Annotated in this window: 156 protein-coding genes, 2 tRNA genes and 2 pseudogenes; 94 read left to right on the forward strand and 66 right to left on the reverse strand. The window is 66.5% G+C overall.

All coding sequences use genetic code 11. The annotated features are described in order from the left end of the window. The first annotated feature begins 156 nt into the window (after window positions 1–156). Window positions 157–711 carry a flavin reductase family protein gene (locus MMF96_RS06335; protein ID WP_176617126.1) on the forward strand — a complete coding sequence of 185 codons (555 nt, stop codon included), beginning with the start codon at window positions 157–159 and terminating at the stop codon, window positions 709–711. 34 nt (window positions 712–745) lie between these two features. Here the strand turns inward: MMF96_RS06335 and MMF96_RS06340 are convergent, their stop codons facing one another. Both MMF96_RS06340 and MMF96_RS06345 read right to left on the reverse strand, forming a co-directional pair. After that, a complete protein-coding gene (locus tag MMF96_RS06340; RefSeq protein ID WP_176617125.1) occupies window positions 746–1,600 on the reverse strand; it encodes a rhomboid family intramembrane serine protease in 855 nt (284 codons plus the stop codon). Window positions 1,601–1,711: 111 nt separating this feature from the next. Next, window positions 1,712–2,254 carry a peptidylprolyl isomerase gene (locus tag MMF96_RS06345; RefSeq protein WP_176617124.1) on the reverse strand — a complete coding sequence of 181 codons (543 nt, stop codon included), beginning with the start codon at window positions 2,252–2,254 and terminating at the stop codon, window positions 1,712–1,714. Between the two features lie 111 nt (window positions 2,255–2,365). Between MMF96_RS06345 and MMF96_RS06350 the strand changes: the two genes are divergently transcribed. After that, window positions 2,366–3,322: a hypothetical protein gene (locus MMF96_RS06350; protein WP_256882962.1), complete on the forward strand. Its 957-nt coding sequence runs from the start codon at window positions 2,366–2,368 to the stop codon at window positions 3,320–3,322. A gap of 72 nt (window positions 3,323–3,394) precedes the next feature. Here MMF96_RS06350 and MMF96_RS06355 read toward each other — a convergent pair whose 3' ends face one another. The 12 genes from MMF96_RS06355 to dnaA form a co-directional block, all read right to left on the reverse strand. Further along, the gene (locus tag MMF96_RS06355) at window positions 3,395–4,279 is read right to left on the reverse strand and encodes a DMT family transporter (RefSeq protein ID WP_256882963.1); all 885 of its coding nucleotides are present in this window, start codon (window positions 4,277–4,279) and stop codon (window positions 3,395–3,397) included. A gap of 114 nt (window positions 4,280–4,393) precedes the next feature. Further along, window positions 4,394–4,469 (reverse strand) — tRNA-Ala (locus tag MMF96_RS06360). A 25-nt stretch (window positions 4,470–4,494) separates the two neighbouring features. Beyond that, window positions 4,495–4,614 (reverse strand): DLW-39 family protein, encoded by a 120-nt coding sequence (locus MMF96_RS06365; protein ID WP_256882964.1) that lies wholly within the window; start codon window positions 4,612–4,614, stop codon window positions 4,495–4,497. A 37-nt stretch (window positions 4,615–4,651) separates the two neighbouring features. After that, a tRNA-Ile gene (locus tag MMF96_RS06370) sits at window positions 4,652–4,725 on the reverse strand. Between the two features lie 123 nt (window positions 4,726–4,848). Beyond that, entirely contained in the window at window positions 4,849–5,424 is a 576-nt protein-coding gene (locus MMF96_RS06375; protein ID WP_375141408.1) for a DUF3566 domain-containing protein, read from the reverse strand. Beyond that, complete coding sequence (gyrA, locus tag MMF96_RS06380; RefSeq protein ID WP_256882965.1) at window positions 5,403–8,081, reverse strand: DNA gyrase subunit A; 2,679 nt, start codon at window positions 8,079–8,081, stop codon at window positions 5,403–5,405. Before gyrA ends, MMF96_RS06375 begins: the two co-directional genes overlap by 22 nt. 76 nt (window positions 8,082–8,157) lie before the next feature. Next, entirely contained in the window at window positions 8,158–10,191 is a 2,034-nt protein-coding gene (gene gyrB, locus MMF96_RS06385; RefSeq protein WP_256883055.1) for a DNA topoisomerase (ATP-hydrolyzing) subunit B, read from the reverse strand. Between the two features lie 407 nt (window positions 10,192–10,598). Further along, window positions 10,599–11,129: a DUF721 domain-containing protein gene (locus MMF96_RS06390; protein ID WP_256882966.1), complete on the reverse strand. Its 531-nt coding sequence runs from the start codon at window positions 11,127–11,129 to the stop codon at window positions 10,599–10,601. A 52-nt stretch (window positions 11,130–11,181) separates the two neighbouring features. Then, entirely contained in the window at window positions 11,182–12,393 is a 1,212-nt protein-coding gene (recF, locus tag MMF96_RS06395) for a DNA replication/repair protein RecF (protein WP_176617118.1), read from the reverse strand. An 18-nt stretch (window positions 12,394–12,411) separates the two neighbouring features. Further along, window positions 12,412–13,299: a phosphogluconate dehydrogenase (NAD(+)-dependent, decarboxylating) gene (gene gnd / locus MMF96_RS06400; RefSeq protein ID WP_256883056.1), complete on the reverse strand. Its 888-nt coding sequence runs from the start codon at window positions 13,297–13,299 to the stop codon at window positions 12,412–12,414. A gap of 64 nt (window positions 13,300–13,363) precedes the next feature. Next, the gene (dnaN, locus tag MMF96_RS06405) at window positions 13,364–14,488 is read right to left on the reverse strand and encodes a DNA polymerase III subunit beta (RefSeq protein WP_176617117.1); all 1,125 of its coding nucleotides are present in this window, start codon (window positions 14,486–14,488) and stop codon (window positions 13,364–13,366) included. Window positions 14,489–14,925: 437 nt separating this feature from the next. Next, window positions 14,926–16,404: a chromosomal replication initiator protein DnaA gene (dnaA, locus tag MMF96_RS06410; protein ID WP_176617116.1), complete on the reverse strand. Its 1,479-nt coding sequence runs from the start codon at window positions 16,402–16,404 to the stop codon at window positions 14,926–14,928. A 568-nt stretch (window positions 16,405–16,972) separates the two neighbouring features. Between dnaA and rpmH the strand changes: the two genes are divergently transcribed. From rpmH to MMF96_RS06460, 10 genes are all read left to right on the forward strand, one after another. Continuing rightward, complete coding sequence (gene rpmH / locus MMF96_RS06415; RefSeq protein ID WP_113716382.1) at window positions 16,973–17,110, forward strand: 50S ribosomal protein L34; 138 nt, start codon at window positions 16,973–16,975, stop codon at window positions 17,108–17,110. Between the two features lie 77 nt (window positions 17,111–17,187). Next, on the forward strand, window positions 17,188–17,565 hold the full coding sequence (gene rnpA / locus MMF96_RS06420; protein ID WP_375141409.1) for a ribonuclease P protein component: 378 nt from the start codon (window positions 17,188–17,190) through the stop codon (window positions 17,563–17,565). A gap of 16 nt (window positions 17,566–17,581) precedes the next feature. Continuing rightward, complete coding sequence (gene yidD / locus MMF96_RS06425; protein WP_176617114.1) at window positions 17,582–17,992, forward strand: membrane protein insertion efficiency factor YidD; 411 nt, start codon at window positions 17,582–17,584, stop codon at window positions 17,990–17,992. A 9-nt stretch (window positions 17,993–18,001) separates the two neighbouring features. Beyond that, complete coding sequence (yidC, locus tag MMF96_RS06430) at window positions 18,002–18,964, forward strand: membrane protein insertase YidC (protein WP_176617113.1); 963 nt, start codon at window positions 18,002–18,004, stop codon at window positions 18,962–18,964. Then, the gene (locus MMF96_RS06435) at window positions 18,964–19,494 is read left to right on the forward strand and encodes a R3H domain-containing nucleic acid-binding protein (protein WP_256882968.1); all 531 of its coding nucleotides are present in this window, start codon (window positions 18,964–18,966) and stop codon (window positions 19,492–19,494) included. Before yidC ends, MMF96_RS06435 begins: the two co-directional genes overlap by 1 nt. Before the next feature lie 83 nt (window positions 19,495–19,577). After that, window positions 19,578–20,216 (forward strand): 16S rRNA (guanine(527)-N(7))-methyltransferase RsmG, encoded by a 639-nt coding sequence (gene rsmG / locus MMF96_RS06440; RefSeq protein ID WP_256882969.1) that lies wholly within the window; start codon window positions 19,578–19,580, stop codon window positions 20,214–20,216. A 74-nt stretch (window positions 20,217–20,290) separates the two neighbouring features. Beyond that, window positions 20,291–21,364 (forward strand): ParA family protein, encoded by a 1,074-nt coding sequence (locus MMF96_RS06445; RefSeq protein WP_256882970.1) that lies wholly within the window; start codon window positions 20,291–20,293, stop codon window positions 21,362–21,364. A gap of 102 nt (window positions 21,365–21,466) precedes the next feature. Further along, complete coding sequence (locus tag MMF96_RS06450) at window positions 21,467–22,480, forward strand: ParB/RepB/Spo0J family partition protein (protein ID WP_256882971.1); 1,014 nt, start codon at window positions 21,467–21,469, stop codon at window positions 22,478–22,480. A 2,908-nt stretch (window positions 22,481–25,388) separates the two neighbouring features. Then, complete coding sequence (locus tag MMF96_RS06455; protein WP_256882972.1) at window positions 25,389–25,520, forward strand: hypothetical protein; 132 nt, start codon at window positions 25,389–25,391, stop codon at window positions 25,518–25,520. Window positions 25,521–27,685: 2,165 nt separating this feature from the next. Then, window positions 27,686–27,814: a hypothetical protein gene (locus MMF96_RS06460; RefSeq protein WP_256882973.1), complete on the forward strand. Its 129-nt coding sequence runs from the start codon at window positions 27,686–27,688 to the stop codon at window positions 27,812–27,814. Between the two features lie 1,111 nt (window positions 27,815–28,925). On the opposite strand, the gene trxA is transcribed toward MMF96_RS06460, so the two are convergent. The 5 genes from trxA to MMF96_RS06485 all read right to left on the reverse strand — a co-directional run bounded on the left by trxA (window position 28,926) and on the right by MMF96_RS06485 (window position 34,354). Continuing rightward, on the reverse strand, window positions 28,926–29,252 hold the full coding sequence (gene trxA, locus MMF96_RS06465) for a thioredoxin (protein ID WP_176617108.1): 327 nt from the start codon (window positions 29,250–29,252) through the stop codon (window positions 28,926–28,928). Between the two features lie 16 nt (window positions 29,253–29,268). Then, window positions 29,269–30,225, reverse strand: a complete 957-nt coding sequence (trxB, locus tag MMF96_RS06470; RefSeq protein ID WP_176617107.1) for a thioredoxin-disulfide reductase — start codon at window positions 30,223–30,225, stop codon at window positions 29,269–29,271. Window positions 30,226–30,344: 119 nt separating this feature from the next. Further along, on the reverse strand, window positions 30,345–31,814 hold the full coding sequence (locus MMF96_RS06475; protein WP_256882974.1) for an ABC transporter substrate-binding protein: 1,470 nt from the start codon (window positions 31,812–31,814) through the stop codon (window positions 30,345–30,347). 131 nt (window positions 31,815–31,945) lie between these two features. Next, on the reverse strand, window positions 31,946–33,745 hold the full coding sequence (gene murJ / locus MMF96_RS06480; RefSeq protein ID WP_256882975.1) for a murein biosynthesis integral membrane protein MurJ: 1,800 nt from the start codon (window positions 33,743–33,745) through the stop codon (window positions 31,946–31,948). Window positions 33,746–33,814: 69 nt separating this feature from the next. Further along, entirely contained in the window at window positions 33,815–34,354 is a 540-nt protein-coding gene (locus MMF96_RS06485; protein WP_176617104.1) for an NUDIX hydrolase, read from the reverse strand. A gap of 150 nt (window positions 34,355–34,504) precedes the next feature. Here MMF96_RS06485 and MMF96_RS06490 point away from each other — a divergent pair, with 150 nt between their 5' ends. The 3 genes from MMF96_RS06490 to MMF96_RS06500 are packed head-to-tail and all read left to right on the forward strand — an operon-like array spanning window position 34,505 to window position 37,214. Beyond that, window positions 34,505–35,998 carry a CCA tRNA nucleotidyltransferase gene (locus tag MMF96_RS06490; protein ID WP_256882976.1) on the forward strand — a complete coding sequence of 498 codons (1,494 nt, stop codon included), beginning with the start codon at window positions 34,505–34,507 and terminating at the stop codon, window positions 35,996–35,998. 38 nt (window positions 35,999–36,036) lie between these two features. After that, window positions 36,037–36,636, forward strand: coding sequence for a histidine phosphatase family protein (locus tag MMF96_RS06495; protein ID WP_371130974.1), 600 nt, complete (start codon window positions 36,037–36,039; stop codon window positions 36,634–36,636). After that, complete coding sequence (locus MMF96_RS06500) at window positions 36,624–37,214, forward strand: PH domain-containing protein (protein ID WP_176617101.1); 591 nt, start codon at window positions 36,624–36,626, stop codon at window positions 37,212–37,214. The genes MMF96_RS06495 and MMF96_RS06500 overlap by 13 nt, the downstream gene beginning before the upstream one ends. A gap of 9 nt (window positions 37,215–37,223) precedes the next feature. Here MMF96_RS06500 and MMF96_RS06505 read toward each other — a convergent pair whose 3' ends face one another. From MMF96_RS06505 to MMF96_RS06520, 4 genes are all read right to left on the reverse strand, one after another. After that, on the reverse strand, window positions 37,224–38,948 hold the full coding sequence (locus tag MMF96_RS06505; RefSeq protein WP_256882977.1) for an ABC transporter family substrate-binding protein: 1,725 nt from the start codon (window positions 38,946–38,948) through the stop codon (window positions 37,224–37,226). 73 nt (window positions 38,949–39,021) lie between these two features. Next, the gene (locus MMF96_RS06510) at window positions 39,022–41,154 is read right to left on the reverse strand and encodes an ABC transporter ATP-binding protein (RefSeq protein WP_256882978.1); all 2,133 of its coding nucleotides are present in this window, start codon (window positions 41,152–41,154) and stop codon (window positions 39,022–39,024) included. Continuing rightward, window positions 41,105–42,025, reverse strand: coding sequence for an ABC transporter permease (locus tag MMF96_RS06515; RefSeq protein WP_176617098.1), 921 nt, complete (start codon window positions 42,023–42,025; stop codon window positions 41,105–41,107). The genes MMF96_RS06510 and MMF96_RS06515 overlap by 50 nt, the downstream gene beginning before the upstream one ends. An 8-nt stretch (window positions 42,026–42,033) precedes the next feature. After that, window positions 42,034–43,017: an ABC transporter permease gene (locus tag MMF96_RS06520; RefSeq protein WP_256882979.1), complete on the reverse strand. Its 984-nt coding sequence runs from the start codon at window positions 43,015–43,017 to the stop codon at window positions 42,034–42,036. 937 nt (window positions 43,018–43,954) lie between these two features. Here MMF96_RS06520 and MMF96_RS06525 point away from each other — a divergent pair. The 3 genes from MMF96_RS06525 to MMF96_RS06535 all read left to right on the forward strand — a co-directional run bounded on the left by MMF96_RS06525 (window position 43,955) and on the right by MMF96_RS06535 (window position 47,040). Further along, window positions 43,955–44,086: a hypothetical protein gene (locus MMF96_RS06525; protein ID WP_256127904.1), complete on the forward strand. Its 132-nt coding sequence runs from the start codon at window positions 43,955–43,957 to the stop codon at window positions 44,084–44,086. A gap of 67 nt (window positions 44,087–44,153) precedes the next feature. Continuing rightward, on the forward strand, window positions 44,154–45,596 hold the full coding sequence (locus tag MMF96_RS06530) for a glycosyltransferase 87 family protein (RefSeq protein WP_256882980.1): 1,443 nt from the start codon (window positions 44,154–44,156) through the stop codon (window positions 45,594–45,596). Beyond that, window positions 45,589–47,040: a phytoene desaturase family protein gene (locus MMF96_RS06535; protein WP_375141407.1), complete on the forward strand. Its 1,452-nt coding sequence runs from the start codon at window positions 45,589–45,591 to the stop codon at window positions 47,038–47,040. Before MMF96_RS06530 ends, MMF96_RS06535 begins: the two co-directional genes overlap by 8 nt. A 9-nt stretch (window positions 47,041–47,049) precedes the next feature. Here MMF96_RS06535 and MMF96_RS06540 read toward each other — a convergent pair whose 3' ends face one another. Continuing rightward, window positions 47,050–47,664, reverse strand: coding sequence for an NAD(P)-dependent oxidoreductase (locus MMF96_RS06540; protein ID WP_256882981.1), 615 nt, complete (start codon window positions 47,662–47,664; stop codon window positions 47,050–47,052). A 99-nt stretch (window positions 47,665–47,763) separates the two neighbouring features. Here MMF96_RS06540 and MMF96_RS06545 point away from each other — a divergent pair, with 99 nt between their 5' ends. Beyond that, window positions 47,764–48,189 (forward strand): helix-turn-helix domain-containing protein, encoded by a 426-nt coding sequence (locus MMF96_RS06545; protein WP_256882982.1) that lies wholly within the window; start codon window positions 47,764–47,766, stop codon window positions 48,187–48,189. 4 nt (window positions 48,190–48,193) lie between these two features. Beyond that, the gene (locus tag MMF96_RS06550) at window positions 48,194–49,237 is read left to right on the forward strand and encodes a LacI family DNA-binding transcriptional regulator (RefSeq protein ID WP_256127903.1); all 1,044 of its coding nucleotides are present in this window, start codon (window positions 48,194–48,196) and stop codon (window positions 49,235–49,237) included. A gap of 65 nt (window positions 49,238–49,302) precedes the next feature. Here the strand turns inward: MMF96_RS06550 and mmsB are convergent, their stop codons facing one another. From mmsB to chvE, 3 genes are read right to left on the reverse strand one after another with little or no spacing between them, the layout of a single operon-like run. Further along, window positions 49,303–50,490 (reverse strand): multiple monosaccharide ABC transporter permease, encoded by a 1,188-nt coding sequence (gene mmsB / locus MMF96_RS06555; RefSeq protein WP_256882983.1) that lies wholly within the window; start codon window positions 50,488–50,490, stop codon window positions 49,303–49,305. Further along, a complete protein-coding gene (gene mmsA / locus MMF96_RS06560) occupies window positions 50,487–52,007 on the reverse strand; it encodes a multiple monosaccharide ABC transporter ATP-binding protein (protein WP_218063120.1) in 1,521 nt (506 codons plus the stop codon). The genes mmsB and mmsA overlap by 4 nt, the downstream gene beginning before the upstream one ends. Before the next feature lie 30 nt (window positions 52,008–52,037). After that, a complete protein-coding gene (gene chvE / locus MMF96_RS06565; RefSeq protein ID WP_256882984.1) occupies window positions 52,038–53,159 on the reverse strand; it encodes a multiple monosaccharide ABC transporter substrate-binding protein in 1,122 nt (373 codons plus the stop codon). A 258-nt stretch (window positions 53,160–53,417) separates the two neighbouring features. On the opposite strand from chvE, the gene araB reads away from it, so the two are divergent. The 9 genes from araB (at window position 53,418) to MMF96_RS06610 (ending at window position 64,424) form a co-directional block, all read left to right on the forward strand. Continuing rightward, on the forward strand, window positions 53,418–55,139 hold the full coding sequence (gene araB, locus MMF96_RS06570) for a ribulokinase (RefSeq protein WP_256882985.1): 1,722 nt from the start codon (window positions 53,418–53,420) through the stop codon (window positions 55,137–55,139). Then, entirely contained in the window at window positions 55,136–55,816 is a 681-nt protein-coding gene (locus MMF96_RS06575; RefSeq protein WP_256882986.1) for an L-ribulose-5-phosphate 4-epimerase, read from the forward strand. The genes araB and MMF96_RS06575 overlap by 4 nt, the downstream gene beginning before the upstream one ends. Before the next feature lie 22 nt (window positions 55,817–55,838). Next, the gene (gene araA, locus MMF96_RS06580) at window positions 55,839–57,362 is read left to right on the forward strand and encodes an L-arabinose isomerase (protein WP_256882987.1); all 1,524 of its coding nucleotides are present in this window, start codon (window positions 55,839–55,841) and stop codon (window positions 57,360–57,362) included. Continuing rightward, entirely contained in the window at window positions 57,359–58,261 is a 903-nt protein-coding gene (locus tag MMF96_RS06585; RefSeq protein ID WP_256882988.1) for an aldose 1-epimerase family protein, read from the forward strand. The genes araA and MMF96_RS06585 overlap by 4 nt, the downstream gene beginning before the upstream one ends. Window positions 58,262–58,336: 75 nt before the next feature. Continuing rightward, window positions 58,337–59,356, forward strand: a complete 1,020-nt coding sequence (locus MMF96_RS06590) for a LacI family DNA-binding transcriptional regulator (protein ID WP_256882989.1) — start codon at window positions 58,337–58,339, stop codon at window positions 59,354–59,356. 239 nt (window positions 59,357–59,595) lie between these two features. Continuing rightward, window positions 59,596–60,933 carry an extracellular solute-binding protein gene (locus MMF96_RS06595; RefSeq protein WP_256882990.1) on the forward strand — a complete coding sequence of 446 codons (1,338 nt, stop codon included), beginning with the start codon at window positions 59,596–59,598 and terminating at the stop codon, window positions 60,931–60,933. 65 nt (window positions 60,934–60,998) lie between these two features. Beyond that, window positions 60,999–61,931 (forward strand): carbohydrate ABC transporter permease, encoded by a 933-nt coding sequence (locus tag MMF96_RS06600; protein WP_256882991.1) that lies wholly within the window; start codon window positions 60,999–61,001, stop codon window positions 61,929–61,931. A gap of 3 nt (window positions 61,932–61,934) precedes the next feature. Then, window positions 61,935–62,834, forward strand: a complete 900-nt coding sequence (locus tag MMF96_RS06605; protein ID WP_256882992.1) for a carbohydrate ABC transporter permease — start codon at window positions 61,935–61,937, stop codon at window positions 62,832–62,834. A gap of 51 nt (window positions 62,835–62,885) precedes the next feature. Continuing rightward, window positions 62,886–64,424, forward strand: coding sequence for an alpha-N-arabinofuranosidase (locus MMF96_RS06610; RefSeq protein ID WP_176617083.1), 1,539 nt, complete (start codon window positions 62,886–62,888; stop codon window positions 64,422–64,424). Window positions 64,425–64,446: 22 nt separating this feature from the next. On the opposite strand, the gene MMF96_RS06615 is transcribed toward MMF96_RS06610, so the two are convergent. The 3 genes from MMF96_RS06615 to MMF96_RS06625 form a co-directional block, all read right to left on the reverse strand. After that, on the reverse strand, window positions 64,447–64,830 hold the full coding sequence (locus MMF96_RS06615; protein WP_176617082.1) for an META domain-containing protein: 384 nt from the start codon (window positions 64,828–64,830) through the stop codon (window positions 64,447–64,449). 103 nt (window positions 64,831–64,933) lie between these two features. Then, on the reverse strand, window positions 64,934–65,653 hold the full coding sequence (locus MMF96_RS06620; protein WP_176617081.1) for an ABC transporter ATP-binding protein: 720 nt from the start codon (window positions 65,651–65,653) through the stop codon (window positions 64,934–64,936). 117 nt (window positions 65,654–65,770) lie between these two features. Next, on the reverse strand, window positions 65,771–66,886 hold the full coding sequence (locus MMF96_RS06625; protein WP_256882993.1) for an ABC transporter permease: 1,116 nt from the start codon (window positions 66,884–66,886) through the stop codon (window positions 65,771–65,773). A 184-nt stretch (window positions 66,887–67,070) separates the two neighbouring features. Here MMF96_RS06625 and MMF96_RS06630 point away from each other — a divergent pair, with 184 nt between their 5' ends. The 3 genes and pseudogenes from MMF96_RS06630 to MMF96_RS19770 all read left to right on the forward strand — a co-directional run. Beyond that, window positions 67,071–68,366, forward strand: a complete 1,296-nt coding sequence (locus MMF96_RS06630) for a sensor histidine kinase (protein ID WP_256882994.1) — start codon at window positions 67,071–67,073, stop codon at window positions 68,364–68,366. Then, complete coding sequence (locus MMF96_RS06635; protein WP_176617078.1) at window positions 68,363–69,013, forward strand: response regulator transcription factor; 651 nt, start codon at window positions 68,363–68,365, stop codon at window positions 69,011–69,013. Before MMF96_RS06630 ends, MMF96_RS06635 begins: the two co-directional genes overlap by 4 nt. Window positions 69,014–69,611: 598 nt before the next feature. Then, window positions 69,612–69,863, forward strand: a pseudogene (locus tag MMF96_RS19770) (C40 family peptidase); the annotation flags it as partial. A 65-nt stretch (window positions 69,864–69,928) separates the two neighbouring features. On the opposite strand, the gene MMF96_RS19775 reads toward MMF96_RS19770, so the two are convergent. Then, complete coding sequence (locus MMF96_RS19775) at window positions 69,929–70,540, reverse strand: hypothetical protein (RefSeq protein ID WP_256883060.1); 612 nt, start codon at window positions 70,538–70,540, stop codon at window positions 69,929–69,931. A gap of 144 nt (window positions 70,541–70,684) precedes the next feature. On the opposite strand from MMF96_RS19775, the gene MMF96_RS06650 reads away from it, so the two are divergent. Beyond that, window positions 70,685–71,941, forward strand: a complete 1,257-nt coding sequence (locus MMF96_RS06650) for a multidrug effflux MFS transporter (protein WP_256882995.1) — start codon at window positions 70,685–70,687, stop codon at window positions 71,939–71,941. A 608-nt stretch (window positions 71,942–72,549) separates the two neighbouring features. Here the strand turns inward: MMF96_RS06650 and MMF96_RS06655 are convergent. From MMF96_RS06655 to MMF96_RS06665, 3 genes are all read right to left on the reverse strand, one after another. After that, window positions 72,550–73,884, reverse strand: a complete 1,335-nt coding sequence (locus MMF96_RS06655; protein WP_256882996.1) for a cytochrome b/b6 domain-containing protein — start codon at window positions 73,882–73,884, stop codon at window positions 72,550–72,552. 146 nt (window positions 73,885–74,030) lie between these two features. Beyond that, the gene (locus MMF96_RS06660) at window positions 74,031–75,023 is read right to left on the reverse strand and encodes an electron transfer flavoprotein subunit alpha/FixB family protein (protein WP_256882997.1); all 993 of its coding nucleotides are present in this window, start codon (window positions 75,021–75,023) and stop codon (window positions 74,031–74,033) included. 31 nt (window positions 75,024–75,054) lie between these two features. Next, window positions 75,055–75,834 carry an electron transfer flavoprotein subunit beta/FixA family protein gene (locus MMF96_RS06665; RefSeq protein ID WP_256882998.1) on the reverse strand — a complete coding sequence of 260 codons (780 nt, stop codon included), beginning with the start codon at window positions 75,832–75,834 and terminating at the stop codon, window positions 75,055–75,057. A 603-nt stretch (window positions 75,835–76,437) separates the two neighbouring features. Here MMF96_RS06665 and MMF96_RS06670 point away from each other — a divergent pair. From MMF96_RS06670 to MMF96_RS06735, 14 genes are all read left to right on the forward strand, one after another. Next, on the forward strand, window positions 76,438–77,340 hold the full coding sequence (locus MMF96_RS06670) for an amino acid ABC transporter permease (protein WP_256882999.1): 903 nt from the start codon (window positions 76,438–76,440) through the stop codon (window positions 77,338–77,340). 2 nt (window positions 77,341–77,342) lie between these two features. After that, on the forward strand, window positions 77,343–78,098 hold the full coding sequence (locus MMF96_RS06675; RefSeq protein ID WP_256883000.1) for an amino acid ABC transporter ATP-binding protein: 756 nt from the start codon (window positions 77,343–77,345) through the stop codon (window positions 78,096–78,098). Between the two features lie 174 nt (window positions 78,099–78,272). After that, window positions 78,273–79,145 (forward strand): transporter substrate-binding domain-containing protein, encoded by an 873-nt coding sequence (locus MMF96_RS06680; RefSeq protein ID WP_256883001.1) that lies wholly within the window; start codon window positions 78,273–78,275, stop codon window positions 79,143–79,145. Window positions 79,146–79,602: 457 nt separating this feature from the next. Beyond that, window positions 79,603–80,376 carry an enoyl-CoA hydratase/isomerase family protein gene (locus MMF96_RS06685; protein ID WP_256883002.1) on the forward strand — a complete coding sequence of 258 codons (774 nt, stop codon included), beginning with the start codon at window positions 79,603–79,605 and terminating at the stop codon, window positions 80,374–80,376. A 29-nt stretch (window positions 80,377–80,405) separates the two neighbouring features. Next, entirely contained in the window at window positions 80,406–82,553 is a 2,148-nt protein-coding gene (locus MMF96_RS06690; RefSeq protein WP_256883003.1) for an acetate--CoA ligase family protein, read from the forward strand. Window positions 82,554–82,591: 38 nt separating this feature from the next. Further along, window positions 82,592–83,719: an acyl-CoA dehydrogenase family protein gene (locus MMF96_RS06695; RefSeq protein WP_256883004.1), complete on the forward strand. Its 1,128-nt coding sequence runs from the start codon at window positions 82,592–82,594 to the stop codon at window positions 83,717–83,719. Beyond that, on the forward strand, window positions 83,716–84,807 hold the full coding sequence (locus tag MMF96_RS06700; RefSeq protein ID WP_256883005.1) for an acyl-CoA dehydrogenase family protein: 1,092 nt from the start codon (window positions 83,716–83,718) through the stop codon (window positions 84,805–84,807). Before MMF96_RS06695 ends, MMF96_RS06700 begins: the two co-directional genes overlap by 4 nt. A 52-nt stretch (window positions 84,808–84,859) precedes the next feature. Then, entirely contained in the window at window positions 84,860–85,567 is a 708-nt protein-coding gene (locus MMF96_RS06705; protein WP_256883006.1) for a TetR/AcrR family transcriptional regulator, read from the forward strand. Window positions 85,568–85,897: 330 nt separating this feature from the next. Further along, window positions 85,898–87,031: an MFS transporter gene (locus MMF96_RS06710; protein ID WP_256883007.1), complete on the forward strand. Its 1,134-nt coding sequence runs from the start codon at window positions 85,898–85,900 to the stop codon at window positions 87,029–87,031. Between the two features lie 237 nt (window positions 87,032–87,268). Continuing rightward, entirely contained in the window at window positions 87,269–88,429 is a 1,161-nt protein-coding gene (locus tag MMF96_RS06715; RefSeq protein WP_256883058.1) for an acyl-CoA dehydrogenase family protein, read from the forward strand. A gap of 9 nt (window positions 88,430–88,438) precedes the next feature. Continuing rightward, entirely contained in the window at window positions 88,439–89,215 is a 777-nt protein-coding gene (locus MMF96_RS06720) for an enoyl-CoA hydratase/isomerase family protein (protein WP_256883008.1), read from the forward strand. 12 nt (window positions 89,216–89,227) lie between these two features. Further along, the gene (locus MMF96_RS06725; protein ID WP_256883059.1) at window positions 89,228–90,106 is read left to right on the forward strand and encodes a 3-hydroxyacyl-CoA dehydrogenase family protein; all 879 of its coding nucleotides are present in this window, start codon (window positions 89,228–89,230) and stop codon (window positions 90,104–90,106) included. Between the two features lie 71 nt (window positions 90,107–90,177). Then, window positions 90,178–91,389, forward strand: a complete 1,212-nt coding sequence (locus MMF96_RS06730; RefSeq protein ID WP_256883009.1) for a thiolase family protein — start codon at window positions 90,178–90,180, stop codon at window positions 91,387–91,389. Window positions 91,390–91,553: 164 nt separating this feature from the next. Further along, on the forward strand, window positions 91,554–93,236 hold the full coding sequence (locus MMF96_RS06735) for an ABC-F family ATP-binding cassette domain-containing protein (RefSeq protein ID WP_256883010.1): 1,683 nt from the start codon (window positions 91,554–91,556) through the stop codon (window positions 93,234–93,236). Window positions 93,237–93,243: 7 nt separating this feature from the next. Here the strand turns inward: MMF96_RS06735 and MMF96_RS06740 are convergent, their stop codons facing one another. Next, window positions 93,244–95,724 carry a beta-glucosidase gene (locus MMF96_RS06740; protein ID WP_256883011.1) on the reverse strand — a complete coding sequence of 827 codons (2,481 nt, stop codon included), beginning with the start codon at window positions 95,722–95,724 and terminating at the stop codon, window positions 93,244–93,246. A 70-nt stretch (window positions 95,725–95,794) separates the two neighbouring features. Between MMF96_RS06740 and MMF96_RS06745 the strand changes: the two genes are divergently transcribed. Continuing rightward, window positions 95,795–96,400: a TetR/AcrR family transcriptional regulator gene (locus MMF96_RS06745; RefSeq protein WP_256883012.1), complete on the forward strand. Its 606-nt coding sequence runs from the start codon at window positions 95,795–95,797 to the stop codon at window positions 96,398–96,400. 14 nt (window positions 96,401–96,414) lie between these two features. Then, complete coding sequence (locus MMF96_RS06750) at window positions 96,415–97,626, forward strand: MFS transporter (protein WP_256883013.1); 1,212 nt, start codon at window positions 96,415–96,417, stop codon at window positions 97,624–97,626. Here the strand turns inward: MMF96_RS06750 and MMF96_RS19780 are convergent. Then, a complete protein-coding gene (locus tag MMF96_RS19780) occupies window positions 97,605–98,276 on the reverse strand; it encodes a phosphatase PAP2 family protein (protein ID WP_256883014.1) in 672 nt (223 codons plus the stop codon). The two genes, MMF96_RS06750 and MMF96_RS19780, sit on opposite strands and share 22 nt — an antisense overlap. 131 nt (window positions 98,277–98,407) lie before the next feature. Here MMF96_RS19780 and MMF96_RS06760 point away from each other — a divergent pair, with 131 nt between their 5' ends. The 6 genes from MMF96_RS06760 to MMF96_RS06785 are packed head-to-tail and all read left to right on the forward strand — an operon-like array spanning window position 98,408 to window position 105,145. Then, window positions 98,408–99,355, forward strand: coding sequence for an ABC transporter ATP-binding protein (locus tag MMF96_RS06760; protein WP_176617408.1), 948 nt, complete (start codon window positions 98,408–98,410; stop codon window positions 99,353–99,355). A 4-nt stretch (window positions 99,356–99,359) separates the two neighbouring features. Continuing rightward, complete coding sequence (locus MMF96_RS06765; RefSeq protein WP_176617407.1) at window positions 99,360–100,265, forward strand: ABC transporter permease; 906 nt, start codon at window positions 99,360–99,362, stop codon at window positions 100,263–100,265. A gap of 47 nt (window positions 100,266–100,312) precedes the next feature. Further along, window positions 100,313–101,599 (forward strand): sensor histidine kinase, encoded by a 1,287-nt coding sequence (locus MMF96_RS06770; protein WP_256883015.1) that lies wholly within the window; start codon window positions 100,313–100,315, stop codon window positions 101,597–101,599. Window positions 101,600–101,606: 7 nt separating this feature from the next. Then, window positions 101,607–102,320: a response regulator transcription factor gene (locus MMF96_RS06775; protein WP_256883016.1), complete on the forward strand. Its 714-nt coding sequence runs from the start codon at window positions 101,607–101,609 to the stop codon at window positions 102,318–102,320. A 48-nt stretch (window positions 102,321–102,368) separates the two neighbouring features. Beyond that, the gene (locus MMF96_RS06780; RefSeq protein ID WP_256883017.1) at window positions 102,369–103,814 is read left to right on the forward strand and encodes an MFS transporter; all 1,446 of its coding nucleotides are present in this window, start codon (window positions 102,369–102,371) and stop codon (window positions 103,812–103,814) included. A 50-nt stretch (window positions 103,815–103,864) separates the two neighbouring features. Then, complete coding sequence (locus tag MMF96_RS06785) at window positions 103,865–105,145, forward strand: M18 family aminopeptidase (protein ID WP_256883018.1); 1,281 nt, start codon at window positions 103,865–103,867, stop codon at window positions 105,143–105,145. A gap of 2 nt (window positions 105,146–105,147) precedes the next feature. Here MMF96_RS06785 and MMF96_RS06790 read toward each other — a convergent pair whose 3' ends face one another. Then, window positions 105,148–105,789, reverse strand: a complete 642-nt coding sequence (locus MMF96_RS06790) for a DUF1345 domain-containing protein (RefSeq protein WP_256883019.1) — start codon at window positions 105,787–105,789, stop codon at window positions 105,148–105,150. Window positions 105,790–106,020: 231 nt separating this feature from the next. Here MMF96_RS06790 and rpsF point away from each other — a divergent pair, with 231 nt between their 5' ends. The 5 genes from rpsF (at window position 106,021) to dnaB (ending at window position 109,715) form a co-directional block, all read left to right on the forward strand. Then, window positions 106,021–106,326, forward strand: a complete 306-nt coding sequence (gene rpsF / locus MMF96_RS06795) for a 30S ribosomal protein S6 (protein ID WP_176617403.1) — start codon at window positions 106,021–106,023, stop codon at window positions 106,324–106,326. A 61-nt stretch (window positions 106,327–106,387) separates the two neighbouring features. Continuing rightward, window positions 106,388–106,963 carry a single-stranded DNA-binding protein gene (locus tag MMF96_RS06800; RefSeq protein ID WP_176617402.1) on the forward strand — a complete coding sequence of 192 codons (576 nt, stop codon included), beginning with the start codon at window positions 106,388–106,390 and terminating at the stop codon, window positions 106,961–106,963. A 92-nt stretch (window positions 106,964–107,055) separates the two neighbouring features. Next, window positions 107,056–107,295: a 30S ribosomal protein S18 gene (rpsR, locus tag MMF96_RS06805; RefSeq protein WP_003800144.1), complete on the forward strand. Its 240-nt coding sequence runs from the start codon at window positions 107,056–107,058 to the stop codon at window positions 107,293–107,295. 15 nt (window positions 107,296–107,310) lie between these two features. Next, the gene (gene rplI / locus MMF96_RS06810; protein WP_176617401.1) at window positions 107,311–107,760 is read left to right on the forward strand and encodes a 50S ribosomal protein L9; all 450 of its coding nucleotides are present in this window, start codon (window positions 107,311–107,313) and stop codon (window positions 107,758–107,760) included. Between the two features lie 572 nt (window positions 107,761–108,332). Then, complete coding sequence (dnaB, locus tag MMF96_RS06815) at window positions 108,333–109,715, forward strand: replicative DNA helicase (RefSeq protein ID WP_176617400.1); 1,383 nt, start codon at window positions 108,333–108,335, stop codon at window positions 109,713–109,715. Here dnaB and MMF96_RS06820 read toward each other — a convergent pair. Further along, window positions 109,668–110,630, reverse strand: a complete 963-nt coding sequence (locus MMF96_RS06820; protein WP_256883020.1) for a DMT family transporter — start codon at window positions 110,628–110,630, stop codon at window positions 109,668–109,670. The two genes, dnaB and MMF96_RS06820, sit on opposite strands and share 48 nt — an antisense overlap. Window positions 110,631–110,703: 73 nt before the next feature. Between MMF96_RS06820 and MMF96_RS06825 the strand changes: the two genes are divergently transcribed. From MMF96_RS06825 to MMF96_RS06840, 4 genes are all read left to right on the forward strand, one after another. Then, window positions 110,704–111,633: a LysR family transcriptional regulator gene (locus MMF96_RS06825; protein WP_256883021.1), complete on the forward strand. Its 930-nt coding sequence runs from the start codon at window positions 110,704–110,706 to the stop codon at window positions 111,631–111,633. Between the two features lie 4 nt (window positions 111,634–111,637). Continuing rightward, window positions 111,638–113,014 (forward strand): MATE family efflux transporter, encoded by a 1,377-nt coding sequence (locus tag MMF96_RS06830; protein ID WP_256883022.1) that lies wholly within the window; start codon window positions 111,638–111,640, stop codon window positions 113,012–113,014. 9 nt (window positions 113,015–113,023) lie between these two features. Further along, a complete protein-coding gene (locus MMF96_RS06835; RefSeq protein WP_176617396.1) occupies window positions 113,024–113,614 on the forward strand; it encodes a DUF308 domain-containing protein in 591 nt (196 codons plus the stop codon). Between the two features lie 75 nt (window positions 113,615–113,689). Continuing rightward, window positions 113,690–114,022 carry a hypothetical protein gene (locus MMF96_RS06840; protein WP_256127945.1) on the forward strand — a complete coding sequence of 111 codons (333 nt, stop codon included), beginning with the start codon at window positions 113,690–113,692 and terminating at the stop codon, window positions 114,020–114,022. Window positions 114,023–114,035: 13 nt separating this feature from the next. Here the strand turns inward: MMF96_RS06840 and MMF96_RS06845 are convergent, their stop codons facing one another. Then, a complete protein-coding gene (locus MMF96_RS06845; RefSeq protein WP_176617395.1) occupies window positions 114,036–115,022 on the reverse strand; it encodes an N-acetylglucosamine kinase in 987 nt (328 codons plus the stop codon). Between the two features lie 93 nt (window positions 115,023–115,115). On the opposite strand from MMF96_RS06845, the gene MMF96_RS06850 reads away from it, so the two are divergent. From MMF96_RS06850 to MMF96_RS06870, 5 genes are all read left to right on the forward strand, one after another. Next, complete coding sequence (locus tag MMF96_RS06850; RefSeq protein ID WP_218063172.1) at window positions 115,116–116,087, forward strand: MurR/RpiR family transcriptional regulator; 972 nt, start codon at window positions 115,116–115,118, stop codon at window positions 116,085–116,087. Next, complete coding sequence (locus tag MMF96_RS06855; RefSeq protein ID WP_256883023.1) at window positions 116,080–116,844, forward strand: sugar isomerase domain-containing protein; 765 nt, start codon at window positions 116,080–116,082, stop codon at window positions 116,842–116,844. Before MMF96_RS06850 ends, MMF96_RS06855 begins: the two co-directional genes overlap by 8 nt. An 80-nt stretch (window positions 116,845–116,924) precedes the next feature. Then, window positions 116,925–118,340 carry an N-acetylglucosamine/diacetylchitobiose ABC transporter substrate-binding protein gene (gene ngcE / locus MMF96_RS06860; protein ID WP_256883024.1) on the forward strand — a complete coding sequence of 472 codons (1,416 nt, stop codon included), beginning with the start codon at window positions 116,925–116,927 and terminating at the stop codon, window positions 118,338–118,340. A 92-nt stretch (window positions 118,341–118,432) separates the two neighbouring features. Beyond that, the gene (locus MMF96_RS06865) at window positions 118,433–119,332 is read left to right on the forward strand and encodes a carbohydrate ABC transporter permease (protein WP_176617392.1); all 900 of its coding nucleotides are present in this window, start codon (window positions 118,433–118,435) and stop codon (window positions 119,330–119,332) included. After that, on the forward strand, window positions 119,332–120,228 hold the full coding sequence (locus tag MMF96_RS06870) for a carbohydrate ABC transporter permease (RefSeq protein WP_176617391.1): 897 nt from the start codon (window positions 119,332–119,334) through the stop codon (window positions 120,226–120,228). The genes MMF96_RS06865 and MMF96_RS06870 overlap by 1 nt, the downstream gene beginning before the upstream one ends. Window positions 120,229–120,242: 14 nt before the next feature. On the opposite strand, the gene MMF96_RS06875 is transcribed toward MMF96_RS06870, so the two are convergent. After that, window positions 120,243–120,815 carry a CGNR zinc finger domain-containing protein gene (locus MMF96_RS06875; protein ID WP_256883025.1) on the reverse strand — a complete coding sequence of 191 codons (573 nt, stop codon included), beginning with the start codon at window positions 120,813–120,815 and terminating at the stop codon, window positions 120,243–120,245. A 74-nt stretch (window positions 120,816–120,889) separates the two neighbouring features. Between MMF96_RS06875 and MMF96_RS06880 the strand changes: the two genes are divergently transcribed. Then, complete coding sequence (locus MMF96_RS06880) at window positions 120,890–121,936, forward strand: DMT family transporter (RefSeq protein WP_256883026.1); 1,047 nt, start codon at window positions 120,890–120,892, stop codon at window positions 121,934–121,936. Here the strand turns inward: MMF96_RS06880 and MMF96_RS06885 are convergent. From MMF96_RS06885 to MMF96_RS06895, 3 genes are read right to left on the reverse strand one after another with little or no spacing between them, the layout of a single operon-like run. Next, window positions 121,886–124,195 carry a cation-translocating P-type ATPase gene (locus MMF96_RS06885; protein ID WP_256883027.1) on the reverse strand — a complete coding sequence of 770 codons (2,310 nt, stop codon included), beginning with the start codon at window positions 124,193–124,195 and terminating at the stop codon, window positions 121,886–121,888. The genes MMF96_RS06880 and MMF96_RS06885 overlap by 51 nt on opposite strands. 47 nt (window positions 124,196–124,242) lie before the next feature. Further along, window positions 124,243–124,470, reverse strand: a complete 228-nt coding sequence (locus tag MMF96_RS06890) for a heavy-metal-associated domain-containing protein (protein ID WP_256883028.1) — start codon at window positions 124,468–124,470, stop codon at window positions 124,243–124,245. A gap of 5 nt (window positions 124,471–124,475) precedes the next feature. Then, window positions 124,476–124,802, reverse strand: coding sequence for a metal-sensitive transcriptional regulator (locus MMF96_RS06895; RefSeq protein WP_256883029.1), 327 nt, complete (start codon window positions 124,800–124,802; stop codon window positions 124,476–124,478). A 118-nt stretch (window positions 124,803–124,920) separates the two neighbouring features. Here MMF96_RS06895 and MMF96_RS06900 point away from each other — a divergent pair, with 118 nt between their 5' ends. Further along, on the forward strand, window positions 124,921–126,033 hold the full coding sequence (locus tag MMF96_RS06900; RefSeq protein WP_256883030.1) for an exo-alpha-sialidase: 1,113 nt from the start codon (window positions 124,921–124,923) through the stop codon (window positions 126,031–126,033). Between the two features lie 11 nt (window positions 126,034–126,044). Then, complete coding sequence (locus MMF96_RS06905; protein ID WP_176617384.1) at window positions 126,045–126,335, forward strand: MoaD/ThiS family protein; 291 nt, start codon at window positions 126,045–126,047, stop codon at window positions 126,333–126,335. Here the strand turns inward: MMF96_RS06905 and MMF96_RS06910 are convergent. Both MMF96_RS06910 and ptsP read right to left on the reverse strand, forming a co-directional pair. Further along, window positions 126,332–126,610, reverse strand: coding sequence for an HPr family phosphocarrier protein (locus MMF96_RS06910; RefSeq protein ID WP_176617383.1), 279 nt, complete (start codon window positions 126,608–126,610; stop codon window positions 126,332–126,334). The genes MMF96_RS06905 and MMF96_RS06910 overlap by 4 nt on opposite strands. A 53-nt stretch (window positions 126,611–126,663) precedes the next feature. Next, window positions 126,664–128,349, reverse strand: coding sequence for a phosphoenolpyruvate--protein phosphotransferase (gene ptsP / locus MMF96_RS06915; RefSeq protein WP_256883031.1), 1,686 nt, complete (start codon window positions 128,347–128,349; stop codon window positions 126,664–126,666). 115 nt (window positions 128,350–128,464) lie between these two features. Here ptsP and MMF96_RS06920 point away from each other — a divergent pair, with 115 nt between their 5' ends. From MMF96_RS06920 to MMF96_RS06935, 4 genes are all read left to right on the forward strand, one after another. After that, complete coding sequence (locus MMF96_RS06920; protein ID WP_176617381.1) at window positions 128,465–129,187, forward strand: TetR/AcrR family transcriptional regulator; 723 nt, start codon at window positions 128,465–128,467, stop codon at window positions 129,185–129,187. A gap of 73 nt (window positions 129,188–129,260) precedes the next feature. Beyond that, window positions 129,261–131,186, forward strand: coding sequence for a PTS mannitol transporter subunit IICBA (locus MMF96_RS06925; protein ID WP_176617380.1), 1,926 nt, complete (start codon window positions 129,261–129,263; stop codon window positions 131,184–131,186). Further along, window positions 131,186–132,346 (forward strand): mannitol-1-phosphate 5-dehydrogenase, encoded by a 1,161-nt coding sequence (locus MMF96_RS06930; protein WP_256883032.1) that lies wholly within the window; start codon window positions 131,186–131,188, stop codon window positions 132,344–132,346. Before MMF96_RS06925 ends, MMF96_RS06930 begins: the two co-directional genes overlap by 1 nt. 144 nt (window positions 132,347–132,490) lie before the next feature. Further along, window positions 132,491–134,239, forward strand: coding sequence for a pyruvate dehydrogenase (locus tag MMF96_RS06935; protein ID WP_256883033.1), 1,749 nt, complete (start codon window positions 132,491–132,493; stop codon window positions 134,237–134,239). Between the two features lie 62 nt (window positions 134,240–134,301). On the opposite strand, the gene MMF96_RS06940 is transcribed toward MMF96_RS06935, so the two are convergent. Beyond that, window positions 134,302–135,684, reverse strand: coding sequence for an MFS transporter (locus MMF96_RS06940; protein WP_176617377.1), 1,383 nt, complete (start codon window positions 135,682–135,684; stop codon window positions 134,302–134,304). A 622-nt stretch (window positions 135,685–136,306) separates the two neighbouring features. Between MMF96_RS06940 and MMF96_RS06945 the strand changes: the two genes are divergently transcribed. Further along, the gene (locus tag MMF96_RS06945) at window positions 136,307–136,498 is read left to right on the forward strand and encodes a hypothetical protein (RefSeq protein ID WP_176617376.1); all 192 of its coding nucleotides are present in this window, start codon (window positions 136,307–136,309) and stop codon (window positions 136,496–136,498) included. A gap of 91 nt (window positions 136,499–136,589) precedes the next feature. Continuing rightward, on the forward strand, window positions 136,590–137,846 hold the full coding sequence (gene rlmN, locus MMF96_RS06950) for a 23S rRNA (adenine(2503)-C(2))-methyltransferase RlmN (protein ID WP_256883034.1): 1,257 nt from the start codon (window positions 136,590–136,592) through the stop codon (window positions 137,844–137,846). A gap of 57 nt (window positions 137,847–137,903) precedes the next feature. Here rlmN and MMF96_RS06955 read toward each other — a convergent pair whose 3' ends face one another. Further along, window positions 137,904–138,551, reverse strand: a complete 648-nt coding sequence (locus MMF96_RS06955) for a peptidyl-tRNA hydrolase (protein ID WP_176617374.1) — start codon at window positions 138,549–138,551, stop codon at window positions 137,904–137,906. A gap of 143 nt (window positions 138,552–138,694) precedes the next feature. Here MMF96_RS06955 and MMF96_RS06960 point away from each other — a divergent pair, with 143 nt between their 5' ends. From MMF96_RS06960 to MMF96_RS06975, 4 genes are all read left to right on the forward strand, one after another. Next, window positions 138,695–139,429, forward strand: a complete 735-nt coding sequence (locus MMF96_RS06960) for an HAD family phosphatase (protein ID WP_256883035.1) — start codon at window positions 138,695–138,697, stop codon at window positions 139,427–139,429. A gap of 48 nt (window positions 139,430–139,477) precedes the next feature. Further along, window positions 139,478–141,844 carry a glycoside hydrolase family 65 protein gene (locus MMF96_RS06965; RefSeq protein WP_176617372.1) on the forward strand — a complete coding sequence of 789 codons (2,367 nt, stop codon included), beginning with the start codon at window positions 139,478–139,480 and terminating at the stop codon, window positions 141,842–141,844. 23 nt (window positions 141,845–141,867) lie between these two features. Next, entirely contained in the window at window positions 141,868–143,076 is a 1,209-nt protein-coding gene (locus MMF96_RS06970) for an aminotransferase class I/II-fold pyridoxal phosphate-dependent enzyme (protein WP_256883036.1), read from the forward strand. Window positions 143,077–143,224: 148 nt separating this feature from the next. After that, entirely contained in the window at window positions 143,225–143,719 is a 495-nt protein-coding gene (locus tag MMF96_RS06975) for a hypothetical protein (protein WP_176617370.1), read from the forward strand. 22 nt (window positions 143,720–143,741) lie between these two features. Here MMF96_RS06975 and purB read toward each other — a convergent pair whose 3' ends face one another. Further along, entirely contained in the window at window positions 143,742–145,184 is a 1,443-nt protein-coding gene (purB, locus tag MMF96_RS06980) for an adenylosuccinate lyase (RefSeq protein WP_176617369.1), read from the reverse strand. Window positions 145,185–145,501: 317 nt separating this feature from the next. Between purB and MMF96_RS06985 the strand changes: the two genes are divergently transcribed. Both MMF96_RS06985 and MMF96_RS06990 read left to right on the forward strand, forming a co-directional pair. Continuing rightward, window positions 145,502–145,753, forward strand: coding sequence for a hypothetical protein (locus MMF96_RS06985; protein ID WP_176617368.1), 252 nt, complete (start codon window positions 145,502–145,504; stop codon window positions 145,751–145,753). Between the two features lie 3 nt (window positions 145,754–145,756). Next, entirely contained in the window at window positions 145,757–147,331 is a 1,575-nt protein-coding gene (locus MMF96_RS06990; RefSeq protein ID WP_256883037.1) for a hypothetical protein, read from the forward strand. Here MMF96_RS06990 and MMF96_RS06995 read toward each other — a convergent pair. Next, complete coding sequence (locus tag MMF96_RS06995) at window positions 147,328–147,741, reverse strand: phage holin family protein (RefSeq protein ID WP_256883038.1); 414 nt, start codon at window positions 147,739–147,741, stop codon at window positions 147,328–147,330. The genes MMF96_RS06990 and MMF96_RS06995 overlap by 4 nt on opposite strands. Before the next feature lie 63 nt (window positions 147,742–147,804). Between MMF96_RS06995 and MMF96_RS07000 the strand changes: the two genes are divergently transcribed. The 4 genes from MMF96_RS07000 to MMF96_RS07015 all read left to right on the forward strand — a co-directional run bounded on the left by MMF96_RS07000 (window position 147,805) and on the right by MMF96_RS07015 (window position 152,629). After that, window positions 147,805–148,926: a histidinol-phosphate transaminase gene (locus MMF96_RS07000; RefSeq protein ID WP_256883039.1), complete on the forward strand. Its 1,122-nt coding sequence runs from the start codon at window positions 147,805–147,807 to the stop codon at window positions 148,924–148,926. A gap of 169 nt (window positions 148,927–149,095) precedes the next feature. Continuing rightward, window positions 149,096–150,286, forward strand: coding sequence for a pyruvate dehydrogenase (acetyl-transferring) E1 component subunit alpha (gene pdhA, locus MMF96_RS07005; protein WP_371130998.1), 1,191 nt, complete (start codon window positions 149,096–149,098; stop codon window positions 150,284–150,286). Next, on the forward strand, window positions 150,283–151,257 hold the full coding sequence (locus tag MMF96_RS07010) for an alpha-ketoacid dehydrogenase subunit beta (protein WP_176617364.1): 975 nt from the start codon (window positions 150,283–150,285) through the stop codon (window positions 151,255–151,257). Before pdhA ends, MMF96_RS07010 begins: the two co-directional genes overlap by 4 nt. Window positions 151,258–151,267: 10 nt before the next feature. Beyond that, a complete protein-coding gene (locus MMF96_RS07015) occupies window positions 151,268–152,629 on the forward strand; it encodes a dihydrolipoamide acetyltransferase family protein (protein ID WP_176617363.1) in 1,362 nt (453 codons plus the stop codon). Window positions 152,630–152,631: 2 nt separating this feature from the next. Here MMF96_RS07015 and MMF96_RS07020 read toward each other — a convergent pair whose 3' ends face one another. The 4 genes from MMF96_RS07020 to ald all read right to left on the reverse strand — a co-directional run bounded on the left by MMF96_RS07020 (window position 152,632) and on the right by ald (window position 156,643). Next, window positions 152,632–153,948 carry a PLP-dependent aminotransferase family protein gene (locus tag MMF96_RS07020; protein ID WP_256883040.1) on the reverse strand — a complete coding sequence of 439 codons (1,317 nt, stop codon included), beginning with the start codon at window positions 153,946–153,948 and terminating at the stop codon, window positions 152,632–152,634. Window positions 153,949–154,027: 79 nt separating this feature from the next. Beyond that, window positions 154,028–154,657, reverse strand: a complete 630-nt coding sequence (locus MMF96_RS07025) for a dihydrofolate reductase family protein (protein WP_256883041.1) — start codon at window positions 154,655–154,657, stop codon at window positions 154,028–154,030. Further along, complete coding sequence (locus MMF96_RS07030) at window positions 154,654–155,445, reverse strand: alpha/beta fold hydrolase (RefSeq protein ID WP_176617360.1); 792 nt, start codon at window positions 155,443–155,445, stop codon at window positions 154,654–154,656. Before MMF96_RS07030 ends, MMF96_RS07025 begins: the two co-directional genes overlap by 4 nt. A gap of 85 nt (window positions 155,446–155,530) precedes the next feature. Next, window positions 155,531–156,643: an alanine dehydrogenase gene (gene ald / locus MMF96_RS07035; protein WP_256883042.1), complete on the reverse strand. Its 1,113-nt coding sequence runs from the start codon at window positions 156,641–156,643 to the stop codon at window positions 155,531–155,533. 220 nt (window positions 156,644–156,863) lie between these two features. Here ald and MMF96_RS07040 point away from each other — a divergent pair, with 220 nt between their 5' ends. After that, complete coding sequence (locus MMF96_RS07040) at window positions 156,864–158,081, forward strand: CdaR family transcriptional regulator (RefSeq protein WP_256883043.1); 1,218 nt, start codon at window positions 156,864–156,866, stop codon at window positions 158,079–158,081. Window positions 158,082–158,099: 18 nt separating this feature from the next. Here the strand turns inward: MMF96_RS07040 and allB are convergent, their stop codons facing one another. The 11 genes and pseudogenes from allB to MMF96_RS07095 all read right to left on the reverse strand — a co-directional run bounded on the left by allB (window position 158,100) and on the right by MMF96_RS07095 (window position 170,411). Next, window positions 158,100–159,473 (reverse strand): allantoinase AllB, encoded by a 1,374-nt coding sequence (gene allB, locus MMF96_RS07045; protein ID WP_256883044.1) that lies wholly within the window; start codon window positions 159,471–159,473, stop codon window positions 158,100–158,102. Beyond that, window positions 159,466–160,620 carry a glycerate kinase gene (locus MMF96_RS07050; protein WP_256883045.1) on the reverse strand — a complete coding sequence of 385 codons (1,155 nt, stop codon included), beginning with the start codon at window positions 160,618–160,620 and terminating at the stop codon, window positions 159,466–159,468. Before MMF96_RS07050 ends, allB begins: the two co-directional genes overlap by 8 nt. Before the next feature lie 9 nt (window positions 160,621–160,629). After that, window positions 160,630–162,420 (reverse strand): glyoxylate carboligase, encoded by a 1,791-nt coding sequence (gene gcl, locus MMF96_RS07055; protein ID WP_256883046.1) that lies wholly within the window; start codon window positions 162,418–162,420, stop codon window positions 160,630–160,632. A 139-nt stretch (window positions 162,421–162,559) separates the two neighbouring features. Continuing rightward, window positions 162,560–163,441 (reverse strand): annotated as a pseudogene (locus MMF96_RS07060) (2-hydroxy-3-oxopropionate reductase); the annotation flags it as partial. Window positions 163,442–163,472: 31 nt separating this feature from the next. Then, the gene (locus tag MMF96_RS07065; RefSeq protein WP_176618377.1) at window positions 163,473–164,264 is read right to left on the reverse strand and encodes a hydroxypyruvate isomerase family protein; all 792 of its coding nucleotides are present in this window, start codon (window positions 164,262–164,264) and stop codon (window positions 163,473–163,475) included. Between the two features lie 431 nt (window positions 164,265–164,695). Beyond that, a complete protein-coding gene (locus tag MMF96_RS07070; protein WP_306295757.1) occupies window positions 164,696–164,914 on the reverse strand; it encodes an AAA family ATPase in 219 nt (72 codons plus the stop codon). After that, window positions 164,881–165,207 (reverse strand): hypothetical protein, encoded by a 327-nt coding sequence (locus MMF96_RS07075; RefSeq protein WP_256883047.1) that lies wholly within the window; start codon window positions 165,205–165,207, stop codon window positions 164,881–164,883. The genes MMF96_RS07070 and MMF96_RS07075 overlap by 34 nt, the downstream gene beginning before the upstream one ends. A gap of 87 nt (window positions 165,208–165,294) precedes the next feature. Continuing rightward, window positions 165,295–166,107 (reverse strand): bifunctional allantoicase/(S)-ureidoglycine aminohydrolase, encoded by an 813-nt coding sequence (locus tag MMF96_RS07080; RefSeq protein ID WP_256883048.1) that lies wholly within the window; start codon window positions 166,105–166,107, stop codon window positions 165,295–165,297. Between the two features lie 10 nt (window positions 166,108–166,117). Further along, window positions 166,118–167,386: a DUF6986 family protein gene (locus MMF96_RS07085; protein WP_256883049.1), complete on the reverse strand. Its 1,269-nt coding sequence runs from the start codon at window positions 167,384–167,386 to the stop codon at window positions 166,118–166,120. Then, complete coding sequence (gene aceB / locus MMF96_RS07090) at window positions 167,383–169,011, reverse strand: malate synthase A (protein ID WP_256883050.1); 1,629 nt, start codon at window positions 169,009–169,011, stop codon at window positions 167,383–167,385. The genes MMF96_RS07085 and aceB overlap by 4 nt, the downstream gene beginning before the upstream one ends. After that, a complete protein-coding gene (locus MMF96_RS07095; RefSeq protein WP_256883051.1) occupies window positions 169,008–170,411 on the reverse strand; it encodes an NAD-dependent malic enzyme in 1,404 nt (467 codons plus the stop codon). The genes aceB and MMF96_RS07095 overlap by 4 nt, the downstream gene beginning before the upstream one ends. Before the next feature lie 210 nt (window positions 170,412–170,621). Between MMF96_RS07095 and MMF96_RS07100 the strand changes: the two genes are divergently transcribed. Further along, the gene (locus tag MMF96_RS07100) at window positions 170,622–171,377 is read left to right on the forward strand and encodes an IclR family transcriptional regulator (protein ID WP_176618370.1); all 756 of its coding nucleotides are present in this window, start codon (window positions 170,622–170,624) and stop codon (window positions 171,375–171,377) included. Window positions 171,378–171,465: 88 nt separating this feature from the next. Here the strand turns inward: MMF96_RS07100 and MMF96_RS07105 are convergent, their stop codons facing one another. After that, the gene (locus MMF96_RS07105) at window positions 171,466–172,842 is read right to left on the reverse strand and encodes an 8-oxoguanine deaminase (protein WP_176618369.1); all 1,377 of its coding nucleotides are present in this window, start codon (window positions 172,840–172,842) and stop codon (window positions 171,466–171,468) included. A gap of 412 nt (window positions 172,843–173,254) precedes the next feature. On the opposite strand from MMF96_RS07105, the gene MMF96_RS07110 reads away from it, so the two are divergent. The 4 genes from MMF96_RS07110 to MMF96_RS07125 are packed head-to-tail and all read left to right on the forward strand — an operon-like array spanning window position 173,255 to window position 178,930. Further along, complete coding sequence (locus MMF96_RS07110; RefSeq protein WP_176618368.1) at window positions 173,255–173,740, forward strand: nucleoside deaminase; 486 nt, start codon at window positions 173,255–173,257, stop codon at window positions 173,738–173,740. 17 nt (window positions 173,741–173,757) lie between these two features. Beyond that, window positions 173,758–175,290, forward strand: a complete 1,533-nt coding sequence (locus MMF96_RS07115; RefSeq protein ID WP_176618367.1) for an NCS2 family permease — start codon at window positions 173,758–173,760, stop codon at window positions 175,288–175,290. Window positions 175,291–175,294: 4 nt separating this feature from the next. Further along, on the forward strand, window positions 175,295–176,167 hold the full coding sequence (locus MMF96_RS07120; RefSeq protein WP_256883052.1) for a xanthine dehydrogenase family protein subunit M: 873 nt from the start codon (window positions 175,295–175,297) through the stop codon (window positions 176,165–176,167). Window positions 176,168–176,170: 3 nt separating this feature from the next. Further along, window positions 176,171–178,930, forward strand: a complete 2,760-nt coding sequence (locus tag MMF96_RS07125; RefSeq protein ID WP_256883053.1) for a molybdopterin-dependent oxidoreductase — start codon at window positions 176,171–176,173, stop codon at window positions 178,928–178,930. Here MMF96_RS07125 and nboR read toward each other — a convergent pair. Continuing rightward, entirely contained in the window at window positions 178,927–179,532 is a 606-nt protein-coding gene (gene nboR, locus MMF96_RS07130; RefSeq protein WP_256883054.1) for a nicotine blue oxidoreductase, read from the reverse strand. The two genes, MMF96_RS07125 and nboR, sit on opposite strands and share 4 nt — an antisense overlap. Window positions 179,533–179,706: the final 174 nt, after the last annotated feature.

The following is a 179,706-nucleotide window of genomic DNA, read 5'->3' on the forward strand; positions in this document are numbered from 1 at the left end:
GTGGGACAAGGAGGCGGAACGTTCCATACGGAATGGCCAACAAAATTGAGACAGTTCCTACCCCATCCGTCTCAATTTATCTGGCCTCTTCCCACGTCAACATGGCCAACTAAATTGAGACAGGACACAAGTAGGCAGCCGTGGGACGATGGCAGCATGGAAATCACCGGCCCGCTCGAATCCCAACAGTTTTCCCCACAGGAACCGAGCCAGGACGACATCGACGAATACCGCCGTCTCAGTGCCGAGCAGGCAGCGGGCGTGGCGGTGGTGAGCACTGTATGGAAGGGCCGCGACTATGCCGCAACCGTAAGCGCCTACCTGTCAGTGTCCTACGACCCACCGACAATGTTGGTCAGCCTCTACGAGGGCTCAAGGATTGCGCAGGCCGTGGCAGCGTCGGGCCAATGGGCGCTGACGATTCTCACCACGGACCAGCGCCGGCAGGCCAATTGGCTGGCCAGTCCGGGAACGCCCGTTGAAGGCCTGCTGGCACAGGTGCCCTTCCGGCGCGGCCCGGCCACGGGCTGTGCCGTCCTGGACGGCGGACTGGCGTATTTTGAGGCCGCCACCACGGCCGTGCATGAGGCGGCAACGCACCTGTTGGTGGTGGGGGAGGTGGTGTCCATGGGCAGCGACGCCCAATGGCATCCGGGCATCTCGCCCCTGCTTCACTATGCCGGCGACTACCGAAGCCTCAAGGCACAGTAGGCGGGCCAAGGGCCCTGCCGGCGTGGCCGGAGAGCTAGGAAATGATAAAGGAGGGGAACGTCGACACCTTGTACACGGTCAGCACCGCCATGAGCAGCACAACGGCGGCCATGCCGCCCCATTGGATGAGCGAACGGTTCCTGGCCGGTGCGTAGGAAACGACGGCGGCGCACAGGGCCCCGGCGATGAGGCCGCCCAGATGGGCCTGCCAGGCGATGCCGGGGATGAAAAACCCCAGGGCCGCGTTGATGACCAGCAGGACAACGATGGACCGCAGGTCCCCGCCCCGCTTCCGCTGCACCACAAACAAGGCACCAAACAGGCCAAAAATGGCACCGGAGGCACCCACCACGGTGGTGTCCACGGGAGTCATCAACAACACGCCGACGGAACCTGCCAGCGCGCTGATGACGTAGATGGCCAGGAAACGTGCCCGCCCAAACGCCGGCTCCAGCGCCTGGCCCAAAATCCACAGCGCATACATGTTGAAGGCGATGTGCATGATGTTGGTGGAGTGCAGGAACGCCGACGTGAGCATGCGCCAGGGCTCGCTCTCCGTCAGAAACGGTGCGTAGGCGAAGGTCTGGAACACGAAGCTGTTGGGCAGGACCAGGTCCAGCACATAGGCCACAACGCAGATGGCCATCATGGTCAGCGTCACCACGGGGCGTCCGGTCCGCACGGCCCCGCCAAAGATCGTCCGGCGGACCGGCATGGCCTTGGCCGTTTCCCGTACGCAGTCCACGCACTGGATGCCGACGGCGGCACTGCGCTGGCAGTCGGGGCAGGTGGGCCGCCCGCACCGTTGGCAGCTCACATAGGAGACCCGCTCGGGGTGCCGGGGGCACACTGGTGCACCGGCAGGGGCGCCCGGGTGCTGCTGGCTCATGGCTGGATCCTTATACGCGGGAAGAAAAATCTGTGGCCGCCGGCGCAGCGGCCGGGAGGGGCCCAACGGGTCCTCCCAGCCCAACCGCCGGCGGCCGGATGATGCGGGTGCCTAGACGTTTTCCACCGTGATGGAGTTGATGACAACGTCTTCGCGCGGCTTGTCGCCGGGGCCCGTTGCCACGCCTTCGATGGCGTCGACCACGGCCTTGGACTCGGCGTCGACCACTTCACCGAAGATGGTGTGCTTGCCCTGGAGCCAGCCGGTGGGAATGGTGGTGATGAAGAATTGTGAACCGTTGGTTCCGCGCCCGCCCTGGATGCCCGCGTTGGCCATGGCCAGCTTGTAGGGCTCGTTGAAGTTCAGCTCGGGGTGGATTTCGTCGTCGAACTGGTAGCCGGGTCCGCCCACGCCACGGCCCAGGGGATCGCCGCCCTGGATCATGAAGTCCTTGATGATGCGGTGGAAGATGGTCCCGTTGTACAAGGGGGCGTTCGACTTTTCGTTGGTGGCGGGGTGCGTCCACTCGATTTCCCCCGTGGCCAGGCCAACGAAGTTCTTGACAGTCTTGGGGGCGTGGTTTCCGAAGAGGTTCACCACGATGTCGCCCAGGCTGGTGCTGATAGTTGCTTTTGCGGTTGGGGTAGCAGTCATGGCGTCATTCTGCCATGCGAAACTGTCAATTATCCCCATGCACCGGTGCATTCCGCGCCGGGCGAACTGTCCGGGGATAGCACGCGGGGTCTCCCCGACGTAGGCTAACAAATGAAGACGGACGACACCTGGAGGAAAAACGTGAAGACAGTGGACCGCTTGACCCAGGGCCTGGAAGGCTCGCTGAACGCCGGAGTGGACAGTGCCCGTGACTGGGCCGGCCCGCGGGTGGAAAGTGCCAAGGAGTGGACCGCCCCCCGTGTTGAGGCCGCGTGGGGATGGGCGGCACCCCGCATCGAAAAAGGCTTTGAGAACGCCTCTCCGAAGGTGCAGGGCGGCATCCGCAAGGCAGCCCGTTACACGGCCGACGGCGTGGCCACCGTGACGCCCAGGATCCAGGAAGGCCTGGAGAAGCTGGCCCCGAAGATCTCGGACGTCGTTGACGAAGCCGCCCCGCGCATGCACGAAGCCCTTGACAACGCCGCCCCCGCCATCTCTGCAGCCCGGGACAAGGTGGTGGGCGAATTCATTCCGAAGTTCTCCGAGAAACTCGGGGAAGCGGCGGAGTCCCTGTCCGCGGCGCTGGAAAATGCCAGGACCCCGGAGCAGGTCGGCGTCGTGGTGGCGAAGCTGGGCGGCAGCAAGAAAGCCATCAAGAACGCTGAAAAGGCCGCGGCAAAGGCCGCCAAGGTTGCCGCGGCGGAACTGAAGAAGAACCGGAAAAAGGGCGGCAAGGGCTGGATTGTGCTCGGCATCGTCGCTGCGGCCACCGCTGCCGGCGTCGCCGCATGGAAAGCGTCCAAGCCGGTGCCGGACCCGTGGAAGACCCCCGTCACCGTGGCGCCCACGGCCCCGGTGGCGCCCGCCGTCGTGCCTGCACAGGAGACCGAAGTGCCGGCTCCCGTGCCCGCGGACGACGCCGTTGCCAAGGACGCGTCGACGCCCGCCACTGCCGAAGGGGCACAGGCCGGGGAGGCGCAGGGCGACTCGGCCCCCGCAACCGGCAAGCACCAGGCCGCGGACGAGGCCAAGGACACCACTCCCAAGCCCAAGGCACCCAACAAGTAACGCACCGCGTCCGGCCGTCCCCTGGCCGGGGCCCGGACAAAGGGGTCCGCTGCCGTTTCGGCGCGGGCCCCTTTACTTGTTGGCGCCCTTGGTGGTTCTAAACCCGCCCCGGCCCTGCTGCAGGACCACCACGGCCAGACCGGCAATGATCAGCGCCAGCCCGGCATAGGTCCCGCCCGGAAGCGTTTCACCCAGGAACCAGCCCGCCAACAGTGCGGCACCGGGAATCTCCAAGAGGATCATCATCGAAACCACCAAGGGCGAAATGGTGGCCAGCAGGTGGTTGAAAATCGTGTGGCCGATGATCTGGGCCGCAACGGTCACCCCGAGGATCCCCCACCAGGCTTTCGGCTGCAGGCTCACCAGGGGCTGCCCGGCCACCAGGCACAGGGCAAGCAGCAAGAGCGACGCGATGGAATAGCACAGCCCCGCATACAGGGTGGTCGACATGCTTTTCCGCGCCTTCGAGCCGGCAAGGGTGTAGATGGCGGCCAATGCTCCCCCTGCCAGGGCCAGAAGGTCACCGGCCAGTGCCGTTCCGGACACCCCGATGTCAAAGCCGGTGATGGCCACCACCCCGAGCAGGGAGATGCCCAGGCCAAGGATGATGCCCCGTGCCGGGCGGCGCCCCCGAACCCATTGAAACAGGGCAATCCACGCCGCCTGCAGGCACACGAGCGCCGTGGCCCCGGCAACGCTGGTGAGCTTGACCGAGGTGACGAAGCAGGCGAAGTGCAGGGCCAGGGCAATGGCCGCGGTGGCCGTCCATTTCAATTCCTGGCCCGTGAGGTTCCGCACGGCACTGCGGTTGCGCAGGAGAACCGGGGCGGCCATGGTGGCTGCACCCAGGGCATTGCGCCAAAAGGCGATGGTGAGGGCCGGCGCGTCCGTGGCGGCCATGATGGGACCTGACGCTGAAACGCCGAGGATGCCGAGAACGGCCAGGAGCAAAATCACTTCTCAACAGTAGGCCACGCACGGGGGCCGGGGCACGCACCAGGCCACGCCGGAGGCACGCGCCGGGGACAGGGACAAAAACACCCCGGCCGCCAGGGCCGGGGTGTTTTTTCATGGTGGAGGCACGGGGACTCGAACCCCGAACCCCCTGCTTGCAAAGCAGGTGCGCTACCAATTGCGCCATGCCCCCATGGGGTGGTCCAACACTTTGAAGCTTAGTTGACGGTGTCCGTCGCCTTGCTCCAGGTTGCCTTGGCAACCTTGGTTTCATGCCATTTCTTGTTCAGGAGGGCGGCAGCGCCGAGAGCTGCGGCAATGACCAACAACTTCTTCACAACACACCTGCCTTTTGCAAGAACCGGAATGGTTCCGTGGGCGCACCAGGACTTGAACCTGGGACCTCTTCGTTATCAGCGAAGCGCTCTAACCGCCTGAGCTATGCGCCCTCATCGGCCCTCACCGGGCCGAGACAAAACTTTACCCCACACCTTCCCAAAGTCCCAAATCGGCGGGTCCGGCCTGCTGCCGGGCCCGCCAATTCAAGGAATTCCAGGGGTTTTTGACGCTTCCTAGTCGTCGGTCAGCGTGACGCCGATGCCGCCAACCAGGGTTGCCGAGATGTTGTAGAGCACGGCCGAAAGCATGGACAGTGCGGTCAAAAGCACCACATTGACGACGGCGATGATGGTCGCGTAGGAGGCGACCTGCCCCAGTGACGCAAACTTCATCAGGTCGAAAGCGGAACCGCCCTCAGAGCCCTGGATGTCCGTCATGAGGGAATTGACCTTGTCGAACAGGCCAATCACGTCCAGGACGGACCAAAGCACGATGGACGCAACCACGGTGATGATGCCCAGCGCCACCGACAGCAGGAATGCCATCTTCAGCACGGACCACGGCTCGACCTTGCTGACCAGCAGGCGTGCGCGGCGGGCCTTGGCCTTGGGTGCGGGCTTGACGAGTGGCGGCCGTGCCGGTGCCGGCCGCTTGGCAACGGGCGGCGCGGCCTTGGTTGCCGTTGACGCAGACTTGGTGGCCCCGACACTTCCGGGACGCTGCGTTGGGCGGGCCGGTGCACTTACCCTGGGGGCGGTACCTGGCCGCTGATTCGGGTTATTCGTGCTCAATCGGTACCTCCATTTGATGCGTCATGGTCGCTTAACGGTACTTCATCAGTCTGGACGTTTGCTTCAAAAGCTCCGCCGGCAGCCGCATCCACGGCCTTTTCGACGTCCGCGCCGCCTTCTTCGACATCATCCTCAAGATCGTCTTCGTGGTCCAGTCCGCGTTCGCTGTTGCGCGCCACCTCGATGATCCGGTCGTTCTTGTCCGGCTTGGCAAAAATGACGCCCATGGTGTCGCGGCCCTTGGCCGGCACCTCGGAGACATTGGAGCGCACCACCTTGCCGCCGCCCATGACCACCAGGACTTCATCATCTTCCTGGACAATCAGGGCCCCCACGAGGTCGCCGCGGTCCTCAACCAGCTTGGCGACCTTGATGCCGAGCCCGCCACGGCCCTGAAGGCGGTATTCATCCACGGCGGTGCGCTTGGCGTAGCCGCCCTCGGTGACGATGAACACGAATGAATCGTCCGTGACCACATTGGCGGCCAGCAGTTCGTCCCGGTCGCGGAACTTCATGCCGGTGACACCGGAGGTGGCCCGGCCCATGGGGCGCAGGGCCTCGTCGGTGGCCGTGAAACGGATGGACTGGCCCTTTCGGGACACCAGGAGCAGGTCATCGGTGTCGGAGACCAGCTGGGCGGAGACCAGTTCGTCGTCGTCGCGCAGGTTGATGGCGATGACGCCGGCGGAACGGTTCGTGTCGTAGTCCTCCAGCCGCGTCTTCTTGACCAGGCCGTTGCGGGTTGCCAGCACCAGGTACGGCGACTGCTGGTAGTCCTTGAGTTCCATGACCTGGGCGATCTTCTCGTCCGGCTGGAACGCCAGCAGGTTCGCCACATGCTGGCCCTTGGCGTCGCGTCCGGCCTCGGCCAGCTCGTATGCCTTCGCGCGGTAGACGCGGCCCAGGTTGGTGAAGAACAGCAGCCAGTGGTGGGTGGTGGTCACAAAGAAGTGCTCGACGACGTCGTCGCCGCGGAGCTGTGCACCCTTGATTCCCTTGCCGCCGCGGTGCTGTGTGCGGTAGTTGTCGCTGCGGGTGCGCTTGACGTAGCCGCCGCGCGTGATGGTGACCACCATTTCCTCTTCGGGAATGAGGTCCTCCATGCTCATGTTGGGGTCATAGCCCATCATGATCTCGGTGCGGCGGTCGTCGCCGTACCGGGCGGTGATGTCGGCGAGTTCATCGCTGACGATGCCGCGCTGAACCTCGGGGTCGGCCAGGATCCGGTTGAATTCGGTGATCATGGTTTCAAGCACGTCGGCTCGGTCCTGGATCTTTTGGTGCTCCAGGGCTGCCAGCTTGCGCAGCTGCATGTCCAGAATGGCCTTGGCCTGGATCTCGTCGATCTCCAGTAGTGCCATCAGGCCGTCGCGGGCTTCCTCCGAGGTGGAGGAACGGCGGATCAACGCGATGACCTCGTCGAGGGCGTTGAGTGCCTTGAGCAGCGCACGTTGGATGTGGGCCTCTTCTTCGGCCTTGCGCAGGCGGAAGCGGGTGCGGCGGACAATGACGTCCATCTGGTGGGTGACCCAGTGGCGGATGAACGCGTCCAGGGGAAGGGTGCGCGGCACCCCGTCGACAATGGCCAGCATGTTGGCGCCGAAATTTTCCTGCAGTTGCGTGTGCTTGTAGAGGTTGTTCAGCACCACCTTGGCGACGGCGTCGCGCTTGAGGACAATGACCAGGCGCTGGCCCGTGCGTCCGGACGTTTCATCGCGAAGGTCGGCGATGCCGGAGATCTTCCCGTCCTTGACGAGTTCGGCGATCTTGATGGCCAGGTTGTCCGGGTTGGCCTGGTACGGCAGTTCGGTGACGACCAGGCAGGTGCGTCCCTGGATTTCCTCGACGTTGACCACGGCACGCATCGTGATGGACCCGCGTCCGGTCCGGTAGGCATCCTCGATGCCCTTGCGTCCCAGGATCTGGGCACCGGTGGGAAAGTCGGGGCCCTTGATGCGGGCGATCAGCGCTTCCAGAAGTTCCTCGCGGCCCACCGTGGGGTTGGCCAGGTACCACTGGACGCCGTCCGCGACTTCGCGCAGGTTGTGCGGCGGGATGTTGGTTGCCATGCCCACGGCGATGCCGGAGGAGCCGTTGACCAGCAGGTTCGGGAACCGGGACGGCAGAATGGTCGGTTCCTGGTTCTTGCCGTCGTAGTTGTCCATGAAATCAACGGTTTCCTCGTCGATGTCACGGACCATCTCCATGGCCAGCGGCGCCATCTTGGTTTCCGTGTAACGGGGCGCGGCCGCGCCGTCGTTGCCCGGCGAGCCGAAGTTTCCCTGGCCCAGTGCCAGCGGGTAGCGCATGGTCCAGTCCTGGATCAGTCGCACCAGGGCGTCGTAGATGGCCGAGTCGCCGTGCGGGTGGTACTGGCCCATGACCTCGCCCACCACGCGGGCGCACTTGTTGAAGGAGCGCTCGGGACGGTAGCCGCCGTCGAACATGGCATAGAGCACGCGGCGGTGGACGGGCTTGAGCCCGTCGCGGACGTCGGGGAGCGCCCGGCCCACGATGACCGCCATGGCGTAGTCCAGGTAGGACCGCTTCATCTCTTCCTGCAGGTCGATCTGCTCGACCTTGTCGTGGCTGTCCAGGACTTCGCCCGTCAGGACGGCCTCGGAGGAGCTGTCGTTGTTCCCTGCACCCGGATTTTCGGGGGTTTCGTCACTCATAGTCTGTTATATTCCATTCGCAATATATGTCTGATTCGTAATATTCAAGTGCGGGAACATGTTGGTTCCCGAAGGCTCAAATATCGAGGAACCGGACGTCCTTGGCGTTTTGCTGAATAAAGTTTCGCCGCGACTCAACGTCTTCGCCCATAAGGATGGAGAAGATCTGGTCCGCCTCGGCCGCGTCGTCCATGGTGACCTGAAGCAGGGTGCGGTGGGCCGGGTCCATGGTGGTGTCCCACAGCTCCGTGTAGTCCATCTCGCCCAGGCCCTTGTAACGCTGGATGCCGTTGTCCTTGGGAATGCGGCGCCCGGCAGCGGCACCGGCAGCCAGTGCCGCGTCCCGCTCCTTGTCGCTGTAGACATAGTCGTGGGGGGCGTTGGACCACTTGATGCGGTACAGGGGCGGCTGCGCCAGGTACACATAGCCGCTCTCGATCAGGGGCCGCATGTAGCGGAACAGCAGGGTCAGCAGCAGCGTGGTGATGTGCTGGCCGTCCACGTCGGCATCGGCCATGAGCACAATCTTGTGGTACCGGGCCTTGTCGATGTCAAAGTCCTCACCGATCCCGGCGCCAAACGCCGTGATCATGGCCTGGACCTCGGCATTGCCCAACGCGCGGTCAAGGCGTGCCCGCTCCACGTTCAGGATCTTGCCGCGGAGGGGAAGGATGGCCTGCGTTGTTGGGTTCCGTCCGCGGACGGCCGAGCCGCCGGCGGAGTCACCCTCGACGATGTAGATCTCGGACAGGGCGGGGTCCTTCGACTGGCAGTCCTTGAGCTTGCCGGGCATTCCGCCGGATTCCAGCAGCCCCTTGCGGCGGGTGTTTTCGCGCGCCTTGCGGGCCGCCATGCGGGCCTGCGAAGCCTGGATGGCCTTGCGGATGATGTCACGGGCAGGGCCGGGGTTGCGTTCGAGCCAGTCGCCCAGGCCGTCGGTGACCACGCGCTGGACGAATCCCTTGACCTCGGAGTTGCCGAGCTTGGTCTTGGTCTGCCCTTCAAACTGCGGCTCCGAAAGCTTGACGGAGATGACCGCAGTCAGGCCCTCACGGATGTCGTCGCCGGTCAGGTTGTCATCCTTTTCCTTGATGATGCTTTTTTCCCGCGCGTAGCGGTTCATCAGGGACGTCATGGCGGCGCGGAAACCTTCTTCATGGGTTCCGCCCTCGTGGGTGTTGATGGTGTTGGCGTAGGTATGGACGCTTTCGGAGAAGGAGGTGGTCCACTGCAGAGCCAGTTCCACCGCCATGTGCCGGGCGATGTCCTCGGTTTCAAAGGCGATGACGTCCTCATGCACGGGTTCGTACTTTTTGGAGGAGTTGAGGTACTTCACGTAGTCCAGCAGACCGTCAACGTATCGGTACACCACCTCGCGCTTGCCGGTGGCAACGTCCTTCCCTTCGGGAATCGCGTCCAGGTCCGGGTCCTCGTCGACAACATCCGCCACCCGCTCATCGGTGAGCGTGATCTTCAAGCCCTTGTTGAGGAAGGCCATCTGCTGGAAGCGGGCACGCAGGGTTTCAAAGTCAAACTCGACGGATTCGAAGATTTCCGGATCCGGGTAGAACGTCTGGGTGGTGCCGGTCTCGGTGGTGGCCTCGCCCATCACCAAAGTGCCCTGCGGCTTGCCGCCGTCGGCAAAGCTCATGCGCCACACATGTCCCTGGCGGCGGATTTCCGTCTCCACCCGGCGGGAGAGCGCGTTGACCACGGAGATGCCCACACCGTGCAGGCCGCCGGAAACGGCATAGCCGCCGCCGCCAAACTTGCCCCCGGCGTGCAGGATCGTCATGACCACCTCAACAGTGGGCTTGTGTTCGGTCGGGTGCATGTCCACCGGAATGCCGCGGCCGTTGTCCACCACCCGGACGCCGCCGTCGGCGGTCAACGTGATTTCAATGTGGTCGCAGTAGCCGGCCAGGGCCTCGTCCACCGAGTTGTCCACCACCTCGTACACCAGGTGGTGGAGGCCGCGCAGCCCCGTGGACCCGATGTACATGCCAGGACGCTTCCGGACTGCTTCAAGGCCTTCGAGCACCGTGATGTCGCTGGCATCGTAATGGGGCTTGTTGTTATCCGGGGATGCCTGGACTTCGACGGGTGCCACGGTTGCGGGCGCCTCCACGGCAACAGTCTCCACGGTGCCCGGGTTCTCCGGATTGTTCTCAGTCACAGGCGCGTTCGACCCCTTTAGATAGTTCGCTGGATTGCCGCCGAGGGATGTGGCACGGAAGACGGATGGCCCGTGCACCCAATTGCCCTCGGAAAGCTGGTCTTTACCGCTCCAACGGGTGCCACAAAACGTACCGTGGCGCCGCGGAGAGGCGGTCCTTGTTCCGATTCTACCTTGTGGGAGCGCCCAACCCGGCACAAACCTGCCCTGGGACGCACGAAATACGCCCTGGAATCGAATGATTCCTCCGTGGATGAGGGGATATACGCCCGAAGGGGTTTCAATCGCCCTGCAGGGCCACTGGCAATTCCGGGACAATCCCGGAACCGGAGTGCCTGCGGCTATCCGTACGTGTCCCGCGGGCCCCGGCCCTTGACGTTGCGGTACCCCTTGCGCCAGCTGGGCGCCGCCGGGCCCAGGACAAGCAGCTTCGTAACGACGCCGGTGCCGAGTTCGGCATCAAACTTGGCCAGGAGTGAGGAGGAAAGCAGCCGCAGCTGCGTCGCCCAGCTGGTCGAGTCGCAGCGCACGTGCAGTGTCGTGACCTCAAAGCTTTCCGGCTGGCAGTGCGCGGCAATGTCAGGCCCGACCAGCGTGTCCCACTGCGCCATGACGGATCCCACCGCCAGCGGCGAGCTCCACCCGCGGTCTGAGACCAGCCGCCTGACCACCCGCCCCAGTCCCTGCGGGTCGCGGCCGCCGTCGAGCGAGTCCAGGAACGGTGCACGCTTGGACCGGGGCACGGATTTGGCTCCCAGGCGGCTGCGCGGGATCCTCAGTTCGCCGCGGGCCTTGGCGATGGTGCGCATCCTGTTCAGGGCCGCCTGCGCAGCATCCACCTCGGTGACATGGTCATTGGCTTGCTCCTCCAAGCGGCTTTTGCGTCCCGTTGCGTCGTCGCTGCCGCGGCTTTTTCCGGAACCCTCATTCACCATGGGGCACGGCGTCCCGGTTCGGGATGACTCCGCCGGGGATGACCTGGACCTGGGCCCCGGCCAGCTCCGCCGGAATGTCACCGGCGACGGCGGCGGTGACCAACACCTGTTCGGCACCGCCCACCATGGATGCCAGCTTGCGCCGGCGTTGGGCGTCAAGTTCGGCAAAGACGTCGTCAAGGATCAGGATGGGCTGGTTTCCGGGGATGGGCGAGTCTGCGTCCAGGACGTAAAAGGAGGCCAGCCGCAGGGAAAGCGCCACGGACCACGATTCCCCGTGCGACGCATAGCCGCGGGCCGGTGCCTGCCCCAGCAGCAATTCCAGCTCATCGCGGTGCGGACCCACGAGGGACATTCCCCGTTCCAGTTCCCGGGTGCGCGAGGCCGCCAGGGCCTGGATGTACCGGGCCGTGAGTTCCTCCACCGTACACAGGGAAAGGTCCTCCTCCCCGCCGGCATCGTACGGCGCTTCATCGTCGCCGGACGGATCCAGGCTGCTGCGGTAAACGGCGCGCAGCAGCTTCGAGCCGTCGGTCAGCCGGGCGTAGGACTCGGCCAGGTGCGGGCGCAGCAGGTCGACCAGTTCAAGCCGTGCCGCGAGCAGCTTCGCGGCAGCGGAGGCCAGGTGCGCATCCCACACGTCGAGGGTGGCCAGGTGTCCTTCGGTGACGCCGCTGCGGGAAAAATGCGCCGCCCGGGCGGACTTCAGGAGTGCATTGCGCTGCTTGAGGACCTTGTCGTAGTCCTGCCTGGTGGCGGCGTGCCGTGGCCTGAGGACCACCAGGAGTTCATCCAAAAAACGACGCCGGTTGGCCGGGTCCCCCTTGACCAGGGCCAGGTCCTCGGGGGCGAAGAGGACACTGCGGCAAATGCCTAACACGTCCCGGGCCCTGATGGGGTTGGCCCGGTTGATGCGTGCGCGGTTGGCCCGGGCGGCATTGATTTCCACCTCGATAACGACCTTTTGGGCACCCCGGACCAGCTGGGCGCGGACCAATGCCTGCTCGGCGCCGAAGCGCAGGAGCGGTCCGTCCGAGCTGACCCGGTGCGATGACAGGGTCGAGAGGTAGCCGATGGCCTCCACGAGATTGGTTTTGCCCAATCCGTTGGAACCGACCAGGACCGTCACCCCGGGCGCAAGCGCGAGGTCCACCTGGGCATAGCTGCGGAAATCGGTCAGTGAAAGTTGTTCAAGAAACACGCGTGCGGCTTGGGTGGTTCAGGAACCCGCCGGCTTGGTGGCGTGGCCGCCAAACTGGTGTCGCAGGGCCGAGACCATCTTCATGGCAGGGGAATTGTCTTCGCGGGAGGAGAACCGTGCAAACAGTGCGGCGGTGATGGCAGGCGCGGGCACTGCGTTGGCGATGGCTTCCTCCACAGTCCACCGGCCTTCGCCGGAATCCTCAACGTAGTCACCGATTGATTCCAGGCCGGGATCCTCATCCAGCGCCTTGACCATCAGGTCCAGCAGCCACGACCGGACCACTGTGCCTTTTTGCCAAGCGCGGAACGTGCCGGGAAGGTCGGTGATGATTTCCTTCTTGGCCAGCAGCTCATACCCTTCGGCATAGGCCTGCATGAGGCCGTATTCAATGCCGTTGTGCACCATTTTCGCGTAGTGTCCCGCACCCACGGCGCCCACGTGGACAAAGCTGTCCGCCCGGTCGCCTTCCGGCCGGAGGGCATCGAGCAGGGGCATCGCCCATTCCACGTGTTCGGCGGAACCGCCGGCCATCAGGCCGTAGCCATTTTTCAGTCCCCAGACGCCGCCGGACACGCCCACGTCCATGAAGCCGATGTTTTTTTCGTCCAGTTGGGTGTGGTGGCGTTGGTCCTCGGTGAACCGGGAGTTGCCGCCGTCGACGATCAGGTCGCCGGGCTCCATGTGCGAGGCGAGCTCGCGAATGACCGAATCCGTGATGTCGCCGGAGGGGACCATGACCCAGATCAGTCGCGGTGCCGGTACGGCCGCCACCAGGGCGGCCAGGTCCGCCACGTCCGTGACGTCGGCGTTGCGGTCGTATCCGGTGACCTCAATCCCCGCCCCACGCAGGCGTTCCCGCATGTTGAAGCCCATTTTTCCAAGTCCGACAAGTCCGACGTGCACGGCATTTCTCATTTCTGCTTGGGTGGCGTCCCGGTGTGGGTGGCGCGGGCGGGAGGGGAACTGGTTACTGGTTGGGCAGCCTCACGGGCATGACCAGGTAGCGGTAGTCGTCGCGGTTTTCGCCGTCGATGTCGTCCTGGGCGGTGAGCATGGCAGGTTTGGGTGCCGAGGTGAAGGAAAAACGCACGTACTTGCTGTCAAAGGCGTTCAGGCCTTCGCTGAGGTAATGCGGGTTGAAGGCGACCGTGATTTCGTCCCCGACCAGGGAGGCTTCCAGGTTTTCGGAAGCCTGGGCATCCTCGCCTGTGCCTGCATCGAGTGTCAGTTGGCCGTCGGTGAAGATCAGCCGGACAGGCGTGTTGCGTTCAGCGACGAGGGAAACACGGCGGACTGCCTCAGCCAGCGCCGTGGTTTCCACGGTGGCGTGGATGGGCGTGTTTTCCGGGAAGAGGGAACGGATCTTGGGGTAGTCGCCGTCAACCAGCAGGGAGGTGGTGCGGCGTCCGCCGCTCTCAAAGCCGATCAATTCGCTGTTGTCTGACAAGGCGATGTTGAGGGTGCCCGAACCACCGAGGGTTTTGGCGACCTCGTTGAGTGTCTTTGCCTTCACCAGCGCACCGGTGGAGATTCCCGGGTTTGTCGGGCTCCAGTGGACTTCGCGCAGGGCGAGCCTGTAGCGGTCGGTGGCGAGCAAGGTGATCAGATCACCTTCAATTTCCATCTTCACGCCGGTGAGGATGGGGAGGGTGTCGTCCTTGCTGGAGGCAATGATCACCTGGGAAACGGCCTGGGCGAAGGCTTCTCCGTCCACGGTTCCGCTTAATTCCGGCAGGGCCGGCAGTTCCGGGTAGTCGTTGACCGGCATGGTGGCCAGGTGGAAACGGCTGCTGCGGCAGGTCAGGGTGACCTTGGAACCGTCGGTTTCGACATCGACAGGAGCGGACGGGAGGCTGCGGCAAATGTCGGCGAGGAGCCGGCCTGACACCAGGATCGTGCCTTCTTCGGCGATGTCGGCGGCGATTTCCAGGCGGGCTGAAATTTCGTAGTCGAAACTGGCCAGGCTCAAGGTGCCGGCTTCGGCCTTGAGTAGGAGCCCCGAGAGCACCGGAACCGGAGGCCTTGGCGACAGGGAACGTGCGGCCCAGCTGACTGCTTCGGTCAGAACATCGCGTTCGACTCGGAACTTCACGGAAGGGTGCCGCCTTTCATGGTGCGAAAAGTGTTGGGTGCCGGGTTGGCCGCTGTGGAATTACATGCTTGCAGACAGCTTAGCGCTTCGGACAGGCGATTCCGGCATTGCCCTGGCCCCGGTGCATCCCGGGTTCGGCAGAATCGGAAAATGTTGTTTGAAACGAAGGATTCTTGGGATTCGTAGTGTTAATAAGTCCTGTGGATACTGTGGATAACCCTGTCTTGCTGCGCGATTGCGACGATCTGCCCTGTGCACAATGTGTGAGGATTTTCCGCTTTCGCTTGTGGGCGTCGGTGGAGAACTTTCCGCGCCAAATATGGGATCCACAGGGGACCCTGTAGTTATCCGCAAGGGACGGGCGGTTGTGCACTTAACTATCCACAGACTTATGCACAGCTGTTAATTACTGAAAATTTTCTCCCGCTGCGCGGGTTTCAGCCTTCGCGCTGTTGCTGCTTGATCTTGTTGGTCAGCTCGGTCACCTGGTTGTAGATGGCCCGCCGCTCTGCCATGAGTTCGCGAATTTTCCGGTCGGCGTGGATCACCGTGGTGTGGTCGCGGCCGCCGAACTCCTGGCCAATCTTCGGCAGGGACATGTCCGTCAATTCCCGGCACAGGTACATGGCAATCTGCCGGGCGGTGACCAGGGTGCGGGTGCGGGACTTGCTGCACAGTTCTTCCATGGAAATGTTGAAGTAGGCGGCTGTCTGCCCCAGGATGGCCGTCGAGGTGATCTCCTGCGCGCCGTCGTCAGTGATCAGGTCCTTCAGGACCATCTCGGCCAGGCCCACGTCCACCGGCTGGCGGTTCAGGCTGGCGAAGGCAGTGACCCGAATCAATGCCCCCTCCAACTCGCGGATGTTGGTGGAGATCTTCGACGCGATGTACTCGAGGGCGTCGTCGGGGGCGGACAGGCCTTCTCCGATGGCCTTTTTTCGCAGGATCGCAATGCGGGTCTCCAGTTCCGGCGGCTGGACGTCGGTGAGCAGGCCCCACTCAAACCGTGAACGCATGCGCTCTTCAAACCCCTGCAACCGCTTGGGCGGAAGGTCAGAGGTGATGACCACCTGCTTGTTGTGGTTGTGCAGGGCGTTGAAGGTGTGGAAGAACTCTTCCTGCGTGGCGTCCTTGTTGGCAAGGAACTGGATGTCATCGATCAGCAGGATGTCCACGTTGCGGTACAGCTGCTTGAAGCTGGCACCCTCGTCGTCGCGGATGGAGTTGATGAAGTCGTTGGTGAATTCCTCGGAATTGACGTACCGGACACGGATGCCCGTGTAAAGGCGGCGGGCGTAGTGGCCAATGGCGTGGAGGAGGTGGGTCTTGCCCAGTCCCGAATCACCATAGATGAACAGCGGGTTGTAGGCCTTGGCCGGCGCTTCGGCCACCGCCACGGCCGCGGCGTGGGCGAAGCGGTTGGATGAGCCAATCACGAAGGAGTCAAAGATGTACTTGGGATTGAGGCGGCCAAATTCCTGTGAGGTGCTGGGGAGCATTGGGGAGGGCTTGGAAGCGTTTTCCCCGGGTTCATTACGTTCAATCCGGTTGCTGCGCTCAACATGTTCGTTGCGTTCGGGGCGGACGGGGGCAGGTGCTGCGGGGGTTTCCTCCACCTTGTCCAGCGGCACCAGGTCGGCATTGACACTGAAAGCGCAGCTGATCTCCTCCGGGAATACCTGCCGCAGTGCATCAACCAACGCCTTGCTCAGCTGGTTTTGGAGCACTTCGCGGGTCAACTCGTTGGGGACCGCCACCAGCAGCGTGTTTCCGATGAGACCCTGGGGCTGGGTGTGGACCACAAAGCCCCTCTGCCGGGGAGACACCCGTTCATCCTGTTCCAGGATTCGGATGACGCGCCGCCAGGAACTGCCGACGTCGTTGATCTCCTCAGTGTTGGTTCCCTCAGTGCTCATTGGTTGCCTTAGTGCTCATTGCTGGTTCCACCTCACTGCCGGCAGGATGCCCCGCCGGATTGTTGTCTGTTCACACCCGCGTCTGAGTGACTTCGCTTACATTGCCGGGCCATGGCCGCCCGGTGCGGGGGAACGCCGTGCCCCCGTCATCCACAGAGTTATTCACAGCCGTGGATAACTTGCCACGGGCCTAGCCTAAGGGATGAAAAGCCTTGAAGATAGCTGGGGGAACCGCCTGTGGATAAATATCACACGACGGGGGCTGCGGGGCAGCGGTGTGCACAGTTTTTCCACGGGTTATCCACGGCTGGGTGCACAGGACCCCGCAGGCCGTGGGCAACGTCGGGCCATCACCGTGGAAAACGCGGCGGACTGCCGGCCGGCGCAGTTTGACTAGCGGGACGGCAATGACCTAACGTTGTGAAGTCCCATGTGTCTGCTTTGCGCATCTGCGCAGCTCCTTGAAGAAGGGGGTCAAGCGGGCATCCATATACTTAGCGTCGGCCTGTTCTTCCCCTTACTTAGCTTCGGGCAAGGCGCATCTTTAGATTGTCTTGGAGTAACTACCGTGAGCAAGCGGACTTTTCAGCCGAACAACCGCCGTCGTGCCAAGAAGCACGGCTTCCGCCTTCGCATGCGTACCCGTGCCGGCCGTGCCATCCTGGCTGCGCGCCGTGGCAAGGGCCGCGCCGAGCTGTCGGCATAAACCAATAACTGCTTGACGATCCGTCGAGCCTTAACGAAGCAGCGGTTGATCGCAGGGTGCTGGCCACCAGAAACAGAATGCGGACTTCCGCTGCCTTCTCACATACTGTACGTTCCGGCGTCCGCAACGGACGCCGGAACGTAGTGTTGTATGTGGTGTCCACCGCGTCCGGTGAGCCCAGCCAGGTTGGGTTCATCGTTTCGAAGGCCGTTGGGAACGCTGTGACCCGAAACCTCGTTAAGAGGAGACTAAGGGAAATAGCCGCTGAGACTGTTCGCCGCCATCCATGTGGGCTCAACGTTGTGGTGAGGGCCTTGCCGCCCGCCGCAGCTGCCACGTGGGGCGAACTCGTCAACGACTACCACAAGGCATTTTCCAAGGTGGCGCCCCGGCTTGCCGGCAGCCAATGGAACAGCCGGCGGCCGGACAACGATGCCGCAGTGGACAAGGCCTGAAGGATTGAAGGAGAAGATGTCCGTGACCCAAGCCAGTCTTGACCGTCGCACATTGGACCTGCCCGCCGTCGTCGGACGGTTTCTTTGGCATCTTCCCCGCAACATCCTGATTGTTGTGCTGAAAACCTACCGGCGTTTCATCTCACCCGCTTATGGGCAGGTGTGCCGGTTTTTTCCATCCTGTTCGGCTTACGCCCTCGAGGCAGTGACCGTCCATGGCGCAGTCAAGGGCAGTTGGTATGCAGCCCGGCGCGTAGCCCGGTGCCATCCCTGGAACGCCGGCGGCCTTGATCCGGTCCCTTCCCCGGTCCATGTCCATTGGGATGAGCCGTCTTCGGTCCCCCTCATTGTCCAACTGAACCATCCGGATTATTTCCTGGCGGCTCAAGCGGAGACACAAAGCCGCACGTCGGCTTCAGGAGAATAGAAAAGAAATATGGATTTCCTCCAGACGATTCTGACGCCCTTTGAGTGGCTAGTGTCCATGATCATGGTGCTCTTCCATGATGGGCTGACGTTCCTCGGGCTGCCTGCCGCGTCCGGTATCACCTGGACCCTTTCCATCATCGGCCTGGTGCTGGTGATCCGTGCCGCGCTGATTCCTGTCTTCGTCAAGCAGATCAAGGCGCAGCGCGGAATGCAGGCGTTGCAGCCGGACATGAAAAAGCTGCAGGCCAAGTACAAGGGCAAGACGGACCAGCTCTCCCGCCAGGCCATGGCGCAGGAGCAGATGGCGCTGTACAAGGAGCACGGCACCAACCCGTTCTCTGCCTGCCTGCCCATGCTGATCCAGATGCCGTTCTTCTTCTCGCTGTTCCGCGTCCTCTCCGGAGTGTCCAAGGCCAACGCCAACGGCACCGGCATTGGGGCCATGAGCCCGCACCAGGTTGCCCAGTTCGACCACGCCACCATCTTTGGCGCCCCGCTCTCGGCGGCATTCCTGCCCCAGCTCCAGGGTGGCGACCTGAGGGTCTCCGTGGTGGTGCTGTCGCTGATCATGATCATTGCCATGATTGCCTCGCAGTTCATCACGCAGAAGCAGATCATGACCAAGAACATGTCTGAAGAAGCCATGCAGGGCCCGTTCATGAAGCAGCAGAAGATGATGCTGTACGTGCTGCCCCTGGTCTTCGGCATCGGCGGCGTGAACTTCCCCATCGGTGTCCTGATCTACTGGACGACCACGAACATTTGGACCATGGGCCAGCAGTTCTTCGTGATCCGCCGGATGCCCACGCCGGGATCGCCCGCCTACAAGGAGTACCAGAAGCGCCGGGAGGCCAAGGGCCTGCCGCTGCTGGGCGCCTCCAAGAAGGCCGTGGTTCCCGAAGTTGAAGAACTCCCCGATCCCAAGGGACAGCGCAACCAGCCACAACGGAAGAACAGGAAGAAGAAATAATGCCTGCTGAAACTGAGATTGCCGCCGAAGAAGTTCCCGTCCAGGACGGCACCGCCGGAGCAACCCGCCTCGAAGAAGAGGGCGACATTGCCGCGGACTATCTGGAGGAACTGCTGGACATCGCCGACATAGACGGTGACATTGACATTGAGGTCCGCAACGGACGCACCTACATTTCCATCATCTCCGATGAGGAATCCGATGCCCTGAACAGCCTCGTGGGCCGCGACGGGGAGGTGCTGGATGCGCTCCAGGAACTCACCCGGCTGAGTGTTCTTTCTGCTACGGACAGCCGTTCGCGCCTGATCCTGGACATCGCCGGGTACCGTGAACAGCGCAACGCCGAGCTGTTGGACATTGCCAAGGACGCGGCGGAAAAGATCAAGGATGGCAGCCCTTCCGTTGCCCTCGCACCCATGGGCGCCTACGAACGGAAGATTGTCCACGACGCCGTCGCCGGGCTGGGCCTCGAGTCCGAGTCGGAGGGCGAAGGCGCTGACCGCCACATCGTCGTCACGGCCGCGCAGTAATTCACACGTCATCGAAACCAATATGGTCCCGTTCACCTGCCCCAGGGCAAGTGGACGGGACCGCTTGCGAGGGGACACCCGTTGTGGCAGATCTGACTGCTGAAGAAGCCGTTGCCGCCGAACAGATTTTTGGCCGCCGGCTTGGGCTGGCGAAGCGCTATGTGGAGCACCTGGCCACTTCCGGCATTGAACGCGGACTGATCGGCCCGAGGGAGGTTCCCCGGCTGTGGAGCCGGCATGTGCTCAACTGTGCCGTCGTGGCCGAGTTGATTGACGACGGCGCCAAGGTCGCCGATGTGGGGAGCGGCGCCGGCCTGCCGGGCCTTTGCCTGGCCATCGCCCGTCCTGACCTGTACCTGACGCTGATCGAGCCCCTGGAGCGCCGGGTGGTGTGGCTGGAGGAAGTTGTCACCGACCTGGGGCTGGACAACGTGGAGATCATTCGTGCCAGGGCTGAGCAGGCCGTGGACAAGGTGGAGTGCGAGGTGGTCACGGCCCGGGCGGTTTCGGCCCTGAACACCCTGGCGCCGCTGACCATTCCGCTGCTTGGCGGGCAGGGTCAACTGTTGGCCATCAAGGGGCGCAGCGCGGGGGAAGAGATCGCCAAGGCCGCCAAGGTGATCAAGAAGCTGGGCGGAGTGCAGACCGACGTGCTGGTTGCCGGCGCGGCGATACTTGCCGAACCAACAACGGTGGTCCGCGTGAAGGTGGAGCGACGCTGATCCGCCGTGGTCAATGGCGGAACCGATAGTCTAGTGAGTGGCAAGCCCAGCCAGAGGAAAGTGAGAGTGTCAGCGTGACGAGCAGCGAAGCAGCTTCGCAACGGATACCACCCTTTATGTCATTGGGGTCGGCGCGATCTGATGCGTCCGCCGGCATTGGTGTACGGAACGGCACGGCGACGAAAAATCAACTTAAATCAGTTGATAAGACCAATAATCTTCATGTTTCACGTGAAACGGCCGGCAAGGCATCGTCATCCCTCGACAACGACTTTGATGACAGCAGCCCCATTGCGAGCCAGCTGGCCAGTGAGACCAAACGGCGTGAACGGCTGTTCGGACGAAAACTGCCGCGGCCGGCCAGGACGCGCATCATGACGGTCGCCAACCAAAAGGGCGGGGTTGGCAAGACCACTACAACCGTCAACATTGCTGCGGCCCTTGCTTCGGCAGGATTGCACGTCCTCGTGATTGACATTGATCCCCAAGGAAACGCGTCAACGGCATTGGGTGTGCCACACCACGCGGACATTGACAGCATTTATGATGTGTTGATCAATGATTTCAGCATGGCGGATGTGGTTGCGTCATGCCCTGACATCGACAATTTGTACTGTGCACCGGCCACGATTCATCTGGCCGGGGCCGAAATTGAGCTTGTTTCGCTGGTGGCGCGCGAACAGCGTTTGCGGAGGGCCATTGACGAATACGTCAAGCACCGCGAACAGGCCGGCGAGCCGCGACTGGACTTCATCTTCATTGATTGTCCGCCGAGCCTGGGCCTGCTGACAGTCAATGCCTTCTGCGCCGCCAATGAAGTCATGATCCCCATTCAGTGCGAATATTATGCGCTGGAGGGTTTGAGCCAGTTGTTGAAGAACATCGAAATGATCCAAAAGCACCTCAATTCGGATCTGGTGGTTTCAACAATTCTGTTGACCATGTACGATGGCCGCACGAATTTGGCTGCCCACGTGGCAGCTGACGTGCGTCAGCACTTCCCGAACCAGGTCCTGCAGGCACTGATCCCGCGTTCCGTGCGAATTTCTGAGGCGCCGAGCTACCAGCAGACAGTCATGACCTACGATCCGTCGTCAACCGGCGCGTTGTCCTACCTTGAAGCCGCAGCCGAGATTGCCGAACGCTAGACTTCTCCTAGAAGGACACCGAAACGGGGCGTTCTTCCCAAGTAATTATGCAATTCAAGTGGTCCGCAGCATCCAGGGGCTCATTATATGGAGGAAAATTCGATGACCGACAAGCGTAGGGGCCTTGGTCGCGGCTTAGGGGCCTTGATTCCCAACTCGAACCCGGACGATCCTGGTTCCTCCCCCCTGCCGAGCCGTCCAGTCGACCTGTTTTTTCCGGAACCCAAGGGGCGCAGAACGCCGGCTTCACGTTCCGTCAAGGCGACGCCTGAGACAGCCGTGAAGGCGGAATTGGTCGAGGTTCCGGGTGCACGGTTCATGGAACTTGCCGTGGGGGACATCCATCCCAACCGAAAGCAGCCCCGGACGGTCTTCGATGAAGACGACATGGCTGAGTTGGTCCATTCCGTCAAGGAAATTGGCATCCTGCAGCCCATCGTGGTTCGCAAGTCGCCTGAAAAGGGCGACCAGCCCTATGAATTGGTCATGGGTGAGCGCCGGTGGCGCGCTTCGCAGACTGCCGGCCTCGAAACCATTCCGGTTATCGTCAGGGAAACGACTGACGACAACCTTTTGAGGGATGCACTCCTCGAGAACCTGCACCGAAGCCAGCTCAATCCCCTGGAAGAGGCAGCCGCATACCAACAGCTTCTGGAAGACTTCGGCACGACGCATGAGCAGCTGGCTGACAGGATCGGCCGCTCCCGGCCCCAGGTATCCAATACACTGCGCCTGTTGAAACTTCCACCGATTGTGCAACGTCGTGTGGCTGCAGGAGTCCTTTCGGCCGGACACGCCCGGGCCCTGCTCTCATTGCCAAGTAGCGAGGCAATGGAGTCGCTGGCGCAAAAGATCGTTGCCGAAGGCATGTCCGTACGCGCCACTGAAGAAGCCGTTCAGCTGTTTCAGGCGCCCGTCCGGGACAATAAGGCACGCTTGACGAAGCCTAGCCCGCGTCACGAACGTCTCGATTTCCTGGCGAGTTCCCTGTCCGACCGCCTGGATACGAACGTAAAAATTTCCCTTGGCGCTCGAAAGGGTAAAGTCAGCATTGAGTTTGCCTCCGTGGAGGATCTGAACAGGATCATGGATGTCCTGACGCCTGGATCGAATTAGGGCCGGAACCGTAGGGGAGCGGTGGTGTTTCACGTGAAACACCACCGCTCCTTTGGTTCCATGGTTCTCCTGGATTGATCCTTAGAAATTTTTGCCATTACCCGTATTTGTGGAAGTGGGCAGAAGTGGCGGCCTTGTGGCCCGGTCGTTCGTGTTTCACGTGAAACACCGGCGCTGCGTCGGGTTCTGCGGCGTCCACGCCATAGCTGACAGGACGCCTTGGACAAGATGCAGATGACCTTATTGGTGTCATGAACGTGTTTGTATCACCGAACCGGATTTTGAATAGATGGACCGTGACGGTGTCCCAAGGTTGGCCATGGCGTGGCATGGGGTGTCCATCTTGTAGCTCCGGCCTGTTGCGAGTGGCACGGCGTGCCTGGGGCTCCGTCTTCTACAAGAGGTTGTATACCACGATGGAGTTGTCGTTGGGCCAACGAGGTCTTCGGCGACCGGCAGCTTGAGGTCGTATTTAGCTGACAGCGGGCCGCCGTGACTTGCTACGTCCAACGGACAGGGAAGACGTCCCTCGGTGTACCGGCGATCCGTGGAGTCGTAGTGGGTGGCTTGCACACCAACGGGACCGGGACCAGGCTGCCGGCGCCCCACTTTGCAGGATGCCGCAGCCGGCCTTCCCGCAAGGCCGACGCCGGCGGTGGCTTTCATCCTGCAGCGTCTCCTGCGCCCGGATACTCGGACTTACGGTCCCGGCCCCGACGCAGTACGGTGCCCTGGCATGCAGCAAAATCCTCCATATGAACCGCCCAAATGCCGGAGGCATCTTGATTCGGGGTTTACTTCATGCCGATTCCGCCGCCTGCTGGAGGCGCTGTATGGGTCAGGAAGGCCCTGTCGGGGGTTGTGACCGCCTCGGGGTCCAGGATGGGTGTGGCGGGGCCCTGGAGGGCGTCACAAGCCCGCTGGTGGATGGTGTCCTGGGAGCCGCAGCGGGAGGCATGTACAACGGACGGGGACAAGGGCTTCTTAATGCCTCGTACGATCATGTACGGGCGCTTGCCAGGTAGTGGAGGACGGCATGTCTTGCCAGGTAGTGAAGGACGGCATGTAGGCGTACGGACAGTGGCAGCAGGGCATTGGGATGACCTTGGACAGAATGGGGCGGCCTAACGGTTGCCTCCAAAGCATTCGTCTAGCGGCGTCCGCGGCCTACGGAAAATTAAGCTACTGGAGTTCCCGTCCATGGACGATCCAACAAACCGAAGCCATACCGGACCGGCAAAGTCAACTCGAATGGTTGCAATCAGGAGACCGCGGACTGACTTAGGGAAGGACATGGCCATGAGCCAATCACCAGCTCGAGTCCAATGACAGCCGGGGACCGCGATCAGCCCGATCGTACGGAAGGGTTGGAGATTGTCCACTGCCAATTGGCGTTGTCCGAGGCGTGTGGGAATGAGTAGCGCCTGACAAGGAACGCCGTTCAGCTGGCCAGGGTTGCGTACAGGGCGGGCGGGAACCTGGCCGGTATGTCGCGTTTAGCTACTCGGTGTGCGCCGTGGGCATGCTCTTTAGGCTGCTGTTCCGACGTTGTCCTCGGTGCCGGGAATGTGCCGCCGTGCCAATGCCGTCACCGGATTCTCCGGACATCATTCACCTAACCCGGATGAGAACCCAGGGGCAGCCGTACGTCTGTCGATGCACGCCGCACCATGGGCGTCCCTCGGGGGTTAGCTGCCGGCTGTATAGCGGCGGGCGCTGGGCGTTCAGCCGCGATGCGTGCGGGGCCTGGATGTGCACTGCTGGTTGTGTCGACCGTTTGGGAAAGGTGGGTCGTGGACGGCGAGGTAGGATTATCGGATTGCGCGCCCTAGGGACAGGGTGGTTGCGGCGTAGTGCACAGCGTTTGAATCCAATGCTTGCGTGTGAATCCATTGCTTGCGTTTCACGTGAAACAGGCGCGGAACCTTGGAAAAGGAACTCAGGCTGCGGATGAGCTACTGCCTAGCACAAGGACAGCACGGTCCACCTTCTTCGGGTGGACGATGCGATATCCCGGCTGTGGACGATGGGCAGAATGCTGCAGCTGACCAACGTCACGGACGAGGTCATCTCGACGCCAACCGGCCATAGGGCCGGCCCCGCCAAGTAATAGTGGTAGGGCGGATCGGCTTCACTGAAGGTGATCCATGGAGGGGACTAAGTTATTTACCGCTACCGCTATTCCCCCGGAAGGTGTCCAAGCGGGGGTAGGCGATGCCGCTCGGTGGATTGTCCGCTAGGACAGTTGGGAAATTGCTGATTTGGACGCACGGTGTCAGGCGCATCGCCTGGAAAGGTGGGGCTGGTGGCTAGCAGTGGTTTTACGCAGGGGCGGGAGGGTGCGCAGCGTGGATGTTTGGCTGACTAGACACCGGCCGGAGTGGTTGGTCCCGGGCAGGGTTTTTCCTTTCTGGGCGGAAACAGTGGGCGGTTGTTTCCGGATTCGGTGATGGAGAACTGGGTCCCGTCATGGTGGCGTCGTCCTTCGGCTCCGGCACCTGTCATTGGTTCGGTGTTAGCGCTGTAGGTTTTGCAGGGCTCCCGGACCGGGGAACCGCCGAAGCGCTTCCCTACGATCTGCGCCGGAAGGCCGCGTGCGGGTAGGGGCCGACACGGTGTTCCACCCTGGCACGCTGAGGCACTGGCGCACGCGGCCGTCCGCTTCGAAGGACCCGCATCAGATCATGGACGCGATCGCCGAAGTCATTGCCTGGAGCGTAATGTTGAAGGGCAGGGGCCGGCGCGCGGTGGACTCGGCCGTCAGGAATCATGCGTGCTCGCCCGGCAGAACACGATCACCCAACTGTCCGACCGGAGCCGACGTTCCGGCCGCGATGTCCCCGGCAGGCGGGACTTCAATGCCGCCAAGGCGCGGAAGTAGGGCTGCACCCGCACCGGCGCTCCCTATATGGCCTGGTGGGATCGCCAGGACACCAAAGACTGGCTGGTCTCGGCGTTGGTCACCGAAGCCCTGGCCCCGCTGGCCGCTGTCGTACCGGAAGCACTGCGGGGAAAGCAGCTGGTGACGACGCCCTGCTGACCCTGGTTGCCGGGCAGGCCGAGGATTCGAAGGGACCGACGGGTGCTGGCGGACGCCCGCAAGGTCGGCGCGGATCGGATGATCGCCACTGTGGACCCCGATACGCAGCACGCGCATAAGACCCGGTCCCGGCAGCAGGACGGATACAAGCCCCACCTCGCGAACGAGCCCTAGAACGGACTGTCGCTTGCAGCAGCGTGGGCGTCATGGCCGATTCGTCGTACTGTGCCGGGGAAATGCTCGCCGTCCTCGCCCGCACAATGTCAGCCGGGCCATCACGGCCAAACGGCCGGTCGCCTTTGGTGTCGACTGCACGGGCTGTCCTTCCAGGGCCTGCTACACGACCTGGCCACGCGGACGCAAGCTGGTCCTCCCCGAAGACGAAACACTCCAGCGCGACCACCGCCGACGTGCCGGTGACCCGGCCATCAAGAACGATTAGCGTACACGCCGGCCCATGGTCGAACGGCCCGTCGACTGGCTCACCCCTGGCAACCGCCGTGTTCAACACCGCGGCATATCAGCCCCAACAACGGCCGGTTCCAACTACGGAGACCCGACCCGAATCTGCGACGCCTGCCCACACTCGGGCTGACTCCGATGAAGGACCATGGGCGATCGGATGAACCCTCCATCCGGGCCCGGCCCTCCCGATACCTGACGACGCCCCACAGCCGTGGGCACAATGAACCAAATGACAGGAACAGCCCTGTACCGATACCGTCAGCCGGCCCAAACACTCTGCCTGACTGGCAGCGAGGGAGTTCCTGCCACGCCACAACCACGTTGTTCAGCAGTCTCCCAGAGCTGGCGCGGCGAAGATGTTTGATGAGCGGCTGATCCGGAACGGGCCTGCACGATGCCATCGGCGGCACGGCAGACGGCGGTACGGCGGCACGGGGGACCGGGTCGGCAGGACGTGGGGCTGCCCCAGCGGGCCGAGATGGTGCCGGTCCGCATCGTGGGGGATGACGGGGCCGGCATGTGCTGAGGGGAGGCCACAGGGGTCGTCGGCGCTTTTGTGAGGGTGGTGGGCACCGGTTCAAGCGCCTGCGGTCCCTGCACCTGTGCGTCCAAGGCCAAGGCGGAGCGGACGAACGGATGGATTCTTCTGGCGCGGGCTCATGATCGGGGGGGGGACGTTGTCGGCCAGGCGACTCGAACGACCTGTCCGGTGGGTGGGTTGCGCTGGGTCGACTCCCGATATACACGTATCCGCCACTGCTCCGCAGCTGGGCCGGTCGTCGTGGACTGGGCGGTGCTACGCCTGAAGTGGGCGGTGGTCCCGGGCCGGGCCGCGATAGGTCCGCTGCGGCTGGCCGCCCGGACCCCGTAAAGCGCCAGGGGGGCGTGCCGGCCGAGGTGCGGCTTCGTATGCGCCCATTTCAATAAGTCCTGGCACGGTTACCCCCGCGTTCTACTGGCAGCTGCGCGTTGCCGCTGACCCAGCTCGGGACTACCGCACCGCCGAGGACAGTAAAACACCACGGTGCGCTGTTGAAAGGCAACGCGCCCTTTCGGTTTACCATCGAGCGTCGGGGTCACGCCCAGCACCGGTACCAACGGGCCAGACGAGGCAACACTGTAATGGCCACCGCCGCCAAGCTGGCCAGGACAGTGAGTACCTGGCTTGTATGCTTTGGACACGTGGATCGGGGACGGCTACTGCACGGCGACTGCCATCCGCCTCGCACCACTGCACACCCGCACCGCCGTGTGCAGCAATGAGTAATACCGCGCGGCCACACCCACCCCTGGGAAGCCGCCGGACGGGTGGGCCTCCGGTGCTGTCTTGCAGACAAAGGGTGTGTGGCTCTCCGGCCGCAAAAAGCCTGTCGCGGTAGAACTTCAGCCACTAATATTGACGACGAAACTGCCGCTGACTGCCCCCTGATCAGCCACCAGGGCATGGGACGTTCCTGGAAGAGGCTCAGAACGTGGCCTTGACCGGCCGCTTGCATGGGCCCAGTTCGTTCCGCCGCTGGGATGACCCAGGCCTCCCAGGCCGGGCACCGGCGGGTTCCTTTTTGGCTTCGCCACCAGCTCGGCAGCGCGCCTGGCCCGCGCCCTCACCGGGGAGAACTCGCGGCGGAGCCGGCAAAACAACGCAGCCAGGGTCCCTGATGGAATAGGCACTGGGCCTGGTCCGGTTTCGGAAGGAATCAGTGGACCTCATCTTTGCGCCTGTCTTCTCCCACTGGTGGCCGGCGAAACTGGTCTCGGACAGCAACCACGTGTTCAGCGGCTGCAAGGCCGGCTGGAGGCACGAACACGACAGCAGCCAAGCGCCCTGAAGACGTGTGCACATCGCAAGGTGGCCCTCTTTTGAGCTGGCGGGGAGAGCGGTGGTGGTCAGGCGCCACAACTATTGGTTTCACGTGAAACGGCTGCCCCGGCCACCGATGGAGTTCACGCGGCCGAAAGACTATGGAGACGGGGGCAGCCCGCCATATCCTGCCAGCCCGGACGATGACGAAGTGCCTTGGCGACGTCAAGTCAGCCTACCGTTTACTCACACCGTAGCGGCTTCGACGTACCGACACCGGCGTGGAGGCCGCGAATTTCCCATGACCAACCTCTACGGACGGACCCTGCAGAGCTGGGCCGCACCAGGTGGCACCCTCCCACAACTTGGGACTTGGCCGAAATTCAAGGGCCAGCCGGCAATGGTCGGAACCGGCCGCGAAACCTCATGTCCAAGGTGCGGCGTGTGGCCGTGACGCCCATTCGCCTCAACTGTTCCTGTGCCGAGTGGGACCGCTCGGTCTGACCGGCCATGGAATGCCTGGTGCTCGGCACCGAGTGGAGCTGTCCATAGTCGAATACCTCGGCCGGGTATGTCGGGCAAAAGCAGACGACGTCGTGGGCTTCTGGGACGCCGTGGATTGGTGCCCCGAATTAGTTCCGGCGTAACTTCAAGCAGCAGGGCCGGCAGTTCAGTGCGAGATTGTCAGCGTCTTCAGCGTCATTTGGCAGCTGTTGCATTTTTGGCTTAATACTTGGGGACAAGCCCACGGCGTTGAATATCCCGAGTTGAGTACGCGAAAGGCGAAGTGCCATGATGCCGTTGACCGTGAAAGGGATCCGGTCTTAATCCGCGGCGGCCCGGCATGGCGACGAAATGCTGACACGTGGGCGAAATGGCGGCTGTGAGGATTTTACAGCCGGTGCCGCGGCTGTCATGCGTGACCAGGCCGCTGGTCCGGCTACCGGATCCGGTGAATCCCTCGGGCGGACGTTTCACGTGAAACCCCGGCGCAGCATGCCCTGTCTTCACCTCTTGGGACACTTCCAAGGCGAAACCGTTGCACGATTTTTGACGCTAACGATTGATCTGGCAGAAGCCGTTAAATGGCCGTGGACCGGACAAAAGTCCGGTCCACGGCCGCCCAGCGTAGTTGCGAGTTACTGCAGGTAGTCGCTGAATTCCTTTTCGAAGTACTGGCGGGGCCGGGCGCCGATGACGGTGCTCTTCACCTCGCCGCCCTGGAAGAGGTACACGGCAGGGATGGAGGTGATGCCATACTTGGCGGAGATCGCCGGGTTGGCGTCCACATCCACCTTGATGACCTCAACCTTGTCCGCGTAATCGACTGACATCTCGTCAAGGATGGGTCCGAGTTTCCGGCAGGGTCCGCACCACTCGGCCCAGAAATCGACGATTACGGGCTTTTCCGACTTGAGGACATCCGCATCAAAACTTGCGTCCGTCGTGCTCTTTGCATTGCTCATGACGATCTACTTTCTCTTAGGAATCCTGCTCGGCAAGGTAATGTTCCACGTCCAGGGCGGCCACACAGCCGGAACCTGAGGCGGTGATTGCCTGGCGGTAGGTGGGGTCCACGACGTCGCCGGCGGCGAACACCCCGGGGATGGAGGTTTTTGACGAACGGCCAGCCACGGCGATGGTGCCGGCAGGAGTCAGTTCCAGGACATCCTTCACGAGGTCCACACGCGGATCGTTGCCTATGGCAACGAAAACGCCGGTGACGGCCAGGTTGCTCTCCTCGCCCGTGACCAGGTTGCGCAAGGTGGCACCCGTCACCTTGTCACCACCCTCAATGCTGGCGACCTCAGAGTTCCAGACGAACTTGATCTTGGGGTGGTTCAGGGCACGGTCCTGCATGATCTTGGAAGCGCGCAGCGTGTCGCGGCGGTGCACCACCGTCACGGAATCGGCGAACTTTGTCAGGAAGATGGCTTCCTCCATGGCGGAGTCGCCGCCGCCGATGACCGCAATGTCCTGGCCCTTGAAGAAGAATCCGTCGCAGGTGGCGCAGGAACTGACGCCGTGGCCCACCAGGCGCTTCTCGCCCTCCACGCCCAGCTCGCGGTAGGCGGAGCCGGTGGAGAGGATCACGGTGCGTGCCTTGAACTCCTGGCCGTCGGCCAGGACCACGGACTTGACCGCGCCCTCCAGCGAAACGGAGGCAACGTCGTCGTACATGACCTCGGTGCCGAAGCGCTCGGCCTGCTTGCCGAAGTTCTCCATCAGGTCCGGGCCCATGATGCCGTCGGGGAAACCGGGGAAGTTTTCCACGTCGGTGGTGTTCATCAGTTCACCGCCGGCGGTGACCGAACCGGCGATCATCAGCGGCTTGAGGTCGGCGCGGGCCGTGTAGATGGCAGCCGTGTAGCCGGCCGGGCCGGAGCCGACGATGATGACGTCGCGGACATCGCTGGCGGGGGTAGCTTGCGTGGTCACGGGTACGTGTTCCTCTTCCTGAATGGGCCAGCCACTGGAGGCTGTTGGTGGTTCGTCTTGCACAACTTGAACGGGCACTGGAATATTCCGTCCGGGCCGCCGTTGCGGGCCCGTGCGGGTTACTTGACGCTGATCTCGGCGATCTTCAGCCCGTACGGGTACACCTTGAACGGCTGCAGCCGGGGCAGCTGCGTGAAGTCGATGATGACGTATTTGGCCTTCACGCCGGCGGCTGCCTTGAGGGTGAAATCAGGGGCGCTGAAGGAGCCGCTGCCAATTTTGGTGGCACCGGCCAGGGATGGCTGACTGTTCGTCAAGACGTTGAACTGGCCGCCGGAACCACCAATCTGGTTGATGGTCACCTCGCTGATGGTCGATTCCTGCTTCAGCTCAACGGCGAGGTCAATGGTGTCAGCGGCGCCGGCAAAGGTGTCGTTGGAGAACTCAACCGTGGGCCAATAGGTGCCCCTGTTGCCGTCGATGGCGTCCGGCAGGCGCGGGATGAACATGTCGTTGTAGTGCGTCTGTCCCGGCAGGTAGGCCGTGATGTCCGTCAGGCCCGTGACGGCCGGGGGCACGGCGGCGGGTGCCGGTGCCTTGGACGTGGCAGGTTTCTGTGCAGCGGTGGTGCCCTGGCCGGCGGTGGTCTTGCCACCTTCCGCCACGGGAGCCCCGTTGAACAGGCTGCCGATGTGGGAAATGGCGAAGATCAGGCCCACCACAATCAGCACCGAAACGATGATGCCCGTCAGCCAGCGGCCGCCTGAACGCGGCGCATTGGCGTCGTCTTCCTCGTCTTCCTCGTCTTCCTCGTCCGTCTCGTAGCCCTGCGACTCGTAGCTGTCGCTGGCTGCAAGGGCAGCCGCCGGGAACGTGCCGGCCTTCTTGGGCAGGCTGGCGTTCCCGGTGGCGTCGGCGTTCTCCACGTCGTAGTCGTCATCGTTCCACAGGGTGACCTTGGGCGTAGCCGTGGTGGCGGCCGGCGCCGGCGGGGTCGGCGGGGCCGCGGCCGGATGGGCGGCGGCCGGATGGGCGGCGGTGGGCTGCTCCGACGTTGCCGGTTCAGGGGCTGGCCGGGCCGGGGGCGCGTTCCGCACGGCCGGCGGCGTATTCCGCACCGCGGGGGACGGGTGGGCGGGTGTGACGGGCGTGTTGTCCTCATAGACGTACGCGCCGGCCGCGGGTGCGGTGTCCCGGGCGGAGCCGAAGATTTCGGTGCCCAGGGTGTCGGTGAAGAAGGGCTCCCGGTAGACGGCGTCGTTGTCCCCGCCGGTGGACGGTTCGGTGGGAACCACCAGGTCAAGGAGGTCGGCCGGGGCGGTCCTGGCGGCGATGAGGTAGGTGGAGTTGTCCTGGCTGCCGAGGTCGAGGATTGACACCTTGGACACGCGTTCCCCCGTGGCCACCTCGCGCGCGCTCTGCGTCAGGTTTTGTGAATTGGACTCGGCGGAAACCAGGATGCTCACCGGCCGGTTCAAAACCTGGTCCAGGCCGTCCAGGATGACGTCTTCCTCGGCCGAGGCCAGGATGCGGCCGGTGATCTTGTAGCGGCCACCAAGGATGGAGCCCACATCAATGGGTTGTGGCACCGAGTACTCCTCGTAAGTCTTCAGGGCGTCCCGGACAATCTGCCCGGGCCGTAATTGCACTGATTCTATCGGACGGGACTGGGATTTTACGCGTATCGGGCGGCTTTGCAAGCACCCGGTGTCCGCACGGCCTACCCCTGCGGGGAAATCCGGGAACGCACCTTGGCAAGAATCGGGCCCACCACGTCGTCGATTTCATGCACGCGCAGCACCTTGAGCATGAGGAAGTAGACCACCGCCATGACGGGCCCAACCACTGCCAGTGTCACGAACGACGCGGTGATGGAGGTCCACATGAAGCCGTCCGGGGACGAGCTGCCAAACACCCGCAGGGCCAGCTCGCCGGCCACCCCGGCCACGAGGGCAGCGGCCAGGAAGCGCATGTACGCCTGCAAGATCCGGCCTCCGCCGTAGTTGCCCAGCCGCCGCTTGAGGTAATGGTGGCTCAGGAAAGGGCCAATGAAGTTGTTCAGGGTGTAGCTGACGGCCAGGCCGTAAATGATCAGCCGCGGCGGCAGGGCCGCGGCGCCGAGGACCATTGCCACGCTGGTGGCCACCACGATGCACTGGATGATGAACGGGGTCCGGGCATCCTCGAGCGCGTACAGCACGCGGTTGAGGATGAAGTAGACGCTGAAGAACGGCGCGCCGATGGCCAGGATGGCCAGGGTGATCGCTATCTGGCGTCCGGAAATTTGGCTGTTGCCGCCAAAGAGCATGCCCAGCGGCCCGGACAGCACGATCAGGGCGATGCTGGCAAAGACGGTGGCCACCCCGGTGGTCCGCAGCGCCGCGGAAAGCGAGCTGCGGAGTCCGGAGAAGTCTTGGGCGGCCGCGGCCCGGGCCATCGCGGTGAACATGACCGTGGCAATGGACAGGGCAATGATGGAGTGCGGCATGATATACAGCTCGGTGGCCCGGTTGAACTCGTAAATGCCGGGGATGCCGCCCGCGCCGGAAGCGGCGCCGTCGGGCTTGCTGCCGGCGGATATGGTGGCAACACGCAGGACCACCAGATAGCTCAGCTGGCCAATGACCATGGTGCCCATGGTCCAGCCCGCAATCTTGGCCGTCAGTCCAAGCCCGGTGCCGCGCAGGCCGAACCTGGGCCGCAGCTCCAGGCCGAGCCGCTTGACCGGGATGAGCAGCACTGCTGACTGGACCACGATCCCCAACGTCGCGGTGCCCGCCAGCAGCAGCGTCTCGGTGGTGGTCCAGTTGTCCACGGTGTGCTGGTGGGTCCGGGAACTGCCGGCCACCAGGATGAACGCCAGCAGTCCCGCAATGGCCACCACGTTGTTCACCACGGGTGCCCAGGCATAGACCCTGAAGGCGTTGTGGGCGTTGAGGATCTGGCCCAGCAGCGAGTACAGCCCGTAGAAGAAGATCTGCGGCAGCAGGAACAGCCCGAAGGTAATGGCAAGCCGCAGCTGCCCGCCGGAGAATGAGGTGAACGCCTCCATGATCGGGGCCACCAGGGCCGTGACAATCACGGTCAGCGCCAGCAGGCCGGTGACCCCCAGTGTCAGCAGCCGCGAAATGAATTCGCTGCCCCGGTCCGGCTGCCTGCTTGCCTTGGCGATCTGCGGAATCAACACGGCGTTGAACACACCGCCGGCCACCAGCAGGAAGATGATGTTGGGCAGGTAGTTGGATCCTTCAAAGACGTCGGCCACGGTGGTGTCGGCGATCGCGATGCCCAGCACCACGCCCTTGACCAGGCCCAGAATGCGGGAAATGAGCGTGCCCACGGCCATCGAGGCGCTGGACCGTGCCGTTGTCGAACGCTGCGGCGCCCCGCCTGCCGGCGGTCGGCCGGACGGGACCCCGGTAATCCGCCGGACCGTTGCCTGGGCGGTGCCGCGGACGGGAGCGTTCGACGGCGGAAATGCGGGTTTGGCGGGGATTCTCACCCGTGGTTCGTTAGACATCGTTCCCCATCATCTCACCCGAGCCCGCATGGACCCTGGCAGGGCCGGCGGCGGCACCGCCGGAGCGGGCTAAAAGTGTGCGGGCAGCAGCTCACGGGCCAGGTCCGTGATCCGGCGCTCGTTGGGAAAGGACAGCTTGCGGCCCAGCTCGGCAACGGGCACCCAGGCGACGTCCACGGCCTCGTGGTCTGGATCGTTTTCAATGGTCAGCGAGCCGCCTGTGGCACGCAGCAGGAAGTGGTGGACGGTCTTGTGGACGCGGTGGCCGCTGACAGTGAACCAGTAGTCAATGCTGCCCAGCGGGGCCAGGACGTCCCCGGCGATCCCGGTTTCCTCCTCGATTTCACGCACCGCCGCCTCGGCATAGTTTTCCCTGCCCTCCGGGTGGCCCTTCGGCAGGCACCACTCAAGACGGCCGCCACGGTTGATGCGGGCAATGATCGCCACACGCAGGCCGCCGTCATGGCTGTCCACCACCACGCCGCCGGCGGAAATCTCCTCCACCGTCGGCAGCTGGCTGGCCGGTGCCGGTGCCGCGGGCGTTGCCGACGGACCCAGTGCCGATGGCAGTGGGCTCCTCTTTGGCGCGCGCGGTACGGGGTGGACCATGGAGTCCACTCTAGCTATCTTTGTGTGGCGATGATGACAGGCAAGGAGCCCGCATTTGGCGATGGTGCGCCGGCGCCGGCGCCCGTGACGTCCCTGGTGGGCCCGCCGCGGGAGAAGTAAAAAGTCTGGCATCCTTAAGTAACTATGCAGATGGCGCCAAATACCTCTAATTTAGACCCGGTGGTCCTTGAACTGGGACACCTCTTTGCCGACGCCGGTTATGAGCTTTCGCTGGTGGGCGGCCCCGTCCGCGACCTGTTCCTTGGCAGGGCTTCGCCCGACCTGGACTTCACCACCAACGCCACGCCGGAGGAAATTCTGGCGGTGGCGCAAAAGTGGGCTGATTCGCACTGGGAAATGGGCCGGGAATTCGGCACCATCGGCTTCCGCAAGCGCAAGCGCGGCGGCGGGGTGCTGCTCATCGAGGTGACCACTTACCGGGCCGAGGCCTACGACCCGGAGTCGCGCAAGCCCGCCGTCGCCTTTGGCACGTCCCTGCTGGAGGACCTGTCCCGCCGTGATTTCACCACCAACGCGATGGCCCTGCGCCTGCCGTCCCTGGAGCTCGTGGACCCGCACGGCGGCGCCGCCGACCTGGCCGCCGGGATCCTGCGCACGCCCGGCACTCCCGAACAGTCGTTTTCCGACGACCCGCTGCGCATGATGCGCGCCGCGCGCTTCGCCTCCCAGCTGGGCCTGTCCATCCATCCCGAAGTGCACCGGGCCATGACGGAGATGGCGGGGCGCATCGGCATCATTTCCGCTGAACGCGTCCGTGACGAGCTGGTGAAGCTGGTGTGTGGGGCCCACCCGCGGGCCGGCGTGGACATCCTGGTGGAGACGGGCCTGGCTGCATTGGTGCTGCCCGAGGTGCCTGCCCTGCAGCTGGAAACCGACGAGCACCACCGGCACAAGGACGTCTACCAGCACTCGCTGCAGGTGCTGGAGCAGGCCGCGGCGCTGGAGACCGGCCCCGACGGCCCCGTGCCCGGCCCGGACTTTGTGCTGCGCTTTGCCGCGCTGATGCACGACGTCGGCAAACCCAAGACCCGCCGTTTTGAGCCCGGCGGTGCCGTCAGCTTCCGCCACCACGACCTCGCCGGTGCCAAGCTGACAGCCAAACGCATGCGGGCCCTGCGCTTTGACAACGACTCCATCAAGGCTGTCTCGCGGCTCGTGGAGCTGCACATGCGCTTCTACGGCTACGGTGACGCCGGCTGGACCGATTCCGCCGTGCGCCGCTACGTGACCGACGCCGGGCCCCTCCTGGAACGCCTGCACCGGCTGACCCGCTCCGACGTCACCACCCGCAACCAGCGCAAGGCGGACCGGCTGTCCTTCGCCTACGACGACCTGGAGCAGCGCATCGCCGTCCTGGCCGAAAAGGAGGAACTGGACGCGATCCGCCCGGACCTCGACGGCGGCGCCATCATGGCAGTGCTGGGCCTCAAGCCCGGCCCCGTGGTGGGACGGGCCTACAAATTCCTGCTGGACCAACGCATGGAGCACGGCCCGCGGACCGCACAGGAGTCCGAGGCCGCCCTGCGCGACTGGTGGGCCGCCCAGCCCGAATCCCAGGCACTGGAACCCGAAACACAGGGGAACCGGAGCCACGAGCCCGAACAGAACAGGACCCACCCATGAACAACGCCACCGCAGTTGAGCCGGCCGGCTCCACCCCGCTGACCCACATCCCGGTCCCCGGCGGCCCCAAGCTGTGGCTCCTGCGGCACGGGGAAACCGAATGGTCCCGCAGCGGGCAATACACAGGGCTGACCGACCTTCCGCTCACGCCTGACGGCGAGGACCAGGCCCGTTCCGCGCGGCCCGCCCTGGCCGCAACCGAATTTGACCTGGTGCTGACCTCGCCGCTGCAACGGGCGCGTCGCACCGCCGAGCTGGCCGGCTTCCCGGACGCCGAGGTGGAACCGAACGCCGTCGAATGGGACTACGGCGATTACGAAGGCATCAACAGCGCCGTGGTCCGCGCCGAAAACCCGGGCTACCTGATCTGGGACAGCGGCGTGCCCAACGGTGAAACCCTGGCGCAGGTTGCCGCCCGCGCCGACGCCATCGTCGACCGGGTCCGGGCCCCGCTGCCCGACGGCACCCTGGCCGCCAACGTGCTGCTCGTGGCACACGGCCATTTCCTGCGCGTCCTGTCCGCCCGCTGGCTCGGCCTGGCCCCGGGCGAGGGCCGCCACTTTGTGCTGGGCACCGCCAAGGTCTGCACGCTGGGCTGGGACAAGCGGACCCCCGCCGTGGAGCAGTGGGGGCTGTAGCGCGGCCCGTCGCCCTGTATTCGACGGGCACCCGGGTGCTGGCAGCCGCCGCATGGGCCTTTTGTGCCTTCTTTGCGCTGAACCTGGTGCTGACCGGCACGGGGGCGTCCATCTGGCACTTCCTGCCGGCCCTGGTGCTGGTTGCCTGGGCCGTCCACGTGCTGCTGTGGCGGCCCCGGTTGCTGGTGCACCCGGACGGGCTCACCGTGGTCAACGTCCTGCGCAGCCACCGGGTCCCCTTTAGCGCCCTCAAGGCCGTCCGCGTGGGCCAAGGCGTAGTCCTGGACACCACGGCCGGCCGGATTGCCAGTTGGGGCGCGCCGGGTGCGGGCCGGCTGGGACCGCGCCTGGGCGGGCGCCCCGGCAGCAGCGCGCGCGTCCACATGCCCGCGCGCACGCAGGCAGCCGTCGACGCCGCCTGGACCGCCTGGGAACACTCTGCCGACGACCGGAAGCACGACGCCGGCGCCCCGTCCGCGGCGAACGCCACCGGGTTGGTGGCGGCACGCTGGGACGTGGGGGCCGGCGTCGTGGGCCTGGTTCTGTTGGCAGTATTTGTGGTGGCCGTGGCCACCTGAGCGGTGTTGCTAGGCCTTCCAGCCCACCTTGGTCCAGTCGATCGATTGGAACTGTGCGGCACCGTAGTTGACCAGCCCGTTCGTGACGGCGTAGGTGTTCGGCGTCGGGGTCAGCGGGATGACGGGTGTGTAGGCAAAAATGGCCTTGTCGATCTCGTTGGCCAGCTCGATCCGCTTGGCCGGGTCAAGCTCCGCGTTGGCCTTCTGCCACATCGCGCCGAGCTTTTCGTCGGTGATGCCCGTGAAGTTCTGGCCCGAATCCACGGGGTAGAAGATCGATTCCGTCGAGGAGATCGGGAAGGGCGTGCCGGACCAGGCGAATCCGGTCATCTCAAAGTTGGACTTGAGCACGTAGTCGGAGAAGAACTTCGCCGAGGGGACGGTGTTGTTCTTCAGCGTGATGCCCACGACCCTGAGGTTGGCCTGCAGCTGCTTGAAGATCTGTTCGGAGACGGGGTTGTTGGCATCGAGGGTGTACGTCAGTTCCAGTTTCCTGCCGTCCTTCGCCTGGACGCCGTCGGAACCCTTCACATAGCCGGCCTCCTTGAGCAGCTCCTCGGACTTGGCGGTGTCAAAGCCGATGGCCGCGGTGGCATCGTCTTCGTAGCCCTTCTGGCCCGGCATGTAGATGTAGCTGTTCTGGCTCGTCACCGGCGCACCGATGGGGCTCAGGCGGCTGGCGGAGATCGTCTTCCGGTCAATGGCACGGGCCACGGCCTGGCGGACCTTGACGTCGGCCAGGGGGCCGGTGGAGCCGTTCATCGTGACGTGGTTCCAGGTCAGGCCGCCCGTCTGCTGGATGGCGCCGTCGGTGCGCTTCTTGGCGGTGTCGTAGTTGTTCTTGTTCGTGCCGATGCTGAAGGCGTCCAGTTCCTTGTTGGCGTAGGCCTGGGCCAGCCCGTCGCGGGTGACGACCTTCATGATGATCTTGTCCAGCTTGGGCTTTTCCCCCCACCACTTCGGGTTGGGCGTCAAGGTGACAACCTGGCCGTTGGTGTCAACGTTGGAGACCTTGAACGGGCCGTCGGAGGGCAGCGGCTTGGTCTTGTAGCCGGCATTGAAGGCCTTGGGGTCCGAGGCAATGGCGGCGGGCAGGATGCTGGCGGTGGCCATCCCGGCCGTGCTGCCGCCGAGAATGGAGGGCCAGTCGGCGTTCTTGTTCTTGAAGGTGATCTTGAAGTTTTGGTCGGTGTCTTCCCGGGTGACCGATGCAATGTCCTTGTAGACGTTGTCGGAGACTGTCTGGTACGCCTTGTTGGCGCCGCTGGAAGCCTTCACCGTGGCGGCGAAGTCCTTGTATGTGATGGGGGCGCCGTCCTCCCAAACGGCCTTCGGGTTCAGCTTCACCTCCACCACCTGCGGGTCCTGGCTAAGCAGTTTCACCTCCGTGGCGTAGTCGGGATTGACCTCCCACCCGCCGTCGGCCGTGACGCGCACCGGTCCGCCCGTGGTGGGATCCATGATTTGGCCGGTGGAGACGTTGTTGCCATCCGCCTGGAGTGTGTTCCAGTTGTCGGGCAGCTGGTCGATGGCCAGCGTCAGGGTGCCGCCGTCCTTGACCGCCGCGTAGTCCGCCTTGGTCCAGTCGACGGTGGGCAGCATTGCGGTTTCGGCCGCGCCCTTGCTGTTGTTGATGGGGGGTTTCGCCCCGCCCCCGCCGCCTGCGCTGCAGCCGGTGACGGCCAGGGCCAGGCTCAGGACGCCGGCTCCCACCATCTTTTTGATGTGTTTCATTTCTTTCCTCCATAAGGTGGCCGGGGGCGGCGGTTGGTTTATCGCCGGACCGTGATGGCCGTGGTGCGTGATGTCAGGACATGAGGTCGATGCGTTCTGCGTGGTGGCAGGCAACGGAGCTGCCCTCTACCTGGCGCCGCGGGGGATCCAGCGTGCGGCACGTCTCCTGCGCCGGGGGGTCCATGACCTGGTACAACGGGCAGCGGGTGCGGAAGTTGCAGCCGCTGATGGCCGCGGTGGGGCTGGGGAGGTCGCCTTCGAGGATGATGCGGCGGCGGCTGCGCTCCAGTGCGGGGTCGGGCACGGGAACGGCGGAGAGCAGCGCCCGAGTATATGGGTGCTGGGGATGTTCAAAGAGGTCTTCCGACGCCCCGCTTTCCACGATGCGGCCCAGGTACATGACCGCCACGGTGTCGGCGATTTGGCGGACCACGGCCAGGTCGTGGGCCACAAAGAGATAGGACAGGCCCAGCTTTTCCTGCAGGTCCTCCAGCAGGTTGATGACGCCGGCCTGGATCGAGACATCCAGGGCCGAGACGGGCTCGTCCAGGACCATGATCTTCGGATCCGTCACGAGGGCCCGGGCTATGCCGATGCGCTGGCGCTGGCCGCCGGAGAACTCGTGCGGATAGCGGGATGCCATGGAGGGCTCCAGCCCCACCAGGTCCAGGACTTCCCGGACCCTCTTCAGCCGTTCCCTGGCCGGGACCCCGTGGACCGTGAGCGGCTCGGCCACGATGTCCTGGATGGGAAGGCGCGGGTCCAGGGACGCCATGGGGTCCTGGAAGACCACCTGGATGTCACTGCGCAGCGCCCGGCGCTCCCTCCCACCCATGGTGGCGACGTCCCGGCCGTTGACGGTGATCCGGCCGGCCTGCGGCTTGGCCAGTTCCAGGATTTCCATGATGGTGGTGGACTTGCCACAGCCGGATTCGCCGACCAGGCCCAGGGTCTGGCCGGAACGGAGGTCGAAGCTGACACCGTCCACGGCCCGCACGGTGCCGATGACCTGCTTGAAAACCGAACCCCTGGTCAACGGGAAGTGACGGACCAGCCCGTCCACGCCCAGCACTCTTTCCGGGGTGACGGCGGCGCGTACCGCCGGCGCGACGGCCTCCGGAACCGGATACAGCCCGTCGCGCTTGAGTGTGCCGGAGGCAATTTCACCCACGCGCAGGCAGGCCGAGGCGTTGAGCGGATTGCCGCTGACGGCGGCCAGCGGCGGTTCCGTGGTGCGGCAGGCGTCGATCGCCGCGGGGCAGCGGGGGGCGAACGGACAGCCCGGGGCAAGGTTGGCCAGCTGCGGCGGGCGGCCCTCCAGCGGCACCAGCCGCGTGTGGCCGGCCGTGGCAAGGTTCGGCATGGAGCGCAGCAGCCCGATTGTGTAGGGCATGGACGGCCGGTGGAACACCTGGTCCACGGTTCCTGTCTCCACGATCCGCCCGGCATACATGACGGCAATCCGGTCCGCGTTGCCGGCCACGACGCCCAGGTCGTGGGTGATCAGGACCACGGCGGCGCCGGTGAGGTCCTTTGCCTTTTGGAGCACCTCCAGGATCTGTGCCTGGATGGTGACGTCCAGCGCCGTCGTCGGTTCGTCGGCGATGATCAGGCGCGGGTTGTTGGCGATGGCGATGGCGATCATGGCACGCTGGCGCATGCCGCCGGAAAACTCGTGCGGGAATGCCTGGGCGCGGCGCTCCGGGTTCGGGATGCCCACCACTTTCAGCAGTTCCACGGCGCGGGCCTTCGCCGCCTGCCCGGACAGCTTCCTGTCGTGGAGCTGCAGGGCCTCGGCGATCTGTGCGCCGATCGTGTAGACGGGGGTCAGTGCGGACAGCGGGTCCTGGAAGATGATGGAGATGCCTTCGCCGCGCAATCTGGACAGTTCCCTGTCGCTGCGGCCGAGCAGGGACCGGCCCTCAAACAGGATGTCGCCGCTGACCTGGGCGGAGGACGGCAGCAGGCCCATCACCGCCAGCGACGAGACGGACTTGCCCGAACCGGATTCACCTACGATGCCCAGAAACTCGCCCTTGTCCACGTGGTAGTTGACGCCGCGGACAGCGGTGACGGCGCCGCCGGGCTGCGGGAAGGTGACGCTGAGATCGCGCACCTCCAGCAGGTGGCCGGCCGTGCCAGGGAAGGGGGTGCGCTCAGCCACGGTTGACTCCGGAGGTTGGGTCCACGGCGTCGCGCAAGGCATCGCCCACCAGGCTGGCGGAAAGCACCGTGAAGACGAGGATGGCCGCAGGGAAGACGAACAGCCAGGGGCGGGTGGCCGCGGCGCCCTGCCCCGCGGCCAGCAGGGTGCCCAGGGAGACGTCGGGAGCCTGGATGCCGAAGCCGAAGAAGCTCAGGGTTGTTTCACTCAGGATGGCACCGCCCACGCCCAGGGTGGCGTCGATGATCAGCAGCGAGGAAACGTTGGGCAGCACGTGGCGGCGGATGATGGTCCAGGTGTCCACGCCCATGAAGCGGGCCGCCTTGATGAAGTCGCGTTCGCGCAGGGACAGCGTCTGGGCACGGATCACCCGCGCCATGATCATCCAGCCGAAGCCGGCCAGCAGGAAGATCAGCGCCACCCAGGACAGGGACTTGAAGATGGGGCTGAGCAGGATGAACAGGAACAGGCTGGGCAGCACCAGCAGCAGGTCGATGAACCAGACGATGGCCCGGTCCCACCAGCCGCCAAGATATCCGGCCACGGCGCCGACAATGCCGGCAACCAGGGCGGCCAGCGGGCCCACCAGCAGGCCGATCACAAGGGACTTGCGCAGGCCCGTGATGGTTTGGGCGTAGATGTCCTCGCCGATGTCGCTGGTGCCAAACCAGTGCAGCGCGGTTGGGGGGGACCCCATGTTGTAGATGTCAAGGTCGGTGGCGTTCCACGCGTTGGGCACGAGGCCGAAAATCGCCCACAGGATGATGGCGCCCAGGCCTACGATCCCCACCCAGAAACGGGGCGTGCTGCGCAGGCGGGACAGGACCAGGCGGAAACGCGAGACCGGCTTCTTCGAGCGGACGACGACGGACGACTCGGCGGCGGGGTTGGCAACGGGAACTTCTTCAAGCATGGACATGTTTATACCCGCACCCTCGGGTCAAGGGCGGCGTACACCACATCGGAGAGGGTTCCGGCGATCAGCACCAGGATGGCATTGAACAAGATGGCGCCGGTAAAGGCGTTGATGTCACTTTCGCTGATTGCCTGGACCAGCATCTCGCCCATGCCGTGCCAGCTGAACACGAGTTCCGTCACGGCCGCTCCGGCCAGGACGGTGGCAAAGGAGTAGGCAAAGTAGGTGGACATGGGAATCAGGGCCACGCGCACGCCGTGCCGGATCAGTGCGGAACCGCGGGTGCGGCCCTTGGAGCGGGCCGTACGGATGTAGTCGGCGGACAGGACGTCCAGCATGGCGCTGCGCTGGTACCGCGAGTAGCCGGCCGCGCCCATGAGGGCCAGGGAGATGGTGGGCAGCAGCAGGTGCGCCGCCCGGTCCCAGACGTGGGCCCACCAGCCGCCGTCCAGCCCGGGTGTATATTCGCCGGTGAAACTGACCAGCTGCATGCCGGTGGCGGTGTTGAGCATCGTGGCCAGGATCATCAGCAGGATGCCCAGCACGAACGACGGCGTCGCCAGGATGGTGAACGACACGTAGGAGACGGCCTGGTCGCTGAACTTGTACTGGCGCACTGCGCCCCACACACCGACCACGACACCCACGAGCGCCGCGATGATGGTGCCCAGGATCAGCAGCCGCAGGCTGGTGCCGGCGCGTGCGGCCATTTCACTGACCACCGAGGTGTTGTGGACGGTGTCACCGAGGGAACCGTGTGTGACCAGGTTGACCAGCCAGGTCCACAACCGCTCAATGACGGGCGTGTGGGGGTTGACGCCCAGGCCGTCAAGGATCGAGTTGATGGTTGCATCCGACGGGCGGGGGTTGCGCCCCAGGTAGCGTCCCGCCGGGTTGAGGATGATGCTTGCCAGGACGTAGGCGCTCATGGTGGCGATTGCGGAAAGAATCGCATAGTTGATGAAGCGCTTGACAATGAAGCCGGTCATGCGGCGGCTTCACTACGTGTGGCCAGGGCCGTCGCGCCAAGACGACGGGCCATCTGCGGCGTGGGTGGATGCAGTCGCAAAGAATCATCCTTAGTACTTGTCGGCTGCATTGGCCAGGGTTGGCGGCCGGAGTGCCCCGAATGGATTGCAGTTCCAGTGAGGACAACTCCAGGACGTTTCCCTGACGCCTTCACGCTGCCAATGTACCGTGGATCACAGGCGGGTGCTTGGCCGGCAGGCGGCACCGGCCCCCAACGCGTACCGGCCGGTAACATCCAAGGGATGCCGGACGGGGCAAAATCCGCCGAACCACGGGCCTCGCCGCCGGCCCGCGCGGCTGGAACGTAACAAAAATGTTATGGAACACATCGCGCGTGTCGCGGGCCGCCGGGGACCCCCGCGGCGCCTGTGGCGCCGCATAAACGGTCTTCCCCTGCAGTTGTTGCGGGCCGAATATGCAGCCGCCAATAAATTTATTCAAATAATACTTGCGGCGGACTGGTCAATTCCCCGCAGCATGAGGTAAGTTATAAACTAGTTCCGATGAGTTCCCTCGGAATGTCCGCGTGCACGAGGAAAGGAGTCCATCATGTTTACAACGATCAAGTCTGAAATTTTAGGCGGTCATCTGGCCTCCACCGGGCACGCCGGCAAGGCGTCGTAACCTTTCACGAGGTTTCGCACGCATCCGGGTCGGCCTGCGGGGGCCACCCGAGACCGGCCACCCCACCCGGGAAAGCGGCCCATGGCCGCGTGTTTTCCTGGCTCGGGCCGTGGCCACCGCCGGACATTGTCCGGTATTGACGCACAAAACCATTCGCGCCTTTTTGTGCTCTCATATTGCCGTTTTTCGCGAAGGAAAATAATGGCTTTATTTGTCGCGCCACAAATAGTTTTATCCGTTCTACGACCGTATTTGGGAAGGAGGTGACCAAAGGTGAATCCAAGGCCGCAGTTCTCAGCCCTCAAACGGGTCTTTTTTACGCCCGTGGACCAGCAGAAGTTCAACGCCATGCGGGACCGGCAGCAACGTGAAATCCTGCGCATGGACCTCTTCAACATCCGGTAGCCCGGCCAGCCGGCGCGGGCTGTTTCATTGTCACCGCTCGGCTCCCGCCAGCCGGTAGGCTCATGCCATGGCGGATTCCCAGGCGCCGGGGCGCCAGCGCCGGCACGGCACAGTTGTTCCCTCCCGCAGCGACCCGCTCCTGCGCTCCATGACCGAAGTGGTCGGCGGGCCGCTGGGCCGGCGCACCGCGCCGGGGCGCACCAACCCGGGATTCTTTACCGTCGAACGCGTCCTGGTCCTGATGGCCGCCGTTTCAGCCCTGCTTGCGGTCGTGTCCAAGGGGCACTGCCGCCAGGCCGGCTGGACCACGCCGGACCAATATTCCACGGTGTGCTGGTCCGAGTTCCCGAATTCCCTGGGGTCCCACGGCCTGGCGCACCTCTTTCCCTTTTTCACGCCCGGCGCCACCTTCGACCAGCCGCCGCTGACGGCCTTCATCGCCGGCGCCACCGCCTGGCTGACCGGCGGCGTGGCCGGGGCGGCCCGGCCACTTGCCTTCTTTGACATCAACGCTGCGCTCATTGCCGCCGTCTGGATTTTTACGGTGGTGGTGGCCGCCCGCACGGCCGGGCGGCGCCCCTGGGACGCCGCGGTCATCGCTGCCAGCCCGCTGCTGTGGCTGGCGGCGTACGTGAGCTGGGACTTTTGGGCTGCCGCCCTCGTGGGACTGGGCCTCTACCTGTTTGCACGGCGGCGGTCCGTCTGGGCCGGCTTTGTCCTGGGCCTGGCCGCCATGGCAGCGCCCTACGCCATCCTGGTCCTGCTCGCCCTGGTGGTGCTGGGGGTGCGCAACCGCCAGGCCACCGCGCTGCTGGAGACCCTCGCCGCGGGCGCCGTGGGCTGGCTGCTGGTCCTGGCCCCCGTCATGGTGTCCGACCCGTCCGGGTGGGGCGCCTACACGGCCTCAGCGCTGACCGGCCCCGCCTCGCCGTCGTCACTTTATGGCGGCTGGAACCTGATCGCCGCCCGCATGGGGCTGCCGCCCCTGGGGGACGACGCCGTCAACGTGCTGGCGGCCGTCCTCGTGGCGCTGCTGGTCCTGGCGGTCGCGGCGGTGGGACTCTACGCCCCGCGGCGCCCCAGGGTGTCCCAGCTGGCCGCCGCCGCCGTTGCGGGGTTCCTGGTGGTGGACAAGTTCACCGAGCCGTGGCACGCGGTGTGGCTGCTGCCGCTGCTGGCGCTCGCGCTGCCCCGCTGGCGGCCGGTGCTTCTGTGGCAGGCCGCAGCCGTCTGCCACTTCATTGCCCTGCTGCTCTTCCAAGGCAAGGTCCTGGGCGGGATCAGCGACCAGCATGCCATCGACATGCCGTACTTTGTGCTTGCCGCGGCGCTGGCCGGGGCGGCGAACTGCGTGGTGGCGGGGCTGCTGGTCCGGGACATGTGGCACCCGCGGCATGATGTGGTCCGCCGCGGTGGCGTCGACGACCCGCAAGGCGGGATCCTCCTGGACGCGGCCCTCCCCGACGCGGCCCTCCCCGACCCGCCGCCGAAGGAGCCTGCCCGTGGTTGACGTAGCTGTGGTGGGTTCGGGCCCCAACGGCCTGGCCGCCGCCGTCACGATGGCGCGCGCGGGGCTCTCCGTGACGGTCTTCGAGGCCGCCCACACCTGGGGCGGGGGGGCGCGCACGGCCGAACTGACGCTGCCCGGCTTCAGCCATGACGTCTGCTCCGCAGTCCACCCCATGGCACTCGCCTCCCCGTTCTTCCGGGCCTTTGGGCTGGAGCGCCGCATAGAACTGCTGGTGCCGGAGATCTCCTACGGCCACCCGCTCGACGGCGGACGCGCGGGGCTGGCCTACCGGGACCTGGAGCGCACCGTGGCCTCCCTGGGTGCGGACGGACCTGCCTGGCGCCGGCTCATGGAACCCCTGGTGCAAAGGCTCGACGGCGTCATTGACGTCAGCCTGCACGGGCTGGTCAGGGTTCCCCGGGACCCGCCGGCCGCCATGCGCCTGGCACTCGCCACCCTGGAACAGGGGACGCGGGCCTGGCGGATGCGGTTTCGTGAAGAGGTGGCACCGGCCCTGCTGACAGGGGCTGCCGCCCACGCGATCGGCCGGCTTCCCAGCCTGGCCGGTGCCGGTGCCGGGCTGGTGCTTGCCGCGCTGGGGCACGCCGGCGGCTGGCCCGTGCCCCGGGGCGGTTCGCAGGCCATTGCCGACGCACTCGTTGCCGATCTCAGGGCGCACGGCGGGCACGTGGCGGTGGACAGGCCGGTGGCGGACCTTGCGGCCCTTCGCGCCGAAACAGGGGCCAGGGCGGTCATCTGCAACCTCACGCCCCGGTCCCTGGCATCGTTGGCGGCCGATGAATTGCCCATCCGATATATACGTAAACTGGAATCCTTCCGCTACGGGCCCGGCGTGTGCAAGGTGGACTTTGCCTTGTCCGGACCCGTCCCGTGGAGCAATGCCGCCTTGGCCGGTGCACCGACGGTCCACCTGGGCGGCACGCGCGCGGAGATGGCCCGGGCGGAAAACCAGGTCCTCGCCGGCGGCCACCCGGAGCGCCCCTACGTGCTGGTGGCCCAGCCCGGAACGGTGGACCCCACCAGGGCGCCGGCGGGAGCGCACACGCTGTGGGCCTACACGCACGTGCCCGCCGGTTCCACGCTGGGGCGTGCCGAGGCCGTCACGGCCCAGCTGGAGCGGTTTGCCCCCGGCTTCAGCGACCTGGTGCTGGCCGTCCACACAACCACGGCCGCGGACCTTGAGGCATACAACCCCAATTGCATTGGAGGGGACATCAGCTCCGGTGCCGTCACGATGGCCCAGCTGCTGCGCAGGCCGGTTGTGGCGCCCGAGCCCTGGAGGACCCCGGCACCGGGTGTGTATCTGGCGTCCGCGTCCACGGCCCCCGGGCCCGCCGTGCATGGCATGGCGGGCTGGCTGGCCGCGCGCTCAGCACTCCGGCACAGTTTTTCGCTGCCCGCCCCGGACTTGTCGCCGCGGTGAGCCGCCGGGTCAGTTGGCGGCGGTGAAACGCTGGCGGACGTGTTTGGGCGTCTCAAGCTCGTCCAGCATGGCAAGGGCGAAGTCCTGCGTGGAGATGGTCCCGCCCGCCGGCGAGTCGGTGCCCACGACATAGCTGCCGGTCCGCTCGCCCGGCGCGATCTCCGGTGCCGGGGCCATGACGGTCCAGTTGACGTCTTCCGGCAGGGCCTTGATTGCCTCCAGTGCCGTGGCGGCCGTCAGGGCCTCGGCCCGGTAGGCCTCGGGGAAATCAGGCAGGTCCAGCAGGCGCTTGCCGTCCATCAGCAGGGTCCCGGCCCCGCCCACCACCATGGTGCGCGTGCTGCCCACATTGGCCATGGCCGTGGCCGTTGCGTCGAGCCACAGCTGGTGGTCGGCGCCCGTGCGGCTCGGGCCGGTGGCGAGGACCACGGCGTCGTTCGTCTTCGCGACGGCGGCGACAGCCCCGGCGTCGGCCTGGTCTGCGGCGAGGGGGGTGGCGGAGGGGACCCCGGGCACGGGGCCGCCCGAGCGGGAGATGGCCGTGACTTCGTGGCCGCGCCGCACTGCCTCCGCGGCGATCTGCGAGCCAACCATTCCGGTGGCGCCAAATATTGCAATCTTCATGGAGTGCTCCTTCGGGAAACGCTGTTGGTGTCCGGCGTGGACTGATGAAACAATAGTATTCAAAAGAAACTGCTGTCTTCAACGAAACTGGGTTACCCCATGGATACCAAACAGGACGCCTTCGTCGGCAATGTCTTGGACCCGGCCTGTCCGTCGCGCATGGTTTTTGCACGGATTGGCGACAAATGGGCCTCGCTGGTCATCCAGGTGCTCGCCGACGGCCCGTTGCGGTTCTCGGAACTGCGCCAGCGCGTGCAGGTGGTGACGCCGAAGGTGCTCACGCAGGTGCTCCGTTCGCTGGAACGGGACGGACTGCTCACGCGCACCGTCTTCGCCCAGGTGCCGCCGCGCGTGGACTATGAACTGACGGCGCTGGGCCGAACCCTGCTCGGCCCGCTCGCCGTCCTGCGGGAGTGGGCCGAGCACAATGTGTCCGCCATGCTGGCGGCCAGGGACGACTATGACGAGCGGGAAGACGCCGCTGCCCTCGTGCAGCCCGGCCGCCCGGCCGGACGGGTAGGCTAAAAACATGCAGCCCACGTCCAGCGGCCGGCGGCGCGCGCCCGTCATGGAGGACGTGGCCGAGCGTGCCGGCGTCTCCCACCAGACTGTCTCCCGCGTTCTCAACCAAAGCCCGAATGTCAGCGAAAAAACCCGTGAGAAGGTCAACCGGGCCATCGCAGAACTTGGCTACCGACGGAACACTGCGGCACGGTCGCTGGTGACCCGCCGGTCCCAGACCATTGGCCTGCTGGCCAGCGAAATGAGCGAATACGGCCCCTCCAACACCCTTCTGGCCGTCCAGCAGGCGGCGCGGGATGCCGGCTATTATGTCAGCATCGCCGGCATCCGTGAAGTCACCCCGGCCACCATTGCGGATGCCCTGGCCCGCTTCCTTGACCAGGGCGTGGACGGGCTCGTGGTTCAGGTCCCGCACGCCGGCATCCTCGAAACGCTCCACGAACTGGATCTCGGCGTCCCGGTGGTGGCCATCGGCGCGGCCGGCATGAACGGCTGCAGCGGCGCCATGGTGGACCAGGAGGCGGGCGCCCGAAGCGCTGTGCAGCACCTCGTGGACCTCGGGCACAGCAGGATCGCTCATCTGGCGGGGCCGGACGGCTGGATCGACTCCATCGCCCGCGTGGCGGGCTGGCACGGTGTGCTCAGCGCCGCCGGGCTGCCCGACGGGCCCCTCATGGCCGGCGACTGGACGGCCGCATCCGGGTACAGCGCCGGCCTCGAACTGGCCAAGGACCGCACCGTCACGGCCGTGTTTGCGGGGAACGACCAAATGGCCCTGGGCCTGCTGAGGGCCCTGGCTGAAGCCGGGGTCCGCGTTCCGGGGGACGTGTCCGTGGTGGGTTTCGACGACCTGCCCGAGGGCGCCTACCTGGTTCCGCCCCTGACCACGGTCCGCCAGGGGTTCGAAGAACTTGGCAGGCGCTGCATCGACGCCTTGCTGGCGCGAATTGTCGACGGTGAAGGCGCCCGCACCGAGGTGGTGGCGCCCGTCCTGGTGGTGCGCGACTCCACCGCCCCCCGCGCTTATGGCGGGGCCGCCCACCCTGGGTGAGGGCCCGGCGTCGACCTTAAACGCCAATGCGGCCCCGCCTCAAGGGCGGGGCCGCATCCGTGTGCCTACTTGGTGGCGGCCTTGGCCCGCCGCTTGTTGAATACGTCAAAGGCCACTGCAGCCAGCAGCACCAGGCCCTTGATCAGCTGCTGGTATTCCGTCCCGACGCCCAGGATGGACATGCCATTGTTCAGGATGCCGATGATCAGGCCGCCGATGATGGCGCCGACCACGGTGCCGATGCCGCCGGTGACTGCCGCGCCGCCGATGAAGACGGCCGCGATGGCGTCCAGTTCAAAGCCGTCGCCCGCCTTGGGGTTGGCCAGGTTCAGCTGGGCCGTGAACACCAGCCCGGCCAGGGCGGAGAGCACGCCCATGTTGATGAACAAGGTGAAGGAAACGCGCCTGGTGTTCACGCCGGAGAGCTCGGCAGCGTGGGCGTTGCCGCCGATCGCATAGATATGCCGGCCCCAGACAGAGTTGGCCATGACGGCGGAATAGCCCACCATCAGCACACCCATGACAATGAGGACAATGGGCGTGCCGCGGTAGCTGGCCAGCAGGTAGGTGATGAGCAGGACCAGGGCCGAGGTGAAGACCAGCTTGAGCAGGAACCATGGGAACGGCTCGTCCTCCAGGAAGTGCTTCCTGCGGCTGGCACGGCCCCTGATGTCCGCGTAGACCATGGCGGCCGTCGCCAGGACGCCGATGATGACTGTCAGGGGCTCCAGGAGTGACGTGCCGCCGCCCAGGTCGGGAAGAAAGCCGCTGCCCAGCGCACGGAATTCGTCCGGGAAAGGCGAAATTTGCTGGTTCTGCAGGGCTATCTGGGTCAGGCCGCGGAACGTGAGCATGCCGGCCAGGGTGACAATGAAGGACGGGATGCCGAAGTAGGCAATCCAAAAGCCCTGCCACATGCCCACCACGGCGCCAAGGATCAGGCAGGCGATGATGGCCAGCCACCAGGGCATGTGCCATTGGGTGATCATCACCCCGGCCATGGCACCGACAAACGCGACGACGGATCCGACGGAAAGGTCGATGTGCCCGGCAATGATGACCATGACCATGCCGACGGCCAGGATCAGGATGTAGCTGTTTTGCACGATCAGGTTTGAGACGTTGATGGGCGCGAGCGTGATGCCGTTGGTGGTGATCTGGAAGAAGATGATGATCACAATCAGGGCGATGAAGAGCCCGATCTGGCGGAGCTGGCCCGTCAGGTACTGCAGGGCGGAGCTAAGTGCAGTCATTCTGCGTCCTGGTCCTTTGCTTGGGTCATGAACTGCATGAGATGCTCGGCGGTGGCGGACTCTCGCGGGACGTCGGCCGTGATGCGGCCCTCCGCCAGCGTGTAGATCCGGTCGCAGATGCCCAGCAGTTCGGGCAGTTCTGAGGAAATGACGACGATGCCTTTGCCTTCGTCGGCGAGCTTGTTGATGATGGTGTAAATCTCGTACTTGGCGCCGACGTCGATGCCGCGCGTGGGCTCATCGAGGATCAGGACGTCCGGGTCGGCGAACATCCACTTCGAAAGCACCACCTTTTGCTGGTTTCCGCCGGAAAGCTTGCCCGTGACGGCAGCCACGTTGGGGGCCTTGATGTTCATGCTCTTGCGGAAACCGTCCGCCACCAGGCGCTCCCGGTTGCCGTCCACCCAGCCCCAGCGCGAGAGTTTTTGCAGGGCGGCGCCGGAAACGTTGCGCATGATGTTGTCCAGCAGGTTCAGCCCGTAGCGCTTGCGGTCCTCCGTGGCGTAGGCGATGCCGTGCCTGATGGCGGCGGCCACGGAGTTGGTCTGGATTTCAACGCCCTCCTTGTAGACGCGGCCGCTGATCTTGGCGCCGTAGCTGTGCCCGAAGATGCTCATGGCCAGCTCCGTCCGGCCGGCGCCCATCAAGCCGGCGATGCCCACGATTTCCCCGGCATGGACGGCGAGGCTGACGCCCTTGACCACCTGCCGCGACTGGTCCACGGGGTGGTGAACGGTCCAGTCCTCAACCCGCAGCAGTTCGGCGCCGATCCTGGGCGTGTGCTCCGGATACCGGTTGTCCAGGTCGCGGCCCACCATGCCCTTGATGATGCGCTCCTCGGAAATGTCGTCGGCGTGCATGTCCAGCGTCTCGATGGTTCGGCCGTCCCGGATGATGGTCACCTTGTCCGCCACGGCCTTGATCTCGTTGAGCTTGTGGCTGATCATGATGGAGGTGATGCCCTGCTGCTGGAAGTGCTTGATGAGGTTGAGCAGGTTGGCGGAATCACCGTCGTTCAAGGCGGCGGTGGGTTCGTCCAGGATCAGCAGCTTGACCTGCTTGGAGAGCGCCTTGGCGATCTCCACGAGCTGTTGTTTGCCGACCCCCAGATCCGCGACCTTGGTGGTGGGATGGTCGTTGAGCCCCACCCTGGCCAGCAGTTTGGACGCCTCCAGGTTGGTCTTGTTCCAGTCCACGAACCCCCTGGTGGAGATCTCATTGCCCAGAAAGATGTTCTCGGCGATGGACAGGTAGGGGCTGAGGGCCAGCTCCTGGTGGATGATGACAATGCCGGCTGCCTCGGAGGACTTGATGTCCTTGAACTCGCACAGCTTGTCCTCAAAGTAGATGTCGCCGTCAAAGCTGCCGGAGGGGTAGACGCCGGAGAGCACCTTCATGAGGGTTGATTTTCCTGCGCCGTTCTCACCGCAGATGGCGTGGACCTGGCCGCGCTGGACCTCCAGGGAAACGTCCTGCAGGGCCTTGACCCCAGGGAACGTCTTGGTGATAGTGCGCATGTCAAGGATCGTCGATGTCACGCCGGCCGCCTACTTGAGGTCTGCGGCCGTGTAGTAGCCGCTGTCAACAAGCTCCTTGCTGTAGTTGTCCTTGGTGACGACCACGGGCTGGAGCAGGAAGGTCGGGACAACCTTGACCTTGTTGTTGTAGCTGGTGGTGTCGTTGACCTCCGGGGTCCTGCCCTTGAGCAGGTCGTCCGCCATGGCCACGGCCTGGTCGCCGAGCTTGCGGGTGTCCTTGTAGATCGTGGAGTACTGCTGGCCGGCAATGATGGACTTCACCGACGCGGCCTCGGCGTCCTGGCCGGTGATGATGGGCAGGGCGTTGCTCGCATAGCCGGCGGACTGCAGTGCGGAGATGATGCCGATGGACAGGCCGTCATACGGGGAGAGGATGCCGTCAACCTTGGCCCCGGAAGAATACGTGCTCGCGATCAGGTTCTGCATGCGCTTCTGGGCCGTGGCCGGGTCCCAGCGCAGGGTCGCGATCTGCGTGAAGCCGGTCTGGCCGCTCTTGACCACCAGGGTGCCGTTGTCGATGTACTTCTTCAGCGTCTTCATGGCGCCGTTGTAGAAGAAGGTGGCATTGTTGTCATCCGGGCTCCCGGCGAAGAGTTCAATGTTGAACGGGCCCTTCCTGCCGGTTTCCTTCCCTGCCTTGTCCAGGATGCCCAGGCCCGTCAGCAGCGAGGTGGCCTGTTCGACGCCGACCTTCTCGTTGTCGAAGGTGGTGTAGTAGTCAACGTTCTTGTTGCCGTTGATCAGCCGGTCGTACGCAATGACCTTGATGCCGGCCTTGGCGGCGTTGTCGAGCTGGTCGCTCAGGGCCGTGCCGTCGATCGAGGCAATGATGAGGACCTTCGCGCCCTTGGTGATCATGTTGCTCACCTGCTGGACCTGCTGGGGGATCTTGTCGTCGCCGTACTCAAGGTCGGTCTTGTAGCCAAGCTTCTCCAGCGATGCCTTGATGGCGTCGCCGTCCTTGATCCAGCGTTCGGAGGTCTTGGTGGGCATCGCGATGCCGATCAGGGCCCCGCTGTTGTCCGCCGTTCCGGCGCCCGCCGCGGCATCGCCGCCGCGTGTTCCACAGCCGGTGGCACCGAGTGCCAGGCCCAGGGCCACGGCCCCCACAATCAAGCTCTTGAATTTCATGGGTGGTTCCTTCTTGTCGTATGGGGTCGGGGTCCCGGGCCCCGTGGTCGCCGGGGAGTCCGGGGAAGAATCCCAAAATGGGCCGTGGCAGCCAACCGTTCCGATTGTGAGCGCTAACACGTGGGCTAAAGTGTAATCCCTCACATGCCGTGGATGTCAAGTGGCAGACGAAGCGGCACGCGGCGGTTGACACGATCAATTGTTAGCGCTCACAATGAAGACCGTCCCAAACCCCTGCAATCGTTCCGAGAGGCAGCCATGACCAACGTTCCACTCCCGCCCGCACACTACGTGGTGGGCGTCGACTTCGGAACCCTGTCCGGCCGTGCCGTGGTGGTCCGCGTCCACGACGGCGCCGAGGTCGGCAGCGGGACCTTTGACTACCCGCATGCCGTGCTGGCGGACGCGCTCCCCGGCTCCCGTGTCCCGCTGGGCATCGACTGGGCACTGCAGGTTCCGGACGACTACCGGCAGGTGCTCCGGCATGCAGTACCCGCCGCACTCCGCGACGCCGGGATCGACCCGGCCGACGTCGTCGGGATCGGCACGGACTTCACGGCCTGCACCATGGTCCCCACGCTGGCCGACGGCACGCCGTTGAATGAAGTCCCCGCCTATGCGGACCGCCCTCACGCCTATGTGAAGCTGTGGCGCCACCACGCCGCCCAGCCGCAGGCGGACCGGATCAACCGGCTGGCCGCAGGGCGCGGCGAAGGCTGGCTGGCGCGTTACGGGGGGCTGGTTTCCTCCGAGTGGGAGTTCGCCAAGGGCCTGCAGCTGCTCGAGGAGGACCCCGAGCTCTATGCGGCCATGGACCACTGGGTGGAAGCGGCGGACTGGATCGTCTGGCAGCTGACCGGCCGCTATGTCCGCAATGCCTGCACCGCCGGGTACAAGGGCATGTACCAGGACGGGCAGTACCCGTCCGCGGACTTCCTGGCCGCTCTCAACCCCGCCTTTGCCGGCTTTGTGGCCGAGAAGGTGGAGCACCGGATCGGCCGCCTCGGCGAGGCCGCGGGCACACTCAGTGCCGAAGCCGCTGCCTGGACCGGGCTGCCCGAAGGCATCGCCGTGGCCGTGGGCAACGTGGACGCCCACGTGACCGCCCCGGCGGCCCGCGCAGTGGCCCCCGGTGTGATGACGGCCATCATGGGCACCTCCACGTGCCACGTCATGAACGGCGCCGGCCTGCGTGAGGTCCCGGGCATGTGCGGCGCCGTCGACGGCGGCATCCTCGACGGACTGTGGGGCTATGAGGCCGGCCAGTCCGGCGTCGGCGACATCTTCGGCTGGTTTGTGAACAACGGCGTGCCGCCGCGGTACCACGACGACGCCGCGGCGCGCGGTCTTGGCCTGCACGAGCACCTCACGGAATTGGCCGCAGAACAGGCAATCGGCCAGCACGGGCTGATCGCCCTGGACTGGCACAGCGGCAACCGCTCCGTGCTGGTGGACCACGAACTGTCGGGGCTGGTCGTGGGCCAGACGCTGGCCACGAAGCCGGAGGACACGTACCGTGCCCTGCTGGAGGCCACGGCCTTCGGCACCCGCACCATCATCGAGGCGTTCAACGCCTCGGGCGTGCCCGTGACCGGGTTTGTTGCCGCGGGCGGACTGCCCAAAAACCGGCTTTTGATGCAGATCTACGCGGACGTGACCGGCCTGCCGGTGCAGACCATCGGATCAACCCAGGCGCCGGCGCTGGGATCGGCCATCCACGCCGCCGTCGCGGCGGGGGCCTACCCCGATGTCCAGTCGGCAGCCGACGCCATGGGTGCCACGCCGGCCGACGTTTACCAGCCGATCGCCGAAAACGTGGCTGCCTATGACGGGCTGTTTACCGAATACACCGCCTTGCACGACTACTTTGGCCGCGGCACCAACCGTGTCATGCACCGCCTCAAGGCCATCCAGCGCCGGGTTTCCGGCCCGGGTGCCGCGGCCCCGGCGGCAGCCACTGGAGCGGCGGTGCCGGCATGAGCCCACGCAGTCAAACAGTGGCCGCCGTCCGGGCCGAAGTCTGCGCCCTGCATGCCGAGCTGGTGCGCTACGGCCTGGTGGTGTGGACGGCCGGGAACGTCTCCGCCCGGGTTCCGGGGGAGGAGCTGATGGTCATCAAGCCTTCGGGCCTGGCCTATACGGAGCTGACCCCGGAATCCATGGTCGTCACCGACCTTTTCGGGACCCCTGTGGCAGGGGACTGGGGCAACCCCACGCTCGCCCCGTCGTCGGACACGGCGGCGCACGCCTACGTCTACCGGCACATGCCGGAGGTGGGCGGGGTGGTGCACACACACTCCACCTATGCCACGGCGTGGGCGGCCCGTGGGGAGACGGTTCCGTGCGTGCTGACCATGATGGGCGATGAATTTGGCGGCGACATCCCCGTGGGTCCGTTTGCGCTGATCGGGGACGATTCCATCGGCCGGGGGATTGTCGAGACGCTGCGGGGGTCGAAATCGCCCGCCGTGCTGATGAAAAACCACGGCCCGTTCACCATCGGCGTCGATGCCCGCGCCGCGGTCAAGGCCGCTGCCATGTGCGAGGAGGTCGCCAAGACCGTGCACGTCTCGCGCCAGCTCGGCGAGCCCCTGCCCATTGACGCGGGGCTCATCGCGGCCCTGCACCACCGCTACCAGAATGTCTACGGCCAATAGCCCCTTCAGCCTTAAGGAAATCATGACGAAGAATCCCGCAGCGTCGCTCTCCCTGGAACAGTACGAAGTCTGGTTCCTGACCGGCAGCCAGCACCTTTACGGCGAGGAGGTGCTGGCACAGGTGGCCTCGCAGTCCCGGGAAATCGCGGACGCGCTCACTGCCTCCGGCGTCCCCGTGAAGCTGGTTTGGAAGCCGGTCCTGACTGATTCGGACGCGATCCGCCGCACCGCCCTGGAAGCGAATTCCGCTGACAACGTGATCGGCGTGACCGCCTGGATGCACACCTTCTCCCCGGCCAAGATGTGGATCCAGGGCCTGGACGCGCTCCGCAAGCCGTTGCTGCACCTGCACACGCAGGCCAATGTGGAGCTGCCCTGGGCGGACATTGACTTTGACTTCATGAACCTGAACCAGGCCGCACACGGCGACCGGGAATTCGGGTACATCCAGGCCCGGCTGGGCATCCCGCGCAAAACCGTGGTGGGGCATGTTTCCAGTCCCGCGGTGCAGCGGCAGGTCGCCGTCTGGCAGCGCGCCGCTGCCGGCTGGGCCGCCGTCCGCGGGCTGAAGCTGACCCGCTTTGGCGACAACATGCGCAACGTGGCGGTCACGGAAGGCGACAAGACCGAGGCCGAGCTGCGCCTGGGGGTCTCCGTGAACACGTGGAGTGTCAACGAGCTGGCCGACGCCGTCCATGCGGCCCCGGAGGCCGGTGTCGACGCGCTGGTGGCCGAGTACCAAGAGCTCTACGACGTGGCCGAAGAGCTGCGGCCCGGCGCGCGCCGGCACGACTCGCTGCGCTACGGTGCCCGGATTGAACTGGGCCTGCGCTCCTTCCTGGAGGCGAACGGCTCGGCCGCGTTTACGACGTCGTTCGAGGACCTGGGTGCGCTGCGCCAGCTTCCCGGGCTGGCCGTGCAGCGGCTCATGGCCGACGGCTACGGCTTTGGCGCCGAAGGCGACTGGAAGACGGCCATCCTGGTCCGCGCCGCGAAGGTCATGGGCGCGGGCCTGCCGGGCGGGGCCTCCCTGATGGAGGACTACACCTATCATTTGGTGCCGGGGGCCGAGCGGATCCTGGGGGCGCACATGCTGGAGGTCTGCCCCTCGCTGACCACCTCCAAGGCCCGCCTGGAGATCCACCCGCTGGGCATCGGCGGCAAGGAGGACCCCGTCCGCCTGGTTTTTGACACGGATCCGGGCGACGGCGTGGTGGTGGCCCTCTCCGACATGCGCGACCGTTTCCGCCTGGTCGCCAATGCCGTCGAGGTGGTGCCGTTGGAGCAGCCGCTGCCGAACCTCCCCGTGGCCCGTGCCCTGTGGTCCCCGAAGCCGGACTTCGCCACCTCGGCCGCCGCCTGGCTGACGGCCGGCGCGGCCCACCACACGGTGCTGTCCACGCAGCTTGGCGTCGAGGCGTTTGAGGACTTTGCCGAGATGGCCCGGACGGAACTGCTGGCCATTGACGACGCCACCACGCTGCGCGGTTTCAAGAAGGAAATCCAATGGAACCAGGCGTACTACAAGCTGGCTGGCGGACTGTGAATGGATCCGGCTACCTGATCACGTCCGGCGGCTACACGGCCCGGATCGTGCCGCGGGGCGCCGCACTGTGCGAGCTCCGGCACCGGGGCCGGGACCTGGTGGTCCCGTTCGCCCCCGGCGCCCCCGTCCCTGACTTCCGCGGCATCATCGCCGCCCCGTGGCCAAACCGGGTGGCGGACGGCACCTACCGTTGGGACGGCGCCGGCTACCGCCTGCCCCTCAACGAGCCCGGGCGCGGAACGGCCCTGCACGGGCTGGTCCACGACGTTGAGTGGGCCCTGGAGACGCACGACGACGACCGGCTTGCCCTCCGCTGTTCCGTGGCGCCCTCGGAGGGGTACCCCTCCGCGCTGGAGGTCCGGGCCGGGTACGTGCTGGATGCCGACGGACTGCACTGCACGGTCACGGCCATTAACGTTGGCGCGGCGGCCGCACCTTACGGAGTGTGCCCGCACCCGTACCTGGTGGCGGGAGACGCGCCGCTGGACGAATGGACGCTCTCCCTGCCGGCGTCGTCCTTCCTGGCCGTGACGGCCGACCGGCTGCTGCCGCTCGGGCTGGAATCCGTGGCAGGGCACGAATTCGATTTCCGCGAGCCGCGTGCCATCGGCGCCACGCAGATTGACCACGCCTTCACCAACATGGCCGCCGACGTTTCCGGTGCGTCGCGGCTGCTGCTCAGCGACCCCTCCGGCACGTACGTGGGGGTGCAGTGGGATGGGGCCTGCCCGTGGCTGCAAATCCACACGGCGGACAAGCCGGCCGGGCAGCCCGGCCGCCGGGGCCTGGCCGTGGAGCCCATGACCTGCCCGCCGGATGCCTTCAATTCGGGCACGGACCTCATCCGGTTGGAACCGGGCGGGATGCATACGGCAGGCTGGAGCATTTTCGGCGGGTGAGCCGGCGTACCTTTCATCTTGTAGCATCGGAAGCCAAAGTCATTGGTGTGCTGCCATGGATGAAGTGAGGGACGTATGCGGGCCACCGTAAAGGACGTTGCCGCCCGCGCGGGGGTGTCGCCCAAGACCGTCTCCAACGTGGTCAACGGGCTGGTCCCTGTCAGTGAAGGCACCCGCGCCAGGGTGGAAGCGGCGCTCGCGGAGCTGGACTACGTGCCGAACCTGTCCGCCCGGGGCCTGCGCAACGGCCGCACCGGCGTCATTGCGCTGGCCCTGCCGGACCTCGCCACCCCCTATTCGGCCGAGCTGGCCCACCATGTGGTGGAGGTGGCCCACGGGCAGGGCTGGAACGTCCAGATCGAGGAAACCGGAAAGGACCCGCACCGGGAATTTGAACTGGTCTCCAGGGCCCGCGCCAACCTGGTCGACGGGCTGATCCTCAACCCGGTGGCACTGGATGAAAGCGCCATCCGGGTGGGTGGGAACCTGCCGCCCATGGTGCTGCTGGGTGAAGTGTCCCAGCAGCGCGTGGACCAGGTGGTGGTGGACAACATCGCCGCCGCCCGTGACATGACCCTTGCCCTGGCCGGGGGAGGACGACGCCGGATAGCCGTGTTGGGTGCCAACGGCACCAGCCGCTCGGCAACAGCCGAGGTGCGCACCCGGGGGTACCGGGACGCCCTGGCCCGGCTGGGCATCCCCGCCGACCCTGCGCTGGAAATCGCCTGCGACGAATGGACCCCCGGCGGCAGTGCCGCCGCCCTGAGGGCTTTTTTGGCCGGGCATGAATTGCCTGAGGCGCTCTTTTGTTTCACCGACTCCCTGGCCATCGGCGCGCTCAGCGTGCTGGCCAAGGCCGGCCACCGCGTGCCGGGAGACATCCTCGTGGCAGGCTTTGACGACGTGGCGGACGGGCAGTATGCCGTCCCGGCCCTGACCACGATCAGCGTGGACAAGCGGGCCATGGCCCAGAACGCAGTGCGCCTGCTCACCGAACGCATGGCCGAGCGGCGCAAGGGGCCGGTCCAGGTCGAGCTGCCGTACCGCCTGGTCATCCGGGCCAGCACGGGCCAGCTCCACGGCCCGGTGGCCTGACTTCCCTGGCCGGCCCCTTCGGGGCGGGCCGCGCTGCCTCTTGCGGCACACGCGCATTCGGAGGGGAAGAAATTTTTGTGCGCGCTCACAAATATCCCTTGCACCGCGTTTTACAACGATGTAATCTGTGTTGTGGATCACCAAATGCGGTTTCCCTTACCAACTTTCCCGGTCCGGCCACCCAAGGCCCGGCCGGTCCCCGCAAGACCACGTTTTTTGCGCGAACAAAGGAGTGAGCGATGCACCAGGCGCGTGAACAATCCAGTTCCCTTCCCTCCAGGCGGCAACTGCTGCGAGGCGGAGCCATGGCCCTGTCCGGCGTGGCCGCGGCCGGCCTGCTGTCCGGCTGCGGCGGCACGGCCTCGGCGGCCGGCGTTGAGCAGCTGCTGTTCTGGCACCTGCTTTCGGGCGGGGACGGCATCAAGATGCAGGCCATGATCGACGCCGCAAACGCCGCACAGTCCGCCTACAAGGTGACGCCCACCGTGCTGGCCTGGGGTGCTCCGTACTACACGAAGCTCGCCATGGCCTCCGCCGGTGGACGGCCCCCCGAAGTGGCCATCATGCATGCGGCCCGCATGCCCGGATATGCCCCGGGTGGCCTCCTGGACGCCTGGGACCTGGATCTGTTGGCCGGGCACGGTGTCACGAAGGACGACTTTGCCCCGCGCATTTGGGAGGGCAGCCAGCTGGATGGCAAGGTCTTTTCCATTCCCCTGGACTCCCACCCCTTCATCCTGATGTACAACACCAAGGTGGCCGGCACGGCCGGACTGCTCGGTGCGGACGGCCAGCTCGAGACAATCACCAGCGGCGACCGCTTCAAGGAAGCGGCGCTGGAAATGGGGAAGGTGACCGGCAGGCACGGCCTGTCCTACGGCTACCTCAGCGACGGCGCCCAAATGTGGCGCATGTTCTATACGTTTTACCGCCAGCACGGCGCCACCATGGAGCTGCCCCAGGGCCAAAAGGCCAAGGTGGACCGCGACGTGGCCGTGGACGTGCTCGAATACATCCACTCCCTCCTGGACGGCAGGATTGCCACGGCCAGCGGCGACGGCGGCACGGCCATCGCCGAGTTCGCCAGCCAGGGCTCCGGCATGCTGGCCAGCGGCGTATGGGAGCTGCCCACCATGCAGACGGCCAAGGTCCCCTTTGACGCCATGCCGATCCCCACACTCTTCGGCACGCCGGCCGCCTACGCGGACTCCCACGCCTTTGTCCTGCCGCACCAGAACAACCTGGATGCGAGGAAGCGGGCGGACGTGTATGCATTTGTGGCCCAAATCCTCAAGGGTTCGCTGAACTGGGCCAAGGCCGGCCACATCCCGGCCTTCCAGCCCGTGGTGCGCTCCGGGGCATACAAGGCGCTGCTGCCCCAGGCCCACTACGCCGGCGCCGCGGACATCATCAACTACGACCCCCGGGCCTGGTTCACCGGCTCCGGTTCGGATTTCCAGAACTATTTTGCCGAGAACATCCAAAACGTGTTCCTCGGGCGCACCCGGGCCAAGGACGGCTGGGATTCCTTCGTGCGCCGCCTGGACACCCTGCTGTCCATGCCGAACCCGGTATAGGCGGCGGCAATGAAAATGCAGGTCATGTTTGGGAGAGTAATTCTTGCGGCAAGGGAGCCACGGCAATGAGCACAAGCATCGAATCCTGGCAGGGCGCTTCCGCGGCGCCTGCTGAAAACCGGCACGAGTCGCGGAAACGGCGCGACAGGATCCACGGCTGGGCCTTCATGGTACCGTTTCTGGCGTTCTTCGGCCTGTTCCTCATCTGGCCCCTGATCGACGGCGCCGTCATGAGCTTCACCGGAAAGTCCCTGACCGGTGCCAACAGCTCCTTCCTGGGGCTGGCCAACTATGCCGAGGCACTCGGGGATGCCGACATGTGGCACGCACTCGGCAACACCGTGTACTTCACCGTGATCAGCACCGTTCCGCTGGTGGTGGTGGCCTTGGCCATGGCGGCGCTGGTCAACATGGGCCTGCCGGCCCAGTGGCTGTGGCGGCTGTCCTTCTTCGCCCCGTTCCTGCTGGCCTCCACCGTGGTCTCGCTGTTCTTCGTATGGATGTTCAACCCCCAGCTGGGCCTCATCAACGATGTGCTCGGCAAGGTTGGCATTGCCCCCGTCGACTGGCTGAACAACCCGGACGTGGCCATGTGGTCAATCGTTGCCGCCACCTTGTGGTGGACGGTGGGCTTCAATTTCCTGCTGTACCTGGCGGCCATGCGAAACATCCCCGCGGCCCACTATGAGGCGGCGCAGCTCGACGGTGCCGGCGGGTGGCGGCAGTTCTTTTCCATCACCCTCCCGCAGCTCAACCAGACCACGGCCATGATCGTGATCCTTCAGGTGTTGGCCTCGCTGAAAATCTTTGACCAGGTGTACCAAATGACCGGGGGAGGCCCCGGCGGTGCCACCCGTTCGATCGTCGAGTACATCTTTGAGGCCGGGTTCACCGGCTACAGGCTGGGCTATTCGGCAGCCATCTCCTACATCTTCTTTGGCCTGATCGTGGTTGTTTCGATCGCCCAGTTCGCCATCACCCGCAAGAGGAGCGCATAGGACATGGCCACCACCCTCACAGCACCGGTCCGCCCAGGCCGCCTGTCCGCCGTCGCACCCGTCGGGAAGCGCAGGCGGCACCTTTCCCCCGGCCGCATCGTGGCCACTGTCATCGTCGCCGTCCTGGCCGGCACGTGGCTGGTGCCCTTTGCCTGGGCCACTGTCACGGCCCTCAAGAGCGAGACGGAGGCCGCGGCGACACCCGTCACCCTGGTGCCGAAATCAGGGTTCACGCCCGACGCCTTCACCAAGGTGCTCCAGCAGGGCAACATTCCGGCCTGGACCTGGAATTCGCTGTTTACCTCTGCCGCCATCACTGCCGTCACGCTGGTGATTTCGGCGCTGGCCGCTTATGCACTGTCGCGGATCGACTTCAAGGGCCGCAAGGTGCTCATGACCGTCATCGTGGCCTCGCTCATTGTGCCGCCGCCGGTGCTGATCATCCCGCTGTTTTACCAGATGGTTTCCTTCCACATGATCGACAGCTACTGGGGCATCATCCTGCCCCAGGTCATTGCACCCGCCATGGTGTTTGTGCTCAAGAAGTTCTTCGACCAAATCCCGCGCGAACTCGAGGACGCCGCCCTGGTGGACGGTGCGGGGCGGATCCGGATCTTCCTGCAGGTGGTCCTGCCGCTGTCACGTCCCATCCTGGCCGCCGTGGCCATCTTCGTCTTCATCGGGGCCTGGAACAACTTCCTTTGGCCGTTCATCGTCACCAACGACAGCGCCATGCTGACCCTTCCCGTGGGACTGCAGACCATCAAGAGCGCCTACGGCATCCAATACGCGCAGAACATGGCCTCCGCCCTGCTCGCCGCGCTGCCCCTGATCCTGGTGTTCCTGTTTTTCCAGCGCCAGATCATCAAGGGCATTTCCACCACCGGCCTCGCCGGAACCTGACCCCTGACCCCATTTTTCGCACCAACAACAAGTACCAGGAGAACAAGCCACATGTCCCGTGCACGGATCAGCATTGACCGCGACTTCACCATTTCCGAGGTGCCCCACCGCCTCTTCGGATCGTTCGTGGAGCATATGGGCCGGTGCGTTTACAGCGGCATTTACGAACCCGGCCACGCCCAGGCGGACAGCCAGGGCTTCCGCCAGGACGTCCTGGCCCTGACCCGCGAACTCGGTGCCACCGTGATCCGCTACCCCGGCGGCAACTTTGTCTCCGGCTACAACTGGGAAGACGGGATCGGCCCGGTGGCGGGGCGCCCCCGCCGTCTCGACGGCGCCTGGCACACCCTCGAGACCAACGCCTTCGGCCTCCACGAATTTGTTGACTGGTCCAAAAAAGCCGGCACCGAAATCATGGAGGCCATCAACCTTGGCACCCGCGGCGTGGAAGCGGCCCGGGAGATCGTCGAATACGCCAACCACCCGGGCGGCACCTACTGGTCTGACCTGCGCGCGAAGAACGGGCACAAGGACCCCTTCGACATCAAGCTCTGGTGCCTGGGCAACGAAATGGACGGGCCCTGGCAGATCGGGCACAAGACCGCCGGGGAGTACGGGCGACTGGCCCAGGAGGCTGGCAAGGCCATGCGCCTGGTCGACCCCGGCATCGAGCTCGTGGCCTGCGGCAGCTCGTCGTCGGCCATGCCCACCTTCGGCGCGTGGGAGCAGACGGTGCTCACCCACGCCTACAACGAGGTGGACTATGTTTCACTCCATGCCTACTACCAGGAGCACGATGGCGACGCCGCCAGTTTCCTGGCCAGCGCCGTTGACATGGACTACTTCATCGAGTCCGTCGTGGCCACGGCCGACTCGGTCCGGGCCAAGGGCAAGCACAAGAAGCACATCAACCTGTCCTTTGACGAGTGGAACGTCTGGTACCAGCGCGGTCTGGACTCCGAGGACCAGCCGGAACGTGTCAACGCCGCCGGCTGGCGCGAGCACCCACGCGTCATTGAGGACAAGTACAACGTCACCGATGCGGTGGTGGTGGGCACCCTGCTGAATTCACTGTTGCGGCACGGCGACCGGGTCAAGATCGCCAATCAGGCCCAGCTGGTCAACGTGATCGCCCCGATCCTGGCCGAGCCCAACGGCCCGGCCTGGCGCCAGACCATTTTCCATCCCTTTGCCCGGATGGCGGAGCTCGCCAAGGGTCAGGTCCTGCGCACGCACGTGGTTTCAGACAAGGTGGAGACCGCCCAATTTGGCGGCGCGGACCTCGTCGACGTCAGTGCCACCTGGAACGAGGAGATGGGGCGGATCGCCCTGTTTTTCGCCAACCGCGGGCTCGAGGAGGCTGCGGACGTTGACGTGGCCCTGCGCGGCTTCGACGCCAGGCGGGCCACCCGCGCCGAGGTGCTGCGGGTCCCCGAGGGCGGGGACCGCTTCACAAGGAACACGTTGGAGGCCCCGGACCAGGTTGGCCTGGTCCCGCTGGAGGGGGTCCAGGCGGCCGGGGACGGGCTGAAGTTAACGCTGCCCGCGCTCTCCTGGGCCGTCGTCGAACTTGAGGTGCGAAAGAACTAGCCCGCCGTCAGGGAAGAAAGCCCTAGCCGCGGCGGTCCAGGGTGCCGATGGTCTTGCCTTGGGCATCCTTGACGGTCAGGACGTTGCCGTCGATGCTGCCGGAGGCGGCCTTGGACAGCCAGCCGTCAATGCCGTCGCAGGTGATCTGGGTCTTGCCCAGCTGGGGGAACGTCAGCTCGCCGGAGGCCAGCATCCACTGCCCGGACAGGCGGTTGCAGCCGTCGCTGCCCTGCAGGTAACCGGCGGTGTCACCGTTCTGCTCGGCCCCCAGGGACAGCTCCAGGTAGGGCTGCTTGTCCACGTGGTAACCGTTGCCCCACGTGCCCACCGGGCCGGTTGCGGCGCCGCAGGAGGAGAGGACAAAGGCAAGGGCCAGGCCGCCGGCCAGGGCGAGGACGCGTTTCATGAAGGGGTGTCTCCGTTTCACATGCTGAAGAATCGTAGTTTCCCCCATGCTATTGCATGGGCGGGCGTCCCCGCGCGCGGCGGTGGCACCGTGACGGGGGCCGCTACCGTGCGCCGGCCGCGGCCAAGGCGGGCACTGCGGCGGCCAGCACGCCGTCGCGCATGGTGGCCACGGCGTCGGTCAGGGGGACGAATTCGGTGTCGTGGGTGACCATGACGGTGGCCACCTGGAACTCGTCCGTCACCTGGCGCAGCAGGCGCACAATCGATTCGCTGCGCTCGTGGTCCAGGGCCGCCGTCGGCTCATCCACGAGCAGCACCGACGGTGACGCCATCAGCGCGCGCGCAATGTTGACGCGCTGGCGCTGCCCGCCGGAGAGCTGGTGGGGGCGTTTCTTGGCGGAGCCCTCCAGCCCCGTGATCTCGAGAAGTTCCGCGGCCCGGGCCGCGGCTGCACGCGGGGATTTCCCGCGCAGGTGGTCGCCGATGACCAGCTGTTCGGCCGCCGTGAGCGAGGCGAGCAGGTTGGGCTGCTGGAAGATGATGCCCACCTTGTCCCGGCGCAGCGTGGCCAGGGCCTTGTCGGACAGGACGGTGGCGTCCTCGCCGGCAATCCTGACCAGACCCGAGGTGGGCCTGACCAGCGTGGCGGCCACCGCCAGCAGGCTCGACTTGCCGGAACCGGACGGGCCCACCAGCGAGACAAACTCGCCGGCCTCCACGTCCATGGTGACGCGGTCCAGGGCGGTGACGGTGCCGTCGCCGTCCGGGTACTCCAGGGTCACGTTGGTCAGGGACAGGGCGGGGGCGTTCAGGGCAGACATGGGGATTCCTTCGGTTTTTGGGGGAGGGTTGGGGTATGGTCCGGCCGCCGGGGCCGGACAGCTGGCGCCGGGGCCGGACAGCTGGCGCCGGGGCCGGACAGCTGGCGTCGGTGACGGTCAGCTGCCGCCGAGGGCAATGAGGGCGTCGACCTTCGTCACCTTGCGGACGGCCAGGGCCGCGCCGGCCAGGCCCAGGGCGACGATGCCGAGCATCGGCAGCACGGTGGTGGCCGGCGTGAGGAGGAACGGGGCGGCCTGGGCGGCGAAGAAGCCGCCGGCCACGCCCACGAGGCCGCCGAGCAGGGCGCCGGCCAGCAGCACCAGCGCCGCCTGCGTCAGCGCGTCCCTCAGCAGGTAGGCACCGGAGGCGCCCATGGCCTTCAGGACGGCGATGTCGCGGGTGCGCTGCACGGTCCAGACGGTCAGGAAGGCCACGATCACCAGCGCGGAGATGCCGTACAGGAACGCCTGCATCATCAGCAGCGAGCCGTTCTCGCTCTTGTAGCCGCCCAGGCCCTGGAAGGCGCCGCTGCGGGTGGTGCTCACGGTCCCGGCTGCCGCGTTGGCGGCGCCGGCGTCAACGGAAGTGTCGCCGTCGTACGTCACGGCAACCACCGTGGCAAGCTGCGCCGGGTCGCTGAGGTGGGCCAGCCTGGTCCAGGTGGGCAGGGAGGTCCACACCACCGAGGTGTGCGAGTACCACTGGTCGGGCACCACGGCGGAGACCTTCAGGGTGCTCCCGCCCAGGGACACGGCGTCGCCCACGGCCAGATGGAGGTCCTTCGCCACCTTCCCGCCAATGATGGCGGTGGAGTCGCTGAGGCCCGACGGCGCGATCCCGGCCTTGGCGCCTCCCCCGCCGACACCGAAGACGGCCACGTTGGTGGTCCCCTTCGCGTCCCCGGCGCCCTGCAGGCGGGTCTGGCTGATGCCCAGCGGCACGGCCGAGGCAACGCCGGGCTGCCGGGCCCAGGCGTTGACCTGCCCTTGCGTGACCTGGCTTTCGGTGAAGGACACCGTGGGATCGTTGGCGCCGGGCGCGCCGAACACCAGCTGGTCCACGGGGGCGTGGGTTGGCTTGCCGAGGTCGGCGATCGAGGAGGTGGACTGGTTGCCCAGCCCGGCGGTGAGGCCGGAGAGCAGCACCAGCAGCAGGGTGATCAAGGCAACCACCCCGCCCATCAGGGCAAAGCGGCCCTTGGCAAAGCGGATGTCTCGGATGGCGAGGAACATGTGTGGATCTTCTTTCCTGGGTGGGCCCTCGGTGCGGGCCATGTTTTTGCGTTAGTTCCACCGTCCTTTCATTCGGCGCGGCTTCCATCGCAGGCTTGGATGGTCTGCGCGGGCCCGAAGGTTGATCGGGCACTCAACCATTTGGTTGATCCGGGCCCGCGGCGCCACGGCCTAAGCTGGTGGCATGCCTGCCCCGGATGATGCACCCGCGACGAGTGCCGCGATCCTGCGCTTCCTGCGCGTGGCCCTGCACGTGGGCTTTGCCGTCCTGTTGGCCGTGGCCGCCGGCCGGCTTTTTGCCGTGCCACTGGAGGGGTCCGTGCGCTCCGTCCTGCTCGGCCTGGCGGCCCTCCTTGCCGCCGTCTACATGCTGGGGACGGTGGCGGAAAAACGCTTCTCCGCCGGCCGTGCCGCCGCCAACCCGCGCCGCTGGGCCTCCCTGTGGCTGGCCATCGTGACGTTGCTGTGGGCGGCGTTGCTGGTGGGTTCGGCGGAATTTTCCTGGCTGGCCTTCCCGCTGTTCTTCCTCCACCTGCACCTGCTGCCGCGCTGGGCCGGAATCACGGTGGTCATTGTCATGACGGCCGGTGTCATCACGGCCCAGTGGCTGGCCACCGGCGCCGCCTACCCGCCGCTGGCCGCCGTCTTGGGGCCGCTGTTTGGCGCGGGCTTTGCCGTGGTGACCTCCAAGGCCTACCGGATGCTCTACCAGGAAGGCGAAAGCCAGCGCCGCGCGGCTGATGAACTCCGCCGCACCCGCGCCGAACTGGCCGCGAGCCAGCATGAGGCCGGCGTCCTGGCCGAGCGCGCGCGGCTGGCCCGGGAAATCCATGACACCCTGGCCCAGGGCTTCTCCTCGATCGTGCTGGTGGCCCGCGCAGCAGGCCGTTCGCTGGGCTCCGGAGACCTGGAATCCGCACGGGAAAGCATCGGCATGATGGAGGCCACGGCGTCGGAAAACCTGGCCGAGGCCCGCAGTTTTGTCCGCGGCCTCGCCTCCCCGGCACTCGAGGGCACGTCCCTCGGGGAGACGCTGGCCCGACTGTGCGAAAAGACGCAGTTGGAGGCGGCCGCGCGCGGCGTGAACCTCACATGCACCTTCCGCGTCGACGGCGAGCCCGTGGACCTCCCGCAGCCGTACCGGGTCACGCTGCTGCGTGCCACCCAGGCGAGCCTCGCCAATGTCTGGCTGCACGCCCGGGCGGGCACCGCCGTCGTCAGCCTGGCCTACCTGGACACCGAGGTGGCCCTGGACGTGTACGACGACGGACGGGGCTTTGGCCCCTCATCGGCGGCCGGCGCCGTGGGTGGGCGCGCGGACGGGAGCGGGTTCGGGCTGGAGTCGCTGCGGCAGCGGGTGGCGGCACAAAACGGCTCCCTCGAGATAGAGTCGGCACCGGGTGAAGGCACCGTGGTGGCCGTCCGGCTGCCGCTGGCCGGGACGGCGGCCCGGTCGACGGGAAATGAGGGTGTGGCGTGAGTGAAATTCGGATCCTGCTGGTGGACGACCATCCCGTGGTGCGGGCCGGGCTGCGCGCCATGCTGACTGGTTTCGAGGGCTTCACGGTCGTGGCCGAGGCGCCGGAAGGTGGCGCCGCGATCAAGGAAATCCAGCGGCTGCAGACCCTCGGGGAGACGCTTGACGTGGTGCTCATGGACCTGCAGATGGGTGCCGGCATGGACGGGGTCACCGCCACGAAGGCCATCAAGGAACTGCCCGACGCGCCGCCCGTGCTGATCCTGACCACCTACGACACCGACGCGGACATCCTGGCGGCGGTGGAGGCCGGGGCCAGCGGCTACATGCTCAAGGACGCCCCGCCGGAACAGATCCGCGCCGCCGTCCAGCAGGCGGCGGCCGGCCAGACGGCGCTCGCGCCGGCGGTGGCGGCCCGGCTGATGGGGCGCATCCGGAACCCGGAGCCGGTGCTGTCCGCCCGGGAGGTCCAGCTGCTGGAACTGCTGGCCACGGGCATGGGCAACAAGGCCATGGCCAGGCAGTTGTTCATCTCCGAGGCCACCGTCAAGACCCACCTGGTGCACATCTACGACAAGCTGGGCGTGGACAACCGCACGGCCGCGATCTCCGTGGCGGCCCAGCGCCGGATCATCCGCGCCGGCGGGTAGCGCACTTCCGGGGGCCCGGGGCCTCGGTGGGCTTGCGGGCTGTGGGTGGCGCTGGACGAATCTGTGCGACACGCCGACGTGCCATGTGCGCTTATGGTGCGGTGTGTGACTTTGCGATTATACTGTCCCGTTTTGCCGATTCGGCGTAAGCTCGGGCCTAACGATTGCGATGAAGCAGGGGGACCTGTAAGTGGCGTTTCCTGAAGGCCGGTCACGGCCGATCCGATTAAGCCTGGCGGTTGCGTGCACGCTGCTGGCCTCGGGCGGCTTCGTGGGTGCCGGCTACGCGGAGAATTCCGTGGCTGACGCCCCCGCCTGGTCTTCCTTGCAATCAGCCCCCCGGCTTTCGACCGGCCCGCCGGAAACAGTCCCGGAACCTGCAGCTTTTCCCGGCCTTGCCGCTTATGCTGCCAAGAGTGCGGGCCTGAGGATTTCCTTTGCAGACACTTTGATCGCGTCGCGCGCGGCCGCGGCCGTGCCGGTCTTTGATTTGACGAGCCCCGGTGAAAGCGGCGCCTGGCCGGCCGAGGTGGCCGCGGCCCTGCGCGGCGGCCATGAATTGCCGCCCGGCCTCATTTCGCAGGTCCGCCGCGGGATCGTGCGGGCCGCCTTTGAGGGCCTGGGCCACAGCTATGTCTGGGGCGGGACGAGCTTTTCGTCCGGCTGGGACTGTTCGGGCTTCGTACAGTGGGCCTACGCCCAGGCCGGCATTGCCCTTCCGCGCACCGAGCAGTGGGTGCCCATGGTCCAGACCAACAACCCCCAGCCCGGGGACGTCGTGGTGCAGAACCCGGACGGGCCACGCCACTGGTCGCATATCGGCATTTACATTGGCGGCGGCCTGATGATCAGCGCACTCAATCCGTCCGTGGGAACCATAATGCACACGCCGGCGTCGACGAGCAATTCCTCGAGCTACTTCACCATGCCCGGCTTTGCTTCCCTGGATGAAAAGGCTGCCATGGCCATTACAGCTGAGTTTGCCGGTGCTGGCTGGAGGGCGGCCCCGGCGTCCAACACCGCCGGGACGCCAAGCCCCGCCGCAAGCCCGAAGCCGGTTCCCAGCGCGGCAGCAACGTCTCCACGGACAGCGGCCAAGCCAATGGCACAAACGCCCGCGGCACGGCCGAGCGCCACAACGACACCGAGCGCCACAACGACACCGAGCGCCACCCAGTCGCCGACGCCGGGCGCGACAGCGTCGCCAACGCCTACCCCTACGCCTACCCAGACCCCGTTGCCCGAGCCGACGTCGAGCCCGACGGCGTCGCCAATCCCGATGCCGACGCCCACGCCGTCGCCAACCCCCACGACGTCGCCAACGCCTGCCCCGTCGCCATCGCCGAGCCCCACGCCGACGTCGCCAACACCAAGCACCACCCCGTCGCCGTCCCCGACTCTCTCCCCAACGCCGACGCCAACTCCCACCCCGTCACCGACACCCACCCCGACGCTGTCGGTGACGTCCACGCCGTCGACCGAGCCGACGTCGGGCACCACCCTGTCGCCATCGGCCGACGTGTCCACCACCCCGGTGGATTGAGCTGGTTTCCGTAACTTAATGTGTCGCACGGTTTCGCGCCTGGCCCCTGACCGGTCGCGTCCGCACTGCGCCGCCACGGTACTGTGGGCAAAGCATGTCCCATCCACCTGACCCCTGAAAGACGGTCCGTGAGCGCCGCAAACCCCGATAACAACTTCCACTCCCGACTGCATCTCGCAGGGGCCAAGGACCGGGTTTTGCTCGTGATGGCCCTCGGCATCCTCAGCGCCGTCAGTCCGATGGCCACGGACATGTATCTGGCCTCGATGCCACGGGTCACGGAGTTTTTCCAAACCTCGGCATCGGCGGTCCAGCTGACCCTGACCACCTACATGGTGGGCATGGCAGTCGGGCAGTTCCTGCTGGGTCCGGTTTCCGACATGGTTGGCCGGCACCGGTTGATGGTCGCGGGCAATGTGTTGTTCCTGGCCACCTGCATTGCCATCGTGTTTGCACCCAGCATTGGCGCGGTCATTGGCCTGCGCGCGGTCCAGGGCGTGTCCGGTGCGGCGGGGGTGGTGATTGCGCGCGCCGTGGTCTCGGACATCGCCTCAGACCGCCAGGCGGCGAAGCTTTTCTCGGTGCTGGCGACCATCACCTCCCTGGCCCCGGTGGTAGCACCCCTCTTCGGCGGGGTCATCGCCAGCGTCGCACCGTGGCAGGCAGTATTTTGGGCGCTCGCAGTATTTGGGCTGCTGATGCTGGCTGGTTCGGTGTTAGTGGTTCCGGAGACTTTGCCGGTGGAAAAGCGGCACCGGGGTGGGCTGGGCGGCGTCGTGGGCAACGCCTTGGCAGTCATGCGCACGCATTCATACATGGCCTACGTGATGACATTCGGTTTCACTTTCGGCGCGTTGTTCTCCTACATTTCAGCTTCATCCTTCGTCTTCCAGAACGTGCTGGGCTTCTCGGCGCTGGGCTACTCCGTGGTTTTCGCGGTGAACGCGGGAGGTGCAATTGTGGGCGCACTGATCAATACCAGGCTGGTGGACAAGGTGGCTCCCGCCACGATCCTCCGCACGGCGATCACGACGGCGTGCGTCGTCAACCTGGTGGGGCTCGGCCTGGTCTTGGGCGGCCTTACTGGCTGGCCCACTCTGGTGCACCTGTTCGTCAACCAGGCCTGCCTCGGCTTCATCATGGGCAACTCCGTGGCACTGGCCCAGGGCCGGGTCCCGGGGCGGGCCGGGGCAGGCTCGGCCGTCCTGGGAACCATCCAGTTCCTTTTCGGCGGGTTGGTGAGTCCGCTAACGGGGATCGCCGGGCAGCACAGCGCCGTGCCGATGGCCGTCTCGATGGCGGCCTGCTCGGCGCTTGCCCTGGCCGCCGTTTTGGCGGCGGGCCGGTTTGTCCGCCAGGAGACAGGGTCCCGCCCAGGCGAATAAACGCTCGGTTGCAACCGGGCGTGTATTTCTGAACCGTCCCGCACGAATGGGGGTGTTTTTGTCGACGCCCGGTTGCGACGGTTGGGGAGGGCCACCCCCTCCCCAACCAGACCGCCACCGATACCACAGGAACGCCGGGCCAGGGCACCACAGCCACGGGCAACACCTGCCTGCCAGCTGACGCCGACGACACCGGCCGGCGTGGTGGTACCGGAATCGGCTCCACGGGGCCCGTAAGCATCAACACCAGCGGGAATCCGCGTCATGTCAGCGATTTCATGGTTGGTTACTCCTACTGTTGTTGACAGCGGGTGGCATGATTCGGGCGAAGGCGAGGCACAATGAAAACAAGGATGAAGCTCGTGCTGGTGCCCCCACCAGGGAAACTGCGCCGGCACTTTATATGAGAAAATTCCCATCCTTGACCTCACGATCGAAGACGCCAGGCAAGACGGGGCCATGCTGGCAACCGACCCAGACTTCCCGCGGGAACAGTGCGGAATGACCTTGAACCTTACGGCGGGCGCTCGTCAGTCGTAGTGACTGGACCGGCCCACGGGAGCGGTTGTGCACAGGGCCCAACGATCACGATGTTGGTAGCCGACGCCTCAGTTCTTGGTAACAGTCCCCATGCGGTTTGCCAGGGGTGTGGTGAAAACTGGCATGGTGAGGAACCAGGCAGCTGCGATGACGAAGATTGATGCCAGGAAGATGCCTAGACCCCACCAGTCCGCAACGTCACGCGAGGTGTACATGTGGTTGAGGTTGCTTAGGGCGCCGGTGAAGAAGACCAAAAAGACGTGAACGATGGTGAACGCTACGAAGTAGAGCATCACCGGGAAGTGCAGGGCACGGGCGACCTGCAATGGATAGACCTTATTCAACGTCGTGGCCTTCGCCGGCCACCAAGTCGACATTCGCAGCCCAGAAAGAACGGCCAGCGGGGCGGCAACATAGACGGTAAGGAAGTAGGCGGCCAACTGTAGGGCGTTGTAGTACACCCAGCCGTTTTCCACCGGCCAATTGAGGGAAGCGTACTGGATCGCGGCGGACACCATGTTCGGGAAGAGGGCCCAGCTCGTCGGCACGATCCGCATCCACTGCCCCGTGACGGCCAACATGACGATGAAAACGGCCCCATTGGCCACCCACAGCACGTCAAGCGCCTGATGCAACCATTGCGACAGGCTTACCTTCTTTGGGGTGTTCCCCATCGGCGAGAAGAAGGAATTCTCCTTTGGCTTCCAATATCCGGGTGCACGCCTCTCACAGCGCACCTGAAGTCCGGTGCGAACGATCAGCGCAAGGAAAAACATGTTCAGAAAATGCTCCCACCCCAACCAAGCGGGAACACCTTGGGGCGAACTTTCCGGGAGTGGCGAATGCCCCGGGTACGTGGCAATGAATTCGTGCACCGCTGGTAATGTACGGCCCCAGCGGGCCACCCACACCGAAACCGCGGCAATGAGGACGATGCCCAGGGCCGCGACGGCCGGCCGCACCCACCGGGGGAGGATGGTTGTTTTGGACCCGGCGGCAACAGGCTCCTGGATTTTATGGCCTTCGACCTGACGCTCGCTGGGCGCTGCGTCGCCAGACTTAGCGACGGACTGTGGCCCGGGGCCTGCCTTGGGCGAAGTATTCGCGGACGGAATTGGCGCTCCTGCCGCTGTATCCAGCCTCTGCTTGGGCGCGGCAGTTGCCGAGTCCGGCGACGCTGTCGAGCCCATGCGCTGCTTCTGCGGCGGGGACGACGAAACAGGGCTCGCCATGCGTTGCCTCTGCGCCACCGACCGCTCCTTTGTTTGCGCAGGTGCCGACTCCGCCATCACTGGCTGTTCAGGAATCGGGGAATCGGTCTGCCGGTGCTCGTCCGCGAGCTCAGGGGAAGATGCGTGATCGACGCGGTCCTCGAAGGGCGTCACGCTGTCTTGCAATCGCATGTAGCCTCCATGCGTTGGCGCTGCAGGGATGTCGGGGCTCCCTCTTGCCTTGGTGCGGGTCTTTCAGGTGTCTGCGGTTCTTGTTGCAGAACGGTCGTCATGTTCGATGCTCCTGGGTCTGTCCTGTCCATGATGGCTGTGTGGCGCTAACCGCGCCGGGCGCGCAGTTCCGCGACCAGGGCGGGCACGACGTCGAAGGCGCTGCCGACGACGCCGAAGTCCGCAATCTCGAAAATCGGGGCCTCCTCGTCCTTGTCAATGGCGACGATGGTCTTGGAGGTTTGCATACCGGCTTTGTGCTGGATAGCCCCGGAGATGCCGAGTGCAATGTATAGGTCGGGGGCCACCGTCACGCCGGTCTGACCAACTTGCAGCTCCGGTGCTGCATAGCCGGCATCCACTGCGGCTCGAGAGGCACCCACAGCCGCCCCGAGCGCGTCCGCAAGTTCTTCGGCCAATCCGAATCCCTCGGTCGAACCCAGTCCGCGGCCACCGGAAACAATGGTCTTCGCAGTGCGCAGTTCGGGGCGGTTGGAGGCCGGCGGACGCATGCTTGCCGCCCGGATGGCTGCTCCTGGAGCTCCGCATCCCAGGGTGTCGGCGTCTCGGATCGACACCTGGGGGTTCTCAATCGCCACCGCTCTGTGGTCGATGCTGCCTGGACGTACGCTGATGATGCAGGGTCCGCCTTCGACGGTGGACTCGGTCGTGAACTCCCCACCGAAAATCGAGTGCTGGACGATGACCTCGTCGTCCTGGAAGCGCAGGCCCACGGCGTTGGTGCAAACGCCGCCGCCGACACGAACGGCAAGTCGCCCTGCCACGCTGCAGGACTCCGTGGTGTTGGCCACGATGACAGCTACAGGCATGGACTCCCCAACCATCTGGGCCAATGCGGCAACTTGCAGAGTTCCTAATTCCGCGGTGGCATTGTCCGATTCGACCCCGACGACGTGGGCGGCACCTAACGCCCCCAATTCTCGTGACAGTGCTTGCCCTGCCCCCGGCATGCCCACAACCACGGCGACGGGTGTGCCTACCAAGGAGGCGGCGCCGAGCATTTCGCAAGAAGTCCGCTGAATGGTGCCTTGGGTTGTGGTCTCGATCAAGACCAATACGGTGTTCTGGATGATGTCCATTTTTTCTCTCTTCTGGCTCTGGGTTCGATGCTCAGATCAACCGATTCGCGGTCAGGAAGGCGATCACCTGGCTGGCAGCGGTGCCGTCATCCTTGATTTTGGGGCCGGCCTGCTTTCCCGGCTTCTCCTGGGAGGAAACCATAACCGAGCGGACCGTGGCGAAGTCGGGGCCGGCCTGTATGCCCAGGTCGTCCAAAGACAACGATTCCAAGGGCTTCTTCTTCGCGGACATGATGTTCTTGAAATTTGGGAAACGGGGCTCGGCAATCTTCTCCGTCACCGAGGCAACGGCAGGAAGGTCCGCGGCCAGGGTCAGGATCGCGCCATCAATATGGAGGGTTCCGGTGATCTCCGTAGCGGCAATCGTCAGACTGTCCGCTCCGGGGATCAGCGCCTGGCCGCGGAGTTCGGCGATCATCGCCGGAACAACGCCTCCATTGCCGTCGGTCGAGACGTTACCGGCCAAGACGAGATCCGCCCCGATCCTCTCCAAGGCGGCGTGGAGCACCTTGGCCGTTTGCGCCGAATCTGAGCCCGGCAGTGCCGGGTCGGTCACCAACACGGCGGAATCCGCACCCATGGCTAACAGCTTGCGCAACGCCACGGCGGCGTCCTCCGGCCCCATTCCCAACACCACGATTTCCGTGTCCGGATGAGCGTCCTTGAATTGAAGAGCCACCTCGACGGCGCGTTCATTGATTTCATCCGGGACGGCTTCGGAAGCAGACCGATCTAAATGCCCAGTGACGAGGTCCAGTTTGCGGTTAGACCAGGTGTTCGGGACCTGCTTGGCAAGAACAGCGATTTTCACTGAATTACCTTCTTTCGAGGCGTCGAGCTGGGGCGGCCGCACGGGCCATGTACTGAACAGCCTGGGTTGCTGTCGTCGAATTTCGTGACCTGTCCGGACGCCAGCTGCTGAGGTGCTAACGGGTGGATAACAAACTCTAACTCGACATCGATGTCGAAAACAAGAAGTAACAGGGGCTTGTGTCGACATCGATATCGAGTTAGAGTCTCGATGTGATGACGATCACTGCTCATAGGTGAGCGTGACGTAAAGAAAGCGAGCTCATGACCTTCAACAGACCAGACCTGTATGTCCGAATAGCCGCGTGCGTTGCGACTGTCTGTAAAAGGCGAACCCCGTACAGCTACTTCCATACCGAGCTTGTGGGCCCTCTGCCAAACGCACTCGAAGCCCGCGCCCGGGAGGTCTCACGGGACCTTCCGGAAAGGCCGTTGCCGTGATAATCGCTGACGGTGAGGACAAGAAGATTCCGGATAAGGCCCGGATCCAAGATCAGGTCCGGATGAAATGTCCGAGCACCCCGTACCCACGCTAAGCCCTGGAGAGAAAATGATAGGGACATCTCGAAAACCCCAACCGCCGGGCGTCCGGACAAGTCCTCTGATGGAAGCAGGGAAAGAGGCAGTTCCCGACGCGGTCGCCGTTCACCACCACTACGGTCGATGGGTTGCAGTTCTGGTGATCATCGCGCTCGGCGCCAATGTGGCCCGTTCACTGGCGGCCAATCCTCAACTCGAATGGAGTGTTGTTGGGAGGTTCCTGTTTGACGGGACGATATTGGAAGGACTTGGCCGGACTCTCGTCTTGGCTGTTATTTCAATGATCGGTGCTGCGATCGTGGGCTTGGTATGCGGATTCTTCCGCTTGAGTACCAACCCGGTCCTGCGGCTACTCGGCCAGCTTTATGTCTGGATTTTCCGCAGCGTCCCGACACTGATCCAGATCCTCTTCTGGGGAAACCTTGCATTGTTCGCCCCACGGCTCGGCCTCGGCATTCCGGGGACAAATTGGACACTGTTTTCTGTTCCTACCAACGATGCGCTTTCCCCTTTCACGGCATCAATTCTGGCCTTGGCTCTGGCGAACGGGGCCTATCTCGCGGAAATTATCCGATCGGGCATCCTTTCCGTCGATGAAGGGCAAAGGCTGGCAGCCTCCGCCCTGGGTCTTACGTGGTGGCAGCTTCAACGGAAAGTGATCCTTCCTCAAGCCCTTCAGGTAATGATTCCGCCCAGCGGGAACCAATTCATCACCCTGCTCAAGGAAACGTCCCTCGTCTCCGTCATTGCCGGAGGGGACATCCTCAGCCAGGCTGAAAACATCTCGGGTTATAACCTGCGTACCATTGAACTTCTCATCGTTGCCGCCATCTGGTATCTCATCATTACCAGCGCCGCGACAGGCTGCCAGACCGTTCTCGAACGCCGTCTCAGCCGGCGCAGCGACCGGGTTGCCCGTAATACCAGACAACCGGCTTCCGAAGCCATGAGCGTAAAGGAAACGTAGCCATGAGCAGCGCGAATATAGTCAACATTCACAAACACTTTGGCGGTACGGAGATCCTTAAAGGAATCAACCTAAACGTTGCCCAGGGGGAAGTCGTCTGCCTGTTGGGCCCTTCAGGATCAGGCAAGAGCACCCTGTTGCGCTGCATTAATGGTCTCGTCATGCCCGACCAGGGCCACGTCTCGGTCGGCGGTGAACTCATCGGCAGGTCGGTCAGGAAGGGAAAACTCCACGACCTCAGCGGGAGGGAAGCTAGCAAACAGCGAGAACGTATCGGGATGGTCTTTCAACAATTCAATCTCTTCCCTCATTTGAGTTCCCTGGACAATCTTCTGCTTGGACCCCTGACCCTGAAACGCCAGAAGCCTGCTGCCCTGAAAAAGAGGGCCGTTGAACTGCTTGGGAAAGTCGGCCTCGCGGACCGCGTGAACGCGTTTCCAGCTCAGCTATCCGGCGGACAGCAACAGCGCGTGGCAATCGCCAGGGCGCTCATGATGGATCCAAGGCTAATGCTCTTTGATGAGCCAACTTCAGCACTTGACCCGGAGCTTGTGGGTGAAGTGCTGGACACCATGCGGACACTCGCCCAAGAAGGGATGACCATGGTCGTGGTCACCCACGAAATGAATTTCGCACGCCAAGTAGCGGACAGGGTCGTCTTTATGGCCGACGGTAAGGTTGTCGAGGATTCCTCCCCTCTTTCCTTCTTTGAAAATCCGAAGTCAGAGCGGGCACGCTCGTTCCTCCGGATCGCATGACGGTGCCTTTTGGCATCCCGAAGAATAAACGCAGGATATATCATGGCCGAACTCGCCGGCGACGGATATGAATCAATTTACCAGTTCAGGCGCGGGGCTTTGCGCAAACGACCTAGGTTTCAACCTAATTATGGCTGTCATCATGAGGCAGCCCAGCTAAGGAGAGTATTCTCAATGAAGAGCATCATCAAGATTTCAATGGCGGCATTAGGATCACTATCTCTGGTATTTTCCCTAGGCGCCTGTTCGTCGGGCAGCGCTTCCAATCAAGCGAACGCTGCCGGTCCGACCAATGAAACCGTGACCGTTAACGGAATAAGTTCTTTTGCCACCGAACCAATGTATTACTACAAAACCGGAAACGAGCCGGCGGGCATGCTGATCGACCTCATAGAAGCAGCCGCCAAGCAATCCCACATCAAGATCTCTTGGCAAAAGGTGCCGTACAGTGGTTTGATCCCCGCGCTCCAGTCAGGGCGGGCCGACGTCGTCGGTGCGCAGTTCAGCCGCACCCCGGCAACGGCGGGGGTTGTGAATCTCCTGGCCATCTATAAGGCGTCGGCGAGCATCCTGGTCCCTTCGGGCGTGAAGTACGCAGACGTGACTGATACATGCGGAATCCGGCTCGGGTTCGTGACCGGTTCCTCCTTCGACAAGGACACGGCCGATGGCATGCAGGCCGAATGCACTAAAGCGGGGAAAACGCCCATTCAATACGAGACATTCCCGAGCTTTGCGGCAGGTGAAACAGCCCTGCGATCTGGTCGGGTGGATGCCTATCTCACTTCCACTCCTCAAGTTCTCTTGGCAGCAAAGAAAGTCCCCGGGCTTGAAGCTGCCTTGGTGGGGAAGCTGGCCCTCAGGTACTCCGGATTTGCCTTGTCAAAAGCAAAACCAGAACTTACCAATAAATTGACGAAGGGTTTCGACGCCATCATTAAGAGTGGCGAGTATAAAAAGATTTTAGATAGTTATGGGCTCGCTAACCAGGCTATCGACAAAGTATATTTGAATGATCAGGTTCCGAGTGTTGTACCTTCCTCATGAAATAGAAAATATCTATTTGGAAGTCCAGCGTCCGTTATGGGCTTGAGGTCCTACCGGCCCCCGCCTGGAAGTGACTATCTCCAAGCGGGCCATTAGGAATCGGTTCCCGGGCGTGACATAAATGCACAAGCATGAAAACCAAAGCTGCAGGTAAACCAAATAGCAAAGCAAAATCTCGATAAAAAAGATAGACCGACAATCGACCGGGCGGCAATTCTTGAACCAGCGCGTGTATCGCTGATTGCTGGCTTCGCGATGGTCGTGGGCGGGTTCTGGGATCCGGCCCGGCAATGGACTGGGGTCGGGTCGCGATGCCCTGCTTGTTTGGGGAGCCGTAGCAAACTTTTTGGAAATCGAAGTTCTTCAAAAACTTGTTTTCGACATCGATATCGAGTTAGAGTTCTTATGTATTGGCGCTCACTGGTCGTGGCGGCCGTGACGTAATGAAAGGGAGCCGATGACCTTCCCCCGAAAAGACCTGTCCGTCAAAACCGATGGACCCATCTCGACTGTGCGTATCAGGCGCCCCCCGTACAACTACTTCGATACCGGCCTGGTGGGCTCACTGGCAGACGCCTTCGAATCCCTGGCACAGGATGCCCGGTGCCGAGCGATAGTCCTGGCGAGCGAGGGCCGACACTTCTGCGCCGGCGCGGACTTCCGCGGCGGCGACCGGCGCCCCAGCTACGACCAAGCAGTCCATACCTACGACATGGCCCAGCGGCTGTTCGACCAACCCCTACCCGTGGTGGCGGCGGTGCAGGGCGGTGCCATAGGAGGAGGGCTCGGCCTTGCCCTTGCGGCCGACTTCCGGGTCGGGTCGCAAACCGCATGGTTCTCCGGCAACTTCGCTTCCCTGGGCTTTCATCACGGATTCGGGCTGACTGAGACGCTGCCCGCAGTTGTGGGCGCCCAGAAGGCTAGCGAGTTGTTGCTCACGGGTCGACGGGTGCATGCCGTGGAAGCGCACGCGTTGGGACTCCTCGACCGTGTGTCAGAGGCAGCGGATCCATTCGAGGACGCGTTTGCCTTAGCGTCCGAGATCGCCGGTTCCGGACCTCTTGCGGTCCGGGCCATCCGGGCCACCCTTCGGCAAGGCCTGAGTGAACGGGTGCGTGCCGCAATGCAACATGAGAAAGAGCAGCAACGCCTGCTTTCGAGCACCGAAGACTGGACCGAGGGCGTGCGCGCCGTGGTTGAACGGCGGACACCGCAGTTCGTTGGCCGATGAGACTCGAACCAAAGCACCTGGAGGAAGATATGACGAACACCCTGCCCTGCACCACGGCGCAGCAGGAAGCCGCGGAGCAAGGGGGCAACCTCTCCACATTGCTCCGGCCGCGCGGGATCGCGATTATCGGGGCGTCACGACGAGTAGGCAGCCCCGCCTTCCGGACACTGACCAATCTGGTGTCTTCGGACTTTGAAGGCAAGATTTGGCCAGTGAATCCCAAGGAGTCGGAACTTCTGGAGCTGCAGTGCTTTGCCTCTGTCCGCGACATCCCCGGCCCGGTTGACCTTGCACTCGTCATGGTGTCCGCCGGCCAGGTTGAGTCCGTTATCGAGGAATGTGGCATGAAGAGTGTCCCTGCCGTGGTCGTGTTTTCATCCGGTTTTGCCGAACTGGGCGAGGACGGTCGTTCGATGCAGGAAGGCGTCGCCGCAACGGCCCGCCGATGGGGCATCCGGCTGGTCGGCCCAAACAGCCAAGGTTTTGCATTCGTTCCGTCCAACCTGACGGCAACGTTCTCCGTACCCGCCGCGAACCTCGGCAAGCCTTCGGGCATCGCCTACATTGGCCAGAGCGGTGCCTTGGGTGGTGCGTTGGTCTATGAGTGCCGGTCCCGAGGCATTGGGCTGTCGGCATGGATGTCGACCGGGAATCAGGCCGATATGGCTGTGACGGAAATTGCCCTCGCCATGCTGGAGGAACCGGAAATTTCGATCCTCGCCATCTACCTCGAGGAACTGCCTGAGGGGCAAGGATGGGCCCGGGTCCTCAAGGCTGCTGCAGCGAGCGGCAAACAGATTGTGGTGCTGCGCTCGGGGCGCACGGATGCCGGCAAGAAGGCGGCGTCCTCCCACACGGGGGCCATGATCGGCTCCGACGCTGCGTTCATGCTTTTGTCCGAGAGCCTCGGCGCCATTTCGGTGCACGACCTGGACGAGATGGTGGACGTCTTCGATGCCCTGCTGAACCAGGGTGCCGGGGCTGGTGACCGTATCGGTATCGTCACCTCCTCCGGAGGAGCAGGAAGCATTCTGGTCGACCACCTGCACGAGAACAGTCTCCGACTCGCCGACTTGTCAACCGACACGGCTGCCTCCCTTGCCCAAATAGTTCCCGCATTCGGCTCCGTGGCGAACCCCGTCGACGTCACCACCGCGCTTTTTACGGGCGATGGCGGTGAGTTCGCCACCGTCTGTCGTCTGGTCGTCGATGACCCGGGAGTGGATCATCTGGTGGTGCTGCTCACCGGACTTAACGCTCCCCGCTCCGCCCGAATCGCTGATGAGCTGGCGCAAGTGGCGGCGGCGAGCCAGACCCCAATTAGTTTTGTGCATATGGCTGCTCCCGACGGGCGGGCAGCGGTGGATAACATCCTGCACGCAGCCCGTGTTGGTGTGTACAACTCCACGCGGGACGCGGCCGTTGCCCTGGGCCGGGTTGGACGGCGGCGTCAAACGGCGGTTGCAGCGTCCCTGCAGGCGGACGAAGACGAGCTGCGGGCAGTGGCACAGCTGCCCGAGGGTGGAACGGTGACTGAGTGGGAGGGCCGCGCCTTCCTCCGGGAACTTGGCATCAGTGTCCCGGATGCTGTCTTACTCCGCGGTGACGACGACGATGTGGCTGCCATCGAGTGCCTAGGCGAGGGGCCGTTTGCATTGAAGGCCCAGTCGCCGCAGATCGTCCACAAAACGGAGGTGGGCGGCGTCGAGGTTGGAGTGGCGCCCTCCGACGTGCCGGCTGCCGCCGAGCGCATGCGTCGGAAGGTTGCCGCCCTCGCTCCCGGTGCCACAGTTGACGGGATCATGATCCAGCAAATGGCTGGGCGCGGAGTGGAGCTCATTATCGGCCTCGAAGGATCGGACCAGGGGTACCCGCCCGTCCTTACCGTGGGCTTCGGCGGTTCCCGCGCCGAGATCTATGCCGACGTCGTGTCCGCCTTGTGCCCACTCGATGTGAACCAGGCGAGGCGGCTGCTGGAGAGCCTGACCGGATGGCCCCTGCTGGACGGCTACCGCGGGAGTGAACGCTGCGACGTCGCCACGGTTGTTGACACGGTGGTGCGGCTCTCGCGCCTCGCGTCAGCGCTCGGCCACAAGCTCGCCGACCTTGAGATCAACCCGTACATCGTTCACCAGCGGGGGGCCACGGCCGTTGACCTCGTCCTCCGCCTGCGCTGACAACGCAACTACACCAGACCATGACAAGGACACGTTCCATGAGATTTCCCCCTACCACCCTGACAGCCGGCGAGCTCGCGCTTCGAAGCAACGTGAGAGACTTCCTTGCCGAGCATCTGCCGCCTGGCACTCCTTCGCTTGGCATGGGAACTGTCGACCTAGATTTCAGTCGGCTGCTTGCCGGCCGGGGGTGGGTAGGCATGTCGATACCTGAGGAGTATGGCGGATCCGGCCGCACTGCAGTTGACCGGTTCGTCGTCGCAGAGGAACTGCTTGCGGCCGGAGCCCCTGTTTCGGCCCACTGGACAGCGGATCGCCAAACGGCGCCGACCCTGCTCAAGTTCGGGTCCGAGGAACTGCGACGCGAGTTCCTTCCCGCGATCTGCAAGGCCGAGTGCAGCTTCGCCATCGGCATGTCTGAGCCGGGTGCCGGCTCGGACCTGGCCGCAGTGCGGACGAAGGCCGTTCGGGTCGAGGGGGGCTGGAAAGTGACTGGCACCAAGGTGTGGACCTCCGGTGCGCACTGGGCTGACTATTCCATCGTGCTTTGTCGCACTGGCCCGGCCGAAGCCTCCCGACACGACGGACTGAGCCAACTCATCGTCAACCTCAGGGCTGAGGGGGTCGCGATCAATCCCATCATCACGCTCGACGGCAGGCACCATTTCAACGAAGTCGTGCTTGACGACGTCTTTGTCGCCGATCAGTACGTAGTGGGCACCATCGGAGGCGGGTGGGCCCAGGTCAGCAACGAGTTGGCCTACGAACGATCCGGTCCTGACAGGTGGATGACTCCTTTCGTGCTCCTGCGCGAATTTGTCAGTCGACTCAACGCGGACTCATCGACGGAGCTCGCTTCCGCAGTCGGGCAGTTGACGGCCAGCTACCGCACACTTCGCAATTTGTCGTTGTCCATCGCGCGCATGATCGACGGGGGTGAGGCGCCCGCCGCAGAGGCGGCACTTGTCAAGGACTTGGCGACCACGTTCGAGCAGCACGTCATAGATACGATCCGTGGGCTCTCCGACATCGAACTTGACCCTGACTCCTCCGATGTTTTCGAGGAACTGTTGGCCCGTGCCGTTCAGAGGTCCCCCATACTGACCATCCGCGGTGGAACCAGCGAGATCCTCCGTTCAGTCGCAGCAAAGGAGCTTATGCGATGACCATCGACGTCGATCCCATGTTCACCGAAATGGTGGCACGGGCTGCCACCGAGGAATGCGGCTTCGACCGCGTGCGTGATTGGGAGACTGCCACCGACGAACTTCCGGGTATCTGGAAAACCTTCGCGGACCTGGGCCTCCTCGGTGTGGGAATATCCGAAGAAGCAGGCGGTTCCGGTGGTGAGCTCGCTGATGTGGTTGAGGTCATCAGGCTCGCCGCCTCGTCTGCGCTGCCAATTCCGTACGCGGAGCATACATTGCTCGCTGGCCAGTGGCTCGCCTCAGCGGGACGCTACGACCCGGATTTAGGGGTCGTCACGGTCGTGCCTGATTGCGATGCGCTGACATTGTCAGGACCACGGGGCCGTAAGACCCTTCACGGAACGGCACGCCGCGTTCCGTGGGTGCAGCAGGCCGATCGGCTGCTCATTCCCGCCCGTGACGGCGACTTGCACACCCTCCTGCTCGTTGACGTTGCCGACCTGTCCTTCACGCCAGCCCGCAACATTGCAAACGAACCACGTGACACGGTCATCGCCGACGGGTTCGCAGTTCCGGAGTCAGCCTTCATTGGAATCGTCGACCCGGCCGGCTGGGCCCTCTCAGGTGCCCTGGCCCGTGCCGTTTCGTTGGCAGGCGCCGCACAGAGTGCGCTCGACCTGACAATCAAGTATGTCAAGGTGCGCGAGCAGTTCGGCCGGCCGCTTGGCAAGTTCCAGGCCGTGGGACACATGCTGGCGCTAGCGGCGGAAGACACTGCCGCTGCACGCATGGCGAGTGAGTCCGCCGTGTCCGCCCTGTCCCGCCGCCTTGACGATTCGGATTGGGCGGAAGCGCTGCGTATGAGCGAGACCGACATCGCTGCCGCCAAGACCGTGGCGTCTTGCTCCGCCACCACTGTCTCGCGGCTGACTCATCAGATGCACGGGGCCATGGGGACCACGGTCGAGTATGACCTGCAGCTCCTGACCCGCCGGCTTTGGTCATGGCGGGACGAGTTCGGCAGCGGAAGGACCTGGTCAGAGCGCCTGGGCCGGACAGCCATCGCACGCGGCGGCACAGAGATATGGGACATCATCTCAAACTGAGGTGTTGCAAACTGGTGGGAGCGCATAATGCGAAACGCAGGAGGAGACGAAGATGGTCGTAGCAGGATCCGGGACATCGGCCGCACGCCGGGAGCAATACGGCAAGAGTGAGAACACCAGGGGCCAGCGGACCCGCGCGCTGCTGATGAAGCATGCCCGTGAGGTTTTCGAACGAGACGGATATGTCGACGCCCGCGTTGCCGACATCACTGCGTCCGCGGGTGTCTCCCACGGCAGCTTTTACACATACTTCGAGTCGAAGCAAGAAATCCTGCGTGCCATCGTCGAAGAGATCTCTGACGATTATGCCACTGCCAGCCGCACCGTCTCCGGGGAACTGGCAGACGATCCGGATCCCGCCCACCGTGAGTGGGTCCGCATTGAAACCGCGAACCGGCGTTTCCTTGACGTCTATCGGCGTAACCGCGGAATGATGAAGATCTATGAGCAGGTTTCAGCCATGGATCCCTACGTGGAGGAGCAAAGGCTGATAGGCCGCCGCCGAAGCGTCGCCCGGATCGAGCGAAGCATCCGCCGTCTTCAGGACCTGGGGATGGTAGACCGTTCACTGGATGCACACATTGCAGCATCGGCGCTGGCCGCGATGGTAGGCAACTTCGCCTACTTCTGGCTCGCACTCGGCGAGGACTACCAGGAGGCTGCCGCCCTGCACACGCTTACACGGCTATGGGCAAACGCCCTCGGCCTCGACGAAACCGTCACAGACGCAAAAGCAACGGAGCCGTCCGCATCGTCGTGAGACGGCCATGACCATCGATTTCTGCTGGCATCGCCCGAGAAGAACCGAACATGAAGGTCGTGCCCACCCATCAGACCCTGACCAAGGCATATCCAGCGCAGCGAAGGACCCGGACCCCACGTTTAGCGACGGGGAGCCGCTCGTTCTCCTGGGCAATTCCAGGTGCGGCTAGACCACCGCCATACCGTGCATCTCGGGCCTTGAGCAACCAAACGGAGGGACGATCAGCATCGGAAAACACCGCCCCGCTCGGCCCGTTCAAGTGACCTGGATGGGCGCCAGCCGGTTATCAGGTACACGGTGAAGCCCTGGTACGTGCACATCCTGCTAATGACCCTGTGCACCCAGGCCGCGTATGCCGGGGTCCGCGTCCTGGTCTCCTACCGCATCGTCGAACTTGGCGGTGGACCTTTGCTCGTCGGGCTTGCGGCGTCAGCCTTCGCCCTGGCCCCGCTCCTGCTCACCGTGCCGGTCGGGCGCATGGTCGACAAACGGCTCGGTCCTGCGGTGATGAGGACCGGTGCCGTGCTCACTGTGGCGGCCCCGGCGATCATCGCCCTACGTCAAGATCTCCGGTTTTTGCTGGCCGGCTTTGTCCTTCTTGGCTTCGCTCAGATGTTGGCCACGCTTGCGGGCCAGGGCATCATTTCTGCAAAGTCGCCTGCCGAAAAGCTTGACCAACGTTTCGGCGGCTGGGGCCTTGCCGTCTCGACAGGTCAACTCATAGGCGTCCCCCTCGCAGGAATCCTCGCCGCATCGGGCTCAAAATCCGCTTCCGTCCATACAACGACCGCCCTGTTGGCGATGACGGGGGTGGCAGCCGTCGCAGTCCCCTTCGCCGTCCTGACGAGGCGCTCCAGGCCCATGGACGTTGTCCTTGGAGGTTACCGAAAGCGGAAGGTCGGCTCGTTGTTGGGCGAAAAGGGCATGAGGCCTGCGATTTTCAGCAGTCTCATGGTTCTGGTCTCCCTCGACATCCTGGCTGCCTACCTGCCGCTCCTGGGCCAACGTCACGGACTCAGCGTCCTGACTGTTACCGTCCTGCTCAGCATCCGGACCACAGCGGCACTCCTGAGCCGGGCGCTTCTCCCGCTGATGTTGCGCCACTTCAACCGGAACCTGTTGCTGGTCTCCTCTACGTTGGCCTCGGCAGTACCCATGGCACTGATAGCCTTCGTCCCCAGTCCGGTGGTCATTGGCCTGTTTTTGGCCGCTGCCGGACTATTTTGGGGAATCGGTCAGCCGTTGACGATGAGCTGGGTGGTCCAACTCGCCGGACAGTCCCACCATGCCAGCGGACTCTCGCTCCGGCTCTCCGCGAATCGTCTCGGCCAAGTCGTCATCCCTGCCGCGGCCGGACTCGCCACGGGGACTGTCGGCGTGGGTGCTGTCTTCCTCGTCACCGGCTTGTTGTTGGGATCCGCAGGTGTCGCGACATGGCGAAGCCTGACAGGAGACACCTGAGGCCTGGAAGGGGGCACTTCGGCCAAGGCCGGGCAGATGGCACCCACTTAACCTTGTTTTCGATATCGATATCGAGTTAGAGTTTAGGAGAGTCGGATCACTGCCAGTGAATGATTGACCACGTGCGCCCGTTGCTCGACCTGACCTGTCCGGCGCCTGACCCTTCAAGTCCCAGGAAAGAGAATTCCCTTGAACACCCTCCTCAAAGAAGGCTCCCCGATCACCAAGGAAGCTGCTATCTTGGCCAAATCCGATGTGCTGAACCTCGACGGACTGCTCAGTGCCGCCGAACTGAGCCTCCGTGGCTCGGTCCGATCCTTCGTGGCCGAGCGAATCAGGCCAAACATCAAGAAATGGTACGAAGATGGTTATTTTCCCGTGGAGATCGCCCGTGAAATGGGTGCCCTCGGCCTGCTCGGGATGCACTTGAAAGGCTATGGCTGCCCCGGACGATCCGCCGTGGAGTACGGCATCGCCGCCATGGAACTCGAGGCAGGAGACTCCGGGCTGCGCACCTTCGTCAGCGTCCAGGGTTCGCTGGCCATGAGTGCCATCCACAAATGGGGATCCGAGGAGCAGAAGAACGCCTACCTGCCGGGGATGGCGCGTGGCGAGATTATCGGCTGCTTCGGCCTGACGGAGCCTTCTTCAGGCTCGGATCCTTCCTCGATGCAGACTATCGCCACCAGGAGCGGTAACGGGTGGGTCCTGAACGGCGCCAAGCGATGGATCGGGATGGCCTCCATCGCGCAGGTCGCAGTTATCTGGGCTGCCACCGACGAGGGTATCCGCGGCTTCCTCGTTCCCACGGACGTTGAGGGCTTCAAGGCCACGCCGATCGACCCCAAACTCTCAATGCGTGCCTCCATCCAGTGCGATATAGAGCTCGATAATGTCGAGCTGTTGGATTCCGCAATGCTTCCCGGCGTCCAGGGTCTCCGTGGCCCGTTCTCCTGTCTGAACGAGGCCCGCTACGGCATTATCTGGGGCGCCATGGGCGCCGCGCGGGACAGTTACGAGGAAGCGTTGAAGTACTCCCTTGAGCGGATGCAGTTCAACAAGCCCCTGGCGTCCTATCAGCTGACCCAGGAAAAGCTGGTCAACATGCTGATTGAGATCCAGAAGGGCACCCTGTTGGCCATCCATACCGGCCGCCTCAAGGACGCCGGCACCTTGGAACCTGTCCAGATCTCGGTGGGCAAGCTGAACAACTGCCGGGAGGCAATCGCCATCTGCCGCGAGGCGCGGACCATCCTGGGTGGCAACGGCATCACCCTGGACCACTCGCCGCTGCGCCACGCCAACAACCTCGAATCAGTCCGCACCTACGAGGGCACGGACGAGGTCCACACCCTTATCCTGGGCAACCACATCACCGGCCAGCGGGCATTCCGCTAGGAGGCAGCCATGTGCTATGAAACCATCCTTGCCGACGTCACCAACCGGCTCGGAACCATCACGCTCAACCGTCCTGGGGTCCGCAACGCACTGAGCAGAACCGTCCTGCGGGAAATCCGCCACGCACTGGCGGACTTCGCGGACAACGAAGACGTTGGCGCCGTCATTTTCACCGGCGCCGGGGACAAGGCGTTCATTGCCGGAGCAGACATCACCCAGCTGGTCGACTACACGTTCTTGGACGGTCTGGCAGCGGAAATGCAGCGGCTCTACGACTACATCGAGGATTATGGGAAACCCACCATTGCCGCCATCAACGGCTTCGCCCTGGGTGGCGGGATTGAGCTGGCCATGTCCTGCGACATCCGCATCGCTTCGGATACTGCCCGGTTCGGGCTGCCCGAAACCAAACTCGGCATCCTGCCTGGCGCTGGCGGAACGCAGCGCCTTACAAGGCTGGTCGGCAAGGGACGCGCTGTCGAATTGATCCTCACGGGCAGGATTTTCGAGGCCGGCGAGGCGTTGTCCATCGGCCTGGTCACCGACGTCGTTCCCCAGGCGGAACTGATGGACGCGGCCCGGGCCACGGCGGGCAAGGTCCTTGCCAAAGGCCCTTTGGCGGTCCGGCTCGGCAAGCTCGTGATCAAGAACGGCGCCGAAGCGGACCAGCGAACCGGGCTGCTGCTCGAACGACTGGCCCAGGCGCTGCTCTACTCCACCGAGGACAAACGGGAGGGTGTTGAGTCCTTCATCAACAAACGTGCCGCCGAATTCACTGGACGCTAGGGGAACAAAATGATGCAGATCAACAAAATTTTGGTGATTGGGGCTGGAGCCATGGGGTCACAGATCGGGATGGTGTGCGCCCTGGCCGGGTACCAGGTCACGATCCAGGATGTCGCGGCAGACATGCTGGCCATGGCCCGGAAGCAGCTCACAGACCGGATCGACAGCAGCGTGGCCAAGGGGCGCAGGAGCCGGCAGGACGCCAATGCCGCTTTGGCCCGGCTCACCTTCACCACTTCCCTGCATGCCGGCGCGGCGGACACCGACTTCGTGATCGAGGCGGCGACCGAGAAACTTGAAGTCAAACGCGGCATCTTCGCGGCGCTGGGACAGGTAGCCCCGGCGCACGCCATACTTGCCACGAATTCCTCCACGCTGGGCTCCTCGAAAGTGGCCGACGAGACCGGTCGCCCCGAACGGGTCTGCAACATGCATTTCTTCAATCCCGCGCTGGTCATGAAATGTGTTGAGGTGGTCCGCCACGGTAAAACATCCCAGGATACGGTGGACGCCACCATGGAGTTGGCGCGATCCTTGGGCAAGTCGCCCGTGCTGATCAATCGAGAGATCCCGGGCTTTGTGGCCAACCGGCTCATGGGCGCCCTCCGGGACGAGGCGCTCCGGCTTTACGCCGACGGCACCGCCAGCGTCGCGGACATCGACACCGCGGCCAGGACGGCGCTCGGCCACCCCATGGGGCCCTTTGAGCTGATGGACCTGGTGGGCCTGGACGTCAGCTACCTGATCCGACAAGCAACCTTCGAGGAAACACAGGATCCGGCAGACCTGCCCCATCCAGCACTGAAGGAGCTGTACGAGCAAGGGAACTACGGGAGGAAAACCGCGCATGGCTGGTACCGATATGACGAATCTGGAGCCAAGGTCCAGTAGACCCGAATAGCAACGCCCGTCAGGAACGACCCCACGAATCCATGCAGGACACTGAAGTTAAGGACGATTAAATGACTGAGGCATTCCTCATTGGCGGCGCCCGCACCCCGGTTGGCCGCTATGGTGGTGCACTGTCCACGGTGCGCCCGGACGATATGGCAGCGCTTGTCATCAAGGCCGCGGTAGACCGCGCCGGCGTAGACCCTGACACCGTGGACGAGGTCATTCTCGGCAACGCCAATGGTGCAGGCGAGGAAAACCGCAATGTTGCCCGCATGGCCTGGCTCCTTGCAGGATACGGGGAGCACGTGCCCGGCATGACGGTCAACCGCCTGTGCGCCTCGGGACTGAGCGCCGTCATCATTGCTTCGCAGATGATCAAGGCAGGAGCTGCTGACATTATCGTGGCCGGCGGCGTGGAGTCCATGAGCCGGGCCCCCTGGGTGCAGGCAAAGCCCGTTGCCGCCTTTGCCAAGCCGGGGCCGAGCTTCGATACGTCCATTGGCTGGCGCTTCCCCAATGAGCGATTTTCGACCGGTGGCCTGTCCCGTGATGGCAAGATGACATACTCCATGCCACAGACGGCCGAAGAAGTCGCCGATGTTTACGGCATTACCCGCGAAGACGCGGACGACTTCGCCGTCCAGTCCCACCAACGCGCCCTCGCCGCCATCGCCAGCGGCAGGTTCAAGGACGAGATCGTCCCCGTCCCGGTCCATTGCCACAAGGCCACCCATGTGGTGGACACGGACGAGGGGCCACGCGACGGCACCACCCGGGAGGTCCTGGCAGGGCTGAAATCCATCATTAGGCCCGGCGGCGTTGTCACGGCCGGAAACTCAAGCACGCTCAATGATGGATCGTCTGCCATTATTGTGGCCTCAGAAGCGGCAGTGAACAAGTTCGGACTGAGCCCCCGGGCACGCATTGTCGAGGGAGCCTCCGCCGGCGTGAGCCCGGAGCTCATGGGCATGGGCCCGGTCCCCTCCACGCGCAAGGTGCTTCAGAGGGCCGGCTGGGGTGTGGGGGACCTGGATGCCGTCGAACTCAACGAGGCCTTCGCATCCCAATCACTGGCAGTCTTGCGGGAGCTGAAGCTTGATTCCGGCATCGTCAACAACGACGGCGGCGCAATTGCCCTGGGCCACCCACTAGGTTCCACCGGCTCGAGACTGATTGTCACCCTGCTCGGCCGCATGGAACGCGAAAACGCCAGACGCGGCCTGGCCACCCTCTGCGTGGGCGTCGGCCAAGGGACGTCCATGCTCATTGCGGGCGTCTGATCTCCCGCAAGGACACGGACCGGTCCACTTGTTGGGGCACGGCTCTCGCGTTGGAAATAGACAGGCTGCAGTCTTTGCCGTGGAAACGGTGCGGCAACCATCACGCAAACAGGCCGAAGCAGGATGGGGATATCCCCGCCTCGTGCAGATGGGAGGATTAACCAGTGGGACACATCGACGTTGCAAACATTGACTACTTTCTCTCCGACGGCCGGCAGCTGCTGAACGGGGTGAACTTCCGCGTCTCGGACGGCACCAAGACGGCGCTCATCGGTCCGAACGGCACAGGCAAGACCACCCTGCTGCGGATCATCTGCCAGGACATCAAGGCTGACGAGGGTGCCGTCTCGCGTTCGGGCAGCATGGGTGTCATGCGCCAGTTCGTGGGCCAGGTCCGGGATGACAGCACCGTCCGCGACCTGCTGCTTTCCGTGGCCTCGCCGAACATCGCTGCCGCGGGAAGGGCCGTGGACGCGGCCGAGGAAGCCATGCTGGAGCGCGACGACGAGCCCAGCCAGATGGCCTATGCCCAGGCCATCGCCGACTGGGGCGACGTGGGCGGCTACGAGATGGAAACCACGTGGGACGAGGTCACCATGGCCGCCATGGGCATGGATTTCTACAGTGCCCAGTACCGCAAGGCGTCGTCGCTGAGCGGCGGCGAGCAAAAGCGCCTGGTGCTGGAAGCGCTGTTTGCCGGACCCGATGAGCTCCTGTTGCTGGATGAGCCGGACAACTACCTTGACGTGCCTGGCAAGCGCTGGCTGGAAGCGAAAATGGGTGAATCGGACAAGTCGGTGCTGTTCGTCAGCCACGACAGGGAACTGCTGGCCAATGCCGCGGACAGGATTGTCACGCTGGAACCTGGCATCAACGGTGCCTCGAGCTGGACGCACGGCGGCGGCTTCGAGTCCTACGTAAAGGCCCGTGAAGACCGTAACGCCCGCTTTGAGGAGTTGCGCAAGCGCTGGGACGAGGAGCACGTCAAGCTCAAGGAACTCGTCAACATGTACAAGACCAAGGCGGCATTCCGCTCGGACATGGCCAACCGCTACCAAGCCGCGCAAAGCCGGCTGGCGCAGTTCCTCGAGAAAGGTCCGCCCGAGGCCCTGCCCATCGAGCAGAACGTGAAGATGCGGCTCAAGGGCGGGCGCACGGCCAAGCGCGCCATCGTCGCCACGAAACTGGAACTCACAGGGCTGATGAAACCGTTCAGCACCGAGATCTGGTTCGGCGACCGCGTGGGTGTGCTCGGCTCCAACGGTTCCGGCAAGAGCCACTTCCTGCGGCTGCTGGCGGCCGGCGGATCCGATCCGGACAAGGAACACGAGCCCGTCTCCGACGTCGAAATTGCCCACGTCCCGCACGAAGGCACCGTGAAGCTTGGCGCAAGGATCCGGCCCGGATTCTTCGCCCAGACGCATGCCCGGCCGGACTTGCTGGGCCGGACCTTGCTGGAGATTCTGCACCGCGGCGACGAACACCGCTCGGGCCTGGGCCGGGAAGCCGCCGCCGGCGCCCTGGACCGGTACGGCCTCGCGTCCAGTTCCGAGCAGAAATATGATTCCCTCTCCGGCGGCCAGCAGGCCCGGTTCCAGATCCTGTTGCTGGAACTCTCCGGTGCCACGCTCCTGCTGCTGGACGAGCCCACCGACAACCTGGACCTGCATTCGGCCGAAGCGCTCGAAAAGGCCATCGACTCCTTCGAAGGAACCGTCCTGGCCGTCACGCACGACCGCTGGTTTGCCCGCTCCTTTGACCGTTTCCTGGTCTTCGGCTCCGACGGCAAGGTCTACGAAACCGGGGAACCTGTCTGGGACGAAAAACGCGTCGAGCGGGCCCGGTAGGGCCGCGCTACCGGACTTCCACCTCCGCCACCTGGAAATCATCCTCCAGATGCCGGCCCACCAGCACGGTGAAGACACCGCGCTCCTGCTGCCAGCCGCCGTCGTAGTGGGCGAGGGAGCGGGCCGGAACCCGGATGGCGACCGTGCCGGACGCCCCGGCGTCGAGCACCGTGTCCTTGTAGCCGGCCAACCAGCGCACCGGGCGGTCAACCGCTGAATCGGACCGGGCGAGGTAGACCTGGACGACGGCGCGGCCGGCGCGGCTCCCGGTGTTCGTGACGGGCACGCTGACTTCCACGTCCCCGCCAACATCCACCGCGGCCGGCAGGGACGGCGCGCCCAGGGCAAAGGTGGTGTAGCCGAGCCCAAAACCAAACGGATACGCCGGCGCGGCACCCCCGGCTGCCTGCTGCTTCAGCCAGGCCCGGTAGCCGAGGTGGATCCCCTCCCCGTACACCAGCCGGCCGTCCACCGGGGTCGTGTCCAGCACCGGCACGTCCTCCAGGGCGGCCGGCCAGGAGGTGGGCAGGCGCCCGCCGGGCTCCGCTGTGCCCAGAAGGATGTGCGCGACGGCATCGCCAAATTCCTGCCCGCCGAACCAGCCCAGCAGCACCGCAGCGACCTTTTCGCGCCAGGGCATGAGCACCGGCGAGCCCGAGTTCACCACCACCACGGTGCGCGGGTTCACGGCGGCAACCGCCTCCACCAGCGCGTCCTGGCGGCCGGGCAGGTCCAGGTTTTGGCGGTCGAAGCCCTCGGACTCGATGGCCGCATTGGTGCCCACCACGACGACGGCGACGTCTGCGGTGCGGGCATTTTCCACCGCCTCGGCAATTTCCGCCTCGGGGTCCGCAACCATGGTTTCCTCGCCGAGCAGGATGGCCGTCAGCGGGATGCCCGGGCCGGCGGGCAGCCGGTACAGCGCAGACAGCGCCACCCCGCCCCCGGCCGCCGTCGTGACGCCCAAGGTGCGCCGGGGCGGGTCGAAAAGGGCCGCTCCCAGCACGTTGGTGTGGTCCGTGAGCTCATCGTCAAACACCTCGGCGCCATCCACGCTCAGCCGGACCCGCCCCACCGTGCCGATGCCGATCGTGTGCAGGCCCGCCCCGGGCGCCGTCCACACCGTGTCCAGCCGGATCGCGGCCGTTCCCTCGGGGATGCCGGCTCCAAACCAGACCAGGCGCGAGGCCAGCCGGTCCTCGCCGCCGATCTCCGCCCCGGCCGCGTCGAGGAAGGTCACCCGCAGCCCCGGGACGTTGCCCACCGGGTTGTGCAGTTCCATACGTGGGAATTCCTGCAGCCCCTCGGCCACCTTGGCGCCGCGGCTGTAATGGACGACGGCGTCCGCCGGCAGTGCCTTGCGCAGCCCTTCCAGCGGGGAGACGGTGTGCCTGGGCTGGACCGTGGCGCTGCCGCCGCCCTGCGTGCGGGCCTGCTCGGCGTTGTGCCCGATCACCGCCACCCTGCGCAGTGAGGCAGGGTCGAGGGGGAGCAGCCCGCCCTCGTTGCGGAGCAGGACGGCACCCCGGGTGGCGGCTTCGCGGGCCAGGGCGGCGCCGTCGTATTTTCCGGCGGGAGCGGCGACGGCCGGTTCAAAACCGTCCAGCACGCCCACCCGGGCGGCCAGGCGCAGGATCCGGGTGACCTTTTCGGTGATCCTGGCCCGGGGCACGCGCCCGTCCTCGACGGCAGCCACCAGGGCGGGGCCCCAATGGCCCACGGGACCGGGCATTTCCAGGTCCTGGTTGGCGTTGGCGGCCTCCACCGAGCGGACGGCGGTCCAGTCGGAGACCACGACGCCGTCGAACCCCCATTCCGTGGATAGCGGCGTCTCCAGCAGGTCATTTTCGCTGGCGGTGGTGCCGTTGATGGAGTTGTAGGAGCTCATGACCAGCCAGGCCCGGGCCGCCGTGACGGCCTCTTCGAACGCGGCCAGGTACAGTTCGCGCAGCGGCCGCCCGGCCACGACGGAATCCGCCGTGAACCGGTCGGTCTCCGCCTCGTTGGCGAGGTAGTGCTTGGGTGTGGCGCCAACCCCCATTGACTGCACGCCCTCCACATAGGCGGCGGCGAGCGAAGCGGTCAGCAGGGGGTCCTCGCTGAGGGCCTCAAAATGGCGTCCGCCCAGTGGCGAACGGTGGAGGTTGATGGTGGGGCCGAGGATGGCGTGGACGCCCTTGCGGCGGGCCTCCTGCCCGAGCACCTGCCCGTAGCGCCGGGCCACGTCCCTGCTCCAGGTGGCGCCCAGGGCGGATCCCGACGGCAGCGACACGGAGTCGTGCCGTTCGTCGAAGTCCTCCCCGCGGACGCCGGCCGGGCCGTCGGAGAGCACGACCCGGCCCAGCCCGATCTCCGGGATGGCGCGCGTGGACCACACATCGGCCCCGGTCAGCAGCGAAACCTGCTGCTCCAGGGTCAGGGACCCGGCGAGCGTGCGCAGCCGGGCATCGGTGGCGGCGAGCGGTTCGGGACGGGGCGTGGAAGTCATGCGGCCAGCGTACCGACAAAAACAAAGTCTGACTAGATTTTGATCCGGGCCGTGACATAGACTGGGCGGCATGTTGGTTCCGCCATCCCGCGGGAGGTACGCCAAGGGCGTTGAACGCCGGGAACAAATCATCCAGACCGCCACGGACGTCTTCGCCACGGAAGGGTTCGAGGGGACGGCCCTCAGGCGCGTCGCCGAGCTGGTGGGCGTCCGCGAATCCACCCTTTTCCATTACTTTGGCACCAAGCAGGAACTGCTGACGGCCGTGCTGGAGGAACGCGACAGGCGCGCCCACCGGGACCTGGGCGGGGAGGGCGGGGACATGGTGTCCGCACTGCCCGCCGTGGCGCGGAGCAATGCCGCCCAGCCGGGACTGACCACGCTGTATGCCGTGGCGTCGGCCACGGCCAGCGCGACGGACCACGCATCCCACGAGTACTTCCACAACCGGTTCAAGGCCGTTGTGGACAACGCGGCCCGCGACATCGCCGCCAGGCAGGAAGCGGGCACACTGCGCACCGACCTGCCGGCCGTGGTCCTCGCCAGGCTGCTGGTGGCGGCGTCGGACGGGCTGCAGCTGCAGTGGATGTACGACAAAACCCTCGACATGGCCCGGGACCTGGATTCGCTGGCCACCACCTTGTTCGCCCGGCCAGCAGTGCCCAACAACCAGTGAAAGCCAGTCCCATCATGCCCAAGCGGCCGGTCCGCCACGCGGCCATGGCCACCTTTGCCGTTTTTGCCATCAACGGCTTTGTCTTTGCCAGCTGGGCCGCCCGGATCCCTGCCGTCACGCGGGTCCTGGGCCTGACCGCCGGGGAGATGGGGCTGCTGCTGCTGACCATCGCCGCCGGCTCCGTCATTGCACTGCCGCTGGCCGGGACCGTGGTGGGGCGCCTGGGCACGGCGTCCACGGTGCGGACGGGCGGCTTCACCTCCTCCTTTGGCGGGCTTATCATCGCCACCTCGCTGGCCTTGGGCTCGGTCCCCCTGACCGCCGTGGGACTGTTTTTCTTTGGCGTGGGAATCGGGCTGTGGGACGTGTCGCAAAACGTGGAGGGCGCCGACGTCGAACGGCACCTGGGCAGGACCATCATGCCCCGGTTCCACGCGGGCTTCAGCGGAGGGGCCCTGCTGGGTGCGCTCGTCGGCGCCGGGCTGTCCGCCCTGCACGTGAGCATGTCAGCGCACCTGTTTGCCATCGTGGTGCTGGTGGTGGCCGCCATGCTCACCGTGCCGCGGCACTTCCTGCCGCGGGCCGCCGGCGGGCCGGCGGCGGAAGCAGCGCCGGCGGAAGCGCCGGCGAAGGGCCGCAGCGCCTGGTCGGAAAGCCGCACTCTCATGGTGGGGCTCGTGGTCCTCGGCGCCGCCCTGACCGAGGGCGCGGCGAACGACTGGATCGCCAAGGCCACCGTGGACGGGATCGGGGCCACCGAATCGGGCGGCGCCATCATGTTCGCCGTCTTTGTGGCCTCCATGACGGCGTTCCGGTTCTTCGGCGGCCGTTTCATCGACGCCTACGGCCGCGTGCCGGTCCTCTACGGCAGCCTCGGCGCCGCCTTGGTGGGGCTGGTGCTCTTTGTCATGGCGCCGGACATCTGGCTTGCGGGCCTGGGCGCGGTCTTCTGGGGTGCGGGGGCGGCGCTGGGCTTCCCCATGGGCATGTCGGCCGCCGCCGACGATCCTGCCAAGGCCGCCGCCCGCGTATCCGTGGTTTCCACCATCGGCTACGTTGCCTTCCTGGCCGGCCCGCCGCTGCTGGGTTTCCTGGGCGACCACGTCACCGTCCGCCGGGCGCTGCTGGCGATCGGCGTGGCGATCATCGCCTCGATCCTCACCGCCCCGGCTGCCAGGCCGCTGCCGGCCGAAGCACATGCAGCCTATGAGGGCAGCGGCCGCTGAACTACATGCCGCTCCAGGCATGTATCCCGCACCAGGGCCCACAGCAGGAGCGTCAGGCCCAGCCCCAGCAGCGCCCCGGCAATCGTGTCCGAGAGCCAATGGGCGCCCAGGTACATGCGGCTGTAGATCATGGCAACGCTGAGCACGGCACCGCTGGCCCACATCCACAGGCGTCCCAGCGCGACGGCGGTGGCCACCATTGCTGCGACCGTGGCACTTACATGCCCCGAAGGGTATGAAGCGGTGCTGACGTGCACCAGGCGGTCCAGGGGGCGGTCCCGGCCCACCAGGAACTTGAGCAGGTGCGTGGCGCCCAAGGTGCCCAGGTTTGCCCCGGCCGTGAACAGCGCCAGGCGGCGGTGGCGGACCAGGAGGGCAAGGAACAAGGCGGCGCCATAAAGGATCATCCCGGTGTTGCCGACAAAATCCAGCACCTTGTTCACGGTGGTGAGCCACGGCGTGCGGGAGGCGTCCAGCGCAACATTCCAGGCGTCGTCGTACGCCTGGAAGAACGGGTGGCCGGCGGAAGCGGAGAGGACCAGGGCGCCGGCCAGCACCACGGCCAGGGCAGGGCCGGAGGCCCAGAGGAGCACAGGCAGCGGGGCCCGCAACGGCCGAAGGCGGGGCCTGGACTTTTCGATGGCAAGCACCCGGCAATTCTAGGACCGCCTCATCCAAAGGGACGACCCTGGCCGGACCCTGATTCATCCCTGAGATCGAAGAAAACGCCAGCTTCGGTGCGTACGGTTGAAGGGACCACGAGAAACAAGGGGATGTCCACATGATTGAGGCAGTAAACCTCGCCAAGCACTACGGTGCCAAGACCGCGGTGGCAGGTGTCACCTTCACGGTCAAGCCCGGAATGGTGACGGGCTTCCTCGGTCCCAACGGCGCCGGCAAGTCAACCACCATGCGCATGATCGTGGGCCTGGACAAGCCCAGCGCCGGCAGCGTCACTGTCAATGGCAAGCCGTACGCAAAGCACCACGATCCGCTCAGGCAGGTGGGAGCGCTGCTTGACGCCAAGGCCGTGCACACCTCGCGCAGTGCCTACAACCACCTGCTGGCCATGGCCGCCACGCACAACATCCCCAGAAGCCGCGTCCACGAGGTCATCGACATGACCGGGCTGGCCGCCGTCGCCAAGAAAAAGGCCGGCGGCTTCTCCCTCGGCATGGGCCAGCGCCTGGGCATTGCCTCGGCCCTGCTGGGCGACCCGCAGACGCTGATCCTGGACGAACCCGTCAACGGCCTGGACCCGGAAGGCGTGTTGTGGGTGCGCAACCTGGCCAGGCACCTGGCCGGGCAGGGAAAAACCGTGTTCCTCTCCTCCCACCTGATGAGCGAGATGGCGCTGACGGCCGACCACCTCATAGTCATTGGCCGGGGCCGGATCATTGCCGACGCCCCCATAGCCGAGATCCTTGCCGGCAGCCAACAGGCCAAGGTCCGCGTCCGCACCCCAGAGGCCGTCCGCCTGGGCCGGCTGCTCAGCGGCCCGGGCGTGCAGGTCCAGTCCAGCGAGAACGAGACCCTGGAAGTCACCGGGGTTGATTCCCGCCAGATCGCCCGGCTTGCCCTGGACAACGGCGTGCTGGTCTATGAACTCACGCCTCTGACCACATCCCTGGAAGATGCCTACTTTGACCTGACAAAGGATTCAGTGGAGTACCACTCGCAGGAATTCGATGACGGGGCCGAGCCGGCCGCCGCCCTGAAGGGACGCTAAAAAGATGAGTACGACGACGATTCCGGCCCATTCCGCCGCTTCCGGCGGAACCGGACTGACTTTCCTGGGCGTGCTGCGCAGCGAATGGATCAAGTTCCGGTCCCTGCGATCCACCCAACTGCTCCTGCTCTTTACCTTTGTGGCCGTGGTGGGCGTGGGCACCATTGCCGCGTTCCTGCGCGGCACGATCATTGACCAGCTCATGAAGTTTGGCGCCGAACGGCCCTCGCCGGGCGCCGCGGCGGGGCACAAGTTGACCCTGGACCAGGCCATCAGCGCCGCCAACGCCCAAGGCATCAACATCTACGGCATCCCCATCGCCGGGCTGCAGTTGGGGATCCTGGTGCTCGGGGCCCTGGCCGTGCTGTTGATCGCCTCCGAATTCGGCACCGGCATGATCCGCTCCACCATGACCGCGGTGCCCAAGCGGCTGCCAACCTTCTTCGCCAAGGCCATCGTGCTGGTGGTGGTCTCCTATGTGCTGACCTTGGTGGCAGCCTTTGTCACCTTCCTGGTCTCCATCCCGATCCTGCACGGATACGGCATTGACATGTCGCTGGGCCGTGACGGCGTGGTCTACAGCATCTTCATGGGCGGCGTTTACGTGGCGGGCGTTGCCCTGGCCGGCCTGTCCCTGGGCACGTTGATCCGCAGCTCGGCCGGGGGCATCATCGTCCTGGTGGCACTGTTCTTCCTGCTGGAAATCGCCACCTCGCTCCTGGGCCTGGTCCCCGGTGACTTCTGGAAGTACGTGGGCCAGTACATCCCCAGCGTGGCCGGCGGACGGATGCTGGAGATTGGTGACAAGGCCGCGTTCATCAGCCCCCTGTCCGGCGGGCTGATCTTCCTGGGCTGGATCGTGCTGGTCACGGTGCCGGCCATCATCAGCCTCAAGACCCGTGACGTCTAGGACGGCCTGGTGGCAGGCGTTGCAGCCTGCCTTCTAGACTCACCCTTATGCGCACACATGACCAGGCGGGGGCTGCGGAACGAACGTCCGCCGTCCCCGCCGATGTACCCGCCGCCGCACTGCTGGCCGATGAATTCTCGGCCAGCCGCCGCGGCGTGGTGCGCAAGTACTTCCACAACCATCCCCGCGTCATGGACGTGGTGGTGGTCCTGGCCTACCTGGTGGCCAGCGCCGGGGCCCTGATCAGCCCGCGAATGACCGGCCACGGTCCCGTCCAGCTGGTCCTGGTGGCCGCGTCCTGCATTGTGCTGATGTTCCGGCGGGACAAGCCCCTGGCCGTGCTGGCCGTGCTGCTCGTCTTTGAAGTCATCAACATTGCCATGGTGCCCGCGGCCAGCAATGTCGGGGCCAGCGTCTGGTTCGCGCTGTACGTGGTGGCCCTGGTCTACCGGGGCATCTTCAGCTTTACGGTCGCCGCCGTGGCATCCATCCCGCTCATGGCCTACACCCTGCTCTTTTATCAGTTTCCCACCGAATTCCTCACCGCCAACGGCCCCACCGCCGGTGAAAGCAACGTCATCACGGCCATTGCGACGCTCCTGTCCAACGTCATCGCCACGGGGGTGGGTGCATCCGTGCGGCGCAGCCGCGAACACGAGGCCGAACTGCGCCAATGGGCCGTGCGCAATGCCCAGCTGGCCTCCATAGGTGAACGGAACCGGATTGCCCGCGAAATGCACGACGTCGTGGCCCACTCCCTGACCGTGATGGTGGCACTTTCCGACGGCGCCGCCGTCGTGGTGAAAAGGAACCCGGAGCAGGCGGCGGACGTGCTGGGCCAGCTGTCCGGAACCGGGCGGACCGCGCTGGCGGACATGCGCCGCGTCCTGGGGGTGCTGCGCGACGACTCCGGCACGGAGCCGCGGTCCCCGCAGCCGGCCCTGACGGATCTGGCAGCGCTGTTTGAAGGATTCCGGCAGGCCGGGCTGCCGCTGTCGGTCACGCAGTCCGGACCATCGCTGCCCCCGGACCCGGCCCTGCAACTCACCGTCTACCGCATTGTGCAGGAGTCGCTGACCAACGTGCTGCGCTACGGCACCTCGGTCTCGCGCGTACAGGTGCTCATTGAAAACAACCCGGACGCGGGGCAGCTGAAGGTGGCCGTGGCCGACGACGGGCGCGGCTCGCTGGATGCCTCCATGGGGACGGGGCATGGGCTGGTGGGCATGCGCGAACGGGCCCGCATCTACGCCGGCACCGTCACGGCCGGTCCCGCCCCGGCCGGCGGCTGGGCCGTGGACGCGGTGCTCCACCCCGCCGCGGCGCAGGACTGAGCGCCGGATGTCCACCCCCGCAATCAAGGAGAACACGGTGACCCGCCAAAGCATCAAGGTCCTGCTGGTGGATGACCAGCCGCTGCTGCGCATGGGATTCCGGCTGATCCTGGAGGGCGAGGACGACCTGAGCGTGGTGGGGGAGGCCTCCAACGGGATTGAGGCGCTGGCCGCCGTTGACCGCCTGGCACCTGACGTGGTGCTCATGGACGTGCGCATGCCCCTCATGGACGGGATCGAGGCAACGGGAAAAATCAGCAGCTCCGCCGCCGAGGCCCGGGTCATCATCCTGACCACCTTCGACCTGGACGAATACGCCTTCGCCGGGCTGCAGGCCGGCGCCTCCGCGTTCCTGCTCAAGGACGTGGCACCGGCCGAACTGGTCAATGCCGTGCGCCTGGTGGCCAGCGGCGACGCCGTCGTGGCGCCCCGCGTCACGCAGCGCCTGCTGGAAAACTTTGTCAGGTCGCAGCCCGCACGCACACAACCGCGGCGGGACCCGCTGCTGGAGGAACTGACGCCGCGGGAGCTGGAAGTGGCCCTCGCCATTGCCCAAGGCCTTTCCAACGCCGAGATCGCCCACCGGCTGTTTCTGTCCGAGGCCACGGTGAAGACCCACGTGCGCCGGATCCTGACCAAGCTGCACCTGCGCGACCGGGTCCAGGTGGTGGTGTACGCCTACGAAACCGGCCTGGTCATACCCAGTAACCCTGATTACTAAACGGGGTTACCATTGCCTAGAAGTTAATTTCGAGCAGGGGAGTTTAACATGTCATCTCCGAAAGAAGAAATTGCGGCAACTCCCGGACAGTTGGTCATCGCCAGGCTTGAGCGCCTCGACGTTTGGTCGCTGTCCTACGTTTTTATCGGAATCATCGGGCTCGGATTCCTTTTCACTTTTTACGACATCTTTGACATCAACGTCTCCTTCATCCAGACGTGTGTGGCCCTCAAGCCCGGCTGCACCCCGGAGAATGCCCTGGAGGCGCTGCCGTACCCGGTGGTCCTGAACCTGGCCGGCTACGTGGTGGGCACCTTGGTCCTGAGTCCTTACGCGGACAAGGTGGGGCGGCGGAACATGCTGCTGATCACCATGCTCATCACCGGGCTTGGTTCGCTCTACAACGCCCTGGCCCCAGGGTACGTGAATTTCAACATTGCCCGCATCATCACCGGCATCGGCATCGGTGCCGACCTGGCCATCGTGAACACCTACATCAACGAGGTGGCGCCCCGGCGTGCCAGGGCCAAATTCACCACCATCATCTTCATCATGTCGGCCCTCGGCGCGTTCGTCGGGATCTGGCTCGGGCTGATCCTCACCACGCCCGCCACACCATGGCCGCAGGGCCTGCCGTTTGCGGTGGCGGGACCGGGGTTCGCCAACGGCTGGCGGTGGATGTACGGGGTGGGGGCCATCCTGGCGCTGGTCGCGATCTTGTTGCGGGTGCAGCTGCCTGAATCCCCACGATGGCTGATCGGCCAGGGCAGGGTGGAGGAAGCAGATGAGGTCGTCAGCGGCATGGAGTCCCGGGCCATCCGCCACGGCGCCTTGCGCGAACCTGTCCCGGCCGACGCCGCCGCCGTCCCGCCGCCGCCGTCGAAGGTCCCCTACCGCGACTTGTTCACCAGTCCGCTCTACCTGCGGCGGATCCTGCTGCTGTTCGCCATCTGGTTTATCGGCTACATCACCGTTTACTCCTATGCCTCAGGGTTCACGAGCATCCTGGTGGCGCTGCACTTCTCGCCGCCTGCGGCCGGCGTCATAGCCGCCGTCGGCACCATCGGCTTCGTGGGCGAGGCCGTTGTGATGTCCTTCCTGGTGGAGAAGCTGGAACGCAGGTATTGGCTGCCCATCGGGGCGGCGGTGACGATTATTGGAGCGCTCCTCATCGCCACGGCCGGAACCACCATCACCATCTCCTTTATTGGCGCCATCCTGATCTTCGCCGGCTTCAACATGTGGGTGTCCCCGACGTACGCGCTCAGTGCCGAGAGTTTCCCGACCCGGGCGCGGACCACCGGATTCGCACTGGTCGACGGTGTGGGGCACATCGGAGGTGGCATCGGCGTATTGGTGATTGCGCCGTTCCTGCCGCACATGTCCGTCCTCGGGGCCTTCATGCTGATTACCGTGTTCATTGTGGTGGCCTCGATCCTTGTCCAGTTCACCCCGCACACCCGCAACCGCCCCCTCGACGTGATCTCGCCGTGACGGCCGGTGGCCGGGGCCTGCCGGCGCGGAAGCCGTGATTGAATCGGAGCATGACTTCCGTTGAGCACATCCAGGACCTGCGCGACTTCATAGAAGCGTCGCCGTCCAGCTTCCACGCCGCCCATGAAGCGGCCAGGCGGCTGGCGGCGGCCGGCTTCACCCGGCTGGACGAACGCGCCGACTGGCCCGCCCATGGAAAGCACTTTGTGATCCGCGACGGCGCCATCATCGCCTGGGCCGTGCCGGAGAACGCCACCGCCACCACCGGGTTCAACATCCTCGGAGCCCACACGGACTCGCCCTCCTTCAAGCTCAAGCCCAAGCCCACCACGGGCCGGTTCGGCTGGCTCCAGGCAGGCGTGGAAGTCTATGGCGGGCCGCTGCTGAACTCCTGGCTGGACCGCGAGCTCCAGTTCGCCGGCCGCCTCGTGGACCTGGACGGCACCGAAACGCTGGTGGCCACCGGGCCGCTCCTGCGCTTCCCGCAGCTGGCCATCCACCTGGACCGCGGGGCCAACGACGGGCTGAAGCTGGACAAGCAGCAGCACATGAACCCCATCTGGGGCCAAGGCCACCCCGGCACGGCGGACCTGCTGGGGCTGCTGGCCGAGAGGGCCGGCCTGGACGCCGACGCCATCGGCGGCTACGACATCGTGGTGGCGGACACCCAGCCCGGACAGGTTTTCGGCGCCAACAACGAGTTCTTTGCCGCCGGCCGGATGGACAACCTGACGTCCGTCCACGCCGGCCTGGCGGCGCTCATCAACGCCGCGGCCCCCGGCACCGCCGCGGACACCGTCATTCCCGTCCTCGCGGCCTTTGACCACGAGGAGATCGGCTCGGGCTCGCGCTCGGGCGCGTGCGGCCCCCTCCTCGAGGACATCCTGGTCCGCGTGTCCGACGGCCTGGGCGCCTCGGCGAGCGACCGGCGTCGCGCCTTCAGCACTTCCTTTTGCCTCTCCGCCGACGCCGGCCACGCAGTCCACCCGAACTACTCCGAGCGCCACGACCCGGCGAACCTGCCGGTGCTGGGCGGCGGCCCGCTGCTGAAGATCAACGCCAACCAGCGCTACGCCACCGACGCCACGGGTGCCGCCATCTGGGCCGGGCTGTGCAGCGCGGCCGGCGCACCATACCAGGAATTCGTCTCCAACAACGATGTGCCGTGCGGCTCCACAATCGGCCCGCTGACGGCCACCCGCCTGGGCATCCGCACCGTGGACGTGGGCACGCCCCTGCTGTCCATGCACTCGGCCCGGGAGCTGTGCGGGGTGGAGGACCCCTTCCACCTGGCCCGCATCACGGAGACGTTCTTCCGCACGGCGGTGTAGGGCTACGAGGCCAGGCTCACCACCAGGTTGATGGTGGTGGCCAGGATACCGGTGCCAAACACAAAGGCGAGCAGGCTGTGCCTCAGCACCGCAGAACGCATGGGCCGCGTGGTGATGTTGGTGTCCGAAACCTGGTAGGTCATGCCCACGCTGAAGGCCATGTAGGCGATGTCGGTGTACTGCGGCGGCGCGTCCTGGTTGAAGCTGATGCCGCCCGGCTCGCCCGCGTAGTAGATTTCCGCGTAGCGCAGGGTGAACAGCGTGTGCACCAGCAGCCAGGACAAGGCCGTGCACGCCAAGGCCAGCAGCGCCAGCAGCAGCCTGGCCCCGCCCGTGACGTCCTTGCTGCCCACCATGACCAGCACGACGGCGGCCAGCGAACCCAGCGCCGCCAGCAGGATCAGCAGGTCCGAGGTGCGCCGGTCCGGATCTTCCTCCAGCGCGTGGGCTGCGGTGCGGCGGCTGTCCATGGGGGCGATAACCAGCCACACCCACAGGTTGTAGATCAAGGCGGCCACGGACCAGCCGATGGCGGGGGCGTACACGCCTGCGCCGAATACGGCGGTGGCCGCCGCCGCGGCCAGCCCGGCCAGGAACATGACGGCCAGGCGCCGCTTGCGGTGTTGGGCACGTGTGGTTTCCATGGGGAGATCATGCCACGGGCGGGGCCGCGGCGCGGGCAGGCCCGGCCCCGCGCTGTGGCGGGGCTTACGGGAAAGGGGGAGCGCCCGGCGTCGTGCGTAAGCTAAGATGGATAAGTCTGTGCCGGCCCCTGCCCACCTTGCGGTGGACAAACGGGGTCCGCAGGCACCGCAAATGAACCTCCTGTTACGGAAAGACCGTAACCGCTTAGCCCAAAGGAGGTGGGTTCACATATGCGTCCTTACGAATTGATGGTCATCATCGACCCCGAGGTCGACGAGCGTACCGTAGAGTCGTCTCTTCAGAAGTTCCTCAATGTCATCACCACCGATGGTGGAACCATCGAAAAGGTAGACATCTGGGGCCGTCGCCGCCTGGCGTACGAAATCAAGAAGAAGTCCGAAGGTATCTACGCCGTGGTGAACTTCACCGCTACGCCGGCTACCGCCCAGGAACTTGACCGCCAGCTTGGCCTCAACGAGACCATCATGCGCACCAAGATCATCCGTCCGGAAGACCAGAAGGTCGTGGCCGAGTAATTTCGGCCCGCCCCACAAGTTTTTCACCGTAGGAAAACACCCAAGCAGGAAGCAGGAGCAGATGGCAGGCGAAACCACTATTACGGTCATTGGCAATCTCACCAGTGACCCCGAACTGCGCTTTACACCGAGCGGTTCAGCAGTAGCGAACTTCACCGTTGCGTCCACTCCGCGGACCTTTGACCGCCAAACCAACGAGTGGAAGGACGGCGAAACGCTGTTCCTCCGCGCGTCGATCTGGCGGGAAGCGGCAGAAAACGTGGCCGAGTCCCTTACCAAGGGCACCCGCGTCATTGTCTCCGGCCGGCTGAAGTCGCGGACCTACGACACCAAGGAAGGCGAAAAGCGCACCGTCATGGAGCTTGAGGTCGACGAGATCGGCCCCTCGCTGCGTTACGCCAACGCCAAGGTCAACCGCACCCAGCGCTCCGGCGGACAGGGTGGGAACAACTTCGGCGGCGGCAACGCCGGCGGGGGACAGGGCGGTTTTGGCGGCGGCCAGCAGGGTGGCGGCAACGCCCCCTGGGGCGGCGGCCAGCAGCAGCAATCGGCTCCGGCCTCCGATCCGTGGGCAACGCCCGGCGGATCAACCGGCGGCTGGGGTGCCGGCCCGGACAATTCTGAGCCTCCCTTCTAGCAACAACGTTTTACATAGTGCGGCAACCGCCGCACACCCACCATCCCGCGGATTAATATCCACGGGCTCCACGAACACTAAGGAGCTCCACGATGGCTAAGGCTGAACTCCGTAAGCCCAAACCAAAGTCCAATCCCTTGAAGGCCGCTGACATCACCGTCATCGACTACAAGGACGTAGCATTGCTGCGCAAGTTCATCTCTGACCGTGGAAAGATCCGTGCGCGCCGCGTCACGGGCGTCACGGTCCAGGAGCAGCGCAAGATCGCCCAGGCAATCAAGAATGCCCGCGAAGTTGCACTGCTGCCCTACTCCGGCGCTGGCCGCGGTTAAGGGAGATAAATAAACATGGCAAAGCTCATTTTGACCCACGAAGTAACCGGTCTCGGCACCTCGGGCGACATCGTCGAGGTGAAGAACGGTTACGCACGTAACTACCTTCTGCCCCGCGGCTTCGCCCTGCCCTGGTCCAAGGGAGGCGAGAAGCAGGTTGAGTCCATCAAGGCTGCACGCGCCGCCCACGAGCACGCTTCCGTTGAAGCTGCCCAGGCCCAGGCTGCCGAGCTGTCCGCCAAGCCGGTCACGCTGACCGTCAAGGCCGGCGAGGCCGGACGCCTGTTCGGCACCGTCAAGACTGACGACGTCGCCAAGGCCGTTGCTGCTGCCGGTCTCGGCAACATCGACAAGCGCAAGGTTGAACTGCCCGCCCACATCAAGACGGTTGGCAAGTACACGGCAAACGTGCGTCTCTACGAAGACGTCACCGCCGTCATCACCCTGAACGTCGTGGCCGGCTAACAGCCCGCTTCACGCTTCAGCCCGAAGGCCGGTTCCCGTTCGCGGGGGCCGGCCTTCAGGCGTTCCCGGCCAGCCCGGCGCCGCAGCGCGGCGGTCCTGTTACCGGCTGGTACATGCGCCTTCGTACATAACTGCAGGTCAGCGCCGCCCTGTCGGGCTGCGTGATTCACAGCTGGGCATACTTCTGTGGATATCCCGGGCCCACCCCTTGATTTTCCTCCTTGTCAACATGCAAGTTGTGGATGGGAGCGATGTGAAAATTTCTTTTCCTCCACAGGCGGTGGGGAGTGTTTGTGCAGGTCAGAGCCGGATTGGTGATGGAACTCATTGCTTATCCACATAGTTCTCCCCATCCTGTGCACAAGGCATGGCACTTAATGCACAAGTTATGCACAGGGTCGGTGGACAACGAGGTTGGCAGTTGTCCACAGAGCGTCTACCGTTGCAGGGGATCCCCTCCGCGAACGGCAATAATGTCGTTATGTGCTGGTAGGACGGGAGGAAGCACTCCAAGCCGAATCAATCGGTTGCGTAGCATGCCAGGCCAGCAGGTAGGAAAGTGGGCACAACTCATGTCAGCTCCAGCAATGGACACCGCCGTTTCGTCCAGGGAGCCGGACTTCGCCCGGACGCCCCCGCAGGACCTTGTCGCCGAGCAAAGCGTGCTGGGCGGCATGATGCTCTCCAAGGACGCCATCGCGGACGTCGTGGAGGTGCTGCGCGGCAACGATTTCTACCGCCCCTCCCACGAGAGCATCTATGAGGCCATCCTCGACCTATACGGCCGCGGCGAGCCTGCCGACGCCGTCACCGTTGCCGACGAGCTGACCAAGCGCGGCGAGATCGCGAAGGCCGGCGGCGCCGCCTACCTGCACCAGCTCATCCAGTCCGTGCCCACCGCCGCCAACGCCGGCTTCTACGCCGAGATCGTGGCCGAGCGCGCCGTGCTCCGCCGCCTGGTCACGGCCGGCACCAAGATCGTCCAGATGGGGTATGCCCAGGACGGTGAGGTGGAGGACGTGGTGAACGCGGCCCAGGCGGAGATCTTCGCCGTGGCCGAACGCCGCACCACCGAGGACTACGTGATCCTCAAGGACGTCATGGAATCCACGGTCGATGAAATCGAGGCGTCGGGCCACAAGGGCGAGGGCCTGACCGGCGTGCCCACCGGCTTCTACGAATTCGACGAACTGACCAACGGCCTGCACCCGGGGCAGATGATCGTCATCGCGGCCCGCCCGGCCGTGGGAAAGTCGACCTTCGCCCTTGACTGGGCGCGGTCGGCCGCCATCGGCCACAACATGGCGACGGTGGTGTTTTCCCTGGAAATGGGCCGCAACGAGCTGGCCATGCGCCTGCTTTCGGCCGAGGCCACCATCAGCCTGCAGGACCTCCGCAAGGGCACTGTCAAGGACGACCAGTGGTCGAAGATCGCCACGACCATGGGTAAAATGAACGACGCCCCGCTTTTCATCGACGATTCGCCCAACATGTCGCTCATGGAAATCCGCGCCAAGTGCCGGCGCCTGAAACAGCAGCACGACCTCAAGCTCGTCATCCTGGACTACCTCCAGCTCATGTCCTCCGGCAAGCGCGTGGAATCGCGCCAGCAGGAAGTCTCCGAGTTCTCCCGTGCGCTGAAGCTGCTCGCCAAGGAGCTGCAGGTGCCCGTCGTGGCGCTCTCGCAGTTGAACCGAGGCTCCGAGCAGCGCACGGACAAGAAACCGATGGTTTCGGACCTTCGCGAGTCCGGGTCGATCGAGCAGGATGCGGACATGGTCATCCTGCTCCACCGCGAGGACATCTACGACAAGGAGTCCGCACGCGCCGGCGAGGCCGACGTCATCGTCGCCAAGCACCGCAACGGCCCCACCAAGACGATCGTGGTGGGCTTCCAGGGCCACTACTCACGGTTTGCCAACATGGCCAGCGACAGCGGCGGAGGCGGGTACTAGCCCCGGCAGTTCCGGCACTGCAAGCCTGGTCCGGGCCTCGATCCGCTGCCCGGCATGGCATCCTGCCACGATCAGGGCTGCGCCAAGCGCCCCGGACCAGCCAACAGCCTCCCCGGCGAGCAGCACGCCCGCAAGCACGGCCCACACCGGTTCGGTCCCCATCAAGAGGCTGGCCCGGGCGGCCGAAGTGCGCCGCACCGCCCAGAGCTGGACCAAAAACGCGAACACGCTGCAGGCCAGGCCCAGGAACAGCACGCGCAGCCAGCCGGACGGGCCAAAGGCAAACGCAGCCGTTGCCATTCCCGCCGGATCCATTGCCACGCCGGCCCCCGTGCACACCGCCGACTGGATGAGCGTGATGGTGACGGAACTGAACGGCTTGTGCCGGGTCAGCGTGCCCAGCAGGGTCACGTGGCCGGCCCGGACCGCCGCCGCGGCCAACATGAGCAGGTCGCCGGGGTTGGGTGCGCGGAACCCGCCGCCGGAGACCAGCAGCGCCACGCCCACTACGCTGACCACGGCCGCCACGAAGAATCCGGGCGGCAGCCAGCGCCTCGCGGCCGCGGAATCGACCAGCGGCGTGAACACCACCACCAGGCTGATGATCAGGCCCGCCTTGGACGCGCGTGTCTGGGCCACGCCCCAGGTCTCCAGAAACAGGACCGCCGCCTGGGTCAACCCCAGCAGCACACCGGTCCACAGTTCCGCACGCCCCGGGACCCGGCGCACCCGCCACAGCCACACGGCGCCCAGGGCCAGGGAGGCCACGACAAAGCGCCATCCCAGCACTGCGGGCACGGAGGCCTCCGCCGTCAGTTCCTTCGCCACCAGATAGCTGCCGCCCCACACGGCCGCCACGCCCAGCAGCGCCACATCCACGCCGCGGCCGCCCGGGCCGCCCTTCAAGGTCTTCACAGCCTCCATCCTGACGCCGCAAATACCTTCGCACCAGATGCCAATTCACGGGGCTATGCATTAGTTTGAACTTATGGAAATAGGCCAGTTGAGGGCGCTGCGCGAAGTCCAGGCGAGGGGAAGCATCGCCGCGGCTGCGCAGGCGCTGCACGTCACGCCGTCGTCCGTCTCGCAACAGCTCTCCGCCCTGCAGCGCAAGGCCGGGACGGCGCTGACGTTCAAACAGGGCCGCCGCACCGCACTGACCCCCGCGGGCCTGGCGCTGTGCCGGGCCGCGGCCGACGTGGAGGTGGCGCTGGCCCGCGCGGAAACGGCCGTCCAGAGGTTCGCGGACGACGCCGGCGCCCCTGTCAGCGTGGCCGCCTTCCACAGCGCCGGGCTGGCCCTGTTCCGCACCCTGGAGCAGGCCGTGGCCGAAAGCGGGGGCCCGCGGCTGGCGTTGTCGGACGAGGACGTGGCCCAACAGGACTTTGCCACCCTCACGGCCGACTACGACGTGGTGGTGGCCCACCGGCTGGCCAACAGCCCCGGCTGGCCGGCGACGGTGCACGCCACCGCGCTGGCGTTTGAGCCCCTCGACGTTGCCGTCGGTGCCGGACACCGGCTGGCCCGGCGCAAGAGCCTGGTCCCCGCAGACCTTCGCGGCGAACAGTGGATTTCCGTGCACCGCGGGTTCCCGCTGGAGGGGGCCATCGAGCTGATCGGCACGCTGGCAGGGGAGGAGGCGGCGATCGCGCACCGGATCAACGAGTTCTTCGTCGCCGCATCCGTCGTGGAGCGCGGCTCCTGCATCTCACTCATGCCGCGGTACACCGTGAACCGCATGCACTTTCCACAACTCGTGCTCGTCCCGCTGCGCACCCCGCGGCTCGGGCGGCACATCGACCTGCTGGCCCGGCCCGAGGCGATGGAACGGACCGGCGTGCAGCACGTCATCCGTGCCCTGCACACGGTCATGGCCGGGCTCGCGGATGCCGGGGCACTGCCGGCGCCGATACGCTAGGTCCATGCCCAAACCTGTGCCGCAAAAGGCTCCGGCTGCCCCCGCGCCCGGACAGTCCACCTCCCGGCAAATCCTGCACCTGGCGGTCCCGGCGTTTGGTGCGCTCATCGCCGAACCGCTGTTCCTGCTCGCCGACTCCGCCATTGTGGGCCACCTGGGTGTTGCCGAACTGGCCGGCGTGGGCCTGGCCGCAACCGTCCTGCAGACCGTGGTGGGACTCATGGTGTTCCTGGCATATTCCACCACCCCGGCCGTGGCCCGGCTGCTCGGGGCCGGCCGCCGCGCCGACGCCCTCGCCGTGGGCCGCGACGGACTCTGGCTGGCCCTGGGCCTGGGGCTGGCACTTGCCGTCGCGGGCTGGCTGGCGGCAGGCCCCGTGCTGTCCGCGATGGGGGCCCGCGGCGTGGTCCTGGGCTTCGCGCACGAGTACCTGCTGGTCAGCATGGCGGGCATCCCGGCCATGCTGCTGGTCCTGGCGGCCATGGGCGTGCTGCGCGGCCTGCAGGATACCCGGACCCCGCTCGTGGTGGCCGGCGTGGGCTTCACCGTGAACATCGCCCTGAACTTTGCCCTGGTGTACGGCCTGGGCCTGTCCGTGGCCGGCGCGGCGCTCGGCACGGTCCTGGCGCAGTGGGGGATGGCAGGCGTGTACCTGGTGATCGTGGCCCGGGCTGCCCGCGCCGAGGGCGTGTCCGTGCGACCCGACTGGGCCGGCGTCCGCACGGTCTCCCGCGTGGGCGGCTGGCTCATGGTCCGCACCCTGTCGCTGCGCCTGGCCATCCTCGCCACCGTGGTGGTGGCCACCGCCCAGGGGCCGGCCAACCTGGCCGCGCACCAGCTGGCCATGACCCTTTTCACGTTCCTGGCCTTCGCGCTCGACGCCCTCGCCATTGCGGCCCAGGCGCTCATCGGGAAGGAGCTGGGTGCCGGCCGCGTCACGGCCGTGCGCGTCCTCACGCGCACCATGACGTGGTGGGGCCTGGGCTTCGGGGTGGTCACGGGCGTGGCCCTGTGGGCGGCCGCCCCCGGCGTCGGCTGGCTGTTCACCAACGACGCCGGCGTCCACCGGGCGCTCGCCGCCGCCCTCGTCGTGATGGCCGTCGGGCAGCCGCTGGCGGGCTACGTCTTTGTGCTGGACGGCGTGCTGATCGGCGCCGGTGACGCACGGTACCTGGCCCTGGCCGGGCTGGTCAACGTGGCCGTCTACCTGCCGCTGCTGTGGTGGGTCTGGGCTGCCGTGCCGGGCGGCAGCCCGGCAGCCCTGGGCTGGTTGTGGGCAGCGTTCAGCCTCGGCTACATGGCGGCCCGGGCCGCGACGCTGGGGCTGCGCGCCCGCACGGGACGGTGGATGCAGGTGGGGGTCCCGGCTGGCCGCGGCTAGACTTGGGGGGTGAGTGAAACTGCCGTGCCGCAAGGGGCACATCCCACTGTGAACAAAGCCCGCGGGGCCCTGTTGTGGCAGCCGGTGCTGTTCCGGTCCATGGCCACGCTGCTCTTTGGCATCATCACGGTCTTTTTCGGGGCCCCGGGCACGCTGGGCCTCTGCCTGAACTTCGGCTGGTACTTCGTGGTGCTTGGCCTCTCGCACTACTGGATTGTGCGGCGGCTGGCCCTGCCGCGCGGCGATGCCAAGCGTCTGGCCCTCATGGGCGCCGCCGCCCTCCTGGCCGTGGCCGGCGTCGTGGTCTTCATTGCCGTCAGCACCGTGCTGGCGGCGTGGCTGGGCGCCGCGGCGCTTGCCGTCATGGGTGCCGCCGAGCTGTACGCGGCCCTCACCTCGGCCCGCTCGCAGCTGCGCAGCGACTGGCTGATTTCCGGCGTCCTGGGCTTGGGCACCGGCGTGCTCCTGCCCTTTTTCATCACTTCCGGCCCGCACGGGCTGCTGGGCGTCAGCGGCGGCGGGGCGCTCATGACCGGCGCACTGTGGCTGCTGTCCGCGCTCACGCTGCGCCATGACACGCGCACGCCAAAAGGAAAGTAAACTTGAAGCAATTGTTCTACTTAACGTAGAACGCACCGAGGTGAGCCGGTGCCAAACAACACCTAAGGATCCATTGTGGGCAAAGAAGAGCCGCAAAGCCCGAAGTCGGGCAATTCCATCAAGTTCCCCCTGGGCTTTTCCTTTGCGCTGGGGGCCGTGGCCGGCATCGTGGTGCTGGTGGTGTCCGCGGGCGGCACCGTGCACGGGCTGCGCTGGGACCTGGGCGGCATCGCCTTTGGCATCGCGTTCATCGCGGCGCTGTTGATCTCCTCGCTGCTGGTCATGGGGCACAAGGAAAACCCCGACTACCTCAGCGAGGGCTCGGGCGTGAACCGCCGTTCCTCCGACCGCCTGCCGGGCGCCCGGCAGGCTGGAAAAAAGGGCGACGGCGGCACCCCCGCCGCCTAGGCCCGCCCGCGGCTCAGTCCCGCAGGGCGGCCAGGCTGGAGGCGATCCGGCCAAAGACGATGGCATCCACGGCAATACCGTGGCGCTTGAGTGCCAGCACGGCCGCACCCGCCACGCCGTCGTGGACCAGCACCGGCACCGGGCGCGCACCCGGGCGCCGCAGGGAGACTTCCTCCACCACGGCAGCCGCCACCGGGGCACCCTTGGTCAGTACGCTGCCGCCAAACACAAGCGGGCCGCCCGGCCCGCCACCCCCGACGGCCAGCAGCGTGCCGGCCAGCGCGGCTGCCGCACGGTCCATGATGTCCCGGGCCACGGGATCGGCGGGGACATCGAAGACCCTGGGCGCAAAACGCGAAAGCTGGACGGGCATGAACCCGTACACGGCGTTGATCAGCTGCTGCAGGGTGCCCGTGCGGCCCGAGGCCCCGACGGCCGGATCCGCCTGCAGGCCAAGCTGCGCCAGCACCCCTTCCGTCAGCGCGGTGCCCGGCCCCCTGCCGTCCAGGGCGGCTGCGACGGCCCGGACAGCCTCGCGCCCCAGCCAGAAGCCGGAGCCGCTGTCGCCCAAAAGCCACCCGGCGCCGTCGGCCACGGCGGCGAGCCGCCCGCCCTCCACCCGGGCCGCCACCGCGCCGGTCCCGGCGATGAGGGCATGGCCCGCATCGTGATAGCTTCCGGAATAAAATACCGCCAATAAATCAGATTCAATCGTTATGCCCTGCGCCGGATTGAACTCCCGGAGGTGTTCCAGGAGCAGCCCCGGCGGCTGCGCCAGGGAGGCCCCGGCCATGGCGACGGTGGCTGAATGCACCGGGCGCGCGGACCCGCCAAGGGCCTTCCGGGATGCCCGCAGCACGGCATCCGCCGCACCGCGGAATCCGCGCGATACCGGGTTTCCGGCACCTGATTCGCCATACCCGAGGCATGTGCCCGAGGGTGACACCAGCACGGCCCTGGTGGAGGTTCCACCGGCGTCGACTGCCAGGAAATTATGCATCGTTACCATTCCGTGCCCTCGATGTGACTTGACTAACACTCATGATGATAATAGTTTTCAATTATTGATCGCAAAAAGGAAATGGATTTTCACATGACACCGTTCACCGATGCCCCCATGGCGGCACATGCTGCCGGTGTGGTGAACCGCATCCAGGCCAAACTACCGGACATGCCGGCCGCGATGGCGAAGATTGGCGTCTTCCTGCTGGCACAACCACAGGCCCCCCTGGAACTGTCCATCCTGGAACTGGCCGGACAGACCGGGACCTCCCCGGCCACCGTGACGCGCTTCTGCCGCCTGCTCGGGTATGCCGGCTACGTGCCCTTCCGTGTGAGCATCGCCTCGGACGTCGGCCGCAGCGACGCCCGCGAATCCTGGAAAACGGACATTGGGCGCGCTTTTGGCCCCGACGATCCCGCCGGCGACGTGCTCAGCACGCTGGTCAATGCGCACACGCGTTCCCTGGAGGAAACCGCCGCGGTCATGGACCTGGCGCTGATGAACAAGATTGCCCGCCGGATCGCCATGAGCTCACATGTGGACATCTACGGCATTGGCGGCAGCGCCGTCATGGCCAAGGAACTGCAGTCGCGGCTCTACCGCATCGGCGTCAATGCCCACCACTGGTCCGAAGTCCACGCCGGCCTCACCAGCGCCGCCATCCAGGACTCCAACTCGGTGGCCATCGGCATTTCCAACACGGGCCGCACGGAGGAAACCATAGAAATGCTGCGGGAAGCCGGGGAGGCCGGCGCCCTGACCGTGGCGTTGAGCAACAACCCCGGCTCGCCGCTCGCGGAGATCGCCGACGAAGCCATCATCACCTCCGTCCACGAACAGTTCCTCCAGCCGGACGACCTTTCGGCCAAGCACGTGCAGCTCCTGGTCCTGGATATGATCTACCTGCTGGTGGCCCAAACGAACTTCACCCAGTCCGCCGCCAGCCTGGCCGCCTCAGCCGCGGCCGTCTCCCCGCACCGCCGCCCCACAAGGGCGGCCCGCCGGGAGCTTGGCGGCGGCCGGCTCCAGCGTGCAGGGGGAAGGGCCCCCGGGCATGTCTGAGGCCATCGTGGACTTCAGCCGGGAAGTCAGCTCACGGCTGGCGGAGATCACCGGCTGGGCTGCCGGCGGCGGAATGGCCGCCGCGGCCGCCGCCCTCGCGGACGCCGTGGCCAACGACGGAGTCATCCATGCCTTTGGGACCGGGCACTCCGAGGCGTTTGCGATGGAGATCGCCGGCCGGGCCGGCGGGTTGATCCCCACCAGCAAGATTGCGTTGCGGGACGTGGTGCTGCACGGAACACGGGAGGCGGCTGCCCTGGATGCCACGACGGGGTCCGTCCTGGAGCGTGAGGACGGCGTCGCGGAGGAACTTTTTGGGCTGCAGGCCGTGGAACCGCACGACATCTTCATCATTGCCTCCAACTCCGGCGTCAACGCTTCCGTGGTCGGCCTGGCACTGCTGGCCAAGGAGCGGGGGCACACCGTGATAGCCGTGACAAGCCTGGCGCACACGGCCGCCGTCGGGAGCAAGCACCCCTGTGGGATGCGTCTCAGCGAAATTGCGGATATTGTTATCGATAACAGGGCGCCGTTTGGCGATACAACCCTTGAGATTTCCGGCGGAGGGAGAGTGGGGGCGGTGTCATCGATAACAGGCGCGTACATTGCGCAGCTGTTGACCATTGAGACTGTCCAATGCCTGATCCGTGCGGGGAAAAAACCGCCCATCTATGTTTCGGCAAACACCCCGGGCGGCGATGAACACAACAATGCGCTGGTGGCCAGCTATGCCGGCCGGCTCAGGCGTGAGGCATGACTGGACGAAGCCGGAACCATACCCAAAGTACAAAGCAGTACCTGTAGCGCTCGTACCAACAATGGAAGGCAGTACAAAAAATGAGTATTTTGAACAAGCCGGTGCAACGGCGTGGATTCCTCCGCGGGGCCCTGGCCGCGGCCGTTGTGGTCCCCCTGGGCGGGGCCCTGGCCTCCTGTGCAGGCGGGGGCAGCACCACCCAAACGTCCACCGCTGCCGGTGGCGCCGTCTCGGCCACCAACCCGTTCGGCGTGGCCAAGACGGGCACCCTCGACGCCGTCATCTTCAAGGGCGGCTACGGCATTGACTATGTTGACTTTGCCGGGGACATCCTGAAGAAGAACTACCCGGGCATCGACGTGAAGATCAGCCCCTCAACCAACATCGCCCAGGAGCTGCAACCCCGCTTCGTGGGCGGCAACCCGCCGGACCTCATCGACAACTCCGGCGCCAAGGCCATCGGCTTCAGCACCATCCTGGACCAGCTCGAGGACCTCAAGTCGATCACCGAAGCGAACAACCTGGAAGGCACCAGGATCGCCGACACCCTGTACGACGGCGTCCTGGCCCCCGGGACGTTCGGCGGGAAGGTTGCGGCCATCAACTACGTGTTGACGGTGTACGCCCTGTGGTATTCCAAGTCCCTTTTCGATGCCAACGGCTGGAAGGTTCCGACCACCTGGGACGAGGCCATGGACCTGGGTGCCAAGGCCAAGGCCCAGGGCAAGTACCTGTTCCTCTGGGGCAAGGAAGCCGCCACCTACTACCAGACGATGGCCATCGAATCCGCCATCAAGGAGGGAGGCGACGAGGTCCGCCTTGCGCTGGAAAACCTCAAGCCCAACTGCTGGTCGCTGCCGGCCGTCCAGAGCGTCTTCAGTGCCCTGGAAAAGATCATCAAGGCCGGCTACGTCAAGCCCGGCGGATCCGGAACGCAGTTCACGGCCGCCCAGGCGCAGTGGTCCAACAACCAGGACGCCCTGCTGTACCCGTCGGGGTCCTGGATTGAGAACGAGATGAAGGACCAGACCAAGGCCGGCTTCAAGATGACCGGGACCCCTGTGCCGGTCGTCACCTCGAGCCCGAAGATTCCGCAGATCGGCGTCCGTTCCGCGGCAGGGGAGCCGTACATTGTCCCGTCGAAGGGCAAGAACACCGCCGCCGGCAAGGAACTGCTGCGCACCATGCTCTCCAAGGAATCGGCCGTCAACTTCGCGAAGACCAAGCTGGCCCCCACGGTCGTCAAGGGCACCGTGCCGGCAGACGGCTTCGGCTCCACGGCGCTGGTTTCCCAGATCTCCATGCTGGACAACGCGAAGAAGAACATCTTCACGTGGAACTTCGTGGACCTTTACGGCATGAACCAGGACCAGCTGGTGCCGTGGAACTCCTTCCTGGACGGCAAGCTGGACACCGCCGGCCTGACCAAGGCGCTGCAGGACATCACCGACAAGGTCGCCAACGACAGTTCGGTCACAAAGATTGAAGTGAAGTGACACAGGCACTAAACCGTGTGCAACCGGGCAGCGGCCTTCCGCCCGCTGCCCGGCGGCGCCGGAAAAAACTGACATTCGACAAGGTCAGCTTCATGGCGGTCTTTATGGGGCTGCCGTTGGTGATCTACCTGGTTTTCGTCATCTCGCCCTTTGCCCAGGCCGTGTACTACTCCCTGACCAGCTGGAACGGCTTCAACAACCAAATGCCGTTCATCGGGTTGGCGAACTATGTCCAGCTCTTCCAGGACAACATCTTCATGATCGCGGTCCGCAACAGCATCATCCTGGCCATCTTCCTGCCCGTCATCACCGTCATACTGTCCCTGGTCCTGGCCACCCTGGTCACGATCGGCGGCAGCAGCCGCGGCCAGATCAAGGGCCTGCGCGGGGCAGGCTTCTACCGCATCATCTCGTTTTTCCCCTATGTGATCCCGGCCGTCGTCATCGGCATCATCTGGGGCCAGATCTACGATCCCAGCGCCGGGCTGCTGAACGGCATCCTGACCGGCCTCGGCTTTGACGGCCTGAAGTCCTACCCCTGGCTCGGCGACTCCCGCACCGCCATGGTGGCCTCCATGGTGGTGATCGTCTGGGGTTTTGTGGGCTTCTACATGATCCTGTTCATCGCAGCCATCAAGGGAATCCCCGCGGAGACGTACGAGGCGGCCCGCATTGACGGTGCCGGCCGCTTTCGCACGGCCATCAGCATCACCATCCCGCTGATCCGCGAGAACGTCCAGACCGCCTACATCTACATGGGCATCCTGGCCTTGGACGCCTTTGTCTACATGTCGGTGCTCAACTCCACCGGCGGACCGGAAAACTCCACCCTGGTGATTGCCCAAAAGCTGTTCACCACCGCCTTCTCGAAGGGTCAGTTCGGCCTGGCCTGCGCCATGGGCGTGGTCCTGGCGGCCCTGACCCTGATCTTCGCCGGGCTGGTGTTCCTGGTCAACCGGCTGACCGGCGGACGTACGGAAGTGGCTGAATAATGACGCTCAAATTGTCCAATACGACACCCCCGGTGCAGGGGCACGTCCAACGCAAGGCCCGGGAAACACGCGCAGACAAGACGGTGGCAGGGGTTTCCCACGTCCTGCTGGCGCTGTGGGCGTTGATGGTGCTGATCCCCCTCGCCTGGACCCTGCTGTCCTCGTTCAAGACGACGAAGGAAATCTTTGCCTCGCCGTTCTCCCTTCCGGAGCATTGGAGCTTCACGAACTATGTCACCGCCTGGGCGACGGCGGGAATCGGCAGCTACTTCCTGAACACCGTGATTGTGGTGGGCTGTGCGCTGGTGATTGTCATGGTGCTCGGCGCCATGTGTGCCTACGTCCTGGCCCGTTATGCGTTTCGGGGCTCGCGTGCCATCTACTACCTGATGCTGGCCGGCCTGACGTTCCCGATCTTCCTGGCCATCGTCCCGCTGTTTTTCATCCTCAAGAACATCGGGCTGCTGAACACCCTGCCGGGCCTGATCATTGTCTACGTGGCCTTTGCGCTTCCGTTCACCGTGTTCTTCCTGTTCGCGTTCTTCCAGGCCCTGCCCACGGAAATATCCGAGGCCGCCCAGATCGACGGTGCCGGCGAGTGGCGCACCTTCTTCCAGGTCATGCTGCCCATGGCCAGGCCCGGCATGGCGTCCGTGGCGATCTTCAACTTCCTGGGCCTGTGGAACCAGTACCTGATCCCCGTGGCCATCAACACGGACCAGGACCATTGGGTGCTGTCCCAGGGCATTGCGGCCTTTGCCGGCCAGCAGGGCTATGCCGTGGACTTCGGCTCCATGTTCGCTGCCGCCGTCATCGTGGTGGTGCCGGTGCTGGTGGCCTACATTTTCTTCCAGCGCCAGCTGCAGGGCTCCGTCTCGGCAGGCACCATGAAGTAGCCGCCCCGCCGGCGCTAGTCCTTGGCGAGCCGGCGGCGCCGGTAGGCCGCCACGTGGGCGCGGTTGCCGCAGTTTCCGGTGTCGCAGTAGCGGCGGGAGCGGTTCTTGGACAGGTCGATCAACACGGCCTGGCAGTCGTCGGCCGCACACACCTTCAGCCGTTGGAGTTCCTTGGCGCGGATCACGTCCACGAGGGCCATGGCGGCCTCCACGCCCATGCGCTGGGCCAGCGGGGCCGCCGGGGCGGTGGCGTGCAGGTGCCAGTCCCACTGGTCGTGGCGGACCAGCTGGGGGAGGGCGTTGGCCCGGGCCAGCAGCCCGTTGACGAGGGCCACCGCGGGGTCCTCGCCGGCCGTCCAGATGGCGCGCAGTTCGTTGCGGATCTGGTGCACGGCCGCCAGCTCCGCGGCCGTGTGTTGGCGGGAGCCGGTGAACTGCTCAGCCGCCACAAAGGCATCCAGGTCCGCCATTGTGGCCAGCTTCTCCGTGCCGGACACGCCCCCGTCCGGCAGGATGCCCACGGGCGCGGTGTTGATCAGGTTGACCGCTGACACCAGGGCGACTTCCGTGTCATTAGTAAAGACCATGTTGACTCCTGACAATAGGCACGCGTAGTGTCATGAGTCTAACGCCTTTTACTCATGACCTACGGACGCGCCCCATGACCATTTCCAGGAATTCCCGCCCCACGGCCCTGCCGGGCGCACCCGCCCAAAACGCCTCCCCGGCACTGCTGTTTGCCTTCGCGTCGGCCGCGACCTTTGCCCTGTCCGGGCCCTTTGCCAAGTCACTCTTCGAGGCCGGCTGGTCGCCCGGGGCGGCCGTGGCGGCCCGCATCGGGGGCGCCGCCGTCGTGCTGGCCGTTCCGGCGGCCGTCAGCCTGGTGCGGCAGTGGGTGGCCGTGCGGGGCTCGCTGCTGCGCATTGCCGTTTACGGCATTGTGCCCATTGCCCTGTGCCAGCTGTTTTACTTCAACGCCGTCTCCCACCTGTCCGTGGGGGTGGCGCTGCTGCTGGAATACCTCTCACCCGTGCTGCTGGTGGGCTGGGCCTGGCTGACCACCCGCACCCGCCCGCGGCTGCTGACCATTTTGGGTGCCGCCTGCGCCATGTCGGGGCTGGTCCTGGTGCTGGACCTGGCCGGCAGCACCCAGGTCAGCGTCGCCGGGATCCTCTGGGGGCTGGCGGCGGCCGTGTGCTCGGCGGTGTTCTTCATCATGTCCGCACGCAGCAATGACACCGTCCCGCCCATCCTCATGGCCGGCGGCGGCATGGCCGTGGGCGCGGCCCTGATCCTGGGCCTGGGCGCGGCCGGGCTCATGCCCTTGACGTTTTCCGCTGCCAGCCCGGTGTTTGCCGGCCGGCTGGTGCCGTGGTTTGTGCCCGTGCTGGGCCTGGTGCTCCTCACCACCGTCTTTGCCTACGTGGCCGGGATCATTGCCACGCGGGGCCTGGGCTCGAAGGTGGCGTCCTTTGTGGCGCTGTTTGAAGTCCTGTTTGCCGTGTTGTGGGCGTGGGTCCTGCTGGGGGAGATGCCGCGCCTGGTCCAATTGCTGGGCGGGTTGTGCATCATGGCGGGTGTCGTGATGGTGCGGCTGGACGAGCTGCGCGGCCGCGGCCGGCGCGGCCCGTCCTACGCCGTGGACCTGGCCGGCGGGTTACCGCCCGAAGCGGCGCAGCCGCAGCGAATTCGCCACCACCAGGACTGAACTGGCGGCCATGGCACCACCGGCGACCATCGGGTTCAGCAGGCCAAGGGCCGCCACCGGGATGCCGATCGCGTTGTAGAAAAAGGCCCAGAACAGGTTGGTCTTGATGGTCCCCAGCGTCTTCCGGGAGAGGGCAATGGCCGTGGCCACCTGGTTGAGGTCGTTGCCCATCACCGTGAGGTCGGCCGCCTCGATGGCGACGTCGGTGCCCGAGCCCATCGCGATGCCGAGATCGGCCTGGGCCAGGGCTGCTGCGTCATTGACGCCGTCCCCGGCCATGGCCACGGTGGCTCCGGCGCGCTGCAGCTTCACCACCGCCGCCACCTTCCCCTCCGGCAGGACCTCGGCAAGGACGTCCTCCGGCGCGATCCCCACGGTTGCCGCCACCTGGGCGGCGACGGCGGCGTTGTCGCCGGTGAGCAGGAGGGGGCGCAGGCCCAGTTCCTTGAGCCGGGCAATGGCCGCTGGGGAACCGGCCTTGATGGTGTCCTGCAGCGCGAGGAGCCCGGCGGCCTGCCCGTCCACCGCCACCCAAATGGCGGTGGTGCCGCGCCGTTCCTGGGCGAGCAGGGCACTGCGGTCCTGCCCGGAAAGCTCGACGCCGTTTTCCTCCAGCCAGCCCGCCCGGCCGGCCAGCACGGTGCGGCCCGCTATGCGCGCGCGCACCCCGCCGCCGGGGGAGGAGGTGAAGTCCGCAACGGCGGGCAGGCCGCCGCTCTGGCCTGCGTTTTCACGCGCATGGGCCGTGATGGCGTGCGCGATGGGGTGTTCGCTGTGGGATTCCACGGCGCCGGCCAGGCGCAGCAGCTCCGCTTCCGGCACCTGGGCGAGGGGCACGACGTCGACCACGGACAGCCTGCCTTCGGTGACCGTGCCCGTCTTGTCCAGCAGGATGGTGTCCACGGTGCGCGTGTCCTCCAGGACCTGCGGGCCCCTGATGAGGATGCCCAGCTGGGCCGCGCGGCCGCTGCCGGTCAGCAGGCCGACCGGCGTGGCCAGGCCCAGTGCGCAGGGGCAGGCGATGATCAGCACGGCCACGGCCGCCGTGAACGCCGCCTGGAGGTCGCCGCTGAAGGCCAGCCACAGTGCGAAGGTGGCCACGGCGACGGCCAGGACGACGGGCACGAACACGGCGCTGATCCGGTCCGCCAGGCGGGCGATGGGGGCCTTGCCGGCCTGCGCGGCGCTGACCAGGCGGCCCATCTGGGCCAGCGTGGTTTCACTGCCCACGCGGGTGGCCCGCACCAGCAGGCGGCCGGAGGTGTTGATGGTGGCGCCGGTGACCGCGTCGTCCACGGCAACGTCGACGGGCAGCGATTCGCCGGTGATCAGCGAGGTGTCGATGCTGGAGACGCCGTCGGTGACCACGCCGTCCGTGGCGATCTTCTCGCCGGGGCGGACCACAAAGACCTCGTCCACGGCGAGTTCGGCCGCGGGAATATTCACTTCAACCCCGTCGCGCAGCACCGTGGCCTCCTTGGCGCCCAGGCTCAGCAGGGCCTTGAGGGCGTCGCCGGCCTTCGCCTTGGCCTTGGCTTCCAGGTAGCGGCCGAGCAACAGGAAGGTCACCACCACTGCGGACACTTCAAAGTACAGCGGGGCGTGCGCACCGTTCATGGGCATGCCGTGCGCCGTCAGCTGCGGGTGCAGGGCCAGTTCCACGGCGGAGAACAGGAATGCCGCGGTGACCCCGATGGAAACCAGGGTGTCCATCGTCGAGGCGAGGTGCCGGGCGTTGACGGCCGCGGCGCGGTGGAACGGCCACGCCGACCACGTGACCACCGGCAGGGCCAGGATGCCCGCCACCCAGCCCCACTGCGGGAACTGCAGGGCGGGGAACATGGAAACCAGGAACACGGGCACGGTCAGGATGGTGGCAAGGACCAGGCGGGGGCGCAGCGTGGCGGCCGTGCCGCCGTGGGCCATGTGGTCGTGGCCGCCGTCCTGTGCGGCACCCGGGTGGGGGCCGTGCGCACCGTGCGGGCCGGCGTCGTGCCGGGGGACGGCGGGGTGCTTCAGGGTGGCGGTGTAGCCGGTGGCGTTGACGGTGTCGATGATTTGTTGGTCGGACATGCCGGCGGGGACCGTGACCGCGGCTGATTCCAGCGGGAGGTTCACGGCAGCGCTGACGCCTTCGAGTTTGCCCAACTTGCGTTCAACCCGGCTGACGCACGAGGCACAGGTCATGCCTTGGATGTCGATCTCGACGACGCGGGGGCCCGGGGTGTCGGTTTGGGACAAAATGTCTGAGGCGCTCATGGCGCTCCTTACTGGTTCCTTGGTGCGGGTTCCTTGGTGCGGGTGGCTCAGGCGTTGGCGGCGACGACGAGGTAGCCGGCCTCCGCGACGGCCTCGCCGATTTCCTGCGGGTCGAGGGTCAGGGAGGAGGTGATGGTGACCTCGGAGATCCCGCCGGCGTGGAGGTCGACGGCGACGTTCTCGACGCCTTTGAGCCCGGTCAGTTCCTCGGTCACGGAGTTGACGCAGTGGCCGCAGGTCATGCCGGAAACGTTGATGGTGGTGGTGTGGCTCATGGGTTTTAGCTCCTCAAAAGGCGGGAAATGGCGGCAGTGGCTTCGGAAACCTTTTCGGAGACGATCTCCGGGTTGCCGGTTTCGGTGGATTCATTGGCGGCGTTGACCACGCAATGCGCAATGTGGTCCTCGAGCAGGCCGATGCTGACGGCGTGCAGGGCCTTGTTGACGGCTGCCATCTGGGTGAGGATGTCGATGCAGTACTTGTCTTCCTCAACCATCCTGGCGATGCCGCGGACCTGGCCCTCGGCCCGCTTGAGGCGGCGCAGGTAGGCCTGTTTGGCGCCGCTGTAGCCGTACGGTCCGGCGGGTTGTTCCTCAGTGCTGGTCATACCTTCAACATATACCCCTATGGGGTATGTGTCAATTACCCCTGGGGGGTATATTTTGCAAAAAGTTACCCGCCGGAAAGTCTTGCCGGGCGGGCCGCGGGTGGCAAGACTTGGACCCATGGCTAACAACGCAGAACAGTCAAAAACCACCTACCTGCTGGCCGTGGGGACCAAGAAGGGCCTGTGGCTGGGCACCAGCACGGACCGCGTGGACTACACCTTCACCGGTCCGCACTTTTTGATGAATGAGATCCCCAGCATCGGCATCGACACCCGCAACCACAACACCCGCATCCTGGTGGGTGTGCGCAGCGAGCATTGGGGCCCCACCGTGGCGCACTCGGACGATCTCGGGACCACCTGGACGGAGCCGGAACACGGTGCCATCACCTTCCCGCCGGACACGGGGGCCGCCCTGGAACGGGTCTGGCAGATCCAGCCCGACGCCGAGGACCGGCCCGGCGTCGTGTGGGCCGGCTGCGAGCCGATCTCGGTGTGGAAGTCCACCGACGGCGGCGAACACTTCGAGTTGAACCGCGGGCTGTGGGACCACCCGCACCGGACCGAGTGGGGTGCCGGCTATGGCGGCGCGGCGGCGCACACCGTGCTGCCCAGCCCCGCGGACCCGAACATGATCCACATTGCCATGAGCACCGGCGGCGTGTACCGCAGCACGGACGGCGGCGCCTCCTGGGAACCAAGGAACAAGGGCATCGGTGCCGGCTTCATGCCGGACGGGGAGCCGGAATTCGGCCAGTGTGTGCACAAGGTGGCCCGGGACGCGGGCAACCCGGACGTCCTGTACGCGCAAAACCACGGCGGCGTGTACCGCAGCGATGACAACGGCGACACCTGGAATTCCATCGCCGAGGGCCTGCCCGCCGACTTCGGCTTCACCATGCTGGCCCACCCGCGGCGCTCCGGGACGGCGTGGGTGGTTCCCATCAAGGCCGACAGCGAGCGGATTCCCCCGGGCGGGCGGCTGGCCGTCCACCGCACGGACGACGCCGGCGCCTCCTGGACGCGGTTTGCCGACGGCCTGGTGGAACCGGAGTTCAACGTGGTCCTGCGCGATGCGGCCGCCGTGGACACGGAGGAGCCCGTGGGCGTCTACTTTGGCACGCGCGGGGGCACCGTGTATGCCAGTGCCGACGAGGGCGCCACCTTCGTGCCCGTGCTCAGCCAGCTGCCGGACGTGCTGTGCGTCCGTGCCGCCGCCGTCGAGCTTTAAGGGCCGTGGACGTGGCGGGGGTCAGGGTGCTGGTTCCGAGCCTGCTGCGGCCCGTCACCGGCGGCCAGGAGGAGCTGCGCCTGGAGGTGGACGCCGGCGGTGCCTCCATTGCGGAACTGCTGGACGCCATCGGCGCGCACTATCCGCTGTTCAACCGGCGGGTGCGCGACGAAACGGGCACCCTGCGCCGCTTTGTGAACATCTACCTCGACGGCGACGACGTCCGGCGGCTCGACGGGCTGAAAACCCGTGTCGCCGCCGGGGCCGAGGTGATGGTCATGCAGTCGGTGGCCGGAGGCTAAACGGCGTCGAGGTCCGTTTCGAGCATGGCCACGAGCTTGTCGAGGGCGGCGTCCGCGCCGTCCCCCTCGGCGCGCAGCACCACGACGCTGCCGTGTTCGGCGCCAAGGGTCATGAGGGACAGGATGCTGCTGGCGTCCATGGCATCCTCGGCCGGGGCGCCGTCCATGGCGATCGTGACTTCCACGCCGGCGGCACCTGCGGCCTCGGCGAAGAGCGAGGCGGGGCGGGCGTGCAGGCCGGAGCTGCTGGCAACGGTGGCTTTGCGTTCGGACATGGTTCCTCCTGGGGAGCTGTTGGTGAAAGGGTCGGTGGTCTGTGCGGCCGGGTCTAGAGACCGAGCTCGTCGAGGATGGGCAGTTTTCCGCGGGCCCGGTCCCGGGCTTCCCCGGGGCTGGTTGCGCGTAGGGCAAGTGTAGCGATTTCCTGTGCCTCTTTCAGTGTCACGGTGGCCAGGACGGCGGCCACGGCCGCCAGCGACCGCGCCGTCATGGACAGCGTGCTGACACCGAGCCCCACGAGCACGACGGCGAGGGCCGGGTCGGCGGCTGCCTCGCCGCACACCCCCACGGGCTTCCCGTTTCCCTCGGCTGCGGCTCCGGCCACCGTCAGGCGGACCAGCTGGAGCACGGCGGGCTGCCAGGGATTGTTCAGGGCCGCCAGCGGGCCCAGCTGCCGGTCGGCCGCCATGGTGTACTGCGTGAGGTCGTTGGTGCCCAAGCTGGCAAATTCGACCTCGCGCAGGATCGACTCGGCGGTCAGGGCCGCAGAGGGGACCTCCACCATGACGCCGGGTGTGTGCAGTCCGGCGGCCGCACACAGCGAGGCGAAACCGGCCGCCTCGGCGGGGGTGGAAATCATGGGGGCCATGACCCGGACGTCCGCCGTGGACTGCCCTGCTGCCCGGGCGATGGCGGCAAGCTGGCGTTCCAGCACGCCGGGGGACGACAGGTCGGTGCGGTAGCCGCGCACGCCCAGCGCCGGGTTGGGTTCGCTCGCGTCGGTGAGGAACGGCAGGGGCTTGTCCGCGCCGGCGTCGAGCGTGCGGACCACCACCTTTTTGCCGGGGAAGGCGTCAAACACGCCCTGGTAGGCCTCCACCTGTTCGGCGATGGACGGCTCGGTGTCGCGTTCCAGGAAGCAGAACTCGGTGCGGAGCAGGCCCACGCCCTCGGCGCCGGCGGCGGCCGCCTTCACCGCATCCCTGGCCCCGCCCACATTGGCGAGAAGCGGGACCAGGTGCCCGTCCGCCGTCGTGCCCGGGCCAGTGAAGGCGGCCAGGGTGGAGGCGTTGGCCGCCCACGCCGCGGCCGCTGCGCGCTCGCGGTCGCCGGGGCCCGTGCTGATGGTCCCGGCGGCGCCGTCCACGTATACCTCGGTGCCGTCCGGCAGGGTGTCCACCCCGGCGGCGGCCACCACGGCGGGCAGTCCCAGGGAGCGGGCGATGATGGCCGTGTGCGACTGCGGGCCGCCGCCGGCCGTGACCAGGGCAACCACGACGGCGGGGTCCAGGGTGGCGGTGTCCGCCGGGGCCAGGTCCTCCGCCACGAGGATGAAGGGCCCGTCGGAGGCGGGGATTCCCGGCGCCGGGACGCCGCGCAGTGCGGCGACGATCCGGGCCCGGACGTCCAGGACATCCGTTGCGCGCTCGGCCATGTAGCCGCCCAGGCCCGCCAGCATCGCGGCCACGCCGTCGGCGGCCTCCCAGACCGCCCGCTCGGCGGACGTGCCGGCGTTGATGAGCTTGACGGCAGCCTTGAGGAGCATGGGGTCGGCGGCCATGAGCGCCGTGGCCTCCAGGACCGCCTTCGCATCGCCGACCGCCCCTGCGGCGCGGCCGCGCAGTTCCGCCTGGACGGCCTTGGCTGCCGCCTGCAACGTGGCGGCGGCGCCATCGGCGGTGGTCCCGGGGGCCCGCTTTTGGCCGGCCGGCGGTTCGGACAGGGGCCGGGGCATTTGCCGGACCGGGCCCACTATTCGTCCCGGGCTGACGCCCACTCCTGGGAAATTCTGCATGGAACGTCCTTTGCTTCCTGGGTCTCTGGCGGCGGCTCCCGGCTTGCGCGGGGCCTCAAAATTGATCCTGTGATTCACTTCATATAGCGATGTTATAGGTGCTAGGGTAGCAGTCATGAATTCACACGGCCAGCTTCCACCCAAGGCCAGGCTCCTTCAGGCCGCCGCCGAATTGCTGGCCAATTCGGCCGGCAAACCCGTCTCGACACGGCAGATCACCGAGTTGGCGGGCGTGACGGCACCCACCCTGTACCACCACTTTGGCGACAAGGAAGGCTTGTTCAACGCGGTCATCGACGCCGGCTTTGAAGAGTATGTGGCCGGCGAACACAACTTCACGCCCACCGGCAGGCCGCTTGTGGACGTGCGCCAGATATGGGACAACCACCTGAAGTTCGGCCTGGACAACCCACAGCTGTACTCGGTGATGTTTGGCAACATCCGTCCGGAAAGCCGTCCGGCGCGGGTGGCCGAGGCGGAAGGCTTCATGGAGGAAATGCTGGAAAAGGCCGCTGCCGCCGGCCAGCTCTGCGTTTCACCCCAGGAGGCGGCCCGCAGCATTCTGGCGGCCAACGTCGGGGTGACCTTGATGCTCATCGCCGAACCGGCGGCCGAGCGGAACTTTGATTTGTCCGACATGACCCGCGAGGCCGTCATTTCCGCCGTTTCCTCCGAAACGGAACTGGATGCCGCCGGTGCGCCGGTGGGCGCGTCGTCAGTGGTGGTTGCGGCCATCGCATTAAACGCGGCACTGGAATCATCACACCCGGAGCAGCTGTCAACCACGGAACTGAAGATGTTCCTGGAATGGCTGGACCGCATTGCCAAAACTTCATAACAACACCAGCAGCAACGCAACACCACCAGCAACCCCTTCTGCACAGACGCAGGACCAACGGTAAGGAATTGTCATGGCAACACCATCAGTGGCCGCCCGCAAGGGTGGCGCCAGGGTCAAGGTGCAAAGGTTCGGCACCTTCCTCTCCGGCATGATCATGCCCAACATCGGGGCCTTCATTGCCTGGGGCATCGTCACCGCCTTGTTCATCCCTTCGGGTTTCATCCCGAACGCGACGTTGAACGAGATGGTGGGCCCCATGATCACCTACCTGCTGCCTCTGTTGATCGGCTATACCGGCGGAAAGATGGTCCACGGCGTCCGCGGCGGCGTGGTGGGTGCGGCAGCCACGATGGGCGTGGTGGTCGGCACCGACATCCCCATGTTCATCGGCGCCATGGTCATGGGCCCCGTGACGGCCTGGCTCATGATGAAGCTGGACAAGATCTGGGAAGGCCGGATCAAGCCGGGCTTCGAGATGCTCATTGACAACTTCTCCGCCGGCATCCTGGCCGCCATCATGGCGATTGTCGGCAAGCTGGTGGTGGGGCCGGTGGTCGTCGCCTTCAGCAACGGCGCCGGCAACGTGGTGCAGTTCCTGGTCCACCACGGGCTGTTGCCGCTGACCAGCATTTTCATTGAACCGGCCAAGGTCCTGTTCCTGAACAACGCCGTCAACCACGGCATCCTCACCCCGCTGGGCACCGAGCAGGCGCTGCAGCAGGGCAAGTCCATCCTGTTCCTGCTGGAAGCCAACCCCGGCCCCGGCCTGGGCCTGCTGCTGGCCTACGCGATCTTCGGCAAGGGACTGGCCAAGGCATCCGCCCCCGGTGCCGCGCTCATCCAGTTCCTGGGCGGCATCCACGAAATCTACTTTCCCTACGTGCTGATGAAGCCCGTCATGATCCTGGCCACCATCGGTGGCGGCATCACGGGCATCTTCATGCTGGTCATCACCGGCGCCGGCCTGCGCGCCCCCGCAGCGCCGGGCAGCATTTTCGCCGTGTATGCCATGACCGCCAGCGACAGCTACCTTGGCGTCACCCTGTCCGTGGTGCTGGCCGCCACCGTCTCCTTCCTCATCGGATCCTTCATCCTGAAGGTCAGCCCGGTGCCGGCCGACAACGACAGCCTGGGCGAGGCCACCGCCAAGATGGAGGCACTCAAGGGCAAGAAGAGCTCCGTCGCCTCCGCCCTGGCCGGCGCCGCCAAGGGCCCCATCTCCAACGTCGTCTTTGCCTGCGACGCCGGCATGGGCTCCAGTGCCATGGGCGCCTCGGTGCTGCGCAACATGATCAAGAAGGCCGGTTTCCCGGAGGTCAAGGTCACCAACTCCGCCATCGCCAACCTGACCGACAGCTACGACGTCGTCGTCACGCACCAGGACCTGGCGGAACGGGCGGCCCCCTATACGGCCAGCGCCGCCCACTTCGCGGTGGACAACTTCATGAACAGCCCCCGCTACGCCGAAATCGTCGAACTCGTCAAGGCCAGCAACGCCCCGGACGCGGCAGCCGCCGCACCGGCTGCGGCCGAGGTTCCCGGTGACGCCGGGGAAGTGGCGGGCGCCAACATCCTGGCCCGCGAAAGCGTGGTCCTCCAGGGCACCGCAACCTCCAGGGATGCGGCCATCGACGAGGCCGGACGGCTGCTGCTCGCCCGCGGCGCCGTCAATGCAGCCTACGTGGCCTCTATGCATGAGCGGGAAGAGTCCGTGTCCACATACATGGGCAACTTCCTGGCCATTCCGCACGGCACCAACGAGGCCAAGGGCAACATTGCCAGCTCGGCCGTGTCCATCATCCGCTATCCGGAGGGCATCGACTGGAACGGCAAGCCCGTGAAGTTCGTGGTGGGCGTGGCCGGGGTGAACAACGAGCACCTGGCCATCCTGTCCTCCATTGCCCGCGTGTTCACCGACAAGGACCAGGTGGCCCGGCTGGAACAGGCCGGCAGCGTCGATGACGTCCTGGACATCTTCGGAAAGGTCAACGCATAGTGAAAACAGTTCATTTTGGGGCCGGAAACATTGGCCGCGGCTTCGTGGGGCTGCTGCTCCACAACGCCGGCTACGAGGTGGTCTTTGCCGACGTGGCCGAGGCGCTCATCAACGAGCTCGCGGCCGCGGAGAGCTACCAGGTCCACGAGGTGGGGGAGGACCCGGCCGTGCACACGGTGGACAACTTCCGCGCCCTGAACTCGGCCGCCGCGCCGGAGGCCGTGGTTGCGGAAATCGCGACGGCGGACATGGTCACCACCGCGGTGGGCCCGACCATCCTCAAGTTCGTGGCCCCGCTGATCGCCCAGGGCATCGCGGCGCGTGACGCCGCCCTGCCCCCGCTGCAGGTCATGGCGTGCGAGAACGCGATCAATGCCACCGACATCCTGGAGGCCGCGGTCCGTGGCAACAGCGCCGTGGATGCAGCCACGGTCGACGCCCGCGCCGTGTTTGCCAACACCGCCGTGGACCGGATCGTGCCCAACCAGGCGCCCGGCCAGGGCCTGGACGTCACGGTGGAGACGTTCTTTGAATGGGTCATCGACAAAACCCCGTTCGACGGCGGCGCCCCGGCCATCCCGGGGGCCACCTTCGTGGACGACCTGGCGCCCTACATTGAACGCAAGCTGTTCACCGTGAACACCGGGCATGCCGCCACCGCCTACTTCGGCTACGCGGCCGGGATCGGCAAGATCTCCGATGCCATGGCGGACCCGGGCGTGCAGGCCAAGGTCCGGGCGGTGCTGGCCGAAACGAAGGCGCTGCTGGTTGCCAAGCACGACTTTGCGGAGGCGGAGCAGGAGGCCTACGTCCAAAAGATCCTGCTGCGCTTCTCCAACGAACACCTGCCGGACACCGTGGTGCGGGTGGGCCGTGCGCCGCTGCGCAAGCTCAGCCGCCACGAGCGCTTCATCGGCCCGGCCGCCGAACTGGCCGAGAACGGCGTGGTTCCCGGCGCCCTGCTGGAGGCCGTGGGCGCGGCCCTGCGGTTCCACGACGACGGCGACGCCGAGGCCGTGGAACTGGCCGCCATCCTGGCGGACAACGCGGCGGACGCCGCCACGGAACGGATCACCGGGCTGGCCCCGGGGCATCCGCTGTTTGTGGCGGTGCGCGACGTGGTTGCCGCGGCGCAGGACGCCCGGGCCGCTGCCAGATAGCGAGAAAGGGGCCAAGCCGCGAGACAGGGGTGAAGCAACCCCTTTCTCGCGGCTTGGCCCCTTTTTCGGCGCCGGGCCGGCAGCCCGGAGGATATATTGGCGTTATCCGAACAGCAGGACCACCCGAGTGCAGGAGAACAGCCCATGGCGAAGGAACTTGCCACCCAGCTCATTGAACAACTGCAGGCCGCAGGGGTGCGGCGCATCTACGGGATTGTGGGCGACAGCCTGAACCCCCTGGTGGACGCGGTCCGGAAAACGGGCGGATCCGCCAAGGGCGGGATCGACTGGATCCACGTCCGGCATGAAGAGGCCGCCGCGTTCGCCGCCGGCGCCGAAGCCCAGCTGACCGGGCAGCTGGCCGTCTGCGCCGGCTCCTGCGGTCCCGGGAACCTGCACCTGATGAACGGCCTGTACGACGCCAACCGCACCGGCGCCCCGGTGCTCGCCATCGCCTCGCACATTCCCAGCAAGCAGATTGGCAGCGGCTTCTTCCAGGAAACCCACCCGGACCGGATCTTCGACGAATGCTCCGTCTATTCGGAGCTGGTGAGCACCTCGGACCAGGCGCCGCGCGTGCTGCACAACGCCATCCAGCACGCCGTGGGCCTGCGCGGCGTGGCCGTCGTGACACTGCCCGGCGACATCGCCAGCCTGCCCGCCACGGCGGCGGCACCGCTGCAGCGCCCGCTGCGCCCGGCCAGCCTGGTCCCGGCCGCGGAAAGCGTGCAGGAGCTGGCCGACGCCATCAACGGCGCCGCCAGGGTGGCCATCTTTGCCGGTGCCGGCGTGCAGGGCGCACACGACGAGGTGGTGGCGCTGGCGGAGAAGGTCAATGCACCGATCGGGCACAGCCTGCGGGGCAAGGATTTCATCCAATACAACAACCCCTATGACATCGGCATGACCGGCCTGCTCGGTTACGGGGCCGCGGCGGAAGGCATCGAGGACGCGGACCTGCTGATCCTGCTCGGCACCGACTTCCCCTACGACCAGTTCCTGCCGGCGACCCGGACGGCCCAGGTGGACCGGGCACCGGAGCACCTGGGCCGGCGCACCGACGTCGACCTCGCCATCCACGGCGACGTCCTGCCCACGCTCCAGGCCCTGCTGCCCCTGGTGGAGGCCAAGAAGAACTCCAAGTTCCTCGATGCGATCCTGAAGAAGCATGACAGGCTCATGAACAAGGCGGTCGGCGCCTACACGCGCAAGGCGGACAAGCTGGTGCCCATCCACCCGGAATACGCCGCCTCGCTCCTGGATGAGGTGGCCGCGAAGGACGCCATCTTCACCGCCGACACCGGCATGTGCAATGTGTGGACGGCCCGCTACATCAACCCCCTGGGCACGCGCCGGCTGATCGGCTCCTACCTGCACGGCTCCATGGCCAATGCGCTGCCCCAGGCCATTGGTGCACAGTCGGCGTATCCGGAGCGGCAGGTCATCTCGGTCTCGGGTGACGGCGGGCTGTCGATGCTGCTGGGCGAGCTGATTACGGCCGCCGCACACCACCTGCCCCTGAATGTGGTGGTGTTCAACAACTCCACGCTGGGCATGGTGAAGCTGGAGATGCTGGTGGACGGCCTGCAGGACTTTGGCGTGGACGTCCCGGATGCCAACTACGCCGCGGTGGCCGCCGCACTGGGGTTCCATGCCGTGCGCGTCACGGACCCGGCGGACATCGCGAACGCCTACCGCGCCGCATTTGCGCACAACGGCCCGTCCCTCGTGGAGGTCATCACGGACCCGCAGGCGCTGTCCATCCCGCCGAAGATCAAGGGCGGGCAGGTGATCGGCTTTGCCACGGCCATGTCCAAGATCGTGCTGAACAAGGGGGCCGGCGAGGCCGTCAGCATGGCCCGCAGCAACCTGCGCAACATCCCGCGCGGCTGACACGCAACATCCCCGCAGCCGGTGCACTGAAGGTGCACCGGCTGCGGGGATGCCCGCGGGGATCAGGCCACGGCGTCGTCGTGCACCACGGCCCGGGCCGGGATGGGTTCCAGCCTGCCCATGAGCAGGAGGTAGGAAAGCAGCCCGCCCACGAGCGCGACGCCTCCGATGATGAACGCGAAGGCGAAGCTGCCGGTGATGTCCACGACCAGGCCGGTGACGATCGGTGCGGCCACGCCGGCCAGCAGGTTCACGCAGTTGACGATCGCTGCCAGGGACCCGGCGCTGCCCTCGGGGGCAATGAGTGCCGGCAGGGAGTTGCTCGTGACGTAGACCAGTGCGATGCCGGCGCTGCCGGCCGCGATCCAGATGATGGCCGTTGTGGCACTGTGGCTGAAGGCGGCACCGACGGTCAGCAGGGCCACGACCATGCCGACGATGATGACGCCCTTGCGGACCTTGTCGGCATTGGCGCCCCGGCCAATGACCCGGTCCACCCACCAGCCGCCAATGGTCATCTCGGAGACGAACATGGCCAGGGCGGGCACGGCTGCGTAGATGCCGCTCTTGAGAATGCTCTGGTCCATGCTCTGCTGCATGTAGCCCGGCAGCCAGGTCAGCAGCATCCACAGCACGTAGCCGGCCCCGGCCAGGCCGAGCGACAGGCCCCAGACCTTGCGCTGGCGCAGGAGGTAGCCGACGGTGGCCAGGTCGCTCTTGGGGCGAACGGACTCGGATGAGGCGCCGCCGTCGACGATGTACTTGTACTCCTCCTCGGAAAGCGCCTTTCTGCGCAGCTTGGCCTGCGGGCCGCTGTATTTCCAGACGAAGGCGGCCAGGAACACCAGGGACAGGGCCGCCTGGACCCAGAAGGCCTCGCGCCAGCCCCAGGTGGCAACAGTAAAGGCAATGAGGGGCAGCCCGATGACGTTGGCCAGGCGCGTGCCGCTGTCAAAGATGGCCGTGCACAGTCCCCGTTCGTGGCGCGGGAACCACAGGCCGGTGGCCTTCATGGCGCCGGGGAAGGCGGGCGCCTCTGCAACGCCGAGCAGGACCCGGGCCAGCACGATGATCCACGCGCCCGAGGCAACCGCCGTCAGCACCGAGGCGATGAACCACAGCACGGCGCTGGCGCCCCAGACCTTCTTGACGCCGAAGCGGTCCAGCAGCATGCCGGAAGGGATCTGCATGATGGCGTAGGACCACAGGAACGCCGAGGACAGCACACCGAACTCGGTGGCGGTGAGGCCGAATTCGTGCGAAAGCGGCGTCTGGGTGACCGATATGGAAAGCCGGTCAATGTAGTTGATCAGGATCCCAAAGCCCATGAGGAGGGCAATGTTCCAGCGCGCCTTGCCGCGGGGCTTTGCCTGCGGGACGGTGGGCTGTGGATCGGGGGAGGCGGACGGGGTCACGGCGGATGCCGTCTTTGCTGTCTTGGGCATGGAAATCTCCGGGGGTGGTTTGGGGGCTCCCGTGGCGGGGGCCACTAAAAGGCCGGGCGAAAGGGGTGCGCGCCGGGGGCCGGACGGGTGGCGGCGGATCGCGCCAGGAGGGCCGGTGATGCCAAAAGGATCACCGGGAGGACGGATTCCATGCTCCAGGAAAGTGGCGTGAGGACAGTGTGCGGCCACAGATGGCCTGTCACTGTCAGCGCCACCGTGGCGAACAGAACCCGGGCGAGGGAGCGGCGTCGTTGCCGTCCCTGGCGGGGGTGTGCCGAACTCGCCTTCAGCGCACCGGGGTCAAAGTCATTCATCGCGTGTACAACCAATCGAAGGAATTGAATGTTGTGTTGTGTACGTCACCTTGTGGGGATGGAACGACTTTATTCCCCTGCGAACGATTTTCGCAAGAGGAAATCTAATTTTCATATGGTGAAAACTTGATCATGATTTGTTCGGTGATGGACCTGGCTCCACCCGACGGCGGCGCCTGTGCACTGAGCCGTCACTTGTGGCGGCTTTGAGCCCTCACAACCGCCGCTAGTGACGGGTGGGCGCCGGACCATTGAACGGGGCCGCCAATGGGCATAGCGTGGAAGCACATCCTAAGGGGGTGGCCAAAGTGGAAATTCATCTGTGGTGGCTTGAGCTGGACCTTCCGGCGAAGGAGTGGCTGCGCGAAAACCTTGAGGCCGAAACGGTGCCGGAGCACGTCCTGGCCGCCGTGAAGGCGGCCGGCGGGGAAGTGGCCGCGGGCAGCCTGACGCCGGCCGAGTGGAAATTCATCGAGACCCAGTCGGAATTTGTTGACTAGCGGCCGCCGGAAAAGCGGGACGAAACCGGGAGAATGTGATATTGACTGCCCCGGCGGGACAGGGGCGCGGTTGTAGGGGACAATGGGAAGGATGACTTCCCCCAAAAACGCCCCCAGCCCTGTCGATGCGCCCGCCGCAACGTCCACCAAGGCGCGCCCCGTCCGCCGTGCCGCCCAGGTCAGGCCCGCCACCGAGGGCTGGAAGCAGGCCACCGGCCCGGAAGGCCGCCCGCTGCTGCAGTTCAAGTCCCCGCGCGTGTCCCAGCCGCCAACCCACCTGGCGGACTTGACGCTCGCCGAGCGGGAGGCGAAGTTCAAGGAGATGGGCCTGCCGGCGTTCCGTGCCAAGCAGCTCTCCGTGCACTACTTCCAGCACTACACCACCGATCCCGAGCGCATGAGCGACCTCCCCAGGGACCGCCGCGCCGAGATCACCGAAACGATGTTCCCGAAGCTGCTGACCGAGGTCAAGCGCCTCACCACGGACAACGGCGACACCATCAAGTTCCTGTGGCGCCTCTTTGACGGCTCCCTCGTGGAATCCGTGCTCATGCGCTACCCCGGCCGCGTCACCCTGTGCGTGTCCAGCCAGTGCGGCTGCGGCATGAACTGCCCGTTCTGCGCCACCGGCCAGGCCGGGCTGACCCGCAACATGTCCACCGCGGAGATCCTGGACCAGATCGTCCAGGCCAACCGGGTCATCGCCGAGGGCGGGCTGGGCAACCTCCGCAAGGACGGCGGGCATGACGCCGAGCGCGTCACCAACATTGTCTTCATGGGCATGGGCGAGCCGCTGGCCAACTACAAGCGCGTCATGAACGCCGTGCACCGCATGGTGGCGGAGGCGCCGGAGGGCCTGGGCATGAGCGCCCGCGGCATCACGGTCTCCACGGTGGGCCTGGTCCCGGCCATCAACAAGCTGGCCCAGGAAGGCGTGGCCGTCACGTTTGCGCTGTCCCTGCACGCGCCCGACGACGAGCTGCGCGACGACCTGATCCCGGTCAACGACCGGTGGAAGGTGGACGCCGCCCTCGACGCCGCCTACAACTACTACAAGGTGACGGGCCGCCGCGTGTCCATCGAGTACGCGCTGATCAAGGACATGAACGACCACCCCTGGCGTGCCGAGCTGCTCGCGAAGAAGCTCAACGCGCGCGGCCGCGGCTGGGTCCACGTGAACCCGATCCCGCTGAACCCCACCCCGGGCTCCATCTGGACGTCCTCGGAGCCGCATGTCATGCAGGAGTTCATCGACACGCTGATCGGGCACGGCGTGCCCACCACGCTGCGCGACACCCGCGGCAAGGAAATTGACGGCGCCTGCGGCCAGCTCGCCGCCGCCGAGTAGCGGGGCACCCAACGTACAGGACGACGCCGGAACCCAGGTTCCGGCGTCGTCCTTTGGCTAAGCGGTGGCCACGTAGGCGGTGGCGGAGCCGGGCTCGATCTCGGTGCGGCCCGCATCCTGGATGACCGGCCCGGCCGATTTCCTGGCACCCTTGCGGAACTCCTTTGCCGGCAGTTCCCGCACGGACAGCGGGCATCCGTCCGCCACCCAGGCTTCCACGGCGGCCGGCTTGGCCTCCAGCACCCACGCGAAGAGCGCATGGGCGGCCTGCGCGGCGGCCTTCCCCGTGGACATGTCCAGCGAGCCATTGAGCACAATGGCCAGCGGCTGCAGCGCCAGCGGCTCCCCGGCAGGCAGCTGCGTGCCTGACACCTGCAGCTTGGCCAGCAGCTTCGGCAGTGCTTCCGCCGGCAGGGGCGGCAGGCCCGCCGCACGCGCGCGCCCCACCACGGCCAGGGCATGGTCCGGGAAGGCGGCCAGGACCTTCGCAAACATTTTTGCGTCCGCCCGGCGCACGGACTTGGCAAACGCCCCGGCAGCCCATGGCTCCCAGCCGGCCTGGCCGGGGTCGTGCAGGTACGCCTGCACGGAGGCCAGCGCGGCCGCGGCGATGCCCGCGTCCCGGTCCGCCGGCTCCACCCGGTCCACGAGCAGGATGATGGGCTGGACCAGTTCGCCGGGCGCGCGGCCGGTAAGTTCACTCACCCCACCAGCCTAGGGTGTGTGCCGGGACGGCGGGGAATGAAATTGGCGGCCGGTCCCACCCTGGCCACGGCCCGGCCCGGCATATGCTGGAAGGGAGCCCATCCAACGCACCACCACCCGCCAGTGATGAAGGGACCGCGACCATGACAGGGACCGCAGCCAACACCACCACCGACTGGACCGCCGCCACCGCACTCCTGTTTGACCTCGACGGCGTCCTGACACCCACCGCCCTGGTGCACGAACAGGCCTGGCGCCAGCTCTTCGAGGAATACCTTGCGGGCACCGGCCGGCCCGGCTACCGGGACAGCGACTACTTTGACTTCATCGACGGCAAGCCGCGCTTTGACGGCGTCCGGGACTTCCTGGCCTCCCGCGGCATCACGCTGCCCGAGGGCCCGCTGGACGACGACCCCGCGCACGACACCGTCCACGGCCTGGGCAACCGCAAAAACCGGGTCTTCAACGACATCATCGCCTCGGGCGGGGTGGCCCCGTACCCGGGCTCGGTGAGGTTCGTGGAGGCCGCGCTGGCGCACGGACTCAAGCTCGCCGTCGTCTCGTCCTCCCGGAACGCGCCGGCCGTACTGAAGGCGGCCGGCCTGGACCACCACTTCCCCGTGGTCGTGGACGGGGAGGTCGCTGCGGCGCACGGCCTGCCCGGCAAGCCCAACCATGACACGTTCAGCTACGCGGCAAGCCTGCTGGGCGTGCCCACGCAGGACTGCATCGTGGTGGAGGATGCCGTGTCCGGGGTGCGGGCCGGCAGCGCCGGCGACTTCCGCGCGGTGATCGGCGTGGACCGCGGGGCCGGGCGCCAGGTGCTGCTCGACGCCGGCGCCACCACCGTGGTCGACGACCTTGCGGAGCTCCTGTAGGACCCTTCCGCCCCCAAATCTTCATTTCACCCCCGAGGAGAGAAACCCATGGCACTGATCAGCTCCGACCGCCAGCGCTTCCCCTGCGATCCCTGGCGGCTGGTGGAAACCGCCTCCAGCCCCGACGACGCCGGCACCATGGAAACGCTCATGGCGCTGGGCAACGGGCACCTGGGGATCCGCGGTTCGTTTTCCTTCGGCGGCCCCGGCAAGCTCCCGGGCACCTTCATCAACGGCTTTTACGAAACGTGGGAGATCAAGCACGCGGAAAACGCGTACGGATTTGCCCGGACCGGACAGCGCATCGTGTATGTGCCCGAGGCCAGCGGCTTCACGGTCACGATCGACGGCGAACAGCTGTTGCTGGCCGAGTCCACGGTGCTGGACTACCGGCGCAGCATTGACTTCTCCACCGGCATCCACGAAGGGACGGCCACCTGGGCCACCCGCTCCGGTGCCACGGTGAACACCACGGTGCGCCGCGCCGTCGGTTTCACGGGGCGCGGCCTCCTGGGCATCGAACTGGACATTACCGCGGACCGGGACGTGTACGTCGATGTGGTGTCCACTGTCGTCAACCGGCAGGACCTGCCCGTCAGCGAAGAGTCCTTCAGCGACCCCCGCCGGCCCGGCCGCCACGCAGACAGGATCCTGCAGCCGCTGCACCTGGAAGGGGCCGACGGCGCCTTCAGCCTGGCCTGGGAGACCGCCACCTCGCACCAGCGCGTGGCCGTGGCCGTGGCACACGAGACCAACGCGGACGAACAGCCGTTTGAGACCGTGGTGGCCGCGGACGAGTCCAGCGTGCGGTACGTCCTGGCCGTCGAGGGCGGGCGGACGTTCCGCCTGGCGAAGAGCGTCAGCTATGCCGTGGCCGGGGAAAGCCAGGAGGAGGACCGCGGCGAGGCCCTCGCGGCACAGGCCGGTGCAGCCCTGGCGGACGTTGACGCCATTTTCGCCGACAGCGCCGCCCACTACCGGCACTACTGGGACGTAGCGGACATTGTGGTGGGAGGCGAGCCGCAGCTGCAGCAGGCGGTGCGGTGGAACCTGTTCCAGCTGGCGCAGGCCACCGCGCGGGCCGGCGTTTCCGGCATCCCGGCCAAGGGCGTCACGGGCGCCGGCTATGAAGGGCACTACTTCTGGGACCAGGAAATCTACCTCCTGCCGTACCTGACCTACACGAACCCGCACGCCGCGCGGCAGGTGCTTGAATCCCGCCACCAGATGCTGCCCACGGCCCGCCGGCGCGCCGCCGAGCTCAGCGTGGACGGGGCCCTGTTCGCCTGGCGGACCATCAACGGACTGGAGGCCAGCGCCTACTATGCCGCCGGGACGGCCCAGTTCCATATTGCCGCCGCCATTGCCTTCGCCGCGAACCGCTACGGGTGGGCCACCGGGGACCCCACCTTCCAGGGCGAAATCGGCGCGGACCTGCTCGTTGAAACGGCCCGCATGTGGGCCTCGCTGGGCTTCTTTGGCAAGGACGGCATGTTCCACATCCACGGCGTCACGGGCCCCGACGAGTACACGGCCGTGGTCAATGACAACCTGTACACGAACGTCATGGCGCGCTTCAACCTGCGCAAGGCTGCCGCCGCCCAGGGCCGTCCCGACGTCACGGAGCGCGAGCGGCAGCTCTGGCAGCAGGCCGCCGACAGGATGTGCCTGCCGTATGACTCCCATCTACAGGTCTACAGCCAGGACGCCGACTTCATGACGCTGGAGCCCTGGGACTGGACCACGCCGAAGGACAAATACCCGCTGCTGCTGCATTTCCACCCCCTGGTGATTTACCGCCACCAGGTGCTCAAGCAGGCGGACACGGTGCTGGCCATGTTCCTGCAGTGGCAGGACTTCACCGCGGAGGAAAAGCAGCGCGCCTTCGACTTTTACGATCCCATCACCACCGGCGACTCCACCCTGTCCGCCTGCGTGCAGGGCATCATGGCTGCGGAAGTGGGCTACGGCCACACCGCCCTGAAGCACTTCACGGAGGCCGTGTTCATCGACCTGGACAATACCCATGCGAACACCGTGGACGGTGTGCACATCGCCTCGGCGGGCGGCATCTGGAGCTCGCTGGTCTGCGGCTTTGCCGGCATGCGCGACCAGGGCGAAATGTTCCACTTCGACCCGCGACTGCCCGAGGGCTGGGACAGCCTGTCCTTCAAGCTGACCGTGCGCGGGGCCCTGCTGGCCGTCTCCCTGGTGGCGGACGCCATCACCTTCAGCCTGCAGGACGGGCCCGACGTCGAACCCCTCGCCGTGGACGTGCGCGGCACCACGGTCCGGCTCACCCCGGGCGACGACGTCAAGGTGGCGCTGCAGCCGGTCCCCCCGGCAACGCCGGCGGTGTTCCCCGGCTCGTTCCCGACCACCGGCATCCCGATCATCGGCAAGGGCCTGTCCTAGCGGTGGCGTGGGTGGAGCCTGCCATGAACCGTCCGCTGACCGTCGCCCGCCGTGCCCAGGTGCCGCCATTTGCCGTGATGGACATCCTGGCGCGGGTGGCCGAACTGCGTGCGGCGGGCCGAAACGTCATTTCGCTGTGCGCGGGGGAGCCGGGAGGGGGCGCGCCGTCGGCCGTGTCCGCCGCCGCGTCCGCCATCCACGCGGCCGGAACCCCGTTGACCTACACCCCGGCATTGGGCATTGCCGGGCTCCGCGAGGCAATCACCGGCCACTACAAGCGCTGGTACGGGCTGGACGTCGCCGCGCGCAACGTTGCGGTCACCACCGGTTCCTCCGGGGCGTTCATGCTGGCCTTCCTGTCCGCGTTCAATGCGGGGGACCGCGTGGTCCTGGCCCGGCCCGGCTACCCGGCCTACAAGAACATCCTGCGCGCGCTGGGCATCGAGGTCGTCGAGCTGGACTGCGGCCCGGAAACCCGCTTCCAGCCGGTGCCCGCACAGCTTGACGCCGCGGCCGCCCAGCACGGGCCCCTGTCCGGGCTGGTGCTGGCCTCGCCGGCCAACCCCACCGGCACCATGGCGTCCCGGCAGGAGCTGGCCGCCCTGTCGGGCTGGTGCGCGGAGAATGCGGTGCGCCTGGTGAGCGATGAAATTTACCACGGCATCACCAACCCGGCCCCCGGCGCCCCCGATCCCCACGGCGTGTGCGCCTGGGAACTGGACCGTTCCGGCGTCGTGGTTTCCAGCTTTTCCAAGTACTGGGGGATGACGGGCTGGCGGCTGGGGTGGGCGCTGGTGCCGGACGACCTCATCGGGGTGGTGGACGCGCTCGCCGGAAACGTGGCGCTCTGCCCGCCGGCGCCGGCCCAAATGGCGGCGGTGGAGGCGTTCAGCGAAGCCTCCTATGCCGAAGCGGAGGCGGCCGTGGCGGAATATTCCCGCACCCGCGCCTACCTGCTGACAATGCTGGACCGGCTGGGCTGGGTGGACGCAGCGCCGGCCGACGGCGCCTTTTACCTCTACGCAGGCCTTGGCGCAGCCATGGACGGCTTCGCCGACTCGGCCGCGTACTGTTCGGCGCTGTTGGAGGCGCAGGGCGTGGCCGTGGTGCCCGGGCTCGACTTCGACACCGTCCATGGGGGCCGCACCGTCCGGTTGAGCTTTGCCGCCGGGTACGACGCCGTCCGCGAGGGCCTGGAGCGGATCGTCGCCTTCCAGGGGGCGCAGGTCTAGGGACGCTGTGCGCGCCTGCCCCGCCCGGCCCTGCACAGCCCGGCCCTGCACAGCCCGGACGGGGCGGCCTTTTGTCCACATTTGCCGCCCCGGCCCTTTCCGTGGGGGCCGGCCATTGCAAGGGTTGGTCCATGGAAAGGATCTCTTCATGGACGACTACGGCTTTGTGGACGATGACGGATCAACGGAAGGCCCGGATTCCGGCGATGGGTTCCCCGACGGCGGCACGGATGACGTGGACCGGCAATTCACGGCGCTGACGGCAGGGATGATGATGCCGGGGCCGAACGAATGCCTGGTGTGCTTCCTCATGCGTGCCAAGGAATTCTTGCTCCCCGACGGCTTTGCCATGGTCGCGCGGTTTCGGGAATGCAGCGCGCCGCGGGCCACCAACACCGAATACCGGCTGATAAACCTGGGCGCCTACAACGACCGTGCCGTGCTCCGGCGGGCCGCCATGGTAAACCCGGCCGTGTGGGCGCCCGAGTGCTGCCCCCGCTGCGGCCTGCCGTACGCAGTGCCGGACTGCCTCGGGGTCCGGCGCGGCTCCACACAGCCGTGCAAGCTCTGGCGGTGGCGGGATGACCTGGCGCGTGAGCGGTTCCTCGTGGCCTGGCAGTCCTACATCGACCGCTGCGGCTGAGGGCGGGGAGGCAGCCGCTACACTACTTTTGCAGGTGGTCCACCAGCGATTCGGCAATGCCAATGTACGTGCCCGGGGTCAGGGCCAGCAGGCGGGCCTGCGCGCCGTCGGACAAGCCCAGGCCGGAGACGAACTCCTGCATCCGGGCGGCGTCCACGCGGCGGCCGCGGGTCAGGTCCTTGAGGCGCTCGTACGGGTCTTCCATGCCGTCGACGCCGGCGATGGCCTCGGCACGCATGACCATCTGGATGGCTTCGGCGAGTACTTCCCAGTTGTGGTCCAGGTCGTCGGCCAGCACGGCCTCGGCCGTGTCCAGCCGGCCGAGGCCGCCCAGCACGTTGCTGATGGCCAACAGCGAATGGCCGAAGGCGACGCCGATGTTGCGCTGGCTCGAGGAGTCGGTGAGGTCCCGCTGCCAGCGGCTGGTCACCAGCGTGGCGCCCAGGGTGTCCAGGAGGGCGTTGGAGATCTCCAGGTTCGCCTCGGCGTTTTCAAAGCGGATCGGGTTGACCTTGTGCGGCATGGTCGAGGAGCCCGTGGCGCCCGGCACCGGAATCTGCACGAAGTAGCCGATCGAGATGTAGCTCCACACGTCGGTGCACAGGTTGTGCAGGATGCGGTTGAACCGGGCCATGTCCGCATAGAGCTCGGCCTGCCAGTCGTGCGACTCAATTTGGGTGGTCAGCGGGTTCCACGTCAGGCCCAGGCCCTCGACAAAGCTGCGGGAAACTTCCTGCCAGTCGGCTTCGGGCACGGACGCGTAATGGGCGGAATAGGTGCCGGTGGCGCCGTTGATCTTGCCCAGGAATTCGGTCTTGGCGATCCGGTCCAGCTGGCGGGTCAGGCGGTGCGCCGTGACGGCCAGTTCCTTGCCCAGCGTGGTGGGCGTGGCCGGCTGGCCGTGCGTGCGTGAAAGCATCGGCACGGCGCGGTTTTCCCCGGCCATTTCGGCGATCTTGGCAACCAGGCTCCGGGCTGCCGGCAGCCAGACGTCCTCCACGGCGCCCTTGATTCCCACCGCGTAGGAAAGGTTGTTGATGTCCTCGCTGGTGCAACCGAAGTGGACCAGCGGCTTCAGCCGTTCCAGTCCCAGGGCGGAGAGGTGGTTGCCGATGAAGTACTCCACGGCCTTGACGTCGTGGACGGTGACTTTTTCAATCCCGGCCAGTTCCGCGATGGAATCGGCGTCGAACTCGGTGACGATGGCGCGCAGCCCGGCCTGCTGTTCAGCGGTCAGCGGTGTGGTGCCGGGCAGCACGTTGTTGCTGGTGAGGTGGATAAACCACTCCACCTCAACACCTACCCGGTCACGGTTCAGGGCTGCCTCGGAGAGGTAGTCGACCAGCGGCGCCACGGCGCCCGAGTACCGGCCGTCGAGCGGGCCCAGGGCGATGTGGCCGGGGGCGGCGGCCAGGGACAGGCGGCCGGAAGGGATGCGGGCAATGGCGGAGGCGGAATCAGACATGACCCAATTCTTTCATGAACGACGGGTTCCTTCGCCGTGGGCCCCCGTGGCGGTGCGTTTGGCCGCACCGCCGCCTCCACAGGCCGGGAAGCGCGCCGCCTTGTCCCCCATCCGTGCCGGGGCGCTGGCACGGCACGCCGGCGGTGCCTACTGTCGAAAGGGAGAGGTCCCTGCGGGGCGCGATGCCGGCCTTGGCGGCGGCGGAAGGGGGAGGCGGCATGGGTTACGTGGTGCGGGGGCCGGCTGGACACATCAGCGGATTGGGGCAGTGTGCCGGACCTTCGGCTTACTGGGACCCGTCACGGTCGCCGGGCGAGATGTCCGCCCTGGCCGCCCGGTTGTCCCGCCTGGCCGGTGAGTTGGAAAACATCCGTGCACGACTGGCAGCTGCCACCCGCCTGGAGTGGGAATCGAAGGCGGCGGAGGCCTTCCGGCAGGAGGCCGCGCTGCGGGCGGCGGAACTGGCGGCAGCTTCCTCGGAGGTCCGGGTGGCCGGGGATTACGTTGCGGCCTATGCGAGGGTCCTTGAATCCCTCGCCGCACGCGGGCCGGGAATACCGGGAGGGTAGGCCATGACGCGGGACGATGGCGACGGCACCGGTTTCAGCATCACCGGCGGGGCGGGCCGGGTGAAGTACACGCTGGCTGAAATCGAGGCGGCGGCCAGGGGCATTGGGCCCGTGGGGGAGGACGCGCAGGAGCTGGCGACCGCCCTGGCAGGGGAGTTGCGGTGGATGTCGGACTTTGCGGCGCAGCTGGTGGCATCCGGCCTGCAGGGAGCCGATGCCACGTACTATGCCGCGCGGGCCGCCGAGGACTTTCTGTCTTCGGCGCAGGAAAGGGCTGCGGCGGCGGGGCAGGGGGTTGCCGAACTGGCCCGGCATGCGTCTGCGGCCGCCGGGCGCTATGAGGCCGCCGAAGCGGAGACGGTGGCCCGTGAGAGGGCGAAGCGCCGCCAGGCCCTGCTGGCCGGCGTCCAGGTGTCTGCCGCGGGGATCTTTGGTCCCCTCGTGTTCCTGGGCCAGCTCCGACAGGCGCGGGACGCTGCGGAGCGTGGGGGGCTGCGGGACCAGGCCGAGGACATGCTCAACGACGGCCCGGCCTACCTCACCGGCCTGCTGGGCCCGATGGCGGGGCTGGCGTACCTCCTTGGACACGGCTCCTTTGCCGGGAGGGGCAATTCCGGCGTGGAGGCGGCAGCAGGCGTGCGCAGATTCTTCGACTGGAGCGGACTGGCCAAACCCGGGCACCTGGAGTTGCGGCAGGTGCCGGCCGGTGAATGGCACGCCGCGCCCGGGGAAGGGCAGCCTGGCCGGGCCGCCCCGGACCCCTTCGAACCCGTCCGGGTCGACGTTGGCCCTGGCGCCGCGGGCCTGCTGGCCGGCAGCCAGGACGCCTACGGCTACCCGCCGGGTTCAGTCGTCGTGGACCGCCTGGACCGGCCGGACGGAACACGCGCCTGGATCGTGCACTTGCCGGGCACGGAGGACTGGTCAACGGTGGACAGCGCCAACCCCATGGACCTGGAAGGCGACCTGGAGGGCCTGACGGCGGCGCAACAGGAGCACTTCAAGCAGCAGGAGGTTGTGGTCCAGGAGATGATGCGCCAGGCCCTGGCTGCCGCGGGGGCGCGGGCCACGGAGGATGTCATGATCACCGGCCACAGCGGCGGAGGAATCCATGCAGCGGCAGCCGCGGCAAATCCGCAATTTCTGGCCGACTTCAATGTCAAGATGATCATCATCGCCGGGGCCCCGGCCCGAAACCTGCCTGTCGCCCCCGGTGTCAAGGTGCTGGACTTTCAAAATGAAGACGACATCGTGACAGCCTTGGATTACGGCCCGCCGCCGGATTCGGCGGACTGGGTGACGGTGACCTCCCACCGGTCCGGGGGCGCCGACGTCAAGGGTGCCGTCGAGACCGTCAAGAACGCCCACGACCTGGGGAACTACCTCGATGACGCTGCGGCGCTGGAACGCAGCAGCGACCCGGGCATCCAGGCGGTGCAGGGAAGCGTGGGGCTCTTTCTGGGCCGCGCCGCAGCGGGGGGCCTGGCCGGCGGCGGCCCGCTGACGGTGTCCCGAAGGGTCTACCAGGGACGCGATGTGGACGGGCCGAAACCGGAAAGGCGGGCACGGCCCGGCTAGCGGCGCGTCCGGGACCGGGTCAGCCCGCCCATCAGCAGGGAGACGATGCTGATGATGACGGCGGCAAGGATGGCGGTCCAAAAGAAGTGGTCGATGGTGAAATGGACGGGCGTGTACGAGCTCAGCCACGACGTCAGCCACAGCATGGCCGCATTGATAATGATCGTGAACAGGCCCAGGGTCAGGATGGTGACGGGGAGGGCCAGGACCTTCACGACCGGTTTCACCAGGGCGTTGACCACGCCGAAAACCAGGCCAATGAAAATGAAGGCCAGCACGGTGTTGACGGTCGCGTTGGACGTTTCCAGGCCGGTGGTCCCCTTCTGCACCACTGCCACCCCGGGAAGGATCCAGGCGGCAACCCACACGGCAAGGGCGTTGACGAGCACCCGGAGCACAAATCTGATCATGTAGCCATGCTTTCACACCCCCAATCCGGCGCGCAGCCCCCCGCGCTCAATTAGGCTGGTGGCATGACCTTGAACAGCGAAGCCCAGCAAACCGGTGTCCACCCCCGCCCCGTCGTGGGGCGGCTGCCCAAATACGCAGCGGGCAAGCCTCCGGTGGAAATCCCCGGGCTGGAAAGCTTCAAGCTCTCCTCCAATGAAAACCCCCTGGGCCCCGTGCCCGCTGTGCTGGAACTGCTGCACGGCAAGCTGGAGGTCCACCGCTATCCCGACACCACGTGCACACTGCTCCGCACTGCCCTGGGCACCTTCCTGGACATCCCGGCCGACGACGTCGTCACCGGCGCCGGGTCCCTGGGCGCACTGAACCAGATCCTGGCGGCCTTTGCCGGCGCGAACGACGACGGCACCGCCGACGAGGTGGTCTACGCATGGCGCTCCTTTGAGGCCTATCCGATCTGCGTCGGCCTGGCCGGGGCGCGCAGCGTGCAGGTGCCCGTCCGTGTCGACGGCACCCACGACCTTCCCGCGATGGCCGCCGCCATCACCGAAAACACGAAGGTGGTGCTGTTGTGCACGCCCAACAACCCCACCGGCCCCGTGCTCAGGACCGCGGAAACGGAGGAATTCATCCGCAGCGTGCGCTCCGACGTGGTCGTTGTCATCGACGAGGCGTACCAGGAATTCGTCCGCGCGGACGATGCCGTGGACGGCATTTCCATGTACCGCAAGTACCCCAACGTGGTGGTCCTTCGAACGTTCTCCAAGGCGCACGGGCTGGCCGGACTGCGCGTGGGCTATTCCGTCTCGCAGCCGGAGGTCACCGCCTACCTGCGCGCAGCCGCCACGCCGTTTGCCGTCTCCAACATCGCCGAACAGGCCGCCGTGGCCTCCCTGGAAAGCTACAGCCAGGTTGTGGAGAGGGTACAAAGCCTGGTGGACGAGCGTGACCGCGTCACGGCAGGCCTGAAGGCGCTGGGCTGGGACATTCCCGAAGCGCAGGGCAACTTTGTGTGGCTCGCACTTGGCGCCGACACCCCCGAATTTGCCGCCCTTGCGGACAGCCACGCCCTCTCGGTACGGGCGTTTGGGAATGAAGGCGTCCGCGTCAGCATCGGCGAGGTGGAGGCCAACACGCGGTTTCTTCAGATCTGTGCCGCCTATACAAAAGCGCCACGGCGTTCCTAGCCATTAACAAAGCGACCCGATCGCAACTGTACCGATACAGTTATAAATCGAAAATGGAAATATATGCACCCGATGGAATACATTCCCATTGAGGCATATATCGATACCAACGTGCCGGCGCAGCAGCTTCCCCGCGGAGCCGGTGCGGCCAGGCAAACGAGGAGACGGTATGGGCTCTGCCCAGCAAGCTGACACCGGCACACGGCCTTCCGCCGGCGTGCTGCAGGCCAACACAGTGGGTGAAGGCGAGATGGTCCAACTGCTGGACGCCGCCGGGGCACGCCGCCAGGACGCCACCTTCGGACCGTACGTCGATGCGCTCGACGCGGACACGCTGCGCGGCTTCTACCGGGACATGGCCCTGGTGCGCCGCTTTGACGTGGAGGCAACCGCGCTGCAGCGCCAGGGCGAGCTGGCCCTGTGGGTGCCGGTCGTGGGGCAGGAAGCGGCCCAGATCGGCTCCGGCAGCGCCATGGGCGCGGCCGACTACGCCTTTCCCACGTACCGTGAACACGGCGTGGCCCTGACCCGCGGCCTGGACCTGGCCGACCTGCTGAAGCTGTTCCGCGGCGTCTCCAACGGCGGCTGGGATCCCCGCGGCGTCAACTTCCACCTGTACACGCTGGTGCTGGCCGCCCAGACGCTGCACGCCGTCGGCTATGCCATGGGCATCCAGCGCGACCTGGCGGCGGACAGCGGCACTGAGCCGGCTGCCGTCGTCGCCTACTTTGGCGACGGGGCCAGCAGCGAGGGCGACGTCCACGAGTCCATGGTGTTCGCCGCCTCCTACAACGCCCCGGTGGTGTTCTTCTGCCAAAACAACAACTGGGCCATCTCCGTCCCCTTTGAGGTGCAGTCAAAGGTGCCGCTGGTCAACCGGGCCGCCGGCTACGGCTTCCCGGGCATCCGCGTGGACGGCAACGACGTCCTGGCCGTGTACGCCGTGACGCAGTGGGCGCTGGAGCATGCGCGCTCCGGCAGGGGCCCGGTCCTGATCGAGGCCTCGACCTACCGGGTGGGCGCCCACACCACCGCCGACGACCCCACGAAATACCGCCGGAACGCGGAGGAGGAGTCGTGGAAAGGCAAGGACCCCCTGCAGCGCATGGAGAACTACCTGCGCGCCGGGGGCCTGGCCGACGAGGCCTTCTTTGACCAGCTGAAAATCGACGGCGACGAGCTGGCTGCCCACGTCCGCCAGGCCACGCTGGCGCTGGGCGGGGCGGACATCCGGGACAAGTTCGCCACCGTCTACGCCGAGGCGCACCCCCTGGTGGCTGAGGAACTGGCCTGGTTTGAAAATTATGAGGCGTCCTTTGCCGACGCCGGTTCACAGACTTCCCAGGGCGGTGCCGCATGACCACGATGACGATTGCCAAGGCGATCAACGAGGGACTGCGCGCCACCCTGGCCAACGATCCCAAGAGCTTCCTGATGGGCGAGGACATCGGTTCCCTGGGCGGCGTGTACCGCGTCACCGAAGGGCTCAAGGCCGAATTTGGCGCGCACCGCGTCATGGATACGCCGCTGGCGGAGTCCGGCATTGTGGGCACCGCGATCGGCATGGCGCTGCGCGGGCACCGGCCCATCTGCGAGATCCAGTTTGACGGCTTCGTGTTCCCGGCATTCAACCAGATCACCACCCAGCTGGCCAAGATCCGCACCCGCTCCGACGGCCAGCTCAGTGCGCCCGTGGTCATCCGCATCCCCTACGGCGGCGGGATCGGCTCCATTGAACACCACTCCGAATCCCCGGAAGCGCTGTTTGCCCACACGCCCGGGCTGCGCATCATCACCCCGTCCAACGCCAACGACGCCTACTGGATGATCCAGCAGGCCGTGGCGTGCCAGGACCCGGTCATCGTCTTCGAGCCCAAGCGCCGCTACTGGCTCAAGGGCGGGGTGGACACGGACAACGCCCCGGCCGACCCGTTTACCGCCCAGGTGGTGCGTGAAGGCACCGACGCTACCCTGGTGGCCTACGGCCCCCTGGTGCCGGTGGCACTGGCCGCTGCCAATGCCGCAGCCGAGGACGGCCACAGCGTGGAAGTCATCGACCTGCGCTCCATCTCGCCGATCGACTTTGACACCGTTGAGGCGTCCGTGACGAAGACCGGCCGGCTGGTGGTGGCCCATGAGGCGCCCACCTTTGGCGGCATCGGCGGGGAAATCGCCTCGCGCATCAGCGAACGCTGCTTTTACTCCCTCGAGGCCCCGGCCATCCGCGTGGGCGGCTTCCACATGCCCTACCCGGTGGCCCGTGTGGAAGGGCACTACCTGCCGGACATCGACCGCATGCTGGAGGCGCTGGACCGCGCCTTCGCTTACTAGGAAGGCCCACATGTCCCAGCGCTCCCTCTTCAAGCTGCCCGACGTCGGCGAAGGCCTCACCGAGGCCGAGATCGTCTCCTGGAAGGTCAAGCCGGGCGACGTCGTTGCCGTCAACGACGTCGTCGTCGAGATTGAGACGGCGAAGTCCATCGTGGAGCTTCCCTCCCCCTACGCCGGAATCGTCGCCGAGCTGATGGTGGCCGAGGGCGAGACCGTGGCGGTGGGCACGCCCATCATCGCCATCGGTTCCGACGTCGGCACCCCTGCCGCCCCGCAGGATCCGGCACCCGCCGCGTCAACACCCGCCGCGCCCGTGGGCGATGTGCCGGCTGCCGGGGAGATGAAGCCGCTGGTGGGTTCCGGTCCCAAGGCCGACGCCGTCAGGCGCCGCCCGCGCGCCGGCGCGGCCCCCGCCCCGGCACCCGCCCGGGTTCCGGCCCCGAACGCCACCCTGGCGGGGGCGCCGGCCGGGAACGGGGCGGCCGGCAGGGTCCTCGCCAAGCCGCCGGTGCGCAAGGCGGCGAAGGACTTGGGCATCAACCTGGCGGACGTTTCGCCGACGGGCCTGCGCGGCGAGGTCACGAAAAAAGACCTGCTCAGCTACCAGGACCAGCGCACCGCCGAGCAGGACGGTGCCGGGACGTTCTGGGCGCCCTCACCCGGCACCGGCCTGGTGGGGGACCCCCGCGTGGAACGCATCAAGGTCCGGGGCGTGCGGAAAGCCACGGCCAAGGCCATGGTGGAGAGCGCGTTTTCGGCCCCGCACGTGAGCATTTTCGTTGACGTTGATGCGTCGCGCACCATGGAATTTGTGAAGCGGCTGAAGGCCTCGCGCGATTTTGAGGGCATCAAGGTTTCGCCCCTGCTGATCCTGTCCAAGGCCGTCATCTGGGCTGCCGCGCGCAACCCTTCGGTGAACGCCACCTGGACGGGCGAGGAGATCGTCATCAAGCACTTCATGAACCTCGGCATCGCGGCCGCCACCCCGCGCGGGCTCATGGTGCCAAACATCAAGGATGCCCAAAACCTGTCCCTGAAGGAACTGGCCATTGCGCTGAACTCCCTCGCCACGACGGCGCGGGCGGGCAAGACGCAGCCGGCGGACATGCAGGGCGGATCGCTGACCATCACGAACATCGGCGCCCTGGGCATCGACACCGGCACGCCCATCATCAACCCCGGCGAAGTGGCGATCGTGGCGTTTGGCACCATCAAGCAAAAGCCGTGGGTGCTGGACGGGGAGGTCATCCCGCGCTGGATCACCACCCTGGGCGGCTCCTTCGACCACCGCGTGGTGGACGGCGACCTCTCCGCCCGCTTCATGGCGGACGTCGCGGCCATCATGGAGGAGCCGGCCCTGCTGCTGGACTGACCTCAGCCCGCGGCGGCAATGGCGGCCGCCAGCACGGGCGCCAGCCGCTTCACGCCTTCCCGCAGCGTGTCCGGCGGAACGGCGCTGAACGCCAGACGCAGTTTGTTGCTGGGTCCCTCGGACGCCGTGAAGGCCGCGCCGGGCACAAACACCACACCGGCGTCGATGCCCTTGTGCAGCAGCGGGTAGGTGTCGATTCCCGCCGGCAGGGTCAGCCACACAAAAAATCCGCCCTCGGGACGTGTCCATGAAACGCCCCCGGGCATGAACTCCTCCAGGGCACCCAGCAGTGCCGAGCACCGTTCGGCGTACAGGGCCCGGTAGGTGCGGATCTGCCCCATCCAGTCATAGTTGCGCAGGTAGTCGCTGACCAGCATCTGGTTGAAGGACGGCGGGCAGAGCGTGACGGCCTCGCTGGCCAGGTAGTAGCGCTGTTTGAGGTGCGCCGGGACCAGCGCCCAGCCGATGCGCAGGCCCGGTGCAAAGATCTTGGAGAACGAGCCCAGGTACAGCACGTCCGCGGGGTTGCCCGCGCGCAGGGGGGCCGGCAGGACGCCGTCAAACTTCAACAGGCCGTAGGGGTTGTCCTCCAGTACAAGAATATTCGCCTCGCGGCATATGTCCACGATTTCCTGGCGGCGCTCCGGGGCGAGCATGACGCCGGAGGGGTTGTTGAAGTTCGGGATGGTGTACAGCAGCTTGATGCGCCTGCCCGCGGCCTGCAAGGCGGCGATGCGCTCCCGCAGCTTGGACGGGATGATCCCGTGTTCGTCCACGGCCACCGGCTGCACGTCCACCTCATACGCCTCAAAGGTGTTCAGCGCGCCCACATAGGTGGGGTCTTCAAGGAGGATGACGTCGCCGGGGTCGCAAAACACCTTGGCGGCAACGTCCTGGGCGGATTGGGAGCCGGCCGTGATGACCACGTTGTCCGGATCGGCGTCGAGGATGCCCTCGGCCGCCATGACCTCACAAATCTGGGTGCGCAGTTCCAGCGTGCCCTGCCCGCCGCCGTACTGCAGGGCCTCCAGGCCGTGCGTGGCGATGATGCGCTGTGCCGTTTCGCCCAGGCGCTCGAGGGGTAGGGACTGCAGGTAGGGGTTGCCGCCGGCCAGCGAGACCAGGCCCGGCTGCATGGAAATTTCAAACACGTCCCGCACGGCGGACTGCTTGATGTTGGCGGCGCGGGCCGAGAGCAGGCTTTCGTGGGGGTGCGGGGCGCCCGCAGCGTTGGCGGCCTGTGCACGCGCGAGTGCGTCAACGGTTTCCTCGGACAGGGTTTCGGCGGCAGCACTGGCGCCGGCAGCAGATGTGTTCACCAGCTCAGGATACAACCAATGTTGCTAAATAGGCATCAAAAGTTTTTCATTAGGTTCCGATATTGGGGGCGCCCTGCCGTCACCCGCCGTCCACGGGTGCACGCCGGTACGTCAGGTGCGTGACCAGGCCCGTGGCGCGGGCACCGGCCTGGGTGAATTCCAGGCGGGGGAGTCCGTCGAACAGGCGCTCGCCGGCGCCGAACACCACCGGGACAAGGTGCAGGCGCAGCTCGTCGATGAGTCCGGCCGCGAGGAACTGGTTGATGGTTCGGGCCCCGCCGCCAATGGACACCCCGCGCTCCCCGGCAGCGGCGCGGGCCAGGTCCAGCGCGGCAGCCGGGCCGTCGCTGACAAAGTAAAACGTGGTGCCGCCGTCCATGGTGAGCGGTTCCCGGGGATGGTGGGTGAGCACGAACACCGGTGCGTGGTACGGCGGGTCCTCGCCCCACCAGCCGCGCCACGCCCCCGTTCCCTGGGCATCCCAGGTCTCCCAGGGCCCGCGGACGGGGCCGAACATGTTCCGCCCCATGATGAACGCGCCCGCGTCGGTGATGGCCGCGAGCTCGGCGGCGTTCTCTTCGGGCCGGTCAAACATCCACGTGTGCAGGCGGGTGTCGGCGCCTTCCCCGAGCGGGTGTTCCAGGCTCTGGTTGGGGCCGGCCATGAAGCCGTCCAGGGACAGGGCCACGTCGCAGCTGACCAGGCTCATGGGCGGCCGTTCAGGAAGCCGGCAACCCGGGAGGCCATGGTTTCCGGTTCCCAGCTGTGGTTCGCGGCACGGATGGTGCCGGAGCCGGCGTTGGGCACATTGGCCGCGATGGATGCGGCGGCCGGCGGCATGATCGGCAGCGTCTGCTCGCCCACGAGTGCCAGCGTCGGGGCGGTGATGGACGCCCACAGGTCCGCCCGCGGCGCGGACTGGGTCCAGGCCAGCGCTTCGGCGTCCGGTTCCAGGGACGGTCCCATGGCCGTCATGACCGGCCAGGCCGGACTGTTCCGGGCGCCGTCCAGCCACTCCGGCGGCATGTCCTTCATGAAGTAGGACACGACGTCGTCCGGGGTCCCCTCCGCCAGCTGTTCACGCAGCCCGGCCAGGTTGGCGGCACCGTCCGTGCCCAGTTCCTCCCCGAGCGGCACTTCCCACAGCACCAAGGCCGAGACGGGCAGGCCGGCGGCCGCGGCCGCGAGGGCGATGGCGCCTCCGGAGGAATTGCCATACAGCGCCGCCGGCGCCCCCGCCGCCTCGACCAGTGCACGCAGATCCGCAATGGAATCCGCCAGGGTGAACGACGGCGCCTGGGCACTCTCGCCGCGGCCCCGGCGGTCGTAATTGACCACCGTGAAGCCCTGCCTGGCCAACAACGCCGCCATGGCGGAGGTGGTGGGGTCGAAGCCGCGGAACTGCATGGCCCCGGCCACCAGGATGACGGGCGGGCCCGACCCCTCAATGTCGTAGGCGATCCGGGTGCCGTCGCGGGAGGTGGCGAAGCTGCTCATGGTGCTCCTTTGGTGGGTCTGGACGGCACACTACGCGTCTGCATGCGTGCCGTCCAGAACTTTTTGCCGCGGGGCACGGCGCCGGCTACACCAGCTGGTGCCAGTCCTGTGCCAGGGGCAGGCCGTGGGCGGTGGAGACCGAGTGGTGCACCACCTGGCCGCCGGCCACGTTCAGCCCGGCAGCCAGGGCGGGGTCCGCCTCCAGTGCCGCAGCGACGCCCAGGTTGGCCAGTGCCACGGCGTAGCGGAGCGTGACATTGGTCAGGGCGTACGTGGACGTGTTCGGCACCGCGCCCGGCATGTTGGCCACGCAGTAAAAGACGGAGTTGTGCACCGTGAACGTGGGGTTTTCATGCGTCGTGGGATGGGTGTCCTCGAAGCAGCCGCCCTGGTCCACGGCGATGTCCACCAGCACCGAGCCCGGCTTCATCCTGGAAACCAGCGCATTCGTGACGAGCTTGGGCGCCTTGGCCCCGGGGATCAGCACCGAGCCGATCACCAGGTCCGCCTGCAGCAGCGCACGCTCGATCTCCAGGGTGTTGGAGGCCACGGTCTTCAGCCGTCCCTGGTAGTGGTCGTCCAGCTGGTGGAGGCGGTCGATGTTGATGTCCAGGATGGTCACGTCCGCGCCGGCGCCAATGGCCATGGCCGCGGCGTTGGTGCCCGAGACGCCGGCACCGAGTATCACCACGTTGGCCGGGCGGACACCCGGGACGCCGCCAAGCAGGATGCCCTTGCCGCCGGCCGGTGCCGTGAGGCACTGGGCGCCCACCTGGACGGACAGGCGCCCCGCCACCTCGGACATGGGGGCCAGCAGTGGCAGGACACGGCCCTGCTGCACGGTCTCGTAGGCGATGGCGGTGACGCCGCTCTCCATGAGCGCGTGGGTCAGCTCCGGCTCGGCCGCGAGGTGCAGATAGGTGAACAGCACCAGGCCCTTGCGGAAGTACGGGTATTCGATGCTGATGGGTTCCTTGACCTTGACCACCATGTCCGCCCGGCCCCACACCTCGGCCGCGTCGGTGACGAGCTCGGCCCCGGCGCCCTCGTATTCGGAGTCGTCAATGCCCGAGCCCTGCCCGGCGCCGCGCTCCACCAGCACGGTGTGGCCGTGGCTGGTGAACTCGTGCACGCCGGAGGCCGTCATGGCCACACGGAATTCGTTGTTCTTGATTTCCTTGGGTACGCCGATAATCATGGTTTTTCCTTTTGTTCTGGCGGGTCCCGGCGGGCATTTCCACCACGGCCTGGTACCTCCAACACTAGGCCCGTCCTGTGGGCTGGATCATGGCCCGCAACCGGCCCTGCCGGGTAAAACCGCGCAAATCCTGGGTTCTTGCCGTTCGTCATTGGACATCTGTCGACGCATGCGGGGCCAAGTGTCGCCCGGTGTCTGTTCCGGGACGTACGCTGGAGCCATGCGAAACCAGGAGATCGAGGACCTCGTGGAGCAACTCGCCGTCGAACTGGGCCGCGGGCTCTCACTGGAGGACCTGGACGGGCTGCTGCTGGCCTACAGCGCCAACCAGTCGCACGCGGACCGGGTGCGGGTGAACTTCCTGCTGAGCAAGCGCGTCCCGCCCGACGTCAGCGCCTGGCAGCTTTCCCACGGAATCGCCGCCGCCGTGCGCCCCGTGGTGGTCCCCGCCAACGCCGAACTGGGCATGCTGGGCCGCGTCTGCGTGCCGCTGATGGTCCGTGGTTTCCGGGTGGGATACCTGTGGGTCCAGCAGGATGCCCAGGAGCAAAGTGCGACGGCGATCCTCGCCCAGCTGCCCCGGGTCCGGGACGCAACGGACCTCCTGGCCACGCTGCTGCTGGACTCCAACACGGCCGAATCAAGCCAGCGCCGCGCCCGCGAACAGCAGTTCCTGGCCGCCGCGGACGGTGACAGGCATGCCCTGGAAGTGATTGCCGACTGGCCCGAAATCCGCCAGCGCGGGCCGTGGCAGGCGGCCACGGTCCATGCCGGCCCCGGCACGGACGCCGGCCCGCAGGCGGTGCGGGACCCGCTGGCCGCAACCCTTGTCAACCGCAGCGCCGCACTGCAGGCCACCGTGGGCTTTGACGACGCCTTGTTCACGGCCGGGCTCGGCAGCCACGCCGTCATGCTGTTCCGGGCCAGGCAGGGCCGCACGGCGCATGCGGCCGTCCTCAAGCGCTACGAAGGCGAGCTGGCGAAGCGGACGGGGGTCCCGGCGTCGAAGGTGGTGATGGGCATCGGGGAGCCGTTTGGCTCGCTGCGCGCCTTGCCGGCGGCGTACCGGGAATCGCGGATTGCGGCGCAGGCGGCCACCGTGGACCCGGCGCTGGGCGCCATCCTGGATGTGCGCGGCGCCGGCGTCTATGAAGTGTTGGCCGGCGGCGCGGCCGACCCGGAGGACAGTGTCTATTACCGCCTGCTCCAGGGCCGGGCCGATGCCGCGGAACTGTTCCCGGTGCTGGAACTGCTCTACGACAGCGACGGCGCCGTGGCCGGCATTGCCGGGCGCCTCCACCTGCACCGGTCCACCGTGTACAACCGGATTGCCCGGGTACGCGGCATCATCGGCGCCGACCCGCTGGCCGGCCGCGTCCGGCTGGAGCTGCACCTGGCGCTGAAGGCCGCGCGCTGGGCGGCCCGCCCGCGGCTCTGACCCCCGGACCTGCGGGGATCAGGCGTGGCTGCGCAGCAGCCTGCCCGTCGGGGTGGTGCCGTCGATCTCGGCACCGGCCAGGAAGGTGCGCCGCACAACGCCGGTGAGGGAGGCGCCGTCGTATGGGGTGATCGGGTTCTTGTGCTTGAGCCGGGTCACGTCCACCACCTGGGCCTCGTCGGGGGCGAAGATGGCGAAGTCGGCGTCGGCGCCCACGGCCAGCCGGCCCTTGGCCGCCAGCCCCACCAGGTCTGCGGGCCCGGAGGACATCCAGCCCACCACCTTTTCCAGCGGGATGCCGCGCTTGCGGGCCTCGGTCCAGATGAGCGGCAGGCCCAGCTGGAGCGAGGAAACGCCGCCCCACGCCACGGCGAAGTCGCCGTTGTCCAGGTCCTTCAAGTCCAGCGTGCTGGGGGAGTGGTCGGAGACGATGCAGTCGATCGTGCCGTCTTCCAGGCCCTGCCAGAGCTGTTCGCGGTTGCCGGCCTCGCGGATGGGCGGGCAGCACTTGTAGGCGGTGGCGCCGTCGGGCACGTCCTCGGCCTGCAGCGTCAGGTAGTGCGGGCAGGTCTCCACCGTGATCCGCAGGCCCTCGGCCTTCGCGGCGGCAATCAGCGGCAGCGCCTCGGCGGAGGAGAGGTGCAGGATGTGGGCGCGGGCGCCGGTGCGCCGGGCTGCATCAATGACGTGCGCGATGGCCGTGTTTTCGGCAGCCCGCGGCCGCGAGGCCAAAAAGTCCGCGTAGTGGCGCCCGGGCACGGCCGGGGCCTCCTCGATGGTCCGGGAGTCCTCGGCATGGACGATGAGCAGCGAATCGAAGGTGCCGATCTCCGCCAGGTCGCGTTCCATCTCTTCCGTCTCCAGGTGCGGGAACTCGTCCACGCCGGAGTGGATGAGGAAGCACTTGAAGCCAAACACGCCTTCCTCGTGCAGCGGACGCAGGTCCGCGGTGTTGCCCGGGATTGCCCCGCCCCAGAATCCGACGTCCACAAACGCCTGCCCCGTGGCGGCCCGGCGCTTGAGCTCCAGGTGCGGGACCGTCGTGGTGGGCGGGATGCTGTTCAGCGGCATGTCCACCACGGTGGTGACGCCGCCGGCCGCCGCGGCGCGGGTGGCGGAGGCAAAGCCCTCCCAGTCGGTGCGGCCGGGCTCATTGATGTGGACGTGGCTGTCCACCAAGCCGGGCAGCAGGGTTTCATCCGAGGCCAGTTCGATGGTTTCACGGCCCGTGAGGCCGGCGCCGAGGGGCTCGACGGCGGCAATCACCCCGGCGTTCACGCCCACCTCGCGCGCGGCGGGGCCGGCCGGGGTGAGGACGCTGGCACCACGGATGACAAGGTCAAAGATTTTCTTTTCAGACGGTGTTGATTCAGACGGTGTTGCTTCAGACAAGGGAGGTCTCCTCTTTTCGGGCCGCGGCCAGTTCCATTCCAATGGTTGCACCGATTTGTTCCAGGAGCTCCCCCGCATGGCTCATGCAGCGGGCGGTGTCCGGTTCAAGGTCGGTCAGGGCGAACGTCCGGTCAAAGCCGGCGCCGCGCAGGGTTGAATCGTCCAGGGTGGTGCGCCCGCAGACGGCCAGCGTCCGGACCCCGGCCAGCTCAGCCGCGGCGGCGACCCCCACGGGGGCCTTGCCACGCAGGCTTTGGTGGTCCAGGCTGCCTTCGCCGGTGACCACGATGGCCGCGCCGGGCAGCCGCTGCTCCAGTGCGGTCAGCTCCATCACCACGTTGATGCCCGGCCGCCGTTCGGCGTTCAGCACCGCCAGGGCCGCGAAGCCCACGCCGCCGGCGGCGCCGGAACCGGGCTGGTTGCTGGCGTCCACCGAGTGCATGCCGAGTTCGTTGGACAGCACCCGGAAGTAGCGCTCCAGCGCGGATTCAAGCTGTTCCACCTGGTGCCGTGTGGCGCCCTTTTGGGGACCAAACACGGCGGCTGTCCCGTCCGGGCCCAGCAGCGGGTTGTCCACGTCGCTGGCCAGCGTGAACCGGGTGCCGGCCAGCCGGGGGTCAAGGGTTTCCAGCACGATCCGGGACACGGCGGCGAGGGCTCCGCCGCCGCGGGGGACGGGGCGGTCCTTCCCGTCGAGCAGCTTCGCACCCAGGGCCGCCAGCATGCCGGCGCCGCCGTCGGTGCAGGCGCTGCCGCCCACGCCGAGGACGATCTCGGTGCAGCCCGCATCCAGGGCAGCACGGACCAGCTGGCCCGTCCCAAAACTGGACGCCGTGAGCGGCGCCGGGGTGCCGCCGTCGAGCACGTGCAGGCCGGAGGCGGCCGCCATCTCGATGACGGCGGTGGCCCCCCGGACCGCGAAGTCGGCCTCGACCGGCCGGCCCGTGGGCCCCTCCACGGTGGTGGTGATCCGGGTGAACCCGGCGGCGGTGGCGGCATCGACGGTGCCTTCGCCGCCGTCGCCGAGCGGGACCAGCTCGAGGTCAAGGGCCGGGTTGGCGGAGCGGAGCCCCGCGGCCAGGTGCCGGGCCGCCTCGGGGGCGGACAGGGAGCCCTTGAACTTGTCCGGGGCCAGGATGACGCGCATGGCGTGCTCCTAGCCCTGCAGGGCCAGGATGGCGGTGGGGGCGTCGGCGGAGGATTCGGCCAGGCCCTCGAACTCGGTCATGTTGTCCAGCTCCGAGCCCATGGAAATGTTGGTCACGCGTTCCAGGATGGCCTCGACGATGACCGGGACCTGGAACTCCTCCATCATTTCCTTCGCCTTGGCGAAGGCGGCCGGGAACTGGTCCGGGCGTTCCACGCGGATGGCCTTGCAGCCCAGGCCTTCGGCGACCTTGATGTGGTCCACGCCGTAGCCCGCCGCCGTCGCCGACGAATCGGTGGAGTTCGTGTTCTCAAAGGCCAGCGAGACCTCGTAGTCCATGTCGAAGCCGCGCTGCGACTGGCGGATCAGGCCCAGGTAGGAGTTGTTGACCACCACGTGGATGTACGGCAGCTTGAACTGTGCGCCCACGGCCAGTTCCTCGATCATGAACTGGAAGTCGTAGTCGCCGGAGAGGGCGACGACGGTCTGGCCGGGCTTGCCGCGGACCACGCCCAGGGCGGCCGGGACGGTCCAGCCCAGGGGTCCGGCCTGGCCGGCGTTGATCCAGCGGCGCGGGCCAAAGACGTGCAGCATCTGGGCGCCGGCGATCTGGGACAGGCCGATCGTGGAGACGTAGGTGGTGTCCTCACCGAAGGCGGTGTTCATTTCCTCGTAGACGCGCTGCGGCTTCAGCGGCACGTTCTCGAAGTGCGTCTTGCGCTGCATGCTGCCCTTGCGGGCGGTGCACTCGGCGGCCCAGTCGGTGTAGTCGGGTGCAGTGCCGGCGGCCTTGCGCTCGCGGGCCACCTCCAGCAGCATCTCCAGGGCGGCGCCGGCGTCGGAGGCGATGCCCAGGTCCGGGGCGAAGACGCGGCCGATCTGCGTGGGGTCAATGTCCACGTGGATGAAGGTGCGGCCCTTGCGGTAGGTGTCCAGGCCTCCGGTGTGGCGGTTGGCCCAGCGGTTGCCGATGCCGATCACGGCGTCGGAGGCCAGGAAGGAGGCATTGCCGTAGCGGTGCGAGGTCTGGATGCCGACCATGCCGGCCATCAGCGGGTGGTTGTCAGGGATGGCGCCCCAGGCCATCAGCGTGGGGATGACCGGGATGGACAGCAGCTCGGCCAGTTCCACCAGCTTGTCCGAGGCGCCGGCGTTGATGATGCCGCCGCCGGCCACAATCAAGGGGTGCCGGCCGGCGAAGAGCAGGTCCAGCGCCTTTTCGGCCTGCTTGCGCGTGGCCTTGGGCCTGGCGGCCTCCAGCGGCTCGTACAGGTCAATGTCAAACTCGATCTCCGCCAGCTGGACGTCGAACGGCAGGTCCAGCAGCACCGGGCCGGGGCGGCCGGAGCGCATCAGGCCGAACGCCTTCTGGAACGCGCCGGGCACCTGGCCGGGCTCCTTGACAGTCATGGACATCTTCGTGACGGGGGCGGCGATGGACTCGATGTCCACGGCCTGGAAGTCTTCCTTGTGCAGCTTGGCCAGGGGTGCCTGGCCGGTGATGCACAGGATCGGCACGGAGTCGGCCCAGCTGGCGTACAGTCCGGTGACCATGTCGGTCCCGGCGGGGCCGGAGGTGCCCAGGCAGACGCCGATGTTGCCGTCGGCGGCCCGGCTGTAGCCGTCGGCCATGTGCGAGGCGCCCTCAACGTGGCGGGCCAGCGTGTGGCGGATGCCGCCGTGGGCCTTCATGGCCGAGTACAGGGGGTTGATGGCGGCGCCGGGCAGCCCGAAGGTCTCGGTGGCGCCTTCCTTTTCCAGAATTGCAACGATCGCGTCAACTGCGCGCATCTTGGCCATGGTGTGCTCCTTGGGAGAAAAATGTGGGGTGTTTTTGGGTGTGCTGCAGGCGCCCGCGCCGTGGGTAATGGACGACGCCGGTACGTGCGGTGGGTGCCTGGCCGGCGGTTTGCGCCGGTGGCCGGGAGTGCGCGGGTGGTTACTTGCGCCCGGAGAGGGCGGCCGCCTGCTTGAAGAGGCCTGAGTGGTCCAGGCCGCCGTCGCCCTGGGCCACCATGGCGGTGACGAGCTGGGCCACGGCTGCGCCGAGGGGGACGGTGACGCCGGCTTCGCGGGCTGCGGCGGTGACGATGCCGAGGTCCTTGTTGTGGAGGGCCAGTCGGAAACCCGGGTCGAAGTTGCGCTCCAGCATCTTTTGGCCCTTCTGGTCAAGGACCTTGGAGCCGGCGAGCCCGCCGCCGAGCACCTTCAGCGCGGCGTCGGTGTCCACGCCGTAGGCCTCGAGGAAGACGATGGCTTCGGAGAGGGCCTGGATGTTGACGGCCACGATCAGCTGGTTGGCTGCCTTGACGGTCTGGCCGGAGCCGGAGGGGCCCACGTGGACGATCGTCTTGCCCACGGCGCCGAGGATGTCCGCCGCGGCGGCGAAGTCCCCGGCCGTGCCGCCCACCATGATGGACAGGACGGCGTCAATGGCGCCCTGTTCCCCGCCGGAGACCGGGGCGTCGAGCGGACGGATGCCCGCCGCGACGGCATCCTCGGAGAGGCGCTTGGCCACATCCGGGCGGATGCTGCTGGCGTCGATCCACAGGGCGCCCTTGCGGGCGTTCGCGAAAACACCGTCGCTGCCGCTGACCACGGCCTCGACGTCGGGGGAGTCCGGCACCATGGTGATGACGGCGTCGGCGTCCTTGACGGCGTCGGCAATGCTGGTGGCGGCGCGGCCTCCCGCGGCGGCGAGCTTGTCGGCTGCGCCCTGGCTGCGGTTGTAGCCGGCCACGGTAAAGCCGGCGTTGACGAGGTTGACCGCCATGGGCAGGCCCATGATCCCGAGGCCGATGACTGCGATGTTCTTCATGAGGAGGTCCTTAGGGGGAAGTGGTGGAAGCTGGTTAGTTGCTGGCGGCGGGTTCGCGGATGGCCCAGGTGAAGGCCTCCGCTGCGGCTGCCTTGTACTCAAGGCCGATGGGGCCGGTGTAGCCGAGCTCGCGGCTGCGCGTGATCCATTCGCCCAGGGGGAGTCCGCCCGTGCCGGGGGCGCCGCGGCCGGGGTTGTCCGCGATCTGGATGTGGCCGAAGTCCTTGGCGTGGTTTTCAATGACGGCGGCCACGTCGTCGCCGTTGACGGCGAGGTGGTAGAAGTCCGCGAGCAGCTTGATGTTTGCGGCGCCGGCCCGGGCGATGACGTCCAGCGCGTCACGGGCCGTCTTCAGCGGGTAGGCCGGGGTGCCGGAAACCGGCTCCAGCAGCACGGTGCCGCCGATCCCGGCGACGCCCGCGGCGGCCGCCCGCAGGTTTTCCAGCGCCGCCTCGTCCTGGGCCTCGGGGGCGGTGCCGTCCTGGCGGTTGCCGTAGAGGGCGTTGAAGCCCGTGCAGCCCAGGCGGCCGCCGATCCCGGCCACAACGTCGATGTTGTCGCGGAACTCGGCGCTGCGGGCCGGCCAGGAAACCAGGCCGCGGTCGCCGCCGGGCATGTCCCCGGCGTTGAAGTTCAGGCCCGTGAGCTGGACGCCGGCGTCGGTGATTGCGTGCTCGAAGGCGGTGACCTCGGCGTCGGCGGGGACGGAGGTGGCAAAGGGCCACCAGAATTCCACCGCGTCGAAGCCGGCCGCCTTGGCCGCTGCGGGGCGTTCCAGCAGGGGTAGCTCCGTCAGGAGGATGGAGCAGTTCACTGTGTACGTCATCGTGGGGTCCTTCCGGGAACGTCGGCGTTCCGCTATGGTTCATCTTTTCCCTCAAGATTTCATCTTGTGGAATTTAGATTCTGCTTTATGAAAAGTCTAGGGAAGGTGCCGGGCGTAGTCAAGGGGGTCGGGTGCCACACGCAAAAATGCCGCCGTTCCCAAATTTTGCCACCGGTAGAGGGGCGGCAAAATGCGGGAACGGCGGCAAAAACCGCGCGGCCGGAGCCCCGCGGCGGCGTCAGTGGCCGGTCATGGGACGATACGAGGCGCTATATCGGACCGTCGAGCCCTGCACGCCGGGTCGCTTTCGTCCTTCCCGGCACCGTCGCTGCCGGGCAGGGTCCTGTCGGAGGATTCGCCGTGGGCCATGGGTTTGTCGACGGCGGCGGCCAGGTGGGCGTCGCCGGGGGAGGCCCGGCGAGGTCAACGCGTCAGGGGCGTTGCGCCAATGCGCGGGCCAGCTTGGCCGCCTCCGTGATGCGGGCCAGCGAACCGCCGGCGGGGAGCACCGCCGTGGTGCCCCCGCTCTGGCCCAGGAGGTAGCGGACTGTGTGGGTCTTTCCCGTCCCGGGCGGGCCGTAGACCAGCAGGGCGCCCATGCCGGGGCCGTAGTCGCTCACGGCCAGGGAGACGACCTGGTCCTTGAACACGCTGTGCCGCTCGAGGCGGCGGCGCACTTCGGCCAGGAAGCCGGCGGCGTCCGCGGGCCCGTGGCCTGGTTTTTGAAGTCCGGCCGTGACAGCGGAAAGCGCGGGAACGTCAGCGACTGCTGGATGATCTCGCTCAGCGACAGGTGGTTGCGCCGGTCGCCGCCACCAACGCCCACCAGGCGGCTGTACGGATCGCGGCCCGCAACGGCCGCCGTGAGGATGCCCAGGTCCACCAGCCGGTGCTGCGGGAACTGTTCCACCACCACGGAAAGCTCCGACGCCGGCGGGCCCATGTGCGCCAAGGTCCTTGATGAACAGCCCCAATTTTTCATCCATGGGCCCGACCCTGGCAGGTGCCGCCGCGCCGGCCGGGACGTGCCCTACGTCAGCTTGACCTGGCGGTTCATGTCCTTGTACAGCAGGTAGCGGAACTCGCCGGGGCCGCCCGCGTAGCAGGCCTGCGGGCAGAAGGCGCGCAGCCACATGAAGTCGCCGGCCTCCACCTCCACCCAGTCGTTGTTGAGCAGGTACATCGCCTTGCCCTCCAACACGTACAGGCCGTGCTCCATGACGTGCGTCTCCGGGAACGGGATGACCCCGCCCGGCTGGAACGTAACGATATTCACCTGCATGTCGTGGGCCAGGTCGGAGGAATCCGTGAAGCGGGTGGTCTTCCAGGCCCCGTCCGTGTCCGGCATCGCGGTGGGTTCCACCTCGGCGTCGCTCGTGACGAAGGACTTGGCCGTGTAGCCCTCGAGCCGCTCGTAGGCCTTGCGGATCCACTGGAAGGTGGCGATGCCGTCGGAGACGTTCTCCAGGCCCCAGGCGTCCCCGGCCGCCAGGTAGGCGTAGCCGCCTTCCTCCAGCTGGTGGAGTTCGCCGGCAAGGGTCAGGTTGACCTTGCCCTGGGTGACGAAGATGACGCCCTCGACGCCTGGCTCGAACTCGGCGCGCGGCGCCGCCCCGCCCGGTCCCATCTCGACAATCAGCTGGGAGAACGTGGTGGCGAAGCCGGAGATGGGGCGGGCGATGATCCAGGACCGGGTGTTGCTGAAGCCCGGCAGGTTGCTCGTGACGATGTCCGTCATGACGCCCTTGGGGATGACCGTGTAGGCCTCCGTGACAATGGCGCGCTCGGTGGTGAGGTGTGTCTGGGGCGGCAGGCCGCCCGTGGGGGAGTAATACTTGCCCATCGATGGCTCCTTAGTGGGAAACGGGTGCGAGCCGCGGGTGGGCCAGCGCCGTCAGTTGGGTTTGGTCAAGGCCGGTGGACGCCTGGACTTCGTCGGCGCCCGCGGCGCCGCAGACCAGTCCGCGCAGCACAAAGTTGGCCAGCGCGCGGGCCGTGGCGGGCTCGTCCATGACGGCGCCCTCGGTGCGTGAGACGTAGTTCGCGAGTCGGGCCGCCGCGGCCGGCAGGCCCTGGCGGTAGAACGCGTAGGTGGCCAAAAAGCGGGTGGGCAGGTGGGCCGGGTGCATGTCCCAGCCCTGGTAGTAGCCGCGTTCCAGCGACCGCCGGACCAGCCGGCCGTGCAGGCGCCAGGCGTCTTCGGCGCCGTCGCCCAGGGGGATGACATTGCTGGAGCCGTCGGAGAGCCGGATGCCGGTGCCGGCCACGGCCAGCTGCATGACTTCCTTGGCAAAGTCGGCCACGGGGTGCTCCATGGACTGGTACTGCGCCGAGATTTCCAGGGAAGCACTGTAGTCGTAGGTGCCGTAGTGCAGCGCGCTGATCCGTCCGGGAACCTCATGGGCCAGGCGGGCCACCGGCGAGCTGCCGTCCGCGCCGAGGATCAGCTGCGGCGTCTCCACCTGCACCTCGAAGCGGAGCCGTCCGGCCGGCAGCTTGTGTGCCGCCTCAAGCCGCCCGACGGCGAAGTCCATCGCCTTGACCTGGTCCACCGTGGTCACCTTGGGCAGCGTCAGCACCAGGCCGTCCGGCAGCTCCCCGGCCTCGGCCAGGGTGGAGACAAACAGGTCCAGGGTGCGCAGGCCGCGGGCCCGGGTGGCCGCCTCAAGGCATTTGAAGCGGATGCCGATGAACGGCGGCGCCGTGCCGGCCGCCACCGCGGCGGCCACGGCCTTGCCCGCTGCCACGGCGTCGGCGTCCTCCGCCTCGTCGCCGCGGTTGCCGTAGCCGTCCTCAAAGTCCAGGCGCAGGTCCTCGATGGGCTCCGTGGCAAGCTTGGCGGCCACCCGGGGGGCCACCGCGGCAGCCAGCGCGGAATCCTGCCCCAGCAGGGTGCCCAGGCGTTCCAGTCCGCCATGGGCGTCTGCCGCGGCCAGGGCCTGGCGGCCCCAGTCGGCGGCCAGGCCCGGCGTGAACCGGTCCGCCGGGACGTAGACGGTGTGCACCGGCTGGCGGGAGCCGTCGTCGCCCGGGTAGTTGCGGTCCAGCAGCCGGTCGGTGGCCTGCAGGGACGCGTCTATCTGTGCGAGGTCGGACGCCGAAAGGGACGGGACGGTGCTCATGACCCGGCAGCCAGATCGTAGGCGGGGATGGTCAGGAAGTCCGTGTAGTCCTCGGAAAGGCAGATGTCCGCGATGAGGTCGCTGGCCGGCTTGTAGTACTTGGCAAAGGCGTCGTCGCCCACCTCGCTGTGCAGCTTGGCGGTTTCCTCGGCCAGGATCTCCGTGACGAGTTCGCGGGTGACGGTCTTGCCCGTGTCCGCCAGGGTGGAGGCGTTGTGGATCTGCTGCCACACCTGGGAACGGGAAATTTCCGCGGTGGCGGCGTCCTCCATGAGGTTGTGGATGGCCACGGCGCCGCTGCCGGAGAGCCACACGGCGGTGTAGGCGACGGCGACGTACAGGTTTAGGCGCAGCCCGGCCTCGGTGACGGTGCCCTTGGCGGAGGCGATGTCCAACAGCTGGGCGGCGGTGACCTCAACCTCGGGGCGCTGCTTGTCCAGCTGGTTCGGGCGCTCGCCGAGCACGGCGTCGAACACTTCCTGGCAGACGGGGACCAGGTCGGGGTGGGCCACCCAGGAGCCGTCGAAGCCGTCGTTGGCCTCGCGGGTCTTGTCCGCACGGACCTTCTCGAACGCGGCGGCCGTGACCTCCGGCTCGCGCCGGTTCGGGATGACGGCGGCCATGCCGCCCATGGCGAAGGCGCCGCGCTTGTGGCAGGTCTTGACCAGCAGTTCCGTGTAGGCGCGCATGAACGGGGCGGTCATGGTGATCTGGCCGCGGTCCGGCAGCACAAAGGCGGCGCCGGCGTCGCGGAAGTACTTGATGATGCTGAACAGGTAGTCCCAGCGTCCGGCGTTCAGGCCGGAGGCGTGGTCGCGCAGCTCGTAGAGGATCTCCTCCATCTCAAAGGCGGCCGGGATGGTCTCGATCAGCACGGTGGCCCGGACCGTGCCCTGGGGGATGCCAAGGTAGTCCTGGGCAAACACAAAGATGTCGTTCCAGAGGCGGGCCTCGAGGTGGCTTTCCATCTTCGGCAGGTAGTAGTAGGGGCCCTGGCCGTTGGCGAGCAGCAGCTTGGCCGTGTGGAAGAAGTGCAGGCCAAAGTCCACCAGCGCGCCTGAGGCGGCTTCGCCGTCGACCACCACATGGCTCTCCTCCAGGTGCCAGCCGCGGGGGCGGGCAACGACGACGGACAGCGGGGCGTCCGTGCGCAGGCGGTATTCCTTGCCCTCCGGGGAGGTGTAGGCCAGGGTGCCGAGGGCGGCGTCGCGCAGGTTCAGCACGGCGTCCACCACGTTGGCCCAGAGCGGGGTGCTGGCGTCCTCGAGGTCGGCCAGCCAGACCTTGGCGCCGGAGTTGAGCGCGTTGATGGCCATCTTGGCCGGCGACGCCGGACCGGTCATCTCCACGCGGCGGTCCGCCAGCGCGGCCGGGGCCGGGGCAACCTGCCAGTCACCGGCGCGGACACCGGCGGTTTCGGGCAGGAAGTCCAGGCCGCCGGTGGCGGCGACGCGCTCACGCTTGGCGGTGCGCTCGGCCAGGCGGGCCTTGCGGGCCGGGTTGAAGCGGCGGTTCAGCTCGGCCACGAACTCCAGGGCCTCGGGCGTCAGGATTTCACCGGCACGGGGGATGGGGGTGGTGTCTGTGACATCAACCGATGCGGTGGGCAGTGAGGTGTTGGTCATGACTGGGTCCTTTCGTTCGAGGCGGCTGCCGCGGCGGCCACGGCGGACGCGACGTCGCCGGCCACGTGCGGGTCGAAGACGCTGGGGATGATGTAGCTGGCGTTCAGTTCGGAGGCGTCCACGCGGTTGGCGATGGCGGCGGCCGCTGCAACCAGCATCTCATCGCTGATGTCGGCGACGCCGGCGTCGAGCAGGCCGCGGAAGAAGCCAGGGAAGGCCAGGACGTTGTTGATCTGGTTGGGGAAGTCGCTGCGGCCGGTGGCCACGACGGCGGCGTGCCGGGACGCGATGACCGGGTCCACCTCGGGGGTGGGGTTGGCCATGGCGAACACGATGGCGTTCTTGGCCATCGCGGCCACCTGCTCCTCGCCGACGATGTTCGGTCCGCTGACGCCGATGAAGACGTCCGCCCCGGTCATGGCCTCATGGAGCGTGCCGTCAAAATTGTCCGGGTTGGTGTGTTCGGCCAGCCAGGCGCGGTGCGCATCCTTGTGCACCTCGTTGCGGTGGACGGCGCCGTTGCGTCCGCACGCCACGATGTTGGTGGCGCCCTGGGCGATGAGGAGCTGGATGATGGCGTTGCCCGCCGCGCCCACGCCGGCCACCACGATCTTGACGTCGTGGATCTTCTTGTCCACGACCTTCAGCGCGTTGGTCAGCGCCGCCAGCGTGACGATGGCGGTGCCGTGCTGGTCGTCGTGGAAGACGGGGATGTCCAGTTCCTCGCGGAGGCGCCGTTCAATCTCGAAGCAGCGCGGCGCGGCGATGTCCTCCAGGTTGACGCCGCCGTACACAGGGGCGATCGCCTTGACGATGCTGATGATCTCCTCAGTGTCCTTGGTGTCAAGGCAGACCGGCCAGGCGTCGACGTTGGCGAACTGCTTGAACAGTGCGGCCTTGCCTTCCATGACGGGCAGGGCCGCGGCGGGGCCGATGTCGCCCAGGCCCAGGACGGCCGTGCCGTCGGTGACGACGGCGATCGTGTTCCGCTTGACGGTGAGGTTGCGGGCCGCTGAGGGGTCCTCGGCGATTGCCATGCAGACGCGTGCGACGCCGGGCGTGTAGGCCCGCGAGAGGTCGTCGCGGTTGCGCAGGGCCACCTTGGGGACGACCTCAAGCTTGCCGCCCAGGTGCATCAGGAAGGTGCGGTCCGAGACATGGAGGACGGAGACGCCCTCGAGCGCCTCGAGGGCGTCCCGGACGCGGTCGGCATGGGCGTCGTCGGTGGTGTTGGCGGTGATGTCCACCGTGATGCTGCCGTGGTGGGATTCGGTCACGTCCAGGGCCGTGACTGCGGCGCCGGCGGCTGCCACGGCGGCGGCCAGTTCACTCGTGACGGTGAAGTTGGAGGGTGCGCTGACACGCAGGGTGATGGAGTTTCCGGGGCTGGGGTTCGCCATTGAATGTCCTTTGTGTGGGCCCGGGGGCCGTCGGAATCTATTTTTGTTTTCGTATGATGGATATTATTATCTATGTAGTGGAAACACAAGCTCCGACTTCTGACGGCTCCAAATACTGGAACGTCATGTATCTTTAGGAGTGAAACGAAGTTTTCACGATGTGGATAAATAGGCGGGGCGGGCGCGCCCCACAAACCGGGAGTGGTGGCCATGGCGGCAAAGGCAAGTGGCGGCGTTCAGTCCGTCGAGCGGGTGTTTGAACTGCTTGAACTCATCACCGACGCGGGCGGCGACGTGACCCTCAGTGAGCTCTCCGGCTCCACCGACCTGCCGCTGCCCACCATCCACCGGCTGCTGCGCACCCTGGTCTCGCTGGGGTATATCCGCCAGCTCCCCAACCGCCGGTACGCGCTGGGCCCGCGGCTTATCCGCCTCGGGGAAGGCGCCAACAAGCAGCTCGGCGCGCTGGCCCGGCCACAGCTGAAGACTCTGGTGGACAGGCTGGGCGAAACCGCCAACATGGCCGTGCTGGAGTCGGACATGGTCATCTACATCGCCCAGGTCCCCTCGCCGCACTCCATGCGCATGTTCACCGAAGTGGGCCGGCGTGCGCACACGCACGACACCGGGGTGGGCAAGGCCCTGCTCGCGCAGCTGGACAACGACACCGTGCGCGGCATCATCGCCCGCCAGGGCATGCCCACGCCCACGCCCAAGAGCCTGGGCAGCATTGAGGAACTGCTGGCGGACCTCGAGCTGATCCGCGGCCGCGGCTACTCCATTGATGAGGAGGAGCAGGAGCTTGGCGTGCGCTGCTTCGCCATGGCGGTGCCCAACGCGCCCACCCCCACCGCCATTTCCGTCTCCGGCCCCGTCACCCGCGTTGACCAGGCCTTTGCCGACCGGGCCGTGCCGATGCTGGAGGCCGCCGCGGCCGTCATCTCGGCGGAAATGAACAGCAACTAAGTCGCAGTAATTGCCGTGGAAAGCGCTTTCGCAGTCCTGAATTCTGCAACAACTGCGACTCAGTTGGCCGGTGTGTGGGGCATGCGGGTCAGCCGGCCACGAGCCGCCGGGCCGCCTTGCTGTGTTCGGCGATGAGGGCGTCCAGGTCAAGGCCCGGCACCTGCCCGTCAAGCACCCGCCACGTCCCGCCCACCATGACGCGGTCGGCGCGGTCGGCGCCGCACAGCAGCAGCGCAGCCACGGGGTCGTGCGCGCCGGAGAAGCGCAGCTCGTCGAGCGTGAACAGGGCCAGGTCGGCCTGGCGCCCCGGGGCAATCTCGCCCAGGCTTTCGCGCCCCAGCACGCGCGCCGAGCCCCGGGTGGCCCAGCCCAGCGCCCGTTCCGCCGGTACGGACGCGCCGTAGCGCAGCCGCTGCAGGTAAAGCGCCTGCCGGGCCTCCTGGACCATGTTGGAGGCGTCGTTGGATGCCGAGCCGTCCACGCCCAGGCCCACCGGTGCACCGGCCGCCTCCAGTTCCAGGATGCGCGCCGTGCCGGACGCGAGCCGCATGTTCGACGTCGGGCAGTGGGCAATGCCGGTGCCGGCGGCCCCCAGCCGGGCGATCTCGGCGTCGTCAAAGTGGATGCCGTGCCCCAGCCAGGTGCGCGGCCCCAGCCAGCCCACGCTCTCCAGGTAGTCCACGGTGCGCAGGCCAAAGCGGGCGCGGCAGAACTCCTCCTCGTCCAGGGTTTCGGCCAGGTGTGTGTGCAGCCGCACGTCCAGCCGTTCGGCCAGTTGCGCGCTTTCAGCCATGAGTTCGCGCGTGACGGAAAACGGCGAGCAAGGCGCCAGGGCAATCTGGATGACGGCGTCGTCGCCGCGCTCGTGGTACATGTCCACCAGCCGCTCGCTGTCCGCGAGGATCACGTCCGGATCCTGCACCGTCGACTGCGGCGGCAGCCCGCCGTCGTTCTCACCCAGGGTCATGGATCCGCGGGTCAGGGTGGCCCGCATGCCAAGCGTCCGGACCACCTGGACCTGGAGGTCGATGGCGTCCTCGAGCCCGTCGGGAAACAGGTAGTGGTGGTCGGCCGCCGTCGTGCAGCCGGAGAGCAGCAGTTCGGCCAGGGCCGCCGTGGTGGCGAGTTCCAGGTCCCGGGGGGCCAGCCGCGCCCAGACCGGGTAGAGGTTTTTCAGCCACGGGAACAATTCGGCGTTGGCCACCGGCGCCCACGCGCGGGTGAGGCTTTGGTAAAAGTGGTGGTGCGTGTTGACCAGGCCCGGGGTGATGACGTGCCGGCCGGCGTCGAAGACCTCCTCGCACGGGGTGGCGGGGGACGCGCCGGTGGCGACCACCTCGGCGATGGTGCCCCCGGAAATGACCACCCCGCCGCCGGCGTCGAGGTTGTTGGCGGTGAAGGCGGCCAGCGGGTTTTTCAGCCACAGGCGGTGTGGCGGAGGGGGCGTTGGGGCGGTGGTGGGCATGGGGATCCTTTGTCGGGCCGGCGGACTGGTGTGCCGGGTGCCGGCCCCCACAAAAAAGAGCCGGCACCCTGTGGTGCCAGCTCAGTGTCGCCCTGTCCGGTGGCGGGCCCTGTCTGCTGATCCAGGTTGGCCTGCCGCGGCAGGCCTGGCCCCAATCTAGGCGGGACTGGCGGTGGAAGTCAACGCATGTGAGCGTTTCATGATGCGAAAACAAATTTCCAAAAAACGGTTGCCTGGTCCGCGGCCCGGTGTTAGTGTCATCATCAAGTCTATGGCGGGCGCCCATCGAAGGGCCGCTATCTACCGGGCGTATCTTGAATCCCAAACCAAGTGCACACCGGTAAGCGGAAGCCTTACGGCGTCCCGCAAGGACATGAGATGCCGGGTGCTCGAAAGTGACAAGGAAGTCACCATGAATACCAGTCAAGACAGCCGGGACCACCTGGCCCGGGCAGTGGAGTTGGCAACGGCCAACGTCCTGGACAACGGCGGGCCGTTCGGCGCCGTCGTCGTCACGGCGGACGGGCGGGCCTTTGAAGGCATCAACCGCGTCACCGCCAACAACGATCCCACCGCACACGCCGAGGTCACGGCCATCAGGACCGCCTGCACGGCGCTGGGCACCTTCGACCTCACCGGAGCCACCCTCTATACAAGCTGCGAACCCTGCCCCATGTGCCTGGCCTCCGCACTCTGGGCCCGCGTGGACAAGGTGTTCTACGCGGCGGACCGCCACGACGCCGCCCGTGCGGGCTTCGACGACGCCGTCTTCTACGACTACTTCGACACCCCCGTGGAGCTGCGTCCCATGCCGGTGCGGCAGCTCGCACCCGGCACCGCCGACCCCCTGGCCCCGTTCACCACGTGGAACGGCCTCGCCACCCGGATTGACTATTAGGGCGGGGGCAGCAACAAATGGCACTTATAAACAAGACCGGCGGAAAAAAGGCCGGCAACGCCAGGGTGGCCCCCTCGGGCTCCACCCCATCGGGCCCCGTTCCACCGGCGCCCCGGCGCGGACTTGTGCACTCCCTTGACCGCTACTTTGAAATCACGGCCCGCGGCTCCAACGTCCTGCGCGAATTCCGCGGCGGCCTCGCCACGTTCTTCGCCATGTGCTACATCGTGGTGCTCAACCCGCTGATCCTCAGCTCCGCGGACGGCTCCGGCCACACGCTGGGGATTCCGCAGGTGGCGGCAGTGACCGCCGTCGTCGCCGGCGTTACCACCATCGTGATGGGCGCCTGGGCCAAGTACCCCTTCGCGCTCGCCGCCGGGCTCGGCGTGAACGCCTTTGTCTCGGCCACCATCGCCACCACCAGGAACCTGACGTGGCCGGAGGTCATGGGCCTGGTGCTCATTGCCGGCATCGTCATGTTCGTCCTGGTCATCTCCGGGCTCCGGGAGGCCGTCATGCGGGCCGTCCCGGCCGGGCTGAAGACCGCCATCGTGGTCGGGATCGGCCTGTTCATCGCCATCATCGGGCTGGTCAACGCCGGGTTTGTCCGCCGCATCCCGGACGCCGCGCACACCACCGTTCCCGTGCAGCTGGGCCAGGATGGAAAACTGCTGGGCTGGCCCACGCTGGTGTTTGTGTTCGGGCTCGTCCTCACCATCATCCTGGTGGTGCGCAAGGCCAAGGGCGGCATCCTGATCGGCATCGTGGCCTCGACCCTGTTTGCCATGGTCCTGCAGCTGTTCACGCACACGCCCTCCAGCCAAAGCGACCCCTCCGGCTGGGCACTCATGGTGCCCGCCGTGCCCGGCACCTTCCTTTCCGTGCCGGACCTGTCCCTGGTGGGGAAGGTGGACCTGTTTGGCGCCTTTGCCCATCTGGGGATCATGTCCGCCCTGCTGCTGACGTTCACCATTTTGCTCAGCGTGTTTTTCGACGCGATGGGCACCATGACCGGGCTCGCCAGCGAGGCGGGGCTGGTGGATGAGAACAACAACATGAAGAACGCCAACCGGGTGCTGCTCGTGGACGCGGCAGGGTCCATGGCCGGCGGCTTTGGCTCCGTCTCCGCCAATGAGATCTTTGTCGAATCGGCCGCGGGCATCGCCGAAGGCGCACGCACCGGGCTGGCCAGCCTTGTCACGGGCGCACTGTTCCTGCTGGCGGCGTTCTTTGCCCCGCTGGTGGCTATTGTCCCGTTCGAGGCGGTGGCCCCGGCGCTGGTCATTGTCGGGTTCATGATGGCCTCCCAGGTCCGCAAGGTCGACTGGAGCGACTACGGCATCGCCATCCCGGCATTCCTGACGTTCATCCTGATGCCGTTCACGTACTCCATCGCCAACGGCCTGGGCGCGGGCTTCATCGCCTACGTCATCATCCGGGTCGTCCAGGGCCGGGCCCGCGAGGTGCACGTGCTCATGTGGGGCGTTGCCGCGGCCTTTGTGGTCTACTTCGGCGTCGGACTGCTCCAGCAGGTCCTCGGGATCGGCTAGTCCCGTGGACCTTAACACGATCGAGGCGGTGGTGCCCACGGCCGACCCCGCCGACTGGCGCCCGGGGGATGCCTGGCTGGCGGGCGGCACGGTGCTGTTTTCCTACGGCAGCACCACGCTGCGCCGCCTGCTGGACCTCACCCGCGCCGGCTGGCCGGCCATCCAGGCCGACGGCGGCGGGATCGAGCTGGCCGCCACCTGCACCATCGCCGAACTGTACGCGCTGCCGGAGCGGCCGGGGCTTCCGGCGGGCTGGACGGCGCTGGAACTGGTGCGGCAGTGCTGCGACTCCTTCGTGGCTTCCTTCAAGATCTGGAACGCCTCCACCGTGGGCGGCAACATCTGCACGGCGCTGCCCGCCGGGCCCATGACCTCCCTGTGCGCCGCCCTCGACGGCGTCGCCACGGTCCTGGAGCCCGGCGGCGGGCGCCGGCAGGTCCCCGTGGCCGGGCTGGTGGTGGGCGAGGCCCGCACCTCCCTGGCCCCCGGCGAACTCCTGCGCAGCATCCACCTGCCTGCGGCCGCCCTGGCCTCCCGGGTGGCGTTCCGGCGGCTGTCGCTGAGCAACCTGGGCCGCTCCGGCGTCCTGTTGATTGGCCGCCTGCCGGACGACGGCGGCCTGGTCCTGACCGTGACCGCCGCCACCCGGCGCCCGGTGCAGCTGCGCTTCGCAGCCGCTGCCGGGTGCGCCGGGCCGTCCGGGCCGGACGCGGCCCGGCTGCGCCAGGCCCTGGACGCAGCCATCCCGGCGGAGCTGTACCACGACGACATCCACGGGCACCCGCAGTGGCGCCGCGACATGACCTACCGGCTGGCCGAGGAAATCCGGGCCGAACTGCTTGGAAACGCGGCCGGCCGCACCACCGAAAGGGCCTGAACCATGGCCATGGAGATCAACGGCACGCCGCACGGCAACGAGCCCCGGCCCGGCGCCTGCCTGCGCACCTTCCTCCGGGAGGAGGGCCTGCTCGGCGTGAAGAAGGGCTGCGACGGCGGCGATTGCGGGGCCTGCACCGTCCACGTCGACGGCGTCCCCGTGCACAGCTGCCTCTACCCGGCCGTGCGCGCCGAGGGGAAGTCCGTCACCACGGTGGAGGGCCTGGCCGGCGGCGGCACGCTGCATCCGATGCAGGAGCAGTTCCTGGCCGCGCAGGGCTTCCAGTGCGGCTTCTGCACCGCCGGGATGCTCATGACGGCGGTGACCTTCGACGACGCCCAAAAGGACAACCTGCCCCGGAACCTGAAGGGCAACCTGTGCCGCTGCACCGGCTACCGCGCCATCGACGATGCCGTGCGCGGGGTGTCCACCGACGGGCCGGGGCGCTGTGGCCGGGTAGGGGCCAATGCCGGCGCCCCGGCGGGCCCCGCCGTCGTGACGGGCACCGCCCGCTACACGCTCGACGTCGACCCGGCCGACTACCCGGGCCTGCTGCACCTGAAGCTGCTGCGCTCCCCGCACGCCCACGCCCGGATCACCTCGATTGACGCCTCCGCGGCCCTGGCGCTGCCCGGCGTCCGTGCGGTTTTCACGCACGGGGACTCGCCCCGGCAGCTGTTTTCCACCGCCCAGCACGAGCTGTTCACGGACGACCCCGACGACACCCTGGTGCTTGATTCCGTGGTGCGCCACGTGGGCCAGCGCGTGGCCGCCGTCGTGGCCGATTCCGTGCAGCAGGCCGAGGCCGGCGTGCGGGCGCTGGTGGTCGACTATGAGCTGCTGCCCGCCGTCCTGGACCCGGCGGAGGCGCTGCGCCCCGGCGCCCCGGCGGTCCACGGGGACAAGGACGGTGCGGCCGCCCGCATTGCGGACCCCGCACGGAACCTCGTGGCGGAGCTGCACTCGGAGCTGGGCGACGTGGCGGCGGGACTGGCGGCGGCGGACGTCGTCCATCAGGAAACGTACACCACCCAGCGGGTGCAGCACACGGCGCTGGAAACCCACGCCTCGATCGCCCATGTGGACGACGGCGGGCGGCTGCACGTGCGCTCCTCAACCCAGACGCCGTTCCTCACCCGCCGTGCCCTGTGCCGCGTCTTTGGACTGGCCGAGGAGGACGTGCACGTGGTGGCCGGCCGGGTGGGCGGAGGATTTGGCGGCAAGCAGGAAATGCTCACGGAGGACATTGTGGCGCTCGCCGCGCTGGCGCTGCGCCGGCCCGTGCAGCTGGAATACACGCGCACCGAACAGCTCACGGCGTCCACCACGCGGCACCCCTTTGTCATCAGGATCTCCGCCGGGGCCCGGCGCGACGGCACGCTGACGGCGCTGGCCGTGGACGTGCTGGTCAACACCGGCGCCTACGGCAACCATGCCCCCGGCGTCATGTACCACGGCTGCGGGGAGTCCCTGGCGGTCTACCAGTGCGCCAACAAGAAGGTGGACGCCCGCTCGGTCTACACGAACACCGTGCCGGCCGGCGCCTTCCGCGGCTACGGGCTGAGCCAGATGTTCTTTGCCGTGGAGTCCGCCATGGACGAGCTGGCCGCGGCGTTGGACCTGGACCCCATGGAATTCCGGCGGCGCAACATGGTCCGCGACGGGGACCCGATGCTGTCCACCTCGCCGGAGCCGGAGGAGGACGTCCACTTCGGCAGTTACGGGCTGGACCAGTGCGTGGAGCTCGTAGACGATGCGCTGCGGCGGGGCGCGGAGCGTTGCCGGGATGCCGGGCTGGACCGGCTGGGCCCGGACTGGGCCGTGGGAACGGGGACGGCGCTGTCCATGATTGACACCGTCCCGCCGCGCGGGCACTTTGCCCACACCGTGCTGGAACTGCTGGCCGACGGCTCCTTCCAGGTCAGCGTGGGCACGGCCGAGTTTGGCAACGGCACGACGACGGTGCACGCCCAGTTGGCGGCGACGGCGTTGAACAGCCGGGCGGAACTGATCTCGGTGCGCCAGTCGGACACGGCGCTGACCGCGCATGATACCGGCGCGTTTGGCTCCACCGGCACCGTGGTGGCCGGCAAGGCGACGCTGCTCGCCGCACAGGATCTGGCCGGGGAGATCCTCAAGGTGGCCGCCGACGCGGCGGGCGCCGACGTGGGGGAGTGCGCGCTGGTGCCGGGTGCCGTGGACTGTGCGGGCGCGCTGCTGCCGCTCACCGAGGTCTTCGAACGGGCCGCCGCGGCCGGGCGGTCGCTGCGGACGGACGGGCGCTGGGGCGGCACGCCGCGCTCGGTGGCGTTCAACGTCCACGGCTTCCGGGTGGCCGTCAACACCGGCACGGGGGAGCTGCGGATACTGCAAAGCGTGCAGGCGGCCGACGCCGGCGTGGTGATCAACCCGAGGCAGTGCCGCGGGCAGATAGAGGGCGGCATCGCCCAGGCGCTGGGGGCCGCCCTGTATGAGGAGGTGTTGGTGGGGGACGACGGCGCCGTGACGACAGACATCCTGCGCCAATACCACATCCCCACCTTCGCGGACGTGCCCCGCAGCGAGGTTTACTTTGCCTCGACCCATGATTCCCTGGGCCCGCTGGGGGCCAAGTCGATGAGCGAGAGCCCGTTCAACCCGGTGGCCCCGGCGCTGGCCAACGCGATCCGCGATGCCACGGGCGTGCGGTTCACGCGGCTTCCGCTGGCCCGGGACGTCATCTACCTGGGGCTCAAGGCCGCCGGGGTCGTGCCGGCGCCCTAGCCGTCGAGCAGGTGCAGGTCCGCCTCGGTGTCCAGGTCGGCGCCGTCGAACACGTCGCTGCAGTCCACCAGGTCGACCAGTCCGGGGTGCGCGCGCAGGAAGGCGCGGGCCCCGGCGTCGCCCGTTGACGTCGCTGCCGCCCATACGGCCAGGGCCGGGTCGAACATGATGGGATGGCCGCGGTGCAGGCCGTGGCCGCCGGTGCGGTAGCCCGCGGCCGTGACGCGGCCCGGGTGGTGGCGGGCGAGGAGCCTGGCCACGAGCCCGGGCGTCACGCCGGGCTGGTCGACGAGGGCCACCAGCACGTTGCTGCCGGGGGCGGCGGCAACTCCCAGGCGGAAGGATCCGCCCATGCCCGACGCCCAGTCCCCGTTGGCCACGAGCCGGCAGCGGGCCAGCACCGAGCCCGGCTTCCGCAGCGCCGCCACTTCGGGGGCGCCGGCGCCCGTGACCACCACAATGTCGCTGCAGCCGCCGTCCTCCAGGACCGCGGCGGCATGCTCCACGAGCGTGCCGCCCCGGAACGGCAGCAGTGCCTTGGGCCCGCGCCCCAGCCGCGTCCCGGCACCTGCCGCGAGCAGGACCGCCGTCGTATTCACCATGGCACCCAATCTATGCCGGAAAGCGCCCTATGCCGGAAAGCGCCGTGGCCGGGCTTGTTGTCGCCGGTTGGGGTTAGCTGTCGCCTCCGGCGTTGCCGGTGGTGCCGGCGTTGACGTTGAGGAGGTCGTATTTGGTGGCGGCCTGGCGGGGTGTGTCGGGGTTGATTTTTCCGT

This window comes from Arthrobacter sp. STN4, assembly GCF_024539665.1.
Classification (GTDB): Bacteria; Actinomycetota; Actinomycetes; order Actinomycetales; family Micrococcaceae; genus Specibacter.

What these genes read in the sequence shown, in the direction of transcription:
- MMF96_RS06940 (WP_176617377.1), bottom strand. Translation starts at nt 135,684, where the DNA reads ATGCCCAAGACAGCAAAGACGGCATCCGCCGTGACCCCGTCCGCCTCC.
- MMF96_RS06985 (WP_176617368.1), top strand. Translation starts at nt 145,502, where the DNA reads ATGTCCGCCCTGGCCGCCCGGTTGTCCCGCCTGGCCGGTGAGTTGGAA.
- MMF96_RS07000 (WP_256883039.1), top strand. Translation starts at nt 147,805, where the DNA reads ATGACCTTGAACAGCGAAGCCCAGCAAACCGGTGTCCACCCCCGCCCC.
- MMF96_RS06345 (WP_176617124.1), bottom strand. Translation starts at nt 2,254, where the DNA reads ATGACTGCTACCCCAACCGCAAAAGCAACTATCAGCACCAGCCTGGGC.
- MMF96_RS06695 (WP_256883004.1), top strand. Translation starts at nt 82,592, where the DNA reads ATGAGATTTCCCCCTACCACCCTGACAGCCGGCGAGCTCGCGCTTCGA.
- nboR (WP_256883054.1), bottom strand. Translation starts at nt 179,532, where the DNA reads ATGGTGAATACGACGGCGGTCCTGCTCGCGGCAGGTGCCGGGACGCGG.
- rnpA (WP_375141409.1), top strand. Translation starts at nt 17,188, where the DNA reads ATGCGGACTTCCGCTGCCTTCTCACATACTGTACGTTCCGGCGTCCGC.
- ngcE (WP_256883024.1), top strand. Translation starts at nt 116,925, where the DNA reads ATGAGTATTTTGAACAAGCCGGTGCAACGGCGTGGATTCCTCCGCGGG.
- MMF96_RS06490 (WP_256882976.1), top strand. Translation starts at nt 34,505, where the DNA reads ATGGCGCCAAATACCTCTAATTTAGACCCGGTGGTCCTTGAACTGGGA.
- rplI (WP_176617401.1), top strand. Translation starts at nt 107,311, where the DNA reads ATGGCAAAGCTCATTTTGACCCACGAAGTAACCGGTCTCGGCACCTCG.
- dnaA (WP_176617116.1), bottom strand. Translation starts at nt 16,404, where the DNA reads ATGAGCACTGAGGGAACCAACACTGAGGAGATCAACGACGTCGGCAGT.
- MMF96_RS06520 (WP_256882979.1), bottom strand. Translation starts at nt 43,017, where the DNA reads ATGACCGGCTTCATTGTCAAGCGCTTCATCAACTATGCGATTCTTTCC.
- MMF96_RS06700 (WP_256883005.1), top strand. Translation starts at nt 83,716, where the DNA reads ATGACCATCGACGTCGATCCCATGTTCACCGAAATGGTGGCACGGGCT.
- MMF96_RS07080 (WP_256883048.1), bottom strand. Translation starts at nt 166,107, where the DNA reads ATGGGCAAGTATTACTCCCCCACGGGCGGCCTGCCGCCCCAGACACAC.
- MMF96_RS07085 (WP_256883049.1), bottom strand. Translation starts at nt 167,386, where the DNA reads ATGAGCACCGTCCCGTCCCTTTCGGCGTCCGACCTCGCACAGATAGAC.
- MMF96_RS06960 (WP_256883035.1), top strand. Translation starts at nt 138,695, where the DNA reads ATGACAGGGACCGCAGCCAACACCACCACCGACTGGACCGCCGCCACC.
- MMF96_RS06605 (WP_256882992.1), top strand. Translation starts at nt 61,935, where the DNA reads ATGGCCACCACCCTCACAGCACCGGTCCGCCCAGGCCGCCTGTCCGCC.
- MMF96_RS07015 (WP_176617363.1), top strand. Translation starts at nt 151,268, where the DNA reads ATGTCCCAGCGCTCCCTCTTCAAGCTGCCCGACGTCGGCGAAGGCCTC.
- MMF96_RS06485 (WP_176617104.1), bottom strand. Translation starts at nt 34,354, where the DNA reads ATGGTCCACCCCGTACCGCGCGCGCCAAAGAGGAGCCCACTGCCATCG.
- MMF96_RS06970 (WP_256883036.1), top strand. Translation starts at nt 141,868, where the DNA reads ATGAACCGTCCGCTGACCGTCGCCCGCCGTGCCCAGGTGCCGCCATTT.
- MMF96_RS06920 (WP_176617381.1), top strand. Translation starts at nt 128,465, where the DNA reads ATGAATTCACACGGCCAGCTTCCACCCAAGGCCAGGCTCCTTCAGGCC.
- MMF96_RS06335 (WP_176617126.1), top strand. Translation starts at nt 157, where the DNA reads ATGGAAATCACCGGCCCGCTCGAATCCCAACAGTTTTCCCCACAGGAA.
- purB (WP_176617369.1), bottom strand. Translation starts at nt 145,184, where the DNA reads ATGTCTGATTCCGCCTCCGCCATTGCCCGCATCCCTTCCGGCCGCCTG.
- MMF96_RS06775 (WP_256883016.1), top strand. Translation starts at nt 101,607, where the DNA reads ATGTCCACCCCCGCAATCAAGGAGAACACGGTGACCCGCCAAAGCATC.
- MMF96_RS06630 (WP_256882994.1), top strand. Translation starts at nt 67,071, where the DNA reads ATGCCTGCCCCGGATGATGCACCCGCGACGAGTGCCGCGATCCTGCGC.
- MMF96_RS06880 (WP_256883026.1), top strand. Translation starts at nt 120,890, where the DNA reads ATGACCATTTCCAGGAATTCCCGCCCCACGGCCCTGCCGGGCGCACCC.
- MMF96_RS06765 (WP_176617407.1), top strand. Translation starts at nt 99,360, where the DNA reads ATGAGTACGACGACGATTCCGGCCCATTCCGCCGCTTCCGGCGGAACC.
- MMF96_RS06685 (WP_256883002.1), top strand. Translation starts at nt 79,603, where the DNA reads ATGACCTTCCCCCGAAAAGACCTGTCCGTCAAAACCGATGGACCCATC.
- MMF96_RS06530 (WP_256882980.1), top strand. Translation starts at nt 44,154, where the DNA reads ATGGCGGATTCCCAGGCGCCGGGGCGCCAGCGCCGGCACGGCACAGTT.
- MMF96_RS06620 (WP_176617081.1), bottom strand. Translation starts at nt 65,653, where the DNA reads ATGTCTGCCCTGAACGCCCCCGCCCTGTCCCTGACCAACGTGACCCTG.
- trxA (WP_176617108.1), bottom strand. Translation starts at nt 29,252, where the DNA reads ATGAGCAATGCAAAGAGCACGACGGACGCAAGTTTTGATGCGGATGTC.
- MMF96_RS06865 (WP_176617392.1), top strand. Translation starts at nt 118,433, where the DNA reads ATGGCGGTCTTTATGGGGCTGCCGTTGGTGATCTACCTGGTTTTCGTC.
- MMF96_RS06830 (WP_256883022.1), top strand. Translation starts at nt 111,638, where the DNA reads ATGCCCAAACCTGTGCCGCAAAAGGCTCCGGCTGCCCCCGCGCCCGGA.
- MMF96_RS06895 (WP_256883029.1), bottom strand. Translation starts at nt 124,802, where the DNA reads ATGACCAGCACTGAGGAACAACCCGCCGGACCGTACGGCTACAGCGGC.
- MMF96_RS07050 (WP_256883045.1), bottom strand. Translation starts at nt 160,620, where the DNA reads ATGCGCGTCATCCTGGCCCCGGACAAGTTCAAGGGCTCCCTGTCCGCC.
- MMF96_RS07095 (WP_256883051.1), bottom strand. Translation starts at nt 170,411, where the DNA reads ATGGCGAACCCCAGCCCCGGAAACTCCATCACCCTGCGTGTCAGCGCA.
- mmsB (WP_256882983.1), bottom strand. Translation starts at nt 50,490, where the DNA reads ATGACTGCACTTAGCTCCGCCCTGCAGTACCTGACGGGCCAGCTCCGC.
- MMF96_RS06785 (WP_256883018.1), top strand. Translation starts at nt 103,865, where the DNA reads ATGACTTCCGTTGAGCACATCCAGGACCTGCGCGACTTCATAGAAGCG.
- MMF96_RS07125 (WP_256883053.1), top strand. Translation starts at nt 176,171, where the DNA reads ATGGCCATGGAGATCAACGGCACGCCGCACGGCAACGAGCCCCGGCCC.
- MMF96_RS06740 (WP_256883011.1), bottom strand. Translation starts at nt 95,724, where the DNA reads ATGACTTCCACGCCCCGTCCCGAACCGCTCGCCGCCACCGATGCCCGG.
- yidC (WP_176617113.1), top strand. Translation starts at nt 18,002, where the DNA reads ATGGATTTCCTCCAGACGATTCTGACGCCCTTTGAGTGGCTAGTGTCC.
- MMF96_RS06710 (WP_256883007.1), top strand. Translation starts at nt 85,898, where the DNA reads ATGACCCTGTGCACCCAGGCCGCGTATGCCGGGGTCCGCGTCCTGGTC.
- MMF96_RS06780 (WP_256883017.1), top strand. Translation starts at nt 102,369, where the DNA reads ATGTCATCTCCGAAAGAAGAAATTGCGGCAACTCCCGGACAGTTGGTC.
- MMF96_RS06850 (WP_218063172.1), top strand. Translation starts at nt 115,116, where the DNA reads ATGACACCGTTCACCGATGCCCCCATGGCGGCACATGCTGCCGGTGTG.
- MMF96_RS06575 (WP_256882986.1), top strand. Translation starts at nt 55,136, where the DNA reads ATGAGCCCACGCAGTCAAACAGTGGCCGCCGTCCGGGCCGAAGTCTGC.
- MMF96_RS06600 (WP_256882991.1), top strand. Translation starts at nt 60,999, where the DNA reads ATGAGCACAAGCATCGAATCCTGGCAGGGCGCTTCCGCGGCGCCTGCT.
- MMF96_RS06845 (WP_176617395.1), bottom strand. Translation starts at nt 115,022, where the DNA reads ATGCATAATTTCCTGGCAGTCGACGCCGGTGGAACCTCCACCAGGGCC.
- MMF96_RS06910 (WP_176617383.1), bottom strand. Translation starts at nt 126,610, where the DNA reads ATGTCCGAACGCAAAGCCACCGTTGCCAGCAGCTCCGGCCTGCACGCC.
- MMF96_RS06790 (WP_256883019.1), bottom strand. Translation starts at nt 105,789, where the DNA reads ATGGAAACCACACGTGCCCAACACCGCAAGCGGCGCCTGGCCGTCATG.
- MMF96_RS06995 (WP_256883038.1), bottom strand. Translation starts at nt 147,741, where the DNA reads ATGATCAGATTTGTGCTCCGGGTGCTCGTCAACGCCCTTGCCGTGTGG.
- MMF96_RS06350 (WP_256882962.1), top strand. Translation starts at nt 2,366, where the DNA reads ATGAAGACGGACGACACCTGGAGGAAAAACGTGAAGACAGTGGACCGC.
- MMF96_RS07075 (WP_256883047.1), bottom strand. Translation starts at nt 165,207, where the DNA reads ATGGGCCCGCCGGCGTCGGAGCTTTCCGTGGTGGTGGAACAGTTCCCG.
- MMF96_RS06670 (WP_256882999.1), top strand. Translation starts at nt 76,438, where the DNA reads ATGGAAGCAGGGAAAGAGGCAGTTCCCGACGCGGTCGCCGTTCACCAC.
- MMF96_RS06660 (WP_256882997.1), bottom strand. Translation starts at nt 75,023, where the DNA reads ATGGACATCATCCAGAACACCGTATTGGTCTTGATCGAGACCACAACC.
- MMF96_RS06975 (WP_176617370.1), top strand. Translation starts at nt 143,225, where the DNA reads ATGGACGACTACGGCTTTGTGGACGATGACGGATCAACGGAAGGCCCG.
- MMF96_RS06510 (WP_256882978.1), bottom strand. Translation starts at nt 41,154, where the DNA reads ATGCCTTGCGCGACGCCGTGGACCCAACCTCCGGAGTCAACCGTGGCT.
- MMF96_RS07030 (WP_176617360.1), bottom strand. Translation starts at nt 155,445, where the DNA reads ATGAGCAGCTTCGCCACCTCCCGCGACGGCACCCGGATCGCCTACGAC.
- araB (WP_256882985.1), top strand. Translation starts at nt 53,418, where the DNA reads ATGACCAACGTTCCACTCCCGCCCGCACACTACGTGGTGGGCGTCGAC.
- ald (WP_256883042.1), bottom strand. Translation starts at nt 156,643, where the DNA reads ATGATTATCGGCGTACCCAAGGAAATCAAGAACAACGAATTCCGTGTG.
- MMF96_RS06540 (WP_256882981.1), bottom strand. Translation starts at nt 47,664, where the DNA reads ATGAAGATTGCAATATTTGGCGCCACCGGAATGGTTGGCTCGCAGATC.
- yidD (WP_176617114.1), top strand. Translation starts at nt 17,582, where the DNA reads ATGTCCGTGACCCAAGCCAGTCTTGACCGTCGCACATTGGACCTGCCC.
- MMF96_RS07105 (WP_176618369.1), bottom strand. Translation starts at nt 172,842, where the DNA reads ATGCCCACCACCGCCCCAACGCCCCCTCCGCCACACCGCCTGTGGCTG.
- MMF96_RS06615 (WP_176617082.1), bottom strand. Translation starts at nt 64,830, where the DNA reads ATGAAACGCGTCCTCGCCCTGGCCGGCGGCCTGGCCCTTGCCTTTGTC.
- ptsP (WP_256883031.1), bottom strand. Translation starts at nt 128,349, where the DNA reads ATGCAGAATTTCCCAGGAGTGGGCGTCAGCCCGGGACGAATAGTGGGC.
- MMF96_RS06825 (WP_256883021.1), top strand. Translation starts at nt 110,704, where the DNA reads ATGGAAATAGGCCAGTTGAGGGCGCTGCGCGAAGTCCAGGCGAGGGGA.
- MMF96_RS06760 (WP_176617408.1), top strand. Translation starts at nt 98,408, where the DNA reads ATGATTGAGGCAGTAAACCTCGCCAAGCACTACGGTGCCAAGACCGCG.
- MMF96_RS06990 (WP_256883037.1), top strand. Translation starts at nt 145,757, where the DNA reads ATGACGCGGGACGATGGCGACGGCACCGGTTTCAGCATCACCGGCGGG.
- MMF96_RS06875 (WP_256883025.1), bottom strand. Translation starts at nt 120,815, where the DNA reads ATGGTCTTTACTAATGACACGGAAGTCGCCCTGGTGTCAGCGGTCAAC.
- MMF96_RS06870 (WP_176617391.1), top strand. Translation starts at nt 119,332, where the DNA reads ATGACGCTCAAATTGTCCAATACGACACCCCCGGTGCAGGGGCACGTC.
- MMF96_RS06720 (WP_256883008.1), top strand. Translation starts at nt 88,439, where the DNA reads ATGTGCTATGAAACCATCCTTGCCGACGTCACCAACCGGCTCGGAACC.
- MMF96_RS06690 (WP_256883003.1), top strand. Translation starts at nt 80,406, where the DNA reads ATGACGAACACCCTGCCCTGCACCACGGCGCAGCAGGAAGCCGCGGAG.
- gyrA (WP_256882965.1), bottom strand. Translation starts at nt 8,081, where the DNA reads ATGAGTGACGAAACCCCCGAAAATCCGGGTGCAGGGAACAACGACAGC.
- MMF96_RS06965 (WP_176617372.1), top strand. Translation starts at nt 139,478, where the DNA reads ATGGCACTGATCAGCTCCGACCGCCAGCGCTTCCCCTGCGATCCCTGG.
- MMF96_RS07100 (WP_176618370.1), top strand. Translation starts at nt 170,622, where the DNA reads ATGGCGGCAAAGGCAAGTGGCGGCGTTCAGTCCGTCGAGCGGGTGTTT.
- MMF96_RS06675 (WP_256883000.1), top strand. Translation starts at nt 77,343, where the DNA reads ATGAGCAGCGCGAATATAGTCAACATTCACAAACACTTTGGCGGTACG.
- MMF96_RS06455 (WP_256882972.1), top strand. Translation starts at nt 25,389, where the DNA reads ATGGCCTGGTGGGATCGCCAGGACACCAAAGACTGGCTGGTCTCGGCG.
- MMF96_RS06505 (WP_256882977.1), bottom strand. Translation starts at nt 38,948, where the DNA reads ATGAAACACATCAAAAAGATGGTGGGAGCCGGCGTCCTGAGCCTGGCC.
- MMF96_RS06680 (WP_256883001.1), top strand. Translation starts at nt 78,273, where the DNA reads ATGAAGAGCATCATCAAGATTTCAATGGCGGCATTAGGATCACTATCT.
- MMF96_RS06770 (WP_256883015.1), top strand. Translation starts at nt 100,313, where the DNA reads ATGCGCACACATGACCAGGCGGGGGCTGCGGAACGAACGTCCGCCGTC.
- MMF96_RS06590 (WP_256882989.1), top strand. Translation starts at nt 58,337, where the DNA reads ATGCGGGCCACCGTAAAGGACGTTGCCGCCCGCGCGGGGGTGTCGCCC.
- MMF96_RS06550 (WP_256127903.1), top strand. Translation starts at nt 48,194, where the DNA reads ATGCAGCCCACGTCCAGCGGCCGGCGGCGCGCGCCCGTCATGGAGGAC.
- MMF96_RS06745 (WP_256883012.1), top strand. Translation starts at nt 95,795, where the DNA reads ATGTTGGTTCCGCCATCCCGCGGGAGGTACGCCAAGGGCGTTGAACGC.
- gcl (WP_256883046.1), bottom strand. Translation starts at nt 162,420, where the DNA reads ATGGCCAAGATGCGCGCAGTTGACGCGATCGTTGCAATTCTGGAAAAG.
- aceB (WP_256883050.1), bottom strand. Translation starts at nt 169,011, where the DNA reads ATGACCAACACCTCACTGCCCACCGCATCGGTTGATGTCACAGACACC.
- MMF96_RS07065 (WP_176618377.1), bottom strand. Translation starts at nt 164,264, where the DNA reads ATGACGTACACAGTGAACTGCTCCATCCTCCTGACGGAGCTACCCCTG.
- mmsA (WP_218063120.1), bottom strand. Translation starts at nt 52,007, where the DNA reads ATGCGCACTATCACCAAGACGTTCCCTGGGGTCAAGGCCCTGCAGGAC.
- MMF96_RS06885 (WP_256883027.1), bottom strand. Translation starts at nt 124,195, where the DNA reads ATGAGCGCCTCAGACATTTTGTCCCAAACCGACACCCCGGGCCCCCGC.
- MMF96_RS06655 (WP_256882996.1), bottom strand. Translation starts at nt 73,884, where the DNA reads ATGCGATTGCAAGACAGCGTGACGCCCTTCGAGGACCGCGTCGATCAC.
- MMF96_RS06925 (WP_176617380.1), top strand. Translation starts at nt 129,261, where the DNA reads ATGGCAACACCATCAGTGGCCGCCCGCAAGGGTGGCGCCAGGGTCAAG.
- MMF96_RS06890 (WP_256883028.1), bottom strand. Translation starts at nt 124,470, where the DNA reads ATGAGCCACACCACCACCATCAACGTTTCCGGCATGACCTGCGGCCAC.
- MMF96_RS06435 (WP_256882968.1), top strand. Translation starts at nt 18,964, where the DNA reads ATGCCTGCTGAAACTGAGATTGCCGCCGAAGAAGTTCCCGTCCAGGAC.
- MMF96_RS06545 (WP_256882982.1), top strand. Translation starts at nt 47,764, where the DNA reads ATGGATACCAAACAGGACGCCTTCGTCGGCAATGTCTTGGACCCGGCC.
- rlmN (WP_256883034.1), top strand. Translation starts at nt 136,590, where the DNA reads ATGACTTCCCCCAAAAACGCCCCCAGCCCTGTCGATGCGCCCGCCGCA.
- MMF96_RS06625 (WP_256882993.1), bottom strand. Translation starts at nt 66,886, where the DNA reads ATGTTCCTCGCCATCCGAGACATCCGCTTTGCCAAGGGCCGCTTTGCC.
- MMF96_RS06610 (WP_176617083.1), top strand. Translation starts at nt 62,886, where the DNA reads ATGTCCCGTGCACGGATCAGCATTGACCGCGACTTCACCATTTCCGAG.
- araA (WP_256882987.1), top strand. Translation starts at nt 55,839, where the DNA reads ATGACGAAGAATCCCGCAGCGTCGCTCTCCCTGGAACAGTACGAAGTC.
- MMF96_RS06750 (WP_256883013.1), top strand. Translation starts at nt 96,415, where the DNA reads ATGCCCAAGCGGCCGGTCCGCCACGCGGCCATGGCCACCTTTGCCGTT.
- chvE (WP_256882984.1), bottom strand. Translation starts at nt 53,159, where the DNA reads ATGAAATTCAAGAGCTTGATTGTGGGGGCCGTGGCCCTGGGCCTGGCA.
- MMF96_RS06515 (WP_176617098.1), bottom strand. Translation starts at nt 42,025, where the DNA reads ATGCTTGAAGAAGTTCCCGTTGCCAACCCCGCCGCCGAGTCGTCCGTC.
- MMF96_RS06855 (WP_256883023.1), top strand. Translation starts at nt 116,080, where the DNA reads ATGTCTGAGGCCATCGTGGACTTCAGCCGGGAAGTCAGCTCACGGCTG.
- dnaB (WP_176617400.1), top strand. Translation starts at nt 108,333, where the DNA reads ATGTCAGCTCCAGCAATGGACACCGCCGTTTCGTCCAGGGAGCCGGAC.
- MMF96_RS07040 (WP_256883043.1), top strand. Translation starts at nt 156,864, where the DNA reads ATGCGAAACCAGGAGATCGAGGACCTCGTGGAGCAACTCGCCGTCGAA.
- MMF96_RS07110 (WP_176618368.1), top strand. Translation starts at nt 173,255, where the DNA reads ATGAATACCAGTCAAGACAGCCGGGACCACCTGGCCCGGGCAGTGGAG.
- MMF96_RS06800 (WP_176617402.1), top strand. Translation starts at nt 106,388, where the DNA reads ATGGCAGGCGAAACCACTATTACGGTCATTGGCAATCTCACCAGTGAC.
- MMF96_RS07010 (WP_176617364.1), top strand. Translation starts at nt 150,283, where the DNA reads ATGACCACGATGACGATTGCCAAGGCGATCAACGAGGGACTGCGCGCC.
- MMF96_RS07025 (WP_256883041.1), bottom strand. Translation starts at nt 154,657, where the DNA reads ATGAGCCTGGTCAGCTGCGACGTGGCCCTGTCCCTGGACGGCTTCATG.
- MMF96_RS06450 (WP_256882971.1), top strand. Translation starts at nt 21,467, where the DNA reads ATGACCGACAAGCGTAGGGGCCTTGGTCGCGGCTTAGGGGCCTTGATT.
- MMF96_RS06725 (WP_256883059.1), top strand. Translation starts at nt 89,228, where the DNA reads ATGCAGATCAACAAAATTTTGGTGATTGGGGCTGGAGCCATGGGGTCA.
- pdhA (WP_371130998.1), top strand. Translation starts at nt 149,096, where the DNA reads ATGGGCTCTGCCCAGCAAGCTGACACCGGCACACGGCCTTCCGCCGGC.
- MMF96_RS06730 (WP_256883009.1), top strand. Translation starts at nt 90,178, where the DNA reads ATGACTGAGGCATTCCTCATTGGCGGCGCCCGCACCCCGGTTGGCCGC.
- murJ (WP_256882975.1), bottom strand. Translation starts at nt 33,745, where the DNA reads ATGTCTAACGAACCACGGGTGAGAATCCCCGCCAAACCCGCATTTCCG.
- MMF96_RS06935 (WP_256883033.1), top strand. Translation starts at nt 132,491, where the DNA reads ATGGCGAAGGAACTTGCCACCCAGCTCATTGAACAACTGCAGGCCGCA.
- rpsR (WP_003800144.1), top strand. Translation starts at nt 107,056, where the DNA reads ATGGCTAAGGCTGAACTCCGTAAGCCCAAACCAAAGTCCAATCCCTTG.
- MMF96_RS07115 (WP_176618367.1), top strand. Translation starts at nt 173,758, where the DNA reads ATGGCACTTATAAACAAGACCGGCGGAAAAAAGGCCGGCAACGCCAGG.
- MMF96_RS06705 (WP_256883006.1), top strand. Translation starts at nt 84,860, where the DNA reads ATGGTCGTAGCAGGATCCGGGACATCGGCCGCACGCCGGGAGCAATAC.
- MMF96_RS06900 (WP_256883030.1), top strand. Translation starts at nt 124,921, where the DNA reads ATGGCTAACAACGCAGAACAGTCAAAAACCACCTACCTGCTGGCCGTG.
- MMF96_RS06595 (WP_256882990.1), top strand. Translation starts at nt 59,596, where the DNA reads ATGCACCAGGCGCGTGAACAATCCAGTTCCCTTCCCTCCAGGCGGCAA.
- MMF96_RS06340 (WP_176617125.1), bottom strand. Translation starts at nt 1,600, where the DNA reads ATGAGCCAGCAGCACCCGGGCGCCCCTGCCGGTGCACCAGTGTGCCCC.
- rpsF (WP_176617403.1), top strand. Translation starts at nt 106,021, where the DNA reads ATGCGTCCTTACGAATTGATGGTCATCATCGACCCCGAGGTCGACGAG.